This is a genomic window from Kribbella sp. NPDC004536 (genome assembly GCF_042873835.1).
Lineage (GTDB): Bacteria > Actinomycetota > Actinomycetes > Propionibacteriales > Kribbellaceae > Kribbella.
Genome location: NZ_JBIALY010000003.1, coordinates 672,671 through 893,516, shown reverse-complemented (window position 1 = coordinate 893,516; position 220,846 = coordinate 672,671). Strand labels below are relative to the sequence as shown.

Genomic DNA, 220,846 nt, shown 5'->3' with positions numbered 1-220,846 from the left:
TTGTGGCCGGCGGGTCGGGTGGATCGCCGTACACGGCCAGAAAGAGGTGCCGGACGATCGGCAGTTCGGTGGAGCGGACGCCAGGGGTGCGGTGGGCGCGCAGCGCCAGGGCGGGCGTCGTCGTGACGCCCAGACCGGCGCGGACGAAGGCTTGTTTGACGACGACGTCGTCGGTGGTGAAGGCGATCCGCGGGGTGAAGCCGGCGTCGGCGCAGTGTTGGAGCAGCTCGCGGCGGCAGTTCGGGCAGCCCGCGATCCAGTCGGAGTCCCGGTGGTCGGCGAGCGTTTCTCCGGTACGGCGGCTGAGCAGGTGGATCGGGTCGTCGCGAAGGTACGTGTAGCGGACGCCGTCGTCCGGCGGCTCGTCGTCGTACCGGAAGACGATCGCGAGGTCGAGCTCGCCGGCTCTCAGCTGATCCACGGCAACGCGCGGATGGAGATCGGTGAGCTCGAGCTCGAGACTCGGCAGCTCGCGGCGGAGCTCGGCGGCGGCCGGCGGGACGAGTTCGCTGAGCGCCGAGGTGAACGCGCCGACCCGGACCCGGCCGGAACGCAGGCCGACGAACGCGGCCAGTTCCGCGTCGGCGGCGTCGACCCGGCCGACGATCTCCGCGGCGCGACGCGCGAGGATCTCGCCCTCGGGCGTGAGCCGGATGCCGCGGCCTGCCTTCCGGATCAGCTTCGCGCCGGTCGCGGCCTCCAACCGGGCGAGGTGGTGGCTGACGGTGGGCTGGGTGTAGTGCAGCGCCTCGGCCGCCGCGGTGACCGAGCCGTGCGCGGCGACCGCGGCCAGCACCCGGAGCCGGACGAGATCGAGCATGTATCGATGATATCTATGCGATTCCGATCAGATTGGCATTGGACGCATGAATCACAGTGCGCGCAGGCTGGTGACCATGAGCGGACGAGTGATCTGGCACATGACGATGTCGTTGGACGGCTTCATCGGCGACCGCGACGACGGAGTCGGGTGGATGTTCCTCGGCGACGGCGGTCCGTCGGGCCTGGGCGCCGAGGTGGTCGCGGGCTGCGGGGCCTTCCTGTGCGGTGGGCGGCTGGTCGAGGTGATGGGCGAGAACCGCCCGTACGGCGGTACGTGGACCGGGCCGATCCTGATCTACACGCACAAGGACCCGGCGACCAACGTGGTGCCGGAGTTCACGTACGTCTCCGGCGACATCCGCGACGTGGTCGCGACCGGCCTGCAGGCGGCCGGCTCGAAGGACCTGGTCGTCACCGGCGGCGCCGTACCACGCCTGGCTCTCGAAGCCGGCCTGGTCGACGAAATCGTCCTGCACATCTCGCCCGTACTACTGGGCGAAGGCACCCGCTTCTACGACAGTCCTGGGGTCTCGCCGACCACTCTCAAGGTACTGACATCCGAAGGCCTGAACTTCCGCTTCGCCGTTGCCCGCTGAACCGGCGGTTGCAATGCAACCGGTTGCATGGTGGACTCCTGGGCATGACTCGGATCGCGATCGCCGGCGCCGCGCACCCGCACGTGGCGTACGCGACGGCGGAGGTCGACAAGTCAGACGGCTTCACGCTGGTCGCGGTGTCGGACCCGTCCCGGGAAACGGCCGAGCGCTGGGCGTCGCCGTACGCCGCGAAGGTGTTCACGGACCACCGCCAACTGCTGCGTGAGGTCGAGCCGGACGTGGTGATGGTCGCGGGGATCTACGGCGACCGTGGGCAGGTCGTCGTGGACGCGTTGAACGCCGGTTGTCACGTGATCGCGGACAAGCCGTTGTGTACGACGCTCGAGGACCTGGATGCGATCGCCGAGGCGGCGGGTCGGACCGGGCGGCACGTGTCTGTGCTGTTCGAGAAGCGGTACTACCCGGTGACGCTCGCGGCGCTGGAGATCGTTGACAGCCTCGGGACGATCCACGGCGTGACCTCGTCCGGGCCGCACAAGCTGAACCGGCCGACGCGGCCGGACTGGTTCTTCGAGCGGGAGCGGTACGGCGGCGTACTGAACGATCTCGCCGTGCACGACATCGACGCCGCGCTGCTGTTCACCGGCCTGACCAGCGGGACGGTGAGCGGGTCGATCGTGGACGGGATGTACGGTGTCGCCACGCTGAGCGGACCTGGTGCGGTGATCACGGCCGGCGTCGACTGGATGAACCCGGCCGGGTCTCCCGTCCACGGTGACTACCGGATGAAGCTGATCGGCACCGGCGGTACGGCTGAGTTGTTGTGGGCGCGCAATCGGCTCGTCCTCACCACGCACGAGCAGGCGCCGTACGACATACCGCTGCCGGCCGGCTATCGGCCTGCGGAACTGCCTCTGAAGGCGCTTGCCGCAGGCAACGAACCGGACATCACCACCGAGCGAAGCATCCTCGCCACCCGAATCGCACTGCTTGCCCAGCAATCCGCAGAAAACGGTGGCGGCCCGGTGCCATGGGCGGCTGAGTGAGTGGCGACCTATCGACTGGGGAGAGGTTCTATGCGATTTGCTCTGATCGGTGCCGGGGCGATCGGCACTGTGCATGCACGTCTCATCGACGCGCTCGAGGCGACCCTGGTTGCCGTCGTGGATCAGGATCTCGAGCGGGGTGCGCAGCTGGCTGAGCACTACGGCGCGAAACCGTATGCGACTGCGGCCGAGGCCTACGCTGCCGAGGAGATCGACGCGGTTGGGGTCTGTGTGCCCAGTGCCTTGCATGCTGACGCGGCGATCGAGGCCCTCCAAGCCGGCAAGCATGTGATTGTCGAGAAGCCCGTCGACATCACGCTGGAAGCCGCGGACCGGTTGATCGTGGCGGAGCGCAAGACCGGGCTGACGGTGTCCGTGATCAGCCAGCGGAGGTTCCAGCCGCCGGTCGCGCAGATCCGGGCGGCGATCGACGGCGGCTCGCTCGGCCGGGTGACCTCGGGCATCGCGGAGTCGGCGTTCTTCCGGCCGCAGTCGTACTACGACGGCGACGACTGGCGCGGTACGTTGGCGGTCGACGGCGGCGGCGCCCTGATGAACCAAGGGATCCACGCGCTGGATCTCCTCGTCTGGATGCTCGGCAAGCCGGTGCGGGTCAGCGCAGAGACGGGCCGGCTCGCGCATAAGGGCATCGAGGTGGAGGACCTCGCCGGCGCGACGATCGTCTTCGAGAGCGGCGCGATCGGCCTGATGCTCGCGAGTACGGCGGCGTACCCTGGCCGCCCGGTGCGGCTGACGATCCACGGCGACCAAGGTACGGCAGTACTCGACGACGACGTGCTCGCGTACTTCGCATCCGCGAACGGCCAACCGCCCGAGGCAGCCACACTCGAAGGCCCGGAGGACTGGAGCGAGGTCGAGCTCGCGCACCTCGCGCAGTACCGCGACTTCATCGCCGCCGTGCGCGAAGACCGGCCGCCCGCGATCACCCTCGAGGCCGGACGCCGTTCGCTGGCGACCGTACTGGCCGTGTACGAGTCCGCCCGTACCGGACGCCCTGTCGAACTGGAGGACTGATGCGCATCGCGCTGGTCGGTACCGAGAACAGCCACGCCGACGAGATCGTCCGGCACCTCAACACCGAACAGCTCGCCGGCGACACCCGCGTCGTCACGCTGGTCGGCGCCGACGACGAGCGGAACCGGAAGCTCGCCGCCGCGGGCGGGATCACCTGGATCGTGCGGACCGCGGTCGAGCTGATCGGCGACGTCGACGCGCTGATCGTCACGAACCGCGACGGCGCGCTGCATCGCGAGTACGCCGTACCGTTCCTCGAGGCCGGCGTACCGGTTTGGGTGGACAAGCCGCTGGCAGCAAGTACGGCGGACGCGCAGGCGATCCTGGACGCGGCGAAGCGCGGGGGCGCGGCGGTGACGTCGTACTCCGCCGTGCGCTGGGTCGCCGATGCCGACGCGCTGGCAGCCGCCCGCGTCGAGGATCTGCAGGCGATCACGGTCACCGGCCCGGCGGATCCGGACAGCGAGTACAGCGGGATCTTCTTCTACGGCATCCACGCCGCCGACCTCGCGCAGCGCCTCGCGCCCGGCGAGCCCGGTCCGGTCGAGGTCGAGCGGGTCGGCTCGACGGTCGTCGTGCGGTACCGCTGCGCCGGCGTCCTCGTCACGTTGCAGTTGGTCAAGCCGAGCGATGCCGGCCGAGTCCCGTTCCACGCGGAGCTCGTCGGGCGCACCGAGCTGGTGAGCAGCGACGTACGGCTCGACTCCGAGTACGTCGTACCGGGCCTGAAGGTCTTTCTCAAGATGCTCGAGACCGGCGAACGCCCGCTCGACGACGCGACGATGCTCGCGCCGATCACCGTGCTGGAGCAGACTCACACGATCCTGCGCCAGAGCGTTCAGGAGGTATGAACAAGTACGAACGACGAGTCGCCGGAGCCGATTGGGAGAGCGTCACCGCCGAGGTGAACGACCTCGGCTGCGCTCTACTGCCGCAACTGCTGACGCCGGGCGAGGCCGCGACGATCGCCGGGATGTACGACGACACCCGGCGCTTCCGGTCGACGATCGACATGGCCCGGCACCGCTTCGGCGAAGGCCAGTACAAGTACTTCGACGCGCCGTTCCCGGAGCCGATCGATGCCCTCCGGCACGCGCTCTACCCGCGGCTGCTGCCGATCGCCCGCGACTGGTACGCCAAACTCGGCCGCGACGTCGAGTGGCCGGACACGCTCGACGAGTGGCTCGAGGTGTGCCACCGCGCCGGGCAGACCCGCCCCACGCCGATCCTGCTGCGGTACGGCGCCGGCGACTGGAACGCGTTGCACCGCGACCTGTACGGCGAAAAGGTGTTCCCGCTGCAGGTGGTGATCAACCTGAACGAGCCCGGCATCGACCACACCGGCGGCGAATTCCTGCTGGTCGAGCAGCGCCCGCGCGCCCAGTCCCGCGGTACGTCGACCCTGATCCCGCACGGCCACGGGTTGCTCTTCACGACCCGCGACCGGCCCGTTCGCTCGGCCCGCGGCTGGTCGGCGGCGCCGGTGCGGCACGGCGTCTCCGCGATCCGCTCAGGTCAGCGCCATACGCTCGGCCTGGTCTTCCACGACGCTACATAGAACTGCAGATGTCCCACGCCGCCTGCTGAAGAGGTGCCGTGTCGAGGCCCTTCACCGGGACGTCGATGCCGACCGGATCTTCCTCGAACAGGGCGATCAGGAAGACGCAGGCGGCAAGGTAGCTGCCGGCGAGCGCGGGATGACTGTTGTCGGCGTCGTGCAGCGCGGGCTCGTCGTACGTGGCGAGGAACTTCTCCCAGACCATGCCGACCGGGATCAGCGTGGCGCCGAGTTCCAGCGCGGCCGCGCCGTACGCCTCGGTGAGCGCCTTCTGCGTCTCCGGAGCGTTGCGCCGCGCCCACGTCTGGTACAGGACCGTACGCAGGCCGGCCGCCGAGATCGCGGCGTCGAAGTCGCGGGCGCTTTCGCGGAAGCGCTCCGGGCTCTTGATCGGCAACGTGCTCTGTTCCTGCAGTACGACGGTGTCGAAGGCGCCGCTCGCGATCGCCTCGAGCGCCTTGCCCGCGTTCAGGTGCTGCCGGAGCGAGGCGCCGCCGGCCGAGATCAGCTTGTGCTCGACCTCGATCCCCCGCGCACCGGCCAGGCCCTTGACGAGTCCCGGCAGGTTGTTCCGCGACGTGAAGCTGTTACCGACGAAGAGGATGCGCACGTCCGAACGCTACCGCTACAGCTCGATCTGTTTGACTGTCCGGATGTTGCGGATTGTGCAGATCGAGGACGAGGCGACGTTGCTGGACTGGCAGCGGGTGCACAACGAGATCATTCCGACTGCGCCGCTGTCTGTGGACGAGATCCGCGAGCGGGCGACGCGGAACGTGCTCGAGGTGGCGTACGAGGGGGATGTCCTGGTCGGCTGCTCGACGGTCCGCCCGCCGTCGGAGGAGACCACCGCGGCGGTCGTGATCGCGCGGGTACTGCCGGCGTACCGGCGGCGTGGTTTCGGTACGGCGCTCTACGAGCACTGCCTGCGCCGCGGACGCGAGCTCGCGGACGAGATCGAGACGCACATCCTTTCCAGCAACACCGACGGGCTGCGGTTCGCGAAGGCGCAGGGGTTCGTCGAGGTGGAGACGTACCTGCTGCCCGGCGACACGATTCCGTTCGTCGAACTACGGTTGTGACCATGCGCTTTTCTGTGAACATTCCGAACTTCGGGGACTTCGCCGACGCCGACGTCGTGGTGCGGGTGGCGAAGGCCGCCGAGGAGGCCGGATGGGACGGCCTGTTCTTCTGGGACCACGTCGTACACAGCAAGGAACAGCGGCGCGGACAGCCGTTCGGCGACCCGTGGATGCTGATGACCGCGGCTGCGCTGGCGACGTCCCGGATCAAGCTCGGTCCGCTCGTCACGCCGGTCGCGCGGCGCCGCCCCGAGCAGCTCGCCCGGCAGGTCGCCACGCTGGACTCGCTGAGTGGTGGGCGGGTGATCTTCGGCGCCGGCCTGGGCGGGCCGATCGAGGACGAGTTCGGCAGCTTCGGCGACGAGACCGATCCCCGCGTACTGGCCGAGCGGCTCGACGAGGGCCTCGACCTGATGGCCGCGTACTGGTCCGGCGAGCGGGTGAACCACGACGGCAAGCATTACCGCGCCGACGACGTGCAGTTGCTGCCGGCAACGGTCCAGCGCCCGCGCCCGCCGGTGTGGATCGCCGGGTACTGGCCGCGCAAGGCCCCGATGCGCCGCGCGGCTCGCTGGGACGGCGCCGTACCGCTGTTCGCCAGCGCCAACCACGGCCAGGCACCCGCGGTCGAGGAGGTCCGCGAGCTGATCACGTTCCTGACCGACCAGCGCGCCGACCCGAGCGCGCCCTACGACGTGATCGTCGGCGGCATCAGCCCCGCCGAAGACCCCCGCCCCCTGATCGAACCCCTCGCCGAAGCCGGCGCCACCTGGTGGGACGAACGCCAACTCATCACCGGCCCCGACTTCTACCGCCTCGCCCCCATCCTGCACCGAATAGAACAAGGCCCCCCGAAACTGGGATAGCGGAAGTATGCCGAAAAGTATCCCGTCCTGGTATTAGGCTGGTAACCTAATGGGTATGTCCGAGATGACCTCCCTCAAAGTGCCGAAGCACGTGCGCGACACGGTCATGCGATCCGCACGCGCCGAAGGGCTGACTGCTGCTGAGTTTCTGCAGCGGGTGACGGAGGAGCATGCCCGGCACCAGCGGTTCGCCGCCGTGCGCCGGGCGTATGCGGACAGCGGCCGCGACGCCGACTACGACGAGCTGACCGAAGTATGGGACGAGGCAGGCGAGGACGGTCTGGCCGATGCGTGAACTGCGCCGCGGCGACGTGGTGTGGGTCGACTTCAACCCGACGCGTGGCCGCGAGCAGTTCGGTGAGCGGCCGGCCGTCATCGTCGCCGCGAACGACTACCTGGACGCTGTCCCGGATCTGGCGATTGTCCTCCCGGTGACGACGAAGGACCGTGGTTGGCCCCATCACATCCGGCTCAGCGGAGCCGGCCTCAAGCTGCGCAAGCCGAGTTGGGCTCTCACCGAGCAACCCCGCACCATCAGCCGCGAACGAGTCAGCCGGTCGGCAGGTCAGATCGATACGGGCTGCCTCGCCGAGATCGACCAGTGGCTCCGGGACTTTCTGGATCTCCACTGAACCTAAGCTGCGGGTATGACCGACGAGCAGCCGTCCTGTTGTGCGCCTTCTCGGGGTGGGGGTTCGCCGGCTCCGGTGGTGCCGGTTGGGCGCGGGGAGCATCTGGTCGAGCAGGTGCTGGTTGGTGGTGGGGTGTTTGCGATGGGTAACGGGCTCGGGGACGAGAACGAGGCCGATGGTGAGACACCTGTGCACGAGGTCGAGGTGGGGGCGTTCAGTATCGACGCGACCAGCGTGACGAACGCGGACTTCGCGCGGTTCGTCGACGCGACCGGATACCGCACCGAGGCCGAGAACTTCGGGTACTCCGCCGTGTTCCACCTCGCGCTCGCGGCCGAACCGGACGAGGTGATGGGGCCGGCCTCGGGTACGCCGTGGTGGGCCGGTGTGCGCGGCGCGGACTGGCGGCATCCGGGCGGTTCGCGTTCGGACCTGGACGGGCTCGACGACCATCCCGTCGTCCATGTCAGCTGGAACGACGCGACGGCGTACTGCAAGTGGACCGAGCGGCGGCTGCCGACCGAGGCCGAATGGGAGTACGCCGCGCGCGGCGGGCTGGAAGGCAAGCGGTACCCGTGGGGCGACGAGCTGATCGGCGCCGACGGTGTGTGGCGGTGCAACATCTGGCAGGGCGAGTTCCCCCGGACCAACACCGAGGAGGACGGTTACCTCACCACCGCCCCGGTGCGTACCTACCAGCCGAACGGGTACGGCCTGTGGCAGATGGTCGGCAACATCTGGGAGTGGTGCGGCGACTGGTTCGGCCCGCGGTACTACAAGTTCTCCCCTGCCGCGAACCCGCCCGGTCCGTCGCTCGGCGCGGCCCGGGTGATGCGCGGCGGCTCGTACCTCTGCCACGACTCGTACTGCAACCGCTACCGCAACGCGGCCCGCTCGTCGAACACGCCGGACTCGTCAATGGGCAACGCTGGCTTCCGCACTGTCGCTCGCTGACAGCCCCGGCGTGGTCACGGCCACCGCCGCAACGGCCGCGACGCACAGCAACGCGCCGGACGCCAGGGACGCGACCGGCGACGTCATCTGCGCGACGACACCGCCGCGCAGGTTGCCGAGGTCGGGGCCGGCCTGACCGACGATCTGCTCGGCGGCACTGACCCGGCCGAGCAACTCGGACGGCGTGTGCAGCTGGACGATCGTACTGCGGGACACGACCGCCACCGTGTCCGCTGCGCCGGCGACCGCGAGACACACCAGCGCCAGCCACGGAACCGGCGAGAACGCGAACAACAGCAGGGCGATCCCCCAGCCGGCCGACCCGCACAACATCACCAGCCCGTGCCGCGGCAGCCGCGTGAACGATCCGGAGAACAGCGACGCGGCGACCCCGCCGACGGCGATCGCGGTCAGGAACAACCCCAGCGTCCGCGGGTTGTTGCCGAACCGCTCGGCGTTGATCACCGGGAAGAGGCTGACCGGCATCGACAACACGGTCACCGCGAGATCGGTGATCAGCGCGCCACGGATCACAGGCGTCACCGAGATGAACCGCAGCCCGTCCCAGACGCCGCGCAGCCCCGGTTTCGCGGTGGTCTCGATCTGCATCCGCGGCAGGCCGAGTACGCCGTACAGCGCGGCGAGGAAACTGAGGGCGTCGATCAGGTAGCAGACGCCGACACCCCACGCGCCGATGATCACGCCGCCGAGCGCGGGGCCGAGCAGCATCGCGCCCTGGAACCCGATCCGGTTGAGCGCGATCCCGGCCGCCAACTGGTCCCTGCTGAGCAGCTTCGGGAGTACGGTCCGCGCTACCGGTCCGGCGGTCGCGCCGAACGACGCCTGGACAGCGATAAGGACAAGAAGAACGCCGACCGGGACGCGGCCGAACAGCAACTGGCTCGCCATCACGGTCGCGACCAGCCACTGCCCGATCGTGGTGACGAGGTAGATCCGGCGGCGCTCCATCCGGTCGACGAGCGTGCCCGCGAACAGACCGAGGACGATCAGCGGCAAGGCCTGCGCCAAACCGACCGCGCCGGTCCACGCCGGGCTCGACGTCTGGTCCCAGACCTGGAACATCACCGCGACGAACGTCAGCTGGCCGCCGAACCCGGACAGCACCTGCCCGATCCACAACCGCCGGTACGTCAGCACCCGCAGCGGGCCGAGGTCGATGAGCGCGTTCTTCACTTCAGCTTCTCCAGCTTGTCCATGATCCGGTCGTGGAAGCTCTTCATCGCAAGCGCTTCCTCGACGTCGCGGACCACCTGGGACATCGGGTACGGCAGCTCGGCCTCGAGCTCCGCCAGCGCCGCCTCGGTCGCACGCCATTCGGCCGCCAGCAGCTCGACGAGCTTCTTCGACTTCGCGGTGAGCGTGACCTGCTTGCTGCGCGCGTCCGCGCCCGGCACGGTCCGGACCAGGCCGGCCGTACGCATCGCGGACACCTTCTGGCTGAGCGCGGAATGCGTACGGCCGATCGCGTCGGCCAGCTCGGTGATCGTCATCGGGCCCTTGAGGTGCAGCTGGAGCAGCTCACGGACGTACGTCGGCTTCAGGCCCTTGATCTCCCGATCGGTGTAGATCTGCCCGATCTCGCCGTCCAACCTGGCCAGCAAGTCGTGCAACGGCCGCCACAAACTCTGCTCGGTGGGATCTTCCATGCGATGATCATAACAGCACTTATATAAGTGCTGTTACTTTTGGTTCGGCGGTCCGGTTCCGGCGGGCGATCGAGGTGCCGGCGACGGACGCGGAGAGCAGGCTGACGATCGCGAGCGCGGCGAAGCCGAAGCGGGCGTCGGAGTGGCCGGTGACGATCGAGGCGACCAGCATCACAACGACGGTGGCCGCCAGGCCGTACCCGTTCGCGATCCCGAACGCGTGCCCGACCCGGGACTCGTCGACCGACGTCATCAGCAGTGAACGGGTCGCGATCCGGGACTGGCCGAACAGGAAGGCGCCGAGCAGTACGAACCCCATCAGTTGGGGTACGCCGAACAGCGGTTGCAGGACCAGGAGCGCACTGCAGATCATGAATCCCCCGACCGCGAGCCGCAGATCTCCGAACCACTGCGCCGACCGCCGATAAACAGCCGCCGCCAACAAGAACCCCACGCCACCGAGCGCGTCGGTCACGCCGAGTACGGCCGGCCCGCGATGCCACTCCCCGACGACGAGCACCGGCGTCAATGCGTTGAAGACGGTGACCACCACAAGCCCCTGCCCGAACAAGACCGCCAGGGGCGCCAGCGGAATGCCCGCCGGGTGGGAGGGCGAGTCGACGCGGGTGGTCGACTTCGCCGGGACGGGTGAGGTGGGCGCGCTCCGGGGGCGGTCGAGCGGGCCGGTGATTGACCGGCGAGCACCTACTGCCGCGACGAAGGCGGCGGACAGCGCGAATGTCAGGGCGTTGAAGGTGAAGAGGGGCTGGGGGCCGAAGTACTGGAGTGCTACGCCGCCGGCGGCTGCGGACAGGAGCATGCCGGACTGGAGAGCTATCTCGTAGTGGGCGTTGAACTGGCGGAGCCAGTCGGTAGGGACGCGTTCGCGGATGAGCGCGGCGCTGGCGGGGGTGAACTGGGCGGCGATCACTGCCAGCGCGAAGTTGGTGCCGTAGACGAGGGACTGCTGGGGTGCGCCCAGCGCGAGGCCGATCGGCAGGGCGAGGGCTGCCGCGGCGCTCAGTACGTCGCAGCCGATCCACAGCCGGCGGCGGTCGAAGCGGTCGGCCAGGCGGCCGAAGTACGGCGAGAGCACCGCCTGCGGGACGGCTACCGCGATGAACAACCAGCCGACGTCGAGCATCGACCCCTGCGCGCGTACCAGCAGCAAGGCGGCACCGAGCAGCTGGATGTTGTTGCCGAGGGACGTGATGAAGGCTGCCGGAAGCAGCAACCGGGTCCGTGAAGTCACCGCTCCAGCGTGACAGCGAAACCTGACAATCGATGGCAGCGATTCTCGTCAGCGTCGCGGGACGCAGCTCAGCTGAGGGAGGGGGTTGTGGCCTTGGGGATCAGGAGTTTTGGGGGTGTGCCGAGGCCGGTGGACCAGATGTCAGTGGTGTTGTCGGGGTTATGGATCGGGTAGAGGAGGGTGGTGTTGTTCTGCCAGACGGGCTGGTCGTCGATCGAGCGGGTTTCGGGTGGGTGGCTGATCCGGTGGGTGGTCAGGTCCAGGACGGCGAGGCGCCAGATGCCGCTGGACACCTTCTGTTTGTAGGCGATCCGGCGACCGTCCGGTGAGAGCGACGGGCATTCGACGTTCTCGGCGATCGCGGTGCCGCGGTAGGCGCGGAGGTCGGCCTCGATCAGGTACGTCTTCCCCTTGCTCGCCATGGTCAGGTAGAAACGGTTGCCGTCGGCAGCGAACGTGATGCCCCAGAAGTTCACGTCGGAGGCGTAGTACCGCTTGCCGTTCACGAAGACGGCCAGTTCCTCGACGGACTTCACCAGGCGGCCGGTACGTACCTCGTACAGGCCGGTGCGGGTGGAGAAGCCGGTGGCGGCGTACGAGTCGCCGGTGACGAACAGCGTCCAGTTCACGAACCGGCCGTCGGGTGAGACGCGGGCGCGGCTCGGCGTACCGGGGAGGGTGTCGCGGTGGAGTTCGCGCAGGTTCGCGTCGAGGACGATCAGGTCGGTCACGGGTGGGAGCGATCCGGGCTTGAGGCGCAGGCAGATCGCCGTACCGTGGGCCGCCGCGAAGCGGTCGCAGTGCAGGTCGCCGACGCGTCTGGCGGTTGCCGGGTCGGCGACTGGTACGGCCGCGAGTTTGCCGGTGTCCGGGCCGGGGGCGAGGTTGCGGAAGTACAGCGTCCGGCCGTCGAGCCGCATCGGTTGCCCCGTGACGACCGGTACGGCGTTCTCCGACGCGTCTGCTGTGGCGGCGTTGCGGGCGTGCACGACGTACGTGACGGCGCCGGCGAGGAGGGCGAGGATGCCGATCGCGGCGAGGAGCGGGCGGCGGTTCATCGGCGTACCTCCAGGGGTTTGAAGATCGCGGCGGCGATCGTGACGGCCAGGAGGGCCAGGGCGAAGGCGAGGATCGCTGGGCGGAGGTCCCAGAGGGTCCAGAGCAGGCCGACGGTGACGGCCGCGGCCATACGGGCCAGGGCTTGGCCGGTTTGGAGTACGGCGAGACCGCTGGCGCGGAGGTTCTCCGGGAGGAGCGGGCCGACCGCGGCGGGGAGTACGCCGTCGGTGGCGGCGTAGAAGACGCCGTGGAGCACGAGTACGAGCCACCAGGTGCCGAGCGGACCGCGGACGACGAGCAGTGCCGCGATGAGCGCGAGGTGCCCGCCCAGGAACACCTTCCACCGCCCCACCCGATCCCCCACCCGCCCAAGCGGAATCGCCAACAACAAAAAGGTCCCCGCAGTCCCCAGCGGCAGAAGCGGGAAGACACTCGTCCCGATATCCCACCTACGCTGCACCGCCAGGTACACAAACGAGTCGGTAATCGTAAACAACCCGAGCCCAGCCGCCCATCCGCAGCACCGTCTGAAGTCGGCATCCCGCAACAACCCGAACACGGATGCGCCGGCGACCCACCCCTTCCCCACATCCCCAAGCCGGCCGACAGCTAAGCCCGGCCCGGGTCGGCCAGCGGCCGAGTTGTGGTTAGGCCTAGTCACGACCGGGGTTGGGGTGGGTGGCGTGTTGGCCGACCCGGCGACAGGCGGGGATGGGATAGGTGGGGACTGGTCTTGGACGAAGGTGGTTAGGAGGATTAGGCCGCAGGTGGCTAGGGCGAAGCTGGTGGTGAAGATTGTGTTGTAGTTGTTGAGGGTGGTGTAGAGGACGAGGGTGGCGGTTAGGGGGCCCAGGAAGGCGCCGATGGTGTCCAGGGTGCGGTGGACTCCGAAGGCGTGGCCTTGGGATTCGGGGGTGGTGCTCAGGGAGATGAGGGCGTCTCTTGGAGCGGTACGGATACCTTTGCCGGCTCGGTCCAGCGCCAGGACGGCGCCGATCGCGGGGACGGTGGAACCCGCGGCGAGGAAGCCCAGTTTGGAGACTGCGGAGAGGGCGTAGCCGACGCCGGCGACGGTTTTCAGGCGGCGCCAGCGGTCGGCCACATGTCCGCCGACCAACCGCAGTACCGCGGTCGCTCCGGCGTACAGACCGTCGAGCAGGCCGAACTGCAGCGGATTCAGCCCGAGCCCGAACACCAAGTACAACGGCAGAACCGCAGTCACCATCTCCGCCGACACATCGGTCACCAGACTGACGATGCCCAAGGCAACGACATTTCCAGGGACCCGGCGCAGTGGTGTCCGGAGCGGGCCGACGGACGCGAGATACATCAGTGGCAGCTGTACGTCGGGCTGCTGTCCAGGACCTTGCCATCCAGGCCGATCAGCTGCGTCGCGAACGTGGTGTCGGTCATCGACAGCTTCAGTACGCCGTAGTCCTGGACGATCTTCGCCGTCGTCGGATGCGCGGCCTTCACCGGGTACAGCGGCGCCCCACCCATCCCGCCGATGATCTCCACCGGACCGTTCGTGTCCTTCTTCCCGTCCGCGTTCTGCGGCACGAACCGCTCGTAGTGATGGTCATGCCCGTTCAGCACCAGATCCGCCTTCGCCGCCACGAGCGCGTTCCACAACGGCGCCGCACCGGCCTGGTCGCCGTGGTCGCCGGAGCTCCACCGCGGATGGTGCCAGTACGCCGCAACGCATCCCTTGGTGTTCTTCGCCAGGTCCTGCTTCAGCCAGGTCAGCTGCGCCGGCTCGCGCAGATCGTCGTTGACGAAGTCGTTCGAGTCGAGCGCGACGAAGTGCCAGTTGCCCATGTCCCAGCTGTAGTAGTTCTTCCCGTTCGGCGTCGCGATCGAGCCGAAGTACTTGTGGTACCCCTCGAACGGCGTGTTGTCGTACGTCTCGTGGTTGCCCGGCACCGGGTGCGTGATGCTCTTGAACTTCCCCCACGTCTTCGCGTAGTAGTTCTGGAAGTCCGAGTAGTGCGCGTCGTCGTACTGGTTGTCGCCCATCGTGATCACCGCGGCCGGCTTCATCGCCTCGACCAGCTTGGCGGTCTTCGGGTGGATGCAACTCGAGTCCGACGCCGTACACCGGTCCGCGATGTCACCGGCCGCCGCGAGTACGAACCCGCCGTCGCCGCCGGTACCTGTGGTGACGGTGATCGGCGCCGAGGCCGCGGACACGTTGCCGGCCAGGTCGCGGGCGCGCACCGAGTACTTGTACGCCGTGTTCGCCGTCAGCCCGGTGTCGTTGTACGTCGTACCCGCCGTCGACGCGACCACCGCGCCGTCCCGGAGTACGTCGTACCCGCTCACGCCGACGTTGTCGGTCGAGGCGCTCCAGCTGAGCGCGACCGAGGTCGCCGTACTCGCGGTGCTCTTCAGGTCGGCCGGAACCGTCGGCGCCTGCGTGTCACCGGTGGAGTCGGAGGTGCCGTAGACCTCCAGCTCCCACAGCGAGTAGCCGTACGACGTACCGCGCTGGGTGCCGACGAGCCGTACGTACCGCCCATGGCCCTGCAGTCCGGTCAGGTCGTCGGTCGCACCGTTGCCGTCGGCAACCTCCTTGACGGTGTGGAAGGTGGTGCCGTCGTCGGAGACCTCGATCCGGTACGCCTTCGCGTACGCGGCCTCCCAACTGAGCTTGACGCGGTCGATCGTGGCCGGCTGGCCGAGATCGACCCGGAGCCACTGCGGGCCGGATCCCTCGGCGCTGGCCCAGCGCGTCGACGTACTGCCGTCGACGGCCTTGTTCGCGGTCAGCGTGTCGTCCTCGATGCTCGAGGCAAGGACCGGTTTGCCCTGCGAGAGCAGGGTGTCTGCGGTCGTACGCGCGTCGGCGGCGGCCGCACCAAGGGCGGCGAGCAGTCCGGCGGGCAGCACCAGCGCGAGCAGGCGCAGTCTCATGAGTTACCTCCGGGGGCGCGGAGCCAGAACTGTCAGGAAGGTTACCTAACAATTATTAGGAGGTAAAGGGTCTGATTTCGTCACATACGCCGAACGTATCAACTGTGCGCACAGGATTCATTGGACGGATGATCGACGGCCTGGTTGGCTCGACGGTATGGAGATGCGCACGTTAGGACGTTCCGGAATCGAGGTCAGCCCGGTCGGGTTCGGGTGCTGGGCGATCGGAGGCCCGTTCAGCAACCCGGCCGGCGAACCGCTGGGCTGGGGTGTGGTCGACGACGACGAGTCGGTGCGGGCGGTCCGCCGGGCGGTCGAGCTCGGCGTCACGTTCTTCGACACCGCGGACGTGTACGGGGCCGGCCACAGCGAGCGCGTGCTCGGCAGGGCGCTCGAGGGCATCCGCGACCAGGTCGTGATCGCGACCAAGTGGGGCAACACGTTCGACGAGTCGACCCGGATCATGCACCACCAGGACAGCACGCCGGAGTACGTCCACAAGGCCGTACGGGCATCGCTCGAGCGCCTCGGCACCGACTACCTCGACCTCTATCAGCTGCACTTCGACACCACCGACGAGCTCGCGCTGCCGCTGCGCGAGGCCTGCGAGGAACTGGTCCGCGAGGGCCTGATCCGCGCGTACGCGTGGAGCACCGACACCGTGCACAGCGCCGAACTGTTCGCGCAGGGCGAGCACTGCGCTGCCATCCAGCACGAGGCGAGCGTGCTGCACGACGCGCCGGAGTTCTTCGCGCTGTGCGAGCGCGAGGACCTGGCGAGCATCAACCGGACACCGCTCGGAATGGGCATCCTCGGCCGCCGCGACGCGAACAAGCCCGCGACCGGCGCGGACATCCGGACGCTCCCGCCGTCCTGGCTGCGGTACTTCAGCGAGGGCGGCGTACCGGCGCCGGAGTGGTGGGAGAAGGTCGCCGCGATCCGCGACCTCCTGGAGTCCGACGGTCGGACGCTGGCGCAGGGGGCGCTCGCGTGGCTGTGGGCGCGAAGCCCGCGGACCGTACCGATCCCCGGCTTCCGCACCGTCGCCCAGGCCGAGGAGAACGCCGCCGCGATGACCCACGGACCCCTGAAACAGGAGCAGCTGACCGAGATCGCCGGGCTGTTGGCCGACTGAGACCGAGGGACGGACCGCCACGCCACCACAATCCGCCGATCGCGAGCCGGCGCACGCTCAGCACACCCTTCGGGACGCGATTGGTGTGCACTGGCGGTCCGCCAAAGTCTTGCCCCGATCTGGGTTTATCGATATACCTACCTACATCAAGTGTCTGCGAGGTAGGTAGGGGTGTCAGTCGAGTGGTGTGGTGGTGCCGCGCTGGATCAGTCGGGCCGGTACGACCACTTCCTGCGGGTCGCCGGTCGGGCCGTCGGAGATCTGCGCGGTCAGCAGCGCCGTGATCCGGTCGGCCATCTCGGCGTGCCCGGGGTTGACCGAGGACAGCGACGGGACCAGGTACGCCGCCTCGTCGATGTCGTCGAACCCGACCAGCTGGACGTCGTCCGGGACCCGGACGCCCGCATCGGCGAGCGCGCGGAGCGCACCCATCGCCATCACGTCGGTGAGCGCGAACACCGCATCGAACCCGATCCCCCGGTCCAGCAGCGAGCGGATCGCGTCGTACCCGTCCTGCATCCGGAAGCTGCTCCGGACGTTCAGCTCCGGGTCGACCGGCACGCCGGCGTCGGCGTGCGCCAGCGCGTACCCCTCGGCGCGCAGCGCCGGCATGGTCGCGACCCCGTCGGGATCGCCGCCGAGCATCGCGATCCGGCGGGCGCCGGTCGCGAGCAGGTGCGCGGTCGCCTGGCGGGCTCCGTCGACGTTGTCCATCATCACGTGGTCGAACCGGGACGGCAGCGCCCGCTCGCCGATCATCACCACCGGTGCGTCGGTACGGAGCTGGCTCAGCTCGGCCGGGTCGAGGTCGACCACACTCAGGATCAGGCCGTCGTACATCCGCAGCCGGGAGAACGCGACCGCGTCCAGCTCCCCCTCGCGGCTGGCGCCGGTGCGCTCCATCACGATCCGCAACCCGTGCGCCTCGAACCGGTCCGCCAGCCGGCCGGCGAGCTGCGCGAAGTACGGTCGTTCCAGCTCGGGTACGGCCAGGCCGACCACGCCGGTGCGTCCGGCGCGCAGGTGCCGGGCGGCCAGGTTGACCTGGTAGCCGAGGTCGCTGATCGCCGCGAGCACCCGTTCCCGGGTGGCCGCGCCGACCCGGGGCCGGCCGTTGATCACGTTCGAGACGGTCATCGTGGACACTCCCGCGGACCGTGCCACATCCGCCATCGTCACCACACCGGCCGGTTTCCCCATGCCGACAACTGTAAAGAACCAGGAGGGCGTAATGCCTGAAGCACGGATCGTGATCGACCTCGACGTACCGGGGGCGACCATCAGCAGGCACCTGTACGGGCACTTCGCCGAGCATCTCGGGCGCTGCATCTACGGCGGCTTCTACGTCGGCGAGGACTCGTCGATCCCGAACGAAGGCGGCATCCGGCTCGACGTGGTCGAGGCGCTGCGGGCGCTGGAGATCCCGAACCTGCGCTGGCCGGGCGGGTGTTTCGCGGACGAGTACCACTGGAAGGACGGCATTGGCCCGAAGGCGGACCGGCCGTCGATGGTGAACACGCACTGGGGCAACGTCGAGGAGAACAACCACTTCGGCACCCACGAGTTCATGGCCTTGTGCGAGCTGCTCGGCGCCGCACCGTACGTGAACGGCAACGTCGGCAGCGGCACCGTCCGGGAGATGAGCGAGTGGGTCGAGTACCTGACCCGCGACGGCGACAGCCCGATGGTGCGGCAGCGCAAGGCGAACGGGCGGGACGAGCCGTGGACGATCCCGTTCTGGGGCATCGGCAACGAGACCTGGGGCTGTGGCGGGAACATGCGGGCCGAGGCGTACGCCGACCTGGCGCGGCAGTACGCGACGTACCTGAAGGACCACGGGGACAACAAGCTGTACCGGATCGCGGCCGGCGCCTCGGACGACAACCTGGCCTGGACCGAGGCGCTGCTGAAGGCGGTCAGCTGCCTCGGCTGCGGGCGGGACCCGAAGAATCTCTTCCAGGCGATCTCGTTCCACTACTACACGATCGCGGGGACCTGGGAGAACAAGGGCAGCGCGACGTCGTTCGACCTGGACGACTACTACAGGACGCTGTCGAAGGCGCAGGACATCGAACGCGTGATCCGCGCGCACTCGGCACTGATGGACGCGTACGATCCGGAGCGCAAGATCGGTCTGGTGCTGGACGAGTGGGGCACCTGGTGGGACGTCGAGCCGGGGACGAACCCGGGCTTCCTGTACCAGCAGAACGCGATGCGGGACGCGCTGGTCGCGAGCGTGCACTTCGACGTCTTCCACCGGCACTCGGAGCGGCTGGTGATGGCGAACATCGCGCAGACGGTCAACGTACTGCAGGCGATGCTGCTCACGGACGACGACGGCGGGCTCGTCCGGACGCCGACGTACCACGTGTTCGAGATGAACAAGGGGCACCACGACGCGGCCGCACTGCCGGTGCACGTGATCGATGGTCACACCTACGACCTCGACGGCACGACGATGGACCTGGTGTCGGCGTCCGCTTCGGTGAAGGACGGCCGGGCGCTGGTGTCGTTGAGCAACCTCGACCCGTCGTCCGCGCTCGACGTCGTACTGGATCTTCGCGGCGCGTCGTCGTGGGAGTCGTCCGGACGGTTGCTGACGGCATCGAAGCCGCAGGCGTACAACACGGTCGGCGATCCGGACGCGGTGGCCCCGGTCCCGCTGGAGGTGGAACCGGAGCCGCGCGGCTTGAAGGTGACGTTGCCGCCACATTCCTTCGCGACGGTCAGCCTGGTTTTGTGACCTCGATCTGGAACTCGTGCACCCAGTTGTCCGGGTTGCCGGGGTCGAACTGCAAGGTGACCTCGCGCGCGTACCCGTGACTGCGGTAGCCGTTGTCCTCGATCCACCGGGCCAGCGTCTGCATGCTGCGATCGGCCTCTGCCATGTCGCCCTGGTGGACGATGGTCGCGGCCCGCGGGAGCTCGGGTAGTTCGTTCGCGTCCACGTCCGCCGTACTGCGGTCGTCCACCGGTACGGCGGCGTGGACCCGGATCGTGTCGTCGCCGGCGTCCTCGTAGTACGCGATCGGGGAGCCGCACGGGTCCACCCCGGCCGCGCCGAGCCGCTCGAACAGCTGGCCGAACAAGGACTGGACGACCGGGCCGACGTCCTCGCCGTCGTAGCTCGGTGCGATCGCGGACAGCTCCGCGACCCGGATCGGGGTGATGCGCTTCAGTACGACGTCGTCGGTCGGCATGTGCCCTTCCCTCTCGATCAGCCGGAGCCTCGCCTCGACGCTGGTCAGGCGCGCGGCGCTACGGGCGAGGTCGTCCTCGAGTTGCGCCTGCCGGAGCCGGAGCATGCCGCGCAACTCCTCCGCGGACAGCTTCACGTCGACGATCTCGCCGACCTGCTGCAGGCTGAAGCCGAGGTCCTTGAGCGCGACGATCCGGTTCAGCCGGCTGAACTGGTCGGCCGAGTAGTACCGGTATCCGGTCGACTCGTCGACGACCGCCGGCCGGAGCAATCCGAGCGCGTCGTAGTGCCGCAGCATCCGCGCCGACACCTGAGCGAAGGCGGCGAAGTCTCCGATGGTGAACATGGCCCCACCTTCCGCCTTGACACGGTGTCAAGGTCAAGGGGGCTTCAGGAGTTGACGCGGGTACGGCGGTCGCGGATGGCGGTGAATGTGATCGCGGTGATGCCGAGGGCCAGGCCGCCGACGCCGAAGCCGGCCACCAGCGTGCCGCGGCTGCTCAGCCGGGCGTCGCACTGCATCGGTGTGATGCCCTCGTCGGGCCGGAACACCGACCCGCAGGCGTCACCACCGGCATGGACCGGGCGAACGGCGAGCACCACCCCGACGACCAGCAGGACCGCACCTGCCGCGCCGAGGATCCTGCTCAGCACCGGCCGCCCTCTCCGGAGCACTGCGGGCGCACGGCGCGGACCGACCACGAGTGGCGGGTCAGATCCCACATCCGCACGTTCACTCCCCTGGCAGCTCGGTAAGATTTGATCAAATCTAACGCAGCTAGCAGCGCTCGCTGAAGTTCCGCACGACGGGTGCGTGGAATCTTCACCCAGTTCTAACGCATCCCGGCGCGGTCCGGTTCAGTCGTCGAGGACAGCTACCAAGGAGCCGCTCGCGCGGCCGTGGGCGACGTCGGCGAGCGCCCGGTCGACGGCTCCGAACGGGACGGTCGTGGTGTGCGGGACGACCGGTAGCCGGTCGATCAGGCGGAACAGTTCCTCGCCGTCGCGGCGGGTGTTGGAGGTGACGCTGCGCAGGTCCCGCTCGTGGAAGAGGTGGCGCTCGTAGTTCAGTACCGGTACGTCGGACAGGTAGATCCCGGCCACCGCGACCGTTCCGCCGGGCCTCACCGCCTCGAGCGCGTACGGGACCACGTCGCCGGCGGGAGCGAACACGATCGCCGAGTCGAGCGGTACCGGTGGACGATCCGCGGTCTCGCCCACGAACGCGGCGCCCAGCTCCCGCGCCAGCGCCCGGTTCTGCTCGCCTCGTGTCAGGACGAACAACTCGGCGCCCTGCGCGGCCGCGAGCTGCGCCGTCAGATGCGCGCTGGACCCGAACCCGTAGATCCCGAGCCGGCCGCCGGGCGGAAGATTCGCCCGCAGCAGCGACCGGTACCCGATGATCCCCGCACAGAGGAACGGCGCCAGCTCCACCGCGGACCTGTCGCTCGGCAGCCCGTACGCATAGGCCTCCGGCACGACGGCGTACTCTGCAAATCCACCGTCGGCGTCCCAGCCCGTGTACGCCGACCGCGGACAAAGATTCTCCGCTCCGCGCCGGCAGAACTCACACACGCCGCAGGTCCCGCGCAACCAAGCAACCCCCACCCGCTCCCCAACCGAGAACCGATCGGACTCGTTGAGGACAGTGCCGACTGCCTGGTGGCCTGGGATTACGCCTGGGCGCTTCGGGCGAAGGTCTCCCTCGGCCAGGTGCAGGTCGGTCCGGCAGATGCCGCAGGCTTCGACCTTGACCAGGAGTTCGCCGGCGGCCGGCTCGGGGACGGTACGGCGTACCTGCTGGAGCGGGCCGTTGTCGATCGGAGCCGGTTCAGTGACTGCCCACGCCCGCATCTCGTCCATGGGTCCATCATGCGACGCGCTGGAGGGCCCGTTCGCGACGGGCGGCGACCTTCGAGCCGGACTCGCGGCGCGCCATCCGGCGCAGTACTACCGGTGCGAGCAGCAGACCCGCGATCGCCCACAGGCTCAACACCCCGGCCGTTTCCAGGTGCCGCCACGAGTTGCCGACCTCGACCGCCGCCGCCGCGGACGGGAGCAGGGCGGACCGCATGCCGAGACCCATCCAGTACACCGGCGTCAGCTGCCCGACGAACGCGAGCCAGCCGGGCAGCGCGGTGATCGGGTAGAAGATGCCAGAGATCGCGATCACCCCGAGCATCGGCAGCTGGATCAGCCCCTGCGAACGCGCCGACGTGAACACCGACCCGAGCACCGCCCCGATCGGCAGCGTCGCGACCAGCCCGAGCAGCAGTACCCACACCAGCGTGAACCAGTGCGCCGACCCGAGCGCGATGCCGTCCACCAGGAACAACCCAGGCACCAGCAGAATCAGCAGATCGACCAGCAACCCACCCGCGACCGAGACCACCTTCCCCACCAGGTAGCAGACCATACCGTTTGGTATGGCCTTGGCCCGGAGCAGCGTCCCGTCCTCGCGGTCTGCGGTCAACTGCTGGCTCATGCTGACCATTCCCATGGCGGCGTTCATCCCGAGGATGCTCGGCAGGGCGAGCGCACCAAGCAGCAACCCGCTCGACCCGAAGTCGCGATGCCGGAGAAAGAACAGCGCGACCAGCATCAGTACGGGCCAGAGGAAGTGGCTGAACAGCTCCGGACCGTTCGTGAAGGACTGCCGGAGCTCGATCAGCCCGCGCTGCCATCCGCGTTTCATGCCTGCTCCCGAACCAGTGCGAGGTAGGTGTCTTCAAGAGATGCCCGGCGTACTTCGAGCCCGCCGAGCGCGTCGCCGTACGTCCGGAAGAGCTCGCGGACGAACGCCGTCCCGTCCGGCGTCGACTCGTGGAACAGCTGACCGTCGACGGTCCACCGCACCTCGTCCGCGCCCGCGATCAGCTCGGTCAGCTCCGCGGTGGTGCCGGCCGCGATGATCCGGCCCGCGGCGAGGACGAGGATCCGGTGCGCGAGTTTGCTCGCCTCGTCGAGGTCGTGGGTGGTGAGCAGGACCGCCGTACCCTGCTCGGCGGCGAGTCGCCGGACCAGCTCGTGGAACTCCGAACGTGCCTCCGGGTCGAAGCCGGTGGTCGGCTCGTCCAGGAACAGGACGTCGGGGCGGCCAACGATTCCGATCGCGACGTCGAGGCGGCGGCGCTGTCCGCCGGACAGGGTCTTGATCTTCTGCGCGGCCTGCGCGGTGAGGCCGACGGCGGCGAGCAGTTCGCCGGCGGGCCATGGTTGCCGGTACGGCGTGTAGGACGAGCCGAGGTGGTGGAGGAGTTCGCCGACGCGCCAGTTGCCGTGGTCGCGCCAGGACTGCAGCACGATGCCGATCCTGGACCGCCAGCGCTCGTCGGCGCTCGCCGGGTCGGCGCCGAGGACGTCGACATGGCCGGCCGAACGGAGCCGGAACCCTTCGAGGATCTCGATCGTGGTGCTCTTCCCGGCGCCGTTCGGGCCGAGCAGGGCGAGTACCTCGCCGGGGCGGGCGTCGAAGCTCACGTCGTGCAGGACGTAGGTGTCGCCGTACCGCATCCGCAGACCTTCCACTGTCATCACCATGCCGCCGAAGCTACGTTGCGTTCACGATGTCGGCAATCATGTTGGTAGTACTCGCGGTCGTGCTTCCCTTGAAAACATGGCATTCTGTGCAATGAGGATGTCGAAGAATGCAATTCGTTGCAATGAGATGACGGTGAATGCGCGGATGCCTGGCGGTCGGTTGAGTCATCAGGAGCGGGTCGAGATCGCGGCCGGTCTGGCCGGCGGGCTCGGGTACGCCGAGATCGCGCGGCAGCTGGAGCGGCCGACGTCGACGATCAGCCGGGAGGTCGCGCGCAACGGCGGCGCGAGCGGGTACCGGGCCGACCACGCGCACTACGCGACCGCCTCCCGCGCGCGTCGGCGGCGTACCGGTTCGGCTGCGGCCGACGTACGGGTGCTCGATCCGCGGCTGGCCTACGTCGAGCGGTTCGCGGCGATGATGGTCGAGGGCGGGTTGCAGCGGATGGCGTCCCGGGTGCTGGCGTTGCTCTACACGTCCGACTCGCGCACGCTGACCGCGGCGGAGCTCGTCCGGGAACTGCGGGTCAGCCCGGCGTCGATCTCGAAGGCGATCGGCTATCTCGAGCGGGTCGGCATGGTGCACCGCGAGCCCGATCCGGTCCGGCGCCTGCAGCATTACGTGATCGCCGACGACGTCTGGCTGAAGGCGTGGGAGGTGAGCGCGCGGACCAACCACAACTGGGCGGAAACCGCCGCCGAAGGGGTCCAGCTGCTCGGAACGGACACACCCGCCGGCGAGCGGCTGATGCACATGGCGGAGTTCTTCGAGCGGCTCAGTGAGGACATGTCGGGTGGCGGCGGGTTTCAGGACTGCCTGGCCGTACTCGCCGTCGTTGCCGAGTCGGTCAACGCGCGCGACATCGCCGGCGTACTCGGTTGGCCGGCCGAGCGGGTGGCCGACGTACTGGACTATGCGGTGAAGAGCTCAGGGCAGGATCGTGCTGAGCAGGCGCCGGGTCAGGCCGCCGTCGGCGAGGCCTAGTTCGACCAGGTCGTCGAAGATCAGCTGGTCGTCGGCGGCGGCGCGGATCCCGGCGTCGAGGATCCGGTCGGAACGGCTGAGCTGGGCGACGAGGGCGGTGTCCCGCAGGTGCCGGCGGAGCAGGCGCGACGTGCGACGACGGTACGGCGTACCGGCGTCGTTGGATCCGGAGCGGAGCGCGTCGGCGATGGAGCGGCCGGCGAGGAGACCGGTGGCGACGGCGTAGTAGATGCCTTCGCCGGTCATCGGGTTGATCAGGCCGGCGGCGTCGCCGGCGAGCAGCACAGGTCCGCGTCGTGGTCGCCAGGTCCAGCCCGCGAGCGGGAGGTGGTGGCCCCACCACGATTCGCCGCCCTCGGTCGCGCCGGGGAGCAGGGCCTCCAGGTTCTCGAGGAGGTCGGCGCGGGTCGGACGGGTGCCGGCCAGGAGTTCGCCGTACCCGACGTTGGACCAGCCGTCACCGCGGTCGAAGGACCACGCGTACGACGGTTGTCTGCCGGGGCCGTACGCGATCACCTGACTCGCGGCACGAGCCGGCGGGGTGGGCGCGTACCCGCGGATCGCCAGCGCGACCGGGCCGGGCTTCAGGCCGAGTTCCCGCCGTACGACGGAATGCGCACCGTCGGCGCCGACGACGAAACGCGCGTCGAGGTCGTCCACGTCGACGTACCCGCTGCGGACCGCCAGCCCGCGGACGCGCCGCCGGATCAGCTGCGCGCCGGCCGCCTGGGCCGCCTCGACCAGCCGATGGTCGAACACCGCCCGCGGCACCACCCAGGTAGGCCGCGACAACTGCCGATCCACGCCCACCGCGCCCCGGGTCAACGCGAACCGCCGTACCGGAGTCCAGTCGTCCAGAACACCGGTCACCCCGACACCGGCAAGCAGGTCGAGCACATGCGGAGCGATCCCGTCCCCACACGCCTTGTCCCGCGGAAACTCGTGCCGATCAAGCATCAGTACAGCCAAGCTGGGGTCCGCAGCCAACGCCCCCAACGCCACCGAGGCCCCTGCAGGCCCGGCCCCCACCACAATCAAGTCCCACACGCCGCTAGTCTCCCAGCACAACTCACTCCCCCGGCCCACCACCCGGCCGGTCTCAGCTGCGCCTCAGCGCCGACGGCTGTTGAGCGGGCGGCCTGGTCAGCGCGACTTGCCGCTCTTGCCACCTCGGGTCTTGCCGCCGCCGAACCGACGGCGCAGGTCCTCGGTCGGCTCGACCCGCACCCGCCCACGGCCGTCATCAGCTTCGAACGCCTCACTCGGATCCCCACGATCCCCGTGAATCGCCTCGATGGCCGCCTTCTGCTCACGCGTCATGAACTCGTCGCCGCTCATGTCATCTCCGTTCTCGCCCCGGTAGCTCGATGTTCACACCGAGCGGGGTCAACGGAGGGTTTGGTCAGGTGCCGGGGCGGCGGCCGGGTTTTTGGGGGCGGCGGGAGGTGCGGCGGGGGCGGGGGGTTGACGGGGTGAGGGCGCCGGAGGAGGTGACGGGACGGGCCTCGTCCAGGTCGACGATCTTCGGGGGTGGCGGGACGAAGAGCGGGATGGTTTCCTCGTCCGGGTCTGGAGCCGGGGCGGGCGGAGGCGGCGGCGGTGCGGGCTCGGCTCGGGCGGCTGCTTCTTTGCTGACCCGGGGCCGTGGCGCGGCTACCGCCGGCGCGGCGAGCGGGCTGCGGGGTGGGCGGCGGTGCGGGAGACGCGTACTGAGCTCGATGCCCAGCGCATCGATCAGCTTGCGGCAGGCAACGATCGACACCGCGACGGCGAACACGGTGCACGCCGCGAACAGGACCGACTGACCACCGGCGGCCCAGTTCGACGGATCAGTACGGGTCATCGCGGCGATCATCGCGACCACGATCGAGTTGGTGATGCCGAGGGCAACGGCCAGACCGACAGTACGAAGAAGTACGCGCCGCTCGAGGCCGACATCGTCAGCCGCGGCAACCAATCCGGCGATCAGCCCCGCGAGCACCGGCACCGTATATACAAGCGCGAGCGTGAGCCCCGGGCTCGCCACCAGGTAGAAGACGTCGAACACGAGCGCCGTACCGGTCAGCGCGGCCGCGAAACAAACCACCATCGGCGGATAAGCACGAACTACCGCGACCGCGTCCGCGGGCACGGTCTTGAACATCCGCAAGGCCAACAGCAACGACTCATCCCCTCGTCCCACCCCATTGTGCCGCTCCCCCACCACCCACAGTGAGTTCCCCCGACCAGCGAGTCGCGGATCCCCGGGCCATCACAATCACCAGCCGGCGCACCACGGCCCGCGTAGCCCCGCCGTCGAGGTCCGATTGCGATGGCCTGGCGCCCCGACGCCGAGCCGATCCAGGCCACCGAGGTGGCCGGAGTTCGGCTGGCTGACGATCTCGTGCACGTCACCTACGTGTCCCGGCGTTCGGGTGGTACTGCGGTCCGCCGCAGCTCGATCTGGCGGCGGACCCGGGGTGCCTGGCGGCTGTACTACCACCAGGGCACCCCGGCCGCCGACTAGGCCGCTGCCTGCTCCGGGGCGAGTTTTTCGCGGAGGTCGTCGAGGATTCGGCGCAGGACTCGGGAGACCTGCATCTGGCTGACGCCGATGTCGTCGCCGATCTCGGACTGGGTCCAGCCTTCGACGAAGCGGAGCTGGAGGATGCGGCGGTCGCGGTCGCCCAGGTCCGCGAGTACCGGTTCCAGCATCTCGACCGTTTCCAGCTGGTCGATGGTCGCGTCGTCGTCGTCGGCGACCACGTCCGCCAGCGTCAACTCCGCGTCCGCCTCGGCGGGACGGTCTAGCGACAGCACGTTGAAGCAGCCCTTCGCCGCCAGCGCCTGCTCGACCTCGGTGACCTCGACCTCGAGGTGTTCGGCCAGCTCGGCCGGTGTCGGTTCGCGGTTCAGCTCCTGTTCCAGTTCGGGGAGCTTGTTCGCGATCGTGCCCTGCATCTCCTGCAGCCGGCGCGGGATCCGTACCGTCCAGGCGCAGTCGCGGAAGTACCGCTTGACCTCGCCCCGGATGGTCGGGATCGCGAACCCGATGAACGGGGTCTCCGCTTCCAGCCGGTAGTGGTGGGCCGCCTTCACCAGACCCAGGTAGGCGACCTGCTCCAGGTCGTCGGCCTCGGCGCCCCGGCCGCGGAAGCGGCGCGCGATGCCCTTGGCCATCTCCAGGTTCAGTTCGACGACCTGTTCGAGAAGTTCCTGCCGCTCGTGTTCGGCGGTGCTCGCCGCCCGGCGTTCCATCAGTTCCCGGGTGGCTGTCTCTCGGGCGGCCCGATCGGTCGGGGCGCCGTGTGGGGCCGAAGCCCGCTCGATGATGCTCGTGACCATTGGTATGACCTCGCGACTGTTGTCACGGCGTGGCACTTAGCTGAACCACGGTCATGCCTGCACCAGAACACGTACCCAGCTCCACCCAGGTCATGCACAACCCGGTCCACGGTCCGGTAACCGTCACCGATCGCTACCGAATCAGCGATCGAAACGCCCGTTTGACGGCGCCACGATCACAAAAAGTAAGGGTGCGGACACACGAGCCAAAAGTGTGTACGATGCAGATGCAAGGCCAAATGCACGTGCATCTGCAGCCGCATATGGAAGGTGCAGACAAATGACAGAGATCTACAACGGCATGCCGGGCGACTCGAACGTCGAGTTGAGCTGGAAGAAGAGTCAGCGCAGCGGCCCCAACGGCAACTGCGTCGAGGTGGCGAAGCTGGCGGACGGCGGAGTCGCCGTGCGCAACTCACGCTTCGCCGGCGGACCGGCACTGGTGTTCACGAAGGCCGAGATCGAGGCATTCCTCGGTGGCGTCCAGGACGGCGAGTTCGACTACCTCGTCTGAGCATCACGCAGCAGTACAGAGCAGCACCGCAGTACCGAAGCAGCACCATCAGAAGCAAGGACCCCTTCGCCAGGCGAGTGACGAAGGGGTCCTTTCTTGTGCGCTGTGGTGGAGGGCAGAGAGCGTCTCTTACAGAGGCAACCGAGACACATGGAAACGCCCGGGCCGACTCTCCGGCGAGAGTCGGCCCGGGCGTGCCTGAGGGGCGGGTTTCGGACTACTGGACGGTCAGCGGCCAGAGCTGTTCGCTCGGCAGTTCCGAAGCCTTGCCACCGGCCGCATTGTCAACGGTGATTCGCAATCCGGTGAACTTCGGGGTCATCACCCGCTGGTACCGCGAGGCGCGGTCCGGCTCGGCGGAGTACTCCGCGATCAGGTGATCACCCAGCCAGATCCGCACCATCTTCCGTCCTCCTCCTGCTCTGTCGGTGGTCATGGGGCCAGGCTCACGATCGGGTCGCCGTCGAGTTGGCGGACGCCGCGCAACCAGCCCTCGAAGGCCCAGCGCTGTTGCTCGGGGCAACGCGCGACCAAGTCCTGGATCTCCCGCTCGGTGAGCTCCTCGGGCGCGCGGCCGCCGGCCATCGTGGCGGTCTGCTCCACAACCTCACTGTCGTCGTCGTTCATCGACTCGGGTTCCCCAACCAGTCAAGCCAACGGGGGGCCGTCGGCGCGCTCTGTAGGACCGGCCTGCCGGTTCACGCGATGTCACGTTTCGCGAGATCCAGCTCACCTTCTGTGCATGAAGCAATCATGGCGTTGGCACGCGGCGAATGCAAGCGCCCGATGCACGTGCATCCGCACGTTTTCCATTTCGAGACCACTTTGGCCCTCCCGCCGCCTGAATCAGGCCGGATCGAGCCCGTCGAACGGTGTTCGTCGCCGTTCGGAAGGACTACTATGTACTGACAAATGAGCCGAACTGCGGATCGACTAGGCTTACGCTCCGTGATCGCCGATGCGGATTCGCCGCTGTTTTGTAAGAACTTCGGTAGATCGCAGGCGCCGCGTGCGATGATGTGCACCTGCGGGTGAGGTTGATGACGAACGCTGGGGCCGCTGGGAGGTGGGTGTGACCGAGTCGGGCGCGCAAAGCGGGCCGACCACGCTGCGGATCATTCTCGGAGGGCACCTTCGCCGGATGCGGGTGGCGGCCGGCATCAGCCGGTCGGACGCGGGGTGGGAGATCCGTTCGTCGGAGTCCAAGATCAGCCGGATGGAGCTGGGCCGGGTCGGCCTGAAGGAACGCGACGTCGCCGACCTCCTGAAGCTGTACGGCCTGGACGACGACGAGGAGCGCGAGCGGCTGCTGGCGCTCGCGCGCGAAGCGAACAACCCCGGCTGGTGGCACCGCTTCGGCGACGTGCTGCCGAGCTGGTTCCACTCCTACCTCGACCTCGAGGCGTCCGCACAGCTGATCCGCATCTACGAGCTGCAGTTCATCCCCGGTCTGCTGCAGACGAAGGAGTACATCCGCGCCGTCATCCAGCTCGGCCGCGGCATGATCCCGGCCGAGGAGGTCGAACGCCGCATCAGCCTCCGGGTCAACCGCCAGGAGGTCCTGACCCGCGCGTCGGACCCGGTCCGCGTCTGGGCGGTCATCGACGAAGCCGCCCTCCGCCGCCCGATCGGCGGCACCAAGGTCATCATCGACCAGCTGAATCACCTGATCGAGGTGTCGCACCTGCCGAACGTGACCCTCCAGGTCGTACCACTCTCGATCGGCGGTCACGCCGCCGCCGGCGGCTCGTTCAGCATCCTCCGTTTCCCGGAGTCGGACCTCCCGGACACCGTCTACATCGAACACCTGACCAGCGCCCTGTACCTGGACAAGCTCGACGAGCTGGACCAGTACACAGCCGCCATGGAATCCCTCTGCGTCGCGGCCCCGCAACCGAACAAGACCCGCGAAATCCTCCTGGACATCCGCAAAGACTTCGAGGCCTGACCGTGTCGCCCACCGCTGACTCCTTGATCGGCACCGGAGAGCGGGACGGGCACGGGCGAGGGTTTGGCCCTTGGCCTGAGCTCTCCGATCACGTGGCCGGTTGTACGAGGCGCCGACCCGGTCGATCGTGTCCGGGCTGTGCAGACGGCCCGATTGCTCAGGTGTCGGCTCCTTCGGCAGCGGTGGGACTTGTCGCGGCTGGTGAGGCCCAGGCACTGGTGGACGGGCTTCGTGTAGTCGTGGCGTATCGGGCGGTGGTGGTGCGGACGGCCTCGTCGACTACTTGGGTGACGCGTTCGGTGCTGACCTTCCAGCCTGGCACGAGGAGCGTCGGCCAGAAGACGTAGTTGGAGATCATGCCCAGGAACTGGGTTGCCGCGAGGTCCACGTCCTCGACCCGCACCGTTCCCGCCTCGTGCTCAGCGAGGAGGTAGCTGCCCACGGACTCGAAGTAGGGTGCCGGCCGCGCCGCATCGAGATCTTCTTCGATCGCGCTGCGGGCGCCACCTATCTGTGTAGCGGAGCCGGAGGTGCCGCGACCGGCTGGCATGCGATACTGCTCGCCACCCCCGACTTCACCTTCCACCTCAAGAACGGGATCCGCGCAGATCTGCCTGCACGGGCGACGCCGGTCACCGACCCAGCTGAACGTCGAGCGCTACTGGTGGAGGTTGTCGCGGATCTCAGTCAACCCCACGACCCCGGAACCATCCGACCCACCCGGCTCGAAGACTGGGCTGACAGCCGGCTGATGTGCATCAGCTTCCGCCCCCTCGGCCGTGATCGCGGCCCCTCTCGAATCTACTTTCGGGCCGTGTGTTGGGGCTGCCAGACTCCTGGGATGAGTGAGCACACCGCGCGGGCTCTTCGGTTGTTCGATGAGTTGGCGGCGGGGTATGACGAGGTGTTGCCGTTCTTTCGGGGGTTTGCTGGGTTGCAGGTCGGGTGGCTGGATCCGGTGGCGGGGACTGTTGCGCTTGATCTTGGGGCGGGTGGTGGGGCGCTGACCGGGGCGTTGCTTGGGCGTGGGTGTGTGGTGACAGCGGTCGATGGTGCGCCTGGGATGGTTGCAAAGGTCGCGCGGTTGTATCCGGAGGCCGAGGTCCGGCTGATGGAGGCGGGGCGGCTGGAGTTTGCGGATGCGAGTTTTGATTTGGTGTGTGCCGGGTTTGTGATGCATTTGCTGGACGATCCGGCGGTGGCTGCGGCGGAGGTACGGCGGGTGCTGCGGCCTGGTGGGGTGTTTTCGTTCTCGACGCCTTGTGCTGTTGAGGATGCGCCGGAGTGGGATTTCTACGGCGAACTGTTCCGCGAGTACCAGCCGTACGTACCCGAAGAAAAGGGCCGACTCGGCCGACCCCTCGACGGCGAGAAACTCCTGGCCGACGCGGGATTCCAATTCCTCGAAGAGACCGTCGTCGAACAACGCCTGGCCGTACCCGACCCCGACACGTTCTGGAACTGGGCAATGTCCCATGGCTCCCGAGCCTTCATCGACGCACTGCCTTCACCACAGCGCGAAGAGTTCGAGTCCCGCCTCCGCCAAGAACTGTCCACCATGAACCCCATAACCCACCCCACCGCAGCCACCCTCAACCGCGGCACACGAATGCCGTAGCCGGTATCTGCTCGTGCGCAGTCAGCCGACTGAGCGCGCGTACGGCGGAACCACCGCACCTGACGACGCCAAAGGGTCTGTCGCACAGGCGCGCGTTCGCCACCGGGCCGGGTTAGCCCTACAGCATCTGCCGACGGGCAGTTGGCCGCGCAACCTGCACCAGGCCAACGTTCACGTTTCCCTCGTCTTCTTTGAGCTGTCGCCCTTCCGGGTCCAACTTCACGCCGGACCGGACCACGCCTGCCTCCTGTCTTTCCCTGTTTCTCTTTCTTTTCTCTTTTGCTCCGGATCGGGTTAGCTGTTGTCGGTTAGCCAGGTTATTAGGGGTTTGGTGGCTTGCCAGTCGGTGCGGATTTGGGGGAGGAGGGCGGGGGTGTGGATGACGGGGGCGAAGCCGTAGTTCTTGCCTACGGTGAGGGATTTGTGGCGGAGGAGGTCTATGCGGGGGTGGTCGGCGTCGTAGCCGCGGGGGGTGGTTTTGAGTTTGTCGCCGCCGATGGTCCAGCCTGCTTTCTCCAGGGCGGCGAGGATCTTCACCAGCTGGTTGCCGCGGCGGGAGTCGTCGATGGCGGTGCGGACCCTGGCCAGACGGTCGCCGCTTGCCTCGTAGAAGCCGGCGCCGACGCGGACGCCGGGCGCGGAGATCTGGACGTACCAGCCGGTGGCCGGCGCGACCGCGACGTACGCGCCCTGGTGGGTCTTGTACGGGGTCTTGTCCTTGGCGAAGCGGACGTCGCGGTACGGGCGGAAGAGCTTCGCCGGACCGAACTCCTCCTCGAGCTCGGCGGTGAGGTCGGCCATCGGGGTACGGACCGACTCCTCGTAGACGTGCTTGTGCGCCGTCCAGAAGCTCTTGGTGTTGTCCATTTCGAGATCGTCGTAGAAGTCCAGCGCGGCCGCCGGAAAACCGGTAAAACTCATACGGCAACCATAGTCACCGGACAGGAACCCATATGCGCGCGATCCAGGTCACCGAGTTCGGCGGCCCCGAAGTACTCGTACCCACCGAGCTCGACCCGCCCGTCCCGGACCAGGACCAGCTGCTCGTCGAGGTGACCGCCGCGGGCGTGAACTTCGCCGACACGCACCGCACCGACGGTTCGTACCGCGGTGGCGTCACGCTCCCGTTCGTACCGGGTGTCGAGATCGTCGGCCGTACGACGGACGGCCGCCGCATCCTCTCCCCCATCTTCGAAACCGGTGGCGGGTACGCCGAGTACGCCGTGGCGCCGAAGCACCGCGCGGTCGACGTACCCGACGACGTCTCCGACGGGCAGGCGCTCGCCCTCCTCATTCAGGGCCTGACCGCGTGGCACGTACTACGGAAGAGTGCCCGTCTCGAGTGCGGCGACTCCGTCCTCGTCAACGCGGCCGCGGGCGGTGTCGGGTCGCTCGCGATCCAGCTCGCGAAGCACTTCGGCGCCGGCCAGGTGATCGCCGCGGCGTCCACGCCCGCGAAGCGCGAACTCGCTCTCGAACTCGGCGCGGATGTTGCCGTCGACAACAGTCTGGACGGCTACGTCGAGCGGGTACGGGCGGCGGCCGAGGGAGGCGTCGACGTCGTACTCGACCCGACTGGTGGTACGGCGACGCAGGCCGGTCTCGACTGCCTGCGAGACTTCGGGCGACTGGTGAACTACGGCAACGCCGGCCGCGAAGGCCGGCCGCCGATCGACCCGAGTGCGCTTGCCCAGCGCAACCTTTCGGTCGCGGGCTTCTGGCTCGTGCCCGCGATGGACCTCCCCGGCAAGTACGCCGAACCGTTGGCCGCGATGCTCGACCTGACCGCGCGCAAACAACTCCGCCCACTGGTCGGAGCCGAGTACCCGTTGGAGGAGGCGCGCCGTTCGCACGAGGACCTGCTGGCCCGCCGCACCACCGGCAAGCTGATCCTCAAGCCTTGAGAGCCGAGAGAGCCGTGAAGAAGGCCCGGATGTCGTCAGCCAACACCTGAGGCTGCTCCAGAGCGGCGAAGTGCCCGCCGTCGGGATGCGACGTCCAGCGGACGATGTTGTCGGTGTGCTCGACCTTATGCCGGAGCGGGATGAAGTTCTCGTGCGCGAGGTCGAGCAGCGCGGTCGGCGTCCGCGACGGCTCCGGCGGCTGACCCCAGTACGACGCGTGGGCGCGCTCGTAGTAGATCGCACCTGACGATCCACCGGTCCGGGTCAGCCAGTACAGCATCACGTTCGTGAGCAGCAGGTCCCGGTCGATCTCACCGTCGGACCAGGTCGCGAACTTCTCCGCGATCCACGCCAGCTGCCCGACGGGTGAGTCGGTGAGCGCGTACGCGAGCGTCTGCGGCCGCGTCGACTGCAGATCGGCATACCCCTGCTGCTCCGAGGCGAACGACTGCTGCCGCCGCCACGACGCCCAGGTCCGCTCCTGCTCCGCGCCGGACAACTCGGCGAGTTCCTCCGAGGTCGGCTCCGACGTCGCGCCCGCTCCCGGAATCAGATTCAGGTGTACGCCGACCACCCGCGACGGGTCGATCCGCCCGACCTCGCGCGAGACCGCGGCACCCCAGTCCCCGCCCTGTACGCCGTACCGCTCGTACCCGAGCCGGGTCACCAGCTCGGTCCACGCGCGGGCGACCCTCTTGAACTCCCAGTCGGCCTCCCGCGTCGGGCCGGACAGCGTGAAGCCGGGGATCGTCGGCAGGATCAGGTGGAAATCGGTGAGCAACGGCGCGAGGTCCGTGAACTCGACGATCGAGCCCGGCCAGCCGTGGGTGATCACCAGCGGGAGCGCGTCCGGCGACGCGGACGGTAGGTGGGCGAAGTGCACGGTGGCGCCGTCGATCACGGTCGTGTACTGGGGCCACTCGTTCAAACGCGCTTCACAAGCCCGCCAGTCGTAGCCCGTACGCCAGTACGCGACGAGGTCCTGTAGGTATGCCAGCGGTACACCGCGGGACCAGCCGGCGTCGGGTAGCTCCGACGGCCAGCGCACCAGGTCCAGCCGATGCCGCAGGTCGTCCAGGTCGCTCTCCGGCACGTCCAGCCGGAACGGTTCGATCGTCATCCCGGCACCCTGACACAACCGGACCGTCAGGCGACGACCTTTTCCTGGCCGCGGTCGTGCAGGACCTTGACCGCGACCGCGGCGATCAGGCAGAGGACGCCGGCGATGATCACGATCGTGGTCAGCGTGCTCGCACCGTTCAGCGCGTTGTCGCAGGCCATCGGCGTGATCCCACCGGCCGGCCGGAACGCCGAACCACAGTTCGCACCGCTCGCCGAGACCGTGCGGAACCCGAGCAGCGCGCCGGCCAGCAGCAACACCACCCCGGCAGCGCCGAGCACCTTGTTCAGCGCAGTCACAGCGAGACCGGCTCCGCTAGGCGGTGCCTCGCGATCCCGCGCCGTCGCGAGCAGGTGCTCGGTGCGGTGCATCGGCGTGCGGGGGCGAAGGTCTCGATGCGGAGCATCGTGGCCTTTGCACCCGTGCGGCGAGGTGCCGTGCCGAGTGCCGCGCAGTAGGCGCGGGATCGCGAGGCACCGCCTTCCGTTGGGCATGCCAACGGCATGCACCATGAGCCCCGTAGCACTTCGTTCACTCCTCTTCGTCGGACCACCCAAGAACCGACGGTACGGTCCGGCCCGCGATCAGCCCCACCCGTGCAGCCGGTCAGCAACGATTCTTCACACAGTCCTTACTCAGAACATGACCGGCTGTGACGGTGATCTCAGATCAAATGGAAGTGACTCTCATCAGATCCGCTCTTCCAGGTGAACGGTCATCTCCTCGCCGGGCTGCTTGCCCAGCAAGGTGCGCAGCGTGCCTTTGACGGGGAGTTTGTGGGTGCCGTCGCCGAGCGCCATGAACGAGCTCTCGAACGGGTGCCCGTCCATCGTGCCGCGGACCTTGACCAGTCCGCGGGTTCCGAAGTACTCCGCCGAACCCGGCATCTGCACGTAGGTCCAGCCGCCCTTCGCGTCGCTCTTCTGCAGCGGTGCGGTGAACGTCTTGTCCAGCTTGCTCATGGTGAGCTCCTCTCTACACCCAATAGGTAGAGACCGTGGTCCGCGTTTCGACACTATTCTGGAATTCGTGCAGATGAAGATCCGCCGGGCCGGGCGGGGCGACGTGCCGGCGGTGCTGGCGCTGCTGGACGGGGCGACGATGTGGCTGGTCGCGCGCGGGCGGACCGACCAGTGGGGCACCCGGCTGCACTCGACGAGTCCGAAGCGGGTCGCGCAGATCACCGGGTTCGCGGACGACGGCGGGCTGTGGGTCGGCGAGGCGGACGGGCGCGTGGTGGGGGCGTTGGCGGTCGGTACGGCACTCCCGCACATCCCGCCCGTCGACGAGCCGGAACTGTACGTACGGCTGCTCGTCTCCGAGCGGGCCTCCGCCGGGCAGAACGTGGGCGGCGTACTCCTCGACCACGCCCGCGACCTGGCCCGTGAAGCTGGCGTGAGTCTGTTGCGGGTGGACTGCTTCGCCGGTGGCGACGGCGCGCTCGTTCGGTACTACGAGCGGCAGGGCTTCACCCGCACCGAGACGTTCAGCGAGTTCAGTGGGCCGGAGGAGTGGCGCGGTCAGGTGCTGGCGCAACGGTTGTAGCCGACCGATGTACGACGCCGTGCGCGTCGCTGCAGTGTTCCTCGATCCGGCCTTCCGACGCGTGGTCGACCTGGAGCGTGGAGTGCGTCAGATGGTGGCGGTCGGCAAGTACCTGCTCGATCCGGATCCGGATCTGGTGGCAGTCCAGGCCCTCCTGGACCAGGATGTGCGCGGACGCGGCCGGCTCGCCGGAGGTGATCTCCCAGACGTGCAGGTCGTGCACCTCGACGACGCCGTCGACCGCGCACAGCTCGGCGCCGAGCGCCTGCGGGTCGATCGCGGTCGGCGCCGCCTCGAGGAAGATCCGGCCGGACTCGCGGACCAGGCCGATGCCGGCCTTCAGCATCAGTACGGCGACCACGAACGCGGCGATCGCGTCCGCCCGGGCGAAGCCGGTGAGCAGTACGACGAGACCGGCGATCGCGGTCGCGATGAACGCGAACAGGTCGTTCAGGATGTGCTGGAACGCGCCCTCGACGTTCAGGCTGGAACGGTTCGCCTTGCTGATCAGCCAGGTGGCGAGCAGGTTCACGACGATGCCGACGAGGCCGGTGATCAGCACGAGTGCACCCTTGACCTCGGGCGGGTGGATCAGCCGGTTGATCGCCTCGTACACGAAGTAGACCGCGAGCAGCAGCAACGTGATGCCGTTCGCCTGGGCGGAGAGGATCTCGACCCGTTTGAAGCCGTACGTGAAGCCGCCGCGCGGGGGTTTCGCGGCCAGCCGGATCGCGAGCAGCGCGAGGGCGATCGCGATCGCGTCGGTGAGCATGTGCGCGGCGTCGGTGACGAGTGCCAGCGAGCCGGCCGCGAGTCCGACGATCACCTCGGCGATCATGAACCCGAGGATCAGCGCCAGCGCACCACTCAGGAGTTTGCGGTCCGCGTTGACGGCATGTCCGTGCCCGTGCCCGTGCCCAGCGCTCATGCTTCCGACCTTTCGGGGTGGATGGCGTCGGTGTGCTCGGTGTGCGCGACGGCGAGGTCCAGCAGCATCCGTACGTGCGCGTCGTCGAGCCGGTAGAAGGCGTTCCGCCCGTCCCGCCGGACGCCGACGACCCGGTGCGCACGCAGCAGCCGGAGGGCGTGCGAGGTCGCGGACTCACTCAGCCCGGTGATCGCGGCGAGATCGCAGACGCACAACTCCCCGTCCAGCAGCGCGACCAGCAGCTTCAGCCGCCGCGGGTCCCCGAGCAGCCCGAACACGTCGGCGGTGTCGACGATGTCGTCCTCCCCCGGCATCCTGGCATTGACACTCGCCACCCGCTCCGGGTCCACCAGCCGCACACTGCACGAGTCATGCTGCACATCTGCAGAACTCTTCATATATTCACGGTACCCCACGAACCAGCGATCAGGCGAGGCCGAGGCGGTAGGCGTAGGCGACGGCTTGGGCTCGGTCGCGGAGGTTGGCTTTGGCGAAGAGGTGGTTGATGTGGGTTTTGACCGTGGCTTCGCTGACTACCAGGTGGCGGGCGATCTCGGTGTTGGAGAGGCCTTCGGCGATCAGGCGGAGGACTTCCAGTTCGCGGGGCGTCAGGCCTGAGTCGGTCACCGTGGGCGGTTTCGCGGTGGCGCCTTCGATCAGGCGGCGTTGGACGTCGGCGTCCAGGATGGACTGGCCGTTGGCGGCGGCTTCCAAGGCCCGGCCGATGGACTCGGCGTCGGCGTCCTTGGTGAGGAAGCCGCGGGCACCGGCGCGCAGGGCGGACAGTACGGAGTCGTCGTCGCTGTACGTCGTGAGTACGACGACCTCGGTCCGCGGGTGCTCCGTACGGACCAGCCGAGTCGCCTCGACGCCGTCCATCGCCGGCATCCGCAGATCCACCAGCAGTACGTCGGGATCGTGTTCGGCGACCAGCGCGACCGCCTCCCGGCCGTCCGACGCGGCCGCGACCACGTCGATCCCGGGCAGCAACTTCAGCAACGTGACCAGCCCGTCCCGCACCACGGTCTGATCGTCCGCGACCACCACTCGAACGCTCACGCAGGCACCTTCAGTTCGACCCGCCAGCCCGTGGATGTCGGGCCGGCCTCCAGTGATCCGCCGACCAGGTCGGCACGTTCGCGCATCCCGAGCAGACCGTACCCGCCCGGCGCAGCCTTGTCCGGCCGCTTCTCCTGCTGGTCGTCGACGCTCAACACGACCGAGGGGCCGTACGACAGCCGCACCCGCACCGGCGCGCCCGGAGCATGCTTGCGGATGTTCGCGAGTGACTCCTGCAACGTCCGGTACAACGTGCTGAGAACCTCGGCGGACAGCTCGCGCGATGCACCGTCCACCTCGAAGGACGCCGCCACCCCACTCTCGAGCCGGTACGCCGTCACCAGATCGCCGAGCGCCCGTACGTCGGGAACCGCGTCATCTCGCAGCGCCGCCACCGCACGCCGCGCCTCGGCCAGCCCGTCCGCGGCCAGCCCCTGCGCCCGCGTCACCTGCTCGATCGCCTCCGGCGACGCTCCGTCCCGCACCAGCATCAACCGCGCACCCTGCAGGCTGAGCGACAACCCGGCCAGGGAATGCGCGAGTACGTCGTGCACGTCGCGGGCGATCCGCGCCCGCTCGGCCAGCGCCGCGGCCCGTTCGTGTTCCTCGATCGCGGCCTGTTTGCGCGCCAGCGACACCTCGAGGTCCTCCAACCGCTGTTCCCGCGACCGCCGGTTGATCGCCGCCAGCGTCAGCGCGACCACTCCGAAGGCCGCACCGCAGGCGGCCGGCACGGACCGTGTCGTCACGTACAGCGGCACACTCGTCCCGACGATGCTGATGGCAACGATCACCCACTCGAGCGGCTGCGCGCGGAAGTACCGGACGGCGGCGCGGCTGGCCCAGAACGGGATCACGATCATCGCGCTGGCGGGCAACGCGTACCAGAGCGCGCAGCCGGCGAGCGTGAACACCAGCACCCCGTACCCGGCCCGCCCCGGCGGCGTGCCGTACCGCAGCCCGAACAGCGAAATGTTGCTGAGTACAACGATCACGCCGAGGGCCACGATCGCCCAGTACGGCAGCCGCTGGACGTCGCGGCCGCGGGCCGCGACCAGCACCGAGATGATCGCGATCACCCCGGGTACCGCCCGCAGCAGCAGGCCAGGCACGGAGGAGTCCCGTACCTGGCCCGACAGCGTCCAACTCATGCTCACATCATGCCCGCTGCGCGGCCAGCGGCGCGTCCATCGCGAGCGAGCGGCGGTAGACCATCGCGTTCTGGGCGCCGATCGTGAGGCCGATGGTGACGGCGATCGAGGCCTGGCCGACCGGGCTGTGCGGCCAGAGCGCGGCGGCGGCGACCGACGTACTGATCCGGAGACCGATGGTCACGAGCCACAGGACGAGCGTCGCGGCAGTGCCCTTCTGGAACAGCCCCTGGTCGGTCGGGGTCAGCCGGATGCTGGCGCCGCGGGCGAAGCCGAGGCCGATCAGCACCACCCCTTCGAGGGCGAGGAAGGCAAGTTCGCCGACGGTCGCGGTGTGCACGACCGAGGACAGCGAGAGGACGCCGACACCCAGCAGGAGCGCGGGCATCAGGAACAGCGACTTCTGCGTGACCAGCGAGCCTGTCACCTGCCGGCCGATCACCCGTACCAGCACCAGCACGCCAATCAGGATTCCGATTACGGCCGACATCTCAGTTCCTTTCGAGGAGTTTCGTTGTTGGTGCCAACACTCCTCGGATCCGGCCGCGCAGACGTCAGCCCGGAGGTGAGACCCGGGTGGATCCCAGGTCTCAACCCCAGGGTTGAGCCGCAACGAACTCAGGCCAGCGAGACCAGGTCCAGGTACTCGTCGGACCACAGGTCCTCGGTGGCGTCCGGGAGGATCAGCACCCGGTCCGGGCGGAGCGACTCGATGGCTCCCTCGTCGTGGGTGACCATCACGATCGCGCCCGGGTAGCTGCCGACCGCGCCGAGTACCTCGTCCCGCGAGGCCGGGTCGAGGTTGTTCGTCGGCTCGTCCAGCAGCAGGACGTTCGCGCTCGAGTGGACCAGCCCGGCCAGCGCCAGCCGGGTCTTCTCGCCGCCGGACAGCACCCCGGCCGGCTTGTCTACGTCGTCGCCGCTGAACAGGAACGACCCGAGCACGTTCCGCACCTCGCCGTCGGTCAGACCGGGCGCGACCGCGGCCAGGTTCTGCCGTACGGTCCCGGCCAGGTCGAGTGTGTCGTGCTCCTGCGCGAAGTACCCGAGCCGCAGCCCGTGACCTGGTACGACGCGACCGGCGTCCGGCTGTTCCCGCCCGGCGAGCAGCCGGAGCAGTGTCGTCTTGCCGGCACCGTTCAGCCCGAGGATGACGACCCGGCTGCCGCGGTCGACGGCCAGGTCGACGCCGTTCAGCACCTGGAGGGCGCCGTACGACTTCTTCAGGCCGACCGCGGTCAGCGGCGTACGTCCCGACGGCGCCGGTGCCGGGAGGCGGATCTTGGCGACCCGGGACGCCCGTCGTACCGGCTCGAGGTCCGACAGCAGCTTGTCCGCACGCCGCGCCATGTTCCGCGCCGCGACCGCGGTCGTCGCACCCGCCTGCATCTTCGCCGCCTGGGCGTGCAGGACCGCGGCCTTCCGTTCGGCGACGGCCCGTTCGCGCTGCCGGCGCCGCTCGTCCGACGCCAGCTGCTCCTGGTACTTCGTCCAGCCGGTGTTGTGCAGGTCGATCGTCAGCCGTTGCGGGTCGAGGTGGAAGACCCGGTTGACCGTTGCCTTGAGCAACTCGCGGTCGTGGCTGATGACGATCAGGCCGCCCGGGTACGACAGCAGGAACTGCCGCAGCCACAGCACCGAGTCGGCGTCCAGGTGGTTGGTCGGCTCGTCGAGCAGCAACGTGTCGTGCTGCGCGAACAGGATCCGGGCCAGCTCGACCCGCCGGCGCTGCCCGCCGGACAGCTCCCCGATCGGCTGCTCCAGCGCGCGGTTGGGCAGCCCGACCCCGGCCGCGAGCCGCGCCGCTTCGGCTTCGGCCGCGTACCCGCCACCGGCCTGGAAGGCTGCCTCGGCGCGGGCGTACGCCGTCATCGCGCGCTCCTGGGCCTCGCCGGTGGCCGTACTCATCGCGGTCTCGGCCGCGCGCAACCGGCGGACGGCGTCGTCGAGGCCGCGGGCGGACAGGATCCGGTCGGTGACGGTGATCGCAGGATCCGCCGCCCGGGGGTCCTGCGGCAGGTACCCGATCGAACCGGTGACGGCGATCTGCCCGGCAGCGGGACGGGCCTCGCCGGCCAGGGTCTTCAGCAGCGTGGTCTTGCCGGCGCCGTTGCGGCCGACGAGCCCGACGCGGTCGCCCGGACCGACAGTGAACGTGATGCCGGCCAGCAGCAGCTGGGCGGCGACGCGAATCTCTACACCGCGAACGGTGATCATAATGGTTACTCTCCGTGAATACTAGTGGACGCACTTCACCTGTGGGAGTGAGTGCGTCAGCTAGACACAGAGGCAAGTAGCCATGTGCCCAAAGGTAGCCGGGCAGGGCAAGAGCCGTCAGCTGGTTTTTGCGGGCAGCTCGATCACGAACCGCGCGCCGCCGCCCGGGCGCTCGGTGACGTGGATGATGCCGTGGTGCCACTGGACGTGCCGGGCGACGATCGCCAGGCCCAGCCCGACCCCGCGACCGCGGCCGGAGGTCTCGCCGCGGCCGAAGCGCTCGAAGATCCGGGCCCGGTCCTCGACCGCGATCCCGGGGCCGGCGTCGTCGACCGTGATCACCACGCCGAGGCCGCCGGTCCGGACGCCGACGCCCTTGCACCCGCCCGCGTGGTCCTCGGCGTTCTCGACCAGGTTCGCGACCACGCGCTCGAGCCGCCGCTTGTCCGCCTGCAGGGTGAGGCCCTCGGCCTCGTGCTCGACCTCGGTCACCTCACGTCCGGCGGCCGCGTCGGCCGCGGCCCGGACCAGGTCGGCGATCCGGACGATCTCCCGGCTGCCCCGGTCGCCGCCGTCGTCGCGGGAGATCTCCAGCAGGTCGATCACCAGCCGGCGGAACCGGTCCAGGTCGTCGCCGAGCAGCTCGACCGGTTCGCGCACCGCGGCCGGCAGTTCGTCGCGGTGGTTCTGGATCAGCTGCATCGAGTTCAGCATCGTCATCAGCGGCGTCCGCAGCTCGTGGCTGACGTCGCCGGCGAACCGGGCGTCCGCCGCGACCCGTCGCTCCAGGTCGGCCGCGGTCTGGTTGAACGAGCGGGCCAGGCCGCCGAGGTCCTTGTCGTTCTCCGCCTGCAGCCGGGCGTCGAGCTTGCCGCGGGCAACAGCATCCGCGACCCCGGCCAGCTCCGCGAGCGGCCGGAGCGCGACCGTACTGGCCAGCCGGCCGACCGCGAGACCGACGAGGGTGGTCGCGATCGCCGCCGCGATCAGCGTGTACCGCAACGTCTGCAGCGTGTCGTCCAGCGCACCCAGCGGATGCCATTCGAAGAACGCGTCGCCCTTGATCCCCATCGGTACGGCGACCGCCAGTACCGGTTGCCCGCCGACCTCGATCCGGTCCTGCGCCGCCGTACCGGCGACCGCGGTCTGGATCAGGTCCGGCGGCAGGTCGGACGGCTGCCCGGTCAGCGCGTACCAGTGGTTGTCCAGGTAGAGCATCGACGCCGCGGCATCGGTGGAGGGCAGGCTGTTCAGGACCTCCATCGGAGTCACGCCGTCCAGCAGCGTGGGAGTCGGGCACTCCACGTGCTCGCGGGCCGGCTGGCACGGCTTCGGTGGACCGTACAGCCCGAAGCGGAGCGCGGCCGCGTTGTCCTCGGTGACGAACTTCGCGGACTGCTCGCGTTGTTCGGTCAGGTACTGCGAGACCACGCCCCAGGTCACCATCGCCAGTACGGTCGACAGTCCGAGTGCCAGCAGGCCGTACGCCAGCATCACCCGCCCCCGGAGCGTGAACCGTCCCAGCAAGGTCAGCTCACCAGTCGGTAGCCCAGGCCGCGGGCGGTGACGAGGTGCTTCGGGCTGGCCGGGTCGCGCTCGATCTTCAGCCGCAGCCGGCGGACGTGCACGTCGACGATCCGGCTGTCCCCGAAGTACCCGTAGCCCCAGACCTTCGACAGCAGCTGCTCGCGGCTGAGCACCTTGCCCTCGGCGCCGGCCAGTTCGGCGAGCAGCTTGAACTCGGTCCGGGTCAGCGGCAGCGTCTCGCCGTCCCGGGTCACCTCGGCCCCGGGGACGTCGATGTGCAGGTCACCGACCTCGATCAGGGCGGGCTGCCGCGCGTTCCCGGGCTCGACCCGGCGCAGCAGTGCCCGGATCCGGGCCGACAACTCCTTGGCAACAAGCGGTTTCGTCACGTAGTCGTCGGCGCCGGCCTCGAGTCCGGCTACCACGTCGTGGCTGTCGGTGCGGGCGGTCACCATGATCACCGGGACGTCGCTGGCGCGGCGGATCTCCCGGCAGACCGTGAAACCGTCCCGGTCCGGCAGCATCAGGTCCAGCAGCACCACGTCCGGCGGCTGCCGGCGCAGGGCGGCCAGGGCGTCGTACCCGTTGGCCGCCTCGGCGACCTCGTACCCCTCGTCCTCGAGCGCAAGTCGCAGTACCCGCCGGATCCGCGGTTCGTCGTCGACCAGCAACAGGCTGTGTGCCACGGGTCCAGTGTCGCTCACGGACGGTCGAAGCGCGGGTAACGGTTGTCATGAATCCGACATGTTCGTGCGGGGGCCTGGTGACATCTGTTTGACGGTTTCCGCCACGCCGGTTCCGGCCGCGCCCGGAAGTCCTAGCTTCGGCCCTATCGAGTCCCGGAGGAGGACCAATGGCCAGAAGACGGCTGGCGCCCAAGAAATTCACCACTGTATCCCTTGCCGCCGTGGTGGGCATCGCACTCGCGGCTTGCAGCAATGGCGGGAACACTCCGTCCGGATCCAGCACGGCCGGCACCCCGGTCAGCGGCGGCACCCTGAACATGCTCGGGACCGGTGACGTCGACTACATGGATCCCAACGTCAGCTACTACTCGATCGGTTACCTGAACCTGCGGATGTGGAGCCGCCAGCTGTTCACGTACCCGGCCGATCCCGGCAGCGACAACACCAAGCCGGTGGCCGACCTGGCCACGGACATGCCGACCACCGCGAACAGCGGGGTGAGCGCGGACGGCAAGACCTACACGATCAAGCTCCGCCCGGGCGCCAAGTGGGACACCACGCCGGCCCGGCAGGTGACCGCGGCCGACATGGTCCGCGGCGTGAAGCGGACCTGCAACCCGGTGCAGCCGTTCGGCGGCATCCCGGACTTCGCCACCCTGATCGACGGGTACAAGGCGTACTGCGACGGCTTCGGGAAGGCCGCGAAGACGGTCGCCGGGATCAAGGACTACATCGACAAGACGCCATTGCCGGGCGTGGTCGCCCAGGACGACACCACCGTGGTGTTCCACCTGACCCAGCCGGCCACGTACTTCGTCGACATGCTGACGCTGCCGGCCTTCTCGCCGGCGCCGGTCGAGTCGCTGAACTACCTCCCGGCCAGCACCGACCTCGGCAACCACTTCCCGTCCGACGGCCCGTACAAGGTCGACTCCTGGGTACCGACGAAGTCGATCACCTACACCCGCAACCCGGCTTGGGACGCCGCTTCCGACCCGGTCCGCAAGGCGTACGTGGACAAGATCGTGGTGAACGAGACGGTCAGCCAGGACTCGATCCAGCAGCAGCTGCAGACCGGGACCCCGGCCGCCGACATGGAGTTCGACGCCGGACCGCCGCCGTCGCAACTGCCGGCCCTGATCGCCAAGAAGGACAAGAACCTGAACCTCGGCATGACGGCGTCCAGCAATCCGTACGTCATCTACAACACCGTGTCGCCGAACAACAACAAGGCGCTCGCCAACCCGAAGGTGCGACAGGCGATCAGCTACGCGATCAACCGTGACCACATCCTGCAGGTGCTCGGCGGCCCGACCATCAACCCGCCGCTGACGCACGTGCTGCCGGACAACATCGTCGGTTCGAAGCAGATCGACCCGTACCCGTACAACGTCGACAAGGCCAAGCAACTGCTGGCCGAGGCGGGCTTCCCGCACCTGACGCTGAAGTTCCTGTACCGGAACGCCTCCGAGGGCAGCAGCAAGGCCTTCCAGACGGTCCAGCAGGACCTGTCCAAGGCCGGCATCACGGTCACCGGCGTACCGTCGCCGAACGCGGACTTCTACGTGAAGTACCTGCAGGTACCGAGCGTCGCGCACCGCGGCGTCTGGGATCTGTCGCTGGCCGGTTGGGGCGCCGACTGGTACGGCAACGCGGCCCTGTCGTTCTTCAACCCGCTGTTCTCGGGCGAGCCGTCGTACCCGCCGATCGGCAGCAACTTCGGCCTGTACAACAGCCCGGCCACCAACAGCCTGATCGACCAGGCCGCCAAGGCCACCACCGAGGACCAGGCGACCGACCTGTGGGCCAAGGCCGACGCCCAGGTGATGGCCGACGCGCCGTTCTTCCCGCTCACCAACCCGAAGAACCCGAACTACCACGCAGCGCAGGTGCACAACGCGAACTACGTACCGGCGATGCAGAACTTCGACCCGACGAACGTATGGCTCGACAAGGCCAAGCAGGGCTGACCTCATGGCACTGCTTGAGGTGAGGGACCTCAAGGTCTCCTTCGACACTCCGGACGGCACGGTCCGTGCCGTCCGGGGGTTGTCGTACGACGTGGAAGCCGGCCAGACGCTCGCCGTGGTGGGCGAGTCCGGGTCCGGCAAGAGCGTCTCCACCCAGACCATCACCGGCCTCACCCGGGGCGCGAAGGTCTCCGGTACGGCGTTCTTCGACGGCACCGACCTGATCACCGCGGACGAACGGACGCTGCGCGGGCTGCGCGGCGCCCGGATCGGGATGATCTTCCAGGACCCGTTGTCCAGCCTGCACCCGCAGTACCGGATCGGCTGGCAGATCGTCGAGATGATCCGCGCGCACGACCTGGAGATCAGCAAGCAGGCGGCCCGGAAGCGGGCCGCCGAACTGCTCACGCTGGTCGGCATCCCGCGGGCGGCCGAGCGGATCGACGACTATCCGCACCAGTTCTCCGGCGGGATGCGGCAGCGGGTGATGATCGCGATGGCGATGGCCCTGGACCCGGCGCTGCTGATCGCGGACGAGCCGACCACCGCGCTCGACGTCACCGTACAGGCCCAGGTGCTGAACGTGATGCGCCGGCTGCAGGAGCAGTTCGGTACCGCGATCATCCTGATCACCCACGACCTCGGGGTGGTCGCGGAGATGGCCGACGAGGTGGTGGTGATGTACGCCGGCGCGGTGATGGAACGGGCACCGCGGCGGGACATCTTCTACCGCAACCACCACCCGTACACCCAGGGCCTGCTGGCCTCGCTGCCCGCGCGCAGCGGCGACCGGCTGACCCCGATCGCGGGGACTCCGCCCAGCCTGATCAACCTGCCCAAGGGCTGCCCGTTCGCGGCCCGTTGCCCGCACGTGTTCGAGAAGTGCACGGAGACCCCACCACTGCTGAACGTCGGCGGCGATCCGCGCCACCAGTCCGCCTGCTGGCTTCCCCACAACGTGAACGAGGCGGTCGCATCGTGAACAACGAAGTACTGCTCAAGGTGGACGACGTCCGGAAGGAGTTCCCCACTCATTCGAAGGAGGTGGTCCAGGCCGTCGCCGGTGTCTCGCTGGAGGTGCACAAGGGCGAGACGCTCGGGCTGGTCGGCGAGACCGGCTGCGGGAAGTCGACGCTGGCGCGGTGCATGGCCCATCTGTACGACGTGACGTCGGGCTCGGTGTGGTTCGAGGGCCAGGAGATCACCAAGCTGTCCCGGAAGGCGATGCGGCCGTTGCGCCGCGACGTCCAGATGATCTTCCAGGACCCGTACGGCTCGCTGAACCCGCGTCGCCGGGTCGGCTCCATCATCGGCGACCCGTTCGCCATCCACAACATTGCCTCTGGCAACGAACGGAAGAAGAAGGTGCAGGAACTGATGGAGCTGGTCGGGCTGAACCCCGAGCACTACAACAGGTTCCCGGCCGAGTTCTCCGGTGGCCAGCGGCAACGGATCGGGGTGGCCCGGGCGCTCGCACTGCGGCCGAAGCTGGTGATCTGCGACGAGCCGGTCTCCGCGTTGGACGTGTCGATCCAGGCGCAGATCATCAACCTGCTGGCCGATCTGCAGCAGGAGCTGAACCTGACGTACGTCTTCATCACCCACGACCTGTCCGTGGTCCGGCACGTCAGCGACCGGATCGCCGTGATGTACCTGGGCAAGATCGTCGAACTGGCCCCGACCGACCAGCTGTTCGGGATGACCCGGCACCCGTACACGCGGGCACTGCTGTCCGCGCTGCCGGTGGCCGACCCGGACACCGCCGACAGCCGGGAGCAGATCATCCTCGGTGGCGACATCCCGGCCGCGACGAACCCGCCGGAGGGGTGCAGGTTCCACACCCGGTGCCCGAAGGCGAAGCTCGACTGCGCGGCCGAGGTACCACCGCTGGAGCCGGTGCTGGACGACACCTACCAGCACCGCACCGCCTGTTTCTACCCGTTGACGGTGGGCGAGGACCTGTCCACCGCAGTCCCTGATCTGAAGGCATCATGACCGCCGCTATCGAAATGGTCGATGTTGTCGACGAGCCCAAGGCCATCGAAGGGCGCAGTCCGTTCTCGCTCGCGATGCGCCGGCTGCGCCGGGACAAGGTCGCGATGATCTCGCTCGTCGTGATCCTGCTGATCGTGCTGATGGCGATCCTGGCGCCGGTGTTCGCCTCCGTCACCGGGCATCCGCCGAACGAGCAGTACCGCGACATCGGGCTCACCCCGGACGGCCTGCCGCGCGGGCCGAACGGCACGTTCTGGCTCGGCACCGACGACCTCGGCCGGGACATCCTGGTGCGGATCGCGTACGGCGCCCGCATCTCGCTGCTGGTCGGCGTGATCGCGACCGCGATCACGGTCGCGATCGGAGTCGTGCTGGGGCTCGCCGCGGGGTTCCTCGGGGGGATCGTCGACACGATCCTGGCGCGGCTGATCGACGTCGTGCTGTCGGTGCCGTTCCTGCTGGTCGCGATCGCACTGGTGTCGGTGACCGGCCCGAGCCTGACCGTGACGGTGCTGGTGATCGGCTTCTTCAGCTGGGCGTCGGTGGCCCGGATCGTCCGCGGTCAGGTGCTGTCGATCCGTGAGCGCGAGTACGTCGAGGCGGCCCGTTCGCTGGGCGCCGGCGACGGCCGGATCATGTACGTCGACGTCCTGCCGAACGTGATCGCGCCGGTGATCGTCTACACCACGCTGCTGATCCCGGTCGTGATCGTCACGCAGGCGACGTTGTCGTTCCTCGGACTCGGCCTGCCGCCGCCCACGGCCGACTGGGGCGGGATGATCAGCGAGTCGCAGAACTACTACACGACCGCGTGGTGGTTCATCCTGTTCCCGGGTCTGGCGCTGCTGATCACCACGCTCGCCTTCAACCTGTTCGGTGACGGGGTCCGGGACGCCTTCGACCCCCGCGCAGATCGGACCTGATCATGGGGATGTTCCTGGTACGACGGATCGGCCACGGGCTGCTGGTCCTGTGGCTGATCAGCGTCTCGGTGTTCGCCCTGTTCTTCGTTGCTCCGAGCAACGTGGCGCAGACGCTCGCGGGCCGGCAGGGTACGCCGGAGACGATCGCGCTGATCAAACACCGGTTGGGCCTGGACCTGCCGGTATGGAAGCAGTACCTGCACTTCCTCGGCAACGCGCTGAAGGGCAACCTCGGGTACGACTACTACCACCAGGTGTCGGTGACGACGATCATCGGGCAGGCACTGCCGATCACGGTGTCGCTGGCGCTCGGTGCAGCCGTTCTCTGGTTGCTGCTGGGCGTGTTCAACGGGGTCGTCTCGGCGACCCACCCGCGGTCGCTCGCGGACCGTGGGCTGACGCTGTTCTCGCTGTTCTTCTACTCGTTCCCGTCGTTCCTGCTCGGCCTGCTGCTGTTGTACTTCCTGTACTTCCGGCTCACGCTGGCCGGTTTCAACTGGTTCCCGGCCGGCGGGTACGCGCCGCTGACCGGCGGAGTCGGGCCGTGGGTGCAGCACCTGGTACTGCCCTGGGTCGCGTTGGCCTTGTTGCTCGCGGCAACTTATACCCGGTTGACCCGCGGCTCGATGCTGGACGTGCTCGGTGAGGACTACATCCGGACCGCCCGGTCGAAGGGGATCCGCGAGAGCCGGGTGATCTACGTCCACGGTCTGCGCAGTGCGCTGACGCCGGTCGTGACGCAGTTCGGCATCGACCTCGGGCAGCTGATCGGCGGTGTGGTCGTGACCGAGACCGTGTTCAGCCTGCCGGGACTGGGACAGACCGCGGTGGTCGCGATCAACCAGCAAGACCTGCCGGTGATCATCGGCATCGTCCTGTTCGCCTCGGCCGCGGTGGTCGTCGCGAACATCCTCGTCGACATCGCCTACGCCGTACTCGACCCACGCGTCCGGCTGCACTGACTTCCAGGGGTCCTTGGTCGGGTTTCCCCCTGGTTGACCGAAGGACAGGAGGTGTGCCGTCCAATTGGCCCGCTGGGACCGGGCAATACGAATTGGCCGTGCACACCTCCTGTCCTTAGGTACCTTGTCCCCATGATCGCCATCTACGGTGCCGGGGGTATTGGCTGCTATGTAGGTGGCCGGCTGGCAGCGGCGGGTGCGCCGGTGACGTTTGTCGGGCGGGCGCGGATGGCATCCGAGGTGGCGGTGCACGGGTTGCGGCTGACCGACTATCTCGGCGCGGATCTGCGGGTCGACGACGTCCGGTTCGAGACGACACCCGCCGGAGCTGCGGACGCCGACCTCGTGTTGGTGACGGTGAAGTCGGCGGCCACCCCGGTCGCGGCGGACGAGCTCGCGGCGGTGCTCAAGCCGGGCGCGGTTGTGGTGAGTTTCCAGAACGGCGTCCGGAACGCCGACGTGCTCCGGGAGCGGCTGCCCGAACAGGTCGTGGTGACCGGGATGGTCCCGTTCAACGTCCTGAACCGGGGCGGTGGCGCATTCCACCAGGGCACCGCCGGGAAGCTCGACGTACAACGCGATGCCGCGCTGGAGCCGTACGTCGACGCGTTCGAGCGGGCCGGCCTCCCGCTGACCCAGCACGACGACATCCTGCCGGTGCAGTGGTCGAAGCTCCTGCTGAACCTGAACAACCCGATCAACGCGCTGTCCGACCTGCCGCTGCGCGACGAGCTCTCGCAGCGTGCGTATCGGCGCTGCCTGGCCGCGGCGCAGTCGGAGGCGCTCGGGCTGCTCGACGCGGCCGGGATCCGCCCGGCGCAGCTCCTCGCCGTACCGATGCACCGCTTTCCTTCGGTACTGCGGCTGCCCGACTTCCTGTTCCGCCGGCTCGCGAGCAAGGTACTGGCGGTCGATCCGCTCGCCCGGACCTCGATGTGGGAGGACCTGGAGGCGGGCCGGCCGACCGAGATCGACTACCTCAACGGCGAGGTCGTACGGCTCGCATCGTCGCTCGACCGCGACGCACCGGTGAACCGCAAGCTGGTCGACCTGATCCGCGCGGCCGAGACCGACCGTCGGTCGTGGTCAGGACCCGAGCTGCTCCGGGAACTGCAGCGGTAGGTCCGCGCGGACGTTGACGCTGATCGTCCGGTACGTGAAGCCGAGGTGCTCGTTCAGCCGCCGCATGTTGCCGTTGCCCTCTTGGGTCCACGTGTAGATCTCGGTGATGCCGTGCTCGGCCGCCCACGCCATGCTCGTCCGCTTCAGCGTCGACGCGACACCCTTGCCCCGCCAGTCCGGGTGGACCGCGGTGTAGGCGACCTCGGCGCGCTCGGGCTTGTCGGTGTCGAGCAACAGCCCGGCGAGGCCGATCACCCGGTCGCCGACCACCGCGAGGAACGTCGAAGCCGGCTCGTTGATCCACTCCGTCGCCCACTCCTCCGGCGTCACGTGCATCGGCGACGTCGTGTCGAGATCGGGCAGCGTCGGGATCGCGACCTGCTCGTACGCCGCGGCCCACAGTTCGGGACGCTCCGCGACCGGGATGACCTCGTACTCGGGCGGTACGACCGGCCACGGCTCGGCGCCGATCTCGCGGACCTGCTCGACCTGGCGCTTGAACTCGGTGAAACCGAAGCGCTTCGCGAACGCGACCGAACCGTCGTCGTCGATGGTGCAGCCGGCGATCGTGTAGCCCTGACTCTCGGCGTGCTCGGTCAGCATCCGAAGCAGCGCGGTACCGACTCCCTGGCGGCGCGCCTCCGGACGGACCCGGGCGACCACGGCGGCGCGGTCCGCCTCGTTCGAGCGGTCGGAGCTGCCGTGGGCGACAACCTCGCCGTCGAGCTCGGCGAGTACCACCAGCCGCTGCGGCGATTCGGCCTTGCGGAGTTCGGCGACGCTGGGCGCGCGCTCGTACGGCAGGGCGGCGAGGCGCACCTGGCGCCAGGCCTCGTAGTCGGCGTCGGTCTCGACGGGCCTGATCCGGATCACCTGGTCATTAGGCGGTCCAGCGGTTGGTCGCGGCCAGCGAATTTCAGATTATGAGACCAGTCGTCTCGTATCATGACAGCATGGATGTCGCGGTGGTCGGTGGAAGTGTGGCGGGGTTGCAGGCGGCGCTGACGTTGGGGCGGGCGCGACGAGAGGTTCTGCTGCTCGATGACGGGCAGGCGCGGAACCGGGCAGCGTCGCACGTCCACAACTACCTGGGCGCTCTCGAGGTTTCACCGGAGGAGTTGCTCGCGGTGGGACGCCGGCAGGTGGCGGAGTACGGCGTCGAGGTACGGGCCGGCCGGGTCGAGGACGTGACCTTCGAGGACGACGGGTTCGTCGTGGACGGGGTGCGCGTACGGGCCGTCGTACTGGCGACGGGGTTGTGGGACGAACTGCCCGACGTACCTGGGGTTGCCGACGGCTGGGGGCAGTCGGTGGTGGCATGCCCGCATTGCCATGGGTGGGAAGTGCGGGATCAGCCGCTCGTGCAGTTGGGGCTCCGGGGAGCGCCGGATCGGTCGGTCGCGCGGGCGTTGCTGTTGAGCCGTTGGAGCGACGACGTCGTGCTGTGCACCGACGGCGATGTGCTGACGGGGACGCAGCTGGATCGGCTCGCGGTGGCCGGGGTCAAGGTACGGACCGAGCGGGTCGCCTCGGTTGGGTCAGGCGTGCGGTTCGTTGGCGGCGAGACGCTGGCGGCGCGGCGGGTGTTCGTGGTGGTGCGGCAGCATCAGCAGAGCGATCTGGCCGAGCGGCTCGGGTGCCAGGTCGCCGACGGAGCGGTCGTGGTCGACGAGGGTGGCCGTACGACGGTTCCCGGGGTGTACGCGGTCGGTACGACAGCTGCGCCGGCGCTGCTCGCGATCGGGGCGGCGGGGCATGCCTCGACGGTTGCGGTCGCCGTACACGGTGATCTGCTGGAGTCAGATCTGGGCGGCGGGTGGTAGCCGGGCCGGGTCCGCGACCGGCCAGTCGACCGGGTCGCCGGTGAGTTCGCCCAGTTGCAGAAGGCACCACGGCGAGAGGTCGTGCAGCGCGCGGACCTCCTCCCAGGTCGCCCAGCGGTAGTCCGCGACCTCGGCCGCGTTCGGCGTCGGGTCGCCGGTCCACCACGCCCGGTAGACCGGGCAGATCTCGTTCTCGACGATGCCGGTCGGCATCTCGGCGCGGTACCGGAACCGGGGCAGCACCAGGTCGACCGAGTCCACGACGATGCCCAGCTCGTCGGCGAGCCGGCGCCGGACCGCGTGCTCGAGCGGCTCGCCCGGCAGTGGGTGCCCGCAGCAACTATTCGTCCAGACGCCCGGCCAGGTGACCTTGCCGAACGCCCGCTGCGTGAGCAGCACCCGGCCGTCCGTGTCGACGACGTAGCTGGAGAACGCCAGGTGCAACGGCGTCGCCGCGTGGTGGACCGCGGCCTTCGCCTCGGTCCCGATCGCGTTCCCGCCGTCGTCCACCAGTACCACCCGCTCGTCGCTCACGGAGCGAGCCTAATCCGGTTCCGAGCGCCGTACGGCGCCTGCTAGCCTCACGGTGTGACCAAGCACAGCGTGACGTATCGACCGGCTCTGGGAGGAGCCGGCCACTAGTCGTCGCTGCGCCCAGAGCCTCCGAGGCAGGAACCCGTCCGGTTCCTGCCTCTTTCCGTTTGCCGGAGGCACTGGTCCGCACGGGTGCCTCGACCTGAGAGGAACCTCATGAATGCTGTGATCGACCGGTTACGACGGACCACCGACCTGATCGTCGGCGAGGACGATCTGCGCGAGCGGCTGGAGTCCGGCCGGCCGCTGCGGATCAAGTACGGCGTCGACTGCACCGCGCCGGACCTGCATCTCGGGCACGCGGTCAACCTGTGGATGATGCGTCAGCTGCAGGACCTCGGGCACCGGGTGGTGTTCCTGCTCGGCGACCTCACCACCCGCGTCGGCGACCCGACCGGGCGCTCGGAGACCCGCCCGGTCCTCTCCCCCGCGCAGATCGACGCGAACGCGGCCTCGTTCCTCGAGCAGGTGTCGCTGGTACTGCGGACGGACCCGGACGTGTTCGAGGTACGGCGCAACTCCGAGTGGTACGACGCGATGCCCGTCGCGGACCTGCTGAACCTGTTCGCGCAGGTCACGCATGCGCAGCTGATGGCGCGGGACATGTTCCGGGACCGGGTCGCGGCCGGTCGGGAGATCGCGGTCCACGAGCTCGTGTACCCGGTGCTGCAGGGCTACGACAGCTTCGCGATGGACAGCGACCTGACGATCGTCGGGTCGGACCAGCTGTTCAACGAGCAGCTCGGGCGGCACTTCCAGCAGCGGCTGGGGGCGCCGCCGCAGGCCGTGATCACGACCACGATCACGCCGGGAATCGATGGCCGCGCCAAGCAGTCGAAGTCGCTGAACAACTACATCGGGCTGACCGACAGCCCGCGGGACAAGTTCGGCAAGCTGATGAGCATTCCGGACTCGCTCGTCGAGGCGTACGCGCGGGTGTACACGGAGCTTCCGCTGGAGACGGTCGCGGCGTTGGCGGACGCGACTGGTCCGGCGGCGCGGGACGCGAAGCTGCGGCTCGCGGCGGCCGTGGTGACGCGGTACCACGGCGCGGGGACGGCGAAGGCCGAGCTCGATGCGTTCCGGCGTACGTTCACCGATCGGGCGGAGCCGGCGGAGCTGCCGGAGCTCGTGGTCGGCGAGGAGCAGCTGCCCGCGCTCGAGTTGCTGCGACTCGCGCACCCGTCCGCCAGCAACTCCGAGCTGCGGCGGCTGCTGCGGCAGGGCGCGGTGTCCGTCGACGGCGTCCGGGTGGCGGATCCGGCTGCTCTGGTGTCGCTGGCCGACGGCGCGGTGCTGAAGTCGGGCGCTCGGACCTGGCATCGGGTGCGCCTCTGATGTGTCAGGGTTGAGCCGTGACGATCCTGATTACGGGCGCGACCGGGAACGCCGGTGGCGCGGTGGTGCAATCGCTGGCAGCACAAGGCATCCCGGGCCGGGCGTTGGTCCGGACCGCTCGAGAGCTGCCGGCCGGGATCGACCCGGTCGTCGGCGACCTGAATCGGCCGGACACGTTCGTGGACGCGTTGGCAGGTGTCAGCGGGATCTTCCTGCTGAGCGGTTACGAACGGCTGGAGGAATTGCTCGCGAACGCGGTCGCCGCCGGGGTGCGGAAGGTCGTCGTACTGTCCAGCAGTTCGCTCGACGGCGAGCTGACGAATGCGGTCGCCGCGTATCACCACGCCACCGAGGAAGCGGTCCGGGCGTCCGGCCTGGAGTGGACGTTCCTGCGGCCGAACTCGTTCATGTCGAACACCTTGCGCTGGCTCGACCAGTTGCGCACCGGTGACGAGGTCCGGGTCCAGTTCCCCGACGTGCCGGTCTCGACGATCCACCCGCGCGACATCGCCGACGTCGCGGTCCGGGCGTTGCAGGGCGAGCGCGACAGCGAGGTACTGCGGCTCACCGGGCCGGTCGCACTGACGCCGGTCGAGCAGGTCGCGATCCTCGCGGACGGACTCGGACGGTCGCTCAAGGCGTACCCGATGAGCCGCGCGGAGACGCACGCCGACCTGCACGCGTCGATGCCGGAGCCGTACGCCGCCGCGATCGAGTCGTTCTTCGGCGACGCCACCATCGACGAGACCTCCGTCAACAGCACAGTCGCCGACGTGACCGGTCACCCGTCCCGCACGCTGCAGACCTGGGTGCAGGAGAACCGCTCGCTATTCGGTTAGGAACTCCAGGTACTCAGCTGTGGTGCAGGTGGTGCCCAGCCTGGGGAAGACGTAGGTCGTGGCGAATGTGTGGGCGTCGGCGTCGAGGCCCGTCATCGCGTCGGTGAGGAAGAACGTCTCGTAGCCGAGGTCGGATGCGGCGCGGCCGGTGGACTCGACGCCGAAGTTCGTCGCGATGCCGGCCAGCACGACGTTCGCGATCCCGCGCGCCTGGAGTTCGGCGTCGAGCTCGGTCCGGCCGAAGGCGCCGATCGTCCGCTTGACGATCTCCAGGTCACCGGGCCGCGGCTCCGCTCCGGGTGCGAAGCCGCTGCCTTCGGGCTGTACGTCGACGCCCGGGCGCTCCACCCGGACGTTCACGACGAGGCCGCCCGCGACGCGGGTCGCCGCGGCGCAGGCCACGGATCGTTCGAGTACGTCCGGACCGCTCGACGGAGCGGTCTCCAACGCGACGATCCGGGACATCAGGTCGATCAGGACGAGCGCGGTACGGCGTCCTTCCAAAGGATTCACGAGGTGAGCCTAAGGTCCAGCAGATCGACCCCCGCAAGGTAGCCGATTGCTGCCGCGTTCTTGCCGGTAACTGTCACGGCGAACTGATGTGTTCCGGCATTCAACTGAACAGTGCCGAGGTCAACGTTCTGCGTACCGACACCGGACGCCTGATACCCGTCGAACGGCACCGCTGCACCCCCGTCGACCTGTACGGCGACCGTCCCGTAGTCGGCCGCCTTCGTCAGCACGGTGGACACCTGGTACGAACCCGTCGTCGGCGCACTGAACCCGAACACCGCCTTGTCACCTGCCTTCGTGCCATGAATCCAAGCTTGCGCCCCACCCGACCAACTCACCCCACAACAGTTGCCCTGCACATCCACAGCCACCGTCCCCGACACCGTCATCCCCTCCCCCTCGACCCGCAAGGTCCGCCCACTGGTCCCCGTGACCACCGTCGACCTTGCCCCGACGTGCCCACCCAAATCCACCGCCTGAACGCGATACCTCCACGCCTCTCCCAGTCCTAGGCCTCGGTGCAGAAACCCGGGTAGCGGACTCGTCCCCACAAGTTGCTCAGCCCCACCCGCCTTCGTCCCATACACGTTGTAGTACGCAACCCCACTCTCATCAGCCACATCCGACCACGTCACACTGATCGCGTTGTCAGCCCGCCCCACAGCAGCCAGCCCCGTCACAGCGCCTGGCGCGCGCCGATCCACGTACGGTTTGGTGAGCGACTGGACCACATACGAGGAAGCTGTCCACGCCGGGCCTGTCGGGCGGAGTTCGACGTCGAGGTGATCGCGACCGGCGGTGAGGGCCGCGGGCAGTTGGTAGTTGTCGTCGAGCCAGCGTTGGTGGGTGTTGCCGAGGGGTTGTAGCCAGATGCCCGAATCCTTGCCGTTGACAACGACCTGCGCCGATTGCCCAGGACTGTTCTGATCACTGGTTCGGCGTAGTGTGACGCCTCGGTTGGCTGGGTCGACAGCCGCGCGGAAGCGGATGGGTTGGGTGGTGGAGCGGACCTGGTCCGTCAGGGTGATGTCGTCGTGGTCACCTTCGTAGACCGACGTCAGGTCTGCTTGGGTCGCGTTGTCGGCGTAGGCGTGCTGCCGGCGGCTCGTCGGCGAGCCGACGTCGATGCGGTCAGTCTCGCGGGCGCCGAAGCCGGCCGCGGTGTAGAGGAAGGCGGTCGAGCCGTAGATCGCCGGATGGTCGTCCTGCTGCCCGTGTTCGATGCCGAAGTCGAGTTGGTTCTCGAAGGCGACCGAGTCGGTGATGTGCAGCCGCCACGCGCCGTCGCACTCGTTCGTGCAGAACCCGGCCCGCACCTCGTGCGCGGAGTTCCCGTGGAACGGGGTCGAGTACGTGCCCGCGTTGAAGTACCACCCGGACTCGTAGAAGTCCTCGGTACCGGTCCCGTGGATCGCGGGCGTCCGCTCGCCGTCGACGTAGGCCCGCTCGTCGCCTTCCAGGTAGCCGCGAGTGTTGCCGTCGGCAAGCAGTCCTTCCATGGTCTGGGAGACACCGACGAACTTCCCGCGCCCGGTGACGTCGGCGAACGTCCAGTCGCTGCCCTGCGTGGTCCGGCCGCGCTTCGAGATCGCGGTGAAGTACCCGATCTTCCCGGTCGCCAACTCGGCCACCTTGCTCACGTCACGGGCGGCGGTCACCTCGGCCTGCCCGGTCAACGGGTACGTCGTCGGGTTCACGAGCGTCACCGTCGCCCGGGTGGCGTACGGCATCGGCCACCACGACGAGTACCAGCCGTCGGGATCCATCGCGAAGAACAGCGAGCGGACCGGGTTCTCGCCGAGGCCCGAGCCGAAGAACTCGCCGAGCGGGGCGTCGACACGCTGCTGCCCGTCGATCGTCACCTGGACGCGGACGCCGCCGAGCAGCGTGTCGGACGGCTTCACCCGGGCCGCGTCGGCATCGGTCGCGGCGTACGTCATCGCGTGCTCGCCGCTCCAGTTCTGCTTGCTGATCGAGTACCCGTGGGCCTGCTCGTCGGCGAGGTGGTCGGGGCCGACGTCGAGCTTGTCGCCGGAGTCCACCCAGTACGCGAACTCGTTGAAGTCGAGGTCGGACGAGACGAACTGGTTGGTGATCGTGATCTGCGACTTGCCCGCCGTGAGCGCGGCCGGCAGTTCGACGGACTGGTCGTACCACTGCGCACCCTGCGCCTTGAGCGGCGCCCACTCGCCGGCCGGTACGCCGTCGACGAGGATCTTCGCGCGCTGGTTGCCGATCCGCAGATCCATCCGCCGGGTCAGCTTCACGCCGGTGTTCGCGGGATCGATCTTCATCGTGAACGAGCTGCCGCCGAGGAACGCGCGGCCGTCGTCGGTGAGGCTCTTCAGGTCCAGGCCGACGATCTCGGGCAGCTTCAGCCGGAGCGCGCTGAGCTCACCGGGTCCGCGGACATCGGCCAGCGTGATTTGGTTGCCCGGGGCAAGGTTGAGCGGCGTGGCCGACGTGCTCGCGTTCGGCTGTGCGGGCTTGGGGTCCTTGGTGCCGGCCGCGTTCAGCATTGCCAGGACGTCCTCGGCCTTGTCGGTGGGATCGAAGGTGGAGATACCGTTCGCGTCCGGGAACTGCCGGTAGTCGACGTGGTAGAAGAGCGGGTTGTGCTGCGTGGTGATCCGCATCGAGGAGCGGTACGGCATCGGGACGCGGAGGTAGACGCCGCCGCTGGACTGGACCGCGTTCGCCACCAATGGGTAGCTGAACGGCGCACCGAGCTTGCCGTCGACGATGTCCTGCAGCGAGCCCTTCAGCACCTGCTTGCCGTCGAGCTCGACGGTGATCGTGCCGGTCTTGGTGACGTTGCCCTCGTCGCGGGTGAACCAGATCGACGCGACCTCCCCGGGGCCGCTGTCCTCGGCGATCACACAGCCGGCGTCCGTCGTCCGCAGACAGGAGTAGGTGCCGTCGAAGCCGTCGTTGTTGGTGCCGTCGCGCCCGAAGCTGGAGAACTGCTTGGTCCGGATCCCGGTCTGCAACTCGGGTAACCGGTCCAGATTCCGGTACACCTCCCAACCGACCGGACCGTTGTCAGCCGGCCGGGCCGACGCCGGCACGGCACCTGCCGACAAGAGGATTGCTGACAACACGAGCACGACTGCACGACGGAGCATGGGCGGTTCCTTCGTCATGGGAAATCGATTTCTGAGATGTCTACCACCGATGTTTCCCGATGAGAAGGCCTCAGGCAGACTGGACCCCGCACACAACTTCAGACTCGCAGGGAGATTCGATGAGTTCTGCCAAAGCCCAGATCGGCGTCACCGGCCTTGCGGTGATGGGCCGCAACCTGGCCCGGAACCTCGCACGCAACGGGTTCCGTGTCGCCCTGCACAACCGCTCGCAGGCGCGGACCGACTCGCTGGTGGCGGAGTTCGGTTCCGAGGGCGAGTTCGTCCCGTCCACCGACCTGGCGGGCTTCGTCGAGTCGCTGGAGCCGCCGCGCCGGGTGATCATCATGGTCAAGGCCGGCGCCCCGACGGACGCGGTCATCGACGAACTGGTCCCGCTGCTGGACGAGGGCGACATCGTCGTCGACGCCGGCAACGCGCACTTCCTCGACACCCGGCGCCGCGAGGCCGCGCTGAAGGAGAAGGGCCTGCACTTCGTCGGCTCCGGTGTCTCCGGCGGCGAGGAGGGCGCGCTGAACGGCCCGAGCATCATGCCCGGCGGCTCCCCCGAGTCGTACGCGGCGCTCGAGCCGATGCTGACCAAGATCTCCGCGCACGTGAACGGCGAGCCGTGCTGCGTGCACGTCGGCCCGGACGGCGCCGGCCACTTCGTGAAGATGCTGCACAACGGCATCGAGTACGCCGACATGCAGCTGATCGCGGAGGCGTACGACCTGCTCCGGCACGTGCTCGGGCTGTCCCCGGCCGAGCTCGCGGACGTGTTCCGGGACTGGAACACCGGCGACCTCGAGTCGTTCCTGATCGAGATCACCGCCGAGGTGCTCAGCCAGACCGACCCGACCACGGGCGGCCCGTTCGTTGACGTCGTCCTCGACCAGGCCGAGCAGAAGGGCACCGGCCGCTGGACGGTCCAGTCCGCGCTCGACCTCGGCATCCCGGTCAGCGGGATGGCCGAGGCCGTCTTCGCGCGCTCGCTGTCGGGTGACGTCGTACGGCGGGAAGCAGCCGCCGGCGTGCTCCCGGGGCCGGGCGACGTCAAGGCCGACGTCGACCGGGACCAGTTCATCGACGACGTACGGCACGCGCTGTACTCGTCGAAGCTGGTCGCGTACGCGCAGGGCTTCGACGCCATCCGGGCCGCCAGCGAGGAGTACGACTGGAACATCGACCTCGGCGCGATGGCGAAGATCTGGCGCGGCGGGTGCATCATCCGGGCCCGGTTCCTGGACCGCATCAAGGAGGCGTACGACCGCAACCCGGAGCTGCCGTCGCTGCTCGTCGACGACTACTTCCGGGACGCGGTCGCCGGCGGACAGGAAGCGTGGCGCCGGGTCGTCGCGACCGCGGCCACGGTCGGCGTACCGGCTCCTGGCTTCTCAGCCGCCCTCTCGTACTACGACGGCCTGCGGGCGGAGCGCCTGCCGGCCGCTCTCATCCAGGGTCTGCGTGACCTGTTCGGTGCACACACGTACAAGCGCGTGGACCGTGAGGGCAGCTATCACCTGGAGTGGTCGGGCGACCGCTCGGAGAGCGTCCAGTAGACGGCCACCGCCGCAACACACAGGAAGCCCGCAGCACCGAAGCTGGCCGCATTGAACCCGTGTACGCCCGCAACGGTGCTCAGCAACGCAGTACCCAACGATGCACCTACCTGTTGCGACGTCATCACCATGGCGCCGGCCACCGCACTGTCGGGGCCGGCGCCGAGGGTGGCGGTGCTGTTGGCCGTCACCAGAACCCACCCGGTCCCGAGTCCGACCAGCAGGAACACGGGCATCACCTGCAGCCAGTAGCTGCTGTCAGCATGCACCAAACCGAGCAGTCCGAGCCCTGCGGCAATTGTGATCAGGCCAGGGCAGATGAGCGTTCTGACGCTGACCTTGGCCAGCAGGCGGCTCACCGCGCGTACGCCGACCATCAGTCCCACGGTCAGCGGCAGGAACGCCAGACCCGCCTTGACCGGTGAGTAGTGCTTGACGGTCTGCAGATAGAAGGTCAGGAAGAACAGCGCGGCGAACATGCCGATCGCCAGGCTGAAGACAGCCAGGTACGAGCCGCCACGCCTGCGATCCTTCACGACCCGCAGCGGCAACAGCGGGTTGCTCACACGAGCCTGTGCCATCAAGAAGGCTGCTAGCAACACCACACCAACAGCCAGCGGTCCGTACGACGCCGCGGCACCCCAGCCGTCCGACTCGGCTCGAGCGAACCCGAACACAACAGCCATCAGGCCCGCGGTCGCCAGCAACGCACCTGGTACATCCACCCGCACTCCGCTGGTGCGCTGGGCCGGGCGCACGGCGTACAGGATGCCTCCGGCAGCCACTGCGGCGATGGGGAGGTTCACGAACATCGACCACCGCCAGTCCAGGTACTGCGTGAGCACACCGCCCGCCAGGACACCGAGGCCTGACGCACTACCCATCACCCCGCCGTAGATCCCGAATGCCTTGCCACGCTCGGCCGGCAACGGGAACGAGGCTGCAAGTGTCGCGAGCACCGCAGGTGTCAACAGCGCACCGAACACGCCCTGCAAACCCCGGCCGGCGAGCAACATCCACGGTCCTGTCGCAGCTCCCCCCAGCGCGGAGGCCAACGCAAAGCCGGTCAGCCCGATCAGCAGCGCCCGCCGGCGCCCGATCAGGTCACTCGTCCGGCCGCCGAGCAGCAGGAACCCGCCGTACCCGAGCGCGAACAGCGTGATCACCCACTGCCGCCCCGGATCCGACATTCCCAGGTCCCGCTGCATCGACGGCAACGCGATGTTCACGATCGTCAGATCGATCCCCACCATCAACTGCGCCGTCGCCACTGCCCCCAACGCCCACCACCGCCGCACGTCCAACTGCGGCTCGACTTCGGTTCGCATCATCGTCATCCTTAAGTGAACAGCTGTAGTGCTACGACTGTAAGGCAACGTGCGTTGCAATACAATCGGGTTCATGGACGGTGGGACGACGCGGAACCGGAACCGGCGTGGGCAGGGTGAGCTGCTGCGGCGGGAGATCATCGACGCGGCGCTGCGGATGCTGAACGAGCTCGGCGACGACGAGGCGTTGTCGTTGCGCGCGGTCGCCCGCGAGGTCGGGATCGCCGCGACGTCGGTGTACATCCACTTCGCCGACCGGGACGAACTGGTGTTCGCGGCGCTCGAGCAGAGCACCGTCGACCTGCTGCGCGATCTCGAACAGGCCGAGGACGGCGCCGGCGACGACGCGGTCCGGCGGCTACGGGCGCGGCTGCTGTTCCTCGGGGGCTGGACGCGTGAGTACGCGGGGCTCTACAAGGTGCTGCACGAGAGCACGCTCAACCGGCGGATGCACCTGGTCTTCAAGGAGGAGTTGTCGGTCCGAGCGATCGCCGCGGTGCAGGCGTGCATGGACGCGGGACTCGCGCCGGCAGACGACGCGGCGGCGGTGGCACTCGATCTGCGCTCGGCGGTGCACGGGGCGGTATCGATCCGGATCAACGAACCGGAGGCCTCACTGCCGCCGCTGGACGAACAGGTCGATCGCTTCCTGCGCAAGCTGGTTGGCGTTTCGATCGAACATATGTTCTAATAGCGGTCCCGCATCAGTCAGAAGGAGATCGCCGCAACGATGACTGTAGACACCTTTGCAGTAGAAGCGCCGTCGGGCCTCACCGACACTCCCGACGTACCCGAGGTTGCCGAGATCGCCGAGGAGCCGAAGCCGAAGAAGGCCCCGGCCAAGAAGGCAGCCGGCAAGAAGGCCAAGACCATCGAGCTCACGCTGACCGTCACCGGGACGGCCGACGGCGAGTGGCGCGCCGAGCTGAAGCAGGGCACGACGTACCTGGCTCGCGACCTGGCCGTCGCCGCGGCCGCGGTGTCCCGCGCCGCGAAGGAGCTGCACGAGGACCTGTCGACCCCGATCGACGAGGTGATCGAGGAGGCCCGCTCCCAGCAGGCCGCCAAGGTCGCCGCCCTCGAGGCCGAGCTGGACGCCGCCCGCAAGGCCCTCGCCGATCTGGACTGAAGCGGGGATGCTGGGTAGTGGACCCGTCCGCAACTATGTGAGGTGGTTGCGGGCGGGTTCCGGGCCACCTACTCGGGCTGGGTCTTGAGGACGATGCGCAGGTTCGCCTTGGGCTGGTGCTGCCAGGCTTCCTCGGCCTGTTCGAGGGGGTAGGTCTCGATGATCGGCCGGATGTTCTTCAGGACGGCGAAGTTCAGGGTGTCCTCGGAGTCCTGGGCCACCCCGGAGTACCAGCCGGAGACCGAGAGCCGGCCCTCCGCGAGAGCGTGACCGGTGACCTGGATCGGGTCGCCACCTTCGAGAACGATCAGCTCACCGTTCGGGCGGAGCCCTTTCACCAGGTCGGTCTGGAGCTCGGCGCGGGACACTGTCGCCAGGATCACGGCCGCACCACCGAGCGCCTTGAGCGCCGCACCGGCGTCGCCTTCGGTGCTGTCGATGTACTCGTCCGCCCCGAGCTGCCGGGCGAGCTTCTCCTTGTCCCGCCCGCGGTTGATCGCCACGGTCCGGAAGCCGAACTTGTCGGCGAACTGGATCGCCAGGTGCCCGACACCGCCCACGCCCTGCACCGCGACGGTGTCACCCGGCCCGGCGTGCGCGTGCCGCAACGCGTTGAACGCGGTGATCCCGCCGCACATCAACGGCGCCGCGTCCTCGAAGCTGAGCCCCTCCGGGATCCGCGCCACCGCGTCCTGCGGTACCACCATGAATTCCGCGTACCCGCCGTCGTACGACGTCCCGACGATCGTCCGGTTCACGCAGTTCGTGAAGTCGCCCCGCCGGCAGAACTCGCAGCTGAAGTCGACCCCGCCGGACCAGCCGACACCGACCCGCTGGCCGGTCTCCCAGCTCGTGACCCCATCGCCGACCGCGTCGACCACCCCGGCGATCTCGTGCCCCGGGATCCGCGGCAGTGTCGTACCGAACAGTGCGTTCCGCGGGATCGCGTCGCCGCCGCAGATCCCGCAGGCATGCACCTGCACGCGGATCTGTCCGGCGGCCGGCTCCGGGATCGGTACGTCGGTGACAACGAACGGGCCGCCCGCCTGCTGGACCTGGGCCGCACGCATGGTTCCACTCATAGTTCTCCCTCAGAGAGTCAGCTTCGGAAAGTCAGTGCATTCCGCCGTCGGCGACGATCTGCTGGCCGGTGATCAGCCCGGCCGCGTCGCTCGCGAGGAACGCCGCGATCCCCGCGACGTCCTCGGTCGTCCCCAGCCGCCCGATCGGCACCATCGCGACCAGGCTCTGCTTGTACGCGTCGTTGGCCGGGTCGGTGAAGATTCCGGCGCCGTCGATCGGGCCGGGGACGATCGTGTTCACAGTGATCCCGCGCGGCCCGAGTTCGAGCGCCAGCACCCGTGCCAGGTAGCCGGTCGCGACCTTGCTGGTGCCGTACAGCCCGACGCCGAGCTGCGGGACCGTCGTGGTGTTCGACGAGATCGTGATGATCCGGCCGCCGTCGGCGATCCGCCGGGCAGCTTCGCGCAGGACGAAGTACGGGCCTTTGGTGTTGACCCGGAAGAGCAGGTCGAAGTCCTCCTCGGTGACGTCCGCGACCGGGACGTTCACTTTCTCCATGCCGGCGTTCGCGACCACCACGTCGAGCCGGCCGAACTCCTCGAACGTCGCGTCGTACAGCCGCCGGATGCCGTCGACCTCGGATACGTCCGCGGCGACCGCGATCGCCCGGACCCCGAACGCCTTCGCGGCCTCCAGCACCTCGTCGGCGGCGGCCTTGTCGCGGGAATAGTTGACGACCACGTTCGTCCCCTGCGCCGCGAGCCGGAGCAGGATCGCCCGGCCCAGGCCCTTCGACGAACCGGTGACGAGCGCGGTTCTGGTTTCTGCCATGCCTCGATCGTCCTGCGCGCCGGGGCCCGGGCGGAAACAGAGATTTGCTGGCGAGGGCACAACTGATCGTTGTGGCACGATGAGAGCTGTGGATCTGAGCTTGCGGCTGCTGCAGGCACTGGACGCTGTCGCGGCAGAGGGCAGCATGACGCGGGCCGCCCGCACCCTCAACCTGACCCAGCAGGCGGTGAGTGGGCAGATCCGCCAGCTCGAGCGCGTCGTCGGTACGCCGCTGGTCGAACGCCGGCCGACCGGGATCGAACTGACCGCGGCCGGCGAGGTCGTGCTCAAGCAAGGCGCGGTGTTGCTGTCGTCCGCGCAGACGATGGTGGCCGAGGCACGGCTGGCCGCGACCGGCCGGCCGGATCCGTTGCGGATCGCGTTCAAGGCGCAGAGTACGGCGCACTTCATGCCCGCGGTCGAGGCGGCCCTTCGGGCGGAAGCACCCGACCTGGAGCTCCGGCCGATCTCGTCGCACACGCTCCCCGACGAGCTCGACGCGCTCGTCGAAGGGCGCGCGGACGCCGCGTTCCTGTGGCTGCCGATCGGCGACGACCCGCGCTTCACCGTCCACCCACTGCTCGAGGAGGACCGGTGGGTCGCGCTGCCGCCGGGCCATCCGCTGGAGTCGCGGACGTCGTTGCGAATCGCGGACCTGGCCGACGTACCGGTCGTCGGGCCGCGGGACGGGATGCCGGCGGCCGTCGTCGACTTCTGGTTCGTCGACCCGCGTCCGGACGGGACCCGGGCGGTCTTCGGCCCGCAGGCGCGGACACCGGAGGAATGCCTGCATCTGGTGGCGGCCGGCCACGGTTGCTGGATCGCCCCGGCGTCCACGGTCACTTACTTCGCCCACCCACGGCTGACCTGGCTGCCACTCGTGGACGCCGAGCCGAACGTACTGGCCCTGATCTGGCCGAAGCACAGCGGGCACCCGATGCTGCACCTGCTGCTGGAGCAGACCCGGCTCACCCTGTTGCCTACCGCAACGACCTGACGGGGTCAGCTGAGGGCGCTGGTGACGGTGATCGCGAGGACCATGAAGCCGGCCAGGACGGCGACCAGGGTCCAGCGGGCTGCAGTGTTGCTCATGGTCCGATGGTCGCGCGAACAGCGGCCGGACGGAACGCTTCCGCGGGCGGTTCAGGGGCCGCTCCGGGGTCGGCTCAGGGGTGTGACCGGAACGGCACGCCGAAGTGGTGGGCAGGGGGTGGGCTCAGGCCTTACCGTGGGTGACCTGCGGGATTTGGCCGCTCCGGGGTGAGAAGGGGTCAGATGAGCACTTTCGAGGACCTGGGTTCGTTGCTGCTGGTACGCGGCGCCGACGAGATCGACCATGCGGGCGGCAGCCTGTACGTGCACCTGCACCGGGTCGCCAAGCGGCTCGGTTCGCTCGGCGCCTCCGACACGCTCGTGCTGGCCGGGCTGGCGCACGCGGCGTACGGGACGGACGGCTTCCCGACGCATCTGTTCGACTGGCAGACCGAGCGCCCGGTGCTGGAGTCGGTGATCGGCACCGACGCCGAGGCGATCGTCTACCGGTACGGCGCCTGCGACCGGGAGACGACCTGGCGCGACCTCGCCGAGCACCGCACGGTCACCGACCGCTTCACCGGCACGTCGGAGGAGCTCGGCGCGGCCGAGCTGCGCGACTTCGTCGATCTGACGATCGTCAACGAGCTCGACGTCCTCGACAACGACGCGAAGCGGGCCGTGAAACTGCGCCCGTTCCTGCAGGAACAACTCCCCCGGTGGCAGTCGCTCGCCTCCCCGGCCGTGCTCACCGAGGCCGGGCGGATCGTCGGCCTGTAACACTAGGGGTCGTGAAACGGTTCCTGTGGCGGGGGTTCGTGGGACTCCTCGGTTTCTGGCTGATCGTCACTGCGGCCTCCTTCGTTTTCAACCTCGCCACGAACCCCACGGCCACAGCGCCGGCCGGCCTCAAGTACGTCGATGCCGGCGGGTTCAAGACCCGGTATGACCAGTGGGGTACGTCGGGCACCCCCGTCGTACTCGTGCACGGTGCGGCGGAGTCGGTAGACACGTGGTCGCGGCTGGTACCGCTGCTCGCCCAGAACCATCGCGTGTACGCGTACGACATCACCGGCTACGGGTACTCCGAACGCAAGGCGCCGTACACGATCGAGCATCTCGCGGCGCAACTGCTCGGGTTCCTGGATGCGATGCACCTCGGCGGGCCTGGTGAGCCGCGGCCGATCCTGGTCGGGCACTCGCTCGGCGCCGGAGTCGCGGCCGAGGCGACGTTGGAGGCGCCGGCCCGGATGGGCGGGATCGTGTTCCTGGACGGCGACGGGCTGCCGCTGCCGGGCGGGCGGCCGGGTCCGCCGCGCTGGCTGATCGTCCCGCCGTACCGTACGTCGCTGTTCCGGCTGGTGCTGGACCAGGGGTGGCTGCTGAAGAAGATCTACAACAGCGCCTGCTCACCCGGCTGTCCGCAGATGGACGTCGACGCGTGGACCCGGCCGTTCCGGCAGCCCGGCGCCGAGCAGGCGATCTGGCAGATGACCGCGAACGGCATCCCCGCGGTCGCCCCCGACCGGCTCGCCAAGTTGGCGGACCTGAAACTCCCGAAGGCGGTCGTGTTCGGCGCCGACGACACCAACGGCGGCAACGCGACCGAGACCGCGACCCGGATCGGTGCGCCCGCGCCGACGCTGATCCCGAACGCGAACCACCTGACGCCGATCTCCAGCCCGACGGAAGTCGCGGCGGCGATCGACGCACTTCGCTGATCGCAGATGCGGCGCAGGTTGCTGGAAATCCGCCGATCGCCGACGCATGATCGGATCATGGCCCGATACGAAGTGGTGGCGCGCGCGAAGCTCGATCGGCGACTCTCCAACGCCGACTACATCGACCTGGCCCTGCACTCCTGGTCACTGGACAAGGGCATGCGGTTCCAGCGGATCCAGGACCTGCCGGACGGTTCGGTCGCGATCGTCCTGCAGCAGAATCTGTCGCCGCGCAAGCACGACGCGGCCTGCGAGATGGCGAACCGCAGCCTCGCCCAGCTCGGCATCCCGGCCGGCGACATCCAGCGGATCGACCTGCACCGGCTGACCCGCAAGGGCGGCCGCCAACTGGTCCGTTCCTGGGCCGGCCCGAACAACCCGCCCGGCCCTGGCACCGCCGGCGACCGCGAGCCGCGCCGGCCGAAGCCGACGCCGCCGCACCTGCAGGAGCACCGGCCGCTTACAGAGTGAACACCTCGAAGCGCGCGCCGTACTTCGTGCCGAGCAACGTGCCCGTCGGGCGGGACGCACCTTCCAGGAACTCCTCCGGATCGAACTGCTGGTCCAGCCCGTCAATGTAGGCGCGGTGGGCCTCCAGCGACCGCAGCCCGACCTCGAACGTCGCGGTCGTGTCCACGCCGTGCCGCGAGTTCGGTGAGCCGGCCGCCCAGACCTGGCGTACACCGGCCCACTTCTCGCCGGCGTCCGGGAAGATCCACCGGTTGGCCGCGTCCCGGACCGCGTCCAGGGTCGCGCGGCCGGTGTTGATGTGGTCGGCCTGGTTGAGCGCGACGTCGCCGTCCCAGGTGTCGCGGAAGTTGTTGGTGATCACGATCTCCGGCTGGTGCCGGCGGATCGCGGCCGTGATCAGGCGGCGCAGCGGTACGCCGTACTCGATCGTGCCGTCGGGCTGGCCGAGGAACTCGACCGCGGACACCCCGACGATCCGGGACGACTCGATCTGCTCGGCCTCCCGGAGCGGACCGCACTCGGCCGGGTCGACGCCGTCGATGCCGGCCTCGCCGGACGTCAGCAGGCAGTAGACGACCTGCTTGCCCTGCCCGGTCCAGCGCGCGATCGCCGCCGCGGATCCCCACTCCAGGTCATCAGGGTGCGCGACGACCGCCAGCGCCTTGTGCCAATCCTCGGTAACCGGTTCAAGCTCCATGCCCGCAGGCTAATCGCCGAAGACCTGCCGCGTGTAGGCGTTCTGGAAGACGCGGGCAGGGTCCAGGCGGTCGCGGACCGCGAGGAAGTCGTCGAAGTGCGGGTACCGGGCGCGCAGGTCGTCGGCGGTCAGCGTGTGCAGCTTCCCCCAGTGCGGCCGGCCGTCGTAGTCACCGACGATGCTCTCGAACGCGCGGAAGTACTCCTCGTGCGGCAGCCGGTGGTACTGGTGGATCGCGATGTACGCGGTCTCCCGGCCGGACGCGGTGGACAGCCAGATGTCGTCCGGCGCGGCCACCCGGACCTCGATCGGGAACGGGATCCTGGACCCGGACGCGTCGATCCACGCCCGCAGCCGGCGGACGACGTCCACCACGTGCTCGCGCGGGACCGCGTACTCCGACTCGCGGAACACCACGTTCCGCTCCGCGCAGAACACCTTGTACGACGCGTCGACGTACTCGCGGGCCGACAACGCGCGCGAGGCGAGCTGGTTGATCCGGGGCACCATCGCGGGCCGCCGGACGCCGAGCCGGTTGGTCAGCTCGAACACCTTGTTGGACAGTAGTTCGTCGTCGATCCAGCCGCGGACCCGGCCGACCGGCGCCGCGGCGACGTTCGGGGCGACCCGGTTGTTCCGCTTGGTCAGCGCGAGGTCGGTATGTGGGAACCAGTAGAACTCGAAGTGGTCGTTGCCGTCGGCAAGTTCATCGAAGCCGTCGAGGACCTCGCCGAGCGGCATCGGCATCTCCTGCGCACGCAGCAGGAACGCCGGGACGCACTGCAGGGTGAGCGAGCTGATCACGCCGAGCGCGCCGACCGAGACGCGCGCCGCGGCGAACACGTCCGGGTTCTCCTCGGCCGAACAGTGCAGGACCGATCCGTCGGCGGTGACGAGATCGAGGCCGACGACCTGCGTCGCCAGGCCGCCGAGCTTCGCGCCGGTCCCGTGGGTGCCGGTGGAGATCGCGCCGGAGATCGTCTGCTTGTCGATGTCGCCGAGGTTCGCCATCGCGAGGTCGAAGGCCGCGAGTCCCGCGTTCAGCTTCCGCAGGCCGGTGCCGGCCCCGACCGTGACCCGGCCGGACGCTTGGTCCGCGTGGATGATCGAGGACAGCCCGTCCAGCTGGATCATCACCTCCTGCGGGACCGAGCAGCCCGTGAACGAATGGCCGGAGCCGACAGCCTTCAGCTTCTTGCCCCGCTCGGCCGCGGCCTTGACCGCCGCGGCGAGCTCGTCGGGCGAGCCGGGGCGCAACGCCTCGAAGCCGGTCGCCGACTCGGTGCCGGCCCAGTTCCGCCAGGTGCTCATCCGAAGTTCTTCCCTTCGCCGCGGTAGGTGACGAGTTCGGTCACCTCTTCGCCGTCGATCGCATGCAGGACGTCGAACCGCTCCAGCATCTCGCCTGCCTTGGCGTACCGCATCCACACTCTGGCGCCAATTCGTAGCCGTTCGGCCGATTGTCCCTGTACCGGAGTCTGCACTTCGCCGGCGCCTTCGGTGCCGAGCAGCTTGAGGCCGGACGGCTGGGTGGGTGACGGGAGCCGCGACTTCTTCGCGGGGCCGGACGCGACGTACCCGCCGCCGAACAGGGTCGCGATCCGCGGTGCGGGACGCCGCACGACATCCAGTGCGTACGCCGTCGCGTGCTCCGGCTGGAAGACGTCGTACTTGTCGAAGAGGGTCGGGCCGTAGAGGCCGGAGCCGGCGGTGACCTCGGTGACGGCCGGGTCCGCGCTGCTGATCTCGAGGCTGCCGGTGCCGCCGCTGTTCACGATCCGCAGCGGCGCGACCTGCTTCACCGCGTCGACGACCGCGCCGCGCCGGTCCGCGAGCTCGGCGGCCGAACGGCGCTTCACCCAGCGGACGGCCGGCGACGTGTCCGGCAGGCCGGCGATCTGCGCCTCGTAGAACATCACGCCGGTCAGTTCGAACGTGTCGTCGGCGGCAACGGTCCGGGCGAGCGCTGCGACCTCGGCGGGGGTCCGCAGCGGGGAACGCCGGACGCCGAGGTGCTGACCGAAGATCCGCAGCGAGGCGTCGACGTCCAGGCAGACCTGGATCCGGGCCTTGCCGGTCGCGGTTGCCCGGATGAACGCGAGGTGCTCCGCCGAGTCGATCATCAGCGTGATCCGGGACGCCGCCTCGGGGTCCTCCGACAGTTCGCGGAGCGCCGTGCGGTGCGTGGTCGGGTAGCCGAGCAGGATGTCGTCGACGCCGTTGCGGGCCAGCCAGAGCGCCTCCGGCAGCGCGTAGCCCATCACGCCGTGGAACCCGGGCCGCTCGAGCGCGGCGGCGATCAGCGGGCGGCAGCGGACCGACTTGGAGGCGATCCGGATCGGCGTACCGGCCGCACGCCGGACCAGGTCGTCGGCGTTCCGGCGGAACGCGGCGAGATCGATCACCGCGTACGGCGCGTCGAGCCGCGCGGTCAGACGGGCATACCGGTCGAAGTCACCCATAACCGGAGTGTAGGCCACAAAATACTGAAAGGTAATACATCTTTGGCGGTTGACCAGGGATTCTCCCGGGCGCGACTCGCGGTCCTCACGGGCGAGGGTGATAGCGAATCCACTCGGAAAGGTCTCCCATGAACATCAGCCGTCGCACCCTCCTCAAGACCACCGGCGCCGCCGCACTGGCCACGCCGCTCCTCACCGGCGCCGCGGCCGCCTCGCCCAAGCTCCCCTTCGGCCCGGTGCGGCAGATCGACGCGGGCGTACTCAACGTCGGGTACGTCGAACTCGGCCCGTCGAACGGCACGCCGGTACTACTGCTGCACGGCTTCCCGTACGACATCCACAGCTACGAGCAGGTCGCTCCGCTGCTCGCTCGGCGCGGCTATCGCGTCGTGGTGCCCTACTTCCGCGGCCACGGCAGTACTACCTTCCGCTCCTCCGACACCCCTCGGAACGTGGACCAGGCGGCGTTCGCGCTCGACATCGTGGCGCTGATGGATGCGCTGAAGATCCACCGTGCCGTACTGGCCGGCTACGACTGGGGCTCGCGGACCGCGGACATCATCGCGGCGCTCTGGCCCGAGCGGGTGCAGGCGCTGGTGTCGGTGACGGGGTACCTGATCACCAACCTTGAGTTCAACAAGAAGCCGTTGCCGCCCGGGGCTGAGAACGCCTGGTGGTACCAGTACTACTTCGCGACCGAGCGTGGCGTGCAGGGGCTGCACCAGTACAAGCGGGAGATCGGTGAGTTCATCTGGAAGTTCAACTCGCCGACCTGGAAGTACACCGCGGAGACGTACGCGCGGACCGCGGCGGCGTTCGACAATCCGGACTACGAGGCGATCGTGATCGGCAACTACCGGTGGCGGCAGAGCCTGATCCCGGCGGAACCGGAGTACGCGGCGCTGGAGGACGTCCTGCAGAAGGCGCCGAAGATCGCGGTGCCGACGATCACGATCGACGGGAAGTACGACCCGTTCACGCCGGCTGGTGACGGGTCGTCGTACCGGGATCACTTCGTCGGGCGGTATCAGCACCGGACGTTCGACGTGGGGCACAACGTGCCGCAGGAGGCGCCTCGAGAGTTCGCCCAGGCTGTTGTCGACGCTAGTCGATGACGGACTCGAGTGCTGTTGCTGCGGTGTGGGCCCAGTCGGCCTGCTGTTCTGGGTGAGTTGAGGTTGTCGCTAGGAGGGCGACTGTTGCGCCCTTCAGCACCGACACGTCTACGTAGGACTCTGCGGCGGCGTACGAACGTACGGCGGTGGCTGCTGTGGTGGTGGCCCAGAGCTGTTTGACAGACAGGTCGCCGCCGGTGCCGCAAGCCTGCATGCGGGTTTGGTAGCCGGTGTAATAGGCCTGGGCTTTCGCCGCGTTTCTGAAGCGGAGTAGCAGGGCTGTGGCTGGTAGGGCGTCGGCTGTGCGGTAGGTGCCGGTCAGGGCGAAGGTGGGGACTGGTAAGGAGCCTTTGACGAGGTGGCCGGAGCAGCCGGACGGTAGGGCTTCGTACGACGCTTGGTGGGAGTCGCGACGGCGTGTCCAGGTGTTGTTGCCGATGAAGCCGGCCTCTGCGCCACCAGGGTCGGTGTAGGTCTTCCAGCCGGCTCCCAGCTTCTCCGGAGCCGGGAGGTTGTGGGCGGTGAGCGGCCCCGCGTTGGCCGGAGGCGGGGCGGTTGCCTGCTCGGGGACCTGGGGCGGGACGGCTGCGTCCGTTGGTTCGTCGGTCGGCACCGTGTTGGTAGGAACCGGGACCGTGCCGCTGACTGTGCTCGGGATGACCTGGGTTGCAGTTGGTGTCGGCTGCTGAGCGGCGGGCTTGGAACCGCAACCCGCCAAGACTGTTGCCAGCGCACAGGCGACTACTAGGGCTTTCACTTCGGCTCGAAGTGCTGGTAGTCGGGCTTGGCCCAGTACGCGCCCCAGAAGTAGCCCTGGCCGATCAGGGCTTTCGTGGCGACGCTGCTCGCGAACAGCATGCCCGGGCGGACCAGTGAGCGGTTGCGGTACGCCAGCCCGTTCGACGGGTACCAGACGCCGTTCGCGGCCAGGTACGGGTTCTCGACGGTGTTGATGTCGATCGCCCACCCGTACGAGTGCGGCGACAGCGAGTACGGATCACCGGTGACGCGGCGGCAGTTGAACGCGGAGGTGTTGTCGGCCTCCATCGCCTTCACGTCGCTGCCGCCGAACACGTCCACCCGGCGCATCTGCCGGATCGGGAACTTGGACGCGAACGTCGAGGTCCAGACCGTGATCATCTTCGCCACCGCGGCGTCCCGGAGGATCAGCTCGCCGCGGTGCACGCGGCCGTCGAAGCCCCAGTAGTTCAGCTGCAGCAGGCGCAACGACGCGGGCGCCACGGGACAACCGGCTCGGTACGTGTTCGGCACCATCGCGGCGGAGACGGCGTACACCTTGGGATTGAGCGCGGCCTTGATCACGATCGTCGCGTTCGCGGAGTACTCCATCGCGGCCTGGGTGACGCCTCGGGTGACCACGCGCACGGTCTTGGTGGCCGGCAGGTCGTCCGGGACCCGGAGCCGGAAGTTGCCCCCGGCATCCATTGTGGTGATGTTCAGGAGCCCCCACTTGCCGCTTCCGAGGTACTGCTGCAGCGCGAGTTCCTTGCCCGGTTCGGCCGGCACCAGCTTCCCGGTCACGGACACACCGGTGAGGGTCGCGTAGTAGGCGGCCGGGGTGTTCACGACGAGCCTGCGGTCCTGGATCGGCACGGTCCGGTAGTCCGAGATCGCGAGCGCGGTCTCGGCCTTGACGCCGATCATCGTGCGGAACGCCCACGTGCCGGTGGACGGCGAGACGTAGCTGAACTTGTACGCGCCGCCCGTCGTGGTCCTGGTGGAGCCGCGGAGTACCCAAGCGCCGGGGACGCGCTGCCAGAGCGTTATGTACGAGCCCGTGATCGGCTGGCTGATCTTGCCGGTGAAGACGGTCGGCTTGTCCTCCCAGGACGCCGCCGGCTGGTCGAGCGTGATCGACCAGGCCGGCGTCGGGGTAGGGGTCACCGCGGCGGGCGTTGGCGTTGGCGTTGGCGCGAGTGTTGGCGTTGGTGTCGGCGTTGGAGAAGGTGTTGGTGATGGTGTCGGCGTGACACCGGCCAGCAGTACCGCCACGACCCCGAGCAGATGCAGTCGCATGCGCCCTCCCCTCCCTCGACATCAACTACCCCTATAAGAGGCAGTCACACCAGGGAGACGTCACAGGCTGCTGCGAAGTTTTCTACTCCTGCAGTCGTTTCACCGCGGCGTCGATCCGCTCGTCGGTCCCGGTCAGCGCCACCCGCACGTGCCGCTCACCTGCCGTGCCGTAGAACGCACCGGGCGCAACCAGGATCCCGCGGTCGGCCAGCGCGCCGACAGACCCGTACGCGTCGTAGGACGGGTGTGACGCCCACAGGTACAAACCGCCGTTCGACAGGGTGATCTCCCAGCCCGCATCGGTCAGCGCGTCCCGCAGCACGGCGTGGCGACGCAGGTAACGCGCACGCTGCTCCTCGACGTGTACGTCGTCCGCGAACGCGGCAGCCATCGCCGCCTGGATCGGCGACGGCACCATCAGGCCGGCGTGCTTCCGTACCGCGAGCAGCTCGGCCACGACGGTCGGGTCGCCCGCGACGAAGCCGCCGCGGTAGCCGGCCAGGTTGGAGCGCTTGGACAGCGAGTGCACCGCCAGCAGGTTGTCGTGGCTCCCGCCGGACACGTCCGGGTGCAGCACGGACACCGGCTTCTCGTCCCAGCCGAACTCGGTGTAGCACTCGTCGCTGACCAGGAGTACGTCGTTCGCCCGCGCCCACTCGACAGCACGGCGCAGGTCGTCGGCAGGGGTGATCTCGCCGGACGGGTTGCGCGGCGAGTTCAGGTACGCGACCCGCACCGGCCCGTCGTACGTCGTGGGGTCCGCCACCGGCACGCTGGTCGCCCGGGCGAGCGCCGCGCCGGCTTCGTACGTCGGGTAGGCCAGGTCCGGGATCAGGACCGTGTCGCCGGCGCCGATGCCGAGCAGCGTCGGCAGCATCATGATCAGCTCCTTGGTGCCGATCACGGGCAGTACGCCGGTCTTCGGGTCGACTCCGGTCACCCCGAGCCGCCGCTCCATCCAGTCCACCGCGGCCTGGCGCGCCGCGGACGTACCGATGGTGGTCGGGTACTCCGGGGCGTTCGCGGCATCGGCCAGCGCCTTCTTGACCAGGTCCGGCACCGGGTCGACCGGACTGCCCACGGACAGGTCGACGATGCCGTCGGGATGCTCGGCGGCCTTCTGCTTGAAGGGGGCGAGCTTGTCCCACGGGAAGTCTGGCAACCGGCTGGAGGTCTCGAAGATCACCGGGCCAGTTTAGGCTTTCCCATCTGGAGCAAGGGGGTGGGATGACGTACGACGTTGCAGTAGTAGGGGCTGGGGCAATGGGGTCGGCGGCCGCGTGGGCGCTGGCGGCCGCGGGGCGTGAGGTCGTCGTACTGGAGCAGTTCACGCTCGGGCACGAGCGGGGTGGCTCGCATGGCGCCACCCGGTTGTACCGGGCCGCCGTGGACGACGCCGAGATCGCTGATCTGACCGAGCAGGCCAGGCCGTTGTGGCGGCAGCTGGAGGACGAGTCCGGCGAGACCTTGCTCGACGAGACCGGTGGCTTCGACCACGGTATGAGCGACGCGGTGGTCGAGGTGTTCCGCTCGTTGCATGCGGCAACAGGGGCGGTGCTGTCGGCTGGTGAGGCAGCTGAGCGGTGGCCCGGGTTCCGGTTCGAGACGCCGGTGCTCTACCAGCCAGGGTCTGGTCGCTTGTACGCCGAGCACGCGCTGCATGCACTGCAGGTCGTAGCTGGTCGTCTTGGTGTCGAGTTCCGCGTGCAATCTCCAGTACGGGCTCTCCGGACCCGTGACGGTCTGGTGGAGCTCGACGTACCAGGTGGTGCTGTGAGGGCTCAGCACGTAGTGGTCGCGGCTGGGCCGTGGACACCGAAGCTAGTGGACGGGCTGGTGCAGTTGCCGCCGTTCACGGTGACGCAGGAGCAGCCGCGGTTCTTCGCGCCGTTGTCGGACGAGCTGGTGTGGCCGAGCTTCGTACACCACGGTCCGACCAGCTACGGCCTCTACGAACCAGGATCCGGCGTCAAGGTCGGACTGCACGCATCTGGTCCTGTGGTGGATCCCGACACGCGGGACTTCACGCCGGAGCCTTCACGAGACACAAGGCTGCTGCGCTACGTCGAGGAGTGGTACCCCGGGCTCGACCCCACCCGGTCCACCGCGATCAGCTGCCTGTACGACAACACGCCGACGTCGGACTTCGTCATCGACCGCGCCGGACCGGTCACGGTCGCCGCCGGGTTCTCCGGGCAGGGCTTCAAGTTCGTCCCGCTGGTCGGAGCGTTCGTCCGCGACCTCGTCACCGGTGCGGCGGGCACCCCGGCCCGGTTCAGGTTTCAGAGCTTTCAGAGGTAGAGGCCGGTCTGCCCGTCCTCGAGGCGGCCGGCGGCCACCGCGTGCAGGTCCCGCTCGCGGAGCAGGATGTAGTCGTCGCCACGGACCTCGACCTCGGCGCGGTCCTCGGGGTCGAACAGCACCCGGTCGTCGACCTCGACGGTGCGTACGTTGGCGCCGATCGCGACCACCTTCGCCCAGGCCAGGCGGCGGCCCATCTGGGCCGTGGCGGGGATCAGGATGCCGGCCGACGACTTGCGCTCGCCCTCCTGCTCGAGGGAGACCAGGACCCGGTCGTGCAGCATCCGGATCGGCAGCTTGTCGTCGGACAGCCGCTTGCGTGGCGTCACCGGCGGCCCACCAGCTTGCGGATCACCAGCAGTACGCCGACCACGCCGGCCACCGCGCCGGCGACCGCGACGATCTTCTGGGTGCGGAGCTGACCGTGCTCGTCGAAGACCTGCGACTTGGCCTGCTCGACCTGCCGCTCGATCACGTTCTTCGGGTTCGCCCGGTCGACCAGCTCGTCCACCGTGGAGGCCAGCCGCAACCGGGTGGCGGCGATGTCCGCCTCGATCTGCTCGGCGGTCCGAGCCTTCGTGTCCGACACTGTCGGCTCCCTTCCGTCGGCGGGGCATGCCCCGATCTGCCCCTGGTCCCCACCATCCTCGCAGGTCACTGCAGCAAGTCCACGACCACCTTGATGTCTTCCGGTTTCCGTACCAGCGCGGCGGGCCATTCGGACAGCGGGACACGCGTGGTGATCAGTCGCTCCAGCCAGCCCCGGTCCGCCTTCAGCAGGACGTTCACAGCGTCGGCGTAGTGCCTCTTGCCGGCGTTGACCGTGCCAACCAGTGCCGCGTTCCGCACCACCAGCTGCCGTACCAGCGCGTCCAGCTGTACGTCGACCGTCGCCGGGCCGGGGTGGATCCCAGCCAGGCACATGACGCCCGCAGGCGGCAGGAGCGACGCGCAGTCGAACACCAACTGCCCCACACCCGTTGCCTCGATCACTACATCCGGTACGACGTCCAGCTGCCGCAGGTCCGTCAGGTAGGTCGCGCCGAGCTCCCGTACGAGCTGTGGCTTCGGCCCGTCGTCGACCCGGTCCAGCACGTGTACGTCGTACCCGCGTTGCTGCGCGATCAGTGCGGCCAGTAGACCGATCGGACCGGCGCCTGTCACCAGCACGTGCTGCGGCGAGTACCAAGAACGCGCTCCGACGCGGTCCACCTGTTCCCACGCCTTCGTGAGGATGCTGGCGGGTTCCACCAGTACGCCGAGGTCTCCTAGGGCAGCCGGCACCGGTACGGCGAAGTACGGGTCGACCCGCCAGCGCTCAGCGCCGTACCCGTCCATCCCTTGGATGCCGCGCTCGGTGTACTGGCCGTTGCGGCAGAAGTCCCACTCACCCCGAGCACAGGCCGGACAGGGCACTGGGTCCGGCCGGCGTACTACTCCGGCCACCAGGTCCCCGGTGGCGAAGCCCGAGCCGACAGGTGCTTCCAGTACGCGTCCGAGCGACTCATGGCCGATCACGAGCGTGTCGGCGTTGGGGCGGCCGCTGCCGAACGCTCCCGACACCAGCTCGAGGTCCGTCCCGCAGATACCTGTCAGCAGGCCCTCCACCAGGATCGACCCGTCGACGACCGGAGGCTCCGGGACGTCACCTACCACCGCCGAGTCGGCCTTGCCCGGCGTGACTGTCATGGCCCGCATCCGGTCAGGCTAACCGGGTCATGTCGACGGTCACCTCGATGGCCGTCGCGGCACCGCCCGAGTAGATGCCCTTCAGCGGCGACACGTCCGCGTAGTCGCGCCCCGTCGCCACCCACACGTGCCGGTGGCCGATCGGGATGTCGTTGGTCGGGTCGAAGCCCCACCAGTCACCTGTCCAGGCCTCCACCCACGCGTGGCTCTCCCCGACGACCTTCTCGCCGACTGCAGCGTCCGGCTTCGTGTGCAGGTAGCCGGAGACGTAGCGGCTGGGGATACCGACTGCACGGAGCATGGCGAGCGTGAGGTGTGCGTAGTCTTGACAGACACCCTCGCCGGCCTGCCATGCGTCAACAGCCGACGAGTGCACGCCAGTGGTACCCCGTTCGTACTTGAGCTTGTCGTGCACCCACTTGGACACCGCCAGGACGGTCTCCTCCGGCGTACGACCCTTCCGAAGGGCGCGGGCTTCAGCGGTGAGCTCCCGGTGTTTAGGGACATAGCGTGTCCACTCCAGGAACTCGGCGTACGAGTCCAGGACCTGCGGGGCCTTCAGCTGGACCCAGGTCACGTCAGCGGGCGGCGCGGTCTGGTCGGTCGTCTCGACAACAGAGGCCGCGATGACCTTCAGCTCGGTGTGCGGGGTGTGCAGGTCGAACGCGTTGACCTCGGTACCCCAGTAGTCCGTGTACTTGTAGCCACGGGCCGCGGGCACCGTTTCCAACCGGGCCACCATCAGGTTCTGCCGGTTGTCGTGCCGTGGGGTCAGCCTGGCCTCGTTGTAGGACTGGGTGACCGGTGTCGCGTACCTGTAGCCCGTCGTATGGACTACGCGAAGCCGCCACTTCACAGGTTCACCTCCGCGTTGTTCCACTCGATCCACGGCACTGCATGGAAGTACTGACGGGAGACAGCTTCGCCTACCTCGCGGACCGTGGTCTGCAGGGCCTGCAGCCGGTCGGTGAGGTTCTCCAGCAGGTCAGCCGGTCGCAGGAACTCCAGATCGCTCCTGGCCTTCCCCAGCAGACGTGCGGCCTCAGCACTCGCACCGATGCGTGCGGACGGCCCGTGGTCGAGCTCGTCGAGACAGGACTCCGCTTGCTGCAGCGCGTGGAACACAGACCGTGGGAACAGCCTGTCGAGCAGTAGGAACTGCACTACGCGCGAGGCGTCCAACGCGCCCCTGTACGTGCGCAGGTACGTGTCGTGTGCTCCAGCAGAACGAAGTACCGTCACCCAGCCCGGTGACGTCGGCCTGTCGCCGACTCGCGACATCAGCAGGCGGACAAGCATGTCCACCCGCTCCACGGACCGCCCGAGTACCAAGAACCGCCAGCCGTCGTCGCGGCTCATCGTCGAGTCCGCGAGCCCGGCGAACATCGCGGCCCGGTCCTCCACGAACGTGAAGAACTCGTGCGGTCCGACCCGGCGCGCGGCACGCTGCCGTTCGGGTACGGCGTTCCACATCGCGTTGATGCACTGCCACAGCTCGCTCGACACGACCTCACGCGCGACCCTGGTGTTCTCCCGGGCGCTGGCGATCGACGACACGATCGATCCGGTCTCCGGCGACATCGCGACCAGCTCGGTCAGGCCCCACACGTCCAGCTCGCTGCCGTCGGGCGGGGTGATGCCGAGGACCGACAGCAGCCGGCGGCTGGCGGTGTCCGCGTCGACGGTGGCGTCCTCGAGCAGCTGGTGTACCGAGACGTCGAGGATCCGCGCGGTGTCGTCCGCGCGTTCGACGTACCGGCCGATCCAGTACAGCGACTCGGCGTTGCGTGCGAGCATCGTCAGCACCTCCCCATCACTGTTGCTGCTGCTGTTGGGCGACGTTCAGTTCAGGGCCTTGCTCCGGCGTACTCTCCGACTTCACCGCGGGCGTCCCGAGACCGGGACCGCGCAGCTCCGCGTCCTCGCCGGAGGCCCTGGGTGCCAGTACCCACGTGTCTTTGCTGCCACCGCCCTGGGACGAGTTGACGACCAGACTGCCTTCAGGAATGGCCACCCTGGTCAGACCGCCTGGCAGTACGAACACGTCCTCGCCGTCGTTGACCGCGAACGGCCGCAGGTCCACGTGCCTTGGCTGCAGCCGTTCACCGACCTTGGTCGGCACGGTGGAGAGCTGTACGACGGGCTGGGCGATCCAGCCGCGCGGGTTGGCCCTGATACGGCGCCGCTGCGCTTGCAGTTCCTTGGGCGAGGCGTCCGGTCCGAAGACGATGCCGTAGCCGCCGGAGCCTTCTACTGGTTTCGTGACGAGCTCGTCGAGTCGGTCGAGTACCTCGGTCTGTTCTGCAGGCAGCCAGCACCTGTAGGTGTCTACGTTCGGTAGGAGCGGCGTCTCGCCCAGGTAGTACTTGAGGATCTCCGGTAGGTACGTGTAGATCAGCTTGTCGTCGCCGACACCGTTTCCGATCGCATTGGCGATCACCACGTTGCCCGCGCGGGCTGCGTTCACCAGACCGGCCACACCGAGTACGGAGTCCGGTTCGAACTGCACGGGGTCCAAGAAGTCGTCGTCGATGCGCCTGTAGATCACGTCGACCCGCTGCTCGCCCTCTGTGGTCCGCAGGTAGATCACATTGTTCCTGGCGAGAAGGTCTCGGCCCTCGACCAGCTCCACCCCCATCTGGCGCGCCAGCAACGAGTGCTCGAAGTACGCCGAGTTGTAGACGCCAGGGGTCAGTACGACGACGTTCGGGTCCGTAGCACTTGTCGGAGCGGCGGCCCGGAGTGCGCGCAGGAGATGTACGGCGTAGTCGCCGACCGCGCGGACCCGGTGCTTCGCGAACAGGTCCGGGAACACCCGCGCCATCGTCCGGCGGTTCTCCATCACGTACGACACCCCGGACGGGCTCCGCAGGTTGTCCTCCAGTACCCGGAAGTCTCCCTGCTCGTCACGGACCACGTCGATCCCCGCCACGTGGATCCGGACGCCGTTCGGCGGGGCGATCCCGGCTGCCTGCCGGTGGAAGTGCTCGCAGGAGGTGATCAGCCGCCGCGGTAGTACGCCGTCCGCGACGATCTGCTGCTCGCCGTAGATGTCGGCCAGGAACGCCTCGAGCGCCCGGACCCGCTGGACGACGCCACGCTCCAGCCGGGACCACTCCGACGCCGTGATCACCCGCGGCACCAGGTCGAGCGGGAACGGCCGCTCTTCCCCGGACAGGCTGAACGTGATCCCCTGGTCGACCAGCGCCCGGTCGAGCGCCTCGGCCCGGGTGGTCAGATCGCCAGGCCGCAGCGGCAGCAACGAGTCGTGCAGCCGCTTGTACGCCGTCCGGACACCGTCCACCGGATCGAACATCTCGTCGTACGCCCCCGCATGCGGCCGGCGCGGATCCAGATAACCGTCGAAGAGTTGGCGGGGACTCATGGGCGCATCTTGCCCCGTACGATTGCGGCAGTTCAATCGATTCGTGGAGGGCTTCATGTCCGATCGTCTGTCCGTCGGCGACACCGCACCCGACTTCACCCTGCCCGATGCCGACGGCAACGACGTGGCCCTGGCCGACCTGCGCGGCAAGAACGTGATCGTGTACTTCTACCCGGCCGCGATGACCCCCGGCTGCACCAAGCAGGCGTGCGACTTCCGCGACTCGCTCGACTCGCTGCAGGCCGCCGGGTACGCGGTCCTCGGCATCTCCCCCGACAAGCCGGCCAAGCTGGCGAAGTTCCGCGAGCGCGACGGCGTGACGTTCCCGCTGCTCAGCGACCCGGACAAGGAGGTGCTGACCGCGTACGGCGCCTTCGGCGAGAAGACCATGTACGGCAAGAAGGTCACCGGCGTGATCCGCTCGACGTTCGTCGTCGACCCGGACGGCAAGGTCGCGGTCGCGCAGTACAACGTCAAGGCCACCGGGCATGTCGCCAAGCTCCGCCGCGACCTGGGCCTGTGAAAAGGCACCTCGTTTCCGCCGTTCCCGGAGGGAAACCTTCGACCGTTTCATGAGCGTGGTCCATAGAACGGTCGTTTGACGAAACCGGCGCTGTGATTTGGATCACAGAAACATCTCACCGGATCGCAGCGGAGCCGGTACGCAGGGTGAGTTTTTAAGCGTTCCTGTGAAAGAGCCGTACTCCGGAGACGGTTCCGGTTCAGCGACGGGTGTGTCACGACCGTTCCCGGACTTCGCCGTGACGTGCGGAAACCGGGTAATCTGCGCGCGCAGTCAGCCTCTGGCAGCATCTGGGAGGGAGGGACCTGCCGCGATGGGAAAACATTCCTCTGCGGTGACGCGAAGTAACAACAACCGTCGCTCGGTGTACATCACCGCGGTCGGGATTCTGGTAGTCACGCTGGGCGCCGTGTTCGTGGTCCGTTCCTTCGGATCGCAGAACGGGGCCGACGGGTTCCTCGGTGGCGGCAAGGCCTGCTCCGACCCGACCCAGGTCAGCCTGTCCACCACGCCCGAGATGCAGGGCCCGCTGGAGGCCGCCGCCAAGTCGCTGGCCGCCAAGGGCGGCAAGGACGGCAATCCTTGCTACCAGGTCACGATCACCTCGGCACCGTCGTCGCAGGTCGCGCGGGACGTCGCGCACGGCAGTGACAGCCGCCCCGACCTCTGGGTGCCGGACTCCTCGCTGTGGGTGGCCCAGGCCGACGACGGGCAGAGCGTGCCGACCGTCGCGGTCGCCTCGGTCGCCACGTCACCGCTGGTCCTGGTCAGCCGGAACGAGAACTTCGGCGACACCTCAACCTGGCTGCGCGTACTCGGCGCCACCGAACCGGCGCTGCTCGACCCGCTGAACACCTCCCCGGGCGCGCTGACGCTGCTCGCGGTGCAGATGGAGCGGCAGAAGACCTCGGCGTCGGACAACCAGGTGTCGCAGGTCGTCGTACCGCTGGCACAACACCTCGGTTCGCTGGCCAAGCCGTACACGGACGTCAACGCGCTGTTCGGCCGGGCCGACCAGGACGGCAGCAGGATGGTCGTACCGGCGTCCGAGCAGAGCTTCGTGAAGTACCAGGAGGCGCACCCCGAGGCGCAGCTCAAGGCGATCCAGCCGGCCACCGGAACGCTGTTCCTCGACTACCCGATCGTCGTCACCGCGAAGTCGGACGCCGAGCAGGCGACCAACGCCGCGCAGGCGCTGGCCTCCGAACTGCTCACGGACACCGCCTCGCAGGCACGGGACGACGCGGGCTTCCGCGACCCCCAGCTCAGCCCGCTCAGCGGCGGCCGGGGCGTCGGCGACATCAACCAGCTGACCAAGCCGACCGGCCAGGCCATCAACGCCACTCTGCAGAACTGGACCCGGCTGTCGCTGTCCGCGCACTCACTGGCGGTCATCGACGTGTCCGGTTCGATGGCGGAGAAGGTCGGCGCCAAGACCCGCTGGCAGCTCACCGTCGAGGCGGCCGCGAGCGGCCTGAACCTGTTCCCGGACAACGCCGAGCTCGGGCTGTGGACGTTCTCGAGCAAGATCGGGACCGACAACGCCGACTACCGGCCGCTGGTGCCGATCGCGCCGCTGTCGAAGAACCAGCGCGCGAAGATCGTCGGCCAGCTCAGCGCCCAGCACCCGATCGTGGGCGGCGGCACCGGGCTGTACAACACCGCGATCGCCGCGATGCAAGCGGTCCGCAAGCAGTACAAGTCGAACGCGGTGAACACGATCCTGCTGTTCACCGACGGCAAGAACGACGAACCCGGCAGCCCCACCCTGGCCCAGACCGTCCAGACCCTGCAGGCTCAGCAGGACCCGGCCCGCCCGGTCCGCATCATCGCCCTCGGCATCGGCCCGGACACGAGCGCCGACGAACTCAGCGCCCTGGCCCAGGCCACCGGCGGCCAGGCGTACGTCGCCAAGAACCCGACCGACCTGAAGAGCGTCTTCATCGACGCCCTCCAGAACCGCTGACCCCGGCACCTCCCCTAAGATGGACCTCCTAGGGGAGGCACCGCCCTCCTCAGCCAGAGTGGTGGAACGGCAGACACACCGGCTTTAGGTGCCGGCGCCCCCGGGCGTGCGGGTTCAACTCCCGCCTCTGGCACAACCTCCGTCCAGCCGCGCGTCCGGTCGTACGACGCAGGTGGTACGTCGTACGACACGAGCACCCGAAGGCACCTGCTACGCCGACCGGAGCACCTGCCGCCATCGAATTCGACATGGCGCTCTCCTGTCGCGTCAGCTGATCTTCGTCCAGGAACCGCAGTTGCGGGTCTCGAAGGCCTTGTCGGACTTCTTGATCGTGATGACCTGATTGCCGCCGTTCCCGTTCGCGATGATCGCGTCGAAGTCGCCGTTGGTGCTGTTCAGCCTGGCCCAGTAGCAGTCGCCCTCGCTCCCGTTGCGGTACGTGCCCGGCTTGATGTCGGTGCCGACCAGGTACACGCCATCCTCAGTGATCGCGGCCTTCGGTCCCGGCGGCGGTGCCGTCACGGTCTTCACCGGCCCAGGCACGGTCTTCGTCACAGTCGGCCCGGCGACCCGCCGCTGCCGTTCGCCGCCAAGCCGCTCACCGCCCGAGCAAAAAGGTGCCGGAAGCAACGACCCACGGGACCCAACGCCGCGGCTTCTTCGGCGGCACTTGCGGCTGCGAGTACTGCGGATACTGCTGAGACATGCCAATTCCTCTCTCCGGCCCCCGAGCCTCCTCGGGATCCACCAAAGACAAGGATGCTAAGTAGTGGTTGCCGCCTAGACCGAAGCGCGTGTTTTCCTCTTGTATTCAAAGGGATCTGGGGCCTTCGTCGATTTGTGCGTGATCATTCCGTGACATACAATAGAACACATGTTCGACCCTGACCTGGACGACCTCGACACCACGGACCTACTGTCCGCGGCCGCCGAGTACGCCCAGGACCAAGAACACGCCGCCGTCGGCCTGCTCCGCATCGCCCTGGCCTTCGCCGACCGCAACGCCGTGATCGAAGGCCACGAGCCGCTGCCCGGCTACGAACGCCTGAAGGTGTACGGCGGCGAAGGCTGTCCGGGGGTGGCCGAGTTCGCCCCGATCGAACTCGGCGCGGTCCTGGGCATGTCCAGTGGCGCGGCGTCCTCGTTTGTCGGCGAAGCTCTCGCCCTGCGTCATCGCCTGCCCAGGGTGTGGGCTGCCGTCCTGGGCGGCGCCGCGGCCTCGTGGAAAGCCCGCAGCATTGCCCGCGCCTGCCTTTCGTTGTCGGTCGAGGCCGCCGCGATCGTCGACCGCCGCGTCGCCGGGATCGTCAACACCGTCACGCCCGGTGCGCTGAAGAGGATCGTCACCGCCGCGGTCTGGCAGGCCGACCCCGAGAAGGCCCAGGCGGACGCCGAGGCCGCCGCGAAGGAGCGCGGCGTCCACGTCACCCAGTCCGACCCCAGTGACGACCACGGCACCAAACGAATCTGGGTCCGCGCCGCGACCGGCGACGTCATCCGCTTCGACGCCACCATCAACGACCTCGCCAGGGCGTTGAAGATCCTCGGCGACACCGAGCCCCTGAACCAGCGCCGCGCCAAAGCGATCGGTTGGATCGCCGACCCCGAAGCCGCCCACAACCTCCTCGAAGTAGCCCGCTACCTCGCCCGCACCCACACCCACCAACAGCAAACCCAACCCGCACACCCAACCCCCACCACCCCAGCACACCCAACCCCACAGCCCCACCCGCCGAACGCCACCAACCCGACCGACGGCACCGGGCAGACCAGCGGCACCGACTTGGCGAACGGCACCGGTCCGGCGAACTGCACCGACTTCGCTGACGGCACCGACCTGGCCAGCAGCGTCGGCCTGCCGAACGGCACCGACTCGGCCGACTGCACGGGGCAGACCAGCGGTACTGACTTGGCGAACTGCGCCCGCTTGGCGAACGGCACCGACTTGGCCAGCGGCACCGGCCTCGCGAACGGCACCGGTCCGGCCAGCAGCACTGACTTCGCGAACGGCACCGATCCAGCGCGCTCAGCGGCGCCGCCCCACACCACGCCCCCGCCCGACTCCGACTCGCCGCCCCACGCCGTACCCCCGGCCGACGCAGTCGGCTCCACCGCGCACACCTCGCGCCAGAACACGCCCAAACCCGGCCGGAACGCCACGCCCTGCGGCGCAGCCATGTCCGCAGACCAGCCCGCACGCGACGACGAGACCGCACCCGACAGCGACGCGGTGGCGTACGGCGCAAACACGTGCGACAACGAACCCGTGTGGGACCACGAACCGGTGTGCGACGACGAACCGGTGTGGGACGACCAGCCCGCGTGGGATGACGAGGGTGTAGCTGACGGCGACGTGCGAGACGAGACGACCGCTGGTGACGCCGACGACGCCGATGACATCGAGGCTGTCGGGGATCTGGGCGGCGGAGGCGACGTCGAGGGGTACACGCGACTCGCGTTGGCCGGCACGCTGCGGGCGCGGCTGGCCGCGATCAAACAGGATGCCTACAGCAACGGACTCGGCGCAGGCACCGGACGGCGGGCACGGCACACCCTGTACGTGCACCTCACCGACAAGACCCTCGCCACCGGAACCGGCGTACTCCGCGTCGAACAACTCGGCCCGCAGCTCGCCAACCAGTTGAGCGAACTCCTCGGCCACGACCAGGTCATCGTCAAACCAGTCATCGACCTCCACGACCAGGTCAGCGTCCACTCCTACGAGATCCCCGACCGGATCCGCGAACGCGTACGCCTGCGGCATCCCGTCGACATGTTCCCCTACAGCGGAGCCGAAGCCACCGTCTCGATGGATCAGGACCACATCACCCCGTACGACCACACCACCCCGGACAACCACGCCTCCCCGCACAACCACACCACCTCGCACAACCACACCTCCCCGCACAACCACACCACCTCGCACAACCACACCTCCCCGCACGACCGCACCACGCCGCGCGACCGCAACAACCAAGACACCACCGACACCACTCGCGGCACCGATACCACCCGCGCAGCCGACATCACCGACATCACCGACATCACCGACGACGCTGTCGGCACCGAATCACCCAACCGGGGCGGATCACCCGGACGCGCCGGGCGTTCGAGGCCACCCGGTCGTGAGGCCTCACCCGATCGGAGCGGTCCGCCGGAGAAGGCCGGGCAGACCAGCGGCGACAACCTCATACCGCAAGGACGACTCCACCACCGCGCCAAAACCTTCGGCGGCTGGCGTAACCGACGCCTGCCCAACGGCACCATCGAATGGACCAGTCCCCACGGCTTCCGCTTCCACGTCGACCACACCGGCACCCACCCTCAACCACACCGCCAAACCACCAGCCCGAAACGTCAACCGCGGCCCGGATCTTGAAGCCCGGTTGGCTGACGTGGAGACCACAACTCCGCGGGTAGCATCGAATCATGGGACGACAGGTGGCTGTCCTGTCTTTCGTGGTCGCGATGGTTGTCGTCGTGGTCGCTGTCGACGTGCTGTTCTTCAGGCATCAGTTCTGGCCGCGGTTGATCGTGAACGTTGGCATCGTGTTGGTGTTCCTGGCGATCTATCTCAGGTATCTGAAGCGCGATTGAGGCGTACGGACCCGGTGGTGCCGTTAATGGTGATCGGGGTGCCGTCCGGGATTCTCGTGGTGGCTTGGGGGACGGCTACTACTGCCGGGATCGATTGTTCGCGGGCGACGATCGCGGCGTGCGAGAGGATTCCGCCTGATTCCGTCACGACGCCGGCGACGATCGTGAGGAGCGGAGTCCAGGCCGGGTCGGTATGCGGGCAGACGAGGATGTCGCCCGACTGAACCTTCGAGAAGTCAGCTGGACCGCGCACAATGCGTGCCGGACCGTTCGCGTCGCCGTGGCTCGCAGGCGTGCCGGACAGAACGACCCGCTGAGGTTCGGTAGGAGCAGACGCCTGTAGGCCGGTGCGGCTGTCGGCTGGCGGACCAGCGAGACCTGACGCCAGTGACTCGGCAAGCGCGGTGCCCGACAAGTCGGCAAACCTGGATGCCGATGAGTCGGCGAGGCCCGGGCCTGACGAGTCGATCGAGCTCGAGACCGACGCGTCGGCGAAGCCGAGGCCAGATGCGTCGCCGAGGGTGGCGGCCGCCAGGTCGGTGCAGCTCGGGTCTGACGAGTGGGCGGGCCTCGGGCCTGGCGCGTCGGTGGCACTGTCGACCGATCCGTCGGCAAGGCCGGGGTCAGATGAGTCGGCGAGGGTGGAGGCCGGCGAGTCGGTGCAGCTCGGGTCTGACGAGTCGGCGGGCCTGAGGCTTGACGCGTCGGTGGCGTTCGCGACCGACACGTCGGCAATGTTGTGGCCAGATGCGTCGGTGGGGCTGAGTGTCGATGAGTCCGGGTGGGTGGAGGCCGGCGGATTGGTGCGGCTCAAGCCCGACGAGTCGATGCGGCGGAGGCCCGACGCGGTGCGGCTCGGGTCCGGCTGGTCGGTGCGGCTCAGGCTTGGCGGGGCGGTGAGGGGCGGGGCTGTGGGGGGCGGGGCTGGCCGGGCGGTTCTGGTCTGGAGCGATGGGTCGGCATGGTTGGGGGCCGGTGTGTTGGTGAGGGGGCGGGGCGATGGGTTGGCGAGGTTCGGGTTCGGGGTCGGGGCGTGGGTGAGGGAGTGTCGGGGGTTGGTGGGGGTTGGGGGGTGGGCTGTTATGGGGCGGGATTGTAGGAGCCAGAGGGTGTTTGCGGTGAGGGCCCATTCGAGGTCTTGTGGGTGGTCGAAGAGGGTGGCGGCTTGGGTGCCCAGGGCGGCCAGTTCTATGGCGGTTGTGTTGGTGAGGGTTGGTGTACGGCGTTTGGTGGTGGGGACTGGGGTTGGGCCGGTGGTGGTGAGGGAGGTGGGTTTGTCGGCGATGGTGGAGGTGACGGTTCCGGCCAGGACCTCGTAGCGGTCGGGGGTCAGGCGGCCTTCGACGACGGTTGGGCCGAGGCCCCAGGAAGACTCGATCAGGGTTGGGTCGTCGGGCGTGGCGGGGGTGAACATGACGCCGGATACGTCCGCGTCGATCTGCAGCTGGATGATCACCGCCATCGAGGGGACTTCGGTTGTCTTGCGGTACGCCGTTGCGCGCGCCGACCACAGCGACGCCCGACAGGCGTGTACGGCGTCCACGACCGCGTCGAGACCCCGTACGCCGAGGAAGCTGTCGTGCTGACCCGCTGCCGACGTCAGTATGGTGTCCTCGTTCGACGCCGACGACCGAACAGCAACCACCGGGTCTCCCATCTCCTCCAACCACCTGCGAAGCTCCTCCACCTCACCCCACCCCAGCCGACGCCCCGCGCCGGCCCCATCCGCCCAGGGGCCTGCGCCGGACTCCACCAACCCAAGACCTATGCCAGCGCCCGGGGCTGCTGCGTGGGGCGGGTGCGGGGTTGCGGCGGGGTTGTGCGGGTTGGTGGGAGTGAAGGGGATTACCACGCCGTCTGGGACGGGGAGGCCGGCGTTGAGGAGGGTGGCTAGGGCAGCGGCTTTGTTGCCGCAGGTGGTGGGGGTGGCTGCGGTCAGGGGGATCAGCACTGGACTCCTATCAACGCGACCGTCACAACAGAACGTTGACAACAAAATGTTGACAACGTTTTGTTGATGATGCACGGTAGGGCCATGCGGCGCAAGCACGAGGCGGATCAGGAACGGGCCGAGCGGGAGCGGGAAGCGCGCGAGCGGTTGCTCGCGAAGGGGGCGAAGGAGCTGCCGGCGCGGCCTTGGCGGCCGCGGCCGATTCCCTTGTCGGCGGTGGATCTCACGCAGTTCGCTGCCTGGCGCGCGGACAAGTTGAGCGACGGCGACCTGCTGGCGGCGCTCGCCTTGTTGCCGGCGGCCCGAGCCGAGGTGGACGAGGTCGAGGCGGGGTTGTTGTTCATGGCAAGGAGTTCGGGGTTGACCTGGGCGGAGATGGCGGACGCGATGGGGTTCAGTTCGCCGCAGGCCTGTCAGCAGCGGTTCAACCGGCTCGCGGCGCGGCAGGACGGGACGTCGTGATGCTGCTCGTGCTGCATGCGGTGCGGTTGCTCGGGTTCGCCGACAGCCCGGCGGTCGCCAAGCGGTTCAGCCTGGACCTCGACGAGACGAAGAACGCGCTCGCCCAAGCCGTTGCGCGCAACTGGACGACGTACAGCAGCTTCGCAGGCACAGCCGGTTGGTCACTGACCGACGCCGGTCGCGCGGAGAACGAGCGGCTGCTGAAGGCCGAGGGTGGCAAGGAGATCGTGCAGGAGGTGTACGACAAGTTCCTGCCGCTCAACGGGATCTTGCAGCAGGCGTGTACGGACTGGCAGCTCAAGCCGATGGACGGCGATCCGCTGGCGCCCAACGATCACGCCGACCTCGAATGGGACGCCGGCGTACTCGACGAGCTCCGCGTGCTGAGCGGAGCACTCGCACCACTCGTACGGCAGCTAAAAGAGGCAGACGAGCGGTTCAGCGGGTACGACGCGAGGTTCGCGACAGCCCTACGGCACAAGTGGGTCGACCGCAGCGACGTCGACTCGTGTCACCAGGTCTGGTTCGAGCTGCACGAGGACCTGATCGCGACGCTCGGACTCACTCGCTCCTAGTCGAGTCCAGGTACGCCGCACCACGCGGGGAGATCCGGTATCCGACCTCGAGACTGTAGGTCAACCCAAGGTTCTTCAGCTTCCGTACGTCGAGCTTGAACGGCGCGGTCTCCCGCCCGACCGACGCGGCCAGGTCCGCCGCACGCACCGCGGGGCTGGTCTCGATCAGCTGAAGGGTCTGGAGCGTCCACGGGCCGTGGTTGCTGAGTCTGTCGAAGAGCGCAAGGCGTTCCTGCAGCTCGGCGAGATCAGCGTCCGACAACGACGTACTGGCCGCCAGCTGCTCGCGCGGGTCCGGCCCCTCGACCAGGTGGAAGCGGATCAGGAACGTCGGCAACGACTCGTCCCCACGCAACCGGCGCCGTACGTCCCGCGCGTTCTGCCGGTCGGCCAGCGCCAGGTCGGCGTCGGTGTCCGCGATCAGCTCGGGGTTCACCTGGCGGATGCTGTCGATCTCGATCCGTCCCGCGTTCGTGCGGTACACGCGCCCTTCGACGACGCGCGGCTCGGCCCACCGCCGGTACGCGACAGTGATCTTCCCCGACGCGACCCCGTCGCGATCAGAACCCGCGAACAACATGGCTAGCTCCCCAACGCCTTCGCGACGATCGGAGCGAGCTGGCGCAACGCCTTGCCCCGATGGCTGATCGCGTCCTTCTCCTCGATCGACAACTCGGCCGTCGTCCGGTCGTACCCCTCCGCCTGGAACAGTACGTCGTACCCGAACCCGCCGGTGCCCCGCAACGTACGGATCACCGACCCGCGCATCTCCCCGAGGACCATCTCGTCCGGCCCGTCCGGCCGTACGAACGCCACCGCCGCGACGAACGACGCCCCGCGCCGCTCGTCCGGCACGTCCTCGAGCTGACCGAGCAAGAGCACGTTGTTCGCATGGTTGTCCTTCGATGGACCCGCCCACCGCGCCGACAGCACCCCGGGCATCCCGTTCAGCGCGTCGACGCAGATCCCGCTGTCGTCGGCGATCGACGGCAGCCCGGTCGCCTTGAGCGCCGCGTGTGCCTTGAGCAGGGCGTTGCCCTCGAACGTCGGCTCGGTCTCGGCCGGTTCGTCGTACGGCGGTACGTCGCCGAGCCCGAGCACCTCGATACCGGGCACGATCGGCGTGAGGATCCGCCGCAGCTCCTCGAGCTTCTTCTTGTTGTTGGACGCCAGCAACACCTTGGTCACGCCAGCGCCTCCTGCTGAATCTTCGCGAGGTCCGCACAGCCCGCGACGCCCAGCGACAGCAGGCTGTCCAGCTCGGCGCGGTCGAACGGCGCGCCCTCGGCCGTGCCCTGCACCTCGATGAACTTGCCGTCGCCGGTGATCACCAGGTTCATGTCGGTCTCGGCCCGAACGTCCTCCTCGTAGCAGAGGTCCAGCATCGGCGTACCGTCGATGATCCCGACCGACACCGCCGACACCGATCCGGTCAGCGGCTCGCTCTTCAGCAGCTTCCGCTCGCGCAGCCAGGACACCGCGTCGACGAGCGCCACGTACGCGCCGGTGATCGCGGCCGTCCGGGTGCCGCCGTCGGCCTGGAGTACGTCGCAGTCGAGCAGGATGGTGTTCTCGCCGAGCGCCTTGTAGTCGATCACGGCCCGCAGCGAACGCCCGATCAGCCGGGAGATCTCGTGGGTGCGACCACCGATCTTGCCCTTCACCGACTCGCGGTCCGAGCGGGTGTTGGTGGCCCGCGGGAGCATCGAGTACTCCGCGCTGACCCAGCCGAGACCGGAGCCCTTGCGCCAGCGCGGCACGCCCTCGGTCACACTCGCCGCGCACAGCACCCGGGTCCGCCCGAACTCGACCAGCACCGATCCCTCGGCGTGGTCGAGCCACTTCCGGGTCACGGTCACGGGTCGGAGCTGGTCGGCATTACGTCCATCGATACGGGCCATGCCTCAGACCCTATGCCTCGATGCGCTGGACCTCCGCATTGAGAGGGCCGGAGCGAACCTGGCTGACCGCCATCCGGGCCGCCCACGGCAGCAGGTCGTGCGCCCGCCGCCCGACCCACGGGACGCCTTCCTTGACGAGCCAGACCGCGTCCGCCCACCGGCTCGGCGGCCGGTACGCGCAGTCCAGGTCCGGCGGTACGTCGATCGGCACGCCACGGATCGCCAGTTCGTCGGCGAACGCCCGTGCGAGCTTGCGGTGACCGCGCTCCCCCGGATGCAACCGGTCGATGCTCCAGAAGTCGCGCCGGTAGACCTCCGGGTACTCGGCCATGTCCAGGCGGATCCCGCCGTACCGGGCATGCAGGTCGTCGAACACCAGGTTCACCTGTTCGATCCGCCGCCACAGCGGCCGGCGCAGCCACTTCGGCAGGCCGAAGACCTGCCCGTGGTCGTGGAACCGGACCGTGAGCAGCAGGGCGCCACGTGCCGTCAGCTGGTCGGCGATCAGGTCCAGGTGGTCGCGGATCCGTTCCGCGTCGAAGGTCGATCGCAAGGTGTCGTTGACGCCTACGATCAGTGAGGCGATGTCGATCGGGCCATCGCCGGTGAAGGGTAGTTGTTCGGTCGCGACGATCGGCACGGTGGCGCCGCTGGTCGCGAAGTTGGAGAACGTCACACGGTGGGAGCTGGCCAGGGAGTCGGCGAGCAGCGAGGCCCAGCCCCGCCACCCCTCGCCCGGGCGCGCACCGGCACCGGACAGGTCGGTCGTACTGCTGCCGTTCAGCGGGTCCCCGACCCCTACGGTGGTCGAGTCCCCCAGTGCCACGTAGTGGAGGCTCACATTCCGCCATGGTGAGCGCACGGAGCGAGACGCCGATGTTCGGCGGGTGACGAGCGGGGCAACGTCATGTCAAAGGCAGGTGATTGATTGACAGAATTGCTCGGAGTTAGGCTGTTCCAAACAACTATGTGCAGGAGTTGCCTGGTATGACTGATCTTCGGTTTGGCGTCGTGGGGCTCGGCGCCCGCAGCCGTATCGCGCAGTACGCGCACCGTCCCGGCGAGGGCTCCGAGGTCGTGGCCCTGGCCGACCCGTCCGCGCCGCAGCGGGACGCGGCCCTCGAGCTGTACCCGGAGGCGACCGGGTACGCCGACCACACCGACCTGCTCGACCAGAAGCTCGACGGCGTGTTCCTGACCACGCCCGACGACCTGCACGAGGACCCCGCGATCGACTTCCTCCAGGCCGGCATCAACGTGTTCGTGGAGAAGCCGCTCGCGATCACCACCGAGGGCTGCGACCGCGTGCTGCAGGCCGCGTACGACTCCGGCTCGCGGCTGTACGTCGGCCACAACATGCGCCACATGCCCGTCGTACTGACGATGCGCAAGCTGATCCAGGACGGTGCGATCGGCGACGTGAAGGCGATCTGGTGCCGGCACTTCGTCGGCCACGGCGGCGACTTCTACTTCAAGGACTGGCACGCGGACCGCAGCCGGACCACCGGACTGCTGCTGCAGAAGGGTGCCCACGACATCGACGTGATGCACTGGCTGGCCGGTGGCTACACGACCCGGGTGAACGCGATGGGCGCGCTCACGCTGTACGGCGGGATCACCGACCGGCAGGACCGCTCCGGCCAGCGGTTCAAGGACTTCGTGTCGAACGACAACTGGCCGCCGCTGGAGCAGAAGGGCCTGGCGCCGGTGATGGACGTCGAGGACCTGTCGATGGCGAACCTGCTGCTCGACAACGGCGTCTTCCTCACCTACGAGCAGTGTCACTACACGCCTGACTACTGGCGCAACTACACGGTGATCGGCACGCACGGCCGGCTGGAGAACTTCGGTGACGGTCCCGGCGGCGTGGTCAAGGTGTGGAACAGCCGTCGCTCCGGGTATCGCGAGGACGCCGACGTGGTCGTCGAGATCGAGGGCGACAGCGAGAACCACGGTGGCGCCGACCCGCACCTGGTGGCCGAGTTCGTGAAGTTCGTCCGCGACGGTGGCGCGACGCTGACGTCCCCGATCGCGGCCCGGGCCGCGGTCGCGGCCGGTTACGCGGCGACCCAGTCGCTGCGGGCGAACGGCGTACCGCAGGACATCCCGGCGCTGGACCCGGCCCTGATCGCGTACTTCGACAACGGGCAGACGCGCTGAGGGTGCTACGCTCGTGAACGTGACCAGGTACGCCGCGATGCGAATGCTGAGCCCTCGATGCGGGAGGACTTCAGCGGCGTAGGCACGTGTGCTTGCAGCGAGAGGCCCCCGATGTCGGGGGCCTCTTTCGTTTTGGACCGAGACCGCTGCGAACCACCTTGGAGTGCCACATGATCACGTACATCACCGACTGTCACGACGGTAACGCCCGCGCCAGACTCAGCACCCGGATCGGCGCACTGTTCGGCCAGGCGCCGACGATCGTCGCCGCCGACGGGCCCGATCCGGAGTCGTTCGCCGCGCTCACGCTGCTCGACTGCCTGATCTCGCTGGAGCTGCTCGGCGAAGAAGGCCATCCGACGATCACGCTGCTGAACATCGCGCCCCGCGACGGCGTCTGGCCGAACGGCGTGCCGTTCTGCTTCTTCTCGTACGGCAAGCACCTGGTCGTGAGTACGTTCAACGCGCGCGTGTTGTCGCTGGTCCGTCGGGAGCTCGGCGTCGAGAAGGTCCACGTCACCGACATCCGCGAGGCGGTGACGGCTGCCGGGTTCGACCCGGCCGGCGTGGAGAAGATCGCCGGTACGCAGTTCCGCAGCCTGTGGTACCTGCCGTTGCTGGCGAAATGGGTCGCCGACGGGCGGATCGTCCCCGCGACCGAGACCGCCGTACCGGAACTGGTCCGCACCGAACCGGTGGTCGCGCACGTCGACAACTTCGGCAACTGCAAGCTGGACCGCGACCTCGGCCTGATCCCCGGAACCACCCTGTCTGTTGCCCAGCGCAACGATGACGGTAGTACGACACTCGTCGACGTGACGTGCTATCCGCACCTGACCGCCGTACCGCGGAACACCCCGGGCATCGTCCCGGGCAGCTCCGGTACCGGGTTCACCGAACTCGTCATCCGCGGCGGCTCCGCGGCCGCCGCGTTCGGCCTCCGGCCCGGTGACCCGGTCCTGGAGCCCGTCGACGCTCAAGTGGCGTGAGGCCCCAGCGGGAGTCCGGCCGCCAGTTGGTCGAAGGCTCTGTCCATCGTTGCGAGATACTCCGGGAGCGGGGATTCGACCGCCAGCAGCCGGTAGGTCGCCATCATCAGGCCGACGACCCCGCCGGCCCAGGCGCGGACGGCGAAGTCGTCGGGCGAACGGCCGGTGCGTTCGGCGGCGAGCTCGGCCAGCAGGTCGATGCCGGCGTACAACTGGTCGAGCATCCGGACGCGGAGTTCGGGGGCGTTCATGACCAGCTTCTGGCGTTCGGACTCCAGCGCCCATTCGTCCTCGGACAGCGCACCGAGGCTCTGCCGGATCGCCGTCCGGAGCGCCTCGGTCGGAGGCAGCTCGGGCGGCTGACCGCGGAACAACTCGATCATCAGCGGATCGAGCCGGTCCAGGACGATCGTGTCCTCCTTCGTCGGGAAGTACCGGAAGAACGTGGCCGGCGAGATCTCGGCGGCGTCGGCGATCTCCTGGACCGTCGTCTCCGCGTACCCCTGGTCCCGGAACAGCCGCAGTGCATGCTCCTGGATCGCGGCCCGGGTCTTCGCCTTCTTCCGTTCACGCAAACCGCTCATGCCTTGATTGTGACCGTTTCTGACGCGATCACCGCGGTACGGCGTGGCAGGAACGTCAGCGCGAGCACGATCGACACCACCGCGAGCCCGCTGCATGCCCACAGCGTCACGTCCATCCCGTGCACGAACGCTGCCCGCGCGGACCGGGTGAGCTCGGGCGAACCGAGCGCGATCGCCGCGGACGCGCTGTCCCGCGCGACGTGCGCCGCCGCTGGCGGGAGACCAGTAACGTCCAGGTGACTGCGGTAGGCGGCATTGAGCACCGTACCGAGGATCGCGACCCCGAGGGTGCCGCCGACCTGCCGGAACGCCTGGATCAACGCCGAACCCGAACCGCTCCGGTCGAGCGGCAGCGCCGCAAGTGCGAGCCCGTTCATCGGCGGCAGCGTGAAGCCGATGCTGACCCCGACCAGGCTGACCCAGATCGCGGTGAACCCGTACCCGTCACCGGCCTTCGTGAACGCCCCGAGCGCCAGTCCCGCCAGCATCAGCCCGAACCCGATCACGACCGACACCCGGGCACCGGCCTTCTCGACCAGTCGCTCCGCGACCTTCGCGCCGATCAGCATCCCGCCGATGATCGGCAACAACCGCAGCCCAGCCTGGAACGCGTCCGCACCTTGAACAGCCTGGAACAACTGCGGCAGTACGAACAGCAACCCGACCAGCGCGAACGCCGCCAGCGTCGCGAGCACCGTGCCCCAGGTGAACCCGGCCGACCGGAACAAGGACAGCTCGATCAACGGATCCACCGTCCGCCGGGCCCACGCCCAGAACGCCACCAGGAACAGCAGACCGACCGCGATCCCGCCGAGCGTCCACGCCGATCCCCACCCGTGCTCCCCCGCCGCGATGAAGCCGTACGTCAACGCGACCAACCCGGCCGCGGTCAGCAGGATCCCCGGTAGGTCGATCCGCCGCGACCGGTGGCCGGCCGTCCTCGGAATCAGTACCGCAACGGCAACCAGTCCGATCGCAACCAGCGGCAGGTTGATCAGGAACACCGAACCCCAGCGGTAGTGGTCGAGCAGCCAGCCGCCGAGCACCGGCCCGAGCGGGATGCCGATCGAGTTCGCCATCAGCCAGATCGTCATCGCCCGCTGCCGCTCCTCGGGCGCGAACAGGAGGTTCAGCAACGACATCGACAGCGGGATCAGGAACGCCGACCCGATCCCGAGCGCCGCGCGCCCCGCGATCAGCTGCCCTGGTGTCTTCGCGAACGCACACGCCGCCGACGCCAGCCCGAACACCAGCAGCGCCCCGAGCATCAGCCGCTTCGGCCCGAACCGGTCCCCGAGCAGCCCGGCCGGCAACAGCAGCGACGCCAGCACCAGCGTGTACGCGTTCGCGAACCACTGCAGCTGGCTCGTCGACGCCTTCAGATCGGTCGCCAACGTCGGCAACGCGACGTTCAGCACGGTCAGGTCCAACCCGATCACGATCAGGCTGACCGACATCGCCCCCAGAGCCCACCACCGCCGTGGATCCACCATGACAACACCTTTCTGAGATCACCTCTAATTTGAGAGTAGATCTCAGAATTGCGATCTGTCTAGCCGATGGCGCTGCGGAGTACCTCCCGGACGTGGGGCTGTTCGAGCCACGGGTCGTGGCCGGCAGCCGGGATCAGGTGGAAGGTGTGGTTCGGGACGTGGTCGGCGAGGTCGCGGACGGCCCAGGACGGGCGTGGGTCTTGGGCGCCGTGGATGAACGTGACGGGCGCCTGGATCGTCGCCGCTCGTGCCTTCAGTTCGTCGTCGGTCGCGTGGCCGGCCGCGCCCAGGGCGCGGTTGGCGGCGAAGTTGATCGGGAGGTCGACGGATGCGCTCGCGTACGCCCACTCCATCGCGCGTTCGCGGTCCGCGTGGTCGGTGAACCAGGACAGCGCACGGAACTCGACTTCCTCGGCCCACGTCCGCGGCCGACCCGTCAGCTCGTCCAGCCGCGCATCCTGCTCCGGCGTGCTCCGCCGCGCGCGTTCCTCGTCGTACGCCGGCCGCCAGTCGCCGACCCCGACACCGTCGAAGTACACAACACCCGCCACGTGATCGCCGTACGCCGCCGCGTACGCCATCGCCAGCGACGCGCCGAACGAGTGGCCGAGGACAACGATCCGCTCATGCCCGAAGTACGCACGCAACTCGTCGATGTCCTGCGCCGACCGCTGCATCGACTGCACGTCCGACGGCCCGGACCGGCCGCACCCGCGCTGGTCGAACCGGTATACGACGGTCAGGTCGTCGATCATCTCCGCGAGTACGGCGTGGTCGTCCCAGAGCCCCGGCCCGCCGTGCAGGATCACCACCGGCGGACGCGCCGTCGCCGTACCGGACGACGTGGTCCACAGCCGGACGCCGTCAGATGTCGAAAATGGCATGGGGGGTGGCGATCTCGACCGGGCCGGGGAAGGTTCGGCGGGCGTTCTCGGCTTGGGTTACGCGGTCGTACCACGGGGGGACGTGGGTTATCACGAGTCGCTTCACGCCGGCCTTCTTCGCGTGTTCGCCGGCGTCGGACGGGGTGAGGTGCAGGTCGAGCGGGTTGTGCGGGTCGTTGTCCGGGAGCGCGGCCTCGGACAGCAGCATGTCGGCGCCGCGGGCGAGTTCGATCAGCGCGTCGTTCGGGCCGGTGTCGCCGGTGTAGACGAGCGACTTGTTGCCGTACTCGACCCGGATCGCGTACGCCGGCACCGGGTGCACCATCGGCGCGGTCCGCACGGTGAACGGCCCGACCTGCTGAACCTCTTGCCAGGCATGGAATTCCAGCTCCTCCTCCATCCCCGGATCCAGCGGCAGGTCGTAGGCCAGCGCCATCCGTTCCGCCGTCCCGGGCGGGCCGAAGACCGGGATCCGCGGGATCGGCGAACCGGGCGCGTAGCGCGCCGCGACGTAGAGCCCGCACAGATCCATGCAGTGGTCAGGATGCAGGTGGGACAGGCCGATCGCGCCGATGTCAGGCACCGCGAGATGCCGTTGGAGCGAACCGAGCGCACCACTGCCGAGGTCCAGCACCAGGTTGAACCCGGCGGCGGTGACGAGATAGCTCGAGGCGGCCGAGTCCGGCCCGGGTACGGACCCGGAGCAACCGATCACGGTGAGCTTCATACTTCGAACCCTACCGGCGAGTCGCGCCCCGCGCAGGACGACCGGTGCCCTGGACAACGGTCGGTGCGACCTGGGTCACACGATCAGCGGACCCATGCGAACTGGTCGACATCGGCGAGTGCCGGCCCGAGGAAGCGCGAGCCGATCGCCGCGAACTCGGCCGGGTTTCCCGTGGTGACGAAGCGGTGCTCCGGCACCGGCAGATGGTCGGGGCGCAACAGGTTCGCCTTGGTGAGTACGGAATACACGTCCTTGGCGCACTCCTCCGCGCTGCTGACCAGTGTGACGTTGTCGCCCATCACGTACGAGATCACGCCGGTGAGCAACGGGTAGTGCGTGCAGCCGAGGATCAACGTGTCGACGCCGGCCTCGACCAGCGGATCCAGGTACTCGTGGGCGGCCTCGAGCAGCTCCGGCCCGGACGTCACGCCCGACTCGACGAAGTCGACGAACTTCGGGCACGCGTGCGTGAACAGCTCCACCTGCGGCGCGGCGGCGAAACCGTCTTCGTAAGCAAGCGATTGAGCCGTCGCCTTCGTACAGATCACGCCGACGCGCTGGTTCCGGGTCGCGGCGACGGCCCGGCGCGCGGCCGGCAGGATCACCTCGACGACGGGTACGTCGTAGCGCTCGCGGGCGTCCCGCAGCATCGCGGCGCTCGCGGAGTTGCAGGCGATCACCAGCATCTTCACGCCGGCGTCGACGAGATGGTCGAGGCACTCCAGCGCGTACTCGCGGACCTCGGCGATCGGCTTCGGCCCGTACGGCTGCCGGGCGGTGTCGCCGAGATACAGGATCGGTTCGTGCGGCAACTGGTCGAGCACCGCGCGGGCGACGGTGAGTCCCCCGAAACCTGAGTCGAAGATCCCCACCGGTGCGTCAGCCACGGGAAAAGCTTATACAGGTCCGCGACCGGGCAGATCAGAAGTGCAGCCTTACCTAACCGTCGGCAACGACACGCCGAGGTTGTCCACATCTTTACGTTATGGAATTGCGTTTTCGCGTGATGCGCGCCACTCTGGAGCGATGTTTGCTGGACCGCCCCTCGTGATGCCATGGACCTGATGCATCACCTCGCGGTGGCGTTCGTCGCCACCCCCGCACCAACTCCGAAACCTCCGGAGTCGAACAACAGCACAGCCGCGAGCGTCGCCTCGTCCATCGGGCCGACCGGCCTGCTGCTGTTGCTGCTGATGGCGATCGTCGCACTGTACGTCGTCTCGCTGACGCTGCACCCGAATGCCAAGTGCAACAGGTGCAAAGGTGCCGGCCGGCACCACGGCAGCCTCTTCAGCTACGCCCAGCGCCCCTGCAACAGCTGCAAGGGACGTGGGGTCCACCCACGACTCGGCCGCCGGGTCCTGTTCAAGGAACCGTAACGTTGCCTCAAGCCCACAACTGACCTTCGAGGCGGTCCTCCGCCTCGTCGACGGTGCCTTCGTACGCGCCGGTGGACAGGTACTTCCAGCCGCCGTCCGCGACCACGAACGCGATGTCTGCCGGCTCGCCCTCGCGGACACACTTGGCCGCCTGGCCGAGCGCCGCGTGCAGGATCGCGCCGGACGAGATGCCTGCGAAGATCCCCTCGTTGTCGAGCAGTTCGCGGACCCGGCGGACCGCGTCCCGCGGCCCGACCGAGAAGCGCGCGTCGATCAGCGCCGGGTCGTACAGCTCCGGCACGAAGCCCTCGTCGAGGTTGCGCAGGCCGTAGACGAGTTCGCCGTACCGCGGCTCGGCGGCGACGATCTTCACGCCGGGCTTGTGCTCGCGGAAGAACCGGCCGGCGCCCATCAGCGTGCCGGTCGTACCGAGGCCGGCGACGAAGTGCGTGACCGAGGGCAGGTCGTCGAGGATCTCCCGTGCGGTGCCGTCGTAGTGCGCGAGCGCGTTCGACGGGTTGCCGTACTGGTAGAGCATCACCCAGTCCGGGTGCTCCTCCGCGACCTGCTTGGCGACCCGGACCGCTTCGTTGGACCCACCCGCGGCCGGCGACGAGATGATCTCCACGCCCCACATCCGCAGGATCTGCCGGCGCTCCGCGGAAGTGTTCTCCGGCATCACGCAGACCATCCGGTACCCGCGCAGCTTGGCCGCCATCGCGAGCGAGATGCCGGTGTTGCCGGACGTCGGTTCGAGGATCGTGTTGCCCGGGCGGAGCCGGCCGTCCTTCTCGGCGTCGAGCAGCATCCGCAGCGCGGCCCGGTCCTTGATCGAACCGGTCGGGTTGCGGTCCTCGAGCTTCGCCCAGAGCCGGACGTCGGCCGAAGGCGACAGCTTGGGCAGCCCGACCAGCGGCGTACCGCCGACCGAGTCCAGCAGACTGTCGAAGCGCATGATCAGCCGCCGGCGACCGCGGGCAGTACGACGACCACGTCGCCGTCCTTGACCTCGGTCTTCAGGCCGCCGGTGAAGCGGACGTCCTCGTCGTTCACGTAGACGTTCACGAACCGGCGCAGCTCCTCGGGGTCGCCCTCGACGATCCGCTCCTTCAGGCCCGGGTGGTTGCCGTTCACGTCGTCGATGAACTGGGCCAGGTCGGAACCGGCACCGGTGACCGCCTTGGCCCCGCCGGTGTAGGTGCGCAGGATCGTCGGCACGCGCAGCTCGATCGCCATCTCAGTCTTCTCCTTCAGGGGTTTCTGTATAGGAACCAACCACGCGTACTTCTTCTTCCGTGACCTCGCCGTCGACGATCCGGTACGACCGGAACTCGACCGGTCCGTCGTACGCCGCGTCGTGGGCGCCGTCCCGGGTCGACACCAGGACGTAGTGCGCACCCGGCTCCTGGGCGAGGTTGATGTCGGTCCGCGACGGGTACGCCTCGGTGGCGGTGTGCGAGTGGTAGATCACCACCGGCTCCTCGTCGCGCTCGTCCAGCTCCTTGTAGAGCCGGAGCAGGTCACCGGAGTCGAACTCGTAGAACGTCGGCGACATGGCAGCGTTCAGCATCGGCACGAACCGGGTAGCCCGGTCCGACCCCTCCGCCCCCGCCACGACCCCACACGCCTCGTCCGGATGATCCTTCCGGGCATGCGCCACGATCGCGTCGTACGTCGCCTTCTCGATGACCAGCACGCCTCCACGGTACGGCGGCGTGACGGGCGGCCCCGCCAACCACGGAGTCGGTCCACAATGCGGACAGTGCGTTACCAGCGGTCGTGGATGTGCGGCCTGATCAGGTCGTCGTAGATCGCCCGGACCGCGTCCAACCGGTCGGCGGTGAGCGGCTCGAGGTCGGCGGCGGCCAGGTTGCCGGCTACCTGGGACGGGTTGCGGGCGCCGGGGATGACGACCGAGACGCCCGGCTGGTCGAGGATCCAGCGGAGGGCGAACTGGGCCATCGTGGCGCCGGCCGGGAGCCAGGGCATCAGGCGGCGGACGGCTTCCAGGCCGGTGCCGAAGTCGACGCCGGAGAACGTCTCGCCGACGTCGAACGCCTCGCCGTGGCGGTTGTACGTGCGGTGGTCGTCCGCGCCGAACGTCGTGTGCTCGTCGTACTTCCCCGACAACAGCCCGCTGGCCAGCGGGACGCGCGCGATGATGCCGACACCGGCCGCGCGGGCCGCGGGGAGGACCTCGTCGAGGGGCTTCAGGCGGAACGCGTTCAGGATGATCTGGACGGTCGCCACGTTCGGGCGGGCGATCGCGGTCAGCGCCTCGGCGCAGGTCTCGACACTGACGCCGTACGCCGCGATCCGGCCCTCGTCGACCATCGCGTCGAGCGCGTCGAAGACCGCCTCGTTCGAGTAGACGGAGGTCGGCGGGCAGTGCAGCTGGACCAGGTCGATCGTGTCGACGCCCAGGTTCCGCCGCGAGCGGTCGTTCCAGGCGCGGAAGTTCTCCAAGGTGTAATTGGATGGCACCTGCTCGACCCGGCGCCCCATCTTGGTCGCCACCGTCAGCCCCTCGGCCGACTTCAGCACCTGACCGACCAGCCGCTCCGACCGCCCGTCGCCGTACACATCTGCGGTATCGATGAACGTCACGCCACCGTCGACTGCTGCGTGCAGTACGGCGAGCGCGTCGCTCTCGTCCACCGAGCCCCAGTCCGCCCCGAGCTGCCACGCCCCGAGCCCGACCACACCAACATCCCGCCCGGTCCGCCCGAGCCGCCGCGTCTCCATACCGCCAACCCTAGAGGTCAGCGCATGTTGTGGAGCAGGGCGGACTGGAGGTAGCCGAGCCAGTCGTAGAGGTCGTACGTCAGCCGGCGCGGATCGTCCTCGTCGAGTTTCTCCCAGGTGGCGTAGTCGTCCTCGTCCTTGATGTCGAGGCGCGTCCCGATCGCCAGCCGCAGGTCGTTCAGTGCGCGCAACCAGGACAGCTGCTCGTCCGGTTCGAGCGCGATCTCGTCGGCGCCGGACTCCTCCAGCGCGGACAGCACCCGCTTCGCGTCGGTGACCTTGCCCTCGCGCAGCCCGCGCTCGGTGAACCGGCGGAACTCCGCCGACGCCATGTCGTCCTGCTTGTACGCGTCCGGCAGCAGCCGCTGCAGTACGACGTCCTCGGGCGGCGAGGTCGGACCGTCGTTGTCGCTGAGCAACGCCTCGAGCGGGTCCGCGGACGCGGTGGTCCGCGGCGGCAGGCCGTCGTACAGCAGCTCGACCAGGTTCCGGAGCAGGTTCGCCAGGATGTCGGCCTCGTGCTCGGCGAAGCTGACCACGACGGTCTTGCGGCGCTTGCGGAACCGCGTCACGACTTCTCGCAGGTGGCCCACAGGCCGTAGGAGTGCATCGCTTCCACGTCGCGTTCCATCGCTTCCCTGTTGCCGTTCGACACCGCCGACTTGCCCTCCTGATGCACCTGCAGCATCAGCTTCTCCGCCTTCGACTTGGAGTAGCCGAAGTACTGCTGGAACACGAACGTGACGTAGTCCATCAGGTTGACCGGATCGTTCCAGACGATCGTCACCCAGGGTGGGCTCAGCTCGATCGCCTCGTCGACCTCGGGGCTCTCCAGCTCGCTCGGTGCGGTGCTCACCTGTCCATTCTCTCCATCATCGGTTCCGGCTTCGCAATAGGCTGCCTCTGTGACCAACACGGTGACCCATTCGACGGCACTCCTGACCGACCACTACGAGCTGACCATGCTGCAGGCCGCGCTGGCCGACGGCACGGCGGAGCGCCGCTCGGTGTTCGAGCTGTTCGCCCGCCGGCTGCCCGACGGCCGCCGGTACGGCGTGGTCGCCGGCGTCAACCGGCTGCTGGACGCGCTCGAGCAGTTCCGGTTCGACGAGCAGACGATCGCCTTCCTGGCCGATCGCGGCATCGTCGACCAGGCTACCCGGGACTGGCTGGCGGGCTACCGGTTCACCGGCGACATCTCCGGTTACGCCGACGGCGAGATCTTCTTCCCGGGGTCGCCGGTGCTGGTGGTGGAGTCGTCGTTCGCCGAGGCAGTCCTCCTGGAAACCGTTTTCTTGTCGATCCTGAACCACGACTCCGCGGTCGCCTCGGCGGCCTCCCGGATGACGTGGTGGGCCGGTGGGCGGCCCTGTATCGAGATGGGCTCCCGGCGGACCCACGAGGAGGCCGCGGTCGCGTCGGCGCTGGCGGCGTACATCGCCGGCTTCGGCGCCACCTCGAACCTGGAGGCGGCCCGCCGGTACGGCATCCCCAGCACCGGTACGGCGGCGCATTCGTTCACGCTGCTGCACGACCGGGAGCAGGACGCGTTCCGCTCCCAGGTCGACGCGCTCGGGAAGGGTACGACGCTGCTCGTCGACACCTACGACGTCGCCGCGGCGGTCCGGGCCGCGATCGAGCTGACCGGTCCGGAGCTCGGCGCCGTCCGGCTCGACTCCGGCGACCTGCCGTCGCTGGCCGCGCAGGTCCGCGAGCAGCTCGACTCGCTCGGCGCGACGCGGACCCGGATCATCGTGACCAGCGACCTGGACGAGTTCCAGATCGCCGCGCTGGCCCCGGCGCCGGTGGACGGCTACGGCGTCGGTACGTCGCTGGTCACCGGCTCGGGCTACCCGACCTGCGGGTTCGTGTACAAGCTGGTCGCCCGCGCGGACGCGAGCGGCGACCTGGTCCCGGTGGCGAAGAAGAGCCCGGACAAGATCTCGATCGGCGGCCGCAAGTGGGCGCTGCGCCGCCGGTCCGCGGCCGGGGTCGCCGAGCTCGAGCTGATCGGCGTCGGCGAGCAGCCGGTCGACGACGGCGACGACCGCGTACTACTGAAACCACTGGTCGAGGCCGGCAAGATCATCGGCCGTACGACGCCCGCCGAGTCGCAGGCGCACCACGAGAAGGTCCGCGACGAACTCCCCCGCTACGCCAGCCAGCTGAGCCGCGGCGAGCCCGCGATCCCGACCGAGTACATCGGCGACTACGACGCCCGCAACCCGTTCCGCCCGCGGAGCCACACGTGAGCGACGACTGGTCGCCGGACGCGCCCGCGGACGAGGCCGACGTACTGATCGCGCTCCGGTTCGCCGAGCGGGCGGCCCGGAAGGCGGTCGCGGAGGAGCTGGCCGGGACCGAGCTGCACACCGGCCAGGAGCTGGTGCTGGCCAAGCTGCTGCACCACGGGTCGTTGCCGGTGGCAAGGCTCGCGAAGGTGCTCGACGTCGAGGTGCCGACCGCGACCAGGACCACGCAGCGGATGGAGGCCGCGGGCCTGGTCCGGCGGGTGAAGAGTGCGACCGACGCGCGGCAGGTCGGCATCGAGCTGACCGACCGCGGCGTCGAGCTCGCGCACACGATCCAGGAGGTCTACGACCGGGCCGGACGGCGCGCGCTCGCCAACCTGTCCCCCGAGGACCGGCGGGTCGTCCGCAACCTGCTCTGGACGATCACCTCGACCCTCGAGGACATCCACCAGCTATAAGGGCAGGAACGTGTCCAGGTACTCGTTGCGGAACTTGCCGGCCGGGTCGTACTGCGCCGCGAGCGCGATGAAGTCCTTCACCTTCGGGTAGCGCTCCGCGAGGGTCGCCGCGTCCGCAGCGAACACCTTGCCCCAGTGCGGACGGGTGTCCAGCGGGGCGAGCGCCTCCTCGAGTTCGGCGACGACCGGGCGGACCGCGGCCTCGTCCTGGATCCAGGTGAAGTGCAGGGCGACCGTGTCGCGGCCCTGGCTCGGGCTCAGCCACAGGTCGTCGGCGGCGACCGTACGGACCTCGGACACCTGGATCACCGGGGCGAACCGCTTGCCGAGGCCACGCAGGACCTCGATCGCCTCGGCCGCCCGGGCGCGCGGTACGAAGTACTCCGACTGCAGCTCGTCGCCGTTGCTCGGGGTGAACTCGAGCCGGAAGTGCGGCAGCCGCTCGTTCCACGGACCGGGTACGCCGCCCTGCTGGGTCGCGTAGCCGGCCGGCATCACCTTGATCGGGTGCCGGGCACCGTCCGCGAGCCGCGCGCCGAGCCACTCCGGGTCGGGGTCGGTCAGCTCGCGGCGCTTGCGCCACACCATCACGTCCGGGTCCACCCAGTCGGTGAACGCGCTGACGCTGTACGCGCTGCCCATCACGTCCGCGAAGTCCGACTGCAGACGATCGACCGGCAGCGCGTCGTACACGACCTGGCTGATCTGGTACGACGGCTGGACGTCGAGCGTGAGGCTGACCGTGACGCCGAGCGCACCGAGCGAGACGATCGAGCCCGCGAAGTCCGGGTCGTCGCGGGTGAGCGTGACGAGCTCGCCGCCGGCGTTCACGAACGTGATCGCGTTGACCGCGTCCGCGAGCGGGCCGTTCGTGTCGCCCGAACCGTGCGTACCGGTCGAGCAGGCGCCGGCCACCGAGATGTGCGGGAGCGACCCGAGATTGTGCAGCGCGAGGCCCTGGGCCTGTAGCGCGGCGGTGATCTCGCCGTACCGCGTTCCGGCCGAGACCGTCACGCCCCGCTCCCCGACCTCGATCACCTGCGGCAGCTCCTGCACGCTGACCAGCGTGCCGGTCGTGTCCGCGATCCGGTTGAAGGAATGCCCGGTGCCGAGCACGCGCAGCTTCCCGGATCGGGCGACCAGTTCCTGCAGTTCGCCGACCGTGCGGGGTTGCTGCAGTTCGCTCGCAAACTCGACGTTTCCGGCCCAGTTCGTCGTCATGCCCGCAGCCTCGCACACCGTGGCCGGATCGGCCTCCGGCCGTCCACACATCGGCCACACATCGGCCACACATCGAGCCTCCCCCACCTCCGCGACCGAGCGTGGTTTGATGACGCCCGATGGTCATCTCGTTCGGCATCGCTGCCTTCTGGTTCCTGATCTTCGGCGTCAGCTTCCTGCGCGACCGGCGGCTGTTCAAGAACGGGATCTTCCTGGTCCTGACGCTGATGTTCGCCGGGCTCGGCGTGATCTTCGCGGTCGAGACGATCAGCAAACCGGTCGCGGTCGCGCTGGTCTGGGCGATCGTGATCGCGATCCCGGTGGCGATCGCCGTCCTCGCGGTGTTCCTGGTGGTCAACGGCATCACGATGCTGCGCCGCGAACGCCGCCGGCTGTCGAACCTGCTCTCGTTGCTGGTCGGCCTCGGGATCTTCGGATTCGTGATCTTCAGCCTGCTGGTGCAGAAGATCGGCTGGGAGCCGCTGGCCGCCGTACGCTCGGTGCTGCTCGGCGTACTGACCTACATCTCGTTCCTCTTCCTCTGCTTCCTGGTGTACGCGTTCTTCTACAGCCGGGTCCGCTCGTCCCGGAAGGTCGACTTCGTCGTCGTACTGGGTTCCGGATTGATCGGGTCGCGGGTCCCGCCGCTGCTGGCGAGCCGGCTCGATCGGGCCAAGCAGGTGTACGAGCGTGCGCTGCGGAAAGGGCGCTCGCCGCGAATCGTGACATCGGGCGGACAGGGGCCGGGTGAGGACGTACCCGAGTCGCACGCGATGGCGGCGTACCTCGTCGAGCGGGGTGTCCCGGACGACCAGATCGTCCGCGAGGACAAGTCGACGAGCACCTGGGAGAACCTGACCTTCAGCCGCGACCTGATGGTCGACCTACGGCCCGCGTACCGCTGCTTGATCGTCACGAACAACTTCCACGCCTTCCGCGCCGCGCTCACCGCCCGCAAGGCCCGCGTCAACGGCCAGGTCGTCGGTTCCCCCACCGCCGCGTACTACTGGCCGACAGCAACAATCCGGGAATTCGTCGCGATCCTCGCCAGCCATCCGTACGTCAACGCCTTCGTCTGCCTCGTGATCGCAGCCGGGGCGATCGCGCAGCACGTCTAGAGCATCAGTACGGCGGCGGTGACGCCGGCGAGGACGATCAGGACGCGGAGGAAGGTGGCGGGGAGGCGGCGGCCGATGTGGGCGCCGGCGTAGCCGCCGACGATCGATCCGGCCGCGAGTAGGGCGGCCGCCTGCAGATTGAGGTCGGCGACGAACAGGAAGATGATGCCCGCCACCAGGTTGGCGGCCAGCAGCGCAAGGGTTTTGAGGCCGTTGACCACCCGGAGCTCGAGGTCGAGCCCGATGCCCAGGACGGCCATCATCATCACGCCGGCACCTGCGCCGAAGTAGCCCCCGTACACGCCGGTCAGCGTGGTGCCGAGAATTGTTGCCGGGGACATCGACCGGCGGAGATCGTGGGGATGGTCGCTGCGGGCGCGGAGCCACCGGGAGATCCACGGCTGGACCCCGACGATCAGGCAGGTGAACAGGATCAGCCAGGGCGCCGCGGACGCGAACACCTTCGACGGGAGCGCCAGCAGCAACGCGGCGCCGCCGACTGCCCCGACCGCGCACACCAGTACGACGATGACGACCTGGCGACGCGGCACCTCACGAAGCTCCCGCCGGTACCCGAAGGCACCACTCAACGCGCCCGGCAACAGTCCAAGCGTGTTCGACGCGTTCGCAACCACCGGCGGAATCCCCAGCGCGATCAGCACCGGAAAACTCAACAACGACGCGACCCCGACCGTCGAGGTGAGAATCCCCGCACCGAGCCCCGCGCCGACCACTGCCAACTGCTCGGGACCCGTCACCCGACGATTATCGCTGGTCAGCGAACCCTGACGGTCGCCGCGGGGCTCTTGGTGACGTTGCGGCCATCGCTGACCTCTACGCGGTAGGAGAGGGTCTGGCCGCTGGTCAGGCCGGCGTCGGTGATCGAGGTGACGGTCGGCTTCGTCCAGGAGTTGGACGTACGGGACCAGGTGCCGATGCGGGCGCTGCCACGGTAGACGAAGTACGTCAGTGTCATGTTGTCGCGGTCGAGCACTGTCGTGAAGGCGATCGTCACCTTGTTCGGCCGCGCGCTCGCGACCTTCGGTGCCGCGGGCCGGGCCGGTGCGGCACCACCCGGTACGTTCGTGAACCGGGTCAGTCCCTCCTGCGGTGCGCCGTTGACCTTGGTGAAGTCGCCGCCGGCCCACAGGTCGTTGCCTCCGGTCGCGAACGCGAGCGGGCCGACCAGCGTCGTACCGCCGGCGTCGGTGTTCGGGTTCCACGGGCCGAGCTTGCCGGTGATCGTGCTGTAGACCAGCAGGTGGTGCATGCCCGTCTTGTCGGGAAACTCACCGTCGGCGCTGCAGTCGTGTGCGTGCGAGCCCTTGTACAACCAGTTGCCGATGGCAGCGATCGCCTCGGTCGCCCCCAGGCACTTGCTCTGCCAGAGCAGCTTACCGGTTTGGATGCTGGCGGCAAGCACCCCGTCGTAGCAGCCCACGCTGTTGGTGCCGGCGTTCGACGCGAACACCTTGTTTCCTTGGACTTCCAGGTCCTTGACGCGGCTGTCGCACTCGTCCGACTTCTCCGGGATCGCGGCCGCGGCCGGCATCGACAGCACCGCGCCGGAGGTGTTGAGCATCGCGAGAGCGTGCTGCGAGCGACCGCCGATGTGGGTGAATCCGCCGCCGACGAAGACGCGCGTACCGTCGGTCGACGTCTCGATCGCATGTACGTCGTCGTCCGCGCGAGGGTTGAACGGCAGCAGCGCGCCGGTGCTCAGGGTGACGGCGGCGATCCGGGTGCGAGCGACCTTGTCGACGGAGCCGAACGAGCCGCCCAGGTAGACCGTGTTGCCGGTGATCTTCAGCGCGGCGACGCGGTAGTTCACGACCGGGTCCCAGCCGGCGACGAGCTTGCCGGTGGCAACGTCGAACATCGCCACCCGCGATCGGGCGGCACCGTCGACGACGGTGAAGTCGCCACCGATCACGACCCGCTTGCCGTCCGGCGACGTGGCGACACTCCACACCGGGCCGTTCACGCTCGGCGCGAACCGCGTCGGTACGCCGGTGGTCCGATTGAACACCGCGAAGTACTTCCGCGCCGCGTCGTTCACGCCCCGCGCCTTGCCCGGCGGGCGGACGCGCGTGAACAGACCGCCCGCGAACACCAGGTCGCCCGCGACGGCGAGCGCGTTCACACTCGCGTTCGTCTGCCAGCTCGCCGACTGCACCGACGACAACGCCGACCCGAACCCCCGCGGCTCACTCCGCGCCTCCGTCGCCGCCTGCACGCTCGGCCCGGACGGAACCAGCGCCGCGGCAACCACGGCACCAGCCGTGACCACAGCCAGAACAGCCTTCTTCATGAGCGAACCCCCGCCGCTTCGAGATAACAATGCGCTGTCAAACGATAACTGTCAGCACATGTGTTCCTGAAACCGGGCTTGCGTCGAGTTTATTAGTCGGCTAAATTCTTTGTGTAGCCGACTAAACAACAGACCGGAGGACGGGTCATGGACCTGGGTTTCAAGGACGCGGCAGTGCTGGTGACGGGCGGGTCGTCCGGGATCGGGCGGGCCACCGCGATCGCGTACGGGCGCGAAGGCGCGCGGGTCGCGATCACGTACAACTCCCGCAAGGATTCGGCCGAGGCGGTCGTGGCGGAGATCGAGGCCGCGGGTGGTACGGGGTTCGCCGTACCGATGGATCTCGGTGCGCCGGAGTCGATCGCGGCGGCGGTCGCGTCGGTGGTGGCGCAGTTCGGCGGGCTCGACGCGGTCGTGGCGAACGCGGTGAGCTGGGGGACGCTCGGGTACGACGAACGGCCCGCGAAGATCGAGGAGTCCCGGCCGGAGTGGTGGACCGAGATCATCCGCGCGAACCTCGAGGGCAACTTCCACCTCGTCCAGCAGGTCGCACCGGCGTTGCGGCGTTCCGGGCACGGACGGCTGGTACTGATCTCGACGGACCTCGCGGAGCGCGGGATGGCCGGGGCGTGGGCGTACGGCGCGGCGAAGGCGGGCCTGCACGGGCTCGCGGCGAGCCTGCAGCACGATCTGGGCGCGGACGGCGTACTCGTGAACGTCGTACTGCCCGGGATCACCCTGGAGAACGGCGTCCACCGCGTCATCCCGCAGCCCGCGCTCGAGCAGATCGCGGCCGGCTTCACCGCACGGCACCTCCCGGACGCCTCCGAACTAGCCGACGCGATCCTGTTCCTCACCTCCCCCCGCACCAAGGCGATCCAAGGCCAACTCCTGCACGTCACCGGCGGCAGCCTGGTTCCTGCGTAATGCAGCGTTGACGGGCCTGGCGCTTGTACGGTGGGCTCAGGAGTACTCCGGCTAAGGAGGAGCGTCGCGATGGTGCGGGCACTGATCGTGGTTGATGTGCAGAACGACTTCTGCGAAGGCGGCAGCCTCGCGGTGGCCGGCGGCGCCGACGTCGCGTTCCGGATCGGCGAGCTCCTGCACCAGTGGCACGAGGCGGAGCCGGACGACCGGCAGTACGCGTACGTCGTGGCCACCCGGGACCACCACATCGACCCGGGCGACCACTTCTCGCGTACTCCCGACTTCGTCAGCTCCTGGCCCCCGCACTGTGTCGCCGGCACCGACGGCGTCAGCTTCCACCCCAACCTCGACCCGCAACCGTTCGACGCGATCTTCGACAAGGGCGAGTACGAGGCTGCCTACTCCGGGTTCGAGGGCAAGTCCCACGAAGGCGGCCACCCGCTGGCCGACTGGCTCCGCACCAAGGGCGTCACCGACGTCGACGTCTGTGGCATCGCGACCGACTACTGCGTCCGAGCCACCGCCCTCGACGCCCGCAAAGAAGGCTTCGGCACCACAGTCCTCACCGCCCTCACCGCCGGCGTGGCCGAGTCGTCCACAACCCAGGCCCTGACCGACCTCAACGCCGCCGGCGTAACTCTTATCTGAAATCGGACACCGGGCGTCCGGTCAGGCCCATGTGTTTGTCGGCTTGGGCTTCGAGGTTCTTGGGATCGAGTAGCGTTTCGGCGAAGCTGCGGTCGTCCTGGGGGTTGGCCAACGCCTCGATGGCGGCCAGAGTGGGCGCTTGGAGTGCGCGTTTCGAATACGCGTACGCGGGCAACGCCTCGGTCGTGAGGCTGGTCACGCGGGCGAACGCCGAGTCGAGGAGATGCTCAGCGGACACCACTTGATTGAACAGACCCCGTCGGGCCCCCTCGGTCGGGTCGTAGCTGTCTCCGCTCAGGACGAGCTCGGCCGCCTGCGCGTGACCGAGAGCGTACTGAAGCATCTGCACGTAGACCGCCGGCATGGGAATGCCGATCGCCACCTCGTTCAAGGCAAACCGAAAAGGACCGTCGGCAGCAACACGGAAATCACAGACCAATGCTGTGATGAGACCTCCGGCAATCGCGTGCCCGTTGACGGCGGCCACCGTTGGACGTGGGTAGGTGAACAGCCGCAGGTTGGTCGCGCGGTACCGGACGAAGAAGTCGCGCGCCGCATCGAGGTTTCCACTGGCGAAGAGCGGCAAGGTCTGCTTCAGATCGATGCCCGCGGAGAAGATGTGTCCCGCAGCGGTCAGCACCACGCCTCGCAGTCGTGGCTCCCGGTCGAGCCGGTCGAAGGCGTCGTGGAGATCCGCGAAGAAGCCGTCGTTCTGGACGTTGGCCGAGTTCGAGTTCATGGTGACGATACCGACATCGTCGCGAGCAGTGATGTCCCAGGGCATGGCGCTCTCCACTCTGTGCGGACTTGGTCCGCAATTTTCTGGGAGCCGGCTGAAGCACTCCTGAAGCAGCCGCCCGCGGCAGCATGGAGTCCTGGGCGGTGGATTCGGGTATCGGCGTAACGCGCGGGTGGGGTCGGGCGATAGTTCCGGTACAGGCCCGATACGGGCGCGAGAACTCAGGTGTGCCGGGAAGTCTGGTCGGCAACGACCTGTCCATGCCCGAACACCAGGAGTCCACGATGGCCACGCCCGTCCGCCCGCTCGCGATCGCCGGCACCGCGCTCGTACTCACGCTGACCGGCTGCTCCGGTGGCTCCGGCTCGGCCGGGCCTTCCCCGACGGCTTCATCAAGTACGACGCCGACCGCGACCACCCCGACCACGAGCACCCCGAGCACGCCGGCCGCGACTACGCCGACCGTGGCGCCGCCAGCGAAGACCGCCCGGACCGCGGCCGAGCTCACCAAGGCCCTGCTCGCGCTGCCCGACCTCCCCGCGGGCTTCTCGATCGACAAGGACAGCGCGGACGAGGGACCTGACGTATCGGTCAGCTCCAAGGACTCGCGGTGCGCCCGCCTGGTCGCGCTGACCAACGCCGACAACCCGCCCGGTTCCAAGGTGTCGGCCGGCCAGTCGTACTCCGGCGGCTCGCAGGGCCCGTTCGTCGACGAGAGCCTCGACTGGATGGGCTCGACCGCCGCGGTACGGGCCTTGCAACAGTCGTTCAAGAAGGCGATCACGAGCTGCCGCGGCATGACCCTGACCATCCCCGGCGAGGGCCGCTCGCCGATCAGCGTCGACCTCGTCTCGCCGCCGAAGGCCGGAACCGACCCGGTCGCCGTACGCTTCAGCGCCGACAGCGGCCCACTCGACGGGCTCGAGGTCACGATGGTCACCACGGGAGTCGACGACGTCGTCCTCGCGGTCACCGTGATCGCGGGCGCCCCCGAGGACATCGAGGGCGCCACGCAGACGGCGGTCGCCAAGGCCCAGAAGAGCCTCGGAGCCCGCACCGGAGCCTGATCAGCCGGTGACGGTGATCGGGGTGCCGTTGGAGGTCAGGGTCCAGTCGACCGTGTGGAACGTCTTCGGGTCGACGGTGCCGGTGGCGGTGACGTAGTCGATCATCAGCTGGCGGATCTCGACCTGGCGGTTGTAGACGACCGGAGCCGTCTTGACGTGCGGGAAGTTGCCGCCGCCGGACTGCCGGTAGTTGTTGACGGCAACCACGAACTGCTGGTCGGCGGCGACCGGGGTGCCGTCGTAGGCGAGGTCGGTGATCCGGGAGCCGGCCGGCTTGGCGATGTCGATCTTGTACGTCAGCGGCTTGGTGAGCCCGCCGACGATGTCGTAGTTGTAGTCCGGCGTACCGTTCGGGGCGGTCGGCGTCACGGCGTTCGTGATCTGGTCGGACGTGAACGGCCCGGTGCCGCTGATCTGCTTGTAGTACGTCGCCGAGAACTCCAGGTAGTCCTTGACCTGCGAGCCAGTCATCGTCACCGCGAGCAGCGTGTTGTCGAACACGTACAGCCCCGCGACGTCGCGGATCGAGACGTCGCCGGCGGGGATCGCGGCCGCCCGGTTGAACGGCGCCGCGATCGCGAGCACCGGCAGCGAAGACGTACCCGCGAGAGCTTTCGAGACCGCGTCGGCCTGGATGAAGTTCACGAAGTCCAGCGCGGCGGTGTCCTCCCACGGCGCGGTCGCCGCGGACATCGCCTCGGTACAGGTACCGATCTTCGAGTTGACGTACGTGACCACCTTGTCGTGGTCCTTCTGCAGCAGGTTCACCACGTCCGGGTCGGCGTCGACGGTGTTCGCGTTCAGCACCTGGCTGTGCCGGCCGACCACCTTCCACTGCCCGCGGACCTTCTGCAGGTCCAGGTCGAACAGCGACAGCCGCATACCCCACTTCAGCGGCTCGCTCAGCACGACCTGCTCGCCGCTCGTCTTGTTCGTGACGAGCCGCTCCGGGATCTCCAGGTGCGCGTGGCCGACCAGTACGGCGTCGATGCCCGGGACTGTCTCGGCCATCAGCACGGACGCGTTCTCCGGGTACGGCAGCGCGTCGCCGTACGAGGACGACAGGTCCATCCCCGAGTGCACGGACGCGATCACGAGGTCGGCACCGGCCGCGCGGACCTTGGGCACCCACTGCTGCGCGAGCTCGACGATGCCGCCGAACTTCAGCTTGTTCTCGACGTTCGCCTTGTCCCAGATCGCGATGCCCGGGTTGGTCAGGCCGAGGATGCCGACGGTGATCGGCTTCTCCCCCGGTACGTGCACGCGCTTCAGTACGTACGGCGGGAACGCGGGCAGGCCGGTCGTCCAGTCCTGAGCGTTCGCGCCGAGCAGCGGGAACCGCAACTGCTGCTGGAACCTGCGCAGGATCTCGAGCCCGTAGTTGAACTCGTGGTTTCCGAGCGCCGCCGCGTCGTACCCGATCCGGTTCATCGCGGCCGCCATCGGGTGCGTATGACCGCCGGTGATGGGCTCGATCTTCGCGTAGTAGTACGCCAGCGGCGTGCCCTGGATGGTGTCGCCCGCGTCCAGCAGCAGCGGCCGCGGCGCGTGCCGGTCCGCCGCGATCCGGTCCCGGACGGCGCTGACCAGCGTGGACACCTTCGCCAGGCCGATGTCGTTGTGCGCGGAGTCGTCGTACTCGGCGTTCTTGAAGTAGTCCCAGTTGAACACGTTGCCGTGCAGGTCGGTGGTACCCATCACGGTCAGCCGGACCGTCTTCCCCGAACCGCCGCCGGCGTACGCCGGAACCGTCTGGAAACCGGCCGCGGCCAGGGTCGCGGCACCGCCGATCCCGGCGCCGATCACCGTCCGTCGTGTCATCCCGGTCCGCTCTGCCGTCCGCTCACCGCTGTCGGTCATCGCCCCGCCTCACAAGGTCTGTCCGCCGGGATCTCCGGCCCGAGACCACACGATAAGCGAGACCCGGTTAACAGCTGGCCCCCCGTACACGAGAAGATGCCGCCCATGACCAAGCCGCCCGGCAAGCTCCTGCCGTTGGTCGCCGCTCTGCTCTGCGGTGCCGTCCTCGCCCAAGCCGCCTCGCCGTCCTCGAAGCCCGTCACGTCCGCGTCGCCCGTCGTCTCGGCGACGCCGCACCACGGACTGCTCAGTACGCCGGTCACGTCGAAACGCGGCGAACCGTCGTCCACCAAGGAATCCACACCTCCGCCGGTGCAGCCGACGCCGAAGCCGCCGGCCGACGACTGGAACCTGACCGACAACGGCAAGGTCCTCTACCTGACGTTCGACGACGGCCCGCAGCACGAGTGGACACCGAAAGTTCTTCAGGTACTGCGCAAGCACAAGGCGCAGGCCACGTTCTTCGTGCTCGGGATCCAGGTCGCCCAGTACCCGGAGCTGATCGCCGCCGAGCGCGCCGCCGGGCACCACATCGGCAACCACACGTACGACCACAAGACGCTGACGCTGCTCCCGGACGCGAAGATCCGGCAGGAGATCGCGATGGGCATCAAGTCCAAGTGCCTCCGCCCGCCCGGCGGCGGGACGAACGCGAAGGTCGAGGCGCTCGGGGCGGCGTACCACCAGCGGCAGGTGCTGTGGGACGTCGACACCAAGGACTGGGAGAAGCCCGGCGCCGCGCACATCGAACACGCGATCCTGGCCGGCGCCCGCCCCGGCGCGATCATCCTGATGCACGACGGCGGCGGCAACCGCTCCCAGACCGTCGCCGCGCTCGACCAGGCCCTGACCAAACTCACCAAGCAGGGCTACACGTACCGCGCCCTGCCCTGCTAGCGGTTGACGCCGGCTTTGCCGTTCGAGAAGTGTTTGAGGGCCTCGTCGATGACGTGCACGGGCTGGTCGAGGGCCTTGATCAGGAACATGCCGGTCGGGCGGAGCAGCGGGTTCGGCTTGACGACGCTCCGGACGGACGGCTGGTCGAGGCCGCGGACGCCGGCGGTGGTGGCGCCCACGCCGCGCTCCAGCGCGATGTCGAGCATGTACTGGCCGAGCAGCTTGTGCTGCGTGAAGCCCCGGACCGTCGGCCACGGCAGTACGACGGGGTACGCGGCACCGTCGCACGCGAGCTCGAGGCCCTTCGCCGAGATCCGCATCGCGACCGGCGGGAGCTCGTTCGCGTCGTACCAGGCCTGGCGCTCCGCCTGCACGCGATACACCAGCACCGTGCTGAGCACCAGCGGAAGCATCGCGACGATCAGCAGCAGCGCGAACGGCCACATCCCGGAGCCCGGGAACGCGAACAGCGCGTAGACCGCCGCGACGATCCCGAGCCCGCCGAGCACCGCCGTCACCCAGCCGCCACGGCGCTCGACCGTCCGGACCACCTCGCGCCGGCGCAGCACCGCGTCGCGGTCGATCCCGACCACGAACGGCTGCCCCGGATCACCTGGCGGCACGTACACCTCCGGCGAGTCTTCTGCCGCCTCGACCTCGGCGACAACCTGTGAAGTTGCGTCCCCGTCCTCACTCACCGGGTAAGAATCCCACACAGGGCGCGTCTCCCGCTCCCCCGCCGCCGAGTGCCGCGCAGTAGGTGGGGAGCGGGAGACGCGCCCTGGTCAGTTCTTGCGTCGGCCTGCCCAGGTCCAGGCGTAGACGCCGTCGTCGACGGCCTGGCCGCCCTCGCCGAGTTCGAGTGGGCGGAACGTGTCGACCATCACCGCGAGCTCCTCGAACCGCTCGGCCCCGAGCGACGCCTCGATCGCGGACGGCTGCGGGCCGTGCGCGTACCCGCCGGGGTGCAGCGAGATCGAGCCGAGGCCGATCCCGGAGCCCTTGCGGGCCTCGTAGTCACCGCCGCAGTAGAACATCACCTCGTCGGAGTCGACGTTCGAGTGGTAGTACGGCACCGGCACCGACAGCGGGTGGTAGTCGACCTTGCGCGGCACGAAGTTGCAGACCACGAAGTTGTACCCCTCGAACACCTGGTGCACCGGCGGCGGCTGGTGCACCCGGCCGGTGATCGGCTCGAAGTCGCTCACGTTGAACGTGTACGGGTACAGGCAGCCGTCCCAGCCGACCACGTCGAACGGGTGCGTCGCGTACGTCATCCGCGTCCCGACGATCCCGCCGGCGCCGTTGCCGCGGTGCTTCACCAGCACCTCGACGTCGGTGCCCTCCTCGACGAACGGCTCGGTGGTGGGGTGCAGGTCGCGTTCGCAGTACGGCGAGTGCTCGAGGAACTGGCCGTAGCGGGACAGGTAGCGCTTCGGCGGGGCGATGTGCGAGTTCCCCTCGATGCAGTACGCACTCACGCCTTCGGGCCCGGGCAGCCACCGGTGCGTGGTCGCGCGCGGGATGATGACGTAGTCGCCCTGGATCGCGTTCAGGACGCCGAACACGGTCTCGACGGTGGCCGAGCCCTTCTCCACGTACACGCACTCGTCGCCGATGCCGTTGCGGTAGTACGGCGAGGGCTGCTCGGCGACGACGTACGAGATCCGGACGTCGCCGTTGCCGAGGACGAGCCGCCGGTCTTCGACGGGGTTGGACTTGCTCGCGTCGGTGAACAGGTCGTGGAGCTTCAGGTGCCGCGGGGTCAGCGGGTGGTTCGGGACCGTCGCCAGGTCGGGCAGGTCCCAGATCTGGGAGTCGACGATCGCGGACGGTACGCCGGCGTGGTAGAGCAGCGAGGAGTCGGAGGAGAACCCCTCCTCGCCCATCAGCTCCTCGTAGTACAGCCCCCCTTTTTGGCCACCGTCCGGTTTCCGGAATTGGGTATGCCGCTTGGGTGGAACTTCCCCGACCTGCCGGTAGTACGCCATCTTATCCTGCCTATCCGATAATCGAACGCTTGCGTCCGCTTACCGAAAGCATCCGTTAGGCTCTGGGTCATGTCAACCGTCCCTGCCCTGTTCCGGCACCTGGTCGACGACGCCTCCATGTTCCCGCCGGGCAACCTCCCGCTCGCGGAGGCCGTCGCCGCCCACCAGTCCCACCTGAGTTCCTCGCACGCCGACCTGGTCGGCCCGTTCGTCTGCACAGACGACAACCTCCTGAACGTCGCCGAGGCCGCCCGTGAGCCGCTTCGGGTTTCGGTGGTGATCTCTGGTGGGGCGGGTGGGATCGAGCCGGTGGTGCGGTGGGGGGATCGGTCTAAGGATGTTGTGGTGACGGGGGTGGAGGTGCGGTTGCGGGACGAGGACGACTTGTCGCGGAACGCGCTGCGGGTGGTGCGGGCGTGTGACGACTGTTTCGACGAGGAGATGGCGTACGTCGAGGTCGGGACGGAAGGGGCCTGGGAGCGGGCGCTCGACGTGGTCGCCGACGCCGGGTACGCCGCCAAACTCCGCACCGGCGGCCTGGACGCCGCACTCTTCCCGTCCGCGGACCAGGTGGCCGCCTTCATCACCGCCTGCCTGGACCGTGAAGTGCCCTTCAAATGCACTGCTGGGCTGCACAACGCAGTCCGTCATACCGCGAAGGATTCGGGCTTCGAGCACCACGGTTTCCTCAACGTACTGCTCGCCACCCGCGCCTCACTGGACGGCGCGACCCAAGACGAACTCGTACAACTGCTGGAGAACCGCGACGGCGAAGTACTGGCGGCGCGGGCGCGCGAGCTGACGGACGACCAGGCGGCGAGCACCCGCCGGTGGTTCACCTCGTTCGGCTCCTGCAGCATCGAGGAGCCGTTGACCGACCTGAAGAGCTTGGGGTTGATGTGATGAGCTGGATCGACGTCCCGGACGGATCGCCGTTCGGCCCGGACAACCTGCCACTGGGCGTGTTCCGGTACGGCGACGAGGAACCACGGATCGGCGCCGCGATCGGCGACCAGATCATCGACCTCGCACCGGTCGCTTCCGCGCAGATGCTGGACGGTGCGCAACTGTTCGCCGAGCCGACCCTGAACGCGTTCCTCGCCCTCGGACGTCCGGCCTGGCGCGCGACCCGCAACTGGCTGCTCGACCTGGTCCGCAACCCCGGGGACCGGGACACGGTCGAGCCGCACCTGATCCCGCAGGACGCGGTGACCATGCAGCTGCCGTTCGAGGTCGCCGACTACGTCGACTTCTACGCCTCCGAGCAGCACGCGACGAACCTCGGCCGGCTGTTCCGCCCCGACTCCGAACCGCTGCTGCCGAACTGGAAACACCTCCCGGTCGGCTACCACGGCCGGGCCGGCACGATCGTTGCCAGCGGCACCGACATCGTCCGCCCGTCCGGCCAGCGCAAGGCCCCCGACGCCGCCGCGCCGGCCTTCGGCCCGTCCCAGCGTCTCGACATCGAGGTGGAGCTGGGCTACGTCGTCGGTACGCCGTCGACGCTCGGAAAGCCTGTCTCCGTTGACGATTTCGAAGACCACGTGTACGGCGTGGTACTGGTCAACGACTGGTCCGCCCGCGACCTCCAGGCCTGGGAGTACGTCCCCCTCGGACCCTTCCTCGGCAAGTCCTTCGCCACCTCCATCTCCCCCTGGCTCATCTCCCTCGACGCCCTGGCAACCACCGCCGTCCCGCTGAAACCCCAGGACCCACCTGTCCTTCCATATCTAGGCGGACAGAACCTCACGAATTTCGACATCACCTTCGAAGTCAGGTTGAACGGCAACGTCGTCAGCCGACCGCCGTACCGCGACATCTACTGGTCCCCCGCCCAGATGCTCGCCCACCTGACCGTCAACGGAGCCACCGTCCGTACGGGCGACCTGTACGCCTCCGGCACCGTCAGCGGCGCCGAGAAGAACCAGCGCGGCTCGTTCATCGAACTGACCTGGGGCGGCCGCGAACCACTGGTTGTCGACGGCAAGGAACACACCTTCCTGGAGGACGGCGACGAGGTCACGATCTCCGGCTGGGCCACCACACCGGGAGGTGCCCGGATCGGCCTCGGCGAGGTGACCGGCAGGATCATGCCGGCGCACTGACCGCGCCGAACCTTGCGTCAATCTGTTCATTAGTGTTCGTTTCTCTTGACGAACTCGCGGTTGCGTGCGAACTTCGTCGACATGAAACGTTCAGTGGGGTGTGGAGTACTGGCTGTAGCCATGGCCGCCGGGGTGCTGAGCGTGCCGTCCGGTGCGCAAGCCAGGCCGGCCGACGCCGCTCCGGCGCTGCGGTCGCCGGAGCTGACGGTCACCGTGGGAGCCGACTTCCCGCGGGTGATCAAGTACGTCGACAACGCCTCCGGGCAGGCCCTCGGCGGCCAGCCGGACGCGATCTCGACGGTCACGATCGACGGGGTCGCGCGCACCGCGCACCTGGTCGCGCCGCCGGCGATCAGCGACACGAAGGCGTCGTACACGCTCGGCTTCGACGCCGTGCCCGGCGTCGAGCTCGACACCAGCCTGAGCCTGGCCGGCCGGGTGACGACGTTCGCGATTGACGCGGTCCGCGACACCGACGCGAGCCGCGTCCACACGATCGACATCCCGAACCAGGACCTCGTCTCGGTGTCGAGTACGGACGCCGGCGCGACGACCGCGTTCACGACCCTGGACCCGGACTCGACCCGGAACGCGGACAAGATCACCCCGGTCACCGCGAGTACGCCCGGTGAGGCGTCCGCGACCGGTGCGGCGTACGCGTTCGTCAACACCAGCGGCCTCGCCGCGGGCATCGAGTCGAACTCGACGTACGACAAACCGTCGGGCCAGTCCGTCGACGACGGCGCCCGGTTCTGGCACCAGGCCCGCAAGGGCAGCGACGGCAGTACCCGCGTCGGCGTCTGGAGCGGCCAGTGGACGTACCGCGCCGACACCTCGCCGTACACCGAGCCACTCCCCTGGGCCAAGGTCGTCGTGACGCCGGACGCCAACCAGGACAACACTGTCGACTGGGAGGACGGCGCGGTCGCGTTCCGCTCGATCATGACCGAGCCGAACGGCGGCGACCAGGTCAAGAACCGGGTGATCACCCACATCCCGTTCAACTTCGCGAGCCAGGCCACCCACCCGTTCCTGCGGACCCTCGACGACGTCAAGCGGATCTCGCTGTCCACCGACGGGCTCGGCCAGATGGCCCTGCTGAAGGGCTACGCGTCCGAGGGCCATGACTCGGGTCACCCCGACTACGGCGGCAACTACAACCTCCGCGCTGGCGGTCTCACCGACCTGAACACACTGCTCAAGCAGGGCAAGGCGTGGAACGCGGCGTTCGGCGTGCACGTGAACGCGACCGAGTCGTACCCGGAGGCGAACGCGTTCAGCGAGGACCTCGTCGACAAGAACGCCAAGGGCTGGAACTGGCTCGGTCAGAGCTACTACATCAAGCAGCGGCCTGATCTTGCCTCCGGCAACATCATCAAGCGGTTCCAGCAGCTGCGCGACGAGACGGACAAGAACCTGCAGGAGCTGTACATCGACGTGTACTACCAGTCCGGCTGGCTGGCCGACGGCCTGACCCGGCAGCTGGCGGCGCAGGGCTGGCAGATCGCGACCGAGTGGGCGGACCGGCACGAGCGGACCTCGCTGTGGTCGCACTGGGCCAACGACCTCGACTACGGCGGCGCGACCAACAAGGGGCTGAACTCGCAGATCATCCGGTTCGTCCGGAACCACGAGAAGGACGTGTGGAACAACGACCCGATCCTCGGGCAGTCGGCGATCGTCGAGTTCGAGGGCTGGACCGGCGAGACCGACTGGAACGCGTTCTACACCAACATCTGGCAGCGCAACCTGCCGGCGAAGTTCCTGCAGCAGCAGAAGATCCTCGACTGGAACGCCGGCGACATCAAGTTCACCGGTGGGGTGCGCGGCGCGGTCGAGAGCGGCAAGCGAGCCGTGTACGTCGGCAACGCGAAGGTGCTCGACGGCGACAAGTACCTGCTGCCGTGGGACAACAACAAGAAGCTGTACCACTACAACCCAGCCGGCGGCCGCACCACGTGGCAACTCCCGCCCGCGTTGGCAGCCATCCCCACCTTCACCGCCTACCAACTGACCGACTCCGGCCGCACCAAGCCAACCACCATCCGTGCGAACCGTGGCACCATCACCCTCGACGCAGTCCCGGGCAAACCGTACGTGATCTACCCAGTAGCCGCTCCGCAGCCGCGCACCGTGAACTGGGGCGAAGGCACCCACCTGAAAGACCCCGGGTTCAACGCCGGCAACCTGGCTGCCTGGAACGCAACCGGTGGTGCAAGCATCGCGACACTCGAGAACGGGCAGCACGTGGCTGAGCTCGGGAAGAAGGCCTCGTCCCTCAGCCAGCGCATTACCGGCCTGACTGCGGGCCGTACGTACAGCGCGTCCGCCTGGGTGGAGGCGTACCGGCCGACGACCATCTCCGTCGACGGGGTGAAGAACGTGGTGCCGCGGTCGACCGTGGAGAACATGGTTGCTGCGGATGACAAGCACGGGATGTACTACCAGCGGGCGCGAATCCTCTTTCAGGCAAAGGGAAGCACCGCGGACCTGGCAATCGGAGCAGCAGCTGGAGCCGGGCAGGTTCGGGTGGATGATGTGCGGGTTGTCCAGACGTCACCGGCCGGTGCGGCGGAGGGGTTCGAGGATGTGGATCAAGGGTGGGGGCCCTTTATCAAGGGGGATGCGGGCGGGGTGACCGATCCGCGGACGGTGCTCGCGAAGAAACATGCGCCGTACACGCAGGCCGGGTGGAACGGGAAGCTTGTCGACGACGTACTCGACGGGAACTGGTCGCTCAAGTCTCACGAGGAGAACGAGGGACTGGTGTACCGGACCGCGCCGTGGACGGTGAACTTCCAGGCAGGGCACAAGTACAAGGTCAGCTTCGACTACGAGAGTGGTCGCGCCGGACAGTACGCGTGGATCCAGGGTGTCGACCGGCCGGCCTCGGTCGAGGTGAAGGCGACACCGATCGGTGAGCAGCGGACGAAGGCGACCTTCAACCAGGAGTTCGTGGCCGGCTGCGGCGGCGACTACTGGGTCGGGTTGCGCAAGCTGACCGACGGCGGCGACCAGACCGACTTCGTCATGGACAACTTCGCCGTCACCGATCTCGGTCCGACCACCGAGCCGGCGGACTGCACCTCGGTTGCCGTCACCGGCCTGACCGGTCTCGTCTCCGGCGAGGCGAACACCGTCACGACGACATTCACCAACAACGATGTGGTTGCTGCCAGCAACATCACGCTCGGTCTGACCGCGCCCGACGGCTGGACCGTCACCGCAACAACTCCGGCGACCCACGCGACCGTTGCCGCCGGTGCGACCGCAACGACGACGTGGGACGTGACTCCGCCGGCCGGTACGCCGGAAGGAAAGTACGTGCTGACGGCAACAGGTGGTCAGGCAACGATCACCGCCGAAGCCACCGTACTGCCGCCGGGGATCGTCCCGCAGTCGCGGATCAAGGTGGTGGACGTCGACAGCGAGGACGTCGCCACCGGTGGTGCGGCGACGATGGCGCTGGACGGAAACCCCAGTACGATCTGGCATTCCGCGTGGTCACAGGTCAGTACGCCGGCCGGGTTCCCGCACTTCATGACGCTCGACCTCGGGTCGGCGTACCAGGTGAACGGCTTCAGCTACCTGCCCCGGCAGAGCGGGACGAACGGGATGTTCAAGGGGTACGAGCTCTATGTCAGCGCCGACGGCCAGGACTGGGGTACGCCGGTGGCGACGGGTCAGTTCCCGAACTCCACCGCCGTACAGCGGCTCGACTTCACCCCCAAGCCAGGCCGCTACGTGAAGTTCGTCGGCACCAGTTCGTTGAACGGCGCAGTCTTCGGATCAGCCGCCGAGCTCAACGTGTACGGCACCCACTGAGGGGGCTTGAACACCAACTGGGGGCGCTGCCCAGGTTATTTCCTGTGCAACGCCCCCAGTACTTATCCCCACCCCCGGCAGTTGGCCGGTCCCCCCGGGCTACTTGGTGATGGTCACCGAGACCGGCGCCGACGCGGTCTTGGCCGCGACGACGCGGAACTTGTTCACGCCGACCCGGCCGCTCTGCACCCAGACCGAGTAGGTCGCGCGGCCGGTCACCTTGGTGGTGGCCGGGAAGTTGACCCACTTGCCGTTCTCCAGGCGCTGCACCTGGACGACGGTGTTCGCCGCGATACCGGAGGTCTTGCCCGTGAAGGAGACCTTGGCCCACGCCTTCGCGGTGGCCTTGTCCGACTTGATCGTGATCGACTTCGCGACGGCCGGGGTGGTGGCTGCAACCTGCTGCGTGGTGGCAGCGTTGGCCTGCAGGGCACCCGCGACACCGAGGCCGGCTGCAGCCAGGGCGACACCGGCGAAAGCGGCAGCGGTACGACGAACGAACTGAGTACGCATGATCTGTGGTTTCCCCTCGTTTTGTTGGTGTTACGGAGGAGAAGACGCGACGCGCGCGGGAAAGGTTGTGTTACGACTCCGTCTCAGGTCCGGCGGGCAGCACGAGCCGCGCGAGCGCGCCGCCACCAGGAGCTTCGCCGAACGTGAGTTCGGCACCCAGCACCTTGGCGTGACCGGCCGCGATGGTCAGGCCGAGTCCGTGGCCGACGCCGCGTTCGGCCATCCCGGACCGGAACCGGCGCGGGCCTTCGGCAATCAGTTCCTCGGGGTAACCGTTGCCGTGGTCAACCACCTCGACGGTCCGGCCGCTGACCGTCACCTCGACCGGCGGCTTCCCGTGCCGCAGGCCGTTCACGATCAGGTTGGCCAGGATCCGCTCGATCCGCCGCGAGTCGGTCGACACCGTCTCGCCGGTGCCGTCCAGGTGGACGACGACGTCGTCCGGCGCCAGCCCCTGCTGCATCCGCAACCGCCCGACGGCGGACCCGACGAACGCGCCGAGCCCGACCAACTCCAGATCGGCCTGCTCGACCCCCGAGTCGAACCGGGCGATCTCCAGCAGGTCCTCGACCAGCCGCCGCAGCACCTTGGCCCGGTCCCGGACCAGCTCGCTCGGACGCCCCGGCGGCAGCAGCTCCGCCGCGGTCGTCAGCCCGGTGACCGGTGTCCGAAGGTCGTGCGCCACGTCCGCGGTGAACCGGCGTTCGGCCTCGAGCTGACCGCGCAGCGAACTGGCCATCGTGTCCAAGGCGGTCGCCAGCGACTGCACCTCGTCCTTGCCCTTGCCGACGGCCTCCGCCGCGGACGCGTCCAGGTCACCGGCCGCGATCCGCCGCGCCGTACCGGCCACCGCGACGATCCGCTTGGACAGGCTGCCGGCGAGGATCACGCTGACCAGGGCGACCAGCGCCACCGTACCGATCCCGCCGAGGATCAGCGCCTGCTGCAACGCCTGCATCGAGTCGTCGGTGTTGTCGTAGTCCTGCTCGATCGACAGCACCTTGCCGTCCTTGACCGCGACCGCCGCCCACATCTTGGCGTGCGGCGACCCGGTCTTGAACGTCGCCCGCTTCCCGGACAGCACCGCGTCGCGCAGTTGCGGCGGCAGGTCCGGATCGTCGAGCTTCGCCCCGAACACCGGTACGTCGTTGGTGTCGTAGCTCTGCGCCGCGAGCTGGATCCGCTCGTCCGCGAAGCTGCGCGTCCGGTCCAACCTGGCCGACTGGGCCTGGGTGTAGACCGCGACGCACAGCACCAGGATCGCGAGCGACGAGACCAGCAGGAAGATCAGACCGAGTTTGCCCCGGAGACCCATCCGCTAGGCCCTGAGTTTGTACCCGAAGCCGCGGACGGTTTCGATGCGGTCGGCACCGATCTTGGTCCGCAGCCGCTGCAGGTGGACGTCGACCAGCCGGCCGTCGCCGCCCCACTCGTAGTCCCAGACGCGCTGCAGCAGCGTCGACCGGCTGAGCACCACACCGGGGTTGTTCGCGAACTCGATCAGCAGCTTGAGCTCGGTCGGCGTCAGTTGCACGGTCGCGCCACCGCGCCGTACCTCCAGGGCCTCCCGGTCCAGCTCGAGGTCGCCGAACGACTCCACGCCGGAACCGGCCGCCGGTGCCGGGCGCTCCGGGTCCGAGACCGCGCGCCGCATCACCGCCCGCAGCCTGGCCACCAGCACCTGGGTGTCGAAGGGTTTGGTCACGTAGTCGTCGGCGCCCGCTTCCAGGCCGAGGACGACGTCGAGGGCGTCTCCGCGCGCCGAGACCATCACGATCGGGACCGTGCTGGTCTCGCGGATCCGCCGGCACACCGAGATGCCGTCCAGGCCGGGCAGCATGATGTCCAGCATCACGACGTCCGGATGGATCTTCTCGAAGCGCTCGATCGCCTCCAGGCCGTCCTCGGCCGTGGTCACGTCGTAGCCGTGACGTTCGAGGGTCAGTTGGGTCGCCTCACGGATCACCGCGTCGTCCTCGACCATGAGGATCTGCGCTGCCGGTTCTTCCGGTACCACGAACTTGTGTCTCCCTACTGGTCCGTCGAGCTCACCTTGGTCATCTGCCGACCGTTCCAACGGTAGACCTCGACCCGGCGACCCGACGGGCAGCAGACCGGGTCGTTGATCGTGAAGATCTTCGACTCGACCACCAGCTCGCCCTGCGGGCTGGCGTTCACGGTCGGCTGCTCGACATCAAGATTCCAGATCGGCCGCGGGCCCGAGGGCTCGACGGCGATCAGGAAGATACCGAAGACGAACTTCTCCAGAGTATGGATCAGGACGATCTGCTGAGGTGTACCGCTGTGCATTACATCAACGGTCTTACCCCTGCTGAGGCAACGCGAAATCACCGTGCAATTCGAAAGGACTTTCCGGTCGTAGTCCGACAGCCGCCGATCGGCGAGCAGCCGGGCCCGGACTTTGTACAGGTCAACAGGCTGGACCGGGGTCTGCTCGGGGCGCGGGGAGGTGGTTCCGGTGCCCAGCGCAACGGACGGTGTCGGGGTGTCCGGTGGGGGCGATTCGGGGCCCTCGACCCGCAGTCCGCCGCCGTTCGCGCAGGCTCCGAGCAGCGTCGACGCGACCACGGCCGCGACGGCAGCAAGCACGGTACGGCGCAACCGACCCATCGGGCGCCTCCTACCCTGCATCCGGTCCCCCCGCGAGTTCACTAGCTTCCTATGCTCCAGTCCTGACGTCACATTCGATGGCCGTGGAGGTCGAATGGGCTCGGCAGTTCTGTTGCGGTTCCGTCACAACCTCACTCGGCCACGATCTTGCCGGGGTTGAGCAGGTTCTTCGGGTCCAGCGCGGACTTGATCGCCCGGTGCACGTCGAGCGCGACCGGCCCGATCTCTGCGGCCAGCCAGGTCCGCTTGAGGACGCCGACACCGTGCTCGCCGGTGATCGTGCCACCGAGCTCCAGCCCGATCGCCATCACCTGCTCGAACGCCTCCTGCGCCCGCTCGGCCTGCGCCGGGTCGGTCTGGTCGAAGACCACCGTCGGGTGCATGTTCCCGTCGCCGGCGTGCCCGAGGACGCCGATCGTGATGTCCAGCTCCGCCGACAGCTGCTCGAGCCGGCCGATGAACTCGGCCAGCCGCGACCGCGGTACGGCGACGTCGTCGATCATCGTCGTACCGAGTTGCTCGAGGGCGGTCAGCGCGACCCGGCGGCCTTCGAGCAACAGGTCGCCCTCGGCGTCGTCCTCGGCCTCGATGCACTCCAGCGCGCCGTGGTCGCGGCACAGCTTGGCCACCGCGGCGACATCGGCCGCGCCCGCCTCACCACCCGCGTCGGACTGCGCGATCAGCATCGCGCCGGCCTCCTCGGGCAGGTCCATCCGCTTGTACTTGTTGACCGCCTGGATCGTGGTCCGGTCCATGATCTCCAGCAGGCTGAGCGAGACGCCGCTGCGGATGATCTCCAGGATCGCGTTCCCGGCCTCCACGCCGGAGCCGAACAGCGCGGCCATCGTCTTCGGCTTCGCCGCGGCCGGGCGGAGCATCAGGGTCGCCTCGGTGATGATGCCGAGGGTGCCTTCGCTGCCCACGATCAGCTTGGCCAGGTCGTACCCGGCGACACCCTTCACGGTCTTCCGGCCGGTCCGCAGTACCCGGCCGTCGGCGAGCACGACCTCCAGGCCGAGCACGTAGTCCGTGGTCACGCCGTACTTCACGCAGCACAGGCCGCCCGAGTTCGTGGACAGGTTGCCGCCGATCGAGCAGAACTCCCAGCTGGACGGGTCCGGCGGGTAGAACAACCCGTGTTCGGCGACCGCGCGGGACAGGACGGCGTTGTAGACGCCGGGCTGGGTGACGACGTACCGGTCGACCGGCTCGATCGCCAGGATCCGGTCCATCTTCTCCAGCGAGATCACGATGCAGCCGTCGAGCGCGTTCGCGGCGCCGGACAGGCCGGACCGGGCGCCTTGCGGGACGATCGGTACGCCGGCCTCGTTCGCGACCCGTACGGCCGCCTGGACGTGCGCGGTCTCCCGGGCCAGGACGACCGCCAGCGGCATCCCGGCCGGGCAGAACATCGCCCGGTCGTACCGGTAGCTCTCCATCCGGTCCGGATCGGTCACCAGCGCCTCGGGCGGCAGTACCTGACGCAGCTGCTCGACAACCTCACTCATACTGCGAGCCTAATAACTACTACGCGGTACTGCTCACCTGTGTCTCAGCGCGTGCGCTTGGTGGCGTTCTCGGAGATCTCCTCGTAGCCGCCGCCGTAGTTGTGGTACTCCCGGCCGACCGCGGTGAACGTGATGCCCCCGCTGGTCGCCTTCACCTTCGGCGTCCGGCAGGTGCGCTGGCCCTGGATGACCGATCCGTTGCCGCCGCTGCTGTCGCAGCTGAGCACCCGGCCGTCGTTGCCGCCGCCGGACTGGACCAGGAAGGCGTTGGCCTTCGCGTTGGCCACCAGCGGCGAGGCCATCGTGATCTCGGCCCAGTACTGGTAGCAGTTGTCCCGGACGAGCCGGATCGTGCCCCAGCTGGGCGGCTGGTGGTTGCGCAACATCGGCGCCGAGGCGATGGATGTCGCGCCAGAACAGTTGGCGGCCGTGGCCGCCTCGGCCGGGACCGCGGAGAGGGCGAACGCGCCCACCCCGGCCAGGCCGGCGGTGCTGAGCAGAATGCCCAGTGTCTTCATGACGAAACCCTTCCTGAGCGCGCGCCCCGACGCACACTCAGGAAGGCACACTACGCGAACGGAGCCTGCCCCGACAGTCATTCCGGTAATCGGACGGCGACACGCCGTGTTCAGTTGCGTACGGCAATTTTTTGATCGTTCAGAGGTTGCCGCGGCGTTCCTGTTCGCGCTCGATCGCCTCGAACAGGGCCTTGAAGTTGCCCTTGCCGAAACCGAGCGAACCGTGCCGCTCGATCAGCTCGTAGAACACCGTCGGGCGGTCGCCGATCGGCGCGGTGAAGATCTGCAGCAGGTAGCCGTCCTCGTCCCGGTCCACCAGGATGCCGCGGGACTGCAGTTCCTCGATCGGTACCCGCACCTGACCGATCCGGGCGCGCAGCTCCGGGTCCTCGTAGTAGGAGTCCGGGGTGTTCAGGAACTCCACGCCGTTCGCGCGCATGATGTCGACGGTGCGCAGGATGTCGTTGGTGGCCAGCGCGATGTGCTGCGCGCCGGCGCCGTCGTAGAACTCCAGGAACTCGTCGATCTGGGACTTCTTCTTCGCCACCGCCGGCTCGTTCAGCGGGAACTTCACCCGGTGGTTGCCGTTGGCGACGACCTTGCTCATCAGCGCGGAGTAGTCGGTGGCGATGTCGTCACCGATGAACTCCGCCATGTTCACGAAGCCCATCACCTTGTTGTAGAAGGCAACCCACTCGTCCATCTTGCCGAGCTCGACGTTGCCGACCACGTGGTCGACGGCCTGGAACAGCCGCTTCGGGTGCCCCTCGGGACGGGTGACCTTCGTCGTCGCGGCGACGAAGCCGGGCAGGTACGGGCCGTCGTACTTGCTCCGGTCGATCAGCGTGTGCCGGGTGTCGCCGTACGCCGCGATCGCCGCGCGGCGGATCGTGCCGTGCTCGTCGGTGACGTCGTTCGGCTCCTCCAGGACGACCGCGCCGACCTTGCGGGCGTGCGCGATGCACTTGTCGACGTCCGGCACCTCGAGCGCGAGGTCGGCGACGCCGTCGCCGTGCTTGCGGTGGTGGTCGAGCAGCGGGCTCTTCGGGCTGACGCCGCCGGAGATCACGAAGCGGGCCGAGCCGGCCTTCAGGACGTACGACTTGGCGTCCTTGTTGCCGGTCTCCGGGCCGGAGTACGCGACCAGGTCCATCCCGAACGCGAGCTGGTACCACTTCGCGGTCTGGGTGGCGTTGCCGACCACGAACACCACGGCGTCCATCGCGGTGACCGGGAACGGGTCGGTGCTCTCGTCGTACGGCACCAGGCCGACGAGCTGCTTCAGCTGGTCGAGGTCGAGATCGGCGTCGAGCTCTGCAGGGGTGAGGTCGGTGCTGGTCATCGGTGCTCCTCCGGGTTTCGGATCGGTAACCCGAGCCTCGCTGGACCGCGACAGGTTGCGCAACAGTTGGCTGTTTTGTTAGGCAGGTTGCGCACTCTTCTGGGGTGATTGCTAGGCTATTTGGTCAGTCTGACTATGTGTGGAGGATTCGTAATGTCCGTCGACGCACTGGATGCCCGGATCCTGAAGTTGTTCGCCGTCGAACCGCGTGTCGGCGTACTGGAAGCCAGCCGCCGGCTGGGCGTAGCCCGCGGCACCATCCAGGCCCGCCTGGACCGCCTGCAACGCGACGGGGTAGTACGAGGCTGGGGCCCCGACATCGACACGACCGCGATCGGCTACCCGGTCACCGCGTTCGCCACCCTGCAGATCGAGCAGGGCTCCGGCCACACCACGGTCGCCGAAGCGTTGGCCCGCATCCCCGAGGTCCTCGAGGTCCACACCATCACCGGCGCCGAAGACCTCTGGTGCCGCATCGTCGCCCGCTCCAACGCAGACCTACAACGCGTAATCGACCAGGTAGTCATCGTGAGAGGCATCCAACGAGCCTCAACGGTAATCGCCCTGGCCGAACAAATCCCCCACCGAGTCCTCCCCCTAGTAGAAGCCGCCACCAAGAACTAACAGGTGCCGCCCCACGCAGCACGAGAAGAACTGACAGGTACCGACCCACAGGAGGGAGCAGTCAGACCCGCAGCCCGGTCAGCCCAACCACCACGCCACAACCCAACTGCAGCCCCTCCCGGGACGGCGACCCGTCAGCCCGTCCCGCCCTCCACACGGCACAGCACCTGTCAGCTCTTCGCCTCTCCGCACGGCACAGCACCTGTCAGCTTGTCCAGCCTCGTGCGGCGCAGCACCTGTTAGTTCTGTCAGGCGAGGCGTTTGGCTACTTCTACGGCCGCGCGGGCTACTCGGGGGCCTACGAAGTCTCGGTCCAGTTTGCCTAGGACGACCACGCCGATCGATGCCTCTACGCCGGGGACGCCCAGGACCGGGGACGAGACGCCTTGGGCGCCGGCTTGGAGTTCGCCGGAGGTTACTACGAAGGGGCGCCCGGCGGGGTCGGGCTTGCGGCGGCCGGCGAGGATCGCCTTGCCGGCGGCGCCTTGGTCGAGGGCGTGGCGGGAGCCCATCCGGTACGAGACGTGGTAGTCGGTCCAGCTCGGTTCGACGACCGCGATCGCGAGCGCCTCCTCACCGTCCGCGACCGTCAGATGCGCGGTGGCACCGGTGTCCTCGGCGAGCGAGCGCAGTACGGGCAGAGCGGCGTCACGCAGCGTCGGCTGCACGCGGCGGCTGTAGTGGAGTACGGCGAGACCGAGACGAGCCCGCCCCTCGCTGTCCCGGCGCACCAGCCGGTGCAACTCGAGCGTATTCACCAAGCGGTACACCACCGTCCGGCTGACCCCCAGCGCCGCCGCGAGCTCGGTAATGGAGAGCCCGTCCGGGGCGTCCGCCAGCAACTCGAGGACGGTGAGTCCCCGGTCGAGCGTCTGCGAGGTCTCGGCTGGCACCCAGCTAGCGTATCCGTTATTCGTGCGCGGCCCGATGGCCCCGTATCTTGCTGCCGTGCGAAATTACTGGTCGCTGCTCCCCGCCGTCCTCGTGACCGTGGGTCTGATTCTGGTCTACGCCGTTCCGACCATCATCAACCCGCAGTGGACGAGCTCGATCATGGCGCTGTTCCGCACCGCCCCGCTGCCCGACGACCCGACCGCGGAGGAGTCCCGCCGCGCGGCCGGCGTACTCGGCCCGCAGCAGCTCCGGTCCCGCCGGATGCTGGCGATCGCGATGGTGCTCGGCGCGATCGCACTGATCGGCTTCAACATCTTCTCGCTGAACCGCGAGGCGGTCGGCTGCTACAAGGCGGCCCGGGCGTTCGGCGCCGAGGACGGCCCGGACACCAAGGACCCGTGCTACGAGATGATCTACGGCTCGTTCATGGGTGACGGCACCGGCCAGCCCACGGAGGCAAAGCCGCAGCCGGTCGAGTACTACCAGCTGGTGAAGGGCAAGAAGCCGAAGTACCTCAAGTGGATCCAGAACGCCCCGAAGTACGACGACGCCGACCTGATCATCGGCGTCCTCGGCAAGTGCTCGTCGGACGTGATCGTGCAGCAGCTGGACGACCAGATCAAGGTGTTCATCGACAGCGACGTCCCTTGCCCGCCCGACAGCAACATCTCGGTGCTGTCGGTGAAGCTGAAGAAGCCGCTCGGCGACCGCAAGCTGGTCACCGTCGGCGACAAGGAGATGACCGCGATCAACCCGGACCTGGACTCCTGGTTCACGGTCGTCAAGAAGCTCGCGACCGGCGGCTGATCAGCTCAAAGCCCGCGTCTGCGAGTCGTAGACCCGGAACGGCCGGTTCCGCGCGAGCAGGATCAGCAGGCCCGTGATGCAGACGGCAGCGCCACCGAGCAGTGCAACCGTCGGGCTGGTCAGCGAGGACGTCGTACCGACGACGAAGTCGCCGAGCCGCGGACCGCCGGCGACCACCACGATGAACACGCCCTGCAGCCGGCCACGCATCGCGTCCGGCGCCGCGGACTGCAGCACGGTGTTCCGGTACGCCGAACTCACCATGTCGGCCGCACCGGACATCGCCAGCAGCGCGACGCCCAGCCAGATCGTCCGGGACAGCCCGAACAGCCCGACGGCCGCGGCGTACGCGGTGATCGCGACCACGATTGCGATGCCCTGACGGCGGACCCGGGTCACCCACCCGGAGAAGATCACTCCGATCAGCGCCCCGATCGCGGGTGCGGCCTGCAGTACGCCGACGGTCCGTACGCCGCCGCCGAAGAACGCGCCCGCCACCGCCGGGAACAGCGCCCGCGGCTGCGCGAACACCATCGCGAGGATGTCCGCGAGGAACGTCGCCAGCAACGCCGGCGCCGCGCGCAGGAACGAGAAGCCTTCGAGTACGGACCGCAGCCCGGCCCGCCGTACCGCTCCGGTCGGTGGCACCGCGGGCAGCCGGAACAACGCGTACAGGGCTGCCGTGAACGTGATCACGTCGACCAGGTACGCCGCCGCGAACCCCTTCCACGCGATCACGGCCGCACCGAGCAGCGGCCCGGCGGTGAAGCCGAGGTTGAACGCCGCCTGGCTGAGCGTGTTCGCGGCCGGCAACAGTTCGGGCCGGATCAGCCGCGGGATGATCGCGGACCGGGCCGGGTTGTTCACCGCGAAGCACGCCGACTGGCACGCGACCACGCCGTACAGCACGCCGACCTCTCCCCAGTCGAGGTGCGACTGCAGGACCAGCACCATCGACAGCAGCCACAGCCCGGTCGAGGAGACGAGCGAGAGCGTACGGCGGTCGATCGCGTCGGCCATCGCGCCGCCGTACAGCCCGAAGACGATCAGCGGAACCAGCGAGCACAGCCCGACCAGCCCGACCGCGAACGTCGAGTGGGTCAGCGCGTACACCTGGATCGAGACCGTCACCGCGGTCATCTGCTGGCCGAGCTGCGACACCGTCGACCCGATCCACAACCTGCGGAAGTCGGCGGACTCCCGCAGCGGCCGGATGTCGGTGAGCAGACGCACACAGACAACTTATGCCACGTTGTAAATTTTCAGACCCTTGGGAAGAGCGGGTGCTCGGGTGGGGCGCCGACGGTGAGGCCGAGGCCGTCGGTGACGACGTGGGCGGCGCCGGTGTAGGTCGCTTCGGCGTCGAAGTAGATGTTCACGTGCGCGATCCGCGGGTCGTCGGTCAGGTTCGGGGTCGCGGAGTGCGCCAGGTAGGCATTGTGGAAGGTGCAGTCGCCGGCCTGCAGCGGGATCGTCAGGCGCTCCTCCCAGCGCAGGTCGGGCGCGGCGCGGAACATGTCGTCGCGGTCGGACAGGTCCTGGCTGCGCAGGTCCTGGTGGTTCTGCGATCCGGGGATGAACGTCATGCAGCCGCGCTCCACCGGTACGTCGACCAGCGCGATCCAGGCGGACAGCGAGGCGCGGGAGCCGGCGTGCGGCCAGTACGGCGCGTCCTGGTGGAACTCGGTCGCGGCGCCGTTGTGCGGTGCCTTGATCAGGAGCTGGTCGTGCCAGATCCGGACGGGTACACCGGCGAGCGCGGTCGCGGCGGCAGCCAGGCGCGGGTCGAGGGTGAGCTGCTTGAGTACGTCGTTCTGCTGCCAGACGTTGACGTACTGGTTGAAGATCTTCGACCCCTCGTAGTTGTCGTCGGCGCGCTTGGCGGTGGCGAGCGCGGCCTCGGCGAACCGGGCGGCCTCGTCGCGGCCGATGATGTTCTTGATCCGTACCACGCCGTCGCGGTGGTAGGCGGAAATGGTCTCGCCGTCGAGGGTGACGGGTGCCGTAGGCTCGGTGGTGGTCATTCGGTTGCTCCTGGGATTCGCTCGTACTGGAAGGTGTTTCCAGGGTCGCTGGGTCGGAGTCGCCGGGGACAGGATGTCGTTGACCATGGGTTGACCGAAATTCACCTCGTTGGAGGGCTTGTGCACAACGTGCTGAGCAGTGAGGTGTTCCCGGATCCGCGGTTGCCGGTCGCGGGTGAGCGGATCGAGTTGGTGGCGGACGTTGCTGTGCACAGCCATGCGTTCTTCGAGATCGCGGTGGTTGTTGCCGGGTCGGGGACGCATGTGTCGGCGGGTGGTGAGGTGTTGCTGGAGCCGGATTCGGTGGTGGTCATTCGTCCGGGTGAGTGGCATGGGTACGTCGAATGCTCCGGTCTGGTCGTACGCAACGCTTACCTCGGACCGGATGTGTTCGGGTTGTTGTCGGGCGCATTGGTACCTGGCTGGACGGGCGCGGCGCGGGTCGGCGCTGGTGCGGCGCGGGTCGGCGCTGGTGTGGCGGGGGTGGGGTTGCGGGTGGCGGTGCATCCGGCGGTGCAGCAGGCTATGCGGGTGCTGGAAGCCGACTTGGGCGAGCCCTGGACCCTTGAGCAGTTGGCGGCCTGCGTCAACCTTGCGCCTGGGTATCTGATTCGGGTGTTCGGCAAGCACGTGGGCATGTCGCCGATGGCGTACCTGAACCGGATCCGCGCCGAGCGAGCGGCAGGGTTGCTGATCGAGACCGAACTGCCGGTGGCGACGATCGGCGCCGCGGTCGGCTGGCACGACCCGAGCCACGCCACCCGCCGGTTTCGCTCAACATTCGGACTGAGTCCATCCCAGTACCGGTCCGCTTTCAGACCGTAGGCAAAGATGGGCACATGACGTCGTCGCTGCAAACGCCTGATCCGAATCCCGGCTGGCTGTCCGAGTTCGCGCTTGCCGAGACCCGGACGCGGGTCCCGATCCTGTACGTCGAGGCCGTGCCGGCCCGGGTCGACGCGCTGGGCCAGATCGAGCACATCGGGGTGCTGCTGCGGACCTCGGCCGCGACCGGCGAGATCATCCGCACCCTCGTCTCCGGGCGGGTGCTGCACAACGAGTCGATCCGGGACGCGCTGCAGCGCAACATCGAGAAGGACCTCGGCCCGGCGGCCTTCCCGCGGCTGCCGGCGACGCTCGTACCGGTGACGGTCGCGGAGTACTTCCCGTTCCCCGGGATGACCCCGCTGCACGACCCACGGCAGCACGCCGTCGCGCTCGTGTACGTCGTACCCGTCACCGGCGAGTGCAACCCGCGCCAGGACGCCCTCGAGCTGACCTGGCTGACCCCGGAAGAAGCGCTGGCGCCGAGCCTTCTGAACGACCTCGAGGGCGGCCGCGGCCAGCTCCTCAAGCAGGCCCTCGCCTGGTCCGGCGCCATCGTCTGACCATTACCAGGGCAGGCGACCTTCCTCCGCGTAGACGTGCCCGGTGGGACCGTCTACGCCCAGCGTCGCCAGGCCGACGGCGACGGCGGCGCCTTGGGCGGGGGTACGTTCCGTCGACCAGCCGCCCATGTCGGTGGCGCACTTGCCGGGGTCGGCGGCGTTGACGAGAATGCCGGTGCCGCGCAGTTCGTTGGCCAACATCACCGTGACCATGTTCACGGCCGCCTTCGACGAGTTGTACCCGAGCGTCAGCACCGTCGACAGCCGCGACTCCGGATCCCCGACCTGTTCGAACGACGCCAGCGAGGTGGACAGGTTCACCACCCGCGCCTGCTCGGCGCGACGCAGCAACGGCAGGAACGCCTGCGTCACCCCCACCAGCCCGATCACGTTCGTCTCGAACGCGGACCGCAGTACGTCACCCGTCACCTCCGACACCGGCCCGTCCCCCGCCGGGATGATCGCCGCGTTGTTCACCAGTACGTCGAGCCGCCCGTAAGCGTCGGCCACCGTCGAAACAGCCGCGGCGACCGACTCGGGAGACGTCACCTCCAACGGCAGCGCGACCGCATCAAGGCCCTCGGCAACCAACTCCTTCGCGGCGACCGCACCACGCTCCGCGTCCCGCGACCCGATCAGTACCGTGAACCCGGCCGCCCCCAGCTGCCGCGCGATCTCGTTGCCGATGCCCTTGTTGGCGCCCGTGACGAGCGCGATCTTGTTCGTGTTCATGCCGCCAACCCTGCGGCTCCCGAGCCGGGCGAGGCAGAGCGAGCCGACCCTGGGACCGGCGCTCCCTGGATACCGGCGCCCGCGCCTGGGATCCTGGGACGGTGGATCGCGACGGGCTGGCGGAGTTCCTCCGGGTACGGCGGGAGGCGCTGCAACCGTCCGACGTGGGACTCCCCGCCGGACTGCGCCGCCGTACGCCCGGTCTGCGCCGCGAGGAGGTGGCGAGCCTCGCGACCATGTCGACGGACTACTACACCCGCCTCGAACAGGCCCGCGGCCCGCGCCCGTCGCGCCCGGTCCTCACCGGTCTGGCCCGCGCGCTGCGGTTGTCCGACGACGAACGCGCCCACCTGTTCCGGCTGGCCGGCGAACAGCCCGCACCGCCACCCGGTCCGCCCGCGGACGTACGATCCGGCGTACTGCGGATGCTCGCGCGTCTCGACGTACCGGGGCTGGTCCTGGACGCGAAGTACGACGTACTCGCGTGGAACCCGTTGGCGGCTGCGCTCGTCACGGACTTCTCCGCGATCCCGCCGCGCGAGCGGAACCTGCTGCGGCTGCGGTTCCTGACGGACCGGCAGCTGGAGCTGTTCGGCGAGCAGGCGACGCGGGAGTTCGCGCGCGAGGCGGCGGCCGATCTGCGGGCGGCGACCAGTACGTACCCGGACGACCCGGAGCTGGCCCGGCTGGTCACCGATCTGCGGGCCGGGAGCAAGGAGTTCGCGGCGATCTGGGCCCGGCACGAAGTGGGCCGGCAGCAGTCGTTGTGCCAGACGATCTTCCATCCGCAGGTCGGCCGGATCGACGTGATCTGCGAGGTGCTCGTAGTGCCCGAACGCGACCAGCGCGTGGTGCTGTACACGGCCGAGCCCGGGTCGCCGTCGGACCAGGCCATCCGGCTGCTGGACGTGATCGGGACGCAGGAGCTGACGACCAGGCCCTGATCAGGCGCGGCGCTGGGTGGCCCAGTCGCGGATCAGCTCGATCCGCTCCTTCAGCTGGATCGAGGACGCGTGCGCCGCGGCCGGACCGCCGAGCTTGCGGCGGAGGTCGTTGTGGATCACGCCGTGCGGCTGGCCGGTCCGGTGGTGCCAGGCGGCGACCAGGCCGTTCAGCTCGCGGCGGAGCAGGCCGATCTGCTCGTGGGTGGCCAGCTCGGTCGGCGTCGGGTCCTCGCGGTCGGTCGCGGGCCGCTGCGACTTCTTCTGCGCCGCGAGCGACTTCTGCTGGCGTTTGTGCAGCAGTTCGCGGACCTGGTCCGGCTCCAGCAAACCCGGCAGCCCGAGGAAGTCCAGCTCCTCGTCCGACGCGTTCTCGCCGCCGGTGCCGTAGTCGCCGCCGTCGAACACCACCCGGTCGAAGCTCGCGTCCGACCCGAGCGCCTCGAAGTTTCCTTCGAGCTCGTCGCTGGCGCCCTCGGCCTGGTTGGCCTGCTTCAGCAGGTCGTCCTCGAGCGCGAAGATGTCGCCGTCGTCGTTGCTGTTCTTCCGGCCCAGGACGTGGTCGCGTTCGACCTCCATCTCGGCCGCGAACCCGAGCAGCCGGGTCACCGACGGCACGAACACCGACGCCGTCTCGCCGCGCTTGCGGGCCCGGACGAACCGGCCGACGGCCTGCGCGAAGAACAGCGGCGTCGACGTCGGCGTCGCGTACACCCCGACCGCGAGCCGCGGCACGTCGACACCCTCGGACACCATCCGGACCGCGACCATCCACCGGGACTCGTCCGCGGAGAACTTCGCGATCTTCTTGCTCGCCGCCTTCTCGTCGGACAGTACGACGGTCGGCGACTCGCCGGTGAGCTCGCGCAGCGTCTTGGCGTACGCCCGGGCGGTGTTCTGGTCGCCGGAGATGACCAGCGCGCCGGCGTCCGGCATGTGCCGCCGTACCTCGGTCAGCCGCTTGTCGGCGGCCGCCAGCACGGCACCCATCCACTCGCCGGCCGGGTCCAGCGCGGTCCGCAGCGCCTGCGCGGTCAGGTCCTTCGTCAACGGTTCGCCGAGCCGGGCCGCGACCTCGTCGCCGGCCTTGGTCCGCCAGCGCATCTCACCGGAGTACGACATGAAGATGACCGGCCGGACGACGTGGTCGCGCAGCGCGTGCCCATACCCGTAGGTGTAGTCCGCCTTGCTCCGGGCGACGCCGTCGTGGCCCTCCTCGTAGGTGACGAACGGGATCGGGTTGTCGTCGCTGCGGAACGGCGTGCCGGTCAGGCAGAGCCGGCGCGCGGCGGGCTCGAACGCCTCGCGGACGCCGTCACCCCAGCTCAGCGCGTCGCCCCCGTGGTGCACCTCGTCCAGGATCACCAGGGTCTTGAACCGCTCGGTCCGGACCCGGAACGCGAGCGGGTTCACCGCGACCCCGGCGTACGTCACCGCGACACCCTGGTAGTCCTGGTTGGTCTTCCCGCGGCGCCCGGCGAACGCGGGGTCGATGGCGATCCCGGCCCGGTCCGCGGCCTCGGCCCACTGCACCTTGAGGTGCTCGGTCGGCGTCACCACGGTGATCCGCTCGATCAGCCGCCGGTGCAGCAGCTCGGCGGCGACCGTCAGCGCGAACGTGGTCTTACCGGCGCCCGGCGTCGCGACCGCGAGGAAGTCCCGCGGGTTGGTGTCCAGGTACTGCTGGAGCGCCTCGGCCTGCCAGGCTCGCAGCTTGCTCGCGGTACCCCACGCCGCCCGATCCGGATAGGCCGGTGGCAGGACAGCAGGGTTGGCCGGCACGTGCGAATCCACAGACAGCTACTCCCCCGAAGTCGACAGTGTGCCGGGCAGGAAGGTTACCCGAGATCGGTTACGAGAGCAGATCCGCAGGCACCACCGTCACCTCGAACGGGCTCGTCAGCCGCACCGGTTCGTCCCCGGTGGCCTTCGCGACCTGCACGTATGCCCCGTCCTGTAACTCCCACGCGATCAAGCTCGGCGTGTCGGGATCCACCACCCAGTACGCCGCACACCCGGCGGCCTCGAGCCGCGACCGTTTGAGCATCAGGTCGAACCGGCGCGTGCTCGGCGACAACACCTCGACGGTAAGTAGCGGCGGCCCCGGAAGATCCCGCTCGCTGAACGCGTCGCGGGGCGCGACCAGCAGGTCCGGCTCCAGGACCGTGTCTTCCGCCAGCACCACGTCGACCGGGGCATACAGCACCAGCAGGTCCGACGGGCAGGCCGCGAAAAGCGCCCGATAGACCGCGGCCGAGACGATCTGATGGCGCGGCTTCGGCGCCGGGCTCACGAGCAGGACTCCGTCGATGAGCTCGTATCGGTGCCCGTCATCGGGCATCCGCTCGAGATCCGTGCGCGTCAGCGGCACGGCCGCCGGCCACGGCGCATGGGTCGGAATGGGTTCCACAGCACTCATACTGCCTCCTCTGATCGGTCACGCCAGAGAACATGCCGTGATCTGCCCCGGTTGCCCCGGGAATCTTGGTGCTGTGGAAAAGTTCCGGGTGGGCTGGTGACACGTCCTACACTCGGGGGTATGAGTACTCAGCTGACCCCCGGCGCGGAGACGGTTGTCGACGAGCGGACCCAGACCTCGCCGGCCGAGCCTGGTGATCACGAGCGGTTCTCGCACTACGTGCCGAAGGACAAGCTGACCGAGGCGATGGTGATGGGCACGCCGGTGGTCGCGCTCTGCGGCAAGGTGTGGGTGCCCAGCCGCGACCCGCAGCGCTTCCCGGTCTGCCCGGAGTGCAAGGAGATCTGGGAGTCGCTCAACCCCGGTGACGAGGGCGGCGAGGAGTAGGGCCTAGGGCCTAGTTCTGGGTCGGGTCGTCCGGGTACGTCGACACGTACGCCATCTGGTCGGTCTGGCGGCGGAGCACCCGCCGCCACAGCGTGTCCGGGTTGTGGCCGAACACGTCCGCCGGCTCGGACTCCACCACGTACCAGGCACCCTCGGCGATCTCGCCCTCCAGCTGCCCGCTGGACCAGCCGGCGTACCCGGCGAAGATCCGCATCCGGGTGATCGCGCCCTCGAGCAGCTCCGGCGGTACGTCGAGGTCGACCAGCCCGATCCGCCCGAAGCACTCCCGCCAGCCCGGTGGGTCGATGTCGTCGGCCACCTCGGCGACCGCGAGTGCGCTGTCGGTACCGACCGGGCCGCCCATGAACAGCACGCCCGGTTCGTCGACGGCCGACGACCAGTTCGGCAGCACCCGGTCCACGGACAGGTCCGCGGCACGGTTCACCACCACTCCGAGCGCACCGTCGTCGTCGTGGTCGAGCAGCAGGATCACCGACCGGCGGAACGGCGGCTCGTCGAGCAACGGGGTCGCCACCAGCAGCGAACCGGTCAGGGTCGAGACCGTCATACCTCCATCATGGCGTACGACGGGGCGCCCGCGGGCGCTTGACCGTAGCCAGCCACGCACCCAGCGCGACTCCGGCCAGGTCGGCGAGCGAGTCGAACGGGTCACCGTCGCGCTGCGGCAGGAACCAGTGCTGGACGATTTCGCTGATCACGGCGTTCGCGGCCAGTGCCGCCAGCAACCAGCGGGCCGGGAGGCCGATCTTCAGCCCGGTGAACGCGACCGCGCCGAACAGGAAGCAGTGCGCGACCTTGTCGATCTGCGGGATGCCCGTGTCCGGACCGGCCTCCTGCGGGGCGTAGACGCCGTACAACTGCAGCGCCACCGCGACGACGAAGGCGATCCGCCAGGCCCAGGCCGAGACCTTGGGCCTGCTCTCCGTGGTGACTGTCACAGGGCCGGCGCGTCGTCCGGGAAGTTCTCGTGCGCCGGTGCCTTGCCCCCGGCCGCGTCCCGGACCGCGTGCGCGACCCGGGTGTGCACCTCCGGGTGGAAGACGCTCGGCACGATGTACGTCGCGTTCAGCTCCTCGTCGGTCACCACGCCGGCGAGTGCGCGCGCCGCGGCCAGCTCCATGTCGACCGACACCTTCGAGGACTGCGCGTCCAGCAGACCGCGGAAGACGCCCGGGAAGACCAGCACGTTGTTGATCTGGTTCGGGTAGTCGCTGCGGCCGGTGGCCACCACGGCCGCGTGCTCGCCGGCCTCGGTCGGGTCGACCTCCGGGGTCGGGTTGGCCAGCGCGAACACGATCGCGTCCTCGTTCATCGTGGCGATGTCGGCGCCGTCCAGGATGTTCGGGGCGGAGACGCCGATGAACACGTCGGCACCGGCCAGCGCACCCTTCAGGTTGCCGCTGTACCTGGCCGCGTTGGTGTTCTCCGCGATCCATCGCAGCTCCGGCGACAGGCCTTCACGCTCGGTGTGGATGACGCCGTCGATGTCCGCGACCACCGCGTCCTTGACGCCCGCGGCGAGCAGCAGCTTGAGGATCGCCGTACCGGCCGCACCGGCGCCGGACAGCACCACCCGGACGTTCGTGATGTCCTTGCCGACCACCCGGAGCGCGTTGTACAGCGCGCCGACCACGACCACCGCCGTACCGTGCTGGTCGTCGTGGAAGACCGGGATGTCCAGTTCCTCCCGCAGCCGGGCCTCGATCTCGAAGCAGCGCGGCGCGGAGATGTCCTCCAGGTTGATCCCGGCGAACCCGGGCGCGATCGCCTTCACGATCGAGACGATCTCGTCGGGGTTCTGGGTGTCCAGGCACAGCGGCCAGGCGTCGATCCCCGCGAACCGCTTGAACAGCGCGGCCTTACCCTCCATCACCGGCAGCGCGGCCTTCGGGCCGATGTTGCCGAGTCCCAGTACGGCCGAGCCGTCGGTGACGACCGCGACGCTGTTCCGCTTGATCGTCAGCCGGCGCGCGTCGTCGGGGTTGGCCGCGATCGCCAGGCAGACCCGCGCCACACCTGGCGTGTAGATCATCGACAGGTCGTCACGGTTGCGGATCGGGTGCTTGGCCTCCATCGAGATCTTGCCGCCGAGGTGCATCAGGAAGGTCCGGTCCGAGACCCGGCCGATCTCGACGCCCGGCACGGCGCGCATTGCCTCGACCAGGCGGCCGGCGTGCTCGGTGTCGGCCGCGGCGCAGGTGACGTCGATCCGTAGCCGCTCGTGGCCGGACGCGGTCACGTCGAGCGCGGTGACCAGACCGCCGGCCTGCTCGACCGCGGTCGTCAGCTTGCTCACCGTCGAGCCGCCGGCGGGCACCTCGAGGCGAACGGTGATGGAGTACGAAACACTCGGCAAGGCAGTCACGCGGGTGATCCTCTCATGGCACTGGTAAAGCTCCGAGATTCCGTACGTAAAGAACACGGGTAATCCATTACTTGCCGGTTACCGCCCGGTCTGCAAGGGTGGCGACCGTGCCGACTGTCAGCGACGTGGCCGCGCGGGCCGGGGTGTCCACGGCCACCGTTTCGCGGGCGCTGAACGGCAAGCCGACGGTCGATCCCGGCCTGGCCGAGCGGGTCCGGGCGGCCGCCGCCGAGCTCGGGTACCAGCCCAACGGCCCGGCCCGGAACCTGCGCCGGCAGGAGGCCGCGGTGGTCGCGCTGATCATCTCGGACGTGGAGAACCCGTTCTTCACGGCGATCGCGCGCGGGGTCGAGGACGTCGCGCACGAGGTCAGGTACTCGGTCGTCCTGTGCAACTCCGACGAGAGCGCGGAGAAGGAGAACCGGTACCTCGACGTCGCGCTGCAGGAACGGGTCGCCGGGGTGATCCTGTCGCCGAGCGGTCCGGGTACGTCGGTTGCCAAGCTGGCGTCGCGGGGTACGGCGTACGTCGCCGTGGACCGGCCGCTGCCGGGCGCGGACAGTGACGTGGTACTGGTCGACACCCGCCTGGCGGCGCGGGAGGCGACCGCGCATTTGGTTGCCCAGGGCTACGAACGGATCGGCTGTCTCACCGGGCCGTCCGGAGTACGAACGGCCGACGACCGGCTGGCCGGCTACCGCGACGCGCTGCGGGCGGCCCGGCGCCGCACGGCGAAGCTGGTGCGCCGTACGGAGTTCAAAGCCGCCGGCGCCTATCGCGCGACGCACGACCTGCTGGCCCGACCCGAACCACCGGACGCCCTGCTGATCGCGAACAACGCGATGGCCGTCGGCGCACTCCAAGCCCTGCAGGAGCGCGGTGTCCGGGTGGGCCGGGACGTCGGCGTCGTCACCTTCGACGACGCCCCGTGGGCCGCCCTCGTCGACCCACCACTCACAGTCGTGGCGCAACCGGCGTACGAGCTCGGCACCGAAGCCGCCCGCCTCCTGCTCGCGCGCATCGCCGACCCCACCCGCCCGCCGACCGCAACCACCCTCGGCGCCCGCCGCATCGAACGAGCCAGCTCTTCGCGTTGACACCAGCTCCAGTTCAGGTCGTTTCCAGCGTGAATGGACATGGTGCCCTTCAATACTCCCCGTAGTCCCCTGGAGGACTCCTTGTATCGAAGGCCTCGGCTTGTGCTGGGTGCGTTGCTCCTGGCACTGCCAACATCCGTAGCCGCAATCGCCGCATCTCCGGCGGGTGCCGCACCTGTGCCCCAGGAGCACGTCGCAAAGTCGGCGACGAGCTCCAAGGTGCCAACCCTGCTCCGGGATCGCGCGGCGCGCATCGCCCAAGCGATGGCGTCCAATCCGAAACGAATGCTCGCGGCAACTACGACCCGGCAGCTCGCTGCGGGCGTGATGCATATCGACGAACAGGGCGGCATCGACGTCCTTCTCCACTCGGTAGCAACAGCCAGCCGGGCGGAGACCGCAGAGCTGAATCGGCTCGGCGTCACAGTGAACGCCGGCTCCGGCGACTTCGCGAACGTACCTGGCATCGATCTACCCCAGACCGGCCTGCTGCGCGCTACTGTTCCGTACGACAAGCTCGATGCGGTCGCGGGGCTGGACTGGGTGACCGCCATTCGTCCCGCGCTGCGGCCGGCCACCGATGTCGGCCCAATCACCGCCGAAGGGGTTCAGCTGCACAAGGCCGACCTCGCGCAGGCCAGTGGCTTCAGCGGACGCGGTCAGACGGTCGGCGTGATTTCCGGTGATGTCGATCATCTCGCCGACTCAGTGGCGCAGGGTGAGCTTCCTAGCGACGTGAAGGTTGTTCGGCGGGCCGACTACGACGATGACGAGGGCACCGGGATGCTCGAAATCATCCACGACCTGGCACCCGACGCGAAGCTGGCGTTCGCCAGCACCGGCGAGACCCTCGCGGACTACGTCGACGCATTCCACGACCTGGCCAACGCGGGATCTGATCTGATTGCCGAAGACATCGCGTTCGACGACGAGCCTGCCTTCCAGCAGGGCATCGGGGCGGCGACCGCGGAAGCCCTCGCCCGCCACGGCGTCTGGGTCAGCTCCTCGGCCGGAAACCTCGGAACCAGGCATGCACCCCGGGTGCCCGCAGTTGGCACAACGACCGGACCGGACGGAGTCCAAGGCCCCTTCACAGGTTGTCCCACTGCTCCGAAGAACGTCGTCAAGTTGCGCGGCGACGACAGCACGTACGACATCAACCTGAAGCCAGGCGCCGTCGTCATGCCGACTTTGCAGTGGAGCGAGCCACGGGCGATCTTCCCGACCGCGGGCCAAGGCGGATTCACGGATCTCAACCTCTATCTGATGGACAGCACGGGCACCCAGTGCCTCGCCTACAGCAACGCGACACAGGCTGATGGCGTCGGCGATACGATCGAGCAGTTCATCTACGAGAACTCCACCGACGTAGCGCAGCGGGTGAAACTGGTCGTCGACGTCGCGGGCACCTCATCCGCCAAGGCTGCACCCGTCCTGGACCTACGCTGGCGGGCTCTGTCTGCCGGTGTGCAGGGCATCGACCCACCGGAGCGAGCCGGTTCGCTGAATCCGGACTCGAACTATCTCGGCTTTGCCACCAGCGCCGGCGCGGTCAACGCGAGCGCTTCCGTCGATCCTGCAACGGTTGGCCTCGAGTCGTTCAGCGCCGCTGGACCTGTGCAGATCATGTCTACGACCAAGTGTGCTGACGGAGTCTCAGGCCCGTGCAAGGGTGTCCCGGGGGACGACACGCAGTCGCGGACGCACGACGCTCCCACGTGGACCGCTGGAGATGGCGAATCTGTCAGCGGTGCAGGGGAATTCGGTAGCGGCAGCTGCCCCACGACGGTGCAGGGAGATTGCCGATTCTTCGGCACCTCTGCGTCGGCACCGACCGCAGCTGGAGTCGCCGCACTGACCCGCCAGGAGTTCGGTGGTCGTCTCAGCCCGGCCGGCCTGAATGCCATCCTCGCCGGCCGTGCTGTGCAGCGCCCAGGTCTGGGCTTCGGCGCCGGAGTCCTTCAGGCTCGCTGACGTCCAGCACAGCAATTACGACGCCTCCTCCTGGAACGAGTTGCTCTCCAGGGGGAGCGCGTCGTGTGCCCCCTCACCCCGTGGGGTTCTCTTCTGCGTAGATCTTCGCGGCGTTGGACGGGTCGATCAGCCGGGTCGGGAGGGTTTGCGTCTTCGGGATCGTGCCGCAGTCGATCAGGAGTTTCTTGGCGGCGGCGATCGCTTCCTTGCCGTTGGTCGGGTAGGTGAAGGTCGCCGACAGCCGGCCCTGTTCGACGGCCTTGATGCCGCCGGACGGGATCGGCAGCGCGTCGATGCCGGTGAACTTCATCTCCTTCTCGCGGCCGACCGCCTTCGCAGCCAGGTACGCGCCCTCGGCCATCGGGTCGTTGTGCGAGAACACCACGTCGATCTTCGGGTTCGCCTTCAGCAGCGCGTCCATCTGCGACTGGCCCTTCTCCCGCAGCCAGTCACCGCTCGCCGACGCGATCACCTTGACCTTCGGGTTCTCCTTGATCCCCTCGACGAACCCTTCGTGCCGTTCGGCCTGCGGCGTCGCCCCGGCCAGACCCTTCAGCTCCACGACGTTCCCACCGGACGGCAACAGCTTCTCCGCGATGTACTTCCCGGCCTCACGCCCGATCTGGACGTTGTCGCCGCCGATGAACCCGGTGTACGCGTCGCCCTCGACCTTGCGGTCCAGCACGATCACCGGGATGCCCTTGTCGTACGCCTTCTTCACCACCGCGGTCAGTGGCTTCGCCTCGTTCGGGCTGATGATCAGCAGGTCGATCTGCTGGGTGATGTAGTTCTCCACGTCCGCGACCTGCTTGGCGTTGTCCTGCGCCGCGTCCGCGAACTTCACGTCGAACTGCGGCACGTCCTTGGCGGCCGCCTTGATGTCGTCGTCCATCCGCTGCCGGTACGGCTCGGCGACGTTGGCCTGGCTCATCCCGATCGTGTACTTGCCGTCGGCACCCTTGCACGACTTGGACGCGCCTGGCGACGCACCCGCGGTCCGCTCGTTGGTGGTCCCGCAACCGGCCAGGACCAGCGCGGCAACGGCCGCAGCAGCCAGGGGAATTCTCACAGAACGCATGACGGAACCTTCCTTACGAGGTGGGGCGGAGCCGTTGCAGCGCGGCGGCGGCAACGATCACCAGACCCTTGATCAGCAGCTGGATGTTGGAGTCGATGTTGTTCAGGGCGAGGATGTTGTTCAGTACGCCGAGCAGCAGCGCGCCCGCGACGGTGCCGGCCACCGAACCGCGGCCGCCGGCCAGACTGGTACCGCCGATCACGACCGCGGCGATCGCGTCCAGCTCGTAGCCGATGCCGTCGTTCGGGCTGCCCTGGTTGAGCTGTACGGCGTGCACGATGCCGGCCAGCGACGCGAGCAGCCCGCAGATCGCGAACACCGCGACCTTCACCCGTACGACCGGTACGCCGGACAGCCGCGCCGCCTTCTCGTTGCCGCCGACGGCGTACAGGTGCCGGGAGAACGCGCTGACCCGGAGGAACACCACGGCGGCGATCGCGACCACCGCGAAGATGATCACCGGGATCGGCACCAGCCCGCCGAAGGTGCGTTCGCCGAGCAGCGCGAACGACGCGGGCGCCTCGTTCGGCCCGTCGCCGTAGGCGATCGCGACGCCCTGCCCGCCGGACCAGATCCGGGCCAGGCCTCTGGCTATCTGCAGGCCCGCGAGCGTCACGATGAACGACTGGATCCCGATCATCGCGGTCGCGATCCCTTGCAGGGCACCGAAAACCAGGCCGATCGCGAGCACGAGCACGACCGACGGCAGGAAGCCCCAGTCGTTCTCGACCATCAGTACGGCCGAACCGACCGCGGCCAGGCCGAGCACCGCGCCGACCGACAGGTCGATGCCGCCGATCAGGATCACGAACGTCATCCCGACCGCGATGATGCCGATCTCGGACACCGCGCGGACAACATTCGCCAGGTTGTCCGCGCTGATGAACAGGATGTCTCCGTTCTTCCGCGGCGAGAAGATGATCGCCGCGACGAACACCGCGATCAGCCCGAACACGCTCTGGAACCGGAACAGCGTCGCCGCCACGGACACGTTCTCCGCCGGCGCCACCTTGTCCTGTAGTGCCTCGGTCATTGCGCTCCTCCCACCTCGCCTTGTCCCATCGCTGCCGCGAGCAGGTCGCCCTCGCCCGAGTCCGCCGTACTGAACTGCGCGACGTCGCGGCCGTCCCGCAGGACGACGACGCGGTCGCAGACGCCGACCAGTTCGGGGAGTTCGGACGACGCGAGCAGTACGCCGATGCCCTGCGCCGCGAGCTCTCCGAGCAGGCGGTAGATCTCGGCCTTCGCACCGACGTCGACGCCGCGGGTCGGCTCGTCCAGCAGGAGCAACCGGGGCGACGTGAGCAGCATCCGGCCGAACACGACCTTCTGCTGGTTGCCGCCGGACAGCGTGCCGACCTCGTCCTGCAGCCGCCCGAACTTCAGCCGCAACCGGTCCGCCATCGACAGCGACGCGGTCCGTTCCAGCCGGCGCGCGATCACCCCGAGCCGGCCGTACGCACCGAGACTCGAAACAACCGTGTTCGCGAGGATCGAGTGGAACAGCACCAGCCCGGACGCGCGCCGGTCCTCCGGGACGAAACCGATGCCTTGGGCAAGCGCCTGACGCGGTCCGCGCGGGTGGATCGGCTTGCCCTGCAGGAGGATCCGGCCGGTCCGGGTACCGCCGGGCGCGACGCCGTACAGGGTCTCGAGGAGTTCGGTACGGCCGGCGCCGAGCAGGCCGGCCAGGCCGACGATCTCGCCGGCGCGGACGGTCAGCGAGATGCCGTCGGGGTCGCGGCGGCCGGGGCGCTCGGCCTTCACGGCGAGGTTCTCGACCCGGAGGAGTTCGTCGCCGGTGTCGCTGTCCGGGGTGCTGAACATGGTCTGCACCGGGCGGCCGACCATCGCCTCGACGACTTCGGCCGTACTGAGTTCGCGCGGGTCGAAGCTGGTCACGATCCGGCCGTTGCGGAGTACGGTCGCCCGGTCGGCGATCCGGGCGATCTCCTCCATCCGGTGCGAGATGTAGACGATGCCGACGTCGCGTTGCCGGAGTTCGCGGATCACGTCGAAGAGTCGTTCCACCTCGGAGGTGGTGAGCGCGGAGGTCGGCTCGTCCATGATCAGCACGCGGGCGTCGAGCGAGATCGCCTTCGCGATCGTGACGAGTTGCTGCTCGCCGACCCGGAGGTCGCCGACCGGGCGGCGCGGGTCGAGGCTGACCCCGCTGCGGGCGAGCAGGTCGCGGGCCTCGCGTTCCATCCGGCGGCGGTCGACGGTGCGGTACGGCGTCCGCAGTTCGCGGCCGAGGAAGATGTTGTCCGCGACCGACAGCCCGGGGACCAGATCGAGCTCCTGGTGGATCATCGCGATCCCCGCGGACTGCGCGTCGGTCGGGCCGCCGAACCGGACCGGGCGGCCGTCGATCGCGATGCTGCCGTCGTAGTCGGTGACGTCGCCGGACAGGATCTTCATCAGCGTGCTCTTGCCGGCCCCGTTCTCGCCGAGCAGCGCGTGCACCTCGCCGGCCCCGAGCGCGAAGTCCACCTCGTGACAGGCTCGCACCCCGCCGTACCGCTTCCCGATCGCAGTCATCGTGACGAGGTCCGGCACCACAGCACCTCCACGATTCGGGCGAGTAATCGATTTCCCGGACGCTAGACGGGTCCTCCGCGCCCGTCAACCCCTCACCACGCCAACGGCCCCAACCGTGACGCACCTGCGAACGCAGCGGCAGCTATTCGACCCGAGTCGAAAGGTGCGGACCGCCAGGCCATCACAATCGATCGCCCGCAACGGCGCCACGCCTGCGCCCGGCGACTGCGCCGCATTGTGATGGCGTGGCGGTCCGCCTACTCGTCCAGCCAGGCGCGGACAGACTCGTTGTGCTCGCCCAGCCGGGGTGGCGGGAGGTTGGTTTCGCGGGCGCCGGCGTACGGGTTGTCGTCGAAGCGGAGCGGCGGGCCGGGGAGCTGGATGGTGCCCAGCGTCGGGTGTTCGACGTCGATGAGCAGGCCCTGGGAGCGGGTCTGTTCCCAGTCGTACACCTGCTGGAAGTCGCGGACCTTGCCGGCCGGAATGCCCTTGTCCGCAAGGTGTTCCAGCCAGGCGTCGGCCGAGTCCCGCGCGAAGGCGGCCTCGATCGCTGCGGTCAGTTCGTCGCGGTGTGCGACCCGGGCCGGGTTGGTCGCGAAGCGGTCGTCATCCGGGTCGAGGCCGACGATCGGAGCGAACAGGCGCCACAGGCCCTCGCTGCCGACCGCTACCTGCACGATGTCGTCGCGGGTGCGGTAGAGCCCGTACGGCGCGATCTGGGCGTGGTGGTTGCCGATCCGCTCGGGCAGCTCGTGCGCGACCGTCCACTTCGTCCCGTGGAACGCGTGCACGCCGACGACCGACGCGAGCAGGCTGGTCCGGACGACCCGCCCCTTCCCGGTGATGGACCGCTCGTGCAGGGCGGCGAGCGCTCCGTACGCGCCGTACATCCCGGCCAGCAGATCCGAGATCGGGGCGCCGACCTTCGTCGGTTCGGTCTCGCCGGTGATGCTCATCAGACCGCCCTCGCCCTGGGCGATCTGGTCGTACCCGGCGCGGCCGCCCTCCGGGCCGTCGTGCCCGAATCCGGTGATCGACAGGATCACCAAGGCGGGGTTGAGCTCGTGCAGCCGCTCGTTCCCGAAGCCGAGCCGGTCGAGCACGCCCGGGCGGAAGTTCTCGATCAGGATGTCGGCCTTCCGCACCAGCTTGGCCAGGAACTCCTTGCCGTCCGCGGACTTGAGGTCCGCGGTCACCGACTCCTTGTTCCGGTTCGCGGACAGGTAGTACGTCGACTCACCGGCCACGAACGGCGGTCCCCAGCCGCGGCTGTCGTCGCCGCCGTTCGGGGTCTCGACTTTGATCACCCGCGCCCCGAGGTCCCCCAGCATCATCGCCGCATGCGGCCCGGCCAGCGCACGGGTCAGGTCCACCACGACGACATCCGAGAGAAGGTTCTGCACGGGGTCGAGCGTAGGCGCATCACGGCCGCGCGGCCGTGACGCGACTCTCAGGCGGAGGCCTTGCGGGCCAGGGAGGCCAGGCGGTGGGTGACGTCCCGGGGGCGTTCCTGCATGAGCATGTGGCCGGCGCCCGGGTAGAACCACAGACGGGCGGTGGGCAGCTCGGCGGCGATCCGATTCGCGTGCCGGGGCGGGAGCAGGCGGTCGCGGGTGCCGTGCATGATCTCCACCGGGAGCTGGTCGAGCGCCTTCAGTACGTGCCCACGCTCGTGCTGCAACATCGCCTCGAAGAACCCGCCGTACGAAACCCCCGGCACGACCGCCAGATCCTCCATGAACAACTGCACCTCAGCCGGATCCACCTTCTTCCCAAACACCACCTGCTTCAAAGCAGGCCGCTGCAACCGCGCCGCGAGGGCGCCCGCGCGGCGCGCGACCTGAGCCAACCGCGCCGCGGACCGCGCGTCCCCGGCGGCCTGGGCCCGCTCCGCCGCACCCCCGGCGATCTCCGCCGCCAGCGCAGCACCCGCCTCCGCCGCTTCGGCGCTGGGCGCGTGCACACCGCCCGCGCGCCTGAGCGCCTCGCGCTCCGCACCCTCAGCGCCGGCTGCCGCCCGGGTTGCTGCTCGGCGGTCGATCCGCCTGCCTACCGCGTTCAGCACTCGGGGGGCGATCTTCGCCGCTGTCGGGTCGAAGCGGGCCGGGATGCCGAGGGCGCCTTCGGTGAGGTGGCCGGAGGTGGTGCTGACCAGGGCTGCTGCGCGGATGCGGGGGCCGAAGAGCTCCGGGTACTGGTCGGCGGCGGCCATCAGCGTCATGCCGCCCATCGAGTGGCCGGCGTACACGACCGGGCCGTCGCCGACGACCTCGTCGAGGACCGTGACCAGGTCGTCGGCCAGCTGCTCCAGCCGGGTGGACCCGGTGGGCGCGGCGTCCGACCGCCCGTGGCCGCGGTGGTCGTACGTGACGACGCGTACGGCGTCGCGCCCGAGGATCTGCGGCAACCCCTCGACCTGGTGGTGCCAGGACCGGGTCGAACACGTCCAGCCGTGCACCAGCAGTACGGTCACCGGCGCGTCGGCCGGCCCGGTCACCTCGACGTTCAGCCGTACTCCGTCAGCGGTGGTGACCCCGGAGCGCTCCAACTCGATCGTCACGCGATCTCCCGTTCCCGTTCGTCGGCAGTACTCAAGTGGGCCGCTCGGAGGCGTCCACCGCGGGCGCCACGCCCGACCAGCCACGCGATCCCGAGCACCTCGAGCAGCCCGACGACAGCGAGCAGCGCGTACCCGGCGTTCCACATCCATCGTGGCACGTCCTCGCGCTCCTCCCGCCGCAGCACCTGCTGCTCGTTCACGAACTCGACGGTCTGCCCGTTCGACACCTGGACGGCGGGCTTCGCGATCGCGACGTCCTCCGGCGCGTACACCCAGGCGGCGACCATGTCCCGCTGCCCCTGGTGCAGCCGGATCATCGACTTCCACTTCCCGTCCATCGGCAACGCGTCCCGCGACCGGTAGGTGCCGTCAGCAACCTTCTCCATCGGGTGGTACACCAGCCCGCCGCCCTGCCAGGCGAGCGCCTCGAACCAGCGCGCCCCGACCGCGGCGTCCGCGGGCGTGAGCGAGATCGTGACGTACGCCGTCGGCTCGGCCCCCGTGGCCACCCGCTCCAACGACACGACCCCGGTCACGCCCGGATCCGCGGACCGCGGTACACAGAAGAACACCGTCGCGGCCACGGCGACCAGCCCGGCGGCTCCCAGTTGATGGGTACGCCGAACCGCGATCGCGCGGATGTTCTTGATCCCGATCGCCCGCGCCTCGCCCGCGACCTCGGCGTACCGGGTCGCCAGCCAGGCCCCGACCAGACCGGCGCCGACGCCCACGACGACGCCGTACCCGATCGCGGACGGCAGGATCGTCGACGGCCAGGCGATCGGCATCCAGACGTGGCTCCAGGCGTACTCCGCGACCACGCCGACGGTGCCGATCAGTACGCCCGCGACGCCGCCGAGCCGGAACCGGTTCTTGTTGCCGAGGGCAAACGCCGCCACCTCGACCAGGACCGCCTCCACGATCAGCAGCGGGAAGTGCCCGACGATCTGGCCGAGCGGCTCGGCCACCGCGAACGCGATCCCGCCGCGGATCAGCAGGTACACGCCGAGGGCTACGAACGTGGAACCCGGACCGCGCCGCGACCGCAGGATCGTGAACGCCATCGTCGCGCCGAACACGATCAGGATCGGCTGCAGGATCAGCGGGAACTGCGGTACGCCGTAGTTGAACTCGGTGCCGAACAGATCCCAGGCGATCAGCAGCGCACCGACCGACACCATCTCCTGGAACACGCGCCGCTTGTTCGTACCGGCCAACTGCTCCACCTCGGCGATCGCGAGCAGCCGGGCGAAGATCGAGAACACCACGCCGCCGATCATCAGCAGGTGCGTCGGACCCCACAGCGTCACGTCCTCACCGAACAGCCGGTGCCAGACGTCGTCGAGCGGGAACCCGACCAGCGCGAACGTTCCGCACACGGTGACGAGCGCCGCGCTGCACGGGATCCGCCAGCCCTTCGTGAGCTTGATCGTCCGCGCCGGCAGCGGTTTGCGGGCCAGCGCGATCGGCAGTACGCCGGACACGATCACGCCGAGGATGCCGAAGAAGATCGGGTAGTGCGCCGCGGTTCCGAACGGGCCGGTGTCGCGGCCGCGGTCGATGTGGATCGCGATGTCCCACCAGACCCCGAACGCACAGGCGAGCAATGAGGCCGCATGCAGGTACGGCGTGAGCGCGGCCCATCGGGGGACTCCGTCCAGTCTCCCGATGGTGTCCGCGAACCTCCCTACCAGCGTGACGTGGCCGGTGCGTTCGCGCCACAGGAGCACGGCGAGTGCGAGGTACAGACAGCCGACCACCCCGGTGACGATGGCGATCTGGTCGAAGGTCGCGGTGCCGGTCGTGGCGAGCGGGACTGCCATTGGCGTACTCCTTCGGGACATGAGGCATGCGCCATGAGGCATGTTACATCCGCTATGTAACGTGAAGTCTGGAAGACTGTCAAGGGTGGAAGAGGAGCTCACTGTCGACCAGCTGGCCGCGAAGGTCGGGATGACGGTCCGGAACGTCCGCGCGTACGCCGGGCGCGGGCTGATCGCACCGCCCCGGCTGGTCGGCCGGACCGGGTACTACGGAGCCGAGCACGTGGCCCGGCTGACGCTGGTCCGCGAACTGCTCGACAAGGGCTACACGCTGGCCGCGGTCGAGCGGATGATGGCCGAACTGCCCGACGGCGAGCTCGCGCTGGGCGTGTTCGAGACCCTGGTGAACCCGTGGACGCCCGCGGAGCCGGAGGAGCTCGAGGAACACCAGCTGGCCGCGCGGGCGGGCGTACCGCACGACCCGGCGGTGATCCAGCAGATCGTCGAACTCGGGATCGCGGAGCGGCTCGAGGACGGCCGGCTGCGGATCCCGAACCCGGACCTGCTCCGCACCGGCCTCGAGGTGATCAAGCTCGGCGTCCCGATGCAGGCGATCTTCGAGATGCTGCCGAAGCTGTTCGCCCAGGCCGACGCGGTCGCCAAGACGTACGTCGAACTGTTCCGCTCGACCGTCTGGCGCGACTTCACCAACGCCGGGATGCCGGCCGACGGCTGGCCGGAGATCCAGCGCACCCTCGAAGGCATCATCCCGCTGGCCGGCCAGGCACTGGTCGCGGCGTTCCGCGAGGCGATGGCCCGCGAGATCGAGCAGGTCGCCTACGAGGAGCTCGGCCTCAATCCGAAGGAACTGCCGTCGACTGGGTAGCCCTTGCCTGACCCTCAGCTGTCCCCGACGGCTGGCTAGGGGGTAGTTCGGGTACCGGGTAGGTAATCCTCCGCATGTGTGAACCGGTCCTCATGCGGGAGCGTATTCCTACCAGAACCCGAGGCAGGAGGAAGAGGATGCGCCAGATCCAGATCCGCCGGCGACCCAGCACCAGCACGACCCGCCGGCAGGGACAGAACCAGACCCTCGACCTCCGGACCCCGTCCGGCCGCAAACTCCCCTTCTGAAAGCACGACCATGAAGCTCCGACTCCACGTCCACCACGTCCGTACCGGCGGCTGGTGCGCAGACATCGACGACGACAACGACCGGCAGCCCGACGACCCGTACTGGTGCGTCGACGCGTGGCCGACCTTGGAGTCCGCACTGACCGCCGGCTGCGCCGAACTGGCGAAGCTGGTGTCGACGGCCGACCTGTCCCGGCTCAGCGGGACGTACTACGAACCGGCACTGGCCGCCTGAACCAGCGGGGAACACGAGGCCCGGGGAACCGCAGGGGGTTCTCCGGGCCTCACTTTTGGGCCTCACTTTTCGGGCCTTACTTTTCGGGCCTTACTTTTCGGGCAGGTCCCCGACGTCCGCATCCCAGTCCTCGTCGTCGGTCGCCTCGTGGCGGCGGGCGATGCGGACGAACGCGATGATCAGGAAGACCGGCCCGAGGACCATCGCCGCCTCCGGAACTCCGCCCATGTGCAGGCCGATCACGAGGCGGTCACCAGTGCGATCCCGCCGGCGGTGAACGCGACCATCGCGGCCAGCATCGGGTACTGCGCGCGGCGGAGCCGGCGACGACGGAAGAGTTCGGTCGCGCGATCGTGCGCGGACACTACCCCTAGTACGTGTCCGAGCACGATCGCGCCGATCTGTACGCCTGCGATCAGTCCGGTCCCGAGGAACGCGTAGTCAATCCGCGTCCCGCCGGTGCCGAACAGGTCCCAGCCGCGGCCGAACGGGTCGGTCGCGAGCAGCCAGCCGTCCTGGCCCTGGAACAGCGCGAACGAGAAGTAGTGCGCGACGGCGTACCCGATCGCGATCGGGACCAGCGAATGCACGAACGCTCCGGGCAGACCTGCCGGTCCGAGCGCGCCGGGCCGGACCTCGGCCGCGCCGGTGGTGCGCGCGGCGAGCAGGAACAGGCCGGTGACGATCGCGACCGAGACGACCAGGCCGAGCGTGTACACGATCAGGTGTTGCGGGCGGCTGAGCTCGCCGGTGCGTTGCGACCACGCCGACCAGCGGGAGATCCCGTCGAAGGCCGTTGACCCGAGCAACAAACACAGCAGGCCGACGAGGCCGCGCCGCTGCGGCAGCGTGGCCAGTCCGGCGAGCGGGTTCCGCAGTACGAGTCGACCGTTGGCGCGGCCAATGGGGCTCAGGTGTGCGAGTACGTCGCCGTACACCTCGAAGCTGTCACCGACCGCGAACCAGGCCGGCCCGTAGACGATGCCCGCGGCAACGTTCACGACCGCGTACCCGGTGACCGCGATCGCGACCACCCGCGGCTCGGATCCGTTCGGGTAGACCAGTTCCAGCCAGAGGAACCCGGCCAGGCCCGCGACGGCCGGCCAGTACGCGATCCCGTCGGGCAGTTGCCGGTACGACGTACGCCTGACGACTCCCGCGATGGTCCGCAACGGATTCGCGAGCCGCCAGATCGGGCCGCAGAGCAGGGACAGCGGGATGATCCCGACCCAGATCCACACGTACAACCAGGTCGGCGCGGGATTCTCCGTCGGGCTCCCGAACCACGCCGCGCCGAGCAGCAGGGTGAGCGCCGCGAGACCCAGCAGCTTGAGCACTGTGCGAACGATCCGATGGTCGGCGATCCGCGTACCGACGATCAGCGGTACGCCCGCGGCCGATGCGAACCGCGGGCGAGACCAGAACGCGGCCAGTGCGAAGAACGAGACCGCGACCGCGGCGCCAGCGGAGTAGACCGCGAGCCACAGCGGTACCGGCAGGTCCCCTCGACCGCCGATCCCGTGCAGCGCCACCAGTTGAACCACCACCCGGCGCGCCTCCTCCGATCATTTGACTGATCGAATGTAACACGCACGATGTCACATAGCGAGGGTCTGATACTCCGCGGCGTCGAACCGGCGGGTCAACTGCCGGAACCGGAACGTGAACGACGGCCAGAGCGTGGTGTTGCGACCCTCGGAGTCGAGGTACCAGCTGGTGCAGCCGCCGCGGGTCCAGATCGTGTTCCGCATCGACGACCGGACCCCGTCGACGAACGCCCGCTGCACGTCCCGCCGTACCTCGACCTGCTTCAGGCCGTGCGCATCCATGGTCCGCAGCGCGTCCACGATGTACGCGATCTGCGACTCGATCATGAACACCATCGAACTGTGCCCGAGGCCGGTGTTCGGGCCGATCAGCATGAAGAAGTTCGGGAAGCCGTTGATCGCCGTACCGAGGTGGGCCTCCATGCCGTCGGCCCACGCCTGCCGCAGCGAGACTCCGTCCCGGCCGTGCACCATGTCCATCACGGGCAGGTCGGTGACCTTGAAACCGGTGCCGTAGATGATCGTGTCCACCTCGTGCTTCACGCCGTCGGTGGTGACGATGCCGGTTGGCGTCACCTCGGCGATCCCGTCGGTGACGACCTCGACGTTCGGCCGGGCGAGCGCCGGGTAGTAGTCGTCGGAGATCAGCACACGCTTGCAGCCGAGGGTGAAATCGGGCGTGAGCTTGGCGCGCAGCAGCGGGTCGCGGACCTGGTGCGCGAGGTGCTTCTCGGCGACCTTCTGCGCCTGCTTCATGATCGCGGGCAGCTTCGCGAACCCGAGCACCATCGACTCACGACCCCAGTAGATGCCGGCCCGCATCGCCTTCTGCGCAAGGGGAAACCGCCGGTACACCGCCTTCTCGGCCGCGGAGATCTTCCGGTCCGGCCGCGGCATCACCCACGGCGGAGTGCGCTGGAACAGATGCAGTTCCTCGACCTCCGGCTGGATCGCCGGCACGAACTGGATCGCCGACGCGCCGGTGCCGATCACGGCGACCTTGCGGCCGCTGAGGTTCAGGTCGTGGTTCCACCGGGCCGAGTGGAAGACCTCACCCTCGAAGTCCTCGATGCCGGGCAGCTTCGGGTACGACGGCTCGGCGAGCGGGCCCATCCCGGACAGCAGGACGTCCGCGGTGAACTCGCCCTGACCGGTCGTGATCCGCCACTTGCCGTCCTCCCAGCGGGCCGACTCGACCGCGTGTCCGAACCGGAGGTGCGGGCGGACGCCGAAGTCGTCGGTCACCTTGCGCAGGTAGTCCTCGATCTCGGGCTGCGGCGAGAACGTCGACGACCACTCCGGGTTGGGCGCGAACGAGAACGAGTACAGGTGCGAGGGCACGTCGCACCGGCAGCCCGGGTAGGTGTTGTCCCGCCAGGTGCCGCCGACGTCGTCCGCACGCTCCAGCACGACGAAGTCGTCGTACCCGGCCTGCTTCAGCCGGACCGCCATCCCGATCCCCGCGAACCCGGTGCCGATCACCACGATCCGGTGCTGCTCGCTCATCTCCGGCCTCCGCTCGGCGGTTGAACTTACTCGCAGTAAGTTACTCGGAGTCAGTTAGACTGCGCAAGTGACGTCCACCACCACCGCACCCAAGCGCCGGCGCGACCGGGCCGCCCGTGAGCGGGAGATCCTCGAGGCGGCCGAACGGATCTTCGGCGAACGTGGGTACCAGGGCACGTCGATGGACGACGTCGCGGCGCAGGTCGGGGTGTCGAAGCCGCTCATCTACCAGTACTACGGGTCGAAGGACGGGCTGTTCCTCGCCTGCCTGGCGCGGCTCCGGGGTCAGCTACTGGAGACCGTCGCGGATGCGGTGATGGCGGCCGCAGACGCCGAGGACTCGCTGTACGCGGGGTTCCTGGCGTGGTTCAGGTTCCTCGACGAGCACCCGCAGGCGTGGTCGGTGCTGGTCGACGAGGGCATGCTGAGCGCCGGACCCGCCGCGGAGGCCACGGACGAGGTACGGGCCGCGTTCATCGAGCTGATCGCGACGATGGTGCGGATGAACGTACCCGCCGGGCGTCCGGCCGACGAAGAAGAAATCCAGATCGTTGCCCAGAGCATCTCCGGCGCCACCGAACGGCTCGCGATCTGGCGCACCCGCTCCACCGACCCGCCATCCCCCGAGAAGGTCGCCCGTGCCCTCCAAGACCTCCTGTGGCAGGGCCTGCACACCCTCAAAACCACATGATCCACAGCTAGCCGAGCCGACCTTCCACCACGCCCGGATCGCGCTCTAGAAGTCGGACAGGATGTCCGCGACGTTTGCCTGGCCGTTCGCCAGCGTGCCGGCGCGACGGTTCAGGTAGTACGGGATCGCGATGATGACGAGCGACAACGCCCATCCACGCGCACGCAGCCAGGTCGCGTCGTCCACTTCCAGCGCCCGGCGGTACGCCGTACGCGACTCTCCTTCGAACAACCACCACGCTGCCAGTACATCCCCGGCCGGATCCGCCGCGCGCGACGTACCGAAGTCGATCACCGCCGACAGCTTGCCATCGGCAACCAAGACGTTGCCGGCCATCAGGTCCCCGTGGATCCAGCGCGGCACCCCGTCCCAGACGTCCGCCGCCAGCGACTCCTCCCACGCCGCGGTCACCCGGTCGACGTCGAAGTGCTCCTTGAGCTGGTCCAGCGCCTCGCGGAACATCCCGTCCCGCGGCGCCAACGGCGTACCCCGGCTGAACGGGTCCGCGGACGGCACCGGCGCCCCGGTCGTGTCCACCTCCCGCAGCGACCGCACAAACCCGGCCAGCTCCTGCGCCGCCCGCACTCCGTCGACCCGGTCGAGCGAAAACGGCGCCCCAGGCAACCATCGGTAAACGCCCCAGCTGAAGGGATAACCGGCATCCGGCTGACCCAGCGCCAGCGGCTCCGGGATCGGCAGCGACACGTACGGAGCCAACCGCGGCATCCAGGTCAGATCCATTTCGGCCTGCCCCTGCGTACGCTCGGTCCGCGGCAACCGCACCGCCAACTCGCCCCCGACCCGGAACGTCACGTTGTCGGTCCCCGAGTCGTCAACCACCCGTACCGGCAGGCCGGCCCAGCGCGGAAACTGCGCCCCCAGCAGCCGCTCCACCAGCCCGGAGTCGATCCCCACCTCGTCGTCGTGCAACTTCGGTACGCCAGCCACCGCGCGACCTTCACACCGCCACGCCCCACGGGTCAACCGATTTCGTCAGAGAATACTTGTCCTGATGATTGGAGCCTTCATGTCTCTGCCACCGCTCGGACCCGACGTCACCCAGGAGTTCGCCCGGACGATCTACGGCCGCACACCGGACGGCGCCAAGCTCGGCGACCTGGTGCTGCAGTCCCGCGAGGACGGCGTCCTCGCGGGCACCGCGGACCGACTCCGGCATCGTGCGACCGTCGCGTGCCCGCTCGGCAACCTCGAGTTCGACACACTCCTGCATCTCCCGTCCGGCAACGACCCGACGCCTGTCGTGGTGATCCTGAACTTCGACGGCAACGACGAGACGCTCACCAGCTTCCCGTACGAGAAGATCATCCAGGCCGGGTACGCCGTACTCACCGCCCACTACCAACAGATCGAGCCGGACGACCCGAACCCGCCGGCCCCCGGCGTACGCGGACTGTTTCCCGCGGAGACCTGGGGCGCCGTCGCCGCCTGGGCCTGGGGCCTGTCCCGGCTGATCGACATCGCCGCGACCGTCGACCGGATCGACTCGACGAACGTGGTCGCGCTCGGCCACTCCCGCCTGGGCAAGGCCGCCCTGTGGGCCGGCGTACAGGACGAACGCATCACGGTGACCGCATCAAACGAGTCGGGTTGCTGCGGGGCGGCACTCTTCCGGCACCCGGGCGGCGAGGACATCGAGGCGATCACCAGAAGGTTCCCGCACTGGTTCGTCCCGTCGTTCGCGCAGTACTCCGGCAGGGAGGACGAGCTACCCGTGGACCAGCACCAACTCCTCGCCAGCATCGCACCACGCCATGTATACGTATGCAGCGCCGAAGACGACGCCTGGGCCAACCCCGAAGCCGAACACCTCTCCGTCGAAGCAGCCCGCCCCGCCTTCCCCCCAAACGCAATCGGCTACCACCTCCGCCCAGGCGGCCACGCCCTCCTGGAAGAGGACTGGCTGAAGATACTCGCCTTCTCCTCGCAAGCCCTGTCGCAGTAACAGCCAGAACGGGCCCGGTCGGCCCGGTGCGGCCGGTCAGGCGTCAATGGCCGCGCCGGGACCGGGCAGCAACTCCACGTCCATCGGTCCCAGGCTCGCCCCGCAGGTGTCGCAGGTGAAGCTGGGCGTCAACTGGCCACCGCAACCATGGTGGCGCGTGAGCAGCGGCGGCCCGTCCGGGCTGCGGTACTTGTCGCCCCACATCAGCAGCGACATCACCACGTTCCACAGGTCCAGCCCCTGCTGGGTCAGCCGGTACTCGTACCGGTCCGGCCTGGTCTGGTACAGCTCCCGCTCGAGGACCCCTGCCTCTACGAGCCGCGCGAGACGGTCCGACAGTACGTTGTGCGCGATCCCGAGGTGCGTCCGGAAGTCCTCGAAGCGGCGGGTCCTGGTCAACGCCTCACGAACGACCAGCAGGGTCCAGCGGTCGCCGACAACCTCGAGCGCCCGGGCGATCGAACACACCTGGCCCTCGTACAAACGCGGAAGCATGCGACCAGCGTAGTCGATTGTGTGAAACAATCAGCTGTGCCGAAAGACATTCCGCAACAGGAAACCGCAGAGTTCAAGGTGGCTCCGGTCAAGCCGGCGATCGCCCCCGAGGACCTGGACAAGATCGACATCCGGGTCGGGTTCATCGAGCAGGTCGAGGACGTTCCGAGGTCCGACAAGCTCGTCCGGCTGCTCGTCGACTTCGGCGGCTTCAAGCGAACCATTCTCGTCGGCCTGAAACAGGAGCGCGAAGACCCGACGGAGATCCGAGGCCGGCAGGCACTCTTCGTCGTCAACCTCGCCCCGCGGAAGATGATGGGCGAACTGTCCGAGGGCATGATGTTCGACATCGGCTACGCCGACCACATCACGCCCGTACTCGGCATCCCCGAGCGCCCGGTCCCCAACGGAACCAGGGCCGGATGAACTCCTAGTCCGCGAACAACTCGTGGATCGCTGCCTCCTGGTCGTCCGACAGGTTCGACTCGATCAACTGCGCCCGCAGTCCGGTAGCCCGAAACGTGTTCCGGATCTTCTCCGTGTCCTCCTCACTCGACAACAAGAACAAAGCCGAAGTCCCCGGCGTCACCTGATCCCGCACGCTCTTGATGAAGTCGTCGTCGATCCCCACATCCACCAAGGACCCGGCCAACGCCCCCGTAGCCGCACCGAGCGCCACCCCGGCCAACGGCCCGAGAAACACGGTCCCTAACAGCAACCCCCAGAACATCCCGCCCAAAGCCCCCGCCCCCGCCAGATTCCGCACCTGCCGGGTCCGCGGCCGCCGCCCCTCCGGCTGCCAGGACACCGACGCGGCATCATGCACCCGGATCACCCCGTCCTTGGCCAGTCCCTCCAGCGTCCCGATCGCCTGGTTGGCCCCGTCCCAACTCCCGAACTTCCACACCGTCAAAGTCCCCATAACCCAACCCGTACTCCCCCGGGCCCCCGTCCACCACCCCTCGAGCCCCAGGACCGACCCTGAAGCCGGACCCTGAGAGTGGGCTGACGGATGTCATGGATGGGTTGTGACGAGTGGTCCAGGTGCGTGGCGGCCGGGTTCGCGATGCTCTTGGTATGACGACAACGACTGCGGTCAGCCTGCGGGGTGTGACCAAGAAGTATGCGGATGTGCAGGCCGTCGCCGGGGTGGATCTGGATATCCGGGCCGGTGAGGTGGTGGCGCTGCTGGGACCGAACGGGGCCGGCAAGTCGACCACGATCGAGATGCTGCTGGGGCTCGTACGGCCCGATCAGGGGACGGTGCAGGTGTACGGGGGTACGCCGACCGACGCGATCACCAAGGGCCAGGTCGGGGTGATGCTGCAGAGCGGCGGGATCATCGAGGACGCCAAGGTGGGCGAACTGCTGAACCTCGTGGCCGGCCTGCACCGCAACCCGATGCCGGTCGAGGAGGCCCTGGAACGCGCCGGGATCGCCGACCTCACCAAGCGGACGATGAAGGGCCTGTCCGGCGGCCAGAAGCAGCGGGTGCGGTTCGCGATGGCGATCATCCCGGAGCCGGACCTGATCGTGCTGGACGAGCCGACGACCGGGATGGACGTCGAGGCCCGGCGTGACTTCTGGGCGTCGATGCACGCGGAGACGGCCCGCGGGCGGACCGTGCTGTTCGCCACCCACTACCTGGAAGAGGCGGACTCGTACGCCGATCGCGTCGTGCTGATGCGGAACGGCAAGGTAGTTGCCGACGGCACCGCCGCGCAGATCAAGGCGAGCGTGTCCGGCCGTACGATCCGCGCGACCGTACCGGGTGCGGACCTCGCCGCGCTGGCGTCGCTGCCGGGCGTACGGAACGTGGAAACCCGTGGTGAGGTCGTACTGCTGCAGTGCGCGGACTCCGACAACACGCTGCGGTACCTGCTCGAGAACACCAACGCACACGACATCGAGGTGACCTCGGCGGATCTCGAGGACGCCGTACTGGCCATCAGCTCGGCCCAAGAGGAGACCCTGGCATGAACCGCGACTACCTCGTCTTCGACATCCGCCGGACGCTGCGGAACCGCCGGGTGATGATCTTCTCGGTCCTGATGCCGGTGGTGCTGTTCCTGATCTTCGGCCTGACCATCCCGAAGGAAGCCAGCGAGGGCGGGATCTCCGCGATCGCGTACGTGATGGTCAGCATGGCGATGTTCGGCTCGATGTCCGCCGCGATGAGCAGCGGCGGCGTGATCGCGGCCGAGCGCGACGGCGGCTGGAACCGGACACTCCGGCTGACGCCGCTGAAGCCGCAGGCGTACGTCGTCAACAAGGTGATCCTGAGCCTGCTGCTGGCGATCCCGCCGCTGATCGTGGTGTTCCTGTTCGGGATGATCTTCGGCCACGTGCACCTCAGCGCCACCCAGTGGACCACGGTCGCACTGGTGTCCTGGCTCGGTGCGCTGCCGTTCGCGGCGATCGGTCTGGTCATCGGGTACATCGCGAAGCCGGACAGCGTGCAGCCGATCACCGGTCTGAGCACGATGCTGATCGCGGCCTTCGGCGGGCTGTGGCTGCCGGTCGACCAGATGCCGTCGATCATGAAGCACATCGCGCAGCTCACGCCGGCGTACTGGACCGGCCAGACCTCGCGGAGCGCGCTGACGCAGAGCGGACTGGACACCCACGCGCTGCTCGTCGTGCTCGGCTGGACCGTCGTACTCGGCCTCATCGGGCTGCGCCGGTACCGCGCCGACACGGCCCGCGCCTGAGCCGAGGGCTTACCGTAACCATCGTGAAGAGCAACGACAGCCTCAGGGTCCTGGACGGTATGGCCGATCGTGTCGGCGCCGGCCCGGGCCGCTGGGGCTGGCTCGCGGCCGGGATCTGGCTGTTCTACCTGGCCCAGCCGTTGCAGAGCATCGCCGAACGGCAGCACGGCGTCGTACAGGTCCTCGGTTTTCTCAACCTCGCCCTGTTCGCGGCGAGCTATCTCGGGTTCTTCGGGCTGCTGCGGCGGATGGCGCGTCAGCATCTGCTGGCGCGCTGGCAGCGGGTCGGGTACCTGGGCCTGATGCTCGCGCTCTGCCTGCTGATGGTCCCGACCGCCGGGCAGACCGCGCTCACCGGGCTCGTCTACATCGGGTCGGTCGCGATGATGCTGCTGGACCTGCGCGCCTCGTTCGCGTTCGTCGCGTTGCTGCTGCTCGGTGCCGAGGTCTCGATGCGGGTCGTACCGGGGTGGACCGACGACGGGAGCTACGGGTTCGCCATCTTCCTCGGTGCGCTGGCCGTGTACGGGATGCGCCGGGCGATCCAGCGCAGCATCGAGCTGAGCGCGACCCGCAAGGACATGGCCGAACTCGCCGTACAGGAGGAGCGGAACCGGTTCGCGCGGGACCTGCACGACATCCTCGGGCACTCGCTGACCGTCATCACGGTCAAGGCGGAGCTGGCCGGGAAGCTGATCGCGGCGAACCCGGAACGGGCCGCGTCGGAGGTCGCCGACGTCGAGAGTCTCGCCCGGGCGGCGCTGGCCGACGTACGGGCGGCGGTCGCGGGGTACCGGGAACTGAGTCTCGCCGGGGAGCTGGTGTCGGCGCGGACCGCACTGCAGGCCGCGGAGATCAAGGCGGACCTGCCGACGACGATGGACGAGGTACCGGAGGAGAACCGGGAGCTGTTCGCGTGGGTGGTACGGGAGGGCGTGACGAACGTCGTACGGCACTCCGGGGCGAAGCGGTGCACGATCAAGATCACGGCGAACCAGATCGAGGTACTCGACGACGGGAAGGGGCCGACGCCGGGCGGGGGCGCGTCCGGCCACGGGCTGGTCGGGCTGCGCGAACGGGCCGACCAGGCGAACGCCGGCCTGCAGGTCGGTCAGGCGCCGGGCGGCGGGTTCCGGCTGGCCGTCAAGGTAGGCCTGTGAGGATGGTGCTGTGAGTATCCGACTGTTGATCGCCGACGACCAGGCGCTGGTTCGTGGCGCGCTGGCCGCCCTGCTCGATCTCGAGCCCGACCTGGAGGTGGTGGCCGAGGTCGGCCGCGGCGACGAGGTGATCGACGCCGCGAAGAACTCGCAGCCGGACGTCGCGCTGCTCGACGTGGAGATGCCAGGCCTGGACGGTATCGAGGCCGCTGCGGCGCTGCGTACGGCCGTACCAGGGGTTCGGGTGCTGATGGTGACCACCTTCGGCCGCCCCGGGTACCTGCGCCGCGCGATGGAGGCCGGCGCCGCCGGGTTCGTCGTCAAGGACACGCCCGCGACACAGCTCGCCGACGCCGTACGGCGGGTCCACCAGGGGCTGCGCGTGGTCGATCCGTCACTCGCCGCGGAGACGCTGGTCGCCGGTACGAGCCCGCTGACCGGCCGCGAGTCCGACGTACTGCGGGCCGCCCGGGACGGAGGTACCGTCGCCGACATCGCGAAGGAACTCCACCTGTCCGAAGGCACCGTCCGCAACCACCTCTCCGCCGCCATCGGCAAAACCGGCGCCCGCACCCGAGCCGAAGCCGCCCGCATAGCCCTCGACAACGGCTGGTTGTAGCCGGTCCCTACCACTAGGGTTGTCCTTGGGGAGGGGGGATCTGCGATGTCTATTGGGGACTTCAGTGTTCGGGGGCGGTTGGCGGACACCGGTGAGGGGATCACGGCCGACGAGTTGCAGTTGGCGGCGCGGAATCATGGGATGCCGTTGGAGGGGCTGCGGTACGACGTGACGCCGCCGGGGCTGCACTACGTACTCGTGCACTACGACATCCCGGCGACGGCGGCCGGTGACTGGCGGCTCACGGTGGGCGGGTGTGTGGACGAGCCGTTGTCGTTCGGGTTGACCGAGTTGCGGGCGATGGGCCGGCGGACGATCCGCGTCACGCTCGAGTGCGCCGGGAACGGGCGAGCGACGCTGCAGCCGCGGCCGATCAGCCAGCCGTGGTTGTCGGAGGCGGTCGGTACGGCGGAATGGACCGGTGTACTACTCGCCGATCTGCTGCGGCTGGCGGGTCTGCGCGAGGACGCCGTCGACGTGGTGTTCACCGGCGCGGACCACGGGGTGGAACGCGGTGTGGAGCAGGACTACCAGCGCGGGCTGTCCGTCGCGGAGGCGGTCGAGTCCGGCGCGATCGTGGCGTGGGAGATGAACGGTGGGCCGTTGCCGCCGCAGCACGGATACCCACTGCGGCTCGTCGTACCGGGGTGGTACGGGATGGCCAGCGTGAAGTGGTTGCGGTCGATCGAGGTGATCGACCACCAGTTCGAGGGGTTCCAGAACGCGGTCGCGTACGTACTGCGGAAGGCGCCGGACGATCCGGGCCGCGCGGTGACGCGGATCGAGCCGCGGGCGCTGCTCGTACCGCCCGGGTTCCCGGACTTCATGAGCCGCCACCGGTTCGTTGCCGCGGGCACCGTTCCGCTGTTCGGCCGGGCGTGGTCCGGGTGGGCGCCGATCGAACGGGTCGAGGTGAGCACCGACGCCGGGGTGAACTGGCACGAGGCGAAACTGGATGCCCCCGGCAACGACGAGCTGGCCTGGCGGGCGTTCGCGTACGACTGGGAGGCGACCCCGGGCGAGCACGTCCTGACCGTCCGCGCGTACGACACCAGCGGCCGCGAACAACCCATCGAGGCCGAGTGGAACCGCGGCGGCTTCTCCAACAACACCGCCCAACGCATCACCGTCCTCGTCACGTAGGCGTGTCGTTCACCGGATCCTTCCGGCCTTCGTCACATCCTGTGAGAAGGACACGGTTCTCACTTCCAGGAGTGGTGCGGTGAACGACAACCAGCTACACGCACGGGTCTTCCGAACGCTGGACGAGTGGTACGCCGACGTAGACAACCAACTCGACCCCCAACCGGACAACCCCCTCTGGCACGGCTCCTACACATCCCAGACAGCCGCCCTAGAAGCCGCCTGCACCCACCTAGCGGCGCTGGAACAGGCGTCCTGAGCCTCGACCGAACGCGATCGCCAGCCCGATCGTGAGCATCAGCAGGCTGACGGCGATGACGAACGGCCAAAGCCACCACGGAATCGACCAGTCGACCTGCGCGGCTACGACGTCCGACGGATCCTTCGGGTCGACGACCACATCGATCCGGTCCCCCGCCACCGGCTTCGGATCCAGTTGATTGCCTCCGTCGACCTCGACCGGCACGCCGTCGCTGGGGCGAGTCACCGTAACGGTCACCTTGTGAGATTTGGACCATTTGTCCTGGGTGACCGACAGGACTTCGGCGTGCTGAATCGGACCGTTTGCGATCAGTTGCTGATTGTGATGCCTGCTCGAAATGCCGAGCGGCAGAATCGCCAGCGCACCGAGTGCGATCGGTATACCGACGAGCACCCGGACGATCCGCGGAAGCACCTGCAGTCCCATCGGAACATCATGAGACAAGGACACCCGTCCTAGAAGACAGTTTCACTCGGGTTTGTTGTGGGAGGTGCCGCCTACTCGGTAGGGGGTGGTGGTGCCTTCGTACATGAGGTGGGTCATCAGGCCTTGGGAGGCGTGGGGGAGGTTGTGGCAGTGGTCCATCCAGAGGCCTGGGTTGTTGGCTACGAAGGCTATTTCGTAGGTTTCCTTGTTGCCCACCTCCAGGGTGTCGGTCCACCAGGGGGAGCCGGTGGCGGCGACGCCGTTGCGGGAGAGGACGACGGCGTGGTGGCCGTGGAGGTGCATGGGGTGGGACTGGCCGCTGGTGTTGGAGATCTTCATCCGGACCACGTCACCCTCGGCGACCATGAACATCGGTACGTCGGGGAACTTGTGGCCGTTGATCGTCCACCACAGACCGGGTTTGCCGTCCAGGAAGCCGGCGGACCGGCCGATGCGGTAGTCGAAGGTACGATTCGGCTTGGACGGGTCGAACCCCAGCGGCGCGGGCGTCCCGTAATTCAGCAGGTCGACGGTGTCCGCGGGCAAGTCGCCGGTCGGTGGATCAGCTGGGCCGATCCCGAGCGACAACGACGACGTACCGGCCACCAACCGCATCCCACCCGCCGGCACCAGGGCCTCAAGGTCGACCCGCCCGCCGGCAGGCAGGGCGTACGCGGCACTCACCGGCGTCGGCCCGTGGACGTCCGCCCCGTCGACGGCGACGACCTTGTACGGCGTACCGACGAGCCCGACCCGCAGGATCGCGTTGTCGGTGTTGATCACCCGTACGCGGGCCCTCGTACCAGCCGGCACGTCGACTCGCCCAGCACCACTCCGCCCGTTGATCGTGCGCTTGCCGTCGTACGTGTGGATCGTCGCGATCACCTCACCCGGGGTGGCCGGCGCGATCACGACCGGGCCGAACAGCCCGCCCTTCACCTCGTCGCTCGACACCTGATGCGAGTGGTACCAGTACGTCCCGGCCTGCTCCGCCTTGAACCGGTACACGTGCTTCCCGCCGACCGGTACCGCGTCCTGCGTCACCCCGGCGACACCGTCCTCCGCGTTCGGTACGTCGATGCCATGCCAGTGCAGGGTTGCGCCGTCCTTCACGGACTCGTTCACGAACGTCACCTGGACCAGGTCACCGACCTTCGCGCGGATCAGCGGCCCGGGCGACGTCCCGTTCACCGTGTAACCGTCGACGGTCTCGCCGGACGCCAACTGGTACTTCTGGTTCCGCGCGATCAACGTCACGTTCACGTCCGGCGTACCCGTCTTCGGCCCGGTCAGATCCGCGACGCTCATCCCCTGCATGTGATCCATGTGGCCCATCGAGCTCGGACCGCCGCCGTAGTCGGCGTAGCCCATCTCGGCCGGGTTGTACGAACCCGGGACCAGGCTGGTCACCCAGAGATAGCCGAGCGGTACGAGTACCGCCAGCGTCACCCCTAGCGCGACCAGCCGCCCCCACTTGCGTTTCTTGACCTCAGGCACTGGTCACGGGTTCCTTCGGTACGACGGCCCGCCGCGAGGCGACGCTTGCGACAGCGGCGACCGCCAGACCGTTCAGGCCGTGCAGTACTCCGAGTGCCGGTACCCCGAAGGACACCGTCGCGAGGACGAACTGCAGCGCGACCAGCAGGACCACGACGCCGGCGAGCGTCCGGCCCCGCGGTACGTCGGTCAGGAACGACGCGATCAGCAGTACCAGTGCGAGCAGGCCGATGACCATTCCGGCGATGCTGTGGTACGCCTCGCCGAAGTTGCTGTAGTCCGCGCCGATCGCCGTTCCGTTGTTGGCGTCCTTGGCGATGGTGAAGCCGGACAGCGCGATCGACGCGACCTGCAGGGCGACGGCGATCGCGATCAGCATGCCGGAGATCCGGTACACGGTTCTCATGCGCGGCGCTCCGTCCGGCGCTTGCGGATCACGTACACCGCGGCAACCACCAGGAGGATCGGCAGGATCGGCGGGTGGCCCGCGCCGAGTACACACCCGATGGACGCCAGTACGCCGAACACGCCCAGCATGATCAGCAACGGAAGCGGCATCCGCCCGACAAACCCACGGCCCGCGCCCGGACCGAATCCACCAGGCCCCCCGAATCCCCCGCTGCCGGCACCAGGCCCCGAGTTCCCAGCACTGGTGGAGTTCTCCGGAGCGGTCCACGGTGGCTTGCGCCAGCCCCACGGTCCTGCCCAGCCCTCGCCGCCCTCGCCGCCCTCGGCGGCGCCGGGTGCGCCGTAGCCCGCTCCGCCGTAGCCGGGTTCCCCGCCAGGTGCGCCGTAGCCTGCTCCGCCGGGAGCGCCCTGGCCTGCTCCGCCAGGTGCGCCGGCGCCCTGCGCGCCGTAGGCGCCGGGGGTGCTTGGCTGGTGGGGGCCGGGGAGGTCTGCGAAGGGCTCGCGCAGGTCTGCTTCGGTCTTGGCCTTCAGGGCCTGGTCGACTCGGTCGGAGTGTTCCTCCGTGGTGAGCCGGCCGGCTTCGTAGTGTTCGCCGAGGCGCTTGACGGCGTCCTCGCGTTCGCGGTCGCCGATGCGGATCGGGCCGCCCGGCCTCTCCTCGTTCATGACTCTCCCTGGTGGTCGAAGGTTCTCCGATGCCACCAAGGTTGTCGTCGCAGGCCCCGATCCGCGTCGCCTCAGCGGCGACACCTCCGCTACCCCCGGAGGAGCACGCTGCACCGCTCGACGCAGTACGGCGTACTCCCCCGGGCGTAGTCCCACCCAGGGTCAACCCTTAGCTGTTCACCGACAGGATCTGGTTCACGTCCTTGTTCGCCTTCGCCAACGACGACGGCTCCGCCTCGAACGACATCACCGCGTCCATCGCCGGCGTCATCACCGCGGTCACGTCCGCGGCGTTCGGGTTGGCCGGGTACGGGAACACGTCGCCCGCCTCGACCGGCTCCAGGAACGGCGTGACGTCCCACCCGCTCTTCGCGAACGCCGCCTTCGCCGCCGGCATGCTCGCCGCCACCGCCGGGAACACCACGCCCGCCTTCGCGACGATGTCCTGCGCGGTCTGCGACCCGAGGAACTTCACCCACGCCCACGACGCGTCCCGCCGCTTCGTACCGGCCCAGATGGTGTCCGCGAGCCCGTTCATCATCGACATCCGCTTGCCGACCGGCCCGATCGGCAGCCGGGCCAGCTTCGTCTTCACCTGTTTCAGCGTGCCGTACGTCCCGAGCATCCACGACCCGTTCGGCGTGATCGCGTACTTCCCCGCGCCGAACGACGTGGTCACGTCCACGCCCGACTTCGCCTGCGCGTACGTCGGCATCAGGCCCTTGGTGATCAGTCCGCGCCACCACCCGATCGTCTCGGTGAACTTCGGGTCGCCGTAGAAGAACTTCGTCCCCCACGGTTCACCCTCGGAGTACTTCCACCCGTTGCTCGCGGCGTACCAGCTCCAGCTGGTCTGTCCGTCACCGCCGCCGGCGTCGGCGTACCCGAGTCCGTACACCTTCACGTTGCCCTTGTCGAACCCCGGCTGGTCGCCGCGGCGGCCCTTGGAGTCGACGGTCAGCCGGCGGACGATCTGCTCGAACGTCCCGCCGTCCTGCGGGTTCCACGTCATCGAGTTGAGCTGCTCGGTACTGATCCCGGCCGCCTCGGTCAACGCGCTGTTGTAGAAGTACACCTCGGTGTCCCAGTCCTTCGGCAACCCGTACCGCTTGCCGTCGGCACCGATCCACCGCTCCGCGAGTCCCTTCTGGTAGATGCCGAGATCAACGTTGTCGCGGGCAACGTACGAGTCGATCGGCAGCACCTGCCCCTTGGCCGCGAACAACGGGTACTTCGAGGAGTGCCCGGTGAACACGTCCGGCGCGGTGTCCGAGATGAACCCGGTGACGAGCTTCGACCAGTAGTCGTTCCAGCCGTACTGCTCGATCTTCACCGAGTACTGCGGGTTCTGCTCGTGGAACACCTTCGCACACTCGGTGTACATCGGCAGCTGCGCCGAGTCCCACAGCCAGTAGATGATCTCGCCGTCGCCCCGGGCCGCGGCCCCGTTGTTGCATGCGGCAACAGCCGGCACGGCGAGCGACGCGAGTCCTGCCTTCAGCAGGGTCCTTCGAGAGAGGTTCATTTGATCCCCGAGAAGCCGATGGAGTTCGTGATCCGCTTGGCGAACGCCAGGAACAGGATGATCATCGGCAGCGCCGCGACCAGCGTCGCCGCCATCAGCCCGGCCCAGTCCGGACCGCCCTGCGGCGTCTGCGAACGGAAGACACCCAGCGCGACCGTCAGCACCCGCACGTTCTCCTGCTGGCCGACCAGCAACGGCCAGAAGTAGTCGTTCCAGGAGTTGATGTAGGTCAGGATCGCCAGCGTCGCGATCGGCGCACCGCTCATCGGGATGATCAGCCCGAAGAAGATCCGCCGGTGCCCGGCGCCGTCGATCATCGCCGCCTCCTCCAGTTCCCGGTTGATGCCGAGGAAGAACTGCCGGAGGAAGAAGATCGCGAACGGCGTCATGAACGCGCCGGGCAGGATGATGCCGGCGAAGCTGTTCAGCAGGCCGAGGTTCTTGATCAGCACGAAGTTCGGCAGCGTGGTGAAGATCGGCGGCACCATCAACGCGGCCAGGAACAACGCGAACACCTTGTCCCGTCCGGGCCAGCGCAGCCGGGCGAACGCGTACGCCGCCATCGCACTGAAGAACACCTGGCAGGCCGTGGTAATAGTTGCCACCACCAACGAGTTCCGCAGGTACAGCCAGAAGTTCACGGCCGCGCCGGAACCGCCCTGCGCCTGCGCCTCCTCGATCGACGAGAGCCCGAGGACCCGTTTGAACGCGCCGAGCGTGGTCTCCACCGGCAGCAACGAATGCGGGTGACCCGGCAGCTGAGTGTTGTCCGAGAACGCCGTACGCAACATCCAGTAGAACGGGAAGAGCGTCACGACGAGGAGGATGAAAAGCATGACCCAGGCAACGGTTCTGCCTACGCTGACTCTTCTCATGCGAGATCACTCTCCTTGGCGCGGAGCAGCCGCAGCTGCACCAGCGACACCACGGCGAGGATCGCGAACAGCACCAGCGCCATCGCGGACGCGTACCCGAAGTCGAACCGGGTGAACGCGCGCTCGTAGATGTAGTAGTAGATGACCCGCGTCGCGTTGATCGGACCGCCTTGGGTCGTCACCGCGACCGTGTCGAAGATCTGGAACGACCCGATCATGGTGACCACCAGGACCATCACCAGAACGGGCCGCAGCAACGGCAGCGTGATCCGCCAGAACGTCTTCCACTCGGTGGATCCGTCCACCTCGGCGGCCTCGTAGACGTACGCCGGGATCGTCTGGAGGCCGGCGAAGACAAGGAGCGCCGTGTAGCCCATGTGCCGCCAGACGTTGATGCCGGCAACGGTCGGGATCGCCCAGTGCGAGTCGCCGAAGAACGCCACCGGGTCGATCCCGAACCAGCCGAGGAACGTGTTCACGACACCGACCTGGACGTCGAGCATCCAGTACCAGACCAGCGCGACGACGACGTTCGCGACCAGGTACGGCGCCAGGATGATCGCGCGGACCGTGATCGACTTGGTCAGCCGGTACATCAGCATCGCGATGCCGACCGCCAGGACGGTCTGCAGGCCGATGTTGATCACGACGTACTCGACCGTGACGCCGAGCGCGTTCCAGAAGAAGCTGTCGTGGATCATCCGGTCGTAGTTGGCCAGCCCGTTGAACTTCGGCGCCGAGAGCAGGCTGTACTCGGTGAAGCTCAGGTACGCGCCGCGCAGCGTCGGCCAGATGTAGAACACGACGAAGCCGAGCGTGGCCGGGGCGAGGAAGATCATCGCGACCTTTAGGTCACCGAGGCTGCGCCGCTTCCCTGGCGGCGCCGCGTGTCCCCCGTGACTTCGTTCGGTTTCCGGTGGTGCGTTGGTTGTGGTCACGGGGGATCTCCTTCTTCTGTGCCTGCGCCCGGGCGGCTACCCGAGCGCTGTGACGTTCAGCAAGATCGCGCTCTCCGGCCATTGCGCGGGCATGAGTACCCCGACCGAGGCGAGGGCGGCGCCGTTCAGTTCCACGCTTCCACCCTCGGCCGACCAACCCGCCGACCGCGACTCGGGACCGGGTGTCGCGACCTTGCTGACGCGGTACGTCGTCTGTGGGTCCAGTCCGGGCAGCCGTACGCGGCCGACGGCGGACGTCACCGACTGCGCCACCTGTACGACGCTGAACACGCCGCGCGACCTGTCCTGCCCCACGACGCCGTGGACGAGGACGTCCGCGGGACCGCGGTCGGCGCGGACCACGCGCCCGGTGTGCAGCAGCGGCCGGAACTCCTTGTGCAGCGCGACCCAGCCCTTCAGCTCCGCGCGCTCCTCGGGAGTCGCCGACGCGATGTCCCACTCGATGCCGAAGTGGCCGAACAGCGCGGTGATCGCGCGGAACGACAGCGTCTGCGTACGGCCGGTGGTGTGCGCGCGCGGCGGGCCGACGTGGCAGCCGATCAGCTCCGGCGGCAGCAGGAGTTGCGTGTACCGCTGGATCGTCTGCCGTTCGAGCGCGTCGTTGCTGTCACTGCCCCAGACCCGATCGGTGCGCTCCAGGATGGCGAGGTCGACGCGGGCGCCGCCGGACGAGCAGGACTCGATCTCCAAGCCCGGGTGCCGGCGCTTCAGCTCGTCGATCAGCCGGTACACGGCAGCGGTCTGCTCGTGGATGCCGGCGGTACCGGTGTGCTGGTTGCCGCCGTCAACGAAGTCGCGGTTGTGGTCCCACTTCAGGTACGCGATGTCGTACTCGTTCAGGATGCTGTCGAGGCGCTCGAGGATGTAGTCGTACGCCGCCGGGATCCCGAGGTTCAGGCCCTGCTGGTTGCGGGCGGTCGGGGGCATCCGGTCGCCGGCCGCGAGGATCCAGTCCGGGTGCTCGCGGGCCAGGTCGGAGTCCGGGTTCACCATCTCCGGCTCGACCCACAGCCCGAACTGCAGGCCGAGGCCCTTTACATGGTCGACCAGCGGGTGCAGGCCCTTCGGCCAGATGCCCTCGTCGACGTACCAGTCACCCAGGCCGGCGTGGTCGTCGCGACGCCCGCGGAACCACCCGTCGTCGAGCACGAACCGCTCGGCGCCGACCTCGGCCGCCGCGTCCGCGAGCGCCTTCAGCTTGTCGAGATCCAGGTCGAAGTACACCGCTTCCCAGGTGTTGAGTACGACGGGACGCTCGGTGTGCGGGTGGTTCGGCCGCGCCCGCAGGTACTTGTGGAAGCGCTGCGACAACTGGTCGAGGCCGACGCCGTACGACCCGTAGATCCACGGGGTGCTGTACGTGCCCTGGGGTGCGATGCGGCCCTCGCCGGGGAGCAGCAGTTCGCCGCCGCCGATCACGCCGTACCCGGTCATGCCACGTTCGGCGTACGAACGATGGTTGCCGCTCCACGCGGTGTGTACGCCCCAGACCTCGCCGGTGCGGAAGCCGAAGCCCTCGGTGCCTGCCAGCAGCAGGAGGGTCGCGTCGGCACCGGTACGGCCGCGGCGGTTGTCGCGGATGTGCGCGCCCTGCGTGAATGCGTGCCGCTGCGGGTGCCGTTCGCCGATGTGCCGGCCGGTCATGTCGAGCAGTTCAGTCGCCTCGGTCGGGACCGGCAGCGCGAGGTGCAGGGCGTCGACGGTGTACGTCGTCGTACCGGTGTTGGTCAGGTCGGCCTTGGCCTTGACCAGGCCGGAGTCGGTGAGCTCGATCGTGAGCTTCAGCTCGAGCCCGGCGTCGGCCGCCTCGAGTTGCACGGTGTTGCCGCTCTGCGCGACGTTGGTGAGGCGGAAGCTCGCGGAGAAGTCCTGGCCGTCGCGGTGCCCGTTCAGGCCGGGCAGGCCGAACCAGCCGGCCGAGTACTCCGGCACGATCGCGACCGGGCGGTCCTCGTTCAGGCCGCTGCCGCTCTGCACCGCTCCGGCGCCGCGGCGCAGTTCCAGCAGAGCATCCTCGGTCAGCTCGCCAAGGTCCGCACCCCAGTGCAGGACGGACGGAAGGCCCGGACCGGAACAGTCCAGCACCAGGCTGACGCCCGCGGCCCGGAGCTGCAGAATCTCGATGTTCACCACTGTTGATTCACTCTGCTTTCTGATTGATTTCAGGACGGAACTATTTACCCCAGCAACCCCGGTTGTCAATGCTTCACGAAGTTAAGTAAATAGCCTACGACTGGCACCGTTGTCAGAACAGAGCCTCCGGCAACCGCTCTCCATCGACTGCGGCCGGCGCGGGTCAGACGTCGCCGAGGCTGCGCTTCCGGACCGATCGCAGCCAGTTGTCGACGGTCGCCACATCTGGGGTGCCCGGAAGGACCGTGCGGCGCAGGGCGTCGTCGAGGTCCTGATGCAGGTCCAGCCGCCAACGCTCCACCTCGTTCCACGGCAACTCGCCGCGTTTGATCATGAGCAGACGTTCGCGGTAGGGACCGACGTCGACGACCAGCGTTGCCTCTAGCAACAGTTCGCGGGCGGACAGCAGCAGCCGGATCAGGTGCATGACGTGTTTCCACTTCGGCGCACCGTCGCGGCGGAAGTCGGTCTCGAGCTTCTTGAACTGGCTGAGCACGTAGCCGGAATACGTTTGATAGGCCAGCTGGGACAGGAACGCCGTGCGGAGGTGGACGAGTTCCTCGCCCAGTGCGGTCTGGCGTACGACAAGGGGTGAGTGCAGGACCTCGAGCAGGTTCGGGTTCGACTTGAGGGCGAGTTCGCAGAAGCGTTCGACCTCCCACGAGAACCACTCCGGCTCCGGCCCGTCCACGTGCGTCGGCGGCTTCGCCAGCGACCAGAACGCCTCGGTCGGCGCGACGTACACGCCGCGGGTGTCGGTGTCGGACTCCTCGGTGTCCAACCCGAAGGCGCGGGATCCGACGATGGCCGCGTAGATCGTGTACTCGCGGACCAGACGGTAGCCGTCCGGCCGGCCGAGCTCGATCGCCTCGTCCTGGTACGCCGACCGCAGGGTGAGCTGATCGCGCCGCGCCACGGTCTCCCGCCCATCAGCCAACCGCACCGCGTACCGCCCGTCCGCGGTCATGCCGACCACCCGCCCGGTCGCCCCACGCCGCACCGCGCCATCGGGACCGTCGGTCCCCGCCACCCGCAAAACCACCTGCGTGCCGATCGGCAACTGCGGCCCCTGGACTCCCACCCCGCCATGCTGCCCGACCCCCGGACCCCCACGCCATCACATTCGCCCGGCCGGCACCCGCACCCCGCTCGCGAGGTACGGACGCCCTCGATTGCGATGGCCTGGCGGTCCATTGACAAATTTTCCTGTCAAGTAGACATTGAGAGCATGCTGCGATTCGTCGAGGAGCCGGAGAAAGTTCGGTTGGCGTTGTCGCCGATCCGGCGGCGGCTGCTGGAGCTGCTCCGCGAGCCGTCGTCGGCGACCCAGCTCGCGGCCGCGCTCGACCTGCCGCGGCAGCGGGTGAACTACCACCTCCGCGAACTCGAGAAGGCCGGCCTGGTCGAGCTCGTCGAGGAACGGCGGCGGCGCGGCTTCACCGAGCGGATCCTGCGCGCGTCCGGCGGGCTGGTGGTCGACCCGGCGGTGATGGGCCGTGCGTTCACGCAGATCCAGGACCAGTACGCCGCCGAACACCTGGTCGAGGTTGCGGCCGGGACCGTACGGGACGTCGCGCGGATGCAGACCGCCGCCGACGCCGACGGGAAGCGGCTGCTGACGTTCACGGTCGAGGCCGAGGTGCGGTTCGCGGAGCCGGCTGACGTGCACCGGTTCACCGACGCGCTGGCGGCGGCGATGCAGCAGGTGGTCGACGAGTTCGACAGCGCCGGCGGACGGCAGTACCGCGTGGTCGCAGGCGGCCACCCGGCGCCCCGACGTACCGAAGGAGAGTCATGAAGATCGAGGTGACGGTGGCCGCTCCCGTGGAGACGGTGTGGAACGCGCTGCGGGACCGCGACAAGATCCGGCACTGGCACGGCTGGGAGTACGAGGGCGGCCTGGACGAGGAGATCGAGCAGATCTACTTCACCCGGGCGGTGGAGGACGGTACGACGCTCCGCCTCGGCAACGGCGACGTCTTCGCCGTCGAGGCGGTCGAGGGCGGCTCCCGCGTCACGCTCACCCGCGCGCCACTCGGGGCGGACCCCGACTGGGACGCGTACTACGACGACGTCACCGAAGGCTGGATCACCTTCCTGCACCAACTCCGCTTCGCGGTCGAGCGGCACCCGGACGACGTACGCCACACGCTGTTCTTCGCGGGCGTCGGCGCCGTCTCCCCGATCGAGGACGGCGCGCTGGACCTGGTCCCCGGGGACAGCGAACTCTGGTACCGCACGGACCACCAGCTGGGCCTGGTAGTAGATGCCTGGGGCAACGGCCTGCTCGTACTCAGCCATCTCCCACCCAGCGAGAAGAAGCCGGCCGGTGCCTCGATGGCGATCCTCTCGCTCTACGGCGACACCGACCGCGATCTGCTGGAGGCGCAATGGCGGGCGTGGTGGACCGAGCGCTATCCGGAGCAGGTGAACCTGCCCGGCACCTGACACAGCACCTGACACGGCGGTGACAGGGCGCAAGTGTGCCAGTACTCTGAGTCTACCGAGAGTTGTTACCGGGAAGTATCTCGTCGGTGACCGATCGGTCACCGAACTCCGGCGAGAGAGGCCTTCCGGTGACAACTCCCAGAAGTCGTCGAGTCTCAGCAGCGATCCTTGTGCTCTCCATGACCGGGCTCGGCCTGGTCGCTCCCCCGGCGCACGCCGACGGTCCCGGATCCGGGACGCCGTACGTGGTGACCGTTGGGGACTCCTACATCTCGGGCGAGGCCGGCCGGTGGGCCGGGAGCTCGAACGACTCCGAGACCCCGGCCGACGCGCTCGGCGGGACCGCGTACTACGACAACGCGAGTCACACCGCCGAGGTGATCCCGCGCTGCCATCGCAGTCAGTCCGCCGAGGCGTACATCGGTGGCGGCGTCGGCGGGCTCAACCTCGCCTGCTCGGGCGCGCGCACCACGACCTCCACCGGGGACTACTTCAAGCCCGGTATCGACTTCTACGACGACGGTGCCGGGCATCTCGGCCAGGCGAAGATGCTGCAGCAGTTCGCGGCGAGCCACAACGTGAAGCAGGTGGTCGTCTCGATCGGCGGCAACGACTTCAACTTCGCGTCGGTCGTCACGCAGTGCGTCCAGGACTTCCTGCTGTCGCCGTCGTGGAACCCGGACTACTGCAAGGACGACTCGTCCGTCGTCGCGAACTTCACCGCCACCAACGTCGCCACCGTCCGCGGCAAGATCGCCACCGCGTTCCAGAACCTGCGGACCGCGATGCGCAACGCCGGGTACGGCGACACCGCGTGGAACCTCGTCGTACAGACGTATCCGTCGCCGATCCCGTCGGCCACCGGGTTCCGGTACGGCCAGAGCGGCTACACCCGGCAGAGCACCGGCGGCTGCGGCTTCTGGAACGCCGACGCCGACTGGGCCAACAGCACCGCGCTCGTCACGATCAACAACACGGTCCGCGACGCGATCGGCCAGTCCGGGCTGAGCAACACGCGCCTGCTCGAACTCCAGTCCGCCTTCAACGGCCGCCGCCTGTGCGAGAAGGGCGTCGGCCTGTACGAGGAGGTCGGCCTCAGCTCGTGGACCCAGCCGACCGCCGTCGACAGGACCGAATGGATCAACCAGATCCGCACCGTCACCACCGTCGGCTCCGACTACTACATCCAGGAGTCCCTGCACCCCAACTACTGGGCCCAACTGGCGCTCCGCAACTGCGTCCGCCAGACCTACACCCAGAACCGCGGCGGCACCTGCACCATCGCCGGCACCGGCCTCACCAACGGCGAACCCCGGATGACCCTGAGCTGAGAAACAAGTCGGCCGCCGTACCCTCCGGAACGGGTACGGCGGCGCGAGGAGAACTAGTTACTGCACTCGAGCTGCATCGAAGTCGTCACGTTGAACACATCTTCGTGGCCCGCGACGATCTGATACTGCACGTAGGTTCCACCGGCCACAGACTTCTCTTCGAATCTCGCCTCGTCGCCGGCGTTGGCTCCGAGAGAGATTGTCTGGTTCGGCCCTGACAGCGCGTCGGACGCGACGCGCAGTTGAATCGGAGCAACCGTGCTCTGGTTGTTGTGCGTAGTCGCTTTGAAGTTGACGCAGCCGCTGATGTCAGGCATCACGATCAGGATGGAGGCCACCGTCGAACCGATGAAGTTCGCTTTGTTGGCCGAGCCACCTGGGTCGTCTGCGATCGTGACCTGCCCCGAAGTATTCACACGCTTGAAGCGCCTCGCGTAAGCGCTACGCCAAACGTAGTGTGCATAGGACTTGGCCGTGGAGATGCCGGCGCCGTACGGCGACCGTGCCCCGACCATGAGGCGATAGGCGGCCACAGAGCCGGGAAGATTGACCTTGATGACCACCCGACCGCTCTGATAGCGGCCGAACCCGGTCGTAACCCAGGTGCGTGCATCTGTGCTGTATCGCTGGAGGTAGACGGCAGTGCCGGCTGGCGGCGTCGGAAACACTCGCCCGATAGCTGTCAGCTGGCCGCTGTCCGGGTCGGTCGTCATGATCGAGTCGAACACGACCTTCTGATACGTGACCGGGTAACGCACCGGGCTGTAGGCAGGCGCGTACGTCCCCGACCCCGCGTAGTACGCGCGGTAGTCGAAAGCGCCTTGCTGCACGATCGAGAACTTGAACGCGCCCGTGGAGCTCGTCCGCGTGCTCGCCAGGTTGCTGAACCGTCCTCTGCCATGGATCGAACGCTGCAACCGAACCGTGCCGCCTCGTACGGCGGTCGTCGTCCCCCGGCGAACGATTCGCCCGGACAGGCTGATCGTCGAGCCATAGGTCGCGGACGCCGGCGCGCTCAGACTCACCGTTACGCGCGCTGAACCGGCACCCAACGCCGGCGAGCTGACGAACACGCCGCCTGCCACCGCACAAGACAGTACTGCGGCAATCAGTGCCCCAGTCCGTCGTCTCCGCAATCTGAATCGTCCGAACACCACTTAATTGCCCCCTTTGGCAATGCTTCGAGCACCGACGCAATCGACGGCTCGGCACATCATCACCAGCGGCCCTGGAAACAGCCTGAAGTCGCAGTGAAGTCACGGACAAAGAGCCGGCCGCCGCATCCTCACGGATGCGACGGCCGGTCACACTCAGGAGAAGGTCAGCTCACGTTGAGGCCCGTGTCGTCTACGACGAAGGAGGTCTGCAGTGAGACGTCCTCGGTGCCGGTGAAGCTGATCGACACCGTCTGGCCCGCGAAGGACGAGAGGTTGAACGACTTGAGCGAGTAGCCGCTCGCCTTGTTCAGGTTGGAGTAGGTCGCCAGCGTGGTCGAGCCCGCCTTCACCGTCAGCTTGTCGTACTGCGTCGTCGTGGTCGTCTCCGCAGAATCGATGTGCAGGTAGAAGGAGAGCGTCGCCGAGCAGCCGGCCGGGATGGTCACCGACTGAGTCAGCGTGTCGGTGTGAGTGGTGCCATAACCGTCCATCCACGCCTTCCAGGAGCCGCTGTGCGCGGGCTGGGAGGTGCTGTTGTCGATCACGCCCGCCGATGCGGTCCACGGAGCCGCCGAACCGGTCTCGAAGCCCGGGTTGCCGAGCTTCTGGCCGGGCGACGAGCAGCCGCCACCCACCGGGCTGACGGTGATCGTGAACGACGTGCTGCCGGAGCCGCCTGCGCTCGCGGTGGCCGTTGCGGTCACGTTGTACGTACCGGCGGTGGTCGGCGTACCGGACACGGTGCCCGTGGAGGAACCGATGGTGATGCCGGCCGGGAGACCGGTGGCGGACCAGGTGTACGGCGCGGTGCCGCCGCTGGCCGACAGCGTGAACGAACCGATCGCGGTACCGACCGTGGCGGTCTTGTTGCCCGGGTTGGTGACAGTGACGCCACCGGAGACGGAGCACGTCGGGTCACCCGACTGCGCCGGTACGCTGACCGCGTCCCACGCCGCCTTGACGGTGTTGAACTCGGCGCAGCTGCCCGGGTACAGGTTCTTCGCAGCCGTCAGGGTCCAGGTCCGGTACTTCAGGTACGAGGCGCTGCTGGTCTTCATCAGCATCGCGTTGTACATGATCTTGATGGCCTTCTGGATGCCCAGACCGGTCACCGTGGAGCTGTTGCAGGTCGGTACGTTCGGGTTGCCGCCGCTGCCCTGCGAGACCAGGACGAACCAGTGGTCGCCCGGACCGGCCGCGGCGTGCACCTCGGAGCCCGGGATCGAGCTCGAGTAGCAGTTCGGGTCGCCGACCTGGGACGGGTCGTACATGTTGCGGATCGGGCCCTGGCCGACCAGGTTGACCTCTTCACCGACGTAGAAGTCCGGCGGGTCGTACGCCGACGACTGGTTGCTGTACCACTCGGTGGCCGCGCCGAACGTGTCGGCGACGAACTCCTGGGTACCGCTGCCGGAGATGCCACCCGGGGTGTGGTCGTCGATGCCGTGACCGAGCTCGTGGCCCACGACGTCCATCGAACCGATCCACTGGTTGGCGTTGTTGTGTCCGACCTGCACCTGGGTGCCGTCGTAGTACGCGTTCACGTCGGCCAGGCCGACACGGATCGGCCAGCCGCCGCCGTTACCGTCGAACCCGTTCCGGCCGAGCCAGTCGGTCAGCATGTGCCGCTCGGTCTGCGCGGTGTACAGCGCGTCGACGCAGCCGGTCTCCCTGCTGGTCGCGTTGCCGTTGCCCCACAGGTCGTCCGGGCCGGAGAACGTGGTGTTGTTCGCCGCGTCCTGGCAGGACTGGTTCGTGGTGTTCGGGTCTGTCATCGAGTACGTGCTGCCGGAGTGCGTGGTGTCCAGGTGGACCGGGTTCGGGCCGCTGTACGCCGCCGTACCGTCGCCGAACAGCACGTGCTCCTTGGTACCGAGCACCTTGCCGGTCTGCGCGTCGACGTACACCGAAAGGCTCGACGGCTCCTTGCCGCTGCTGCCGCTGACCCGGGACTGCCAGGCGAGCTTCGGCGTGCCGTTCAGGGCGTAGACCGCCAGCGTCGGCTTGGTCGACGAGTCGACCCGCTTCAGCTGCTTGTTCGCGGTCTTCTGCGCGGCCGCCGCGGTCACCTTCGCGGTCGTCGACAGGTCCGGTACGGCAGTTGTCTGCGCGACCGAGGTTGCCTTCACGGCCCCCTTGTTGTCGGTCACGACGACGAAGTCGCCACCGACCACCGGGAGCCCCTTGAACGAGCGCTCGTACGGGACGTACTGCAGACCTGACTGGTCCGAGATCACCGGCTTGGCGGTGAACTTGTCGTCCTTAGAGGCGTGCAGGGCGCTCGGCCGGCCGGCCACCAGTGAGGACGCGGAGTCGGCGGCGAACGCCTTCGACTGCGCTGCTGAAGGCCTGGGCGGTGCCGCACTCTGGGCCGCGGTGGCCGCACCGGCCGCCGAGGTACCGAGTCCGGCGAGTGCTGCCGCGGCGAGGCTGGTGACCCCGATCACGACGGCAGGCTTGCGGGAACGCTGGAACAAGACCATTGGTAGTGGTCCCTTCACATGAATGGTGCTGGGCGGGTTGCGCGCTGGACCGGACTGCAGGCGGTGCACCACCTCCGCCTGGAACCTCCGGCCTCTTCATCCGGGATCTGCCTCCGGAAGACCCCTTTCCATCCAATCCCGATGAATCGTGCGGCGAGACACTATGTCCGGCACCCCGGCCGGGCAAGGCGCTGTCGTGCCGTTGGCACCTCGATGACAACTGACCGCGTTGTCATGGCTACAAAGCGCTGACAAAGCTTGGTGTCAGCTGAGAATCATCACGGTCCGGTGAGTGGCTTGACGCGGACAGTACGGATGTTGTGCGGTCAGCGAACCACCAGTGGTCCGGGGCAGACCTGGATGGCAGAATCGCGCAGACGGGTCGGCCGCGGCGGGGTGCTCGCGCGGTGCGACGGATCGACGCCGGCTGGGGTGTGAGTGGAAACCGAATGCGTGCTGTCGCTCGGCGACCAGCGCTGGACGCTGCCACCTGAGTCCGACGGCGCCGACACGATCACCATCGGGCGCGCCTCGAACGCCGACATCCGGCTGCAGGCCGACGACCAGATCTCCCGCATCCACGCCCGGCTCACCCGCACCGCCGGTGCCTGGACCCTGCACGACGAGTCCCGCAACGGCACCGGCCTCAACGGCCTCCGCATCACCGCCCCCACTCCGTTGACATCGGGCGACCGCATCCACATCGGCCGCTCCATCCTCACCTTCCACAAATCCACCACCCCCGGCCCTACCGCCCCCACTCCCGTCACCCCCGCCGGGAACTCCACTCCGCCACCCCCCGCCGCCGCCCCCGCCTCTTCCACCCCCGACGCGGGCTCAGCTTCCTTCACCCCCGACGCGGGCTCTGGTTCCTTCACCCCCGGCGCCGGCTCTGGTTCCTTCACCCCCGGCGCCGGCTCTGGTTCCTTCACCCCCGACGCCGGCTCTGATTCCTTCACCCCCGAGGCAGCCCCGGCTTCCTTCGCCCCCGAGGCGGCCCCGGCTCCTCTCGCGCCTGATGCGGCGTCGTCTCTCGCCCCGGGCACCCCTCCGCCGCTCGACCCCGCGCACTCCGCTGAGCCGACCCCGTTCGCACCTGCACCAGAGCCACCACAGGCCGCCGAACAAGCCGGCCCACTCCACCCAACCGGCCACGCCACACCAGCCGACTTCCCCCCACCCCCAGCCGAGCGACACCCCGACGACTTCCGACCAGCGCCCGCCGTGCCGCACCCCGCCGACTTCCCACCCGGGCCCGCCGAACCACACCACGACGACTTCCCACCACCCCCAGCCGAGCGACACCCCGACGACTTCCGAGCGGCGCCCGCCGAGCCGCAACCCGACGACTTCCCACCTGGGCACATCGAGCCATACTCCGACGACTTTCCACCGGCGCCCGCCGAACCACACCCCGCCGACTTCCCATCCGCGACCGCCGAGCCGTACCTCGACGGCTCCTCACCAGCGCCCGTCGAGCCACAGCGCGGCGACTTCTCGCCGGCGCCCGTCGAGGACCGCGCGGGCGCCTTCCCGAGCGGTCCACTGGATGGCCCGTACGCGGACGACTTCCCGCCTGCGCCCGAGGAGTCCTACCCGGCGGCACGGGGTGATGGTGGGTGGGCCGCTTATCCGTCGGCCGACAGTCCGGAGCCGGTGCGGTCGCCCTGGGAGATCTCGGCGCGGATCGACCAGTCACAGCCGAACTGGAACGAGCCCGACGGCCGGCCCGCAAACACCGACCGGCGCAACGGCGGCGGCCGGGGCGCATCGGCTGGCGCGGGCGGCGGCCGAGCCGCATCCGGTGGCACGGGCGGCGGCCCGGGCGCGTCCGGCGGCGCGGGCGGCGGCCGGAACGCATCCGGCGGCGCGGGCGGCCGCCGGGGTGCATCGGGTGGCGCGGGCGCCCGCCGGGGCGCATCCGGTGGCGCGGGTGCTGTGGGTGACACTGGTGCTTCGCGTGGCGCAGGTGCTCCAGGTGGCGCGGGTGGTGCGGGGCGGCGTGGACTGCGGCTTTCTGAGCAGGCGGCGGAGTGGCGTACGGCGGAGGGCGGTGACGACGCGGTCGGGACGGTTCGGCTGCCGCGGGTGCTGATCGCCGCCGGTGGCGTGATCGTGCTCGGACTGATCGTCAACCTCGTCGTCACGTTCTTCAGCGACGGCCCCGGCGGCGCGCTGCGGTGGCTCGTACCGCCAGGCATCGCACTAGTGGTCGCAATGGTGCTCGCATTGCTCGACGCCGCGGCGCCGAAAGACCACCGTCCGGGGAAGTTCGACGTCTCGGTGATCATCGCGATCGCGGTAGTACTCGTCGGCGTCGGAGTCGGCGGGTTCGCGCTGACGGCCGGTACGGAGTACGTCGCCGGTTACCTGACCGGCAACGAATCGGGAGCGGACCGCCTCACGAAGCCGGTCTCGAAGCCCGGAACGGGCATCACGATGACCGTCGAGAAGGTCACGTACACGAGCCATTTCACCCGCATCGAGGTGCTGGTCGCGAACGGCAGCAAGGAGGCGTTCCAGATCCCGATCGACGGTACGACCTTCACCGCTGCGGACGGTACCGCGCTGCGCGCCGACACCGGCAAGAGTTCGTGGCCGGGCAAGATCCCGGCGGGCGGTAACGAGCACGGGACGATCACGTTCAAGGGCCACCTGCCGGACAGCGCCGACCAGGCAGTACTCACCTTCAAGTCCGGCACCACCACCTTCGCCGTCTCGGGAATCCTGCTCACGCACTGAAACATCGAAAATCGATGTATAGTCGCGTCCGTGAGTGACCTGGACGTCGACCGGCTGACCACGGTCATCGAGGACTTCAACACGATCTTCATCCGGCTCCCGTCGGTCCGCCGGCTGAACTTCTCCGCCCTCTCGGTCCTGCACACCCTCGACCGCAAGGGCCCGCTCCGCCTCACCGCGCTGCTGCCGACCGAGCAGCTCAAGCAACCGGCCCTGACCAGCCTGGTCACCAAACTCCAGGACGACGGACTGGTGGAACGCCGACCCGACCCGACCGACGGCCGCGCCAGCCTGCTCTCGCTCACCGCGGCCGGCCGGGAGATCGTCCACTCCCGCCACGCGAACCGGGTCGCGGAACTCGCCGCCCTGGTGAACCGCCTCACCCCCGGCGAGCGCGCCGTACTCGCCGGCTCGATCGACGTCCTCCACCGCCTGACCGAACTCGCAGCGGAACCCGCATGATCCCGAGCCTGATATCGGTGTCCGACGAGGTGCTCGACGACCTCCGCACCCGCCTGCGCGCGACGAAGTGGCCGCGCGACGCCGGCAACGACGACGGCTTCTACGGCGTACCTCGTACCCGCCTGCAACCGCTCGTCGAGTACTGGGCCGACGGCTACGACTGGCGCGCCGCCGAACGGGCGATCAACAACTACGACCACTTCCGCGTCGACGTCGGCGACGTACCCGTGCACTTCCTGCGCCGCCCGGGCGTCGGCCCGGCGCCGGTCCCGTTGATCCTGAGCCACGGCTGGCCGTGGACGTTCTGGCACTGGTCGAGATCCACATCGGCTCGGCGCTGAAGCTCGACTTCTTCAACGGCGACCGCGGCTGGGACCTGAGCGGCGGCCGGCCGATCCCGGCGGGGCTGCCGGCGGAAATCCACGACGGGATCGTCCGGTTCGAGCGCCGGTTCGCCGCGCATCTCGCGGCCCACGTACTGCACCCGGCGACGCTCGGCTACGGCCTCGCCGACTCGCCCACCGGCATGCTCGCGTGGATCATGGAGCGCTGGCTGAGCTGGTCGGAGAACGAGCCGTTCAGCGACGACGACCTGCTCACGCACGCGACGATCTTCTGGGCGGGCAACGCGATCGACACCTCGATCCGTACGTACGCGAACAACAACCGCTACCCGTGGGCCCCGTCGCACAACCGCACCCCGGTGGTCGAGGCGCCGACCGGGATCACGTTCGTCGGGTACGAGAACCCGCCTGGCGTCCGCACCCCCGCCGAGCGCGTCGAGAACTTCCTCGCGAGCGACCGCGCGGCCTGGTACAACCACGTCAACATCACCGCGCACCCGAACGGCGGCCACTTCATTCCGTGGGAGATACCAACGGAATGGACCAACGATCTGCAGCGTACGTTCCGCGATCTGCGGTCGGGCGTACCGAAGAACGGGTAGAGGTTCGCGGGCGGGCCGTCGTCGCCGTCCGCTCAGGCGGGCGCGCCCGCCTGACGCCGTACTACTACCCGTTCTTCGGTACACGCTGGAAGTACTGCGCGGTCCGTTCGTCGGCGGGCAGGTACGTCTCGACTGCGATCTCGTCGAGGGTGATGTCGAACGCGGTGCCGAAGGTGGTGATCGCGCTCAGGAACGTGAGGTCGGTGCCGCGGTGCCGGAGCTGGATCGGCAGGGCGATGTCGGCCGGGTCCGGCGGCGTGCCGGCAACGGGGCCGTGGGCAACGAGTTCGTCGTACAGCTGATGGAGGAACGGATCGCCCGCGGTCGCGGCCTGCCGGGCGAGCCGGGGCAGCAGGTAGCCGCGGACCTGTTCCAGGTTGCGGATCCGCGGCGCCAGCCCGTCCGGGTGCAGGCCGAGCCGCATCAGGTTGACCGGTGCCGCGAGCAACTTCCGGTCGACGGTGGCGAGGAAGGCATTGAACGGGCCGTTGGCAAGCAGCAGGTTCCACCGCCGGTCGACAGCGACCGCCGGGTACGGCGCGTGCGCGCGGAGGAACTGCTCGAGCGCGGCGCGGACCCGCGTCTGGTCCGGATCGTCGAGCGGCGTCTGCCGGTACACCGGCGCGTGACCGGCCGCGACCAGCAGCCGGTTGCGTTCCCGCAGCGGTACGCCGAGCTGCTCGGCGAGGTGCAGCACCATCGCACTGCTCGGGATCGTCCGCCCGGTCTCGACGAAGCTGACGTGCCGCGCGGACACATCCGCCTGGATCGCGAGATCGAGCTGACTCAGCTTGCGCCGCCGACGCCACTCCCGCAACAGCTCACCGACCGGTTCGTCCACACCCACAAGTATCCCGGACCCCTGCAATTACAAGCCATGTAATCGACAGCCGTCCCGCCCGGGCCGCATCGTCGTCGGCATGACGATCAAGGAACTCACCCTGCACGTGGTCATGCACTACGTCATGACCACGCCGGAGTCCGCGCAGGCCGTCGTCGACATCTGGCGGTTCGAGAACGACCGGATCGTGGAGCACTGGGACGTCGTACAGCCGGTCTAACGACCTCGGCGGACCAGGTACTGCCGCAGTTGGCGGGCGATCTCGTCCGGGGAGTTCTCGTCCGGGGCGTTGTGGTCGAGGCCGGGCAGGATCGCGTACTCGGCCTGCGGCACGATCTCGGCCAGCTTCGGGAGTACGCCGGTCAGGTACGCCGGCGTCTTCTCGCCCCCGAGCAGCAGGGTCGGCGCCGCGATCCCGGCGTACCGGCTGCCGTCGGAGTCGAGCCGTACGATCTCGCCGAGCTCGGCCGGTGTCAACGGGATGAGATCGCGTTCCTCGCGGCCGAACATCAGCAGGAAAGAGATTGCCCACAGCAACGGAGTCGCCTTGAACGGCAACAGCTGCGTGCCTTTCAGGAACGTCGTCATCGCGGACACGAACCGCCCGTCGGCGACCTTCCGGTCGAACGCCTCCAGCCAGCTCAGGTCGAACGACCCGCCCAGACTGACGCCGGGCTCGTACACGATCAGCGCGTCCAGCGCCTGCCGTAGTCCCACGTGCAACCCGATCAGCCCGCCGTAGCTGTGTCCGAACACCACCCGCGAACCGGTCTGTTCCAACACCCCGAGTACGTCGTCCACCTCGACCTCGACGCTGTACGGCGTACCGCGGGCGGCGCTGGCGCCACGTCCGCGCCGCTCCACCACGTGCACCGTATGGGCCCCGGCCAGCGCCCGGGCCAGCTCCTGGTAGTGATGCGCCCGCCGGTTCGTCCCCGGTATGACGACCACTCCAGGCCCAGACCCGTACGTCTCGACCGCAACCCCACCCACCAGTTCAAGCTCGCCCACGGCGCCTCCCTCGTTCACAGACCCCATGGTTGCCAACGTCACTGACATGGCTCTGTCTTCCCGCTGGCACGCCTGTCTTTGCGCTGGCACGAGAGATTGCTACTGCGAACGGAGGGCCTTGGCCTGCTCCTGGTACGCCGGGACCAGCTCGGCCCAGCGGGAGTCGTCGGGGGTGCGGCCGGTCAGATAGGCGGCCAGGTTTTCGGCGTGAAGCTGCCAGCCGGCGCCGAAGTACTCGAGCTTGTCGGCCGGCAGGCCCCGGACCTCAATGGTCAGGACGGTCTGGTTGCCGTCGGCCCTCAGAGTCGCCTCGACGGTCTGGTCGAACGGTGCCGGGCCGTTGCCGCGGGCTGCGGACTCGTCGGACTCGCGGCTGGTGTAGCGCAGGCGCTGCGGTGGTTCACACACGTCGACACGGCAGCGCCCTTCCAGGTCGGCGGATTCGAGGTACACGGTGAACGCGCCGCCGAGGCGCAGGTCGCCCTCGACCTTCCCGTACCAGCGCGCCAGCCGTTCCGGATCGGTCACCGCCGACCAGAGGTCGTCGATGTCGGTGTCGTACCGGTCCTCCAGCCGTACGACGCCCTTCCCGTCCGCCAGCGCCAGTCGTCCCAGGATGTTCATGGCCGTTTACCCCTCGCAATCTCGGTATGCAGAGCGTCCAGCCGCTGCTGCCACAGGCTCCGGTAGCGCCCCAGCCACTCGTCCAGCTCCGCCAACGGCTCCGAGCGCAACGAGTACACCCGCCGCTGCGCCTCCTGCCGGCTCTCCACGAGCCCCGCCTCGCGCAACACCCGCAGGTGCCGCGACACCCCCGGCCGCGCGATCGGCAACAACTCCGCCAACTCCCCCGCCGTAGCCGGCCGCACCGCCAGCGCCTCCACCAGAGTCCGCCGCCCATCATCAGCCAACGCCCGCAACACAGCTTCCACCCCACCTATGTAACCACCAGGGTACGTAACCGTCAAGGTACATAAGCGCTGTCGGGGAAGATCCGCGGTGAAGCAGTGGACGCATGGAACAATGGATGCTGGAGACGAGGAGGAGATGATGATGACAGCTGTCCCGCTGCCGCCTGCCCATCTGCTCACCGTTGGCGAGTACGCGGCACTCGGCGAAGACGACAGCGGCCGGTCGGAGCTCATGGAGGGCAATCTCTTGATGTCGCCGAGCCCGAGCCCGGATCACAACATGGCCGCGCTACGGATTGCCCTGCAGTTGATGCCACAACTGCCGCAGGATCTCGAAGTCATCACCGACGTCGACATCGATCTCGAACTCGCGCCGGCCGATCAGCCCGGTTTCTCGCGGCGGCCCGACGTCATCGTCGTACGACGCTCCGCGCGCCGGCGCGTCCGGGCCGAGGGTGGGCTCATCCGGGCTTCCGAGGTCCGCCTGGTCGTCGAGATCGTCTCGCCAGGTTCGCGCCGTACGGACAACGTCGTCAAACGGGCTGAGTACGCCGACGCCGGCATCCCGCACTACTGGATCGTCGACATCGACGAGCCGGCTTCCCTGCTTGCCTGCCACCTCACCGACAAGTTCGGTTACCTGGACGCCGAAGTCGTAGGCGGCACCTTCGCCGGCACCGAGCCGTTCCCGATCAACCTGGACCTGGAAGACCTCCGCTAGCCGGTTTCACTTGCCCGACTGCGAGGACACCGTGGTGCGGGTGATTCGGTAGCGGACGTTCGGGCGGAGGGGGCCTTCGGGGGCGGTGGGGTCGTCGAAGTCGTCGGCCGGGTCGCGGGTCATGCCGATGCGGTGCATCACCGCTTGGGAGCGCAGGTTGGTGGCCGTCGTGATCGCCAGGATCTCGGGCAGCTCGAGGGTGTCGAAGCCGAACGCCAACCCGGCCCGGGCGGCCTCGGTCGCGTACCCCTTCCCCCAGGCCGAGCGGGCCAGCCGCCAGCCGATCTCCACGCCCGTGAACGGCATGTCGTCGTCCACCGGGTCCAGGCCGGCGAAACCGACGAACTCACCGGTCGCCCCCACCTCGACCGCCCACCACCCGTAGCCCTGCCGCTCGAAGTCGGCCTGGAAACTCGCCACCGAGGCATCGCTCTGTTCACGGGTCAGCAGCTCACCCAGATGCTCGCGAACCTCAGGATCCGCATTCATCGCCGCCCACGGTTCGAGATCGGAATCCCGCCATCCACGCAGCACAAGACGATCGGTACGCAGTTCAGTCACGCGGCTCACCCAACGCGACCGCCCACCCCCGAGGCAACGCATTTTCCAGCATCGACAGCGCGGTCGGAAACGACGAAGTGCCTGGCCGGAAGCCGGCCAGGCACTTCGAAGAGGGGTGGAGGTGGCGGGAATCGAACCCGCGTCCTTCGGCGTTGCTCCAAGGCTTCTCCGGGCGCAGTCTGAATGGCGCTTTTCTCGGCCCCAGCGTTTGTACAGACATCTCGCTGACAGGCTCAGTCACTGTAAATGTCCCCTGCTAACCCCGTGACCGGGCTAACAGAGCAAGCTCTCTAAATGAGGCCAGGAACCGGGGCGAGAGCATCCCCGGGCTGACCACCTCTTTAAGTGCTCAGGCCGTCAGGCGGCGAGAGCGAGGTCAGTGCGCTTTACGTTGGCACTTATGGTTTTCCAGAGATCGTTAACGAGATAACCCTGGATCCTCGGCCCGCTTCTCTTGGAACATACGTCCAAAGTCGAAACCGTTCACCCCCTGTTGAGTTGTCAAACTCCCACCCAGTAGCCCGGTGGAAGATCCACACTATCAAGTCCAACCAACTGCCCGCACCTGACATTCCATCAGCCCGCCGGCGCGAGGACGAAGATCGCGGCCGCGGCGGCGACCACCGCTCCGGCCAGGGCGATCACCCAGCCGGTGGTGGCCTGGAGGAGGAACGCACCGGCGGCGGCGCCGGCGAGCATCGCGAGGATCGAGCCGAGGCGGCGGTACGGGCTGGCCGCGCGTCCGCTGCCGAGCACGCTGTCCGCGGCGAGGCCGGTGAGGGTCAGCGTGAGTACGGTCGTGGTCAGGTCCTTGGGCGCGACGTGACGTACGGTCGCGTTCTGCAGCCCGAAGCAGGCCGCCAGCGCGAGGATCAGCACGTACGAGGTCCCGCCCGACTCGTGGAGTACGCCGGCTCCGACCAGCAGGCCGCACAACAGCAGCACCGCCGCCTGCGCGCCGAAGGCGACCCCGAGCCAGCGCCGCGGGTGCGCCTCGAGGATCCGCGCCGCCCGGCCGCCGAGCAGCGATCCGAGGACGAAGCCGAGTACGGCGACCACCGGCGGCCCGAGCCGGAACCCCGACCCGGGCGCGACCGCGAACCCCAGGAACACCACGTTCCCGGTCATGTTCGCGACGAAGGTATGTCCGAGCTTCAGGTAGCTGACCGCGTCGATCAGCCCGGTCGCCGCGGTCAGTCCGAGGAACGCGCCGACCTCCCACCGTGCCCCGACTGGAACGCCCATTCCAGCAGGGTAGGGCCTACTTGATCAGGCGCAGCGTGAACGGGTACCGGAACTTGCCGCCGGCCGCAGTGGCGAGGCCACCGATGCCGGTGAGCAGGAACCAGAGGATGCCGAGGATCGGGAACAGGAACCCGAGGAACCCGTGCGTGAACCCGGTCAGCACCCCGAGCAGCGCGAACGCACCGGCCGCGGTGAGCTGGAAGTTCAGCGCCTCGACGGCGTGCCGGCGGACGGCGGGGTTCTTCTGGCCGGCGGTCGCGACGACGAGCGCCGGGCCGACGAACGAGGTCGGGTACCCGAGCCAGTGCGCGACCGTGCCGAGGCCGCGGCCGTCGCCCTGGTAGGTCTGCAGCGGCGCGGGCCGGGTGAACGCGGCCGGCGCGAACGTCGGCACCGGGCGGGAGACGAGCCCGTCGAACGTGCTGTTCAACTCGGCCCGGGTCCGCGCCTTGAGCGCCTTCTCCAGCCGGAGGTCGAACTCCATGTGGTCGAGGCGGCCGTCGGCGTACATCTCTTTGAGGATCTCGACGGCCCGATCCCGCTGCGCCGACGTCACCAACAACTCTGAAGTGGACATGCCTCCACTGTGCGCGCCCGAACCCACCCACCCCATCGGGTTCAGCCCCTACCAGCCCCTGACCTGACCCCAGCCGTCAACTCCGGTGCGGCGTCGCCGGCCCGCCCCTGCCCTTCCTGCTTGAGCGTATCCGTTTCCGTCAGCTAGCCCGGAGGTTATCCACAGGTCAGCTGCGGCGGCGGTCGGAGAGGGCTCTTTGGGCTTCTCGGTTGGCTTGGCGTTCGGCCAGGGCGTGGCGCTTGTCGTAGTCCTTCTTGCCTCGGCCGGTGGCCAGTTCTACCTTGGCGTAGCCGTCCTTGAAGTAGAGGGACAGCGGGATCAGGGAGACGCCTTGCTGTTCGACGGCGCGGATGAGTTTCTGGACCTCGTCCTTGTGCAGCAGCAGCTTCCGGGTGCGGCGGGGTTCGTGGTTGGTCCACGTGCCGTGCGTGTACTCCGGGATGTGCATGCCCTGCAGCCACAGCTCATTGCCGCGAACGGACGCGAACGCGTCGACGAGGGAGGCCCGGCCTTGGCGTAGGGACTTGACCTCGGTCCCGGTCAGCACCAGCCCGGCCTCCACCACGTCTTCGATGTGGTAGTCGTGTCGCGCCTTACGGTTCTGCGCGATCGGCTTCTCCCGGCCGGACTGTTTCACCATCCGTCCAGTATCGCAGGTAGCTCAGAGCCACCCCATCGGATTAACCACGTCGCCGTCCTTGTAGACCATGAAGTGCAGGTGGCACCCGGTCGAGTACCCGGTCGTACCGGACCAGGCGATGATCTCGCCGCGCTGCACTCGTTCGCCGACGTGCGCCTTGTACTTCGACAGGTGGTTGTAGACGGTCGTGATCGAGTGCCCACCGATCACCCCGTGTGAGATGAACAGCCGGTTCCCGTAACCACCGTTGAAGTACTTGTCCGTCACCACCCCGTCGGCCGCGGCGCGGACCGGCGTACCGCAGGGTGCGCGGAAGTCGGTGCCGTCGTGCAGCTTCCAGATGTGCAGCACCGGGTGGAACCGCATCCCGTACGGCGAGGTGATGTAACTGCTGACCGGATAGCCCAGCCGTCCGTCGCCCGTCGACGGCGGATCCGGGATGTCCCGCGGCTGCCGGTGTTCCTTGCGTGCCCGAGCCCGCTCGGCCGCCTCCGCCGCCGCCTTCCGGCGCGCCGCGGCCGCCTTCTCGGCCTTGGCCTGGGCGATCAGCATCTGCTGGACCCGGTTCCGTTCCCGCAGCAGCGAGTTGTACTGCGCGAGCTCGGAGTTCTTCTCCTTCTCGGCCGCCTTGAACGCGGTCAGCTTGACCGCCGCGACCGCTGCCGCCTCCGCCCGGTCCGCCGCGACCTGCTTGGTCAGCTCGGTGACCTTCTGGACCGTCGCGGCGGCCTCGGCGCGCGCCGCCTCGGCGTCCTTCTCCGCGGCCGCCATCTTGACCTGCTTGCTGGCCAGCTGCGCCTGCGCGTTGTTCAGGTTGGTGATCGCGTTGCTCTGGATGCCGAACACGTTCCGCTGCACCTGCATGCCGGTGGCGATGTCGGCCGGCGCGGCACCGCGTAGCGCGATCGACAGTCCGACCAGGCCGTTCTGCTGCTGGTACGCCGACCGTACGGCACGACCCGCGACGGCCCGCTTCTCCGCGATCTGCTGCTCGCCGGCGGCGACGTCGGACGCGGCCGTACGCAACGCCGCCTCGGCCGCGACAAGCTTGCCCGCGGCAACCGCGTCGGCGGCCTTCGCGGCAGCGAGCTGCCCCTGCGCGGCGGCGTACCGGACCTGCACGGCCTGGTACTTCGTGACGGCTTGGTTGTACGCGGCAACGGACTTGCCGAGTTGGTCGGACGCGTCGTCGAGATCAGCCTTGGACTGGTTGATCTTCGAGTCGAGTTCCTTCTTCTTGGCGGCTGGGTCCGGCGGTCGCGCCGCCGCCGGAGCGGACGGGACCGCGGCCAGGACGCCGGCGGACAGGGACAGGACAAGGCAGCAAGCGGTAACCACAGGCTGCCGCCCCCGCGGTTTCGTAACCACAGGTCGACCCCTTGCTCTGGATGACATTGTGCGGTACTGGAGTGACTGCTGTTACTCCTGTTACTGCACCATAGGTCACCCGGGTCAGACTTTGAGGTATTTCCGCGTCGTCAGGAATGTCGGGACGACCGCCAGCACCAGGCCGACCACGACCATGATCAGCGTGGCCCGGAAGGTTTCGGTGGCGCCGACCCACTGCCAGACCCGGAACGTCTCCTGCGCGCGCTGCATGATCATGAAGTACACGATCATCCACAGCGTGCCGCAGGCCAGTACGGCGCCGATGATGGCGGCCAGTACCGCTTCCAGCAGGAACGGCAGCTGGATGTAGAAGTTCGAGGCACCGACCAGGCGCATGATCCCGATCTCACGTCTGCGCGCGTACGCGGCCAGCCGGATCGTGTTCGCGATCTGCATCAACGCAGCGACCAGCAGCAGGCCGGCGCCCGCGTACGACCCCCATTGCAGCCAGTTGAGCGCCTTGAACAGCGGGTCGAGGTACTGCCTGAGGTCCTGCACGGTGTCCACGCCCGGGAGGCCGGCGACCGCGCTGACCAGGTTCTGGTAGCGCTGCGGGTCCTTGAGCCGGATCCGGAACGACTCCTGCATCTGGTCCTGGGTGACCGTGCTGACGATCGGCGAGTCCTTGTACAGCTTCTTGAACGAGTCGAACGCCTGCGCCTTGGACTCGGTGAACACACCGTCAGGCGCGGTGTCCGGGTTCTGCTCGATGACCTGCTGGATCCGGTTCTTCTGCTCCTGGGTCACCTCGGCGCCGGAGCAGCCGCGGCCGCCGGAGTCCTTGGTGCAGAGGAACACCGAGATCTGGATCTTGTCGTACCAGTTCCCCTTCATCAGGTTGACCTGCTCGTGGGCGAGCAGCGCGCTGCCGAACAGCGACAGCGAGACCCAGATGGTGACGACGACCGCGATCGTCATCGAGAGGTTCCGCTTCAGCCCGATACCGAGGTCGGAGAGGATGTAGTTCAGGCGCATTTCGTCAGTCAGTCCCCTGGAAGTCGCTGTGCTCGGCGGTCAGTGCTGGTAGCCGTAGACGCCGCGCGACTCGTCGCGGACGACGTGACCGTTCTCCAGCTCGATCACGCGTTTGCGCATCTGGTCGACGATCGACACGTCGTGGGTGGCCATCACGACCGTCGTACCGGTCCGGTTGATCCGGTCCAGCAGCTTCATGATGCCCACCGACGTACCGGGGTCGAGGTTTCCGGTCGGCTCGTCGGCGATCAGGATCATCGGCCGGTTCACGAACGCCCGGGCGATCGCGACCCGCTGCTGCTCACCGCCGGACAGCTCGTCCGGGAGCCGGTCCTCCTTGCCGTCCAGACCGACCAGCTCGAGTACCTCGGGGACCGTCTTGCGGATGTGCGAGCGCGGCTTGCCGATCACCTGCAGCGCGAACGCGACGTTCTCCGCGACGGTCTTGTTCGGCAGCAGCCGGAAGTCCTGGAACACGGTGCCGATCTGGCGCCGCATCTGCGGGATCCGCCAGCTGGCCAGCCGGTTCAGGTCCTTGCCGGCCACCATGATGTGACCCTTGGACGTGCGGTGCTCACGCAGGACCAGACGAAGGAACGTCGACTTGCCGGACCCGGAGGTACCGACCAGGAAGACGAACTCGCCTTTCTCGATCTCGACGTTGACGTTCAGCAGAGCGGCCTTGGACTGGCCCTCGTACGTCTTGGAAACATTCTCGAAGCGGATCACGGATTCATCCGGCCGTGGTCGGGAACAGGGAGCGACGCGACGGTAACCACGAAGTGCACCGTACGCCACCGGAGCGGCCGGCGATTAGTCTAGGCGTTCCACGGCGTGCCGCCGACCAGGCCTGCCGCTCCGTACGGCCGCGTCCGATACCCGGTGCGTTTGAAACGGACGTACTACGCGTCCGACTGGCGGGCGATGGTCGCCGAGGCGCGGCGGACGATCGGGACCGGGCCGGCCGGCAGGACGTCGCCGATGAACTCGTAGTGCTTCAGGACGTCGGGGTCGACGTCGCCGGGACGGTGCCGGCTGTGGTCGCGGACCCAGTCGATGATGTCGCCCCAGCCGGGCGCGGCGAGCGATCCGCCGAAGTGCTGCACGGACAGCCCGGCGCAGAGGTTGCCGAACGCGAGCCGGTGCGCGAGCGGCCAGCCGCGGAGCGTACCGAGGACGAGTGAGGCGAGGAACACGTCACCGGCCCCGGTCGGGTCGTACGAGCGCACCGGCAGCGCCGGTACCTGCTCCTCCTCGCCGGTCGTCTGGTCGATCGCGAGGACGCCGTCCGCGCCGTTGGTCACCACCGCGAGCGGGACCCGCTCCGCGAGCTTGTGCAGCGCGGCCTTCGGCGTGTCGGTACGGGTGTACGCCATCGCCTCGCCGGCGTTCGGGGTGAACGCGTGGAAACCGTCCAGTACCTCGAGGACCGCCGGTGACCACTCGTCGGTCGGGTCCCAGCCGACGTCGCCGAACAGCAGCGCGCCGGACTCGCGGGCCTCGACAGTCCAGCCGGGCAGCTCCTCGGCGACCGGCACGATCGCGGAGCGCGTGTTCAGCCCCGGGCCGACCAGCTTGCTCGGGTCGCCCGGCGCCTCGTGGGCGTGGGTGACCATCGCCCGGTCGCGGTCGATCGACATCGACACCGTGACCGGGGAGTGCCAGTGGCCGATCCGGCGCGAGTGCGACAGGTCGACGCCCTCCTGGTCCGCGAGCGTCCGCCAGCAGAAGTCGGCGTACACGTCGTCGCCGAAGACCGCGGCCAGGCCGCTCTTCAGGCCGAGCCGGGCGGCCGCGATCGCGAAGTTCGCGACCCCGCCCGGGCAGGAACCCATGCCCTCGGCGAAGATCTCGGTCCCGGTGATCGGGGCGGACTCGAGACCGGTCATGACGATGTCGTAGAACACGGTCCCTTGTACGAAGACGTCGTACCCGTCCTGCTGGTCCGTCACGGTGACACTACTCCTTGTCATCCTGGTCGGTCGGTCGTGGAATGCTCCTTCGTAGCATCATCGACCGGTCAACACCACGGAATTGGGAGGACGATGATGAGCGCCGAGGTGTGTCCGTGATTCCTACCTGGATCTCCGTCGTCGGGGTCGTGATGACAGTGCTCTCACCGCTGCTCGCGCTCGGTGGCGTCGTACTGGGTTCGTACCTGACCCGCAAGTCCGACCGCGAGCTCGACACCTGGCGGCACCGCGAGGAGACGATGCGGATGGTCCGCTGGGCGGTCGAACAGATCCTCGAGGGCGAGGACGCCGGGACCGACGCCGGGGTGGTCACGCTCCGTTCGCTGATGCGGTCGGAGCTGTTACAGCCCGAGGACTACGACCTGGTCGCCGCGCTGACCGCCGCCGTAGCGATCGACCGGGTCGGGGCGGACGCGTACGCTGATATCGCGGAAGCTGACATCGAGGTCGTCGAGGGAGACAGTGACCATGGCTGAGAAGCGGACCGTCAAGGTCTCCCGCCAGGTGATCGAACTGGCTCGCCTGCACGTCGAAGCCGCCCGCAAGGCCGGCCGCAAACCCGACGAGGGCGTGGCCCGGATCGCCAACGCGCACCCCGACAACGGCAGCGACTCCGCCACCCCGGCACCGGCCTGATCTCCACAGCTGGAAATGCCGTCGACATAGGCCGCCCCGGCCGTAAGGTCGGTGTTCTGTACGCAGGCTGTGGGACTGCGCGGAACGGAGGCGGCAATGACTGGGATGACGCGGCGGCGGTTGCTGGGGATCGGGGCCGGGCTGTCGGCGATGGCGGTGGCCGGGTGTGGGTCCAACAGCGGACGGCCCTCCACGAGCAGCGGCTCCAAGCCGACGCTGCAGCAGTGGTACCACCAGTACGGCGAGGCCGGTACGCAGCAGGCGGTCGAGCGGTACGCGAAGGCGTACCCGGACGCCACCGTGACGATCCAGTGGTCGCCGGGCGACTACGACAAGAAGGCGGCGACCTCGCTGCTGACGGATCAGGGGCCGGACGTCTTCGAGTACGGGAACGGCCCGACGATCGACATGATCAAGGGCAACCAGGTCGTCGAACTGACCGACGTACTGGGTGACGCGAAGTCCGACTTCAACCCGGCACTGGTCGAGCGGATGACGTACCAGGGCAAGCTGTACGGCGTACCGCAGGTCGTGGACATGCAGCTGCTCGTGTACCGCAAGAGCCTGTTGAGCGCTGCCGGCGTTCAGCCGCCGCAGACGGTGGACGAACTGCTCGCGGCCGCGAAGAAGCTGACCACCGACAAGGTCAAGGGCCTGTTCGTCGGCAACGACGGCGGCGTCGGGGTGCTCGGCGGGCCGGCGTTGTGGTCGGCCGGTCTCGACTACCTGACCGCAGACAACCAGTTCGGCTTCGACGACCCGGCGGCGTTCGAGTCGCTGCGCAAACTGCGCGAGTTCTGGACCGCGAAGGTGCTGTTGCTGGGGGCACCGACCGACTGGTCCGACCCGGCCGCGTTCACCCAGGGCCTGACCGCGATGCAGTTCACCGGGCTGTGGACGCTGCCCGCGATCGAGAAGGCGCTGCCGGGCGACTACGGCGTACTCCCCTGGCCGAAGCTGAACGCCACCACGGGCAAGCCGAGCGTCCCGATCGGTGCGTACGGGTCCTGCGTGAACGCGAAGTCGAAGAACGTCGACGCGGCGAAGAAGTACGTCAAGTGGTTGTGGGTCGACCAGACCGACGACCAGCTCGACTTCGCGCAGTCGTACGGCTTCCACATCCCGGCCCGGAAGAGCCTGGTCGAGAAGGCCGACAAGCTGAAGTCCGGCCCGGCCGCCGACGCGGCCAAGCTGGCAACCGAGAACGGACACGCACAAACCCCGATCCTGTGGTCCCCGAAGGCCGGCTCGGCCTACTCCGACGCCCTCAACAAGATCATCCGCACCGGCGCCGACCCAGCCACCGAGATCAAGACCGTCAAGTCCGTCACCGAAGCCGAACTGAAGCGGATCACCGGATGAGCCTGACTCTGCAGCCGTTGACCGGTGACGACCTCGAGTTGATCGAGGTGGCTCGGCGTACGGTCGACGCGAACACCGACGGACCGGACGGCATCTACACGATGGGCGCCGCGGTCCGCGGGATCGACGGCCGGATGTACGCCGGTATCAACCTGTACCACTTCACCGGCGGCCCGTGCGCCGAACTGGTCGCCCTCGGCCGCGCCCGCGCCGAGGGCGCCCGCGAACTCACCACAATCGTCGCCGTAGGCAACGAGAACCGCGGCATCTTCGGCCCCTGCGGCCGCGACCGCCAGATCCTCGTCGACTACCACCCCACCATCCGCGTCATCCTCCCCTCCGCGGACGGCCCAGGCGCGGCCCTCGCCACAGACCTCCTCCCCGGCGCCTACCGCTGGGAGCCCTAGACCTTCGGGATGATGTCCTTGCCGTAGGAGGCCAGGGTTTGTTCCTTGGCGTCGTGTTGGAGGTAGAGGGCGAACTGGTCTACGCCGAGGTCTTTCAGGTCGGTCAGGCGGGAGAGGTGGTTCTCGACCGGGCCGAGGATGCAGAAGCGGTCGACGACCTCGTCGGGGACGAAGGCGGTGTGCGTGTTGCCGGCGCGGCCGTGTTCGGCGTAGTCGTACCCCTTGCGGCCTTCGATGTAGTCGGTGAGTGCTTTCGGCACGGCGCCGGACGCGCCGTAGCGGGCGACGATGTCGGCGACGTGGTTCCCGACCATGCCGCCGAACCAGCGGGTCTGCTCGCGCTGATGCGCCAGGTCGTCCCCGACGTACGCCGGCGCTGCCACGCAGAACTTGATCGCCATCGGGTCGCGGCCCGCCCGCTCGGCGGCCCGCCGTACCGCGGTGATCATCCACTCGGCGATGTCCGGATCGGCGAGCTGAAGGATGTACCCGTCGCCGACCTGACCCGTCGCCTCCAGCGCCTTCGGGCCGTACGCCGCCACCCACACGTCCAGCGCACCGTTGTCGACCCACGCGAACTTCAACTGCTGACCGCGATAGGAGACGGTCTCGCCGCGGGCCAGCGCGCGGACCACCTCGACGCACTGCTTCAGCTCGTCGATCGTCCCGGGCTTGGCGCCGAGCGTACGCAGCGCCGAATCGCCGCGGCCGATCCCGCAGATCGTCCGGTTCCCGAACATCTCGTTCAGAGTCGCGAACTGGGACGCGATCACCGTCCAGTCCCGGGTCCCCGGGTTCGTCACCATCGGCCCGACGACCACCCGTTGCGTGGCCGCCAAGATCTGGCTGTAGATCACGAACGGCTCCTGCCACAGCAGATGCGAGTCGAACGTCCACACGTAGGAGAACCCGGCGTCCTCCGCCTTCCGCGCCAGCTCCACGACCGTGGACGCGGGCGGATCACACTGGAACACCACACCGAAGTCCACCGCATCCCCCTACATCAGATAAGACGACAGGCCGCGTTTCAGGAACTTACCGCGACCGGCCCGGCCGTGGTAGTTGCCATCGGCCACGATCACCTCGCCGCGCGAGATCACCGTACCGACCCGGCCCTGGATCTCGACCCCTTCGTACGCCGAGTAGTCCATGTTCATGTGGTGCGTCTCGACGCCGATCCGGGTCGTCCCGTTCGGGTCGTAGACCACCAGGTCCGCGTCGGACCCCGGCTCGACGACGCCCTTCTGCGGGTACAGCCCGAACATCCGGGCCGGCGTGGTCGCGATCGTCTCCACCCAGCGTTCCAGCGAAAGCTTGCCGTCGACAACACCCTGGAAGACCAGGTCGACCCGGTGCTCGACGCCGCCGATCCCGTTCGGGATCTTGGAGAAGTCGCCGAGGCCGAGCTCCTTCTGGTCCTTCATGCAGAACGGGCAGTGGTCGGTCGACACGATCGCGAGATCGTTGTTCCGCAGCCCTTTCCACAGGTCGCGCTGGTGGTGCTCGTGCTTACTCCGCAACGGTGTCGAGCAGACCCACTTCGCGCCCTCGAACCCCGGCGCGCCGAGCTGGTCCTCGAGCGTCAGGTACAGGTACTGCGGACAGGTCTCGGCGAACACGTTCCGCCCCAGGTCGCGCGCCTCCGCGACCTTCGCGAGCGCCTCGCTCGCGGACAGGTGGACGATGTACAGCGGGCAGTCCCGGGCCACCTCGGCGAGCGCGATCGCCCGGTTCGTGGCCTCCGCCTCGAGCGCGGCCGGGCGGGTGATGCCGTGATAGATCGGGTCGGTCTCGCCGCGCTCGATCGCCTGCTGGACGAGGACGTCGATCGCGATCCCGTTCTCGGCGTGCATCATGATCATCGCGCCGTTCTCCCGCGCAGTCTGCATCGCGCGGAGGATCTGCCCGTCGTCGGAGTAGAAGACGCCCGGGTAGGCCATGAACAGCTTGAAGCTGGTGATCCCCTCGTCCGCGACCAGCTGGTCCATCGCCTTCAGCGCGTCCGCGTCGACCCCGCCGAGGATCATGTGGAACGCGTAGTCGATGTGGCACTGGCCGTCGGCCTTCGCATGCCACGCGGCGAGCCCGTCCTGAACGACCTCGCCGGTGCGCTGCACGGCGAAGTCGATGATCGTCGTGGTGCCGCCGAACGCCGCCGCGCGGGTCCCGGTGTCGAACGTGTCGCTCGCCGCGGTACCGCCGAAGGGCAGCTGCATGTGCGTGTGCGCGTCGATCCCGCCCGGGATCACGTACTTGCCCTCGGCATCGATCACCTGGTCGGCGGTGATCTGCGGCGTGAACGACGGGTCGAGGACCGCGACGATCCTCTCGCCGTCGACCAGCACGTCCGCTCGGCGGGTCCCGGTCGGTCCGATGACGGTGCCACCTTTGACGAGCAAAGACATTCGCGATCCCCTCTACGGTTTCGTCAGGTCTCCGTATGCGTCCGGGCGGCGGTCGCGGTAGAACTGCCAGCGGTCGCGGACCGTGTCCAGCAGCCCGAGGTCCAGGTCGCGGACTATCAGTTCCGGATCGTGGTCGTGCCCGACGTCGCCGACGAACTTCCCCTCCGGGTCGACGAAGTACGACGTACCGTAGAAGTCGTTGTCGCCGAACTCGGACTCGATCCCGACCCGGTTGATCGCGCCGATGAAGTACTCGTTCGCGACCGCCGACGCCGGCTGCTCGAGTTTCCACAGGTACGCCGAGAGGCCGCGGCTGGTCGCCGACGGGTTGAACACGATCTTCGCGCCGGCCAGCCCGAGCGCCCGCCAGCCCTCCGGGAAGTGCCGGTCGTAGCAGATGTACACGCCGATCCGCCCGACCGCGGTGTCGAAGATCGGGTACCCGAGGTTGCCCGGGCGGAAGTAGAACTTCTCCCAGAACCCCTTCACCTGCGGGATGTGGTTCTTCCGGTACTTCCCGAGATAGGTGCCGTCGGCATCGATGACGGCGGCGGTGTTGTACAGCACGCCCGGCTGCTCCTGCTCGTACACCGGCAGCACCATCACCATCCCGAGCTCCCGCGCGAGCTGCGCGAACCGCTCGGTGGTCGGGCCCGGTACGGACTCGGCGTACTCGTAGTACTCCGCGTCCTGCTTCTGACAGAAGTACGGCCCGTAGAACAACTCCTGGAAGCAGATGACCTGCGCCCCCTGCGCCGCAGCCTGCCGCGCGTAGTCCTCGTGCGCCTTGATCATGGACTCCTTGTCACCCGTCCAAGAAGTCTGAACAAGCGCCGCCCTGACAACCTCCGCCACAAGAACCTCCCCGATAGCCGAGCCCCCATGCTCCATCCACCCCGCCCCGCCAGTCAACGGATGCGGATCGGGCCACGAGGGATCGGCCGGACAGACACCGTCAGCCGGCGGGACGTCCGATCGCCGGATCGACGAACTCGTTGGTGACCAACTCGGTAGGTCCGAGCGGCGAGGCTGGGCCACTCTTCTGGGCCTTGAAGATCGGAACAGTGATGTCCAGGAGCTTCTGCACGTCGGCAAGGTCGAAGTCGCCAATGGTCGAATTCTTCCCATTGCCCACGAGCCCAGTGTCCTTCAGGGTCTTCGCATCGTACGCCAACAGCGCCGGCGAGTGGTCCGTGTTTCCCTTGTACGCCTCGTTGAGCCGGAAAATGAAGTCCAGCGTCGTCGCAGGCGAATCGATGAAGTCGACAGACGAACGCTGAATCAGCGGCACAAGCCGCTTCAAGCACGGCGCCAGTTCGTCCTTCTTCGCTGTCGGAATCGCCAGGTCGATGCCGTAGTTCGGATATCCGGCATCATTGATCAACTGGTACTTGACCGGCTTGCCCCACTGTTTCACATCATGCTCCAGCACATACGGTTCATTCGTGACGAAGCCCGACTGTGCATACTTGCCGTTGCCAGCCACGAACTTCGACGGCGATCCATCGTAAGACCCGTCGACCTGACTCTTCTTCAGAATGCCGGCGCCGATCAAGTATTGCATGTACGTATCACCATCGAAATACAGAACCGTGGCGTTGGTCTTCCCGATGTCGGCAATCGTTTTGAAGTCAGGATACGTCTGCGGATCCCATAATATCCCTTGCCCGTCGCCGTCCAGAAACGCATACACGCTCAGCGTGGGCTGTTTGGCGTACAACTGAATCGACTCGTCAAGGCTCGTCGCAGCCATTTGGATACTCTTGTCCAGGTACATCTGCGCCCCGGTTTGAGTGTAACCGATCGCCGGCCCACCCGCCCGGAGCTCCAGGCGTATACCCATATCAATGCCGCGAGTCACCAGACGACCGGACACCTTCTTTGCGCCGGTGTCGATCTTTGGATCTCCCTGAATAAAGCTGTACAAAGCGCCCAACTCGGGCGCGGGCAACCAGTTCCCCTGGATGACAAGCGGGTCCGGGCATACGCCGGCCAAAGATGAACTCAATGACGATCCGGCAGCAGTTGGCGACGATGCTCCCGAGCTCGTGGCGACGTTCTTCTCCGTTCCGCCACACCCCGCCAGCAGCAGACTGGATACGATGGCCACCGAGACCGCAGACCTGATGATGTGCATGCGACTACCTCTCTAATACGGCCTGTCACCGGCAATCTGAACCCTGATCCCAGATCTGGTGTCGGGATAGTAGTCCCAGATGGCGAGGTGCTGGGTACAGCGGTTGTCCCAGAACGCCACCGAGTTCGGCTGCCACCTGAATCTCACCTGGAACATCGGATCGGCACAGTGCTGATACAGGTAGCCAAGGATCGCGCGGCTCTCCGCCGCTCCGACGCCAACGATCCTGGTTGTATAAGTCGAGTTCACAAAGATTGCCTTTCGGCCGGTGACCGGATGCACACGGATCACCGGATGCGTGGTCACCGGATAATCTCGCTTCAAATCCGGGAAAACGCTGCGGAACAGCGGCCCACAGTCATGCTCAGCCGACATCCCCTCCAGATATGACTGCATACCGGATGACAGGGCGTCGTAGGCTGCGTACATGCTGGCGAAGAGCGTGTCACCGCCGACCGCCGGAACCTCCGGTAGGTACAGAATGCTGCCCATCGGCGGTTCGGTCCGGCACGACATATCCGAATGCCACTCGTCACCAGCTACCTTGGTCGAGTCGACGTCTGCGTGGATCACGGTGATCTCGGGATGCTCGGCGACGCCGTCGACCGCCTGATGGAGAGTCAGCTCCCCGAATTGCCGGCCGAAGGCTTTCAGCGTCGCGTGATCGAGACGCTGCTCCCGGAAGAACACGACCTGATGCTCCAGCAGAGCGTGCTCGACGACGTCGCGATCTGCCGGTGCCAGCGGCTGCGAGATATCGACGCCCGCGATCTCGGCACCGATATTCCGGGTGAGCTGCCTGATTTGAATTCCAGTCTGCAGCATCGTGACCTCGAATCGCTGAGGAAATCACGGGAAGGCCCCTTAAAAATCTAAGGAGCCAGCCTGAAGTCGAGCTGAATCGAGACTGAATCAACCAGATGGGACGGCCGCCGCAGAGCCGACGCCGAACCGGCCGTCGGGGTCGGTGAAGACCCGGACGACCTCGACGTGCAGGTCGGTCAACTACAGGACGGCGATCGCGGCGACGACGGCGATCAGGATCACCGCAGCACCGACGATGGCGAGGATCCGGCCGTTGAGCTTCGGTTCGGTCTTCGCCTCGGTCTGGCCCTCGTTGACGAAGGCGCGGAACATCTGCGTGCTCGCGCCCGGGTCCTGCTCGTTCTCAAGGTTCTGCAGGTTCTGCGGGACGTTCTGGTCAGCCATGGCCCAAGACCCTACCTGCCGCGGGTTCGCGGCGAGCAGCCCGCCCGCCGAAGCCTCATACAGACTTGATGTACCATTTGGTACATGCGCTTCGATCACTCCACCACGATCCAGGCCGCGCCCGAGCGGGTCTGGGAGGTCTTCAGCGATGTCGAGCGGTGGCCCGACTGGACCCCGACCGTCGATTCCGTCGAGCGGCTGGACGCCGGCCGGATCCATGTCGGCGCCCGCACCCGGATCCGCCAGCCCAAGCTCCCGGTGGCCGTGTGGGAGGTCACCGAGCTCAAGGAAGGCGAGTACTTCGAGTGGGTCTCGAAGGCGCCCGGGATCAAGACGACAGGCGGGCACCGCGTGATCAGCACGCCGGACGGCACGGTCGCGACCGCCACGATCGTCCAGGAAGGCCCGCTCGGCTGGCTGTTCGGCCGCCTGTACGCCAACCTGACCAAGAACTACATCGCCACCGAGACGCAGAAACTCAAGGAGATCAGTGAGTCGCGACAGTCTGCTGGCTGACGCGGTCGAGCATTTCGCGAAGAACGGGATCGGCGACGCGAGTCTGCGCAGTATCGCGACCTCGATCGGTACCAGCCACCGGATGCTGATCTACCACTTCGGCTCCCGCGAGGGCCTGCTCGCCGAAGTGGTCCGTACGGTCGAGCAACAGCAACGCGACCTGCTCGCCACCTTGTCGGATCTCCCGGTCGAGGAGCAGGCCGAGCAGTTCTGGCGCCGCGTGACCGAGGCCGCGCTGGTGTACGGTCCGCTGTTCTTCGAGCTGAGCGCGCACGCGATGCAGGACCTGCCGCACACCGAGTCGCTCAAGACAGACCTGATCAACGTCTGGCTCCCGCCGCTGATCGACCTGTGCATCCGCGCCGGTCTCCCCGCCGACCAGGCGCCGGCGTACGCACGCCTCGGCCTGGCGGCGTCGCGCGGGTTGCTGTTCGACCTGCTGCTGACCGGCGATCAGGCCGGCGTCGACGAGGCGTCCGCGCTGCTCAACCGGCTGTTCACTCTCCCGGCTCGGTAGGCGTCTCGACCCGGCCGGCCACGATCGGGAGCCGCGATTCGCGCAGTACGGCGACGAACGCGAACGGCCGGTCGAACGTCACGTCCAGCCGCCGCTCCTGCCGGGTGACCATCGCGGCCCGCGTCATCGCCATCGAGGTCACCGCCGCGGCCTCGAACCCGGTCGCGAAGAACCGGGCGAGTACCCGCTGCTTGGCCTGATCGATCCGCAACGGCGTCGGACTGAGCGCGCTGAAGTGCCCACGCGCACCCGGATCCGACGAGACCGCGGACAATCCGAACAGTTCCCGCAACTGCAGCAGGTCGTGTTCGACGTCGATGCTGAACGACGGCAGCGACAGCTTCACCTCGGGCCGTGACGACGTCGTCTGACCGATCCGCACACCCGGCGCGACCTCCGAGCCGACCTCCTCCTGCTCGATCAGCGCGGTCCCGGGCACACCGCCGTCGGGTTGCGCGGCAACGTCCAGCAGCCCGGCGAGTACGTCGGCCTGCGCGGTCTGCGGCTGCCCGATCGCGAGCAGTACGTCGACGTCGGCGTCACCGGCGACCGTGACGACGGTCAGCCAGGCCGCGGCCGGATGCTCGTAGCGGCGGACGCTGTCGAGGTCCTGCGCGGAGCGCTCCAGCCAGTGCCACGAACCCGCCCACGGCCCGTCAGGAACATGGCGGAGCTGCTCGGTGAACGGGCGGACCCACTTCGTCCGCAGCAGGATCGCGGAGGCGAGGACGAACAGGACCCCGGCGTCGAGGTCGACCGGCATCGAGCGGATCAGGTCGTCGGTGTGGTCCGCGGCCCAGGCGTCGAGTTTCGGCTTGTCCACGGCCGGGTTCCCGGTCAGCAGGCCGACCAGCGGCGCGGGCATCACGCTGTCGAAGCTTTCCGCGAGCTTCAACTGCTCGTCCACCCACACCCCCAGCGCGGCGTGCAGATCGGCGGACTCCTCGATCGTCTCGACCAGCCGGATCGCCGCAGCCGCGCCGCCGGCCGGGTCCACCCCGGCCGCCGCGGCGAGTTCCGTCCGCCCCGGCTCGTCTGCACCACTTGCGAGCAGCGCGAGCAACGGCCAGACCCCGAGCCCGGCCACGACGGTGTTCTCCGCGGGCAACGCACGCGCCCAGCGGGCGGTGAGTTCGCTGACTGCACGCACCACGTCGGCATCCATAACCCCACCCTGCCACGCCCGGACGCCCAGGCCATCACAATCGCGACCCGAACCTCCGGCCGAGCGTGCGGCCTGCGCCGACCGGCCGATTGCGATGGCCTGGCGGTCCGCCCTAGTTCACCCAGCCGGCGACGACCGGCACGCCGGTCGGTCGGTGCACGGCGACGAAGCCGAACGGGCGCTCGAGGTTGACGTACAACGCCTTCTGGTCGAACACCGGCGCCGCCCCGGCAGCCATCGCCATCGACGTCACCGCGGCGGCCTCGAACCCGGTCGCGGAGAAGCGTGCCATCACCGCCTGCCGCGCCTGGTCGATCGCCAACGGCTGCGGGCTCAGCCCCGGGAAGTGCCCCCGGCTCGGGTCGGACGCCGCCGTCAACCCGAACACGTCCCGGTGCTGCAGCAGATCGTGTTCCGCATCGATCTCGAAGGACGGCATCGACAGGATCACCGCGGACCGCATCGACTCGATCACCTCGACGCCCGGCGCGGACCGCTCCGTCGCCAGCACCTCGGCCCCAGGCATCCCGTCGTCCAACGAAAGCGCCGCACCCAACACGACGGCACGCCCACCGTCCCCGACCACGAGCCGTACGTCGAACTCCCCGACGCCCCGCACCGTCACCACGGTGAGAGGTCCCGCCGCCGTGTCGTGTACTCGCAGGCTGTCGAGGTCGCCGTCGGTCCGGCTCAACCACCGCTGATCGCCGCGCGGATACTCGTCGAACGGCAACTCCCACTCCGTCTTCAACGCCAGCGCCGACGCCAGTACGAGCAGTACATCGGGCGTCAGCTCGACCGGCATCCGCCGCAGCAACCCGTCCGTACGCTCGACGACCCACGCGTCCAGTGCAGCCTGATCCGTCAACGTTCCGCGAACCTCGGGCGGCAGGAACCGGTCCACGCCCGCCTGCAGTTCGAGGTCCGGCCGGGTCCACAACCCGAGCGCCATCCGCAGACCGGGCGCCTCGAGCAGACCGCCGTACCGCTCGCCGGCTGCTTCGGCCAGCTCGGTGTGGGCAGGCTCGTCCGCGACCTCGGCCAGGATCGCGAGCAACGGCTGTACGCCGAGCCCGGAGACGACCGTGCTGTCCTCGCCGGGCAGCGCGGCGATCCATCGCGCGGTCAGGCGACCGACCTGTTCAGCGTCCACTCACACATCCTCGCGCATCCACGTTGCATCCACATGAAGCGCACAGTCGAGCCCAAGGTCCTGTACTTCGGTACGCCGGTCGTCCTGATCAGCTCGTTCAACCCCGACGGCAGTACGAACCTCGCCCCGATGTCGTCGGCCTGGTGGCTCGGGTACACCGCGATGCTCGGGATGGGGGGCAGCGCCCAGACCGTGAAGAACCTCGCCGTACGGCCGGAGATCGTGCTGAACCTGGTCGATCCGGAGATGGTCGCCGCGCTGGATCGGATCGCGTTGCTGACCGGGTCGGAGGAGATGTCCGACGCGAAGCGGGCCCGCGGGTACCGGTACGAGCCGGACAAGTTCGCGGCCGGCGGGCTGACGCGGGAGGCAGCGGAGAACGGTCTGGACGGTGTTGCCGAGAGTCCGATCAACCTCGAAGGGACGATCCAGGCGATCCACAAGCTCGGCGGACCGGACTCGAACCTGTGCGGGCTGGAGATGCGGGTCGAGCGGGTGCAGGTCCGGGAGGACCTGCTGATGAGCAACGACCGCTACATCGACCCGCTGCGCTGGGATCCGCTGATCATGAAGTTCACCGAGTACTTCGCCGGTGGCGCGCCGGCGTACCCGTCCTCGCTCGCCCGCGGCTGGCAGATGCCGCCGATGGTGCTGTCAGGAAACTGAGGCCAGCTCGCCGGACTCCGCCGCGCGCGGGGTCCGGCGCCGAACGATCGTGCACGCCATCCCGCCGATCACCAGCACCGCGGCGATCGCCTGCTGCAGCCCGACCGCCTCACCGCGCAGTACCCAGGCCGCGGACATCCCGACCACCGGCACCAGCAGCGAGAACGGCGCGACCGTGCTGGCGTCGTACTGCCGCAACAAGTAACCCCACACGCCGAACCCGAACAGCGTGGCTGCGAACGCGAGGTACGCGATCGCCCCGACACCGCTCGGTCGCAGGTCTTTCAGCGCGTCGAGGTCGGCGCGCGGTCCTTCGGTGAGGAACGAGAGGATCAGCAGCGGTACGACGGCCACGGCGCTGATCCACACCATGAAGCGCAGCGTGTCCGGCGGCTTGGCGTACCGGGTGATGGTGTTCGACACGCCCCAGAACCCGGCGGCGACGATCACCAGCACGAGCGAACCGACCGGTGCCGACAGCTTCTTGTCGAGCACGATCAGCACGATGCCGACACACGCGACGACGATGCCGACGACTTGCGCGGGCCGCGGGCGTTCCCGCAGTACGGCGATCGCGAACAGGACCGTGAAGATCACCTGGCTCTGCAGCACCAGCGACGACAGCCCGGCCGGTACGCCGTGGTCCATCGCGATGAACAGCAACCCGAACTTCGCCACGCCGAGCGCGAGCCCGACGCCGACGACGTACCGCCACGGAACGCGCGGCTTGCCGAGCAGGAAGATCGCCGGTACGGCGGCGAAGAAGAACCGCAGTGCGGACAGCAGCAGCGGCGGTACGCCCTCCAGACCGACCTCGATGACGACGAAGTTGATGCCCCAGACAACGACGACGGCGAGGGCGAGGAGCAGGTCACGAGGCTTCATACGGTCCAGTGTCGGCGGGAGTACACTTAAGGACCAGCACCGATTGCTACCGCCTTCAGTGTAGGAGTGCTACATGATCGATCTCGGCCGGTTGCGCGCGCTGCACGCCGTCGCGCAGTACGGATCGGTCAATCGTGCGGCCGACGTACTCGGCTACACGCCGTCCGCGGTGTCGCAGCAGCTGGCCAAACTGGAGCGGGAGACGCGGACGACGCTGATCGAACGCCAGGGCCGCGGGATCGTACTGACCGACGCGGCGCGGCAGCTCGCGGCGACCGCGGCGCGGATTCTCGAACTGGTCGAGGACGCCGAACTGACGCTGGAAGAGCAACGTGGACAGGCGATCGGGACATTGAGCATCGCCGCGTTCCCGACCGCGGCGCGCGGACTGCTGCCGCCGGCGCTGGCGCGGATCGTCCACGATCATCCCGACCTTGACGTGCGAGTGCTGGAGACAGATCCGTTCGAGGCCGTCGCCGCGGTGAATCGCGGCGAGCTCGACATCGCGATCGTGCACGACTGGCACAACACCCCACTCGGCCTGCCGGACGGGCTGTCGCGGGTGAAGCTCGGTGTCGACCCGGCCGACGTACTCGTACCGGCCACGCATCGCCTTGCGGGCAAGGAGTTCGTCCGCGCGGAGGACCTGGTCGGCGAGCGGTGGATCTGCCAGCCGGTCGGATCGATCTGCCACGAATGGCTGATCCGGACGATGCGCCGCGCGGGAGTCGAGCCCGACGTCGCGTACTCGGTCGCCGAGTACCAGACCCAGCTCGCGATGCTGGCCCGCGGTCTCGGTGTCGGCCTGCTCCCCCGCCTCGGCCGCGGACCGGTCCCGGACGGCGTGGTCGTCATACCACTGCAGCCCGCGCCGAGCCGCCGTCTGTACGCCGTCTGGCGGACGACCACGTCCCGCCGGCCGGCGATCGCCGTCACGCTCGCCACCCTGAAAGCGGCCTGGCCGGACCGCGACACCGCGTGAACCGTTGACAGCGCTCCGCGATACCTCTAGGTTCGCGTGAACTGTTAGGAAACTTTCCTAACTGTAGTTCCCCGGCCGACCTGCCCGGCGGCCGGGGTGCGGCCCGGCTGGCCCGCCCCGGCAGCCGGGCCGTGTCTCCCGTTCGGCGCCTCGACGATCTGCCGGAGCTTGACCTCGGTCTCGTCGTCGAGCGCCGTGTAGACGGTCGCCCGCATCGGGCCGAGCTGCGACAGCCACAGGTTCACCGGATCGATCCGGAGCAGCCCGTACCCGTCGACCTCCAGCGTCTTCGTCCGCGTACTCGGCGCGGCCACGTCGTACCGCTCCCAGAGCTCGGCGAAGTACGGCGAGTTGTTCAGCAGGCGCCGGATCAGGTCCTGCCAGAGCGCGTCACCGACGTGTTCGGCCGACGCGGCCCGGAACGCCGCGACCATGTGGTGCCTGGTCGTCTCGGCGTCGACGAAGTTGCACTTCCACTCGGTCGACACGAAGTTGAGCCAGAGCAGGTTCCGCTCCTCGACGGGCACCTGCTCGAGATCGATGACGACCCGGCAGTACGCCTCGTTGAACGCGAAGATGTCGTACCGCTTGTTCAGCACGAGGGCCGGGTACGGCGAGACGGCGTCGAGCGTCTTCTGGACCGACGGCGGCAGCACCGAGCACTCACCCAGGGCGGGTCCGAGCTGCAGCCCGGCCAGCCGGTACAGGTGGTTGCGTTCCTGCCGGTCGAACCGCAGTGCGGTCGCGATCGCGTCCAGGACCTGGGCGGACACGTTGATGTCGCGGCCCTGCTCGAGCCAGGTGTACCAGGTGACACCGACGCCGGCGAGCAGCGCGACCTCCTCGCGGCGCAGTCCCGGCGTACGGCGGCGGCCGCCCGGCGCGAAGCCCACCTCGTCCGGCCGGATGCGCTCGCGCCGGCTGCGCAGGAACACCCCGAGCTCGCGGCGCTGGGCTGTTGCCGTTGTGTCGGTGGTGGCTGTCATGCTTCCATCATGGCCACAGGCCGAGCCTGGTGCCAGGTGCTGCGAGTAATAGGATAACCAGGCTCTCACCACCAGGCTCCGGGACAGTTCAGGCTGGTCGCATGACAGACCAGCTCCAAACCACCACACCCCCGGTCGCCACCCGATCACAGGCCGGGCTCGGACCGGTGGCTCTCACCAGCCTGTTGTTCGGCGCCCTGCTCCCGGCGCTGTCCTTCTTCATGATCAACGTCTCGCTCCCGGCCATCGCGAAGGACCTTCGCGCGGACGCCGGACAACTGCAGCTCGTCGTCGGCGGGTACGGCATCGCCGTCGCGACGCTCCTCGTCGTCGGCGGGCGGCTGGGCGACAGCTTCGGCCGCCGCCGGTTGTTCCTGATCGGCCTGGCCGGGTTCACCGTGACGGCGCTGATCTGCGCGATCGCGCCGACGATCGGCGTACTGCTCGCGGCCCGGATCGTCCAGGGCGTCTCCGGCGCCGCCATCACCCCACAGGTGCTGGCGTCGATCACCAGCCTGCTGACGGGCGAACACCGGGCACGCGCGATGGCGTGGTTCGGCGTGGCGAACGGTATTGCGGCCGCGCTGGGGCAGATCCTCGGCGGGATCCTGATCGAGGCGAACCTGTTCGGCCTCGGTTGGCGTGCGGTGTTCCTGGTCTTCGTACCAGTCGGCATCATCGCGATCGTCGCAGCTCTCCGGGTGATCCCCGAGAGCAAGGCGGACCAGGTACACCGCGTTGACCTCGTCGGCGCCGTACTGCTTGCCATCACGCTCGTACTGCTCTTGCTGCCGCTCACAGAAGGCAGACCTCTCGGCTGGCCGCTGTGGACGTGGCTGAGTCTCGCTGCCGTCGTACCGGCGACCGTAGGTCTCGCACTGCACCAGCGCCGGGCGGAGCGCTCCGGGCACTCGCCGCTGATTCCCCCGTCGGTCTTGCAGCTGCGTGCGATGCGGATCGGTCTACTGCTGGCAGTCGGGTTCTTCACGACGTTCGGTGGGTTCATGTTCTGCTTCGCGCTCGCGACGCAGGGCGAGGCGCACATGACACCGCTGGAAGGCGGCTTGAGCCTGCTGCCATTGGCTGTTGGCTTCCTCATCACGTCGATCTACGGACCACAGCTGCAGCAGCGCTACGGCGCCGGCCTCATCCTCCGCGGCTGGCTCATCCAGGCCGTCGGCTACGCGCTCCTGGCGGTAGTAGCCCTGACCCTCTGGCCCCACGTAAACCCAGTCACCATCGGCGCCCCACTCCTGGTAGCCGGCGTAGGCTCCGGCCTGGTCATGGTCCCCCTGATCGGCGTAGTAGTAGGCCAGGTCCCCCCAGCCCAAGCAGGCATGGGCAGCGGCATCCTCCTAACCACCCAACAAACCTGCCTAGCCCTAGGAGCCGCCACCGTAGGCACCGCCTACCTCTCCCTAGCAGGCACAACCTGGGGCCAGGGCGGCGCACTAGCAGCAGTAGGCCTAGCCATCACCGCCATCTCACTCCTGATGGCCCCAGTCACCCACCAGCTGCGGTCCAGTGGGAAGGGCGCGTAAGAGCCTTCGGGAGTCTGGTTGTCTGGTCGCCTCGGGCGGCGTTTAGTTGGGGTTGGGTTAGGAAGAGGGCGCCTGTTAGGTCGGCGCCGCGGAGGTTGGCGTCTCGGAGGTCGGCGCCTATGAGGTCGGCTTGGCGGAGGTTGGCTTCGCGGAGGTCGGCGGCGATCAGGTAGGCGCCGCGGAGGTTGGCGTTGGAGAGGTCCGCCTTGTGCAGGCGGGCTCCGATCAGGTCCGCGCCGTGGCGGTCCTTCTTCTTCGGTTGTTTGCCGCGGACGGCGCGGCTGGTTTCCAGCAGGATCTCGTTGACGGCGGCGCGTTCGGCGGCCACGTCGACGTCGGCGAGGTTCGGCGTACGGCTGACTCGTTCGACCCGGTCGATTGCCGACTGCGCGTTCGCGTTGTACTCGAGGGCTTCCGTCAGGTACCAGAGCAATTCGTGCAGCTGGCGCAGGATCGGTAGCGCGGCGAACATCTCCGGACCGCGCCTCGACAGCTCCTGCCCGGCGCCGAAGCAGTCGTACACCGTGCAGCCCTGGAACCCCTTGGTACGGAGCTGACTGTGGATCGTGCAGCGGTGCTCGTCGCTCAGGTTCGGGCAGGGCTCACCGGCGGGTTTGTCGATCGCGAAGTCCGCCGACTTCGCGAACGTCAGTACGACGCAGCAGAGGCCGAGACAACTACCGCAGTCGGCCTGCAGTTCAGTTCTGGTCGGCAACCGTCTGGCCGGTCCGGCGCCAGCGGATGCCGGCCTCGATGAATTCGTCGATCTCACCGTCGAACACCCCGGACGTGTTCCCGGACTCGTACTGCGTCCGCAGGTCCTTCACCATCTGGTACGGGTGCAGGACGTACGACCGCATCTGGTCGCCCCACGAACCGGCCACGTCGCCACGCAGCGCGTCGAGCTGGGCCCGCTCCTCGGCCTTCTTCAGCGCGAGCAGCTTCGCCTTCAGGATGACCATCGCGCTGGCCTTGTTCTGCAGCTGCGACTTCTCGTTCTGGCAGGAGACCACGGTGCCGGTCGGCAGGTGCGTGATCCGGACGGCGGAGTCGGTCGTGTTGACGCTCTGCCCACCCGGACCGGACGACCGGTACACGTCGATCCGCAGCTCTTCTTCCGGTACGTCGATCTCGTCGGTCTGCTCAAGCACCGGCACCACCTCGACGGCGGCGAACGACGTCTGCCGGCGGCCCTGGTTGTCGAACGGCGAGATCCGCACCAGCCGGTGCGTACCGGATTCGACGGACAGCGTCCCGTACGCGTACGGCGCCTTGACCGCGAACGTGGTCGACTTGATCCCGGCCTCTTCGGCGTACGACGTGTCGTAGACGTCGGTCGGGTACCCGTGCCGCTCGGCGTAGCGCAGGTACATCCGCTGCAGCATCTCGGCGAAGTCCGCCGCGTCCACACCGCCCGCGCCGGAACGGATCGTGACCAGCGCCTCACGCTCGTCGTACTCGCCGGACAGCAGCGTGCGGACCTCGAGCGACTGGATCGCCTTGGCGACCGAGCCCATCTCCTTCTCCGCCTCGGCCAGGCTGTCGGCGTCGTTCTCCTCGCGACCGAGCTCGACCAGCACGCCGAGGTCGTCGAGCCGGCCGCGCAGGCCGCTGACCCGTTCGACGTCGGACTGCAGGCTGGACAGCCGGGACGTCACCTTCTGCGCGTTCGCCTGGTCGTCCCAGAGATCGGGCGCAGCGACCTGCTCGCCGAGCTCGTCGATCTCCTTGCGCAGTGCAGGGAGATCCATCACTTTCTCGATCGAGGTCATCGTCGCGTCGAGCTGTTTCAGCTCCGCGTCAAAATCCAGTCCAGCCACAACCAAGCAGCTTAGCTCAGCCAAGACCGCGACGAAGAACGGCAAAGACTTCGGCCACGGCCTGCTCCAGATCCCGCTGCGCCTGTTCGAGCTCCGACGGCGACGCGTCGTCGGGCAGAACGGTCATCAACCGCTCCTCGAGCACCTTCTGCGCGGCGGCGTACAGGGCCGCCGTCAGCCGGTTCTTCAGGTGCTCCGGCGAACGCTCATCGAGCGCCGCGGTGAGCGATCGCTCCAGCTCGTCGGCGGTCTGGCGCCGCCGCGCGAGCAGCGCCGGACTCCCCTCGATCGTCCGGACGAACTGCTTCCAGGTCGCCAGATGCCCGACCTCCAGCCGCTCCCGCGTCTCCTGCAGGTACTGCGCTTCGAGCACCTCGACCGGATCCGCGTCCGCCGGCGCCTCGCGGATCGCCCGCGCCGGCCCGGTCCACCACCCCTTCTCGTCGAAGAACAGATCCTCCTTCGCCGGGAAGTGGTTGAACACCGTCTGTACGGCGACGTCCGCGGCCCGCGCCACCTCGGCGACCGTGACCGCGTCGAACCCGCGCTCGAGGAACAGCCCGGTGGCCACGTCCGAGATGGCCTGCCGGGTCTGTTGCTTCTTGCGCTCCCGCCGCCCTAGCTCCATTGCGCTGACTCTACTCGATCTGCTTTACTGACTCCATTGTTGTAGTCACTACATTTTTGGAGCACATCCAATGACGATTCTCGTCACCGGCGGTCGCGGCGCGATCGCCCGCGCCGTCACCGCCGCGCTGACCGAGGCCAGCCAGGACGTCCGCGTCGCCAGCCGCGAACCCTCGGCCCTTCCGTCGGCCGTCGCGTACGACGCAGCCGACCCGGCGCCTGCCCTGGCCGGCATCAGCCAGGTCTTCCTGTACTCCGACCCGTCGACGGCTCCCGCCTTCGTGGCCGCGGCCGAGGCGGCCGGCGTTAAGCAGGTCGTCCTGCTGTCGTCGCTGTCCTCGCTCGGCGGTCCCGAGGACCCGCACGCGAAGACCGAACAGGTGATCGCCGCCGGTTCGTACGCGACAACTCGCCTGCAGCCCGGCGCGTTCATGAGCAACGCGAAATACTGGGCACACCAGTTCCGCGCGACCGGCCAGATCCGGCTGCCGTACCTCGACGCCGAGGAGGCTCCGATCCACGAGCGCGACATCGCCGACGCCGCGGTCCGGGTGCTGCTCGACGGTCCGGGCAACGGCCACGACGGCCGCGGATACCCGATGACCGGACCGGAGTCGATGACCCGGCGGCACCAGATCTCGCTTGTCACGGCGGTGACCGGCGTACCGATCGAGGCCGTCGACCTCACTCCCGACGAGGCTCGTGCCGAGATGCAGATGCGCGACGAAGGCCAGCGCGAAACCCTGCTGGCCTACTGGGCGTCCCGCGTCGGCACACCCGCCACCATCGAGCCCGGCGGCGAACTCCTCACCGCCCACACCGCCCGGTCGTTCACCACCTGGCTGACGGACAACCCCGGCCTCTTCACCTGACCGGCGCCATCCGCCGGGGCCGTGAACAACTTCTGGTGACTGGACAGAGGCAATAACCTGTCTCCACCCACCGGTACGTGTCTTCGCCCACCGGGCGCGGCCAGCCAGCGGGTCAGCGGATCGGGACGATGGCTGCCGATTCCGACGCCACGTCGGCGGAACCGGGGAAGCCCGGCGGGCGGAACGGGAGCTGCGTGGTCGACGTGAGCCGGACGATCACCGTCGTACCCTCGACGTCGACCGACCAGTCGAGGTTGTCGAATCTGTTGCTGGCGGCAACGTCATCGAGGTAGTCCGCGGTCAGCCGGCGCGCCTGGTCCGGGTCGATCGCGGCGTTCCCGCCTGCGCCGGGCTGCGCGTAGACCGCGGCCAGCCCGTTCGCGGCGGCGAGGACGGCGCCGTCCGCGGTGGCGTCGAGGTCGCGGCGGACCAGGAACGCCTTGCTGATGTCCGTCACCACCACGACCATCAGCAGGATGACGACGGTGAAGCCGATGATCAGGACGGTCATCTGGCCATCTTCACCGCGTTTGCGGCGGGTCATCCGTCGCCTTTGGCTTCGCGGTAGTCGCCGAACGCCTCGGTGTGCGAGGCGCTGATCCGGATCGCCGGCGGTTCGCCGCCGAGCGCGTCCGGGATCAATGGGAGCCGGACCTTGGTCTCGAGGGTGACCGTCACGGTCGAGCCCGGCTGCAGGCAGGCCGGGTTGCAGGTGATCGAGAGCTCGTCGTCGCTGAGCTCCATGCCCTGGTCCTTCATCGCCAGCCGCGCGGCCGCGAACGCGCGGGCCCGCGCCTCGTCCTCGGACACCCCGTCGGGGACGATCACGAACGCCCGCCCGGCAGCGCGGGTCGCAGCGGTCGCGCCGTACGACGCCCGCTGGACGTCGAACACGCCGAGCATCATGTACACCAACGGCACCATCAACAGAATCGCCAGCCAGGAGAACTCCACGACAGCGCTGCCCCGCTCGTCCCGGCGGCGTTTCATTCGCCGGTCTCCTTCACCGCATGTCCCTGGACGGTGAACGAGATCCCGGGGCCCCACAACCCGAGCGGCGGCATGTGTGCCTGGACCGACACCACGACGCCCGGCTGCCCGTCGATGTCGGTCGCGTCCGCCGACACCGAGTCGATCAGGTTGTCCGAAACCACCCCGCCGATCAGCTCCTGGGTCCGTGCGGCACCGTCGGCCGGTGCCCGGTTCAGCACGGCCGCGTAATGCGCACCCTCGGAGGCGGCGGCGGTCAACGTGTTGCGTACGTACAAGAACAGGCCGACCTG

General features: G+C 68.5%; 236 protein-coding genes, 1 tRNA gene and 1 other RNA gene (2 of these 238 cut by a window edge). 94 read left to right on the top strand and 144 right to left on the bottom strand.

Going from position 1 to position 220,846, the window contains the following annotated elements; all coding sequences use genetic code 11:
- Window positions 1-820 carry the 5' portion of a LysR family transcriptional regulator gene (locus ACFYRU_RS29625; RefSeq protein WP_387664345.1) on the bottom strand. 41 nt of this gene lie to the left of the window's left edge, so the window shows 820 of its 861 coding nt (coding positions 1-820); its start codon is at window positions 818-820; its stop codon lies off the left edge, out of view.
- A gap of 76 nt (window positions 821-896) precedes the next feature.
- Here ACFYRU_RS29625 and ACFYRU_RS29620 point away from each other — a divergent pair, with 76 nt between their 5' ends.
- From ACFYRU_RS29620 to ACFYRU_RS29600, 5 genes are read left to right on the top strand one after another with little or no spacing between them, the layout of a single operon-like run.
- The gene (locus ACFYRU_RS29620) at window positions 897-1,418 is read left to right on the top strand and encodes a dihydrofolate reductase family protein (protein ID WP_387664343.1); all 522 of its coding nucleotides are present in this window, start codon (window positions 897-899) and stop codon (window positions 1,416-1,418) included.
- 44 nt (window positions 1,419-1,462) lie between these two features.
- Entirely contained in the window at window positions 1,463-2,425 is a 963-nt protein-coding gene (locus ACFYRU_RS29615) for a Gfo/Idh/MocA family protein (protein WP_387664341.1), read from the top strand.
- A gap of 30 nt (window positions 2,426-2,455) precedes the next feature.
- Window positions 2,456-3,460 carry a Gfo/Idh/MocA family protein gene (locus ACFYRU_RS29610; RefSeq protein WP_387664339.1) on the top strand — a complete coding sequence of 335 codons (1,005 nt, stop codon included), beginning with the start codon at window positions 2,456-2,458 and terminating at the stop codon, window positions 3,458-3,460.
- Entirely contained in the window at window positions 3,460-4,311 is an 852-nt protein-coding gene (locus ACFYRU_RS29605; RefSeq protein WP_387664337.1) for a Gfo/Idh/MocA family protein, read from the top strand. Before ACFYRU_RS29610 ends, ACFYRU_RS29605 begins: the two co-directional genes overlap by 1 nt.
- Window positions 4,308-5,018 carry a 2OG-Fe(II) oxygenase gene (locus tag ACFYRU_RS29600; protein ID WP_387664335.1) on the top strand — a complete coding sequence of 237 codons (711 nt, stop codon included), beginning with the start codon at window positions 4,308-4,310 and terminating at the stop codon, window positions 5,016-5,018. The genes ACFYRU_RS29605 and ACFYRU_RS29600 overlap by 4 nt, the downstream gene beginning before the upstream one ends.
- Here the strand turns inward: ACFYRU_RS29600 and ACFYRU_RS29595 are convergent.
- On the bottom strand, window positions 5,011-5,628 hold the full coding sequence (locus ACFYRU_RS29595) for a hypothetical protein (RefSeq protein ID WP_387664333.1): 618 nt from the start codon (window positions 5,626-5,628) through the stop codon (window positions 5,011-5,013). The two genes, ACFYRU_RS29600 and ACFYRU_RS29595, sit on opposite strands and share 8 nt — an antisense overlap.
- Before the next feature lie 43 nt (window positions 5,629-5,671).
- Between ACFYRU_RS29595 and ACFYRU_RS29590 the strand changes: the two genes are divergently transcribed.
- Genes ACFYRU_RS29590 through ACFYRU_RS29570 form a run of 5 tightly spaced genes read left to right on the top strand, consistent with a single transcriptional unit; the run spans window position 5,672 to window position 8,552 of the window.
- Complete coding sequence (locus ACFYRU_RS29590; RefSeq protein WP_387664331.1) at window positions 5,672-6,100, top strand: GNAT family N-acetyltransferase; 429 nt, start codon at window positions 5,672-5,674, stop codon at window positions 6,098-6,100.
- Window positions 6,101-6,102: 2 nt separating this feature from the next.
- Window positions 6,103-6,966: an LLM class flavin-dependent oxidoreductase gene (locus ACFYRU_RS29585; protein WP_387664329.1), complete on the top strand. Its 864-nt coding sequence runs from the start codon at window positions 6,103-6,105 to the stop codon at window positions 6,964-6,966.
- Between the two features lie 55 nt (window positions 6,967-7,021).
- The gene (locus ACFYRU_RS29580) at window positions 7,022-7,261 is read left to right on the top strand and encodes a hypothetical protein (protein WP_387664327.1); all 240 of its coding nucleotides are present in this window, start codon (window positions 7,022-7,024) and stop codon (window positions 7,259-7,261) included.
- Complete coding sequence (locus ACFYRU_RS29575; RefSeq protein WP_387664325.1) at window positions 7,254-7,598, top strand: type II toxin-antitoxin system PemK/MazF family toxin; 345 nt, start codon at window positions 7,254-7,256, stop codon at window positions 7,596-7,598. The genes ACFYRU_RS29580 and ACFYRU_RS29575 overlap by 8 nt, the downstream gene beginning before the upstream one ends.
- A gap of 15 nt (window positions 7,599-7,613) precedes the next feature.
- A complete protein-coding gene (locus ACFYRU_RS29570) occupies window positions 7,614-8,552 on the top strand; it encodes a formylglycine-generating enzyme family protein (RefSeq protein WP_387664323.1) in 939 nt (312 codons plus the stop codon).
- Here ACFYRU_RS29570 and ACFYRU_RS29565 read toward each other — a convergent pair.
- The 6 genes from ACFYRU_RS29565 to ACFYRU_RS29540 all read right to left on the bottom strand — a co-directional run bounded on the left by ACFYRU_RS29565 (window position 8,514) and on the right by ACFYRU_RS29540 (window position 15,443).
- The gene (locus ACFYRU_RS29565) at window positions 8,514-9,746 is read right to left on the bottom strand and encodes an MFS transporter (protein ID WP_387664321.1); all 1,233 of its coding nucleotides are present in this window, start codon (window positions 9,744-9,746) and stop codon (window positions 8,514-8,516) included. The two genes, ACFYRU_RS29570 and ACFYRU_RS29565, sit on opposite strands and share 39 nt — an antisense overlap.
- Window positions 9,743-10,219 carry a MarR family winged helix-turn-helix transcriptional regulator gene (locus ACFYRU_RS29560; protein WP_387664319.1) on the bottom strand — a complete coding sequence of 159 codons (477 nt, stop codon included), beginning with the start codon at window positions 10,217-10,219 and terminating at the stop codon, window positions 9,743-9,745. Before ACFYRU_RS29560 ends, ACFYRU_RS29565 begins: the two co-directional genes overlap by 4 nt.
- Before the next feature lie 19 nt (window positions 10,220-10,238).
- A complete protein-coding gene (locus ACFYRU_RS29555; RefSeq protein ID WP_387664317.1) occupies window positions 10,239-11,471 on the bottom strand; it encodes an MFS transporter in 1,233 nt (410 codons plus the stop codon).
- Window positions 11,472-11,539: 68 nt separating this feature from the next.
- Complete coding sequence (locus tag ACFYRU_RS29550; protein WP_387664315.1) at window positions 11,540-12,529, bottom strand: hypothetical protein; 990 nt, start codon at window positions 12,527-12,529, stop codon at window positions 11,540-11,542.
- Window positions 12,526-13,860: an MFS transporter gene (locus ACFYRU_RS29545; RefSeq protein WP_387664313.1), complete on the bottom strand. Its 1,335-nt coding sequence runs from the start codon at window positions 13,858-13,860 to the stop codon at window positions 12,526-12,528. Before ACFYRU_RS29545 ends, ACFYRU_RS29550 begins: the two co-directional genes overlap by 4 nt.
- Entirely contained in the window at window positions 13,860-15,443 is a 1,584-nt protein-coding gene (locus ACFYRU_RS29540) for a discoidin domain-containing protein (protein WP_387664311.1), read from the bottom strand. The genes ACFYRU_RS29545 and ACFYRU_RS29540 overlap by 1 nt, the downstream gene beginning before the upstream one ends.
- A 163-nt stretch (window positions 15,444-15,606) precedes the next feature.
- On the opposite strand from ACFYRU_RS29540, the gene ACFYRU_RS29535 reads away from it, so the two are divergent.
- Window positions 15,607-16,578 carry an aldo/keto reductase gene (locus tag ACFYRU_RS29535; RefSeq protein ID WP_387664309.1) on the top strand — a complete coding sequence of 324 codons (972 nt, stop codon included), beginning with the start codon at window positions 15,607-15,609 and terminating at the stop codon, window positions 16,576-16,578.
- 174 nt (window positions 16,579-16,752) lie between these two features.
- Here ACFYRU_RS29535 and ACFYRU_RS29530 read toward each other — a convergent pair whose 3' ends face one another.
- Window positions 16,753-17,778, bottom strand: a complete 1,026-nt coding sequence (locus ACFYRU_RS29530) for a LacI family DNA-binding transcriptional regulator (protein ID WP_387664307.1) — start codon at window positions 17,776-17,778, stop codon at window positions 16,753-16,755.
- A 31-nt stretch (window positions 17,779-17,809) separates the two neighbouring features.
- Here ACFYRU_RS29530 and ACFYRU_RS29525 point away from each other — a divergent pair, with 31 nt between their 5' ends.
- Window positions 17,810-19,321, top strand: a complete 1,512-nt coding sequence (locus ACFYRU_RS29525) for an alpha-N-arabinofuranosidase (RefSeq protein ID WP_387664305.1) — start codon at window positions 17,810-17,812, stop codon at window positions 19,319-19,321.
- On the opposite strand, the gene ACFYRU_RS29520 is transcribed toward ACFYRU_RS29525, so the two are convergent.
- The 5 genes from ACFYRU_RS29520 to ACFYRU_RS29500 form a co-directional block, all read right to left on the bottom strand.
- Window positions 19,305-20,123 (bottom strand): MerR family transcriptional regulator, encoded by an 819-nt coding sequence (locus ACFYRU_RS29520; protein ID WP_387664303.1) that lies wholly within the window; start codon window positions 20,121-20,123, stop codon window positions 19,305-19,307. The two genes, ACFYRU_RS29525 and ACFYRU_RS29520, sit on opposite strands and share 17 nt — an antisense overlap.
- Before the next feature lie 44 nt (window positions 20,124-20,167).
- Complete coding sequence (locus tag ACFYRU_RS29515) at window positions 20,168-20,431, bottom strand: hypothetical protein (protein ID WP_387664301.1); 264 nt, start codon at window positions 20,429-20,431, stop codon at window positions 20,168-20,170.
- Between the two features lie 204 nt (window positions 20,432-20,635).
- Window positions 20,636-21,640: a zinc-dependent alcohol dehydrogenase family protein gene (locus tag ACFYRU_RS29510; protein ID WP_387664299.1), complete on the bottom strand. Its 1,005-nt coding sequence runs from the start codon at window positions 21,638-21,640 to the stop codon at window positions 20,636-20,638.
- Window positions 21,641-21,647: 7 nt separating this feature from the next.
- Window positions 21,648-22,472 carry an ABC transporter permease gene (locus ACFYRU_RS29505; RefSeq protein WP_387664297.1) on the bottom strand — a complete coding sequence of 275 codons (825 nt, stop codon included), beginning with the start codon at window positions 22,470-22,472 and terminating at the stop codon, window positions 21,648-21,650.
- On the bottom strand, window positions 22,469-23,317 hold the full coding sequence (locus ACFYRU_RS29500) for an ABC transporter ATP-binding protein (RefSeq protein WP_387664295.1): 849 nt from the start codon (window positions 23,315-23,317) through the stop codon (window positions 22,469-22,471). The genes ACFYRU_RS29505 and ACFYRU_RS29500 overlap by 4 nt, the downstream gene beginning before the upstream one ends.
- A 127-nt stretch (window positions 23,318-23,444) precedes the next feature.
- Between ACFYRU_RS29500 and ACFYRU_RS29495 the strand changes: the two genes are divergently transcribed.
- A complete protein-coding gene (locus ACFYRU_RS29495) occupies window positions 23,445-24,302 on the top strand; it encodes a helix-turn-helix domain-containing protein (protein ID WP_387664293.1) in 858 nt (285 codons plus the stop codon).
- Here the strand turns inward: ACFYRU_RS29495 and ACFYRU_RS29490 are convergent.
- From ACFYRU_RS29490 to ACFYRU_RS29480, 3 genes are all read right to left on the bottom strand, one after another.
- Window positions 24,246-25,334, bottom strand: a complete 1,089-nt coding sequence (locus ACFYRU_RS29490; RefSeq protein WP_387666043.1) for an NAD(P)/FAD-dependent oxidoreductase — start codon at window positions 25,332-25,334, stop codon at window positions 24,246-24,248. The genes ACFYRU_RS29495 and ACFYRU_RS29490 overlap by 57 nt on opposite strands.
- Window positions 25,335-25,445: 111 nt before the next feature.
- Complete coding sequence (locus ACFYRU_RS29485) at window positions 25,446-25,640, bottom strand: hypothetical protein (RefSeq protein WP_387664291.1); 195 nt, start codon at window positions 25,638-25,640, stop codon at window positions 25,446-25,448.
- Between the two features lie 64 nt (window positions 25,641-25,704).
- Entirely contained in the window at window positions 25,705-26,484 is a 780-nt protein-coding gene (locus ACFYRU_RS29480) for a hypothetical protein (protein ID WP_387664289.1), read from the bottom strand.
- 129 nt (window positions 26,485-26,613) lie between these two features.
- On the opposite strand from ACFYRU_RS29480, the gene ACFYRU_RS29475 reads away from it, so the two are divergent.
- Complete coding sequence (locus ACFYRU_RS29475; protein ID WP_387664287.1) at window positions 26,614-26,808, top strand: hypothetical protein; 195 nt, start codon at window positions 26,614-26,616, stop codon at window positions 26,806-26,808.
- On the opposite strand, the gene ACFYRU_RS29470 is transcribed toward ACFYRU_RS29475, so the two are convergent.
- Entirely contained in the window at window positions 26,805-27,626 is an 822-nt protein-coding gene (locus ACFYRU_RS29470) for a SigB/SigF/SigG family RNA polymerase sigma factor (RefSeq protein WP_387664285.1), read from the bottom strand. The two genes, ACFYRU_RS29475 and ACFYRU_RS29470, sit on opposite strands and share 4 nt — an antisense overlap.
- A gap of 280 nt (window positions 27,627-27,906) precedes the next feature.
- On the opposite strand from ACFYRU_RS29470, the gene ACFYRU_RS29465 reads away from it, so the two are divergent.
- The gene (locus tag ACFYRU_RS29465; RefSeq protein ID WP_387664284.1) at window positions 27,907-28,140 is read left to right on the top strand and encodes a DUF397 domain-containing protein; all 234 of its coding nucleotides are present in this window, start codon (window positions 27,907-27,909) and stop codon (window positions 28,138-28,140) included.
- 217 nt (window positions 28,141-28,357) lie between these two features.
- Here the strand turns inward: ACFYRU_RS29465 and ACFYRU_RS29460 are convergent, their stop codons facing one another.
- Window positions 28,358-28,576 (bottom strand): hypothetical protein, encoded by a 219-nt coding sequence (locus ACFYRU_RS29460; protein ID WP_387664282.1) that lies wholly within the window; start codon window positions 28,574-28,576, stop codon window positions 28,358-28,360.
- Window positions 28,573-28,767, bottom strand: a complete 195-nt coding sequence (locus tag ACFYRU_RS29455; protein ID WP_387664280.1) for a hypothetical protein — start codon at window positions 28,765-28,767, stop codon at window positions 28,573-28,575. Before ACFYRU_RS29455 ends, ACFYRU_RS29460 begins: the two co-directional genes overlap by 4 nt.
- Before the next feature lie 445 nt (window positions 28,768-29,212).
- On the opposite strand from ACFYRU_RS29455, the gene ACFYRU_RS29450 reads away from it, so the two are divergent.
- Window positions 29,213-30,088, top strand: a complete 876-nt coding sequence (locus tag ACFYRU_RS29450) for a helix-turn-helix domain-containing protein (RefSeq protein ID WP_387664279.1) — start codon at window positions 29,213-29,215, stop codon at window positions 30,086-30,088.
- A gap of 157 nt (window positions 30,089-30,245) precedes the next feature.
- On the opposite strand, the gene ACFYRU_RS29445 is transcribed toward ACFYRU_RS29450, so the two are convergent.
- Window positions 30,246-30,530, bottom strand: a complete 285-nt coding sequence (locus ACFYRU_RS29445) for a TetR/AcrR family transcriptional regulator C-terminal domain-containing protein (protein ID WP_387664277.1) — start codon at window positions 30,528-30,530, stop codon at window positions 30,246-30,248.
- Between ACFYRU_RS29445 and ACFYRU_RS29440 the strand changes: the two genes are divergently transcribed.
- Entirely contained in the window at window positions 30,504-31,706 is a 1,203-nt protein-coding gene (locus ACFYRU_RS29440) for a class I SAM-dependent methyltransferase (protein WP_387664275.1), read from the top strand. The two genes, ACFYRU_RS29445 and ACFYRU_RS29440, sit on opposite strands and share 27 nt — an antisense overlap.
- Before the next feature lie 294 nt (window positions 31,707-32,000).
- Here ACFYRU_RS29440 and ACFYRU_RS29435 read toward each other — a convergent pair whose 3' ends face one another.
- Entirely contained in the window at window positions 32,001-32,627 is a 627-nt protein-coding gene (locus tag ACFYRU_RS29435; RefSeq protein ID WP_387664274.1) for a DUF2461 domain-containing protein, read from the bottom strand.
- A gap of 32 nt (window positions 32,628-32,659) precedes the next feature.
- On the opposite strand from ACFYRU_RS29435, the gene ACFYRU_RS29430 reads away from it, so the two are divergent.
- A complete protein-coding gene (locus ACFYRU_RS29430; protein ID WP_387664272.1) occupies window positions 32,660-33,610 on the top strand; it encodes a zinc-binding alcohol dehydrogenase family protein in 951 nt (316 codons plus the stop codon).
- Here the strand turns inward: ACFYRU_RS29430 and ACFYRU_RS29425 are convergent.
- The 3 genes from ACFYRU_RS29425 to ACFYRU_RS29415 all read right to left on the bottom strand — a co-directional run bounded on the left by ACFYRU_RS29425 (window position 33,600) and on the right by ACFYRU_RS29415 (window position 35,692).
- Window positions 33,600-34,730 (bottom strand): epoxide hydrolase family protein, encoded by a 1,131-nt coding sequence (locus ACFYRU_RS29425; RefSeq protein ID WP_387664270.1) that lies wholly within the window; start codon window positions 34,728-34,730, stop codon window positions 33,600-33,602. The genes ACFYRU_RS29430 and ACFYRU_RS29425 overlap by 11 nt on opposite strands.
- A gap of 26 nt (window positions 34,731-34,756) precedes the next feature.
- On the bottom strand, window positions 34,757-35,029 hold the full coding sequence (locus ACFYRU_RS29420) for a hypothetical protein (RefSeq protein WP_387664268.1): 273 nt from the start codon (window positions 35,027-35,029) through the stop codon (window positions 34,757-34,759).
- Window positions 35,030-35,419: 390 nt separating this feature from the next.
- On the bottom strand, window positions 35,420-35,692 hold the full coding sequence (locus tag ACFYRU_RS29415; RefSeq protein ID WP_387664267.1) for a DUF1905 domain-containing protein: 273 nt from the start codon (window positions 35,690-35,692) through the stop codon (window positions 35,420-35,422).
- A 73-nt stretch (window positions 35,693-35,765) separates the two neighbouring features.
- On the opposite strand from ACFYRU_RS29415, the gene ACFYRU_RS29410 reads away from it, so the two are divergent.
- A complete protein-coding gene (locus tag ACFYRU_RS29410) occupies window positions 35,766-36,275 on the top strand; it encodes a GNAT family N-acetyltransferase (protein WP_387666040.1) in 510 nt (169 codons plus the stop codon).
- On the opposite strand, the gene ACFYRU_RS29405 is transcribed toward ACFYRU_RS29410, so the two are convergent.
- The 8 genes from ACFYRU_RS29405 to ACFYRU_RS29370 all read right to left on the bottom strand — a co-directional run bounded on the left by ACFYRU_RS29405 (window position 36,226) and on the right by ACFYRU_RS29370 (window position 43,843).
- Complete coding sequence (locus tag ACFYRU_RS29405) at window positions 36,226-37,203, bottom strand: cation diffusion facilitator family transporter (RefSeq protein ID WP_387664265.1); 978 nt, start codon at window positions 37,201-37,203, stop codon at window positions 36,226-36,228. The genes ACFYRU_RS29410 and ACFYRU_RS29405 overlap by 50 nt on opposite strands.
- Complete coding sequence (locus tag ACFYRU_RS29400; RefSeq protein ID WP_387664263.1) at window positions 37,200-37,601, bottom strand: ArsR/SmtB family transcription factor; 402 nt, start codon at window positions 37,599-37,601, stop codon at window positions 37,200-37,202. Before ACFYRU_RS29400 ends, ACFYRU_RS29405 begins: the two co-directional genes overlap by 4 nt.
- Before the next feature lie 28 nt (window positions 37,602-37,629).
- Window positions 37,630-38,262: a response regulator gene (locus ACFYRU_RS29395; protein WP_387664261.1), complete on the bottom strand. Its 633-nt coding sequence runs from the start codon at window positions 38,260-38,262 to the stop codon at window positions 37,630-37,632.
- Window positions 38,259-39,413 carry a sensor histidine kinase gene (locus ACFYRU_RS29390; RefSeq protein WP_387664259.1) on the bottom strand — a complete coding sequence of 385 codons (1,155 nt, stop codon included), beginning with the start codon at window positions 39,411-39,413 and terminating at the stop codon, window positions 38,259-38,261. The genes ACFYRU_RS29395 and ACFYRU_RS29390 overlap by 4 nt, the downstream gene beginning before the upstream one ends.
- Before the next feature lie 7 nt (window positions 39,414-39,420).
- Window positions 39,421-39,903, bottom strand: a complete 483-nt coding sequence (locus ACFYRU_RS29385; protein ID WP_387664257.1) for a hypothetical protein — start codon at window positions 39,901-39,903, stop codon at window positions 39,421-39,423.
- Window positions 39,904-40,031: 128 nt separating this feature from the next.
- On the bottom strand, window positions 40,032-41,630 hold the full coding sequence (locus tag ACFYRU_RS29380) for an ABC-F family ATP-binding cassette domain-containing protein (RefSeq protein WP_387664256.1): 1,599 nt from the start codon (window positions 41,628-41,630) through the stop codon (window positions 40,032-40,034).
- Window positions 41,631-41,747: 117 nt separating this feature from the next.
- Complete coding sequence (locus ACFYRU_RS29375) at window positions 41,748-43,157, bottom strand: ATP-binding protein (RefSeq protein ID WP_387664254.1); 1,410 nt, start codon at window positions 43,155-43,157, stop codon at window positions 41,748-41,750.
- Window positions 43,158-43,159: 2 nt separating this feature from the next.
- A complete protein-coding gene (locus tag ACFYRU_RS29370) occupies window positions 43,160-43,843 on the bottom strand; it encodes a response regulator (protein ID WP_387664252.1) in 684 nt (227 codons plus the stop codon).
- 167 nt (window positions 43,844-44,010) lie between these two features.
- Between ACFYRU_RS29370 and ACFYRU_RS29365 the strand changes: the two genes are divergently transcribed.
- The 6 genes from ACFYRU_RS29365 (at window position 44,011) to ACFYRU_RS29340 (ending at window position 50,815) form a co-directional block, all read left to right on the top strand.
- Complete coding sequence (locus ACFYRU_RS29365) at window positions 44,011-45,813, top strand: ABC transporter substrate-binding protein (protein WP_387664250.1); 1,803 nt, start codon at window positions 44,011-44,013, stop codon at window positions 45,811-45,813.
- A 4-nt stretch (window positions 45,814-45,817) separates the two neighbouring features.
- A complete protein-coding gene (locus ACFYRU_RS29360) occupies window positions 45,818-46,795 on the top strand; it encodes an ABC transporter ATP-binding protein (RefSeq protein WP_387664249.1) in 978 nt (325 codons plus the stop codon).
- Window positions 46,792-47,808, top strand: a complete 1,017-nt coding sequence (locus ACFYRU_RS29355; protein WP_387664247.1) for an ABC transporter ATP-binding protein — start codon at window positions 46,792-46,794, stop codon at window positions 47,806-47,808. The genes ACFYRU_RS29360 and ACFYRU_RS29355 overlap by 4 nt, the downstream gene beginning before the upstream one ends.
- Window positions 47,805-48,731, top strand: coding sequence for an ABC transporter permease (locus tag ACFYRU_RS29350; RefSeq protein ID WP_387664246.1), 927 nt, complete (start codon window positions 47,805-47,807; stop codon window positions 48,729-48,731). Before ACFYRU_RS29355 ends, ACFYRU_RS29350 begins: the two co-directional genes overlap by 4 nt.
- A gap of 2 nt (window positions 48,732-48,733) precedes the next feature.
- Complete coding sequence (locus tag ACFYRU_RS29345) at window positions 48,734-49,693, top strand: ABC transporter permease (protein WP_387664244.1); 960 nt, start codon at window positions 48,734-48,736, stop codon at window positions 49,691-49,693.
- A 132-nt stretch (window positions 49,694-49,825) separates the two neighbouring features.
- Window positions 49,826-50,815, top strand: a complete 990-nt coding sequence (locus ACFYRU_RS29340; protein WP_387664242.1) for a 2-dehydropantoate 2-reductase — start codon at window positions 49,826-49,828, stop codon at window positions 50,813-50,815.
- Here ACFYRU_RS29340 and ACFYRU_RS29335 read toward each other — a convergent pair.
- Window positions 50,780-51,688 (bottom strand): GNAT family N-acetyltransferase, encoded by a 909-nt coding sequence (locus tag ACFYRU_RS29335; protein WP_387664241.1) that lies wholly within the window; start codon window positions 51,686-51,688, stop codon window positions 50,780-50,782. The genes ACFYRU_RS29340 and ACFYRU_RS29335 overlap by 36 nt on opposite strands.
- An 80-nt stretch (window positions 51,689-51,768) precedes the next feature.
- Between ACFYRU_RS29335 and ACFYRU_RS29330 the strand changes: the two genes are divergently transcribed.
- A complete protein-coding gene (locus tag ACFYRU_RS29330; RefSeq protein WP_387664239.1) occupies window positions 51,769-52,638 on the top strand; it encodes an NAD(P)/FAD-dependent oxidoreductase in 870 nt (289 codons plus the stop codon).
- Here ACFYRU_RS29330 and idi read toward each other — a convergent pair.
- Entirely contained in the window at window positions 52,615-53,172 is a 558-nt protein-coding gene (gene idi / locus ACFYRU_RS29325) for an isopentenyl-diphosphate Delta-isomerase (RefSeq protein ID WP_387664237.1), read from the bottom strand. The genes ACFYRU_RS29330 and idi overlap by 24 nt on opposite strands.
- A 216-nt stretch (window positions 53,173-53,388) precedes the next feature.
- Here idi and tyrS point away from each other — a divergent pair, with 216 nt between their 5' ends.
- Both tyrS and ACFYRU_RS29315 read left to right on the top strand, forming a co-directional pair.
- A complete protein-coding gene (gene tyrS, locus ACFYRU_RS29320; RefSeq protein WP_387664236.1) occupies window positions 53,389-54,570 on the top strand; it encodes a tyrosine--tRNA ligase in 1,182 nt (393 codons plus the stop codon).
- A 17-nt stretch (window positions 54,571-54,587) separates the two neighbouring features.
- On the top strand, window positions 54,588-55,409 hold the full coding sequence (locus ACFYRU_RS29315) for an NAD(P)H-binding protein (protein ID WP_387664234.1): 822 nt from the start codon (window positions 54,588-54,590) through the stop codon (window positions 55,407-55,409).
- On the opposite strand, the gene ACFYRU_RS29310 is transcribed toward ACFYRU_RS29315, so the two are convergent.
- Both ACFYRU_RS29310 and ACFYRU_RS29305 read right to left on the bottom strand, forming a co-directional pair.
- Complete coding sequence (locus ACFYRU_RS29310) at window positions 55,398-55,922, bottom strand: isochorismatase family protein (protein ID WP_387664232.1); 525 nt, start codon at window positions 55,920-55,922, stop codon at window positions 55,398-55,400. The genes ACFYRU_RS29315 and ACFYRU_RS29310 overlap by 12 nt on opposite strands.
- A complete protein-coding gene (locus ACFYRU_RS29305; protein WP_387664230.1) occupies window positions 55,919-59,047 on the bottom strand; it encodes a DUF2961 domain-containing protein in 3,129 nt (1,042 codons plus the stop codon). The genes ACFYRU_RS29310 and ACFYRU_RS29305 overlap by 4 nt, the downstream gene beginning before the upstream one ends.
- A 119-nt stretch (window positions 59,048-59,166) precedes the next feature.
- Here ACFYRU_RS29305 and gndA point away from each other — a divergent pair, with 119 nt between their 5' ends.
- Window positions 59,167-60,606, top strand: a complete 1,440-nt coding sequence (gndA, locus tag ACFYRU_RS29300; protein WP_387664228.1) for an NADP-dependent phosphogluconate dehydrogenase — start codon at window positions 59,167-59,169, stop codon at window positions 60,604-60,606.
- On the opposite strand, the gene ACFYRU_RS29295 is transcribed toward gndA, so the two are convergent.
- Window positions 60,564-61,937 carry an MFS transporter gene (locus tag ACFYRU_RS29295; RefSeq protein ID WP_387664226.1) on the bottom strand — a complete coding sequence of 458 codons (1,374 nt, stop codon included), beginning with the start codon at window positions 61,935-61,937 and terminating at the stop codon, window positions 60,564-60,566. The two genes, gndA and ACFYRU_RS29295, sit on opposite strands and share 43 nt — an antisense overlap.
- 70 nt (window positions 61,938-62,007) lie before the next feature.
- Here ACFYRU_RS29295 and ACFYRU_RS29290 point away from each other — a divergent pair, with 70 nt between their 5' ends.
- Both ACFYRU_RS29290 and ACFYRU_RS29285 read left to right on the top strand, forming a co-directional pair.
- A complete protein-coding gene (locus tag ACFYRU_RS29290) occupies window positions 62,008-62,625 on the top strand; it encodes a TetR family transcriptional regulator (protein WP_387664224.1) in 618 nt (205 codons plus the stop codon).
- Window positions 62,626-62,664: 39 nt separating this feature from the next.
- Window positions 62,665-63,063, top strand: coding sequence for a DUF6319 family protein (locus tag ACFYRU_RS29285; RefSeq protein ID WP_387664222.1), 399 nt, complete (start codon window positions 62,665-62,667; stop codon window positions 63,061-63,063).
- Between the two features lie 68 nt (window positions 63,064-63,131).
- Here ACFYRU_RS29285 and ACFYRU_RS29280 read toward each other — a convergent pair whose 3' ends face one another.
- Both ACFYRU_RS29280 and ACFYRU_RS29275 read right to left on the bottom strand, forming a co-directional pair.
- Window positions 63,132-64,145, bottom strand: a complete 1,014-nt coding sequence (locus ACFYRU_RS29280) for an alcohol dehydrogenase catalytic domain-containing protein (RefSeq protein WP_387664220.1) — start codon at window positions 64,143-64,145, stop codon at window positions 63,132-63,134.
- Between the two features lie 31 nt (window positions 64,146-64,176).
- Window positions 64,177-64,917: an SDR family oxidoreductase gene (locus tag ACFYRU_RS29275; RefSeq protein WP_387664218.1), complete on the bottom strand. Its 741-nt coding sequence runs from the start codon at window positions 64,915-64,917 to the stop codon at window positions 64,177-64,179.
- An 88-nt stretch (window positions 64,918-65,005) separates the two neighbouring features.
- Between ACFYRU_RS29275 and ACFYRU_RS29270 the strand changes: the two genes are divergently transcribed.
- The 4 genes from ACFYRU_RS29270 (at window position 65,006) to ACFYRU_RS29255 (ending at window position 68,141) form a co-directional block, all read left to right on the top strand.
- The gene (locus tag ACFYRU_RS29270) at window positions 65,006-65,914 is read left to right on the top strand and encodes a LysR family transcriptional regulator (protein ID WP_387664216.1); all 909 of its coding nucleotides are present in this window, start codon (window positions 65,006-65,008) and stop codon (window positions 65,912-65,914) included.
- A 278-nt stretch (window positions 65,915-66,192) separates the two neighbouring features.
- Window positions 66,193-66,729: a DUF6817 domain-containing protein gene (locus ACFYRU_RS29265; protein ID WP_387664214.1), complete on the top strand. Its 537-nt coding sequence runs from the start codon at window positions 66,193-66,195 to the stop codon at window positions 66,727-66,729.
- Between the two features lie 11 nt (window positions 66,730-66,740).
- Window positions 66,741-67,670 (top strand): alpha/beta fold hydrolase, encoded by a 930-nt coding sequence (locus ACFYRU_RS29260; RefSeq protein WP_387664212.1) that lies wholly within the window; start codon window positions 66,741-66,743, stop codon window positions 67,668-67,670.
- A 57-nt stretch (window positions 67,671-67,727) separates the two neighbouring features.
- Window positions 67,728-68,141, top strand: coding sequence for a hypothetical protein (locus ACFYRU_RS29255; protein ID WP_387664210.1), 414 nt, complete (start codon window positions 67,728-67,730; stop codon window positions 68,139-68,141).
- On the opposite strand, the gene ACFYRU_RS29250 is transcribed toward ACFYRU_RS29255, so the two are convergent.
- The 3 genes from ACFYRU_RS29250 to ACFYRU_RS29240 are packed head-to-tail and all read right to left on the bottom strand — an operon-like array spanning window position 68,131 to window position 71,300.
- Window positions 68,131-68,838 (bottom strand): PIG-L deacetylase family protein, encoded by a 708-nt coding sequence (locus ACFYRU_RS29250; RefSeq protein WP_387664209.1) that lies wholly within the window; start codon window positions 68,836-68,838, stop codon window positions 68,131-68,133. The two genes, ACFYRU_RS29255 and ACFYRU_RS29250, sit on opposite strands and share 11 nt — an antisense overlap.
- A 9-nt stretch (window positions 68,839-68,847) precedes the next feature.
- A complete protein-coding gene (locus ACFYRU_RS29245; RefSeq protein ID WP_387664207.1) occupies window positions 68,848-70,149 on the bottom strand; it encodes a D-arabinono-1,4-lactone oxidase in 1,302 nt (433 codons plus the stop codon).
- A complete protein-coding gene (locus ACFYRU_RS29240; protein ID WP_387664205.1) occupies window positions 70,146-71,300 on the bottom strand; it encodes an amino acid deaminase/aldolase in 1,155 nt (384 codons plus the stop codon). Before ACFYRU_RS29240 ends, ACFYRU_RS29245 begins: the two co-directional genes overlap by 4 nt.
- A 128-nt stretch (window positions 71,301-71,428) precedes the next feature.
- Here ACFYRU_RS29240 and ACFYRU_RS29235 point away from each other — a divergent pair, with 128 nt between their 5' ends.
- Window positions 71,429-72,415, top strand: coding sequence for an alpha/beta fold hydrolase (locus ACFYRU_RS29235; RefSeq protein ID WP_387664203.1), 987 nt, complete (start codon window positions 71,429-71,431; stop codon window positions 72,413-72,415).
- On the opposite strand, the gene ACFYRU_RS29230 is transcribed toward ACFYRU_RS29235, so the two are convergent.
- From ACFYRU_RS29230 to dapC, 3 genes are all read right to left on the bottom strand, one after another.
- Entirely contained in the window at window positions 72,405-73,172 is a 768-nt protein-coding gene (locus tag ACFYRU_RS29230) for a hypothetical protein (RefSeq protein ID WP_387664201.1), read from the bottom strand. The two genes, ACFYRU_RS29235 and ACFYRU_RS29230, sit on opposite strands and share 11 nt — an antisense overlap.
- Window positions 73,169-74,320: a M15 family metallopeptidase gene (locus ACFYRU_RS29225; RefSeq protein WP_387664199.1), complete on the bottom strand. Its 1,152-nt coding sequence runs from the start codon at window positions 74,318-74,320 to the stop codon at window positions 73,169-73,171. The genes ACFYRU_RS29230 and ACFYRU_RS29225 overlap by 4 nt, the downstream gene beginning before the upstream one ends.
- A 214-nt stretch (window positions 74,321-74,534) precedes the next feature.
- Entirely contained in the window at window positions 74,535-75,635 is a 1,101-nt protein-coding gene (dapC, locus tag ACFYRU_RS29220) for a succinyldiaminopimelate transaminase (RefSeq protein WP_387666038.1), read from the bottom strand.
- A gap of 44 nt (window positions 75,636-75,679) precedes the next feature.
- On the opposite strand from dapC, the gene ACFYRU_RS29215 reads away from it, so the two are divergent.
- Window positions 75,680-76,753 carry an FAD-dependent oxidoreductase gene (locus tag ACFYRU_RS29215; protein WP_387664197.1) on the top strand — a complete coding sequence of 358 codons (1,074 nt, stop codon included), beginning with the start codon at window positions 75,680-75,682 and terminating at the stop codon, window positions 76,751-76,753.
- Here the strand turns inward: ACFYRU_RS29215 and ACFYRU_RS29210 are convergent.
- The 6 genes from ACFYRU_RS29210 to ACFYRU_RS29185 form a co-directional block, all read right to left on the bottom strand.
- On the bottom strand, window positions 76,744-77,037 hold the full coding sequence (locus ACFYRU_RS29210) for a co-chaperone GroES (RefSeq protein WP_131362142.1): 294 nt from the start codon (window positions 77,035-77,037) through the stop codon (window positions 76,744-76,746). The two genes, ACFYRU_RS29215 and ACFYRU_RS29210, sit on opposite strands and share 10 nt — an antisense overlap.
- A 41-nt stretch (window positions 77,038-77,078) precedes the next feature.
- Window positions 77,079-77,342 (bottom strand): DUF3618 domain-containing protein, encoded by a 264-nt coding sequence (locus ACFYRU_RS29205; protein WP_387664195.1) that lies wholly within the window; start codon window positions 77,340-77,342, stop codon window positions 77,079-77,081.
- Window positions 77,343-77,407: 65 nt separating this feature from the next.
- Window positions 77,408-78,451, bottom strand: a complete 1,044-nt coding sequence (locus ACFYRU_RS29200; RefSeq protein ID WP_387664193.1) for a glucose 1-dehydrogenase — start codon at window positions 78,449-78,451, stop codon at window positions 77,408-77,410.
- 4 nt (window positions 78,452-78,455) lie between these two features.
- Window positions 78,456-79,298 (bottom strand): transglutaminase domain-containing protein, encoded by an 843-nt coding sequence (locus tag ACFYRU_RS29195; RefSeq protein WP_387664191.1) that lies wholly within the window; start codon window positions 79,296-79,298, stop codon window positions 78,456-78,458.
- A complete protein-coding gene (locus ACFYRU_RS29190; RefSeq protein WP_387664189.1) occupies window positions 79,295-80,239 on the bottom strand; it encodes an alpha-E domain-containing protein in 945 nt (314 codons plus the stop codon). Before ACFYRU_RS29190 ends, ACFYRU_RS29195 begins: the two co-directional genes overlap by 4 nt.
- A 16-nt stretch (window positions 80,240-80,255) precedes the next feature.
- Window positions 80,256-81,827 carry a circularly permuted type 2 ATP-grasp protein gene (locus ACFYRU_RS29185; protein WP_387664187.1) on the bottom strand — a complete coding sequence of 524 codons (1,572 nt, stop codon included), beginning with the start codon at window positions 81,825-81,827 and terminating at the stop codon, window positions 80,256-80,258.
- Window positions 81,828-81,882: 55 nt separating this feature from the next.
- Between ACFYRU_RS29185 and bcp the strand changes: the two genes are divergently transcribed.
- The 3 genes from bcp (at window position 81,883) to ACFYRU_RS29170 (ending at window position 84,449) form a co-directional block, all read left to right on the top strand.
- Window positions 81,883-82,350: a thioredoxin-dependent thiol peroxidase gene (bcp, locus tag ACFYRU_RS29180; RefSeq protein WP_387664185.1), complete on the top strand. Its 468-nt coding sequence runs from the start codon at window positions 81,883-81,885 to the stop codon at window positions 82,348-82,350.
- Between the two features lie 334 nt (window positions 82,351-82,684).
- A complete protein-coding gene (locus ACFYRU_RS29175) occupies window positions 82,685-84,316 on the top strand; it encodes a substrate-binding domain-containing protein (RefSeq protein ID WP_387664183.1) in 1,632 nt (543 codons plus the stop codon).
- A gap of 52 nt (window positions 84,317-84,368) precedes the next feature.
- A tRNA-Leu gene (locus ACFYRU_RS29170) sits at window positions 84,369-84,449 on the top strand.
- A gap of 134 nt (window positions 84,450-84,583) precedes the next feature.
- Here ACFYRU_RS29170 and ACFYRU_RS29165 read toward each other — a convergent pair.
- Window positions 84,584-84,871: a hypothetical protein gene (locus ACFYRU_RS29165; protein WP_387664181.1), complete on the bottom strand. Its 288-nt coding sequence runs from the start codon at window positions 84,869-84,871 to the stop codon at window positions 84,584-84,586.
- Window positions 84,872-85,190: 319 nt separating this feature from the next.
- On the opposite strand from ACFYRU_RS29165, the gene ACFYRU_RS29160 reads away from it, so the two are divergent.
- Together ACFYRU_RS29160 and ACFYRU_RS29155 are read left to right on the top strand one after the other, a co-directional pair.
- Window positions 85,191-87,695: a DUF222 domain-containing protein gene (locus tag ACFYRU_RS29160; RefSeq protein WP_387664179.1), complete on the top strand. Its 2,505-nt coding sequence runs from the start codon at window positions 85,191-85,193 to the stop codon at window positions 87,693-87,695.
- Window positions 87,696-87,745: 50 nt separating this feature from the next.
- Window positions 87,746-87,913, top strand: coding sequence for a hypothetical protein (locus tag ACFYRU_RS29155; RefSeq protein WP_387664177.1), 168 nt, complete (start codon window positions 87,746-87,748; stop codon window positions 87,911-87,913).
- Here ACFYRU_RS29155 and ACFYRU_RS29150 read toward each other — a convergent pair.
- Entirely contained in the window at window positions 87,891-89,600 is a 1,710-nt protein-coding gene (locus ACFYRU_RS29150) for a PEP/pyruvate-binding domain-containing protein (protein ID WP_387664175.1), read from the bottom strand. The two genes, ACFYRU_RS29155 and ACFYRU_RS29150, sit on opposite strands and share 23 nt — an antisense overlap.
- 348 nt (window positions 89,601-89,948) lie before the next feature.
- Between ACFYRU_RS29150 and ACFYRU_RS29145 the strand changes: the two genes are divergently transcribed.
- Together ACFYRU_RS29145 and ACFYRU_RS29140 are read left to right on the top strand one after the other, a co-directional pair.
- Window positions 89,949-90,326 carry a hypothetical protein gene (locus tag ACFYRU_RS29145; RefSeq protein WP_387664174.1) on the top strand — a complete coding sequence of 126 codons (378 nt, stop codon included), beginning with the start codon at window positions 89,949-89,951 and terminating at the stop codon, window positions 90,324-90,326.
- Window positions 90,326-90,901, top strand: coding sequence for a transcriptional regulator (locus ACFYRU_RS29140; RefSeq protein ID WP_387666036.1), 576 nt, complete (start codon window positions 90,326-90,328; stop codon window positions 90,899-90,901). Before ACFYRU_RS29145 ends, ACFYRU_RS29140 begins: the two co-directional genes overlap by 1 nt.
- Here ACFYRU_RS29140 and ACFYRU_RS29135 read toward each other — a convergent pair.
- The 4 genes from ACFYRU_RS29135 to ACFYRU_RS29120 are packed head-to-tail and all read right to left on the bottom strand — an operon-like array spanning window position 90,888 to window position 93,628.
- Window positions 90,888-91,481, bottom strand: a complete 594-nt coding sequence (locus tag ACFYRU_RS29135; RefSeq protein ID WP_387664172.1) for a hypothetical protein — start codon at window positions 91,479-91,481, stop codon at window positions 90,888-90,890. The genes ACFYRU_RS29140 and ACFYRU_RS29135 overlap by 14 nt on opposite strands.
- A gap of 2 nt (window positions 91,482-91,483) precedes the next feature.
- Entirely contained in the window at window positions 91,484-92,089 is a 606-nt protein-coding gene (gene rdgB / locus ACFYRU_RS29130) for an RdgB/HAM1 family non-canonical purine NTP pyrophosphatase (protein WP_387664170.1), read from the bottom strand.
- Window positions 92,086-92,802: a ribonuclease PH gene (gene rph / locus ACFYRU_RS29125; RefSeq protein WP_387664169.1), complete on the bottom strand. Its 717-nt coding sequence runs from the start codon at window positions 92,800-92,802 to the stop codon at window positions 92,086-92,088. Before rph ends, rdgB begins: the two co-directional genes overlap by 4 nt.
- 10 nt (window positions 92,803-92,812) lie before the next feature.
- Window positions 92,813-93,628 (bottom strand): SGNH/GDSL hydrolase family protein, encoded by an 816-nt coding sequence (locus ACFYRU_RS29120; protein ID WP_387664167.1) that lies wholly within the window; start codon window positions 93,626-93,628, stop codon window positions 92,813-92,815.
- A 161-nt stretch (window positions 93,629-93,789) separates the two neighbouring features.
- Here ACFYRU_RS29120 and ACFYRU_RS29115 point away from each other — a divergent pair, with 161 nt between their 5' ends.
- Both ACFYRU_RS29115 and ACFYRU_RS29110 read left to right on the top strand, forming a co-directional pair.
- Entirely contained in the window at window positions 93,790-94,962 is a 1,173-nt protein-coding gene (locus ACFYRU_RS29115) for a Gfo/Idh/MocA family protein (RefSeq protein ID WP_387664165.1), read from the top strand.
- A 170-nt stretch (window positions 94,963-95,132) separates the two neighbouring features.
- Window positions 95,133-95,951: an SAM hydroxide adenosyltransferase gene (locus ACFYRU_RS29110; RefSeq protein WP_387664163.1), complete on the top strand. Its 819-nt coding sequence runs from the start codon at window positions 95,133-95,135 to the stop codon at window positions 95,949-95,951.
- Here ACFYRU_RS29110 and ACFYRU_RS29105 read toward each other — a convergent pair.
- From ACFYRU_RS29105 to murI, 5 genes are all read right to left on the bottom strand, one after another.
- Window positions 95,939-96,535: a TetR family transcriptional regulator gene (locus ACFYRU_RS29105; protein ID WP_387664161.1), complete on the bottom strand. Its 597-nt coding sequence runs from the start codon at window positions 96,533-96,535 to the stop codon at window positions 95,939-95,941. The genes ACFYRU_RS29110 and ACFYRU_RS29105 overlap by 13 nt on opposite strands.
- Window positions 96,532-98,028 (bottom strand): DHA2 family efflux MFS transporter permease subunit, encoded by a 1,497-nt coding sequence (locus ACFYRU_RS29100; RefSeq protein WP_387664159.1) that lies wholly within the window; start codon window positions 98,026-98,028, stop codon window positions 96,532-96,534. Before ACFYRU_RS29100 ends, ACFYRU_RS29105 begins: the two co-directional genes overlap by 4 nt.
- Window positions 98,029-98,087: 59 nt before the next feature.
- On the bottom strand, window positions 98,088-98,912 hold the full coding sequence (locus tag ACFYRU_RS29095) for an alpha/beta fold hydrolase (RefSeq protein WP_387664157.1): 825 nt from the start codon (window positions 98,910-98,912) through the stop codon (window positions 98,088-98,090).
- On the bottom strand, window positions 98,893-99,639 hold the full coding sequence (locus tag ACFYRU_RS29090; protein ID WP_387664155.1) for an MBL fold metallo-hydrolase: 747 nt from the start codon (window positions 99,637-99,639) through the stop codon (window positions 98,893-98,895). Before ACFYRU_RS29090 ends, ACFYRU_RS29095 begins: the two co-directional genes overlap by 20 nt.
- A gap of 83 nt (window positions 99,640-99,722) precedes the next feature.
- On the bottom strand, window positions 99,723-100,526 hold the full coding sequence (gene murI, locus ACFYRU_RS29085; protein ID WP_387664153.1) for a glutamate racemase: 804 nt from the start codon (window positions 100,524-100,526) through the stop codon (window positions 99,723-99,725).
- Window positions 100,527-100,694: 168 nt separating this feature from the next.
- On the opposite strand from murI, the gene ACFYRU_RS29080 reads away from it, so the two are divergent.
- On the top strand, window positions 100,695-101,018 hold the full coding sequence (locus tag ACFYRU_RS29080) for a hypothetical protein (RefSeq protein ID WP_387664151.1): 324 nt from the start codon (window positions 100,695-100,697) through the stop codon (window positions 101,016-101,018).
- A gap of 7 nt (window positions 101,019-101,025) precedes the next feature.
- On the opposite strand, the gene ACFYRU_RS29075 is transcribed toward ACFYRU_RS29080, so the two are convergent.
- From ACFYRU_RS29075 to clpS, 6 genes are all read right to left on the bottom strand, one after another.
- Window positions 101,026-101,976 (bottom strand): PLP-dependent cysteine synthase family protein, encoded by a 951-nt coding sequence (locus tag ACFYRU_RS29075; RefSeq protein WP_387666034.1) that lies wholly within the window; start codon window positions 101,974-101,976, stop codon window positions 101,026-101,028.
- Window positions 101,976-102,254, bottom strand: a complete 279-nt coding sequence (locus tag ACFYRU_RS29070) for a MoaD/ThiS family protein (RefSeq protein WP_387664149.1) — start codon at window positions 102,252-102,254, stop codon at window positions 101,976-101,978. Before ACFYRU_RS29070 ends, ACFYRU_RS29075 begins: the two co-directional genes overlap by 1 nt.
- A 1-nt stretch (window position 102,255) precedes the next feature.
- A complete protein-coding gene (locus ACFYRU_RS29065) occupies window positions 102,256-102,714 on the bottom strand; it encodes a Mov34/MPN/PAD-1 family protein (protein ID WP_387664147.1) in 459 nt (152 codons plus the stop codon).
- Window positions 102,715-102,785: 71 nt separating this feature from the next.
- The gene (locus ACFYRU_RS29060; protein WP_387664145.1) at window positions 102,786-103,763 is read right to left on the bottom strand and encodes an aldo/keto reductase; all 978 of its coding nucleotides are present in this window, start codon (window positions 103,761-103,763) and stop codon (window positions 102,786-102,788) included.
- A 17-nt stretch (window positions 103,764-103,780) separates the two neighbouring features.
- The gene (locus ACFYRU_RS29055; RefSeq protein ID WP_387664144.1) at window positions 103,781-104,335 is read right to left on the bottom strand and encodes a DUF2017 domain-containing protein; all 555 of its coding nucleotides are present in this window, start codon (window positions 104,333-104,335) and stop codon (window positions 103,781-103,783) included.
- Complete coding sequence (gene clpS / locus ACFYRU_RS29050; RefSeq protein ID WP_387664142.1) at window positions 104,332-104,619, bottom strand: ATP-dependent Clp protease adapter ClpS; 288 nt, start codon at window positions 104,617-104,619, stop codon at window positions 104,332-104,334. Before clpS ends, ACFYRU_RS29055 begins: the two co-directional genes overlap by 4 nt.
- Window positions 104,620-104,725: 106 nt before the next feature.
- On the opposite strand from clpS, the gene ACFYRU_RS29045 reads away from it, so the two are divergent.
- Window positions 104,726-106,015: a nicotinate phosphoribosyltransferase gene (locus tag ACFYRU_RS29045; protein WP_387666032.1), complete on the top strand. Its 1,290-nt coding sequence runs from the start codon at window positions 104,726-104,728 to the stop codon at window positions 106,013-106,015.
- A complete protein-coding gene (locus ACFYRU_RS29040) occupies window positions 106,012-106,473 on the top strand; it encodes a MarR family winged helix-turn-helix transcriptional regulator (protein ID WP_387664140.1) in 462 nt (153 codons plus the stop codon). Before ACFYRU_RS29045 ends, ACFYRU_RS29040 begins: the two co-directional genes overlap by 4 nt.
- Here ACFYRU_RS29040 and ACFYRU_RS29035 read toward each other — a convergent pair.
- On the bottom strand, window positions 106,468-107,694 hold the full coding sequence (locus ACFYRU_RS29035; protein ID WP_387664138.1) for a D-arabinono-1,4-lactone oxidase: 1,227 nt from the start codon (window positions 107,692-107,694) through the stop codon (window positions 106,468-106,470). The genes ACFYRU_RS29040 and ACFYRU_RS29035 overlap by 6 nt on opposite strands.
- A 119-nt stretch (window positions 107,695-107,813) precedes the next feature.
- On the opposite strand from ACFYRU_RS29035, the gene ACFYRU_RS29030 reads away from it, so the two are divergent.
- Complete coding sequence (locus ACFYRU_RS29030) at window positions 107,814-108,812, top strand: YdcF family protein (RefSeq protein ID WP_387664136.1); 999 nt, start codon at window positions 107,814-107,816, stop codon at window positions 108,810-108,812.
- Here the strand turns inward: ACFYRU_RS29030 and ACFYRU_RS29025 are convergent.
- Together ACFYRU_RS29025 and ACFYRU_RS29020 are read right to left on the bottom strand one after the other, a co-directional pair.
- Window positions 108,809-109,570, bottom strand: coding sequence for a sulfite exporter TauE/SafE family protein (locus ACFYRU_RS29025; RefSeq protein WP_387664134.1), 762 nt, complete (start codon window positions 109,568-109,570; stop codon window positions 108,809-108,811). The genes ACFYRU_RS29030 and ACFYRU_RS29025 overlap by 4 nt on opposite strands.
- Before the next feature lie 17 nt (window positions 109,571-109,587).
- Window positions 109,588-111,123 (bottom strand): fibronectin type III domain-containing protein, encoded by a 1,536-nt coding sequence (locus tag ACFYRU_RS29020; protein ID WP_387664132.1) that lies wholly within the window; start codon window positions 111,121-111,123, stop codon window positions 109,588-109,590.
- A 147-nt stretch (window positions 111,124-111,270) separates the two neighbouring features.
- On the opposite strand from ACFYRU_RS29020, the gene ACFYRU_RS29015 reads away from it, so the two are divergent.
- Window positions 111,271-112,050: an SDR family NAD(P)-dependent oxidoreductase gene (locus ACFYRU_RS29015; protein WP_387664130.1), complete on the top strand. Its 780-nt coding sequence runs from the start codon at window positions 111,271-111,273 to the stop codon at window positions 112,048-112,050.
- 69 nt (window positions 112,051-112,119) lie between these two features.
- Window positions 112,120-112,698, top strand: a complete 579-nt coding sequence (locus tag ACFYRU_RS29010) for a nicotinamidase (RefSeq protein ID WP_387664128.1) — start codon at window positions 112,120-112,122, stop codon at window positions 112,696-112,698.
- Here the strand turns inward: ACFYRU_RS29010 and ACFYRU_RS29005 are convergent.
- Window positions 112,691-113,482, bottom strand: coding sequence for an enoyl-CoA hydratase/isomerase family protein (locus tag ACFYRU_RS29005; RefSeq protein WP_387664126.1), 792 nt, complete (start codon window positions 113,480-113,482; stop codon window positions 112,691-112,693). The genes ACFYRU_RS29010 and ACFYRU_RS29005 overlap by 8 nt on opposite strands.
- A gap of 182 nt (window positions 113,483-113,664) precedes the next feature.
- On the opposite strand from ACFYRU_RS29005, the gene ACFYRU_RS29000 reads away from it, so the two are divergent.
- Window positions 113,665-114,504 (top strand): hypothetical protein, encoded by an 840-nt coding sequence (locus tag ACFYRU_RS29000; protein WP_387664124.1) that lies wholly within the window; start codon window positions 113,665-113,667, stop codon window positions 114,502-114,504.
- On the opposite strand, the gene ACFYRU_RS28995 is transcribed toward ACFYRU_RS29000, so the two are convergent.
- On the bottom strand, window positions 114,505-116,364 hold the full coding sequence (locus tag ACFYRU_RS28995; RefSeq protein ID WP_387664122.1) for a bifunctional metallophosphatase/5'-nucleotidase: 1,860 nt from the start codon (window positions 116,362-116,364) through the stop codon (window positions 114,505-114,507).
- A 105-nt stretch (window positions 116,365-116,469) separates the two neighbouring features.
- On the opposite strand from ACFYRU_RS28995, the gene ACFYRU_RS28990 reads away from it, so the two are divergent.
- Window positions 116,470-117,261, top strand: coding sequence for a polysaccharide deacetylase family protein (locus ACFYRU_RS28990; protein ID WP_387664120.1), 792 nt, complete (start codon window positions 116,470-116,472; stop codon window positions 117,259-117,261).
- Here the strand turns inward: ACFYRU_RS28990 and ACFYRU_RS28985 are convergent.
- The gene (locus tag ACFYRU_RS28985; RefSeq protein WP_387664118.1) at window positions 117,258-117,959 is read right to left on the bottom strand and encodes a hypothetical protein; all 702 of its coding nucleotides are present in this window, start codon (window positions 117,957-117,959) and stop codon (window positions 117,258-117,260) included. The two genes, ACFYRU_RS28990 and ACFYRU_RS28985, sit on opposite strands and share 4 nt — an antisense overlap.
- Window positions 117,960-118,046: 87 nt before the next feature.
- Window positions 118,047-119,252, bottom strand: a complete 1,206-nt coding sequence (locus ACFYRU_RS28980) for a homogentisate 1,2-dioxygenase (protein ID WP_387664117.1) — start codon at window positions 119,250-119,252, stop codon at window positions 118,047-118,049.
- Window positions 119,253-119,321: 69 nt separating this feature from the next.
- On the opposite strand from ACFYRU_RS28980, the gene ACFYRU_RS28975 reads away from it, so the two are divergent.
- The 3 genes from ACFYRU_RS28975 to ACFYRU_RS28965 all read left to right on the top strand — a co-directional run bounded on the left by ACFYRU_RS28975 (window position 119,322) and on the right by ACFYRU_RS28965 (window position 125,182).
- Complete coding sequence (locus tag ACFYRU_RS28975; RefSeq protein WP_387664115.1) at window positions 119,322-120,155, top strand: hypothetical protein; 834 nt, start codon at window positions 119,322-119,324, stop codon at window positions 120,153-120,155.
- Window positions 120,155-121,357 carry a fumarylacetoacetase gene (gene fahA / locus ACFYRU_RS28970; RefSeq protein ID WP_387664113.1) on the top strand — a complete coding sequence of 401 codons (1,203 nt, stop codon included), beginning with the start codon at window positions 120,155-120,157 and terminating at the stop codon, window positions 121,355-121,357. Before ACFYRU_RS28975 ends, fahA begins: the two co-directional genes overlap by 1 nt.
- 81 nt (window positions 121,358-121,438) lie before the next feature.
- Entirely contained in the window at window positions 121,439-125,182 is a 3,744-nt protein-coding gene (locus tag ACFYRU_RS28965; protein WP_387664111.1) for an endo-alpha-N-acetylgalactosaminidase family protein, read from the top strand.
- Between the two features lie 99 nt (window positions 125,183-125,281).
- Here ACFYRU_RS28965 and ACFYRU_RS28960 read toward each other — a convergent pair whose 3' ends face one another.
- From ACFYRU_RS28960 to hppD, 7 genes are all read right to left on the bottom strand, one after another.
- On the bottom strand, window positions 125,282-125,695 hold the full coding sequence (locus ACFYRU_RS28960; protein ID WP_387664109.1) for a hypothetical protein: 414 nt from the start codon (window positions 125,693-125,695) through the stop codon (window positions 125,282-125,284).
- Between the two features lie 70 nt (window positions 125,696-125,765).
- Window positions 125,766-127,010 (bottom strand): ATP-binding protein, encoded by a 1,245-nt coding sequence (locus ACFYRU_RS28955; protein WP_387664107.1) that lies wholly within the window; start codon window positions 127,008-127,010, stop codon window positions 125,766-125,768.
- A 3-nt stretch (window positions 127,011-127,013) separates the two neighbouring features.
- Entirely contained in the window at window positions 127,014-127,712 is a 699-nt protein-coding gene (gene cseB / locus ACFYRU_RS28950; RefSeq protein WP_387664105.1) for a two-component system response regulator CseB, read from the bottom strand.
- A gap of 14 nt (window positions 127,713-127,726) precedes the next feature.
- Window positions 127,727-128,326, bottom strand: coding sequence for a hypothetical protein (locus tag ACFYRU_RS28945; protein WP_387664103.1), 600 nt, complete (start codon window positions 128,324-128,326; stop codon window positions 127,727-127,729).
- A gap of 131 nt (window positions 128,327-128,457) precedes the next feature.
- The gene (locus ACFYRU_RS28940; protein ID WP_387664102.1) at window positions 128,458-129,834 is read right to left on the bottom strand and encodes an FAD-binding oxidoreductase; all 1,377 of its coding nucleotides are present in this window, start codon (window positions 129,832-129,834) and stop codon (window positions 128,458-128,460) included.
- Between the two features lie 44 nt (window positions 129,835-129,878).
- Window positions 129,879-130,352: a hypothetical protein gene (locus tag ACFYRU_RS28935; RefSeq protein ID WP_387664100.1), complete on the bottom strand. Its 474-nt coding sequence runs from the start codon at window positions 130,350-130,352 to the stop codon at window positions 129,879-129,881.
- 139 nt (window positions 130,353-130,491) lie between these two features.
- Entirely contained in the window at window positions 130,492-131,694 is a 1,203-nt protein-coding gene (hppD, locus tag ACFYRU_RS28930) for a 4-hydroxyphenylpyruvate dioxygenase (protein ID WP_387664098.1), read from the bottom strand.
- Window positions 131,695-131,847: 153 nt separating this feature from the next.
- Here hppD and ACFYRU_RS28925 point away from each other — a divergent pair, with 153 nt between their 5' ends.
- The gene (locus ACFYRU_RS28925; protein ID WP_387664096.1) at window positions 131,848-132,318 is read left to right on the top strand and encodes an Lrp/AsnC family transcriptional regulator; all 471 of its coding nucleotides are present in this window, start codon (window positions 131,848-131,850) and stop codon (window positions 132,316-132,318) included.
- 248 nt (window positions 132,319-132,566) lie between these two features.
- Here the strand turns inward: ACFYRU_RS28925 and ACFYRU_RS28920 are convergent, their stop codons facing one another.
- On the bottom strand, window positions 132,567-133,211 hold the full coding sequence (locus ACFYRU_RS28920; RefSeq protein WP_141858847.1) for an IclR family transcriptional regulator: 645 nt from the start codon (window positions 133,209-133,211) through the stop codon (window positions 132,567-132,569).
- Between the two features lie 55 nt (window positions 133,212-133,266).
- Between ACFYRU_RS28920 and ACFYRU_RS28915 the strand changes: the two genes are divergently transcribed.
- Entirely contained in the window at window positions 133,267-134,019 is a 753-nt protein-coding gene (locus ACFYRU_RS28915; RefSeq protein ID WP_387664094.1) for a hypothetical protein, read from the top strand.
- On the opposite strand, the gene ACFYRU_RS28910 is transcribed toward ACFYRU_RS28915, so the two are convergent.
- Window positions 134,020-135,252 carry an MFS transporter gene (locus tag ACFYRU_RS28910; RefSeq protein ID WP_387664092.1) on the bottom strand — a complete coding sequence of 411 codons (1,233 nt, stop codon included), beginning with the start codon at window positions 135,250-135,252 and terminating at the stop codon, window positions 134,020-134,022.
- Between the two features lie 29 nt (window positions 135,253-135,281).
- Complete coding sequence (locus tag ACFYRU_RS28905; RefSeq protein WP_387664090.1) at window positions 135,282-136,043, bottom strand: phytanoyl-CoA dioxygenase family protein; 762 nt, start codon at window positions 136,041-136,043, stop codon at window positions 135,282-135,284.
- A 120-nt stretch (window positions 136,044-136,163) separates the two neighbouring features.
- Here ACFYRU_RS28905 and ACFYRU_RS28900 point away from each other — a divergent pair, with 120 nt between their 5' ends.
- Window positions 136,164-136,868, top strand: a complete 705-nt coding sequence (locus ACFYRU_RS28900; RefSeq protein ID WP_387664088.1) for an AraC family transcriptional regulator — start codon at window positions 136,164-136,166, stop codon at window positions 136,866-136,868.
- A 14-nt stretch (window positions 136,869-136,882) separates the two neighbouring features.
- The gene (locus ACFYRU_RS28895; RefSeq protein WP_387664086.1) at window positions 136,883-137,431 is read left to right on the top strand and encodes an NUDIX hydrolase family protein; all 549 of its coding nucleotides are present in this window, start codon (window positions 136,883-136,885) and stop codon (window positions 137,429-137,431) included.
- A 3-nt stretch (window positions 137,432-137,434) separates the two neighbouring features.
- Here the strand turns inward: ACFYRU_RS28895 and ACFYRU_RS28890 are convergent, their stop codons facing one another.
- The gene (locus ACFYRU_RS28890; RefSeq protein ID WP_387664084.1) at window positions 137,435-138,163 is read right to left on the bottom strand and encodes an SDR family oxidoreductase; all 729 of its coding nucleotides are present in this window, start codon (window positions 138,161-138,163) and stop codon (window positions 137,435-137,437) included.
- Window positions 138,164-138,264: 101 nt separating this feature from the next.
- Between ACFYRU_RS28890 and ACFYRU_RS28885 the strand changes: the two genes are divergently transcribed.
- Window positions 138,265-139,107: a helix-turn-helix transcriptional regulator gene (locus tag ACFYRU_RS28885; protein WP_387664082.1), complete on the top strand. Its 843-nt coding sequence runs from the start codon at window positions 138,265-138,267 to the stop codon at window positions 139,105-139,107.
- Here ACFYRU_RS28885 and ACFYRU_RS28880 read toward each other — a convergent pair whose 3' ends face one another.
- Window positions 139,108-140,898 carry a DEAD/DEAH box helicase gene (locus ACFYRU_RS28880; RefSeq protein ID WP_387664080.1) on the bottom strand — a complete coding sequence of 597 codons (1,791 nt, stop codon included), beginning with the start codon at window positions 140,896-140,898 and terminating at the stop codon, window positions 139,108-139,110.
- Window positions 140,899-140,956: 58 nt separating this feature from the next.
- Complete coding sequence (locus ACFYRU_RS28875; RefSeq protein ID WP_387664078.1) at window positions 140,957-141,523, bottom strand: Uma2 family endonuclease; 567 nt, start codon at window positions 141,521-141,523, stop codon at window positions 140,957-140,959.
- A 120-nt stretch (window positions 141,524-141,643) separates the two neighbouring features.
- Between ACFYRU_RS28875 and ACFYRU_RS28870 the strand changes: the two genes are divergently transcribed.
- On the top strand, window positions 141,644-141,910 hold the full coding sequence (locus tag ACFYRU_RS28870) for a DUF3039 domain-containing protein (RefSeq protein WP_387664077.1): 267 nt from the start codon (window positions 141,644-141,646) through the stop codon (window positions 141,908-141,910).
- A gap of 10 nt (window positions 141,911-141,920) precedes the next feature.
- Here ACFYRU_RS28870 and ACFYRU_RS28865 read toward each other — a convergent pair whose 3' ends face one another.
- Genes ACFYRU_RS28865 through ACFYRU_RS28855 form a run of 3 tightly spaced genes read right to left on the bottom strand, consistent with a single transcriptional unit; the run spans window position 141,921 to window position 144,296 of the window.
- A complete protein-coding gene (locus tag ACFYRU_RS28865) occupies window positions 141,921-142,478 on the bottom strand; it encodes a YqgE/AlgH family protein (RefSeq protein WP_387664075.1) in 558 nt (185 codons plus the stop codon).
- Between the two features lie 7 nt (window positions 142,479-142,485).
- The gene (locus ACFYRU_RS28860; RefSeq protein ID WP_387664073.1) at window positions 142,486-142,869 is read right to left on the bottom strand and encodes a VanZ family protein; all 384 of its coding nucleotides are present in this window, start codon (window positions 142,867-142,869) and stop codon (window positions 142,486-142,488) included.
- Window positions 142,866-144,296, bottom strand: a complete 1,431-nt coding sequence (locus ACFYRU_RS28855) for an NAD-dependent malic enzyme (RefSeq protein ID WP_387664071.1) — start codon at window positions 144,294-144,296, stop codon at window positions 142,866-142,868. Before ACFYRU_RS28855 ends, ACFYRU_RS28860 begins: the two co-directional genes overlap by 4 nt.
- 107 nt (window positions 144,297-144,403) lie before the next feature.
- On the opposite strand from ACFYRU_RS28855, the gene ACFYRU_RS28850 reads away from it, so the two are divergent.
- Both ACFYRU_RS28850 and ACFYRU_RS28845 read left to right on the top strand, forming a co-directional pair.
- A complete protein-coding gene (locus ACFYRU_RS28850; RefSeq protein ID WP_387664069.1) occupies window positions 144,404-145,393 on the top strand; it encodes a LacI family DNA-binding transcriptional regulator in 990 nt (329 codons plus the stop codon).
- Window positions 145,394-145,507: 114 nt separating this feature from the next.
- Window positions 145,508-147,367, top strand: a complete 1,860-nt coding sequence (locus ACFYRU_RS28845; protein WP_387664067.1) for a S8 family serine peptidase — start codon at window positions 145,508-145,510, stop codon at window positions 147,365-147,367.
- Between the two features lie 73 nt (window positions 147,368-147,440).
- Here ACFYRU_RS28845 and ACFYRU_RS28840 read toward each other — a convergent pair whose 3' ends face one another.
- The 6 genes from ACFYRU_RS28840 to ACFYRU_RS28815 form a co-directional block, all read right to left on the bottom strand.
- The gene (locus tag ACFYRU_RS28840; RefSeq protein ID WP_387664065.1) at window positions 147,441-148,445 is read right to left on the bottom strand and encodes a substrate-binding domain-containing protein; all 1,005 of its coding nucleotides are present in this window, start codon (window positions 148,443-148,445) and stop codon (window positions 147,441-147,443) included.
- Window positions 148,446-148,458: 13 nt separating this feature from the next.
- Window positions 148,459-149,478 (bottom strand): ABC transporter permease, encoded by a 1,020-nt coding sequence (locus tag ACFYRU_RS28835; protein WP_387664064.1) that lies wholly within the window; start codon window positions 149,476-149,478, stop codon window positions 148,459-148,461.
- A complete protein-coding gene (locus ACFYRU_RS28830; protein WP_387664062.1) occupies window positions 149,475-151,004 on the bottom strand; it encodes a sugar ABC transporter ATP-binding protein in 1,530 nt (509 codons plus the stop codon). Before ACFYRU_RS28830 ends, ACFYRU_RS28835 begins: the two co-directional genes overlap by 4 nt.
- A gap of 239 nt (window positions 151,005-151,243) precedes the next feature.
- The gene (locus ACFYRU_RS28825; RefSeq protein WP_387664060.1) at window positions 151,244-152,389 is read right to left on the bottom strand and encodes a CaiB/BaiF CoA transferase family protein; all 1,146 of its coding nucleotides are present in this window, start codon (window positions 152,387-152,389) and stop codon (window positions 151,244-151,246) included.
- 47 nt (window positions 152,390-152,436) lie between these two features.
- Complete coding sequence (locus ACFYRU_RS28820) at window positions 152,437-153,546, bottom strand: alpha/beta fold hydrolase (RefSeq protein WP_387664058.1); 1,110 nt, start codon at window positions 153,544-153,546, stop codon at window positions 152,437-152,439.
- On the bottom strand, window positions 153,543-155,369 hold the full coding sequence (locus tag ACFYRU_RS28815) for a hypothetical protein (RefSeq protein WP_387664056.1): 1,827 nt from the start codon (window positions 155,367-155,369) through the stop codon (window positions 153,543-153,545). Before ACFYRU_RS28815 ends, ACFYRU_RS28820 begins: the two co-directional genes overlap by 4 nt.
- An 85-nt stretch (window positions 155,370-155,454) precedes the next feature.
- On the opposite strand from ACFYRU_RS28815, the gene ACFYRU_RS28810 reads away from it, so the two are divergent.
- Entirely contained in the window at window positions 155,455-156,195 is a 741-nt protein-coding gene (locus ACFYRU_RS28810) for a MerR family transcriptional regulator (protein WP_387664054.1), read from the top strand.
- A 258-nt stretch (window positions 156,196-156,453) separates the two neighbouring features.
- Window positions 156,454-156,678 (top strand): hypothetical protein, encoded by a 225-nt coding sequence (locus tag ACFYRU_RS28805; protein ID WP_387664052.1) that lies wholly within the window; start codon window positions 156,454-156,456, stop codon window positions 156,676-156,678.
- A gap of 90 nt (window positions 156,679-156,768) precedes the next feature.
- Here ACFYRU_RS28805 and ACFYRU_RS28800 read toward each other — a convergent pair whose 3' ends face one another.
- From ACFYRU_RS28800 to ACFYRU_RS28790, 3 genes are read right to left on the bottom strand one after another with little or no spacing between them, the layout of a single operon-like run.
- Window positions 156,769-156,921 (bottom strand): hypothetical protein, encoded by a 153-nt coding sequence (locus ACFYRU_RS28800; protein WP_387664050.1) that lies wholly within the window; start codon window positions 156,919-156,921, stop codon window positions 156,769-156,771.
- On the bottom strand, window positions 156,918-158,225 hold the full coding sequence (locus tag ACFYRU_RS28795; protein WP_387664048.1) for a hypothetical protein: 1,308 nt from the start codon (window positions 158,223-158,225) through the stop codon (window positions 156,918-156,920). The genes ACFYRU_RS28800 and ACFYRU_RS28795 overlap by 4 nt, the downstream gene beginning before the upstream one ends.
- A gap of 51 nt (window positions 158,226-158,276) precedes the next feature.
- On the bottom strand, window positions 158,277-159,731 hold the full coding sequence (locus tag ACFYRU_RS28790; RefSeq protein WP_387664046.1) for a flavin-containing monooxygenase: 1,455 nt from the start codon (window positions 159,729-159,731) through the stop codon (window positions 158,277-158,279).
- A gap of 67 nt (window positions 159,732-159,798) precedes the next feature.
- Here ACFYRU_RS28790 and ACFYRU_RS28785 point away from each other — a divergent pair, with 67 nt between their 5' ends.
- Window positions 159,799-160,422: a TetR/AcrR family transcriptional regulator gene (locus tag ACFYRU_RS28785; protein WP_387664044.1), complete on the top strand. Its 624-nt coding sequence runs from the start codon at window positions 159,799-159,801 to the stop codon at window positions 160,420-160,422.
- 45 nt (window positions 160,423-160,467) lie between these two features.
- On the opposite strand, the gene ACFYRU_RS28780 is transcribed toward ACFYRU_RS28785, so the two are convergent.
- Complete coding sequence (locus ACFYRU_RS28780; protein ID WP_387664042.1) at window positions 160,468-161,370, bottom strand: aminoglycoside phosphotransferase family protein; 903 nt, start codon at window positions 161,368-161,370, stop codon at window positions 160,468-160,470.
- A gap of 79 nt (window positions 161,371-161,449) precedes the next feature.
- Here ACFYRU_RS28780 and ACFYRU_RS28775 point away from each other — a divergent pair, with 79 nt between their 5' ends.
- Window positions 161,450-162,385, top strand: coding sequence for an acetylxylan esterase (locus ACFYRU_RS28775; protein ID WP_387664040.1), 936 nt, complete (start codon window positions 161,450-161,452; stop codon window positions 162,383-162,385).
- 36 nt (window positions 162,386-162,421) lie between these two features.
- Here the strand turns inward: ACFYRU_RS28775 and ACFYRU_RS28770 are convergent, their stop codons facing one another.
- A complete protein-coding gene (locus ACFYRU_RS28770) occupies window positions 162,422-162,880 on the bottom strand; it encodes a winged helix-turn-helix transcriptional regulator (RefSeq protein WP_387664038.1) in 459 nt (152 codons plus the stop codon).
- 36 nt (window positions 162,881-162,916) lie between these two features.
- Between ACFYRU_RS28770 and ACFYRU_RS28765 the strand changes: the two genes are divergently transcribed.
- Window positions 162,917-163,306, top strand: coding sequence for a hypothetical protein (locus ACFYRU_RS28765; RefSeq protein WP_387664036.1), 390 nt, complete (start codon window positions 162,917-162,919; stop codon window positions 163,304-163,306).
- A 4-nt stretch (window positions 163,307-163,310) separates the two neighbouring features.
- Here the strand turns inward: ACFYRU_RS28765 and ACFYRU_RS28760 are convergent, their stop codons facing one another.
- Window positions 163,311-163,802 carry a DUF1269 domain-containing protein gene (locus ACFYRU_RS28760; protein WP_387664034.1) on the bottom strand — a complete coding sequence of 164 codons (492 nt, stop codon included), beginning with the start codon at window positions 163,800-163,802 and terminating at the stop codon, window positions 163,311-163,313.
- A gap of 155 nt (window positions 163,803-163,957) precedes the next feature.
- On the opposite strand from ACFYRU_RS28760, the gene ACFYRU_RS28755 reads away from it, so the two are divergent.
- Genes ACFYRU_RS28755 through ACFYRU_RS28735 form a run of 5 tightly spaced genes read left to right on the top strand, consistent with a single transcriptional unit; the run spans window position 163,958 to window position 168,513 of the window.
- A complete protein-coding gene (locus ACFYRU_RS28755; RefSeq protein WP_387664032.1) occupies window positions 163,958-164,860 on the top strand; it encodes an ABC transporter ATP-binding protein in 903 nt (300 codons plus the stop codon).
- Window positions 164,857-165,591: an ABC transporter permease gene (locus ACFYRU_RS28750; protein WP_387664030.1), complete on the top strand. Its 735-nt coding sequence runs from the start codon at window positions 164,857-164,859 to the stop codon at window positions 165,589-165,591. Before ACFYRU_RS28755 ends, ACFYRU_RS28750 begins: the two co-directional genes overlap by 4 nt.
- Before the next feature lie 23 nt (window positions 165,592-165,614).
- Window positions 165,615-166,751: a sensor histidine kinase gene (locus tag ACFYRU_RS28745; protein WP_387664028.1), complete on the top strand. Its 1,137-nt coding sequence runs from the start codon at window positions 165,615-165,617 to the stop codon at window positions 166,749-166,751.
- 10 nt (window positions 166,752-166,761) lie between these two features.
- Window positions 166,762-167,370, top strand: coding sequence for a response regulator transcription factor (locus ACFYRU_RS28740; RefSeq protein WP_387664026.1), 609 nt, complete (start codon window positions 166,762-166,764; stop codon window positions 167,368-167,370).
- 45 nt (window positions 167,371-167,415) lie between these two features.
- Window positions 167,416-168,513, top strand: coding sequence for a sulfite oxidase (locus ACFYRU_RS28735; RefSeq protein WP_387664024.1), 1,098 nt, complete (start codon window positions 167,416-167,418; stop codon window positions 168,511-168,513).
- Between the two features lie 232 nt (window positions 168,514-168,745).
- On the opposite strand, the gene ACFYRU_RS28730 is transcribed toward ACFYRU_RS28735, so the two are convergent.
- The 9 genes from ACFYRU_RS28730 to ACFYRU_RS28690 form a co-directional block, all read right to left on the bottom strand.
- A complete protein-coding gene (locus ACFYRU_RS28730; RefSeq protein ID WP_387664022.1) occupies window positions 168,746-169,201 on the bottom strand; it encodes a DUF3592 domain-containing protein in 456 nt (151 codons plus the stop codon).
- 42 nt (window positions 169,202-169,243) lie between these two features.
- The gene (locus ACFYRU_RS28725) at window positions 169,244-170,698 is read right to left on the bottom strand and encodes a multicopper oxidase family protein (RefSeq protein WP_387664020.1); all 1,455 of its coding nucleotides are present in this window, start codon (window positions 170,696-170,698) and stop codon (window positions 169,244-169,246) included.
- Entirely contained in the window at window positions 170,691-171,104 is a 414-nt protein-coding gene (locus ACFYRU_RS28720) for a DUF6220 domain-containing protein (RefSeq protein WP_387664018.1), read from the bottom strand. Before ACFYRU_RS28720 ends, ACFYRU_RS28725 begins: the two co-directional genes overlap by 8 nt.
- Window positions 171,101-171,772 (bottom strand): DUF1707 domain-containing protein, encoded by a 672-nt coding sequence (locus tag ACFYRU_RS28715; protein ID WP_387664016.1) that lies wholly within the window; start codon window positions 171,770-171,772, stop codon window positions 171,101-171,103. Before ACFYRU_RS28715 ends, ACFYRU_RS28720 begins: the two co-directional genes overlap by 4 nt.
- Window positions 171,773-171,941: 169 nt before the next feature.
- Entirely contained in the window at window positions 171,942-173,297 is a 1,356-nt protein-coding gene (locus ACFYRU_RS28710; protein ID WP_387664014.1) for an ABC transporter substrate-binding protein, read from the bottom strand.
- The gene (locus ACFYRU_RS28705) at window positions 173,294-174,133 is read right to left on the bottom strand and encodes a carbohydrate ABC transporter permease (protein ID WP_387664012.1); all 840 of its coding nucleotides are present in this window, start codon (window positions 174,131-174,133) and stop codon (window positions 173,294-173,296) included. The genes ACFYRU_RS28710 and ACFYRU_RS28705 overlap by 4 nt, the downstream gene beginning before the upstream one ends.
- A gap of 35 nt (window positions 174,134-174,168) precedes the next feature.
- Window positions 174,169-175,110: a carbohydrate ABC transporter permease gene (locus tag ACFYRU_RS28700; protein ID WP_387664010.1), complete on the bottom strand. Its 942-nt coding sequence runs from the start codon at window positions 175,108-175,110 to the stop codon at window positions 174,169-174,171.
- Between the two features lie 36 nt (window positions 175,111-175,146).
- Window positions 175,147-177,261 (bottom strand): alpha-galactosidase, encoded by a 2,115-nt coding sequence (locus tag ACFYRU_RS28695; RefSeq protein WP_387664009.1) that lies wholly within the window; start codon window positions 177,259-177,261, stop codon window positions 175,147-175,149.
- A 166-nt stretch (window positions 177,262-177,427) separates the two neighbouring features.
- Entirely contained in the window at window positions 177,428-178,345 is a 918-nt protein-coding gene (locus ACFYRU_RS28690) for a DNA polymerase beta superfamily protein (protein WP_387664007.1), read from the bottom strand.
- A 147-nt stretch (window positions 178,346-178,492) separates the two neighbouring features.
- Between ACFYRU_RS28690 and ACFYRU_RS28685 the strand changes: the two genes are divergently transcribed.
- The 3 genes from ACFYRU_RS28685 to ACFYRU_RS28675 all read left to right on the top strand — a co-directional run bounded on the left by ACFYRU_RS28685 (window position 178,493) and on the right by ACFYRU_RS28675 (window position 181,043).
- Window positions 178,493-179,062, top strand: a complete 570-nt coding sequence (locus ACFYRU_RS28685; protein ID WP_387664005.1) for a helix-turn-helix domain-containing protein — start codon at window positions 178,493-178,495, stop codon at window positions 179,060-179,062.
- Window positions 179,059-179,712, top strand: coding sequence for an SRPBCC domain-containing protein (locus ACFYRU_RS28680; RefSeq protein ID WP_387664003.1), 654 nt, complete (start codon window positions 179,059-179,061; stop codon window positions 179,710-179,712). The genes ACFYRU_RS28685 and ACFYRU_RS28680 overlap by 4 nt, the downstream gene beginning before the upstream one ends.
- A gap of 179 nt (window positions 179,713-179,891) precedes the next feature.
- Window positions 179,892-181,043, top strand: coding sequence for a hypothetical protein (locus ACFYRU_RS28675; protein WP_387664001.1), 1,152 nt, complete (start codon window positions 179,892-179,894; stop codon window positions 181,041-181,043).
- A 53-nt stretch (window positions 181,044-181,096) separates the two neighbouring features.
- Here ACFYRU_RS28675 and ACFYRU_RS28670 read toward each other — a convergent pair whose 3' ends face one another.
- Together ACFYRU_RS28670 and ACFYRU_RS28665 are read right to left on the bottom strand one after the other, a co-directional pair.
- Window positions 181,097-182,128 carry a hypothetical protein gene (locus ACFYRU_RS28670; RefSeq protein WP_387663999.1) on the bottom strand — a complete coding sequence of 344 codons (1,032 nt, stop codon included), beginning with the start codon at window positions 182,126-182,128 and terminating at the stop codon, window positions 181,097-181,099.
- Between the two features lie 236 nt (window positions 182,129-182,364).
- Window positions 182,365-184,683, bottom strand: coding sequence for a M4 family metallopeptidase (locus ACFYRU_RS28665; protein ID WP_387663997.1), 2,319 nt, complete (start codon window positions 184,681-184,683; stop codon window positions 182,365-182,367).
- 438 nt (window positions 184,684-185,121) lie between these two features.
- Here ACFYRU_RS28665 and ACFYRU_RS28660 point away from each other — a divergent pair, with 438 nt between their 5' ends.
- From ACFYRU_RS28660 to ACFYRU_RS28645, 4 genes are read left to right on the top strand one after another with little or no spacing between them, the layout of a single operon-like run.
- Complete coding sequence (locus ACFYRU_RS28660; RefSeq protein ID WP_387663995.1) at window positions 185,122-187,425, top strand: FHA domain-containing protein; 2,304 nt, start codon at window positions 185,122-185,124, stop codon at window positions 187,423-187,425.
- Window positions 187,426-187,455: 30 nt separating this feature from the next.
- The gene (locus tag ACFYRU_RS28655) at window positions 187,456-187,887 is read left to right on the top strand and encodes a MarR family winged helix-turn-helix transcriptional regulator (protein ID WP_387663993.1); all 432 of its coding nucleotides are present in this window, start codon (window positions 187,456-187,458) and stop codon (window positions 187,885-187,887) included.
- Window positions 187,888-187,904: 17 nt separating this feature from the next.
- Entirely contained in the window at window positions 187,905-188,228 is a 324-nt protein-coding gene (locus ACFYRU_RS28650; RefSeq protein WP_387663991.1) for an epoxide hydrolase N-terminal domain-containing protein, read from the top strand.
- On the top strand, window positions 188,183-188,833 hold the full coding sequence (locus ACFYRU_RS28645; RefSeq protein ID WP_387663989.1) for a hypothetical protein: 651 nt from the start codon (window positions 188,183-188,185) through the stop codon (window positions 188,831-188,833). The genes ACFYRU_RS28650 and ACFYRU_RS28645 overlap by 46 nt, the downstream gene beginning before the upstream one ends.
- A gap of 64 nt (window positions 188,834-188,897) precedes the next feature.
- Here the strand turns inward: ACFYRU_RS28645 and ACFYRU_RS28640 are convergent, their stop codons facing one another.
- The gene (locus ACFYRU_RS28640; protein WP_387663988.1) at window positions 188,898-189,674 is read right to left on the bottom strand and encodes a helix-turn-helix domain-containing protein; all 777 of its coding nucleotides are present in this window, start codon (window positions 189,672-189,674) and stop codon (window positions 188,898-188,900) included.
- A 79-nt stretch (window positions 189,675-189,753) separates the two neighbouring features.
- On the opposite strand from ACFYRU_RS28640, the gene ACFYRU_RS28635 reads away from it, so the two are divergent.
- Window positions 189,754-189,894, top strand: coding sequence for a hypothetical protein (locus ACFYRU_RS28635; RefSeq protein WP_387663986.1), 141 nt, complete (start codon window positions 189,754-189,756; stop codon window positions 189,892-189,894).
- Here ACFYRU_RS28635 and ACFYRU_RS28630 read toward each other — a convergent pair.
- The 3 genes from ACFYRU_RS28630 to ACFYRU_RS28620 all read right to left on the bottom strand — a co-directional run bounded on the left by ACFYRU_RS28630 (window position 189,891) and on the right by ACFYRU_RS28620 (window position 191,617).
- A complete protein-coding gene (locus ACFYRU_RS28630) occupies window positions 189,891-190,685 on the bottom strand; it encodes an alpha/beta fold hydrolase (protein WP_387663984.1) in 795 nt (264 codons plus the stop codon). The genes ACFYRU_RS28635 and ACFYRU_RS28630 overlap by 4 nt on opposite strands.
- Window positions 190,686-190,784: 99 nt before the next feature.
- Window positions 190,785-191,309 (bottom strand): SRPBCC family protein, encoded by a 525-nt coding sequence (locus tag ACFYRU_RS28625; RefSeq protein ID WP_387663982.1) that lies wholly within the window; start codon window positions 191,307-191,309, stop codon window positions 190,785-190,787.
- Complete coding sequence (locus tag ACFYRU_RS28620) at window positions 191,306-191,617, bottom strand: ArsR/SmtB family transcription factor (protein ID WP_387663980.1); 312 nt, start codon at window positions 191,615-191,617, stop codon at window positions 191,306-191,308. The genes ACFYRU_RS28625 and ACFYRU_RS28620 overlap by 4 nt, the downstream gene beginning before the upstream one ends.
- A 121-nt stretch (window positions 191,618-191,738) precedes the next feature.
- On the opposite strand from ACFYRU_RS28620, the gene ACFYRU_RS28615 reads away from it, so the two are divergent.
- A complete protein-coding gene (locus ACFYRU_RS28615) occupies window positions 191,739-192,317 on the top strand; it encodes a Uma2 family endonuclease (protein ID WP_387663978.1) in 579 nt (192 codons plus the stop codon).
- Window positions 192,318-192,323: 6 nt separating this feature from the next.
- On the opposite strand, the gene ACFYRU_RS28610 is transcribed toward ACFYRU_RS28615, so the two are convergent.
- The 9 genes from ACFYRU_RS28610 to ACFYRU_RS28570 form a co-directional block, all read right to left on the bottom strand.
- A complete protein-coding gene (locus ACFYRU_RS28610) occupies window positions 192,324-192,878 on the bottom strand; it encodes a GNAT family N-acetyltransferase (RefSeq protein ID WP_387663976.1) in 555 nt (184 codons plus the stop codon).
- Between the two features lie 113 nt (window positions 192,879-192,991).
- Window positions 192,992-193,369: a transfer-messenger RNA gene (gene ssrA / locus ACFYRU_RS28605) on the bottom strand.
- An 85-nt stretch (window positions 193,370-193,454) separates the two neighbouring features.
- A complete protein-coding gene (locus ACFYRU_RS28600) occupies window positions 193,455-194,123 on the bottom strand; it encodes a DUF1275 family protein (RefSeq protein ID WP_387663974.1) in 669 nt (222 codons plus the stop codon).
- 16 nt (window positions 194,124-194,139) lie between these two features.
- Window positions 194,140-194,700, bottom strand: coding sequence for a DUF1707 and DUF4870 domain-containing protein (locus tag ACFYRU_RS28595; protein ID WP_387663972.1), 561 nt, complete (start codon window positions 194,698-194,700; stop codon window positions 194,140-194,142).
- A 166-nt stretch (window positions 194,701-194,866) separates the two neighbouring features.
- Window positions 194,867-195,340: an SsrA-binding protein SmpB gene (gene smpB, locus ACFYRU_RS28590; protein ID WP_387663970.1), complete on the bottom strand. Its 474-nt coding sequence runs from the start codon at window positions 195,338-195,340 to the stop codon at window positions 194,867-194,869.
- 21 nt (window positions 195,341-195,361) lie between these two features.
- On the bottom strand, window positions 195,362-196,708 hold the full coding sequence (locus ACFYRU_RS28585) for a M23 family metallopeptidase (RefSeq protein ID WP_387663968.1): 1,347 nt from the start codon (window positions 196,706-196,708) through the stop codon (window positions 195,362-195,364).
- Between the two features lie 84 nt (window positions 196,709-196,792).
- Entirely contained in the window at window positions 196,793-197,704 is a 912-nt protein-coding gene (ftsX, locus tag ACFYRU_RS28580; RefSeq protein ID WP_387663966.1) for a permease-like cell division protein FtsX, read from the bottom strand.
- A 39-nt stretch (window positions 197,705-197,743) separates the two neighbouring features.
- Window positions 197,744-198,433, bottom strand: a complete 690-nt coding sequence (gene ftsE / locus ACFYRU_RS28575; RefSeq protein ID WP_077013482.1) for a cell division ATP-binding protein FtsE — start codon at window positions 198,431-198,433, stop codon at window positions 197,744-197,746.
- Between the two features lie 173 nt (window positions 198,434-198,606).
- Window positions 198,607-199,656, bottom strand: a complete 1,050-nt coding sequence (locus ACFYRU_RS28570; RefSeq protein ID WP_387663964.1) for a carbohydrate kinase family protein — start codon at window positions 199,654-199,656, stop codon at window positions 198,607-198,609.
- Between the two features lie 116 nt (window positions 199,657-199,772).
- Between ACFYRU_RS28570 and ACFYRU_RS28565 the strand changes: the two genes are divergently transcribed.
- From ACFYRU_RS28565 to ACFYRU_RS28550, 4 genes are all read left to right on the top strand, one after another.
- Entirely contained in the window at window positions 199,773-200,153 is a 381-nt protein-coding gene (locus tag ACFYRU_RS28565) for a hypothetical protein (RefSeq protein ID WP_387663962.1), read from the top strand.
- Window positions 200,146-200,313, top strand: a complete 168-nt coding sequence (locus tag ACFYRU_RS28560; protein ID WP_387663960.1) for a hypothetical protein — start codon at window positions 200,146-200,148, stop codon at window positions 200,311-200,313. Before ACFYRU_RS28565 ends, ACFYRU_RS28560 begins: the two co-directional genes overlap by 8 nt.
- 96 nt (window positions 200,314-200,409) lie before the next feature.
- A complete protein-coding gene (locus ACFYRU_RS28555) occupies window positions 200,410-201,675 on the top strand; it encodes an ABC transporter substrate-binding protein (RefSeq protein ID WP_387663958.1) in 1,266 nt (421 codons plus the stop codon).
- A complete protein-coding gene (locus tag ACFYRU_RS28550; protein ID WP_387663956.1) occupies window positions 201,672-202,082 on the top strand; it encodes a cytidine deaminase family protein in 411 nt (136 codons plus the stop codon). Before ACFYRU_RS28555 ends, ACFYRU_RS28550 begins: the two co-directional genes overlap by 4 nt.
- Here ACFYRU_RS28550 and ACFYRU_RS28545 read toward each other — a convergent pair.
- The 6 genes from ACFYRU_RS28545 to ACFYRU_RS28520 form a co-directional block, all read right to left on the bottom strand.
- Entirely contained in the window at window positions 202,079-203,071 is a 993-nt protein-coding gene (locus ACFYRU_RS28545) for a TIGR03842 family LLM class F420-dependent oxidoreductase (RefSeq protein ID WP_387663954.1), read from the bottom strand. The two genes, ACFYRU_RS28550 and ACFYRU_RS28545, sit on opposite strands and share 4 nt — an antisense overlap.
- A 9-nt stretch (window positions 203,072-203,080) precedes the next feature.
- Window positions 203,081-204,487 carry a dihydropyrimidinase gene (gene hydA, locus ACFYRU_RS28540; RefSeq protein ID WP_387663952.1) on the bottom strand — a complete coding sequence of 469 codons (1,407 nt, stop codon included), beginning with the start codon at window positions 204,485-204,487 and terminating at the stop codon, window positions 203,081-203,083.
- Window positions 204,488-204,499: 12 nt separating this feature from the next.
- On the bottom strand, window positions 204,500-205,342 hold the full coding sequence (locus ACFYRU_RS28535) for a nitrilase-related carbon-nitrogen hydrolase (RefSeq protein ID WP_387663950.1): 843 nt from the start codon (window positions 205,340-205,342) through the stop codon (window positions 204,500-204,502).
- 100 nt (window positions 205,343-205,442) lie between these two features.
- Window positions 205,443-206,624: an ABC transporter substrate-binding protein gene (locus ACFYRU_RS28530; RefSeq protein ID WP_387663948.1), complete on the bottom strand. Its 1,182-nt coding sequence runs from the start codon at window positions 206,622-206,624 to the stop codon at window positions 205,443-205,445.
- A 12-nt stretch (window positions 206,625-206,636) separates the two neighbouring features.
- Window positions 206,637-207,449 carry a TauD/TfdA dioxygenase family protein gene (locus ACFYRU_RS28525; protein WP_387663946.1) on the bottom strand — a complete coding sequence of 271 codons (813 nt, stop codon included), beginning with the start codon at window positions 207,447-207,449 and terminating at the stop codon, window positions 206,637-206,639.
- Between the two features lie 180 nt (window positions 207,450-207,629).
- Window positions 207,630-207,833, bottom strand: a complete 204-nt coding sequence (locus ACFYRU_RS28520; protein ID WP_387663944.1) for a hypothetical protein — start codon at window positions 207,831-207,833, stop codon at window positions 207,630-207,632.
- Window positions 207,834-207,917: 84 nt separating this feature from the next.
- Here ACFYRU_RS28520 and ACFYRU_RS28515 point away from each other — a divergent pair, with 84 nt between their 5' ends.
- Together ACFYRU_RS28515 and ACFYRU_RS28510 are read left to right on the top strand one after the other, a co-directional pair.
- Complete coding sequence (locus tag ACFYRU_RS28515; RefSeq protein ID WP_387663942.1) at window positions 207,918-208,349, top strand: SRPBCC family protein; 432 nt, start codon at window positions 207,918-207,920, stop codon at window positions 208,347-208,349.
- The gene (locus ACFYRU_RS28510) at window positions 208,324-208,866 is read left to right on the top strand and encodes a TetR/AcrR family transcriptional regulator (protein WP_387663940.1); all 543 of its coding nucleotides are present in this window, start codon (window positions 208,324-208,326) and stop codon (window positions 208,864-208,866) included. Before ACFYRU_RS28515 ends, ACFYRU_RS28510 begins: the two co-directional genes overlap by 26 nt.
- Here ACFYRU_RS28510 and ACFYRU_RS28505 read toward each other — a convergent pair.
- Window positions 208,847-210,031 carry a serpin family protein gene (locus ACFYRU_RS28505; protein ID WP_387663939.1) on the bottom strand — a complete coding sequence of 395 codons (1,185 nt, stop codon included), beginning with the start codon at window positions 210,029-210,031 and terminating at the stop codon, window positions 208,847-208,849. The genes ACFYRU_RS28510 and ACFYRU_RS28505 overlap by 20 nt on opposite strands.
- A gap of 112 nt (window positions 210,032-210,143) precedes the next feature.
- Complete coding sequence (locus ACFYRU_RS28500; protein WP_387663937.1) at window positions 210,144-211,184, bottom strand: serpin family protein; 1,041 nt, start codon at window positions 211,182-211,184, stop codon at window positions 210,144-210,146.
- A 33-nt stretch (window positions 211,185-211,217) separates the two neighbouring features.
- Here ACFYRU_RS28500 and ACFYRU_RS28495 point away from each other — a divergent pair, with 33 nt between their 5' ends.
- A complete protein-coding gene (locus tag ACFYRU_RS28495) occupies window positions 211,218-211,850 on the top strand; it encodes a flavin reductase family protein (protein WP_387663935.1) in 633 nt (210 codons plus the stop codon).
- Here ACFYRU_RS28495 and ACFYRU_RS28490 read toward each other — a convergent pair.
- Window positions 211,839-212,735: an EamA family transporter gene (locus ACFYRU_RS28490; RefSeq protein WP_387663933.1), complete on the bottom strand. Its 897-nt coding sequence runs from the start codon at window positions 212,733-212,735 to the stop codon at window positions 211,839-211,841. The two genes, ACFYRU_RS28495 and ACFYRU_RS28490, sit on opposite strands and share 12 nt — an antisense overlap.
- A 73-nt stretch (window positions 212,736-212,808) precedes the next feature.
- Here ACFYRU_RS28490 and ACFYRU_RS28485 point away from each other — a divergent pair, with 73 nt between their 5' ends.
- Window positions 212,809-213,717: a LysR family transcriptional regulator gene (locus ACFYRU_RS28485; protein ID WP_387663932.1), complete on the top strand. Its 909-nt coding sequence runs from the start codon at window positions 212,809-212,811 to the stop codon at window positions 213,715-213,717.
- A 44-nt stretch (window positions 213,718-213,761) separates the two neighbouring features.
- Here ACFYRU_RS28485 and ACFYRU_RS28480 read toward each other — a convergent pair whose 3' ends face one another.
- Window positions 213,762-214,703 carry a helix-turn-helix transcriptional regulator gene (locus ACFYRU_RS28480; RefSeq protein WP_387663930.1) on the bottom strand — a complete coding sequence of 314 codons (942 nt, stop codon included), beginning with the start codon at window positions 214,701-214,703 and terminating at the stop codon, window positions 213,762-213,764.
- A 101-nt stretch (window positions 214,704-214,804) separates the two neighbouring features.
- On the opposite strand from ACFYRU_RS28480, the gene ACFYRU_RS28475 reads away from it, so the two are divergent.
- Window positions 214,805-216,244 carry an MFS transporter gene (locus tag ACFYRU_RS28475; protein WP_387663928.1) on the top strand — a complete coding sequence of 480 codons (1,440 nt, stop codon included), beginning with the start codon at window positions 214,805-214,807 and terminating at the stop codon, window positions 216,242-216,244.
- Here the strand turns inward: ACFYRU_RS28475 and ACFYRU_RS28470 are convergent.
- The 3 genes from ACFYRU_RS28470 to ACFYRU_RS28460 are packed head-to-tail and all read right to left on the bottom strand — an operon-like array spanning window position 216,207 to window position 218,692.
- Window positions 216,207-216,959 carry a pentapeptide repeat-containing protein gene (locus ACFYRU_RS28470; RefSeq protein WP_387663926.1) on the bottom strand — a complete coding sequence of 251 codons (753 nt, stop codon included), beginning with the start codon at window positions 216,957-216,959 and terminating at the stop codon, window positions 216,207-216,209. The two genes, ACFYRU_RS28475 and ACFYRU_RS28470, sit on opposite strands and share 38 nt — an antisense overlap.
- Window positions 216,943-218,064: a peptide chain release factor 2 gene (gene prfB / locus ACFYRU_RS28465; RefSeq protein WP_387663924.1), complete on the bottom strand. Its 1,122-nt coding sequence runs from the start codon at window positions 218,062-218,064 to the stop codon at window positions 216,943-216,945. Before prfB ends, ACFYRU_RS28470 begins: the two co-directional genes overlap by 17 nt.
- Before the next feature lie 16 nt (window positions 218,065-218,080).
- Window positions 218,081-218,692, bottom strand: coding sequence for a TetR/AcrR family transcriptional regulator (locus tag ACFYRU_RS28460; protein WP_387663922.1), 612 nt, complete (start codon window positions 218,690-218,692; stop codon window positions 218,081-218,083).
- Between the two features lie 70 nt (window positions 218,693-218,762).
- On the opposite strand from ACFYRU_RS28460, the gene ACFYRU_RS28455 reads away from it, so the two are divergent.
- On the top strand, window positions 218,763-219,563 hold the full coding sequence (locus ACFYRU_RS28455) for a hypothetical protein (RefSeq protein WP_387663920.1): 801 nt from the start codon (window positions 218,763-218,765) through the stop codon (window positions 219,561-219,563).
- Window positions 219,564-219,675: 112 nt separating this feature from the next.
- Here ACFYRU_RS28455 and ACFYRU_RS28450 read toward each other — a convergent pair whose 3' ends face one another.
- The 3 genes in view from ACFYRU_RS28450 to ACFYRU_RS28440 are tightly spaced (at most 29 nt apart) and all read right to left on the bottom strand, a layout consistent with a single transcriptional unit that may run on beyond the window.
- Window positions 219,676-220,074: a pilus assembly protein TadG-related protein gene (locus tag ACFYRU_RS28450; protein ID WP_387663918.1), complete on the bottom strand. Its 399-nt coding sequence runs from the start codon at window positions 220,072-220,074 to the stop codon at window positions 219,676-219,678.
- Window positions 220,075-220,103: 29 nt separating this feature from the next.
- Window positions 220,104-220,553, bottom strand: coding sequence for a TadE/TadG family type IV pilus assembly protein (locus ACFYRU_RS28445; RefSeq protein ID WP_387663916.1), 450 nt, complete (start codon window positions 220,551-220,553; stop codon window positions 220,104-220,106).
- On the bottom strand, window positions 220,550-220,846 hold the 3' portion of the coding sequence (locus ACFYRU_RS28440; protein WP_387663914.1) for a TadE/TadG family type IV pilus assembly protein. The gene runs 90 nt beyond the window's last position; only the last 297 of its 387 coding nucleotides appear in the window; the start codon falls outside the window, past its right edge; it ends in the stop codon at window positions 220,550-220,552. Before ACFYRU_RS28440 ends, ACFYRU_RS28445 begins: the two co-directional genes overlap by 4 nt.

Bases quoted from the DNA above. Each gene is read 5' to 3' on its own strand.
- ACFYRU_RS29620 (WP_387664343.1), top strand. From the start codon at position 897: ATGAGCGGACGAGTGATCTGGCACATGACGATGTCGTTGGACGGCTTC.
- ACFYRU_RS29615 (WP_387664341.1), top strand. From the start codon at position 1,463: ATGACTCGGATCGCGATCGCCGGCGCCGCGCACCCGCACGTGGCGTAC.
- ACFYRU_RS29610 (WP_387664339.1), top strand. From the start codon at position 2,456: ATGCGATTTGCTCTGATCGGTGCCGGGGCGATCGGCACTGTGCATGCA.
- ACFYRU_RS29605 (WP_387664337.1), top strand. From the start codon at position 3,460: ATGCGCATCGCGCTGGTCGGTACCGAGAACAGCCACGCCGACGAGATC.
- ACFYRU_RS29600 (WP_387664335.1), top strand. From the start codon at position 4,308: ATGAACAAGTACGAACGACGAGTCGCCGGAGCCGATTGGGAGAGCGTC.
- ACFYRU_RS29590 (WP_387664331.1), top strand. From the start codon at position 5,672: ATGTTGCGGATTGTGCAGATCGAGGACGAGGCGACGTTGCTGGACTGG.
- ACFYRU_RS29585 (WP_387664329.1), top strand. From the start codon at position 6,103: ATGCGCTTTTCTGTGAACATTCCGAACTTCGGGGACTTCGCCGACGCC.
- ACFYRU_RS29580 (WP_387664327.1), top strand. From the start codon at position 7,022: ATGTCCGAGATGACCTCCCTCAAAGTGCCGAAGCACGTGCGCGACACG.
- ACFYRU_RS29575 (WP_387664325.1), top strand. From the start codon at position 7,254: ATGCGTGAACTGCGCCGCGGCGACGTGGTGTGGGTCGACTTCAACCCG.
- ACFYRU_RS29570 (WP_387664323.1), top strand. From the start codon at position 7,614: ATGACCGACGAGCAGCCGTCCTGTTGTGCGCCTTCTCGGGGTGGGGGT.
- ACFYRU_RS29560 (WP_387664319.1), bottom strand. From the start codon at position 10,219: ATGGAAGATCCCACCGAGCAGAGTTTGTGGCGGCCGTTGCACGACTTG.
- ACFYRU_RS29550 (WP_387664315.1), bottom strand. From the start codon at position 12,529: ATGAACCGCCGCCCGCTCCTCGCCGCGATCGGCATCCTCGCCCTCCTC.
- ACFYRU_RS29545 (WP_387664313.1), bottom strand. From the start codon at position 13,860: ATGTATCTCGCGTCCGTCGGCCCGCTCCGGACACCACTGCGCCGGGTC.
- ACFYRU_RS29540 (WP_387664311.1), bottom strand. From the start codon at position 15,443: ATGAGACTGCGCCTGCTCGCGCTGGTGCTGCCCGCCGGACTGCTCGCC.
- ACFYRU_RS29535 (WP_387664309.1), top strand. From the start codon at position 15,607: ATGCGCACGTTAGGACGTTCCGGAATCGAGGTCAGCCCGGTCGGGTTC.
- ACFYRU_RS29530 (WP_387664307.1), bottom strand. From the start codon at position 17,778: ATGGGGAAACCGGCCGGTGTGGTGACGATGGCGGATGTGGCACGGTCC.
- ACFYRU_RS29525 (WP_387664305.1), top strand. From the start codon at position 17,810: ATGCCTGAAGCACGGATCGTGATCGACCTCGACGTACCGGGGGCGACC.
- ACFYRU_RS29520 (WP_387664303.1), bottom strand. From the start codon at position 20,123: ATGTTCACCATCGGAGACTTCGCCGCCTTCGCTCAGGTGTCGGCGCGG.
- ACFYRU_RS29510 (WP_387664299.1), bottom strand. From the start codon at position 21,640: ATGGACGAGATGCGGGCGTGGGCAGTCACTGAACCGGCTCCGATCGAC.
- ACFYRU_RS29505 (WP_387664297.1), bottom strand. From the start codon at position 22,472: ATGAAACGCGGATGGCAGCGCGGGCTGATCGAGCTCCGGCAGTCCTTC.
- ACFYRU_RS29500 (WP_387664295.1), bottom strand. From the start codon at position 23,317: ATGGTGATGACAGTGGAAGGTCTGCGGATGCGGTACGGCGACACCTAC.
- ACFYRU_RS29495 (WP_387664293.1), top strand. From the start codon at position 23,445: ATGACGGTGAATGCGCGGATGCCTGGCGGTCGGTTGAGTCATCAGGAG.
- ACFYRU_RS29485 (WP_387664291.1), bottom strand. From the start codon at position 25,640: ATGAGCGGCGACGAGTTCATGACGCGTGAGCAGAAGGCGGCCATCGAG.
- ACFYRU_RS29475 (WP_387664287.1), top strand. From the start codon at position 26,614: ATGGCCTGGCGCCCCGACGCCGAGCCGATCCAGGCCACCGAGGTGGCC.
- ACFYRU_RS29470 (WP_387664285.1), bottom strand. From the start codon at position 27,626: ATGGTCACGAGCATCATCGAGCGGGCTTCGGCCCCACACGGCGCCCCG.
- ACFYRU_RS29465 (WP_387664284.1), top strand. From the start codon at position 27,907: ATGACAGAGATCTACAACGGCATGCCGGGCGACTCGAACGTCGAGTTG.
- ACFYRU_RS29460 (WP_387664282.1), bottom strand. From the start codon at position 28,576: ATGACCACCGACAGAGCAGGAGGAGGACGGAAGATGGTGCGGATCTGG.
- ACFYRU_RS29455 (WP_387664280.1), bottom strand. From the start codon at position 28,767: ATGAACGACGACGACAGTGAGGTTGTGGAGCAGACCGCCACGATGGCC.
- ACFYRU_RS29435 (WP_387664274.1), bottom strand. From the start codon at position 32,627: ATGAGTTTTACCGGTTTTCCGGCGGCCGCGCTGGACTTCTACGACGAT.
- ACFYRU_RS29430 (WP_387664272.1), top strand. From the start codon at position 32,660: ATGCGCGCGATCCAGGTCACCGAGTTCGGCGGCCCCGAAGTACTCGTA.
- ACFYRU_RS29425 (WP_387664270.1), bottom strand. From the start codon at position 34,730: ATGACGATCGAACCGTTCCGGCTGGACGTGCCGGAGAGCGACCTGGAC.
- ACFYRU_RS29415 (WP_387664267.1), bottom strand. From the start codon at position 35,692: ATGAGCAAGCTGGACAAGACGTTCACCGCACCGCTGCAGAAGAGCGAC.
- ACFYRU_RS29410 (WP_387666040.1), top strand. From the start codon at position 35,766: ATGAAGATCCGCCGGGCCGGGCGGGGCGACGTGCCGGCGGTGCTGGCG.
- ACFYRU_RS29405 (WP_387664265.1), bottom strand. From the start codon at position 37,203: ATGAGCGCTGGGCACGGGCACGGGCACGGACATGCCGTCAACGCGGAC.
- ACFYRU_RS29400 (WP_387664263.1), bottom strand. From the start codon at position 37,601: ATGAAGAGTTCTGCAGATGTGCAGCATGACTCGTGCAGTGTGCGGCTG.
- ACFYRU_RS29390 (WP_387664259.1), bottom strand. From the start codon at position 39,413: ATGAGTTGGACGCTGTCGGGCCAGGTACGGGACTCCTCCGTGCCTGGC.
- ACFYRU_RS29385 (WP_387664257.1), bottom strand. From the start codon at position 39,903: ATGTCGGCCGTAATCGGAATCCTGATTGGCGTGCTGGTGCTGGTACGG.
- ACFYRU_RS29380 (WP_387664256.1), bottom strand. From the start codon at position 41,630: ATGATCACCGTTCGCGGTGTAGAGATTCGCGTCGCCGCCCAGCTGCTG.
- ACFYRU_RS29365 (WP_387664250.1), top strand. From the start codon at position 44,011: ATGGCCAGAAGACGGCTGGCGCCCAAGAAATTCACCACTGTATCCCTT.
- ACFYRU_RS29360 (WP_387664249.1), top strand. From the start codon at position 45,818: ATGGCACTGCTTGAGGTGAGGGACCTCAAGGTCTCCTTCGACACTCCG.
- ACFYRU_RS29350 (WP_387664246.1), top strand. From the start codon at position 47,805: ATGACCGCCGCTATCGAAATGGTCGATGTTGTCGACGAGCCCAAGGCC.
- ACFYRU_RS29345 (WP_387664244.1), top strand. From the start codon at position 48,734: ATGGGGATGTTCCTGGTACGACGGATCGGCCACGGGCTGCTGGTCCTG.
- ACFYRU_RS29340 (WP_387664242.1), top strand. From the start codon at position 49,826: ATGATCGCCATCTACGGTGCCGGGGGTATTGGCTGCTATGTAGGTGGC.
- ACFYRU_RS29330 (WP_387664239.1), top strand. From the start codon at position 51,769: ATGGATGTCGCGGTGGTCGGTGGAAGTGTGGCGGGGTTGCAGGCGGCG.
- tyrS (WP_387664236.1), top strand. From the start codon at position 53,389: ATGAATGCTGTGATCGACCGGTTACGACGGACCACCGACCTGATCGTC.
- ACFYRU_RS29305 (WP_387664230.1), bottom strand. From the start codon at position 59,047: ATGCTCCGTCGTGCAGTCGTGCTCGTGTTGTCAGCAATCCTCTTGTCG.
- gndA (WP_387664228.1), top strand. From the start codon at position 59,167: ATGAGTTCTGCCAAAGCCCAGATCGGCGTCACCGGCCTTGCGGTGATG.
- ACFYRU_RS29295 (WP_387664226.1), bottom strand. From the start codon at position 61,937: ATGATGCGAACCGAAGTCGAGCCGCAGTTGGACGTGCGGCGGTGGTGG.
- ACFYRU_RS29290 (WP_387664224.1), top strand. From the start codon at position 62,008: ATGGACGGTGGGACGACGCGGAACCGGAACCGGCGTGGGCAGGGTGAG.
- ACFYRU_RS29285 (WP_387664222.1), top strand. From the start codon at position 62,665: ATGACTGTAGACACCTTTGCAGTAGAAGCGCCGTCGGGCCTCACCGAC.
- ACFYRU_RS29280 (WP_387664220.1), bottom strand. From the start codon at position 64,145: ATGAGTGGAACCATGCGTGCGGCCCAGGTCCAGCAGGCGGGCGGCCCG.
- ACFYRU_RS29275 (WP_387664218.1), bottom strand. From the start codon at position 64,917: ATGGCAGAAACCAGAACCGCGCTCGTCACCGGTTCGTCGAAGGGCCTG.
- ACFYRU_RS29265 (WP_387664214.1), top strand. From the start codon at position 66,193: ATGAGCACTTTCGAGGACCTGGGTTCGTTGCTGCTGGTACGCGGCGCC.
- ACFYRU_RS29255 (WP_387664210.1), top strand. From the start codon at position 67,728: ATGGCCCGATACGAAGTGGTGGCGCGCGCGAAGCTCGATCGGCGACTC.
- ACFYRU_RS29250 (WP_387664209.1), bottom strand. From the start codon at position 68,838: ATGGAGCTTGAACCGGTTACCGAGGATTGGCACAAGGCGCTGGCGGTC.
- ACFYRU_RS29245 (WP_387664207.1), bottom strand. From the start codon at position 70,149: ATGAGCACCTGGCGGAACTGGGCCGGCACCGAGTCGGCGACCGGCTTC.
- ACFYRU_RS29240 (WP_387664205.1), bottom strand. From the start codon at position 71,300: ATGGGTGACTTCGACCGGTATGCCCGTCTGACCGCGCGGCTCGACGCG.
- ACFYRU_RS29235 (WP_387664203.1), top strand. From the start codon at position 71,429: ATGAACATCAGCCGTCGCACCCTCCTCAAGACCACCGGCGCCGCCGCA.
- ACFYRU_RS29215 (WP_387664197.1), top strand. From the start codon at position 75,680: ATGACGTACGACGTTGCAGTAGTAGGGGCTGGGGCAATGGGGTCGGCG.
- ACFYRU_RS29210 (WP_131362142.1), bottom strand. From the start codon at position 77,037: ATGCTGCACGACCGGGTCCTGGTCTCCCTCGAGCAGGAGGGCGAGCGC.
- ACFYRU_RS29200 (WP_387664193.1), bottom strand. From the start codon at position 78,451: ATGCGGGCCATGACAGTCACGCCGGGCAAGGCCGACTCGGCGGTGGTA.
- ACFYRU_RS29190 (WP_387664189.1), bottom strand. From the start codon at position 80,239: ATGCTCGCACGCAACGCCGAGTCGCTGTACTGGATCGGCCGGTACGTC.
- ACFYRU_RS29185 (WP_387664187.1), bottom strand. From the start codon at position 81,827: ATGAGTCCCCGCCAACTCTTCGACGGTTATCTGGATCCGCGCCGGCCG.
- bcp (WP_387664185.1), top strand. From the start codon at position 81,883: ATGTCCGATCGTCTGTCCGTCGGCGACACCGCACCCGACTTCACCCTG.
- ACFYRU_RS29160 (WP_387664179.1), top strand. From the start codon at position 85,191: ATGTTCGACCCTGACCTGGACGACCTCGACACCACGGACCTACTGTCC.
- ACFYRU_RS29155 (WP_387664177.1), top strand. From the start codon at position 87,746: ATGGGACGACAGGTGGCTGTCCTGTCTTTCGTGGTCGCGATGGTTGTC.
- ACFYRU_RS29145 (WP_387664174.1), top strand. From the start codon at position 89,949: ATGCGGCGCAAGCACGAGGCGGATCAGGAACGGGCCGAGCGGGAGCGG.
- ACFYRU_RS29140 (WP_387666036.1), top strand. From the start codon at position 90,326: ATGCTGCTCGTGCTGCATGCGGTGCGGTTGCTCGGGTTCGCCGACAGC.
- ACFYRU_RS29135 (WP_387664172.1), bottom strand. From the start codon at position 91,481: ATGTTGTTCGCGGGTTCTGATCGCGACGGGGTCGCGTCGGGGAAGATC.
- rph (WP_387664169.1), bottom strand. From the start codon at position 92,802: ATGGCCCGTATCGATGGACGTAATGCCGACCAGCTCCGACCCGTGACC.
- ACFYRU_RS29115 (WP_387664165.1), top strand. From the start codon at position 93,790: ATGACTGATCTTCGGTTTGGCGTCGTGGGGCTCGGCGCCCGCAGCCGT.
- ACFYRU_RS29110 (WP_387664163.1), top strand. From the start codon at position 95,133: ATGATCACGTACATCACCGACTGTCACGACGGTAACGCCCGCGCCAGA.
- ACFYRU_RS29105 (WP_387664161.1), bottom strand. From the start codon at position 96,535: ATGAGCGGTTTGCGTGAACGGAAGAAGGCGAAGACCCGGGCCGCGATC.
- ACFYRU_RS29100 (WP_387664159.1), bottom strand. From the start codon at position 98,028: ATGGTGGATCCACGGCGGTGGTGGGCTCTGGGGGCGATGTCGGTCAGC.
- ACFYRU_RS29095 (WP_387664157.1), bottom strand. From the start codon at position 98,912: ATGCCATTTTCGACATCTGACGGCGTCCGGCTGTGGACCACGTCGTCC.
- ACFYRU_RS29090 (WP_387664155.1), bottom strand. From the start codon at position 99,639: ATGAAGCTCACCGTGATCGGTTGCTCCGGGTCCGTACCCGGGCCGGAC.
- ACFYRU_RS29080 (WP_387664151.1), top strand. From the start codon at position 100,695: ATGGACCTGATGCATCACCTCGCGGTGGCGTTCGTCGCCACCCCCGCA.
- ACFYRU_RS29070 (WP_387664149.1), bottom strand. From the start codon at position 102,254: ATGGCGATCGAGCTGCGCGTGCCGACGATCCTGCGCACCTACACCGGC.
- ACFYRU_RS29060 (WP_387664145.1), bottom strand. From the start codon at position 103,763: ATGGAGACGCGGCGGCTCGGGCGGACCGGGCGGGATGTTGGTGTGGTC.
- ACFYRU_RS29045 (WP_387666032.1), top strand. From the start codon at position 104,726: ATGCTGCAGGCCGCGCTGGCCGACGGCACGGCGGAGCGCCGCTCGGTG.
- ACFYRU_RS29035 (WP_387664138.1), bottom strand. From the start codon at position 107,694: ATGACGACGAACTGGGCCGGAAACGTCGAGTTTGCGAGCGAACTGCAG.
- ACFYRU_RS29030 (WP_387664136.1), top strand. From the start codon at position 107,814: ATGGTCATCTCGTTCGGCATCGCTGCCTTCTGGTTCCTGATCTTCGGC.
- ACFYRU_RS29020 (WP_387664132.1), bottom strand. From the start codon at position 111,123: ATGAAGAAGGCTGTTCTGGCTGTGGTCACGGCTGGTGCCGTGGTTGCC.
- ACFYRU_RS29015 (WP_387664130.1), top strand. From the start codon at position 111,271: ATGGACCTGGGTTTCAAGGACGCGGCAGTGCTGGTGACGGGCGGGTCG.
- ACFYRU_RS29010 (WP_387664128.1), top strand. From the start codon at position 112,120: ATGGTGCGGGCACTGATCGTGGTTGATGTGCAGAACGACTTCTGCGAA.
- ACFYRU_RS29005 (WP_387664126.1), bottom strand. From the start codon at position 113,482: ATGCCCTGGGACATCACTGCTCGCGACGATGTCGGTATCGTCACCATG.
- ACFYRU_RS28995 (WP_387664122.1), bottom strand. From the start codon at position 116,364: ATGACCGACAGCGGTGAGCGGACGGCAGAGCGGACCGGGATGACACGA.
- ACFYRU_RS28990 (WP_387664120.1), top strand. From the start codon at position 116,470: ATGACCAAGCCGCCCGGCAAGCTCCTGCCGTTGGTCGCCGCTCTGCTC.
- ACFYRU_RS28980 (WP_387664117.1), bottom strand. From the start codon at position 119,252: ATGGCGTACTACCGGCAGGTCGGGGAAGTTCCACCCAAGCGGCATACC.
- ACFYRU_RS28975 (WP_387664115.1), top strand. From the start codon at position 119,322: ATGTCAACCGTCCCTGCCCTGTTCCGGCACCTGGTCGACGACGCCTCC.
- fahA (WP_387664113.1), top strand. From the start codon at position 120,155: ATGAGCTGGATCGACGTCCCGGACGGATCGCCGTTCGGCCCGGACAAC.
- ACFYRU_RS28965 (WP_387664111.1), top strand. From the start codon at position 121,439: ATGAAACGTTCAGTGGGGTGTGGAGTACTGGCTGTAGCCATGGCCGCC.
- ACFYRU_RS28960 (WP_387664109.1), bottom strand. From the start codon at position 125,695: ATGCGTACTCAGTTCGTTCGTCGTACCGCTGCCGCTTTCGCCGGTGTC.
- ACFYRU_RS28955 (WP_387664107.1), bottom strand. From the start codon at position 127,010: ATGGGTCTCCGGGGCAAACTCGGTCTGATCTTCCTGCTGGTCTCGTCG.
- ACFYRU_RS28945 (WP_387664103.1), bottom strand. From the start codon at position 128,326: ATGGGTCGGTTGCGCCGTACCGTGCTTGCTGCCGTCGCGGCCGTGGTC.
- ACFYRU_RS28940 (WP_387664102.1), bottom strand. From the start codon at position 129,834: ATGAGTGAGGTTGTCGAGCAGCTGCGTCAGGTACTGCCGCCCGAGGCG.
- ACFYRU_RS28935 (WP_387664100.1), bottom strand. From the start codon at position 130,352: ATGAAGACACTGGGCATTCTGCTCAGCACCGCCGGCCTGGCCGGGGTG.
- hppD (WP_387664098.1), bottom strand. From the start codon at position 131,694: ATGACCAGCACCGACCTCACCCCTGCAGAGCTCGACGCCGATCTCGAC.
- ACFYRU_RS28925 (WP_387664096.1), top strand. From the start codon at position 131,848: ATGTCCGTCGACGCACTGGATGCCCGGATCCTGAAGTTGTTCGCCGTC.
- ACFYRU_RS28905 (WP_387664090.1), bottom strand. From the start codon at position 136,043: ATGACCACCACCGAGCCTACGGCACCCGTCACCCTCGACGGCGAGACC.
- ACFYRU_RS28895 (WP_387664086.1), top strand. From the start codon at position 136,883: ATGACGTCGTCGCTGCAAACGCCTGATCCGAATCCCGGCTGGCTGTCC.
- ACFYRU_RS28890 (WP_387664084.1), bottom strand. From the start codon at position 138,163: ATGAACACGAACAAGATCGCGCTCGTCACGGGCGCCAACAAGGGCATC.
- ACFYRU_RS28875 (WP_387664078.1), bottom strand. From the start codon at position 141,523: ATGAGTGCTGTGGAACCCATTCCGACCCATGCGCCGTGGCCGGCGGCC.
- ACFYRU_RS28870 (WP_387664077.1), top strand. From the start codon at position 141,644: ATGAGTACTCAGCTGACCCCCGGCGCGGAGACGGTTGTCGACGAGCGG.
- ACFYRU_RS28865 (WP_387664075.1), bottom strand. From the start codon at position 142,478: ATGACGGTCTCGACCCTGACCGGTTCGCTGCTGGTGGCGACCCCGTTG.
- ACFYRU_RS28840 (WP_387664065.1), bottom strand. From the start codon at position 148,445: ATGCGTTCTGTGAGAATTCCCCTGGCTGCTGCGGCCGTTGCCGCGCTG.
- ACFYRU_RS28835 (WP_387664064.1), bottom strand. From the start codon at position 149,478: ATGACCGAGGCACTACAGGACAAGGTGGCGCCGGCGGAGAACGTGTCC.
- ACFYRU_RS28815 (WP_387664056.1), bottom strand. From the start codon at position 155,369: ATGGCAGTCCCGCTCGCCACGACCGGCACCGCGACCTTCGACCAGATC.
- ACFYRU_RS28805 (WP_387664052.1), top strand. From the start codon at position 156,454: ATGAAGCTCCGACTCCACGTCCACCACGTCCGTACCGGCGGCTGGTGC.
- ACFYRU_RS28790 (WP_387664046.1), bottom strand. From the start codon at position 159,731: ATGAGCGAGCAGCACCGGATCGTGGTGATCGGCACCGGGTTCGCGGGG.
- ACFYRU_RS28775 (WP_387664040.1), top strand. From the start codon at position 161,450: ATGTCTCTGCCACCGCTCGGACCCGACGTCACCCAGGAGTTCGCCCGG.
- ACFYRU_RS28770 (WP_387664038.1), bottom strand. From the start codon at position 162,880: ATGCTTCCGCGTTTGTACGAGGGCCAGGTGTGTTCGATCGCCCGGGCG.
- ACFYRU_RS28760 (WP_387664034.1), bottom strand. From the start codon at position 163,802: ATGGGGACTTTGACGGTGTGGAAGTTCGGGAGTTGGGACGGGGCCAAC.
- ACFYRU_RS28755 (WP_387664032.1), top strand. From the start codon at position 163,958: ATGACGACAACGACTGCGGTCAGCCTGCGGGGTGTGACCAAGAAGTAT.
- ACFYRU_RS28750 (WP_387664030.1), top strand. From the start codon at position 164,857: ATGAACCGCGACTACCTCGTCTTCGACATCCGCCGGACGCTGCGGAAC.
- ACFYRU_RS28735 (WP_387664024.1), top strand. From the start codon at position 167,416: ATGTCTATTGGGGACTTCAGTGTTCGGGGGCGGTTGGCGGACACCGGT.
- ACFYRU_RS28730 (WP_387664022.1), bottom strand. From the start codon at position 169,201: ATGGGACTGCAGGTGCTTCCGCGGATCGTCCGGGTGCTCGTCGGTATA.
- ACFYRU_RS28720 (WP_387664018.1), bottom strand. From the start codon at position 171,104: ATGAGAACCGTGTACCGGATCTCCGGCATGCTGATCGCGATCGCCGTC.
- ACFYRU_RS28715 (WP_387664016.1), bottom strand. From the start codon at position 171,772: ATGAACGAGGAGAGGCCGGGCGGCCCGATCCGCATCGGCGACCGCGAA.
- ACFYRU_RS28710 (WP_387664014.1), bottom strand. From the start codon at position 173,297: ATGAACCTCTCTCGAAGGACCCTGCTGAAGGCAGGACTCGCGTCGCTC.
- ACFYRU_RS28705 (WP_387664012.1), bottom strand. From the start codon at position 174,133: ATGCTTTTCATCCTCCTCGTCGTGACGCTCTTCCCGTTCTACTGGATG.
- ACFYRU_RS28685 (WP_387664005.1), top strand. From the start codon at position 178,493: ATGCTGCGATTCGTCGAGGAGCCGGAGAAAGTTCGGTTGGCGTTGTCG.
- ACFYRU_RS28680 (WP_387664003.1), top strand. From the start codon at position 179,059: ATGAAGATCGAGGTGACGGTGGCCGCTCCCGTGGAGACGGTGTGGAAC.
- ACFYRU_RS28675 (WP_387664001.1), top strand. From the start codon at position 179,892: ATGACCGGGCTCGGCCTGGTCGCTCCCCCGGCGCACGCCGACGGTCCC.
- ACFYRU_RS28665 (WP_387663997.1), bottom strand. From the start codon at position 184,683: ATGGTCTTGTTCCAGCGTTCCCGCAAGCCTGCCGTCGTGATCGGGGTC.
- ACFYRU_RS28635 (WP_387663986.1), top strand. From the start codon at position 189,754: ATGACGATCAAGGAACTCACCCTGCACGTGGTCATGCACTACGTCATG.
- ACFYRU_RS28625 (WP_387663982.1), bottom strand. From the start codon at position 191,309: ATGAACATCCTGGGACGACTGGCGCTGGCGGACGGGAAGGGCGTCGTA.
- ACFYRU_RS28615 (WP_387663978.1), top strand. From the start codon at position 191,739: ATGACAGCTGTCCCGCTGCCGCCTGCCCATCTGCTCACCGTTGGCGAG.
- ACFYRU_RS28600 (WP_387663974.1), bottom strand. From the start codon at position 194,123: ATGGGCGTTCCAGTCGGGGCACGGTGGGAGGTCGGCGCGTTCCTCGGA.
- ACFYRU_RS28595 (WP_387663972.1), bottom strand. From the start codon at position 194,700: ATGTCCACTTCAGAGTTGTTGGTGACGTCGGCGCAGCGGGATCGGGCC.
- smpB (WP_387663970.1), bottom strand. From the start codon at position 195,340: ATGGTGAAACAGTCCGGCCGGGAGAAGCCGATCGCGCAGAACCGTAAG.
- ftsX (WP_387663966.1), bottom strand. From the start codon at position 197,704: ATGCGCCTGAACTACATCCTCTCCGACCTCGGTATCGGGCTGAAGCGG.
- ACFYRU_RS28560 (WP_387663960.1), top strand. From the start codon at position 200,146: ATGGCTGAGAAGCGGACCGTCAAGGTCTCCCGCCAGGTGATCGAACTG.
- ACFYRU_RS28555 (WP_387663958.1), top strand. From the start codon at position 200,410: ATGACTGGGATGACGCGGCGGCGGTTGCTGGGGATCGGGGCCGGGCTG.
- ACFYRU_RS28550 (WP_387663956.1), top strand. From the start codon at position 201,672: ATGAGCCTGACTCTGCAGCCGTTGACCGGTGACGACCTCGAGTTGATC.
- hydA (WP_387663952.1), bottom strand. From the start codon at position 204,487: ATGTCTTTGCTCGTCAAAGGTGGCACCGTCATCGGACCGACCGGGACC.
- ACFYRU_RS28530 (WP_387663948.1), bottom strand. From the start codon at position 206,624: ATGCACATCATCAGGTCTGCGGTCTCGGTGGCCATCGTATCCAGTCTG.
- ACFYRU_RS28525 (WP_387663946.1), bottom strand. From the start codon at position 207,449: ATGCTGCAGACTGGAATTCAAATCAGGCAGCTCACCCGGAATATCGGT.
- ACFYRU_RS28520 (WP_387663944.1), bottom strand. From the start codon at position 207,833: ATGGCTGACCAGAACGTCCCGCAGAACCTGCAGAACCTTGAGAACGAG.
- ACFYRU_RS28515 (WP_387663942.1), top strand. From the start codon at position 207,918: ATGCGCTTCGATCACTCCACCACGATCCAGGCCGCGCCCGAGCGGGTC.
- ACFYRU_RS28505 (WP_387663939.1), bottom strand. From the start codon at position 210,031: ATGGATGCCGACGTGGTGCGTGCAGTCAGCGAACTCACCGCCCGCTGG.
- ACFYRU_RS28495 (WP_387663935.1), top strand. From the start codon at position 211,218: ATGAAGCGCACAGTCGAGCCCAAGGTCCTGTACTTCGGTACGCCGGTC.
- ACFYRU_RS28490 (WP_387663933.1), bottom strand. From the start codon at position 212,735: ATGAAGCCTCGTGACCTGCTCCTCGCCCTCGCCGTCGTCGTTGTCTGG.
- ACFYRU_RS28485 (WP_387663932.1), top strand. From the start codon at position 212,809: ATGATCGATCTCGGCCGGTTGCGCGCGCTGCACGCCGTCGCGCAGTAC.
- ACFYRU_RS28480 (WP_387663930.1), bottom strand. From the start codon at position 214,703: ATGACAGCCACCACCGACACAACGGCAACAGCCCAGCGCCGCGAGCTC.
- ACFYRU_RS28475 (WP_387663928.1), top strand. From the start codon at position 214,805: ATGACAGACCAGCTCCAAACCACCACACCCCCGGTCGCCACCCGATCA.
- ACFYRU_RS28460 (WP_387663922.1), bottom strand. From the start codon at position 218,692: ATGGAGCTAGGGCGGCGGGAGCGCAAGAAGCAACAGACCCGGCAGGCC.
- ACFYRU_RS28455 (WP_387663920.1), top strand. From the start codon at position 218,763: ATGACGATTCTCGTCACCGGCGGTCGCGGCGCGATCGCCCGCGCCGTC.
- ACFYRU_RS28450 (WP_387663918.1), bottom strand. From the start codon at position 220,074: ATGACCGTCCTGATCATCGGCTTCACCGTCGTCATCCTGCTGATGGTC.
- ACFYRU_RS28445 (WP_387663916.1), bottom strand. From the start codon at position 220,553: ATGAAACGCCGCCGGGACGAGCGGGGCAGCGCTGTCGTGGAGTTCTCC.